The organism is Pseudomonas sp. BS-2016, from assembly GCF_001806145.1.
Classification (GTDB): Bacteria; Pseudomonadota; Gammaproteobacteria; order Pseudomonadales; family Pseudomonadaceae; genus Aquipseudomonas; species Aquipseudomonas lundensis.
In genome coordinates this window covers 57672-288357 of record NZ_MLCT01000037.1, presented here as the reverse complement: position 1 = coordinate 288357, position 230686 = coordinate 57672, and the positions used below count along the sequence as shown (strand labels likewise).

Below are 230686 nucleotides of genomic sequence, written 5' to 3'. Positions count from 1 at the left end.
AGCGCCGCTTGAACAACGCTCATAGTGAGGCGGCGAAGTATCGCCTGATTATTGCCGGGTCGCTAACGCAAACGTCGCGTTATCAGAGGTCTGGCGCGTGACCCGCAGCGTCGCGCGGTCCCCGGTCAAGCACTCGCAGAGCGCCAGTGCCGCACTTTCAGCCACCCCGAAACAGCCGGTGTGGGCGAACGAGACGGGGGACCGGTGACTGAGCCGGGGGGCAAACGCGGCGAGCTGTTGTGCGCTGAAGACGTGCAAAGGCCGTTTCAACTGCTGCGCCAGCTGGATCAGGCCGGGTTCGTTGCGCTTGCCATCAATACTGGCCAAGGCCCGGACCTCGCTGAGCGTGATCCCGGCATGACTCAGAGACGCCTGGATCAGCGTCAACAGTTCTTCAGCGCTGCAACCGCGTCGACAGCCCAGCCCCACCACGAAGGTGGGGGCGGTGGGCGCGGCGGTCATGCAGCGTACTGGCCATCAGCTTTACGTCGGAACAACCACGCGCTGATCACCCCCAGTGCCAGCCAAAACACCACATTGGTCAATTGCGAAGCCACTTTGAATTGGGTTTCGAGGGCTTGCGGGGCCAGGCTTGAGTGAACGACAGGCTGGGGTGCGCCCAGGACATGGGGGATGACCAGAATCACCACCCCGAGCACTTTCAGCGCCCAATGTTTGCCAAACACCACCAAGGCAATGGCCACGGCAGTGGACGCTGCGGTGCTCACCCACCAGACCTGACGTTGCAGCAAATCCGCCGCAGCGGTGCCCGGCAGCTCGGGCGGCAGGCCCAGCGTCGGCGCCAGGCAAAACGTGGCATACCCCGCCAATCCCCAGAGCACACCCTGAGAGGTGCGGGTCGGGCTGCGCAGTGTGTACAGGCCTGCGAGCATCAAGGCAAACCCCACAGCGACCACCAGGTTGCCGCCGGTGGTGGACAACACGCGCTGCCAGCCATCCTCCGGCTCCCAGGCCTCAGCGTCATGGGTATGGGCAGCCATGTGGGTGTCAGTGTGTGTATGCGCGGGCGTCTCGGCGGGCTTTTCGAAGGTTTCAGCTTCGAGAATCAGCGGCGTCACCCACAGGCTTTGCAGCACGGTCAGCAACAGGGCGGCCAGCAAGCCCGTAAAACCGGCAGTTTGAGCAATGCGCTTAATCATGGCCGGGGTCTCAATGGCAGGGGAAGGCTGAACTGTGACGGGTGTCGTGCGCGGCATTGTGTACCGCGTCAATGTGAGAAAAGCCCGCGAAGTAAACCAGAAACGCTCCCAGCACGGCAGCGCCGACAGCCGCAACGATGCGCTGGCTTTGGGTGGACGTGGACGTTGCAGACTGTGTACGGCTGGTGCTGATGGACATGGCGCTTCCCTCGGGTCAGACAGCGGGGGAGAAGCGCAAGAAAACCCCGCGAACGAAGCTCGCAGGGTTCAACAGCGCCCGCCCACCGCGGGTTTGTCATTGGATGTGAACAGGCCGGTCTCCGGGCTCACGAGGGGTTCAAATTATTGAACCGCTGAACATCGCCTTCCCATGCCTGGGCACAGTGGTTGTGATGTTCCGCTCGCTTACCGTTGCGGGGGCAGCACCGGACTGATCAAGGCGATGAGCGCCTGACGCACCGGTTTCCCGTTTCACCCTGTGAAGGGCACCTGATACAAGATGTGTAGGAGAGCATGGCAGCGGGGGAGGCGTCAATTCACGTGTCAGGAAAGTATGCTCTTGACCTTGTCGCGTAACTGATCAATTGAAAAGGGCTTGCCGATAACGAAGGCGTTGTCAGGCTTAGCCAGGCTTTCGGCATACCCGCTGGCAAACAGCACCGGTAACGTGGGCCGCAAGAGCAGTGCCTGCTCAGCCAGTTCACGGCCGTCCATGATCGGGAGACCGACATCGGTCATGAGCAGATCAATGACCAGGTCGGTGTTCTTGATGAACGTCAGTGCTTCTTCGCCGCCATCTGCCTCCAGCACATTGAATTCCAATTCTTCCAGCACATCCACGATCAGCATGCGAACAATGGCATCGTCTTCTACAACGAGGATGGTGGAGGGTGTTGCAGGCATAGTGGGTATCCCGAAAAGTGGTGAGCGCGGTGAAGCCAAAACGTATCGACTTGCCTTATGAGTAAGCCGTATCCCCGGACAAGTTCCCGCTGTTGTACGAAAAATACCTTCGCACAAGGTCTGCAAGGATAGCTGTATGTAGTCTCTGAGTCCGTACTTGAGTACGAATTTGTACTGTTTATCGTAAGAAAATAGATTAATTGCTCGATAATCCGGCAAACTTGCTGTTTTTTAACACTGTTCACGGGCCAGAAAAATGAATGCACCAGCATCGGTTGATGAGCGTAGCTTTCGCAAACTCCTGAGTCGCAACGTCGGTTTGCCCTTGGGTGTGGGCGTGCTCAGCGCCGTTTTGTTTGTGGTGATGATCAGCTATTTGCTGTCGGTCATTCAGTGGCTGCAACACACTGACCGCGTGATCAGTAACGCGAATGAGGCCATCAAGCTCACTGTTGACCTTGAAACCGGGATGCGCGGTTTCTTAATCACCGGCGACGAACATTTTCTCGACCCGTACGAAGTGGCCAAACCACAGATCACTGCGCAACTGCGTGGCCTGGAAGAACTGGTCAGCGACAATCCGCAGCAGGTGGACCGCCTCAAACGTCTACAGGCCTTGCAAAACGACTGGAGCCGGTACGCTCAGGACATGATTGAGCTGCGTCGCAGCAATGGCGATTACCGTGGCGCCGTGCTATCGGGGCGCGGTAAGCGGCTGACCGATCAAGTGCGCAAGGCCTTCGACGAATTCATTGCCATGGAGCAACAGTTGCGTGTTGAGCGTAACGATGACGTGAGCCGCACCACGTTCCTGGTGATCGGCCTTTACCTGCTGTTTGTACTGGGACTCAGCGGTTTTCTGGCCTATGTCGGACGCCGCGATCTGGTCAATCTTTCAAAGAGTTACAGCGACACCCTCGACGCACAGGTTAAAAGTGCGCAACGTCTTGAACAGCAGGCCTGGCTGCGCAACGGTCAGACCGAACTGGCTGAACAGGTGCTGGGGCGTCTGACCCTGAACATGCTGGGCCGCAATATTCTGCAGTTCTGCGCGCAGTACTTGGGTTCGGTGGTCGCGGCCGTTTATGTGCGTGAAGACCACGGTGGCCTCAAGCGGGTGGCCAGTTACGGCTTCTCCCGCGAGCAGGAGCTACAGGACCAACTGATTCACAACGACGAAGGCATTGTCGGGCAGGCGGCGCAGCAAGATACCTTGATTCGCCTGGACAATGTGCCCGCCGGTTACTTCAAGGTCAGTTCAGGGCTGGGCGAAGGCAGCCCGCGCAGCGTGCTGGTCGTGCCCACCAGTGACGACGACCGGGTCAACGGCGTGATCGAACTGGGCTTCTTGCGCCCCTTGACCGAGCGTGACATTGAGTTGTTCGAGTTGATTGCCGACAACATCGGCACCTCGATTGAAGCGGCCCGCTACCGTCAGCGTTTGCAGGAAGTGCTGGCCGAAACCCAGCAGCTCAACGAAGAGTTGCAGGTGCAGCAGGAAGAACTCAAGACCGCCAACGAAGAGCTGGAAGAGCAGTCGCGCATTCTTAAAGAGTCCCAGACCCATCTGGAAACCCAGCAGGCCGAACTCGAACAGACCAACGAGCAGTTGGCCGATCAGGCACTGGCATTGGCCGCCCAGCGCGATGCGATGGATCAGAAAAACACCGAGCTGAATCAGGCTCAAGTGCAGCTGGAGGAGCGCGCTGAAGAGTTGCAGCGTTCCAGCAAATACAAGTCCGAGTTCCTGGCCAACATGTCTCACGAGCTGCGTACGCCGCTGAACAGCTCGTTGATCCTGGCCAAATTGCTGTCGGAAAACCCGCACGAGAACCTGACTGCCGAACAAGTGAAGTTTGCCGAGTCGATCTACTCGGCGGGCAATGACTTGCTCAATCTGATCAACGACATTCTGGACATCTCCAAAGTCGAAGCCGGCAAGCTTGAAGTGCGCCCGGAAAACACCAGCGTTCCGCGCCTGGTGGACGGTCTGCGAAGCATGTTCCAGCCGCTGGCCGGGGAAAAGGCACTGGACTTCCAGGTCGAGCTGCAACCGGGTACGCCGCCGATGATCTTCACGGATCGTCAGCGCCTGGAGCAGATTTTGAAAAACCTGTTATCCAACGCCATCAAGTTCACCGAAAAAGGCCAGGTCAGCCTCACCGTGTCGCGCCAACCGGGCGAGGGCATTGCCTTCACCGTGCGCGATTCGGGAATCGGCATTGCAGCCGAGCAGCAAGAGAGCATCTTCGAGGCGTTCCGTCAGGCTGACGGCACCACCAACCGCCGTTATGGCGGTACAGGTCTGGGGCTGTCGATTTCCCGTGATCTGGCCAACTTGCTGGGTGGTTCGATCAGCGTCACCAGCGAACCGGGTCAGGGCAGTATTTTCACGCTGGTCCTGCCTGAACAGTTCGTCGAACAGGATGAGCCGTACGCCCAGGCCCCAGTGCCGGAGCCGGCCAAAGCCGTGGTCGTTGCCGCGCCGCCCGCCCCGCAACCGGTGATGAATGTGCCAAACGTCGAGATTCCGCGGTTTATGGATGATCGCGAGAAAGCACCGTTTACCTCGCGCTGCATTCTGGTGATTGAGGACGAGCCAAACTTTGCCCGCATCCTCTTCGACCTGGCCCATGAGCTGGGCTATCACTGCCTGGTGGCTCACGGTGCCGATGAAGGCTTCAGCCTGGCGGCCGAGTTCATCCCGGATGCAATCTTGCTGGACATGCGCCTGCCCGACCATTCCGGCCTGACGGTGTTGCAGCGACTCAAGGAGCTGGCGCCGACCCGACACATTCCGGTGCACGTGATTTCTGTTGAAGACCGTGTTGAAGCGGCCATGCACATGGGCGCCGTAGGGTATGCGGTCAAACCCACCACCCGCGAAGAGCTCAAGGACGTGTTCGCACGCCTTGAAGCCAAGCTCACGCAGAAGGTCAAACGCGTATTGCTGGTCGAAGACGATGACCTGCAACGTGACAGCATTGCCCGCCTGATCGGCGACGATGACATCGAAATCACCGCCGTTGGTTACGCGCAGGAAGCCCTGGACCTGCTGCGCACCCACATTTACGACTGCATGGTCATCGACCTTAAACTGCCGGACATGCTGGGCGGCGACTTGCTCAAGCGCATGTCCACCGAAGACATCTGCTCGTTCCCGCCGGTGATTGTGTACACCGGTCGTAACTTGACCCGGGATGAAGAGGCCGAGCTGCGCAAGTACTCGCGTTCGATCATCATCAAAGGCGCCCGCTCCCCGGAACGCCTGCTCGATGAAGTGACTTTATTTCTGCACAAAGTCGAATCCCAGTTGTCCCATGAACGCCAGACCATGCTTAAGACCGCGCGTAGCCGAGACAAAGTGTTCGAAGGGCGCAAAATTTTGCTGGTCGATGACGATGTACGAAACATCTTCGCCCTAACCAGCGCGCTGGAGCATAAGGGCGCCATTGTGGTCATTGGCCGAAATGGCCATGAGGCGATTGAGCGCCTGAACGAAGAGGATGATATCGATCTGGTGCTCATGGACGTGATGATGCCCGAGATGGACGGTTACGAAGCCACTGTTGAAATTCGCAAAAACCCGCGCTGGCGCAAGCTGCCGATCATTGCTGTCACGGCCAAGGCCATGAAAGACGATCAGGAGCGCTGCCTGCAAGCCGGGTCCAATGACTACCTGGCCAAACCGATTGACCTGGATCGCCTGTTTTCGCTGATCCGGGTCTGGTTGCCCAAAATGGAACGTATTTAAGTGCCGCGAAACACCGATATTGAAATACGTCTGCTGATTGAAGCGATCTATCTCAAATACAGCTATGACTTTCGTGATTACTCCGGTGCTTCGGTCAAGCGCCGGGTGCATCACGCCATGCGCCAATTCGACTGCAATACCATCTCGGCGTTGCAGGAGCGGGTGCTGCACGACCCGACCGCGTTCATGCAGTTATTGCAGTACTTGACGATCCCGGTCAGTGAGATGTTTCGCGATCCCGAGCATTTTTTGGCGCTGCGTCAGGAAGTGGTGCCGATCCTCAGAACCTACCCGTCGCTGAAAATCTGGATCGCCGGGTGCAGCACGGGCGAAGAGGTGTACTCCATGGCCATCCTGCTGCGCGAAGAGGGGCTGCTGGACCGCACGATCATTTATGCCACCGACATCAACCCGCGTTCGCTGGAAAAGGCCAAGCAGGGGATCTTCTCCCTCGAAAACATCCGCGGCTACACCCAGAACTACCTGAAGGCCGGCGGCCAGCGCGAGTTCTCGGAGTACTACACAGCGGCCTATGATTACGCGATTTTCGACAAAAGCTTGCGCGAGAACGTGACGTTCGCCGACCACAGCCTGGCGACCGACAGCGTGTTCTCAGAAACGCATTTAATTTCATGCCGTAACGTACTGATTTATTTCAATAAAAGTTTGCAGAATCGGGCGTTCGGATTGTTTCACGACTCCTTGTGCCACCGTGGCTTCTTGATGCTGGGCAGTAAAGAGACGCTGGACTTCTCGGACTACAGCAAGCAATTCACGCCTGTGCTCAAGCAAGAGCGGATTTACCGCAAGCTATGATGAACGAGCCTGAAACGTTCATTGGCCTGCGGCAGGTCGACGCCGTCGTGGTCGGTGCGTCCGCCGGGGGTGTTGAAGCCTTGTTGACGATTTTTGCGGACCTGCGGCAAGGCTTTCGCTTGCCGCTGATTGTGGTGCTGCACCTGCCCGATGAGCGCCGCAGTCAGTTGGCGCAAGTGTTTGCACGGCGTTTGTCGATCAAGGTCAAAGAAGCCGCCGACAAGGACACGATTGAACCGGGAACGCTCTATTTTGCGTCGCCAGGCTATCACCTGTCGGTGGAGCGCGATGGCAGTTTTTCATTGAGTCAGGAGGCGCGCGTGCATTATTCGCGGCCCTCCATTGATTACTTATTTGAGTCCGCGGCAGACACGTACGAAGCGCGTCTGGCTGCGATTTTACTGACTGGCGCCAATCAGGACGGTGCTCAGGGGATTGCCACAGTCAAGCAGTCGGGCGGTGTGACCATCGTTCAAGACCCTGAAGAAGCCTTGGTTTCCACCATGCCGCAAGCGGCACTGGACCGTATGAAACCGGACTACATCCTCCCTTTGCGCGGCATCGGCCGTCTGCTTGTCGAGCTGGAACGAATCGAATGCTAGTAAGTGATATTCAAGCCAAGCTGCTGATCGTCGATGATCTGCCAGAAAACCTGCTGGCACTGGAAGCGTTGATCAAGCGCGAAGACCGCGCCGTCTACAAGGCTTTGTCAGCCGACGAGGCGCTGTCGTTGCTGCTGCAACATGAATTTGCGCTGGCCATTCTGGACGTGCAGATGCCGGGCATGAACGGTTTCGAGCTGGCCGAAATGATGCGCGGCACCGAAAAAACCAAAAATATTCCCATCGTGTTTGTCAGCGCCGCAGGGCGCGAAATGAATTACGCCTTCAAGGGCTACGAAAGCGGCGCGGTGGATTTCCTGCACAAGCCGCTGGATATTCACGCTGTCAAAAGCAAGGTCAACGTGTTCGTTGACCTGTACCGCCAGCGAAAAGCAGTCAAGCAGCAAGTCGAAGCCCTGGAGCAAAGTCGCCGCGAGCAAGAAGTGCTACTTGCGCAGTTGCAGGTCACTCAAGGTGAGCTGGAGCACGCCGTGCGCATGCGCGACGATTTCATGTCCATCGTCTCCCATGAAGTGCGTACGCCGCTCAACGGGCTGATCCTGGAAACCCAGCTGCGCAAAATGCACCTGGCCCGGGACAATGCCGCAGCGTTCACCCTGGACAAAATGAAGGCCATGGTGGAACGCGATGAGCGCCAGATCCAAAGCCTGATTCGCCTGATCGAAGACATGCTCGACGTGTCGCGCATTCGCACCGGCAAACTGTCAATTAGGCCGGGTCAGTTCGATTTGTCGCGTTTGGTAAGCACGCTGGTGGAAACCTTTGCGCCACAGATCAGCGCGGCCCAGTCGAGTGTCAATCTGAGTGCTGACAGTCCGGTCGTCGGGCTGTGGGATGAGTTTCGCATCGAACAGGTGGTGTCGAACCTGCTGACCAATGCGTTGCGCTATGGGGCCAAAAGCCCGATTGATGTTTCAGTGTATGTCGAAGGCGAGAACGCCATCGTGGAAGTCCGCGATCAGGGCATTGGCATCAGCGAAGAAAACCAGCAGCGCATCTTCCAGCAGTTTGAGCGGGTTTCAGCCAAGCATGCCGTGGCCGGACTGGGGCTTGGGTTGTTCATCTCCGAGCAGATTGTGGCGGCCCACGGCGGCAAAATCACCGTACAAAGTGCCCTGGGTGAGGGTGCTGTATTCCGGGTCAGCCTGCCATTGGCGCAAAACGCGTAAATTAGCCGCAACCTATGGCCGACCCCATGGTCGTATTGGCAGCATTTGCAGCAATTAAGGTTTCCCCCATGAGTGAAGATGCACAAGATGTGGTTCTGATTGTCGAAGACGACCCTTCGATCCTGATGGTCTTGTCGGCCTATTTGTCAGGCGAAGGCTATCGCGTGTTGCAGGCCGAAAACGGTGAGCAGGCCTTTGAGATCCTGGCCAGCAAGCCGCATCTGGACTTGATGGTCACGGACTTTCGGCTGCCGGGCGGTATTTCCGGGGTACAGATCGCTGAGCCTGCGGTCAAACTGCGGCCGGACCTGAAAGTGATTTTTATCAGCGGCTACCCGCAGGAAATACGCGAGACGGACAGCCCCATCACGCGCAAGGCGCCGATTTTGGGCAAGCCGTTCGATCTGGATAAGCTCAAAGAAATCATCCAGAACCAACTGGTCTGACATCCGCTTGATAAAGAGGATTCAGGCCAGCAGCATCTCATTCACCTTGGCCGTCAGCAGGTCAAAGGTGAAGGGCTTGGTAATCAACTGCATGCCTTCATCCAGAAAACCGCCACGCGCAGTCGCATGCTGTGCGTATCCGGTGATGAACAGCACCTTGAGGTCCGGGCGCGCCTGACGACTGATCTCGGCCAACTGGCGGCCGTTCATGCCCGGCAGTCCCACATCGCTGATCAATAAATCAATGGTTTGCGCCGACTCGATAATGGGCAGTGCAGCATTCGCATCTTCGGCGCTGAGCACCGTGTAGCCGTGTTCTCGCAGCACTTCGATCACCAGGTTGCGTACCGCGTTGTCATCTTCAACCACCAGCAGCGTTTTTTCGGCGTTGGCGGCCGTTTCTGCCTGTGACAAGCCTTGCGCGCTGAGCTCACCACTGCTGCCGTTACAGCGCGGTAAAAACAATTGCACCGTGGTGCCGCTGCGTTCCTGGCTGATGATGCGCACATGGCCGCGTGACTGTTTGCAGAACCCATAAATCATCGACAACCCGAGGCCTGTGCCCTGACCGATGGGTTTGGTGGTGAAAAACGGGTCGAAGGCGCGTTTAAGCGTGCTTTCTTGCATGCCGCAGCCATTGTCGCTGGCGCTGAGCACGATGTAGTCGCCGGGAGTGAAGTGTCCGTTGGCTTCGCTGAAGGCGGTGTCGACTTGCACGTTGTACGTCTTGACGGTGAGGTGACCGTCTTCGGGCATGGCATCGCGGGCGTTGGACACCAAATGCAGCAACGCGTTTTCCAACTGCTGTGGGTCAACGTCGGCGATCCACAGGTTGTCATCGGCTTCCAGGGTGAGCCGGGTGGCCGGCGCGAGGTTTTGTTCCAACAACGCCCGCTGCGCCAGCAGCCACTCGCTGATCATGGTGGGTTTGGAGTCCAGTGACTGGCGCCGCGAGAACGCCAGCAGTCGATGGGTGAGCCCCGCCGCACGGTTGGCGGAGGTCACGCCCATGTCGATAAGGCGATCCAGATCATCGAGCTTGCCCCGGGCCACCTTGCGCCGCAGCAGCTCCATGCTGCCGATAATCCCGGCCAGCATGTTATTCAAGTCGTGGGCAATGCCGCCGGTGAGTTGTCCGACGGCTTCCATTTTTTGCGCGTGGCGCACGTCGTCGTTATGTTGCAGGGCTTTCTCGACGCGACGATCTACTTCCAAATCAATGGCTTGCAGCGTGTTCTTAATGAAGTTGTCACGTTCGCTGAGGCGGTGGGTGCAATCCCTGGCGGCGTATTGCTGTTTGCGTGTGCGCAACGCGTTTTTTGACAGGCACAGCAACTGCGCATGTGACCAGGGTGAGGCCACGAAAAAAGCGTTGCCCAATTGTTCGCTCAGATGACTCAACTGAAGGTCCGACCAGTGAGGTTCTGCGGTCAGCACGATGACGGCCAGATCCGACCAGTCGGGTTGTTGCAACAACACATCGCTCAGTTGCTCGAAGGCCTCAGACTGTCGCGAGTCGGCTTCGACTATCAGCAAACCGGCACCTTGTTGCAGCGCCGGATGCAGGTGGTCCATGCAGGCCAGCTCAAAACCGTTCACGCCGCCTGAAGCCAATTGGTGCAGATCAACCGACTTTTCTAGCCCGGGGCACGTGAGAATCAGGGCGCGCTCCTCGGTGGGTCCCAATGCAATCACAGAATTTCCCGCCTATTGATACTCGACTCAAAAATTACCCGCGTTTATGCGGCTATATGGTCTTGACCCTGAGCCATCGTGGCGGTTCAACGTTTTGAAATATATATTCAAATGCATCTATTCGAAGGCCCTGGAATCACCCAAAAAAGAGCCTATAGCCCTTGCTGCAGCGCGGGGTCGTCGGGGTTTTGTTGTTCCAGTTGGGCCAGCAACACCTGCACGTTTTGCAATTGCCCCGACTCTTTCCAGTACCGGATTAACAGCACCCGAGCCTTGCGATTGGCGGGTTGGCGCTGCAGCAATTCTTCAAGCTGGCGCTGCGCCGCCTCGAGCTGGTTCAAGTCGTGCAGGGCGATGGCCAGCGTGTAGCGATAGTCGCTGTTGTCAGGTTCCAGCTCGACGGCCTTGGCCAGCCCGAGCAGGGCATATTCGGTTTGCCCGTGATTGTGCAGCCAGATGCCCAATGCATGCTGCAAGTAGGCCGAATCGGGGTGCGCCTCCAACTGCTGCGCCAGTAACTCGCGGGCGCGGTCGCTTTGGCTGCGTTTGTCGAGCAGCTCCACGCGTGCGACTACGGCCTTGAGGTTGTCCGGCTCAAGGTGGGTGACTTTTTCCAGCGCCGCTTGTGCCTCGTCCAACTGACCTTCGTGCAGGTACAAGCGTGCGAGCTGGCCCTGGGCCTGGGCGCTGTCGGGCTGGGTCTTGAGCGCTCGCTCATATTCGTCAATCACGTGCTGCAGCGGGCCGAAGTACAACCCTTGTTCATCGGGTGACAAACCCAGCAAGGCGTTGGCTGCGGCAAACCGCACGCTTTGCTCCGGGTCGTCAAGGATCGGGCCGAGCAGCAACGTGCGTTGCGCCCCCGGCACCAGCCCGACAATGCTCTGGATGGCGGCTTCGCGTACCAGCGCAGACGGGTGATGCAAGTCGGCATCGGCCAGTTTCAGGGCGTGCGGGCTGGGGTAGTTGGGCAGTTCGGCGTGCAGGCTGGCGCGGCGGATGTCGGACAAGTCCGTGCGGGCCAATTGTTGGTACAGCACACGGGCAGCGCCGGGCTGGCCATTGTGTGCTTGCTCGAGGGCCTGAGCGTAACTGTGATTGAGGTTGGTCGGGGGGACGGTGGCCGCAGGGCGCATCCAGAACCACAGGCAGGTGGCAACGACGGCGGACGCCAGGCTGAGCAACAGGTAGCGATGGGGCTTTAGCATGCAAATTCCAGAAGCAGGCGTGCGTAATGAGCGCCAGCTTCGGCCAGTGCGGCGTGCGAGTCAAACCCTTGTCCGGCTGCAAGCGCCAGGCTTGTGAAAATGTACAACAAAGGTCGTAATCCCTTGTGCAGCGGCCTGGCGTGTTTGCGCGCCGATACTGGCAGCATGAATGGCATAAGAACTGGAGATTCGTCTGATGAAAATCGTCATTGCCCCTGACTCGTTCAAAGACAGCCTGAGTGCGGAAAAAGTCGCTGATGCCATTGCGGCCGGTCTGGCCGACGTGTTGCCCCATGCGCAGTTGATTAAATGCCCCATGGCCGATGGAGGCGAAGGCACGGTTGACGCCATCGTGGCGGCCGGTAATGGCCAATTGCGCCGTGAACAGGTGCAAGGGCCGTTAGGTGAGCCGGTTTACGCCAACTGGGGCTGGTTGCCGGAAACCCGCACCGCGATCATCGAAATGGCGGAGGCCAGCGGTTTGCAATTGGTGGCCCTTGAGCAGCGCGATGCGTGTGTCAGCAGCACCTATGGCACCGGTGAGCTGATCAAGGCCGCGCTGGAGGCGGGCGCCCAACGCATCATCCTGGCCATTGGCGGCAGTGCCACCAATGATGCCGGGGCAGGTGCCTTGCAGGCGCTGGGGCTGGGGCTGTTTGATGCGCAGGACCGCGCGCTGCCGCGTGGCGGTCTGGCGCTGGCACAGCTGGCGCGCATTGACCTGCAAGGGCTGGACCCGCGCCTGGTCGATGTGCGCTTTGAAATCGCCGCAGACGTCAACAATCCGCTGTGTGGCGAACAGGGTGCTTCGGCTATTTTCGGTCCGCAAAAAGGTGCCTCACCGGCACAGGTGCGGCAATTGGACCACGCGTTGGGGCATTTTGCCGATCACTGCGCCAAGGTGTTGCCCAAGGACGTGCGTGACGAGCCGGGTTCAGGGGCTGCGGGCGGTCTGGGGTTTGCTGCCAAAGCGTTTTTCGACGCGCAGTTTCGGGCCGGGGTGGACGTGGTGGCCGAGCTGGTCAACCTCAACGAGGCCGTGCAAGGCGCTGCGCTGGTGATCACTGGCGAAGGCCGTTTTGACGCGCAGACCCTGCGCGGTAAAACGCCGTTCGGGGTGGCGCGCATCGCCCGCAGCAATGGCGTACCGGTGGTGGTGTTGGCCGGCACCTTGGGGGAGGGGTATCAAGCGTTGTACGAGCACGGCATCCATGCCGCGTTTGCCGTGGCCAGTGGCCCGATGACGCTGGACTACGCCTGCGCCCATGCGTCGCAGTTACTGACCGATCGGGCGCGGGACATTGCGCGACTGTGGAGCCTGGGTCGCCAATAAGGCGTGGGGTCGAAGCGAGGTTACTGCTTGAAACACAGAATCGTGTAAGCTTCGCGGTTATTTGCATTCGACCTTAGCGAGCCCTATGCCGTCGCTCTTCAAACGCTCTCTGCTGCCCAAGTTGCGCAGCTTTCCGTTGTCCGCCGACGCGTTCAGCATCTTGCCCGGTGCGGCCGATTTTCGGCGTTGCCTGCTGGAGCACATCGCCAATGCCCGCCAGCGCATCACGCTGGTGGCGTTGTACCTGCAACAGGATGAAGCCGGTCAGGAAATCCTCGATGCCCTGCACGCCGCGAAAGCGGCCCGACCTGAGCTTGAAATCGTGGTCATGGTGGATTGGCTGCGTGCCCAGCGCGGACTGATCGGTGCGGGCAAGCAGCCGGGCAATGCCGCCTGGTATCAGGCCCAGACGCAAGCCCATGACACCCACGTGCCGATTTACGGTGTGCCTGTGCAAACCCGCGAGTTGTTCGGCGTGCTGCACCTCAAGGGCTTCATCATTGATGACTGCGTGATCTACAGCGGCGCCAGTCTCAACAATGTGTACCTGCACAAGTTCGACAAGTACCGGTTCGACCGCTACCACGTGCTCAATAACAAGCCGCTGGCCGATTCGATGCAGCACTTCATCGAGCATGACCTGATCCAGACCAAGGCCGTGCACCGTCTGGACCTGCCGACGCTACCGAGCACGCGTAGCCTGAGGTCGGCCATCGGGGATTTACGCAGTCGCCTGAAAAAAGCCAGTTACGACACCCGCCAAGGCACGGTCGGCCACTTTGGTCTGTCGGTCAGCCCATTGTTGGGTGTGGGCAAAAACAACCCGTTGAGCCGGGTTATTTGCGAATTGATCGCCAGCAGCCAGCAGCAACTGACCATCTGCACACCGTATTTCAACTTGCCGCTGCCCGTGACCCGCGAAATCAATCGCGCGCTGGAGCGTGGGGTGCGCATCGACATCGTGGTGGGTGACAAAACGGCCAACGACTTTTACATCCCGCCCAGCGAGCCCTTCAAGGTGATTGCGGCGTTGCCGTACTTGTATGAACTGAGCTTGCGCCGCTTTGCCAAGAGCCACCAGGCGATGATCGACAGTGGCCTGCTGAACCTGCACCTGTGGCGCGATGGCGACAACACCTACCACCTCAAGGGCATGTGGGTGGACGATCGTTACACCTTGCTGACAGGCAACAACTTGAACCCGCGCGCGTTCAGGCTGGACCTTGAAAACGGCTTGTTGATCGATGACCCGCGCCGCGAGTTGCTGGAACCGCGCCGCAAAGAACTGGACGCGATCTTTGCCCACACCACGCGCATTGAGACGTTCAGGCAGCTCGAAACCCTGACCGATTACCCGCCTGCCGTCGCCAAGTTCCTGCGCCGCGTCAGCCGCGTGCGGATCGAGCGCCTGCTGTACCGGATACTCTGACCCTCACCTGCGCACTGCAAGTGCAATTCTTGCAGTGCGCCTATCGGCTTAGAAGTCCACTGTGGCCGAGACTTTCAGCAAGCGTGGCTCGCCCTGGCTCAGGTAACCACCGTTGGCGGAAGCCCAATAACGGGTATTGGCGACATTTTCCAGATTGGCCCGCAGGGTCACGGCACGCTGCTCCACGTCGAAGCTGTAACGGGCGCCAAGGTCAAAGCGGTTCCATGCAGGGATGCTGAGCGTGTTGGCCTCATTGGCGTATTGGCCGCCGGTGCGCAGCATACGGGCATTGAGCGCCACGCCTTGCAAACCCGGCACGTCCCAGTCTGCTCCCAGGTTGTATTGAAACTTCGGCACACCGATGGCCCGGTTGCCATCATTTGCGCCGTTTTTAGTACCTTTGAGCGCCGTGTCCATCAGGGTGGCGCCCGCCAGCAGACGCAAGCCATCTATCGGTTCGCCATAGAGGTTCAGTTCTACGCCACGGTTGCGCTGGGTGCCTTGGCGTACGTAGGTGCCATCGGCGTTGGTGTAGCCATCGGAAGGCTTTTCGATACGGTACACGCCCAGGCTGGCGCCGAAGGTGCCTTTGTCGTATTTGATCCCCGCTTCGACCTGCTTTGAGCGCGCCGGGGCAAAGACTTCCCCGGCGTTTGTCACTGGCATGCCGCCCGCGGAAGCGGGGGCTGTCGGGCCTTGGGCCAAACCTTCGATGCGGTTGGCGTACACGGACACGTTTTCCCAGGGCTTGAGCACAATGCCATATACCGGCGTGGTGATGGATTCGTCGTACGCGGCAGAACGATTGCCCTGATAGTTCCAGCCATCGACTTTGAGCGTCTGCTTGCGCAGGCCATAGGTCAGCAACACACGGTCATCAACAAAGCCCAACGTGTCGGAAATCGCCACGCTGCGGTTAATGGTTTTGCCGACAATCCCCGGATCGTTGATATCGCCACCCACGTACTTGCCTGGCGCGGGCTGGGGTACGTCAACGGTGTCATATAGGTTATTGCTGAACGTGCCGCTCAAGTCATAGGCCGAGCGCTGTTGGGTCCAGATCCCGCTCACCCCCAGATTGACCTGATGACTCACCGGGCCGGTCTGGAACATGCCCCGCAGCCCGGCCATGGCACTGCGGTTGTCCTCGTCGTGGGCCACAAACATGTTCGATGCTGTGGTTGCGCCAGCGCTGTTGAGCAGTGTGGGCGTGGAGTAATTCCCTACTTCGCGGGTGTGCTTGGCGCCAGCGGCGGCATAGGCGGTCCAGTGGTCGGAGAGATCGTACTCGGCGCGGGCCATGCCGAAGGTGTCTTCCAGGTCCGTGGACGTCCATTTCTGGCTGTAGTTGTGATCAGCATCGGGGGCATGGGGGATATCGGTAAGCGCAGACCCTAAATACACGGTGTTGCGATTGCCATTGATGCGTTGCTTCTGATAACCGAAGTCGGTAGACACCCGCAGCCGATCGCCGCGGTAATCCAAGCCAAGGGCAAACAGCTTGGTGCGCTGGTTTTCATTATCGATGGCGGTGTCGCCTTCGCGTTGTGCCAGGTTCATGCGCACCCCGAACTGGTTTTCAGCGCCAAAGCGCTGGCCCAGATCCAGATGCTCGCCGATGCGCCCGTTATTGGATATATCGGTGGTGAAACGGCGTGTCGACGTGTCCTCAGCGCGTTTGGGTTGCAGGTTGATGCCACCGCCAACCCCTGACCCTGTGGGGGTGACGCCATTAATAAACGCGTTCGGCCCTTTAAAAACTTCAACCCGTTCAAGGCTGTCAGAAGAAATCATCTGACGAGGGAGGACGCCGAACAACCCGTTGTAGGAGACATCGTCCGTTGTGAGGGGCAAGCCGCGAATCACAAAAATCTGCGAGGCATTACCGTACCCGAACGACTGACGCACCGAAGCGTCGTTGAGCAGTACATCCCCCAGACTTTCAGCCTGCTGGTCTTCGATCAGCTGTGAGGTGTAACTCGCCATCGTGAACGGCACATCCATGATGTCCTGATTGCCCAAGACACCCAATTCTGCGCCGCGTGCGACCTGGCCGCCGCTGTACACCGCGGGCAGTGCAGTGTGCTGCGGTGCTTCGGCGGACACCGCGGTGGGGTCGAGGGTCAGGGGCGTATTGACAGGCGATTCAGCCAGGGCGGCCGGGGCGCTCATGGCGCCGATCAGGGCAGCAGCGATCGGCGTGAGTCGCAAGGGTGCAAAGGGTGTGCGCAGCATCGGGATTTCCGCATGAAGTGATTAAGATCGATCAGCTTCCCTGCAGATACAAAAGTAAATGATATAGATTCTCGTTGTTGCCATGAAGTTAAATCTACCGTCACGTAGATATTTCATGCATGACAGCTGCCGACGGGATGTCGGCACACGTGAACAGAGAGGGCAGTAAAAGGCTACATCGCGAACCGGGACGTTCGCCAAAGCATCTCAGCAAACGGTTTGGCTCACGCCAGTTCTTGCCATGCTTGTGGCGGGACAAAGCTCTCAAGCTCGTCTTCCACGGACTGAATGATGCGCGCCACTTCGGTGGTGGTCATGACGGTGGCGCACGGGATACCGGCGATGGCGATCACGGTCTCGCCGCTGGCCCGGTCAAACAGCCGGGCAATCATGCTGCGCGGGGCGTCCATGGTGGCTTCGAAGCCCATCGGATGGAAATGCCAGCGCATTAATTGGCAGGCATTGGGAAATGTCACTTTCGTGGTATTGCTCACCGGTTTCATCGAGCGCTTCCTTTTGCTCAGTGGGTGTGCGGTCTCGGGTCGCCCCGGCCGCGTGTATGTGCGAGCGTTTCGTGTTCAAACCTAGCATTGTGCTCCCGACACGATAAGGGTTTTGTGCCCAACGGGCCCATTGATTCGCCGGGCTTTGATGCAAATCATGCACTGAAGCGTTTTAGCGGTGCGGGGTGTACCCGTGCTTGACCATTGAAGCGCGCTCATAATCTCGGCACTCTCTGTTTTATTTCACCGAGCCTTGCCATGTTTGCCCCTGAAGACGGCCCCGAGCAGACCCGCGCCACTGGTGATACGGTCATGCGTTACCACTTGTGCTGGAAACACCGCGATCTTGACGGGGTGATGGCGCTTTACCACCCCGGTGTCGTGTACCACGACTTCTTCCAGAATCGGGTGATGGGTTTTACCCAATTGCGTGACTACGTTCAAGCGTCCATGCCCCGTGCAGCGGATGAGGCCCTGGAGCACAGTGACCGCATTCGCCTGGACGGCAACACGGCATTCATTCAGTACCGCATCACCCTGCGTGGTAGCCACGGGCTGGTGTCATTCAGGGCCAGCGAAGCCATCACGGTGCGTGACGGTCTGATCTGGCACGTCAATGAATACGCATCGCTGGTGCACGAAACCCCTGAAAACCCCGCCGGGCAACCCCCTATACGGCCTGCGGTCAGTCGCCTGGGCCTGTCAGCCCGGCAGCTGAGCTTCATGGCCCGGGACCTGCAAACCTATTTCGAGCGCCAGCAACCTTACCTCGACCCCGCGCTGGACCTGCAACACGTCGCCAACGCCTGTGGCTATACGCGTAACCAGATGTCGTATTTGCTCAATCAAGTGCTGGGACAAAGCTTCTATCGCTACGTGAATCAGGCACGTCTGCGCCATGTATTGGCCGCCATGGACGCCGCCGTGTCGCCTCTTAAAGTGGACGAGGTGGCCTTTGCCGCGGGCTTTAACTCGCTGTCGGCGTTCTACAGCTGTTTTCGTCGGCACACCGGGCAATCACCCAAGGCTTATGCGCGGCACATTTCTTTGCGGGCACGCGCGCAAGACGTACCTTGAGGACAGGCGCTAGGATCGCTCCATTCCTGAAAACAGTGTGGAGACCGCAATGCCAGCCTGGCGCTCAATCAGCTTGTGGATGGACCAACTCGCGGACGACCTCACAGCGCGCCGATCGCTTGAGCACGATCTGGACGTAGACGTGGTGATTGTGGGGGCGGGGTACACCGGGTTATGGACCGCCTATTACCTCAAGCGCCATGCGCCCGAACTGAGCATTGCCATCCTCGAAGCGCAAACGGCGGGTTTTGGCGCATCTGGGCGCAATGGTGGTTGGCTGATGGGCAACTTGCTGGGCGAGGACCGCATGCTCGCCGGTCTGTCGGTGGAGCAAAGGCGTCAGTCCTACCGCTTGCTGCATGGCATTCCCGATGAAGTCAAACAGGTCATTGATCGCGAAGGCATCGACTGCGATTACCGCAAAGGCGGTGCCTTGTTCTGTGCCGCGCGCTACCCCGAGCAGGCCTCCACCCTGCGTCAGTATTTGACGGCACTTCACGCTCAAGGTCTCAACGACGCGGATTACCGCTGGCTAGAGCCTGCTGAACTGGCGCAGCAGCTGCGCATTGCCACGCCGTACGGTGCGATTTTCACCCCGCACGTTGCCACGATTCAGCCCGCCAAACTGGTACGCGGGCTGGCCCGGGCGGTTGAGCGCATGGGCGTGAAGATCTTCGAGCAAAGCCCGGTCACGGCGTGGCAACCCGGCCATGTGCGCACCGCCCATGCACACGTCAGGGCGCGCTGGGTCGTGCCCGCGGTTGAAGGCTATGCCAACACCCTGGCGCCGTTAGGGCGTTATCAATTGCCGGTGCAGAGTCTGATCGTCGCCACGGCGCCGCTGCCTGAAGCCGTGTGGGATGAAATCGGGCTGTCGGCCGGTCAGGCGTTCAGCGAAAACAGCCGCCAGGTGACGTACGGGCAGCGTACCCACGACAACCGCCTGGTGTTTGGCGCGCGTGGCGGCTATCAGTTTGGGGGCCGTTTGCGCCACGACTTCAACCTGACTCCGGCTGAAATCGAGGTGCGCCGCTACCTCTTCACCGAGCTTTTTCCGGCGCTCAAGGCTGTGCACATCAGCCACGTGTGGGGCGGCAATCTGGGCATGGCGCGGCGTTTTCAGCCGCACATGCTCTGTGACCGGCCACACGGTATTGCCTTGTCCGGCGGTTATGGCGGGGAGGGCGTAGGCGCGAGCCATTTGGGCGGGCGCACCCTCGCGGACCTGATCTTGCAGCGCGACACCCTTGAGGTGCAGCAGCCCTGGGTGCTGACCGCCGGTGGTCTCAACGCGCTCAAAGCGTGGGAGCCGGAGCCGTGCCGCTGGTTGGGTTACAACGCCGTTATCCGCAGTTTTGTCTACGAAGACCAGACCCTGGCCAACCCGCATGTCGCCCCTTGGCGGCGGGGGTTCGCCCGTGGCCTGGCCAATGTGATGGAAGGTTTTATGCAGTAACCCCCCCTTTGGCACCCACAAGGAACGCTCCATGAGCATCACTCACTTCAAAAACACCGCCCACGTGGCGCTGCAAACCTCCTCACCCGTGGCGGTGCCCCTCGGCACGCCGGTGGCCGAGACCTCAGTGACCTGTGTCGAGCGCACTGACGGCGTTGAAACCGGGATATGGGCGTGCACGCCGGGCCGCTGGCGGCGGCAGATCGTGGCGCAAGAATTCTGTCATTTCATTGAAGGGCGCTGCACATTTACCCCCGATGACGGGGAAACCCTTCACATAGAAGCGGGCGATGCACTGATGTTGCCGGCCAACAGCACCGGGGTCTGGGACATCCAGCAAACCGTGCGCAAGACCTATGTTTTGATCCTTTGATCACCGAACCCTGCCCATAAAAACAGCGACACACAATACGCAAGGAATCGAATCATGATCCGCATCGCCCTGTTGCCCCTGATGCTGGCTGGCACGTTGTGCCAGGCGGCCGAGACCGTGAAAATTTACAACTGGTCCGACTACATCGCCCCCGACACGCTGAAAAACTTCACGCGTGACACGGGCATTGCGTTCAGCTACGACGTGTACGACAGCAATGAAACGCTGGATGGCAAATTGATGACCGGCCAATCCGGTTATGACGTGGTGTTTCCGTCCAACCATTTCATGGCGCGGCAGATACAGGGCGGGGCGCTGAAAAAACTCGACAAGGACCAATTGCCGAACTGGAAGAACCTCAACCCGGCGTTGCTCAAGGCCTTGCAAGTCAATGACCCCGGCAATGAGCACGGTTTCCCTTATTTATGGGGCAGCACCGGGATTGGCTACAACGTCGCCAAGGTCAAGGCCGTGTTGGGCGAGAACGCGCCTGTGGACTCCTGGGACTTGATTTTCAAGCCCGAAAATATGGAAAAACTCAGCAAGTGCGGGGTGGCGATTCTCGACAATGGCCCTGAAGTCTTGCCAGCCGCGCTCAACTACCTGGGGCTGCCCCACCACAGCAAAAGCCCCGAAGACTATAAAAAGGCCGAAGCCATGCTGATGAAGGTGCGTCCTTATATCAGTTACTTTCACTCCTCGAAGTACACCAGCGATCTGGCTAACGGCAATATTTGCGTCGCAGTCGGGTTTTCCGGGGACATCCTGCAAGCCGAAACCCGTGCCAAAGAAGCCGGGAATGGCATCGATATCGGCTATTCGATCCCTAAAGAAGGCGCCGCCATCTGGTTTGACATGGTGGCCATGCCTGCCAATGCGCCGGATGAAAAAGCCGCCTACCGCTTCATGAATTACCTGCTGCGCGCGGACGTGATGGCAGGGATCAGCAACTACGTGCACTACGCCAACGGCAACGCGCAGGCCGATGCGCTGGTCAACCCCGAAATAAAGGCAGACACCAAGGTCTACCCGACACCGCAAATGCTGCAGACGCTGTTCGCCCTGCAAGCCATGCCGCTCAACATCGACCGTGTGCGCACGCGCCTGTGGACCCGAATCAAGGCCGGGGAATGATCAGCGGCCCTGGTCAAATGCGCTTGGGTTGACCAGATTGGGCGGGCGCTGCCCGTCCAGAGCGGCCAGCAAGTTGTCCACGGCGCAGCGGGCCATGGCTTCACGGGTTTCTATGGTGGCCGAGCCGATATGCGGGGTGGCCACCACGTTGTCCAGCGTCAGTAAGGGCGAGGCCGGGTCCAGCGGTTCGCGTTCAAACACATCCAGCCCCGCGCCGCGAATCTGCCCCTGCTGCAAGGCGTGGATCAGCGCGGCCTCATCGACCACTTTGCCCCGTGAAATGTTGATGAAAATACTGTCGGTACGCATCAATGCGAATTGCTCTGCACCGATCAGGCCTTGGGTTTCGGCGGTCAATGGCAGTGTCAGGCAAATGAAGTCCGCCTCTTGCAGCAACGCCTTGAGGCTGCGGTAGCGGGCGCCAAATCGGGCTTCGACCGCCGGTTTTGGCGAATGACTGTGATAGATCACCGGCATGCCGAAGCCAAAGTGCCCCCGTTGCGCCAACGCCTCGCCAATGCGGCCCATGCCAATGATGCCCAAGGTTTTGCCATGCACATCGGTGCCGAAATGTTCCGGCCCGATGTTTTTTTGCCATTGCCCGTTGCGCACGCGAATCGCCAGCTCCACCACGCGGCGGGCGCTGGCCAATATCAAGGCAAACCCGGTATCGGCCGTGGTTTCGGTCAGCACGTCCGGGGTGTTGGTCAAAAGAATGTGGCGCGCAGTGAGGTAGTCCAGGTCGTAGTTATCGATGCCCACGGACACGCTGGCAATGGCTTCGAGCTTGGGCGCCAGATCCAGCCACTGCGCGTCCAGTTTCAGGCTGGCCCCCAATAAGCCCTGCGCCTGGGGCAACGCCGCACGCAATTGGTCCAGCCCGTGGGCATCCAGCCGCTCGATCAGCGTGACGTCGGCGCGTTCTTGCAAGCGCTGCATCAAGGGCGCGGAGAGTGTTTTGTAAAGCACGACATGTTTTTTCAAGGCAATCACCAACCTTCAATTCAAGAGTGAGCCAGACGCGCCGTGGCGCTGACTGTCGACGCGGCCGGGTCTTTGGACGCGGGTTTGAGCATGACCGTGAGCAATACCGAGATCAGCAACGCACCGCTCATCAACAGGTAGGACGCCCCCGGCGAGCCGGTTTCGCTGTTCAGATAGCCCACCAGATAGGAGCCGGAAAATGACCCAAGCGCGCCCATGCTGTTGATCAACGCCATGGCCCCGCCTGCCACGTTGGATGGCAGGATTTCCGGGATGATCGCGAAGAACGGGCCATACGGTGCGTACATGCAGGCCCCGGCAATCACCAGCAACGTGTAGGACAACCAGAAGTGCTCTGCACCTAATGCGTAGGAACCGTAGAACGCAACCGAGGCAATCAGCAGCGGCGGCCAGACGAAACGCTTACGCTTTTGCAGTTTGTCCGAGCCCCACGACACGCCGAGCATGGCGATGACGGCGGCCAGGTACGGCAGGGCCGACAGCCAGCCGGCCTCGATCATGTCCATGTGCGCGCCTTGTTTGAGAATCGACGGCAGCCACAGGACAAACCCGTAGACGCCGATGCTCCAGCAGAAGAACTGCAAGGCCAGCAGGATGACTTTGGGGGAGCGGAACGCCGCAGCGTAGTTCTTGACCGGGGCCATGCCGACTTGCTCGGCATCAAGCGCGCTTTGCAGGTCCTGTTTTTCCTGGGTGCTGAGCCACGTGGCTTCGGCAGGGCGGTCATCGGCCAGTCGCCACCAGATGAACGCCCAGATCACTGCGGGCAGCCCTTCGACGATGAACATCCAGCGCCAGCTGTAATGCTGCACCAGGTAGCCCGAGACCACGGACATCCAGAGCATGGTCACCGGGTTGCCGAGGATCAGGAAGGTATTGGCCCGCGAGCGTTCGGCGCGGGTGAACCAATGGCACAGGTAGACCAGCATGGCGGGCATGACGGCGGCTTCCACCACGCCGAGCATGAAGCGAATGGCGATCAGGCTGTAGGCGTTGGACACCACACCCGTGAGCGTGGCCAGACCGCCCCAGAGAATCAGGCTGACAAAAATCAACTTTTTGACGCTGTTCTTCTGCGCATAAATGGCCCCCGGCACCTGAAAAAAGAAGTAACCGAGGAAAAACAGCGCCCCCAGCAACGACGACAGGCCGGGGGTGATGTGCAGGTCTTCGGCCATCCCGGAGGCGGCGGCAAAGCCGTAATTGGCCCGGTCCAGATAGGCCAGGCTATAGGTGATGAATACGATCGGCATGATGTACCACCACCGGCGGGCAGCGAGTGTTAGCGATTGCATGGCGTAGCTCCTGAGCTTGTTGTTTTTGTCGCAGCAGGTCACGGGTGCAGCACGTTACGCAGGTAAAGCGGTTGCAGTGAGGTCGCGCCCCTCCAGCTCGGCGCGGGTCGGCAGTCCTTCCATGTCGCCACGGCTTTGCACGGCGCGGCTGCCAATCCAGTTGCCGCGCTGCACTGCCTGTTCGAAGCCAAGGTTTTCCAGCAGGGCACTGATCACGCCCACCGCAAAGCCGTCGCCGGCGCCAACGGTATCGATCACCACCTCCACAGGCACCGCTGGCACGAAGCCCTCGGTGTCGGTGGTGCGGTAATAAGCCCCTTTTGGGCCCAGTTTGATGATGACCGCTTCTGCGCCCTGATCCAGATAGAAGCGGGCAATGTCTGCCGGGTCATCGCGCCCGGTCAGCAAGCGGCCTTCGCTCAGGCCCGGCAATACCCAATCGGCGTGGGCGGCGAGGGCGTTGATGTCGCGGATCATCTGCTGTTCGCTGGCCCACAGAGACGGGCGCAGGTTGGGGTCGAACGACACCGTGCGCCCGGCTGCGCGCATGCCTTGCATGAGCTCGAAAGACAATTCGCGGCAACTGGCCGACAGCGCAGGGGGAATGCCCGTGGCATGCAAGTGGCCAGCGCCGAGCAATTGCGGGGTGATGGCGCTGCGGTTCAAGTGACTGGCCGCCGAACCGCGGCGAAAGTATTCCACTTGCGGGTCACTGCCATCGTCCACCCGGGACTTCAACTGGAAGCCCGTGGGGTGCTGCGGGTCGGTTTCAACGTGCTGGCAATTGATGCCTTCGGCTTGCAACGTGGCGCGCACAAACCGCCCAAGGGAGTCAGCGCCCACACGGCTGAGCCACGCGACATTGAAGCCCAGCCGCGCCAGCCCGATGGCGACGTTACTGTCGGCCCCGGCAATGCGCTTGTGAAAGCGCTCGACCTGCGCCAGATCGCCGGTCTGTTCGGCCACCCACATGGCCATGGTTTCGCCAAACGACAACACATCGACCTTAGACATGGCTCAACTCCCGTTGCGCTGCGCCGAGCGTCGCCAGGGTGTCGACATGTACTTTTGTCAGCCATTGCAGGTCATTGCCTTGCAGGGGGTATTCCACTGCGCGGGTCAGACCGGGCCGCATGTGCGGCAGAAACTGCTCCCACATCTGCAGGTCGGTGGCCGTTGGCGGCGTCGCAATCAATTTGCCATCCGGGCGACGGGCGACACCTTTGCAGTGCAAGTAGGTGACATGACGGCCCAGCAAGCGGGCGGCGGTGCTGGCGGATTGGTCTTGCCACTGCCAGTTGCCGATGTCGAAGGTCATGCTGATGGGGGCTTGCCGTTGATCCACTGCATCGAAGAACCGTTGCAGAGGTTCGATGCGTCCGCCCTGGGAGGTCTGGTCATTTTCCACCAGCAGGTTGACCGGTTGTTGCTTGAGGCAGGCGGCCAGGGTGTGTAAATCGCACTGCTCGGTGTAGTAGCCAAGCGACACCTTGAGCCAGGCCGCACCAAAAGCATGGGCCTTGTGCAGGGTCGCCAGCAGCAGAGGATTGGGCCGTGTTTGTCCCGCTTGCCACAGTTCCAGAGGCGATGAATACACACACTCCAGCCCTTGAGCGGCCACTGCTTCAGCGAAGGACGACGGGTCTTCGTCCGTCAGCAGCTCTTCACGCAGTTCGATGCGCCGGGCACCGGCATTGGCCAGTAATTCAATAAAACTGCCTTGGCCGCGTTGGCGAACCAGATCGGCTCCGTAGCTCGACAAACTGATGGAAACGGGGAATGTAGTCATTGTTATTAATCTCTGAAACCGGTTTCATTTTTATGCGTCAAGGACTGCCAGGCGGGTTGCGTCTTGGCAGCGCTGTCAGGAGTGGGGGCGTTGGGTCGAGCCGCGGACAATCAGTTGCGCAGGAAAATCCAGGGCTTGAGGTGCTGCGGTATCGCCGCGCAAGCGCTTGAGCAGGCATTCGAAGGCGCTGGCGCCGATGGCTTGGGTCGGTTGTGCCAGGGCGGTAATCCCCGAGCCCACCAGCGGGAACCAGTCAAGGTCATCCAGCGCAATCAGGCCGATGTCTTCAAACAGGTGGCGGTTCAGGTCGCGCAGCACCTGAGTGGCGGCCAGCGCGGCCACGCCATTGGCGCAGAACAGCGCCTTGGGGCCGGTGCCGGGGGTGTCCAGAAACTGTTGGATGCGAGACCGCAGTTCAGGGCCGGTTTCAATCACCGTGCCTTGCAGTGAGGGGCAGTCGTTGAGTTGCGCGTTAAAACTGGCGATGCGTTCCAGGCGCGAGCTGGTGCCATCAGCGGGTTCGCTGACCATCAGCAGGTCGCGAAAACCCTGTGCTTGCAGGTGTTGCAGCGCGGTGCGCACCGCCCCGGCGTTATCCAGCCCCACCAGATCCGCATACAACTGCTCAACGTTACGGTCGATCAATACGATGGGCATTTCTTGATGCAGCGCCTGCAGGACATCAGGTTGATGGCCCAGGGTGTTAAGAATCAGCCCTTCGATGTTGTAGGCCCGCAGAGCAGCCAGGTGCTGGCTTTCCTGCTCATCACTGCGGTCGGTGTTGCACACCACCAGGTTGTAGCCGTGCTCCCGGCAGGCGGTTTCGACGCCGTGCATGACGGCGATGGAATAGGGGTTACGAATGTCTGCGACCAACATGCCGATCAGGCGGGTACGCCCGCGCTTCAGACCGCGCGCCATTTGATTGGGGCGGTAGCCCAGCGCCTCGATTGAACGCTCGATGCGTTGCGCGGTGGCTTCGGAGAGCAACGCCCGGTCCTCGCCGATAAAGCGCGAAACACTGGCCTTGGACACCCCGGCGTGCAGGGCAACATCGTGCATGGTGACGCGGGAGCGTTGAGCGGCTGAAAAACTGTTCACGGCCTGAACCTTTTATGGGTTGTTATCGCAGGCGGTCTCGGCACAGGGTCTGAAACCGGTTTCAGGAAAACTCAAATCACCTCTGATCGTCAAGTGCCGTTTGTAGGACAACGCAAGTGCTGGCCCTAAACGCTCAATCGCACCGGGAACGTCGCCATGCTGCGAAACTGAAAATTGTTTAGCCGCCACTGCGGCAAATCACTTTCAATCAACTCGATCTTGGAGAACCGCTCCAGTAAACGGCTCAAGACACACTGCACTTCCATGCGAGCTAGCGCTGTACCGATACAGAAATGCACGCCGCCACCGAATGAAGTGTGCGGATTCTTGGCGCGGCGAATATCGAAGCAGTCCGGATCAGCAAAATACAATGGGTCGCGATTTGCTGCGGCGCGCACCAAATACACCAAATCCCCTTTGCGCAAGGCCTTTGAGTGCAGCGTCATGTTTTCCGTCAGCACTCTGTGCGACACCTGAGAGGGCGACTCGTAGCGCAACATTTCATTGATGGCAGATTTCATCAATGAAGGCTCCGCCCTCAAGGCCTGCATTTGCTGTGGGTGTTTAAGCAGATTGAACAGACCCGTGCCGAGCAAAAATGCAGTGGTGCTGTAGCCCGCGGTAATCACCAGCGTCAGTTGTCCGCAAATTTCTTCATCTTGCATGCCCTGCAAGTCTGCCTCGGCAACCACCCGCGTGATGAGATCGTCCTGTGGGTCTGAGCGCCTGCGGTCGATGGCATCGAGAAAATAACGATTCATTTGTTCGATGCTTTCGATGGAGTCCTCAATGCAGTGACTGTCATCCAGACAGCCGGTCAGAAATATGGCGATATTGTCGCTCCAGTGCTGCAACAGAGGCGCGTCGCTATGGGGCAGGCCATAAAGGGCGGCAAGGACGTGGTTGGGGATCAGTGAAAACAGCTCTTGTACAAGGTCCACCCGCTCACGGCCTGCAAAGGTAGTCAGCAATCGGTCGGTCATCAGCAGGATGAAAGGTTCCAGATCAGCAATGGATTTGGGTGTAAACGCTTTGCTGAGTAGTGCTTTTCGCGGTCGATGTTGTGGGGCATCGCTGGCAAACATCCAAAAGGATGTAAGTCGGATAAAAGGTTCGAGTCGTGGCCACAACGCTTGGGGTACATGGCTTTTAAGCAGTTTTTCGATGCGTACCGAAGAGAATCGTCGGGGGTCATTTTCGGCCGCCTGCACATCGTCATAACGCGTGAGCATCCAGCCGCCGATTGAAGGATTCCAGTGCACTGGATCGCATTCGCGCAGGTAACCGTAGTGGCGATTAGGGTTAGTCAAATTGGCAGGCAATGTGAAATCAGGTGTCACTCGACATTCCATGTCATTTATTCCTGTTGGTTTTTGTGTGTATTGCACTAAATGGGCAGTGACCCAAAGTGCAAGCGTAATGCTGGCCAACAGTCTGGCTGAAAGTTAAAGGGCAGTGCGCCTGAAACTTACACATAAGCGACGTTTTTTATACGTGGCCTGCGGGGTGTTGAGTTGTTCATTGTGTCGTTTATGAAGTTTTGGAGGCGGTGGTGATATGACAAGCGACTTTTGATCGGCAAACGCTTACATGGCGATGGGTTTGCGGCTGGCCAACTCTGTAATACGAGTGAGCAGGCTGGAAGTTTAAACAAAAATGAACTGACCAAACGGTCACACCATGAACCTTAAGCGCTGTATTTGTTTGTAGCGATATTCCTACGGCGAATATAGCCAGCATCCTTAAAACTTTAAGGAGAATGCTTTCAGTAAAAGTTCCAATGTTTACGGCTACTTACGGAAAAGTCGTTTATTGACGTCAAAAAAGTGCTGGACTGAATATTTCGAAGTGTGTCAACTTCGCCCGGCCAATAAACGGCGAGTGATAGGACGATCTCGCCATGGGATCGTCTATATCTGTCAAAAACTTTTCTACTGCTAAACAAGGAACTGTTTACATGTCGAAACTTAAAGAGAAAGCAGCGCTGTCCGTCAACCCGACGTTTGCGGCCAACGGCACCAGTTCTGCCTTCACCCAGGTGGATAACTTCAGTCATTTCTATGACCGCGGTAATCACCTGGTCAATGGCAAGCCATCGTTTACGGTCGATCAGGCCGCTGACCAACTGACCCGCAGTGGCGCCAGTTGGTACGACCTCAATGGCGACGGTGTGATCAATTTGTCCTACACCTTCCTCACGTCTCCACCGCCGGGCTATGCCTCCCGTGGTCTGGGCACTTTCAGCTCGTTCTCCGGGCTGCAAAAGGAACAGGCCAAGCTGTCGCTGGAGTCGTGGGCCGATGTGGCCAAAGTGACCTTCACTGAAGGCCCGGCGGCACGGGGTGACGATGGTCACATGACCTTCGCCAACTTCAGCGCCAGCAACGGCGGGGCTGCGTTTGCCTACCTGCCGAACAGCTCGCGCAAAGGCGAGTCGTGGTACCTGATCAACAAGGACTACGATGTCAACAAAACCCCGGGGGAAGGCAACTACGGTCGTCAGACCCTGACCCACGAGATCGGTCACACCCTGGGCCTGTCACACCCCGGCGACTACAACGCCGGTAATGGCAACCCGAGCTACCGTGATGCCGTGTATGGCGAAGACACCCGTGCTTACAGTGTCATGAGTTACTGGAGCGAGAAGAACACCGGCCAAGTGTTCACCAAGACCGGGGAAGGCGCCTATGCGTCGGCACCACTGCTCGATGACATTGCTGCGGTGCAGAAGCTGTACGGCGCGAACATGGAAACCCGCGCCGGTGACACCGTTTATGGGTTCAACTCCACGGCTGACCGCGACTACTACAGCGCCACTTCGGCCACCGACAAGTTGATTTTTTCGGTGTGGGATGGCGGCGGCAATGACACGCTGGACTTCTCGGGTTTCAGCCAGAACCAGAAAATCAACCTGGCCGCCGGTTCGTTCTCTGACGTGGGCGGGATGACCGGTAACGTGTCGATCGCTCAAGGCGTGACCATCGAAAACGCCATCGGGGGTTCGGGTAACGACCTGTTGCTGGGCAACGCGGCCTCCAACATCCTCAAGGGCGGTGCCGGCAACGACATCCTCTACGGCGGTGGCGGGGCAGACAAGCTGTGGGGCGGGAGCGGTTCGGACACGTTTGTTTACCGTGAAGTGTCTGATTCGACCCCCAAGGCGGCCGATACCCTCATGGATTTCCAGACCGGGCTCGACAAAATCGACCTCACCGGGATTACTCATCTCAGTGGGTTGAATTTCGTCAATGCGTTCACCGGTCAGGCGGGTGATGCGGTCGTCAGCTACAACCAGGCCAGCAATGCTGGCTCGCTGCAAGTGGACTTCAGCGGACACGGCATAGCCGATTTCCTGATCACCACCGTCGGGCAAGTGGCAACTTACGACATCGTCGCGTAAGGCTGTCGGTAAACGGGCAGCGCGCAAGCGCTGCCCTCTGGCACTACGCCGAGGTCTCATGAACACTGCATACCGTTTTATACAAGCAATGGGCTGTGTGGCTGCATTGCTGTTGACTACCACAGAGAGCGCCATGGCCAGTTCGCTGATGTTATTAAGCCCCGCACAAGTGGCGGGCAGTTGGACGTTTTATGTGCAAGGGGCCGAACAGGACGCGTGCACAGTCACGTTGAAAAAAGACCGGACCTTCAGTGCCCAGGTCAGTTGTTTACAGGCGTGGCTGGGCCGAACGCCGACCACGTGGTCGCCCACCCCGGATGGCCTCTTGCTGATTGGAAAAGACGGCTCGCAGTCACTCTTTTTGGAGTTGCGAGAAGCAGGTCGCTATGAAGGCTCAGTGGAGGGTTCTAAAACCCTGGTGATGCAACGTGCACACTTACAAAGTGTGCATTAACGCAAACAAGCCAGCGCCGTTATTCAGGCCGGATCAGTTGTGACCGTAAACGCCGGATCAGGCATGAGGCCACAACGACATTGAACGGCAACAAGGTGGCTGGCAGGCACTCGCCAGTGCCTGTGGACGTGGTTTATTGATCAAGGAAGATTCATGAAGCGGCTGAAAAGCAGTCCCGTCGCGCCCCTCATACAGGTATTGGCCGACTATAAAAAGATTCTCATCAGTGTCGGGTGTTTTACGGCCTTGATTAACATCCTGATGCTCGTGCCTTCTATTTATATGCTTCAGGTGTATGACCGGGTGCTGTCATCACAGAACACCACCACGCTGGCGATGTTGTCCTTGATGGTGGTGGGGTTCTTTATCTTTATTGGCACGCTAGAAACCGTTCGCAGTTTTATCGTGATACGCATCGGCAGCCAGTTGGAGCGCCGTTTCAATCAGCAGGTGTACCGTGCCGCGTTCGAGCGCAACCTGTTCAGCGGCCAGGCCCATGCCGGTCAGGCGCTGGGCGACCTGACCCTGATTCGTCAATTTGTCACCGGCCCGGCGTTATTCGCTTTTTTCGATGCGCCGTGGTTTCCGGTGTACCTGTTTGTGATTTTCATGTTCAACACCTGGCTGGGGGTTTTTGCCACGGCCGGTGCCGCCGTGTTGATCGCACTGGCCTGCGTCAATGAAGTCATGACCCGCAAATCCCTGAGCCAGGCCAGTGTGTTTTCGCAACAATCCAGTCAGTTGGCCACCAGCCATTTGCACAATGCCGAGACCATTCAGGCCATGGGCATGCTGGGCGTGTTACGTAAGCGCTGGTTCAACGTCCATTCACGCTTCCTGACCGAGCAGAACAAGGCCAGCGACACCGGCGCGGTCATTGGCTCGGTGAGTAAAACCCTGCGCCTGTGCCTGCAATCGCTGGTGTTGGGGCTGGGGGCGTTGTTGGTGATTCAGGGCGACATGAGCGCGGGCATGATGATCGCCGGTTCGATTCTCATGGGCCGTGTGCTCAGCCCCATCGACCAGCTGATAGCCGTCTGGAAACAGTGGAGTTCCGCCAAGCTGGCCTACCAGCGGCTGGACAGTCTGTTGCGTGAGCACCCGGCGGTGCAAGAGAACATGGCGTTGCCTGCGCCCAAGGGCCACCTGAGTTTCGAAGACGTCAGTGCGGCGCCTCCGGGCATTCGTCTGCCGACCCTGCATCACGTCAGTTTCAGCCTGGTGGCGGGCGAGGTGTTGGGGGTGCTCGGGGCTTCGGGCTCCGGCAAATCGACTCTGGCCCGGGTACTGGTCGGCGTCTGGCCGACCCTGGCGGGCACGGTGCGTCTGGACGGGGCGGATATCCACCAATGGGACCGCGACCAACTTGGGCCTTATATCGGCTATTTGCCGCAAGACATTGAACTGTTTAGTGGCTCCATCGCCGACAACATCGCGCGGTTCCGCGACGCTGACCCGCAACAGGTGGTGGCGGCGGCCCGGCAGGCCGGGGTCCACGAGATGATCCTGCGCTTGCCAAACGGGTACGACACGCTGCTGGGGGATGATGGCAGCGGTTTGTCCGGCGGCCAGAAACAGCGCGTGGCGCTTGCCCGTGCGCTGTATGGCAGCCCGAGCCTGGTGGTGCTCGATGAGCCCAACTCCAATCTGGATGCCGTGGGCGACGCGGCACTCACCAGCGCCATTGCCCAGCTCAAGGCTCAAGGCTGCACCGTGGTGCTGGTGACGCACCGTTCTGCGTCGTTGGCGCAGGCCGACAAACTGCTGGTGCTCAACGAGGGCCGCACCCAGGTGTTCGGGCCGAGCGCCGAGGTGCTCAAGGCGCTGACCGGCGCCCAGCAACAACAGGCGGCCGCCACTGGCATCCCTCGCACCCATCAGGCACAGACGCGCAGCAGCGGCGCATGAGCAAGGACGCACGCATCATGAACAATCAACAACAGTCGCAAGCCATGGAACGTGGCGCCGGGTTCTACGTGCGCATGGGCTGGATCCTGACCCTGATCGGCGCAGGCAGTTTCTTTGCCTGGGCCAGCCTCGCGCCGCTGGACGAAGGCATTCCGGTGCAGGGCACCGTGGTGGTGTCGGGTAAACGCAAGGCCGTCCAGTCCCTGGGCGCGGGGGTGGTCAGCCAGATTCTGGTGCGCGAGGGCCAGGCGGTGCATCAGGGTGAACCGCTGTTTCGCCTGGACCAAACCCAGGTCCAGGCGGATGTGCAATCGTTACGCGCGCAGTACCGCATGGCGTGGGCCAGCACGGCGCGCTGGCAGAGTGAGCGCGACAACTTGCAGCAGGTGAGTTTCCCGCCCGAATTGAGCAATAACCCCGACCCGCGGCTGGCGCTGGTGCTTGAAGGTCAGCAGCAGCTGTTCAGCAGCCGTCGTGAAGCCTTTGCCCGCGAGCAATCCGCGCTTAAAGCCAGCATCGAAGGCGCGACCCGGCAATTGGCCGGCATGCGCCGCGCGCGGGGAGACCTCACCGCCCAGGCCGATTCCCTGCGTCAGCAGTTGAACAACCTGCGACCGCTGGCGGAAAACGGCTACATCCCGCGCAACCGCCTGATGGAGTACGAGCGCCAGTTGTCCCAAGTGCAGCAGGACGTGGCGCAAAACACCGGGGAAAGCGGGCGTATCGAGCAGGGCATTCTTGAGTCGCGCCTCAAGCTGGCGCAGCACATCGACGAATATCAAAAGGAAGTCCGCACCCAACTGGCTGACGCGCAACTCAAAAGCCTGACCCTTGAGCAACAACTGGCGTCCGCCGGGTTTGACTTGCAGCACAGCGAAATTACCGCGCCTGCAGACGGGATTGCGGTGAATTTGGGGGTACACACCGAAGGCGCAGTGGTCCGCGCCGGTGAAACCCTACTGGAAATCGTGCCTCAAGGGACGCGACTGGAAGTCGAAGGGCGCTTGCCGGTGAACCTGGTGGATCGGGTGGGCAGCGAGTTGCCGGTGGACATTCTGTTCACGGCATTCAATCAGAGCAGTACGCCCCGTGTGTCGGGCGAAGTCAGCCTGGTCTCGGCCGACCAACTGTTGGATGAGAAAACCGGCATGCCGTATTACGTGCTGCGCAGCTCAGTGAGCGACCAGGCGCTCGAAACGCTCAACGGCCTGGTGATCAAACCCGGTATGCCGGCGGAGATGTTCGTGCGCACGGGCGAGCGGTCACTGCTCAATTACCTGTTCAAACCACTGTTGGATCGCGCAGGTTCTGCGTTGACTGAGCGATAGGAAATTGCGACGTATGAAAGCAGCTTCAAGAGTGTGCCTGGGGTGGGCGTTATGGGCGGCAATGACTGCCAGCGCGCAGGCGATGGGACCGTTTCAAGTGTACGAACAGGCGTTGCGCAACGATCCCGAGTTTCTGGGGGCGATTGAAGAGAGAAACGCCGGTCAAGAGAATCGCCTCATCGGCCGGGCGGGTTTGCTGCCCAAGTTGTCTTACAGCTACAACAAGGGGCGTAACCATTCCAAAGCCACTTACCTGAATGACCAGGGCAACCGCCACGAAGACCGCAACTACAACAGTTATGGGTCGACGTTCTTGCTCCAGCAGCCACTGATTGACTACGAGGCGTACGCCAATTACCGCAAGGGCGTGGCGCAAACGTTGTTCGCGAACGAGACATTTCGCAGCAAGAGTCAGGAACTGTTGGTACGCGTCTTGACCCATTACACCCAGGCCTTGTTTGCGCAGGATCAAATCGATAACGCACGGGCGAAGAAAAAAGCCTACGAGCAACAATTCCGACAAAACGAGCACATGTTTCGTCAGGGTGAAGGCACCCGTACCGACATTCTTGAAGCCGAATCGCGCTACGAACTGGCCACCGCCGAAGAAATTCAGGCCCAGGATGAGCAGGACGCAGCCTTGCGCGAGCTGGGCGCCCTGATAGGCCAGCCGACGGTCGATATCGATCAGTTGATCCCCTTGGCGCCTGGCTTCAACCCCTTCGCGCTGGAGCCCGGTAACTTTTCGACATGGCACGAAATCGCGCTGGCCAATAACCCGGTGCTGGCCTCCCAGCGCGAAGCCCTGGACGTGGCGCGCTACGAGGTGGAGCGCAACCGGGCCGGGCATCTGCCCAAACTCAATGCTTACGCCAGCGTGCGCAAGATGGAGTCCGAAAGCGGTAATACCTACAACCAGCGTTATGACACCAACACCATTGGCATTGAAATCAGTCTGCCCCTGTATTCGGGCGGTGGCGTATCGGCGTCCGTGCGCCAAGCCCGCAGCAACCTGTCGCAGGTCGAATACGAACTGGAAGGTAAAACCCGGGAAACCCTGATTGAGTTGCGTCGCCAATTCAACGCGTGTCAGTCGGGGGTCAGCAAACTACGGGCGTATCAGAAAGCCCTGACCTCAGCCGAGGCGCTGGTGGTCTCGACCCGGCAAAGCATTCTGGGCGGAGAGCGGGTCAACCTCGATGCCCTGAACGCTGAGCAGCAGCTCTACAGCACGCGCCGCGATCTGGCGCAGACGCGCTACGACTACTTGTTGGCATGGACCAAATTGCATTTTTACGCAGGCACCCTGCGTGAGCAGGACCTGGCGAAGGTCGATGAGGCCTTTGTGCCGCGCGCTGGGGCGCAGCCGATTCATCCGTGAGGAGGGCAAGACCATGGCAGTGTTTGACTACAAACACGTGGGCAACAGCGCTTCAACAGCACTCGTTCAAGACGCACTGGCCCTCACGTTGTACAGCTATCACAACCTCGATCACGGGTTTGATGCGGGGTATCAGAAGCACGGGATGGGCGTCGGTTTACCGCTGACGCTGGTCACGGCCGTGTTGGGCGGGGTGGACTCGCAAGGCGTGGTGCCGGGCATCCCGTGGAACCCTGACTCGGAAAAACTGGCTCGCGAGGCCGTTGAGAAGGCCGGATGGACGCCCATCAGTGCCGGTCAGTTGGGGTATGCCGGCAAAGTGGATCATCGCGGCACCTTTTATGGCGAGCAAAAAGGCTATGACACGGCACAAGTCGAAATCATGGGCAAATATGCTGCCGATGGGCAGTTGACGTCCATCGGCATCGGGTTTCGCGGCACCAGTGGCCCGCGCGAGTCGTTGATTACCGATGCTCTTGGCGATGTCATCAGCGATCTGCTGGCTGCCTTCGGCCCCGACGATTACGCGCGCCAGTACACCGGCCAGGCGTTTGACGGGTTGCTGGGCAGCGTCGCCACGTTTGCCCGGGCACATGGGCTGAGTGGCAACGATGTACTGGTCACCGGCCATAGCCTTGGCGGACTGGCGGTCAACAGCCTGGCCGACCTGAGCAACGAACGCTGGGCCGGGTTTTATCGCGAGGCGAACTACATTGCCTTCGCCTCGCCCACGCAAAGCGAAACCACGCAAAACGTGCTGAACATCGGGTACGAAAACGACCCGGTGTTCCGGGCACTGGACGGATCGGACTTCACCTTCTCGTCATTGGGCGTACACGACACGCCTTTGCCGTCGGCGACCAACAATATCGTGAGCTTCAACGACCATTACGCGTCCACGGCGTGGAATGTGCTGCCGTTCTCCATCGTCAATGTCTCGACCTGGATCAGCCATCTGCCCAGCGGCTATGGCCACGGCCTGAACCGCCTCCTTGATTCGGCGTTTTATCACCTGACCCATAAAGACGCGACCCTCGTGGTGGCCAATCTGTCCGGCCCGGCGCGGGAAACGACCTGGGTGCAGGACCTCAACCGCCATGCGCAAGCGCACACCGGCAGCACGTTCATCATCGGCAGCGACAGCGATGACTTGATTCAGGGCGGGCGCGGCAATGATTTTCTGGAGGGCCGCGACGGCAACGACACCTTTCGTGACAGTGGCGGCTACAACATCATTCTGGGTGGCCAGGGCGTGAATACGCTGGAGTTGCAACGCGCACTGCACACGGTTGAGGTGGTGAACGACGGGCATGGAACGTTGTACGTGCGCGACACCGACGGCGGTCTCAGCCTGACCCGTGACCTCAGCCAGTTGGTGAGCGATGAAGCCGGGTGGCTGGGCATTCGTCAGCCGGTGACGCACCGGATCGCCGATGATGGGCTGTGGGCGGGCACTCAGCGCAGCGACTATGCCCACTCGGTGAACGGCGGCCTGCAGAGCAGTACGCTCAAGGCCGCAACACAAGGTGACTGGCTGATCGGGCAGGGTGCCGATGACCGGTTGATTGGCACGCTAGGCCAGCATGTGTTTATCGCAGGCGGCGGCGATGATCGGCTGGAGTCAGCGGGCGGCAACAACACGTTTGTGTTTAGCGGCCATTTCGGTCACGACACGCTGCTCGGTTATCAGCCCACCGACACGCTCGTGTTCCTGGGCGTGGAAGGTGGCTACGACGCTGATTACCGGGCCCATGCCCGTGCCGTGGGAGCTGACACGGTGCTCAGTTTTGCGGACAGTTCGGTGACGTTGGTGGGCGTCGGGCTGGCGACGCTGAATGGCGCAGAGATTGTGATTGCGTGAACGCGGGGGAGAGCAGCGGCGCAGGAGAACCCTGCGCCGCTGCAGTGTTTACACCTTGAACTGGCGCAGTAACTGGTTGAGTTGCACGCTTAGTTCTTTGAGGTGCAGGCTGGCCACACTGGATTGCTCGGCCGCCTGAGCGGTGCTTTGCGACAAGCCGGCGGCTTGCGTCACGTTCTGGTTGATGTCTTCTACGACATGCGACTGTTGCAGCGTTGCACTGGCAATCGACGCGTTGAGGCCGTTCAGGTTGGTGAGCGCCTGACCGATACTGCTCAAACTTTGCCCGGCCTGCGTGGCTTGCTCGATCGTCAGCTGGGAAGCACGGCTGCTGCTGGCAATGACGTTGACGGCCGCTTCAGAGTGTTTTTGCAGCCCCTCAATCATGGCCTGGATGTCTGCGGTCGACTTTTGCGTACGTTGGGCCAGCAAACGCACTTCGTCCGCCACCACCGCGAAGCCGCGACCCTGCTCACCCGCGCGCGCCGCTTCAATGGCCGCGTTCAGGGCCAGCAAGTTGGTTTGCTCGGCAATCGAGCGGATCACTTCCAGCACGGTGCTGATGTCTGTGGTTTGCGAGGCCAGCGTGCGAATCACCTCCACCGCCTGACTGATCGTGCCGGACAGGTCGTCTATCTGCTGCAAGCTGCTGTCGATGTTGTGCTGGCCCTGTTGCGCCTGGTCCTGCGCGCCGCGCATTTCGCTGGCCGCGTGTTCGGCGTTTTTGGCCACGTCCTGCACGGCGTAACTGACCTCGTTGATCGCCGTGGCCACTTGATCCATTTGCAGCGCCTGTTGCTGGCAACGCTGCTGGGCCTCGCTGGCATCGTGGCCCATTTGCGTGGACGACTGATCCAGCGCCGTGGCCGTGGACTGCAGATGACCCACCACATTGCGCAATTTGGCAACAAAGCCATTGAAGTGTTGCGCCATTGAGGTCAGTTCATCCTGGCCGTGGGTGTCCAGGCTGCGGGTCAGGTCGCTCTCGCCGCTGGCAATGTTAGCCATGGCCTGCACGGCTTCTTGCAGGGGCCGCACGATGCTGCGGGCTATCAGCGTCACCAGCGCGGCCATGATCAACGCAATGCCCAGCCCGACCCAGCAGGCTCTCCAGACCTGGCCCCAGAACTCGGCCTGCATGTCGTCGATGTACACGCCGGAGCCGATGACCCACCCCCATGGCTCAAATAGTTGCACGTAGGACGTTTTCTGCACCGGGGCGTCAGAGCCCGGTTTCGGCCAGCGGTAATCGACCATGCCCGCGCCCTTGGTTTTGGCCAGCGTCGCCATCTCGTTGAAGAGCGCAAAGCCGTCGGGGTCTTTGATCGCAGAGAGGTCTTTGCCATCGAGCTTGGGGTTGGTGGGGTGCATGACCATGTAGGGGCGCAGGTCATTGATCCAGAAGTAGTCGTCGTGGTCGTAACGTAACTGCCTGACCACAGCCAGCGCCTGCTGTTGCGCGGCTTCACGGCTCAAGGTGCCGGCCGTTTCAAGCCCGTGGTAGTGGTTCAGGATGCCGCTGGCCGTCTGCACCACGTGTTGGGTCTTCTGCACTTTGCCCTGATAGAGGTCTTCATGGATCTGTTTAAGCATCAACAAACCCAACGCCAGCAGCATGGCCATGGCCACGAGTAAAATCAGCCACAAACGACGACTGATAGACAACCTGCGTAAGGTATTCATAGAACGGTCACTCCTTGTTTTTCTTCTTGTCGTCGACACTCATGGGCATCCAAGCATGCTTTGCGGGCGGGGCCCATGCGACTTGCGTCTAATGTCATAGCAGCGAAAAGTGAATGTGTCTGATAGGATCTCGGCCGAAACGGGAAAACCTGTAAGTTTCTTGATTTCTGACACTTTTTTCACATCGCACTGGCGAAAATCCACGCGTGTGACCCACCTGCGGCAGCGGTTGCACACACTCACATTTCAATAATCAGTCCGGCACGATGCGGGGCTTCATGGGGGAACAATGGATCTTTGGACTGCCGCACAGGCGTTGATACTCGGCGTGGTAGAAGGCCTGACGGAATTTTTGCCCATCTCCAGTACAGGCCACCAGATCATCGTCGCAGACTTGCTCAATTTCGGTGGTGAGCGAGCCATGGCGTTCAACATCATCATTCAGCTCGGTGCCATCCTGGCCGTGGTCTGGGAGTTCCGGCGCAAAATTCTGGACGTTGTCACCGGGTTGCCCACACAGCCCAAGGCGCGTCGTTTCACGGTCAACCTGATGATCGCCGTGCTGCCCGCCGTGGTGCTGGGCATTATCTTTGCCGACACCATTCACCACTACCTGTTCAACCCGATCACCGTGGCTGCTGCGTTGGTGATTGGCGGGGTGATCATGCTCTGGGCGGAACGCCGTGAGCACGTGATTCACGCCGAAACCGTCGATGACATGACCTGGAAAGACGCGGTAAAAATCGGTTTTGCACAGTGCCTGGCCATGATCCCCGGCACCTCGCGGTCGGGCTCGACGATTATTGGCGGCTTGCTGTTCGGGTTATCGCGCAAGGCGGCCACTGAGTTCTCATTCTTTCTGGCCATGCCGACCATGGTCGGGGCGGCGGTGTACTCCGGTTACAAATACCGTCACTTGTTTCAGCCTGACGATTTGCCTGTCTTCGCGATTGGCTTTGTGACCTCGTTTGTCTTCGCCATGATTGCAGTGCGTGCGTTGCTCAAGTTCATTTCCAACCACAGTTACGCGGCGTTTGCCTGGTACCGCATCGCGTTCGGGTTGTTGATTCTCGCCACTTGGCAGTTTGGCTGGATTAACTGGACGGCGGCGGCTGCGTGAACAAATCAGTCCGAGAACGTCGCGAATACGTGGGCATGCCTGAGCGTGGCAACGGCCCGATCCGCGGGTTGAAGTTCAAGCTCGTTATTTTTGCAGCGCTGTGCGCGTTGCCCCTGGGCGGCGCGGCGACATTGTTCATCACCGGGGTCAGCCGCGTACCGTTACTGATCTATCTGGTCACCAGCGTGCTGGCATTTGGTCTGTACGGGTATGACAAGCAGCGGGCCAAAACCGGCCAGTGGCGCATCCCGGAGAAGGTCTTGCACGGCGTTGAGCTGTTGGGGGGCTGGCCCGGCGCGTGTGTGGCCCAGCAACTGTTGCGCCACAAGACGCGCAAGGTCTCGTTTCAAATCTGGTTCTGGCTGATTGTGGCCTTGCACCAGGCGATCTGGATCGATGTGCTGTTTTTGAAAATGACCCTGCTGGACTTGTAGCTCTGAGCCAAAGCGCGTCAGAGCAGTAACCCGATCTGACGCTTTTTCGGCAGTTTGGCTACCACCAACTGGTGGGCGCGGCGCAACAAGTCTTTCAGCTCCTCGGCGCCCATGGGGTAGGGCGGCTGCATATTGATCCAGTGCGCCCGTGCCAAATACGGGGAGGGGCGTATACCGGGCCGATCGACATACCCCAGAAACAGCTCTTTCTCCACCTTGAACGACAACCCGTCCTTATTCAGGTTGAACAGCGCAAACATCTTGCTCTGGTCGACGTAGAACACCTGCACGCCTCCCCATTTGATGTCTTCTTTGACACCGGGCAACTGACGGCAAAAATCAGCAATCTCGTCCTTGTTCATCCTGTTGGTGCTCATAGCAGCTTGTCTCCACAGCGTTCGAATGATTCAACCAAATGCTCCATCCAGGCGCGCACCGCGGGCATCACCCCGCGCCGATGCGGGTAAACGGCATGTAGCCAACCCCCCGGCAATGACCAGTTGGGCAGCAACTGTACAAGCTGGCCTGTTTGCAATTCCTGTTCGCAGTACATCATGGGCAGTACGGTAAACCCCAGGCCCGACAGGGTGCAGGCTTTGCGCACGATGAAATCATCGATGCCCAAGCGCGCTTCCAATACCAGGTCACAGGGGCTGCCCAACTCATCAAGCATGCGCAAGTGAACCATGCGGTCGGCTTCAAGCGCGCCCAGCACGGGCACGTGCTTCAAGTCGTCCGGATGTTCGATGGACCATTGGCTGGCAAATGCCGGGCTGGCGACCATGACGGTTTGCGCCTGCCGCAATCGACGGGTAGCCAGCAGCGGGTCTTCGTCCCCCAGCTCACGCACGCGCAGGGCCACGTCGATGCCCTCGGTAATCAGGTCGACGCGGCGGTTGAGCAGCAGCATTTCAAGCTGCACATGAGGATAGGTGCGTAAAAAGGCGCTGATGACGTCAGGCATGAATTCATGGGCCAGCCCCACGGGGCATGACACCCGCAACGGGCCACGCGGCTCGCTGGACATACTGGCCACGGCTTCGTCTGCCATTTCCGCCTCCAGCAGCATCGCCTGACAGTGGCGCAGGTAACGTTCGCCTACGGCCGTCAGCTTGAGTTGGCGGGTGGTGCGTTGTAACAAGCGCGCGCCGAGGCGGTCTTCAAGTTCAGCCACGCGTCTGGACAACCGGGATTTCGGAATACCCAACACGCGTCCAGCGGCGGCAAATCCACCGGCTTCCACCACTTTGGCGAAGTAATACAGATCGTTCAGGTCTTGCATGACGCGCTCACTGTCCTACAGGTGGGACGAACTATCGCATGAGTGGCGACTTATCGTCGATTGCTTTCATGGGTAGCATCCTCCCCACTTGATCGCCGGGCGGCGGTCCTCACCTCTGGAGATCACCATGAACGTTTTGCACATCGATTCGAGCATCCTCGGCGACAACTCGGCATCCCGTCAGTTGAGTCGTGCCGTGGTCAACGCCTGGCAAGCGGCTGATCCTGACCTTAACGTGAGCTATCGCGACCTGGCAGCCGAAGCCATCGACCACTTTTCGGCCGCTACGCTGGTGGCTGCCGGTACCGCCGCTGAACTGCGCGATGCGGCTCAACAACACGAAGCGCAATTGAGCGCCGACACCCTGGCACAGTTCCTGGCCGCCGATGCTGTCGTGATTGGGGCGCCGATGTACAACTTCACCATTGCGACTCAGCTCAAGGCATGGATTGATCGCATCGCTGTTGCCGGTCAGACATTTCGCTACACCGACGCCGGTCCTGAAGGCCTGTGCGGCAATAAAAAAGTAATTGTGGTGTCGACGTCGGGCGGGTTGCACGTCGGTCAGCCGACCGGGCTGGCCCATGAAGACTACTTGAAGGTCATGCTCGGTTTTATGGGCATCACCGATGTGACGTTCGTTCGTGCCCACGGTCTGGCTTATGGCGATGACGTTCGCAGCAAAGCCATGAACGATGCTCATGCGCACATTACTGGAGCGTTGTTCAGCGCAGCGTAAGCTTGCGGCACGGTGTCACCCGCTAAACTCTGTATTCTGGCTGTCAGCAAATGGCCCGGGTACGGAGTTTTTTGCATCTTGAGCCAAAGCCATGGCCTGAACCGTGCATGGCGCCCGTACTCAAGTTCAGGTGTGAAAAATACCGGCTAAACGCCTTCAGCGGTGAGCGATCATGGTGCGTGCGTGTGCGCTTCTCATGCTTTTTTTGGCTTGCAGCCCTTGGGCGGTGCAGGCCGAACCGTCCCTGCACTGGAGTGTCGGCTTTCATCGGCTCACGTTTCTCGATCCCCTCGATGACCGCCCCATGCATGCCATTGCCTTCTATCCATCCATCGGTCAAGAAGGGCGCAGCACGATTGGCGCTTATCAAATGGATGCCACGCAAAACGCCCGCATAGCGATGGGCCGCTATCCGCTGCTGATGCTCTCCCATGGCAACACCGGCACACCGCTGGCCTTGCATGACCTGGCCACCGCGTTGGCGCGCAAAGGGTTTGTCGTGGTTGCGGTGCTGCACCCGGGGGACAACGATAAGGACCACAGCCGGTTGGGCACGCTGAGCAATCTCTATGGCAGGCCGATGCAAATATCGGCTGCCATTGACGCGACGTTACAGGACAGTCGCCTGTCGCCCTACGTCTTGCCCGATGCACTCGGGGTGATTGGCTATTCGGCCGGCGGTGAGACGGCGCTGATCCTGGCCGGTGCGCAGCCTGATCTGGAGCGGCTGAGGCGCTATTGTCAGGAGCGGCCAGGGGATCGTGATGCGTGTACGACCCAGGGTGAATTGATTGCAGACCGGGACGACCTTGCCCCCGTGGCGGATGTTCGCGTTCAGGCGCTGTTATTGCTGGCGCCGCTGAGCCTTATGTTCGGTCGGCAAACCCTTGCCGACGTGCATGTACCTGTCCTGCTTTACAGTGGGGATGGCGATAAGTTGGTGTTTCCGGACAAAAACTCGGATGCGCTGGCTCGCAAACTGCCTACAGCGCCTGAGTTCAAAGTCATACCGGGCGCTGGGCACTTTGTGTTCATGGCGCCCTGCACCGATGAGCAGATGGCGACAATGCCCGGTTTGTGTACCGACGCCGAGGGTGTGGATCGGGAGGACATCCACCGTGATCTTATTGACGAAGCAGGGCGATTCTTCCGTCAGTCATTGATAAACAGTGCTCACAATGGGCTACGTACGGCTGACCACAGATGAGGCGCAGGATCGTCCGCGCACAACATGAAAAACCCGTCACGGGGACGGGTTTTCAAGATGACGCGCTGTAATCAGGGGGTGTGTGAAATCAGAACACCACACCCTGGCTGCGCAGGTAGTCATCGTAGGTGCCGCTGAAATCGATCACGCCACTTGGGCTCAACTCGATAATGCGCGTGGCCAGCGAGGAAACGAACTCGCGGTCATGGCTGACGAACACCAGCGTACCGGGGTAGTTTTCCAGCGCCAGGTTCAAGGCTTCGATGGATTCCATGTCCAAGTGGTTGGTCGGTTCGTCCATCACCAGTACGTTCGGTTTTTGCAGGATCAGCTTGCCGAACAGCATGCGGCCTTGCTCACCACCGGAAATCACTTTGACCGACTTCAGGATTTCATCGTTGGAGAACAGCATGCGGCCCAATGTGCCACGTACCATTTGCTCGCCCTGTGTCCACTGGCCCATCCAGTCGAAGAGGGTCATGTCCTCTTCAAAATCGTGGGCATGGTCCTGGGCGTAGTAACCCAGCTCAGCGGCTTCGGTCCACTTCACAGTGCCCGCATCCGGGGTCAGTTCGTTGACCAGCGTGCGCAGCAAGGTGGTTTTACCGATACCGTTCGGCCCAATGATCGCGACGCGCTCACCGGCTTCAATGGTGAAGCTGAAGTCTTTGAACAGCGTCTTGCCGTCAAAGCCTTTGGCCATGTGCTCAACGATGACCGCCTGGCGGTGCAGCTTTTTGGTCTGCTCGAAGCGGATGAACGGGCTGACGCGGCTCGACGGCTTGACCTCGGCCAGCTGGATCTTGTCGATCTGCTTGGCACGCGACGTCGCTTGCTTGGCTTTGGAGGCGTTGGCCGAGAAGCGGCTCACGAACGATTGCAGTTCGTTGATCTGGGCTTTCTTCTTGGCGTTGTCCGACAGCAGTTGCTCACGGGACTGAGTGGCAACCGTCATGTACTCATCGTAGTTGCCCGGGAACAGGCGCAGCTCGCCGTAGTCCAGGTCGGCCATGTGGGTGCAGACGCTGTTCAGGAAGTGTCTATCGTGGGAAATGATGATCATCAGGCTGTTACGCTGGGTCAGCACGTTTTCCAGCCAGCGGATGGTGTTGATGTCCAGGTGGTTGGTCGGTTCGTCGAGCAACAGCACTTCTGGATCGGAAAACAGTGCCTGAGCCAGCAGAACACGCAGTTTCCAGCCCGGTGACACTTCGCTCATCGGACCGTTGTGCTGTTCAATGCCAATACCCAGGCCCAACAGCAGCTCGCCGGCGCGCGACTCGGCGGTGTAGCCGTCCATCTCGGCAAATTCAGTTTCCAGCTCTGCCACGGCCATGCCGTCTTCTTCGGTCATCTCGGGCAGGGAGTAGATGCGGTCGCGCTCAGCCTTGACCTTCCACAGCTCTTCGTGACCCATGATCACGGTGTCGATCACGGTGAATTCTTCGTACGCGAACTGATCCTGGCGCAACTTGCCCAGGCGCACATTCGGCTCAAGCATCACCTGGCCACCCGACGGCTCAAGATCGCCACCCAGGATTTTCATGAAAGTGGACTTGCCGCAACCATTGGCACCGATCAAACCATAACGGTTGCCTGCGCCGAACTTGACTGAAACGTTCTCGAAAAGCGGCTTGGCGCCGAATTGCATCGTGATGTTAGCTGTAGAAATCAAAAGGTTATCCTGCGGGGGTTACAGAGTTGCGAGGGTGCGCCAGTACCTATTGAGTACCCATTTCCGACATTCCGAGCGTGGACATTTCATTCCAGTCTGAAGCAGAACTGATCCATCTGGCATAGGTGGACAGCAGCATTTGCACGCTATGCCCAAGTTGATTTGCGATGAAAGCAGGATTCATTCCCGTCATCAGGCAAAGGGTCGCGTATGTAAGGCGGCGATTGTACTGGGGTCGGTCACGTAACGATAGGGCGATAAACGCCTGTTTGACGGGCGTGTGCAGCAGACTTCTTCCGTGAACGAACTGATTTTCCTGGCCGGGAGGGGAAATGTATGGGGCGTGAGCCTGCTGCATTTCACGCATGGCGGGGTGTTCAGCGTCAGCTTTTGCTTGGACCAAGGCCTTTATGGCGCGTTGGCTTAGCAGTACCACCCGACGTTTTTTGTTTTTCACGCGCACGCGAATCTGACGATTGGCGCCGATCCGGCATGGCCATCTCATGGCTGTCCGGCCCGTGTTGCGCGCACTCAAGCAGCGTACTCAGCGTTCGACATCGACTCCAGGGTCGGGATTAGCGACGTTTTCAAGCGGCAGGCTAGTGTCATGACCACCAGGCAACCCGATGGGCAGGCACCGAACGGACCTACCGTGCCGGATTGTTCACCGTTGAGCTGCGCGCAAGCTCTACGGCTGCAGTGATAGCCGCTCTGGCTTGAGGGCTATTCTTCCAGCAGGTCGAACCCAATGCCGCGGATGCCTGGGCCAGGATGTCACCCACATCCGCCTTCCTAAGCTCGGCGAGCGATTCGATACCCATCTGTTCAAGCCGAGTAATCACGGTGGGGCCTACGCCTTTGAGGGCGAGCAAAGCGGTTCTTTCTTCCCGTGAAAATGGCATCCATAAAGTCCTTTTTTCGTTGAGTCGGTGGCAGTGTGCCCCACGCTGGACGGTGCCTCAATAGATCGGCGTCATCGTTTTGAGTGTGAGCGGTGAAACGTATTGATGGGACACCCTGGCGGCCGACATCGACCTTGGTACGCGCCGACTCCAGTTCCTGAGGTTTGAATGGCTCCAAGTCGAAGCCCTTGCCGCCAGTGGGGATGTGATGGGCATGGGTCACGCTCGCCCGGACGTTACCAGCACGTAGCACACGATCCTTGTGAGCAAGGTTGATGTCGGAACGCTACTGCGGCAGGATCAAGTTCAGCGATTGGCACTCCTTCCGCGCGGGAGGCATGCTCAGGTTCAGACCATCAAAACAGTTTTGTTCAACAAGGAAGTCAAGCATGGGCGCTAGAGGGTCTGATCGTCAGATCGACAATATTGAGTTCAACGTCAGCGATATTGCACACAGCAAAGCTTTTTATGGCTCTGCGTTTGGCTGGGCCTTCATAGACTATGGTCCCGGCTATACCGAGTTCAGTGATGGCAGGCTTACCGGAGGGTTCACAACCGGGGAGCCCGTGCGTCCGGGTGGCCCGCTAGTCATTCTTTACGCGGATGACCTTGAAGACACCCAGCAGCGAATCAGAGCGGCAGGGGGCACGATAAGCCGGGACGTTTTCGCGTTTCCTGGGGGTAGCAGGTTTCACTTCATTGATTTGGATGGCTATGAGTTAGCTGTCTGGAGTGTGGATGCATAGCGCTTTCGGGATAGATGCCAATGCAGTATCAACGCTGTTTGTTTGCATCCCGAAGGCGTGAAAAATCCCGGCGGGCCGGGCAGTGGAGTCTTGCTTCAGGCAACCCATCGCTGGGCTGACCGTGCGATTTCTTGCCCATGTTCGTGCTCGGCCTTACCCACGTCGCAGGCTGTTTGCAGGTTGAGCTGAGCGCCATGTCAGCAGAAACACCGCCGCGCTCAAGCAAAAAACCTGCGCCTCAGTGAGCGTCCAAAATTCCAACGTTTCAGGGCCGTGTTTGGTCCATATGAAACACACTCGCCATCGCCTCTTGATGCTAATGCTGTGCTGGCCGTGGATAGACCGGATAGGTGCAGGATCAATGCAAAAAACCCGGCGCTGGGCCGGGCTCTCTGCTGTTGCGGGGACGCACCCACTGTTTACGCAGCGGCAAGGCTCTTTTTCATAGAGGCTTTCAATACCAGCATCTGTTCGCCCAGTTCTTCAAGCTTGGCCTTACCGAGCAGTTTTTTGGCCTTGGGGAACATGTCTGTTTCTTCTTCTTCGATGTGATGTTCGAGCAACTCTTTAATCACTTTCACCCGCCCTGCAAATTCGGGTGACGTGGGATCGGTGGCTTTCAGGTCGGGCAGCACCAGCGCGTCCACGGTGCGGTGCTCCTCTTTGGCTTCGTAATACATCTCGGCTTCGTCTTTCCCGCCAGCCGACTTGAACGCGGGATACAGGATTTCTTCTTCAAGTTGAGTGTGGACAGTGATCTCCAGCTCAAGTTTGGTCAGAAGATCCGTGCGTGTTTTCACTGCGCGATCCGTTGATTCACTCAGTTGGTTCAGAATGGCTTTCACTTTCTCATGGTCTGCTTTCAGAAGATCAATGGCGTTCATGGTTAGGCCTCTCTATCACGGGTAGGGTGCGGCTGATCAGTGCCAGCGCTGCTTTTTTTCCTCCATGTAGGTAAGGCATTTGTCGTGCCACTTGTTATTTAAGAAATAGATTCGCCATATCAAGGGGTTACTGATCATCTGCTCCGTACTGTTCATGCAACTTGCACGAGACGTCTTTTCAGATAATGCAGATCGCCAGCCAACACTCAGTGCAGGGTCTTCACCCGCCGGCTTTCGCCAATCCGGATCCTGTCCAGCGCTCGGTTTAATGCGTCCAGTGCATCGAGAAGTGCCTTGGCCTCCGCTTCGCGACCATCCCCCCAAAGGCGTTCCGCCATTTTGTTCAGCGCCTGAATGGATCGCTCAATGTCTGCTGCCGTCACCGTGGCGCTTTGCTCATGTTTCTCACTCATCATCCCTTCCTCTGTCGCACCACTTTGATGACGCTCATGAAGCATCACCGCGCTCTGTCACACACTTCAACACATGGGCTTGTTGATTCCCGCGTCATGATTTACCCGGTCCGCGTTGCTATCTGCTGCGGATGTGGAGCAAAGAACTCCTCAGCCTATAGGAATCACCTTGGGCGCTGTCGTCCTTTTGCGATGCTTGCTCTCTGGCGAACTGACAAAAAATTCACGTCGACAGCACGACTTTATGACACGGCGTGAACTACGATCATGACGAAATGATGGCATTTTGCCTTCAGTTTGATCCAGCCCGTGGGGATCAGGCTGCACCGCTGTGGAGAGATCGAAGCGCAAAGGGGGGTGATTTCACGTTGATGAGGCGGCCGTCTGCCTACGTAAAAGATCACGAGCCGTAATGAAGAGTCTGCGTTTATAAATCCGCCGAGTGGCTTGCAGCTTTTGGTCTCTCGGTCGATAGCTTGGCATGACACCTGCGACGTACCGACCTTTTAGAGTGATAAAAAATGAACGTCAGGACAATGAACCTTGCTCCACGATCTGCCACCTTTTTCTCACTCATTATCCTGGTGGTCTTTGCACTGGGCATGGTCGCTGTCATGCAAATGGGCAAGCTTCGAGACGCGGAGCAGGATGTAGAAACCAATTGGATGGCCAGCATCCGTGAGGTCGGCAAGATGCAGGCAGGCATCCTGCGGCTGCGCCTTGAAAGCATCCGCATCACCGTAACCACCGATGAACAGCAGCGCCAAACCCGCATCGCTTCATTGAGCGGCTACCGCAGTACCCTGCAGAACACCATCAGTCACTACGACGCCTTGGTCACCGGCTCACAAGAGCGTGAACTGTACCAAGCGGTGGCAACGGACATGCAGCAGTATTTCAATCTGCTGGATGAGTTGGAACCGTTGCTCAAACGTGGGGACAACGCGGCGGCCATTACCCTTATCAATTCCCGCATTAGCCCTATGACCAATGGCATGCAGGAAAAAATGGACAAGCTGGCTGCCTTTAATGAAGAGGGTGCAGAGCGTGCAGGCCTGAATGCTGCCTCGATCTACAGCAACGGCATCACCTTGGTGATTGGGTTGCTGGTGGCTACGGTGTTGCTCACCGTCGTACTGGCCACAGTGCTGACCCGCAGTATTACTGCGCCTATCGGGGTTGCCTTGGCCGTAGCCGAGCGCATCGCCGACAGCGACCTCTCGCGGGAGGTTACGATTACTGGTAGCGATGAAGCCAGCCGCCTGCTGGGCGCCTTGGCCAAGATGCAGCATAACCTGCGCGAAACCATCGCCCGTATCGCCGACTCTTCCACCCAGTTGGCCTCGGCCTCAGAAGAGATGACGGCGGTCACCGAAGAGGCCAGCCGCGGGCTGGTGCGCCAGAATGATGAAGTCGACCAGGCGGCCACCGCTGTGACCGAAATGACCGCCGCCGTGGACGAGGTGGCCCGCAATGCCGACGCTGCGGCCCAGTCCTCCCGCGAGACAATGGCCTTCACCCGTTCGGGTATCGAGAATGTGGCACAAACCCTTAAAGCCATTGAAAGTCTGGCCAGCAACGTGGCCAGTACGGGAGAGCAGGTCAAGGCGTTGTCCGGCAGGGCACAGAACATCAGCAAGGTGGTTGAAGTGATTCGCGCGATTGCTGAGCAGACCAACCTGCTGGCGCTGAACGCGGCCATTGAAGCGGCCCGCGCAGGCGAGCAAGGCCGTGGATTTGCGGTGGTGGCCGATGAAGTGCGGGCGCTGGCCCACCGTACGCAGCAGTCGACACAGGAAATCGAACAAATGATCAGCGCGATTCAGGCTGACTCCACCCAAGCGGTGGGGGCGATGAGCGTCAGCGCGCAGATGGCCAGCAGCTCCATCTCCGTGGCACAAGACGCCGACTTGTCGCTCAAGCAAATCGCCGAGGCCATTACCCAGATAAACGAACGCAACCTGTTGATTGCCACCGCTTCGCAAGAACAGGCGCAAGTAGCCCGCGAGGCAGACCAAAACTTGACCAGTATCCGCGAACTGTCCATCCAGAGCTCGGCAGGCGCCAGTCAGACCGCGAGCGCGTGCGGCGAACTGGCCAATCTGGCGATTGAACTGAATCACTTGGTCGCGCGCTTCAAAGTGTGATGGCCCGAGTTAGCGGTAGCGCAGAGCCCTAAAGCGTTGAGCCTGTCACGAATAATCAAATTCAACCGCCCGCTGGCGGTTGAATTTTTTGGCGAGCGTCACGGATGGAATGGAACGAAAACAACAGACTGACCTAGGTCGTTGAAGGCAACGGGACTTGGCACCGCTACAACATCCTTGATCAGACCTACTGCATCCGCCAGGCATGGGGGGGTGGAATGGGTTTTCGAGGATCTGGCCTTTTTCATCAATACAGAGCACCAACGCTCGATCAGGCGGGTTCAGGTATAGGCCTACAATATCGTGAACCTTATCGACAAACAGTGGATCGGTAGAAAGTTTGAAGGTTTTTTCCAAGTGAGGCTTGATCCTAAAAGCGTGCCAAATACGCATCACGCTGGCTGGGGACAACCCTGTTTCCCGGCTCATTCGACGCGTGCTCCAATGGCTGGCGTCTTCGGGTTTGCTTTGCAGCACTTCTTAATATCTTCCTTAAGGCATTCCAAAAAGGGATACCTACTACGACGTGTTTAGATTGACCTGCCTCTCAAGGATTACACCCAACAGCGGCGATTTGTTCATCGGTCATACCTTTAGTAGTGCGCCAAGGTTCTAAAAAAACTCCCGTGGGCTTTTGAAGTATGGAGAAAGGCATTTGATCTGTGCGGCTAAAGACTCACCGTAAGGTTGTTGGTTAAACCTGACGCTGTCGCGATACTGTCTCAACAACTCAATGGCTGCGGATTTATACTCTTGATTGGTAAGGTTCGTAGCGCAGGAACTGGGAGTGACAGCCAGCGACCATCCATTATCTTTAAAGACCCAGCGAACATTGCTGAAGTACTGGGAACAGGTCGCTTGATCCTGCGGATCAAAGGTAAACCTTGCTTCTTTTTGTGGGCCGTCTGGAAGCGTTACTTTAACAATCGGTGTAAATGTATGACCTGCGTTGACCACCCAATTCCACTGATCTGTTTGGGCCGCTGCCAATCCACTATTTTGATTAGGCCCGTCAACATAATAGAAGGCTAAAATCGGTAAATTTTCAGCATCACTCCATGTTCCCAAGAGTACTTCATTATGCCGATTAAAGAAGCCATCTCTGATTAACGACTTTGCCTTCACACTGGCGTAGAAATGACTCGCCGATTGGTAAGTCTGCGCTCCAACCTGCCTAAATCCACACTGCCTAGTCTCATCTTTATTCACATCCCCGAAGTGACTTACCCACTGTTCAGCGGTAGTAATACCAAAAGATTCGCACGACTTTTCTTCTACAGGGGTGTCAACATTATCGCCACACCCTTTATCTGTCCTCATCGCTGTATTGGCATCTAAAGGAAAGGAGCACAGTACCTCCGGCAAGTCTGACATCCCAAATTTTTTATAATCTGTAGGCGCCAAAATAAGCCCTTTTATTCCCCAAGCCAATCCAAATTTAGTATCGCTGCGCAAATAAGAAAAAGGGACTCCCCCCCTTGCCAAAGTGCCAGGACTCGGCTGCCACGGCAAAAACTTACCTGACGTCGATGTCCCTCGGATCATTAGCCCTGAACACAAATAGGCGGGTCTATAAGGTGTGTTGCAGTATTCTACTTGCGAGTCGTAATAGCTCTCAATTTCACGGACGGTGTCTTCCCCAACGCCTGCCTGTGCATTCAAGTTATTAAGAAACAGCAGAGCCCCTGTAAGTAAGTAGCTACGACGGAGAATGTTCACTCGAAATGCCCCCTTCATGTATCATCAGCCGCTTACGGATTACAACCCGCGGCTAATACTTGTGCTTCTGTCAAACCTCGGGCTGAGCGCCACGGTTCCAGATACCACCGAGATTTACCACGGTAATTAGAAGCCAAACAGTTAATTTGCACAGGCAGGGAATCACCCGATGGCAGCGCCTTAAACTGGCTGTCTTGACCGTGCAGGTCCATAAGCTCTTTGCTGGCCGCTTGACTATCAAAGGTGCCTATTGTTCGTCCACACGCGCTAGGGGTGACGACCAATGACCATTTGCCATCTTTTTCTGACCATGTCGAAGTATCAAAGTACTTAGGGCACACGACTTGATCGGCTGGATTGAAGACAAATGCAGCATGATCGTTAATGGTAGGTGGGTAAATTATTTTTATGATGGGTACATAGCTGTGACCGGTCTTGACAACCCAATCCTGTTGGTCATGTTGAGCGAATTTTAGCCCACTTCCAAAGTGCGGATCTTCAACATAAAAAAACGCCATAATTGGCAGTGACGTAGAATCGTCTGGCCACGTAGCAAGACGCAACTCATTCTGAGTTTCAAATGTGTCTTTTTTTAGTTGGGCGGATTCATTCATCAACAATGATCTTGCTCGCACACTGGCATAAAACTGCGCCACGCCATCGGCTCCATTACGAGCACTGACATGCCGAAAACCACACTGTTCTTTGTGATTGGCGCCCACCTGTAGATAATCGGCCACCCACTGTTCAGCGGTATGAACGTTTTTTAGTTCGCAGGCGGTCTCTAGACTGACAGTTTCCGAATGGTCCCCGCACCCAAGATCATTTCTATTGTTGGTCCATGAGTCAATGGGGAAAGAACACAGAACTTGAGGGGTACGCTTCATTCCCGGCTTCAAATAACTATAAGGCTGGAACACAAAACCTTTAATTTTACTCACGCCGGGATCTTTAAACTTTGTATCGGCACGCAAATATTCGAATGAAACACCACCGCTGACTTTAGAGTCCGGGCTTGGATTCCACGTGTAATACTTAGGGTTGGTTGAGGTGCCTCTTATCATTAATCCAGAGCAATAATAAGCTGGCAGCTTTCCACCATCACACGAGTCTACAGTCGCCATATAATAGCGCTTCATCTCAGCAGCAACATCCTCCCCTACACCTGCCACAGCACTAGAACTCAACAAGGCTAACGCTATTATATTTAATGCGCCTATAGACAAATAATGCGCAGTGCGCATGCTCAATTTTTCATCATCAGCGCATGAAATGCCTTTTATGTTTTTTCGCTTCATCGCAAACGCCCCCGCAGACTTATTATTCTCTGGACTACCGTTATAAAGGGCGGCTAATAATTTGTATGCTGTCACAAATAACAGTTGCTTAGATAAATTTGGAATAGCATCAACTTTATTTATTTTGATTAGGCTCTGTACGAAATCAGCCGAAACCATTTTGAATTCCGCAGGCGCCGCCTGGGATTTGGTTGCAGACATCTTCTATGAACCCCGCCGCAGTGGGCGCCCACGAGCAGATGATCGCTTGATGCTCAACGGCGTCCTCTGGGTGCTCTGTTCTGGCGCTGCCTGGCGCGATATGCCTGAGCGCTTTGGCCCATGGTCGACGGTTTATCAGCGCTTCCGTGATTGGCGCAATCGCGGAGCGTTTGACCAGATGCTCTAGCGGCTTCACATCAAACTCAACGAGCAAGGGTTAATTGATCTGGAGACCTGGATGATTGACTCCACCGCAGTACGAGCAACCCGGGCCTCATCTGATGGCTGGCCTGCGCCATGCGATGTTTACGACATTACTTTTCGTACAGAGCCTAATGCGTTCTCAAGTCTGCCCTGCGAGGGCTGCATTCTTGCGCAAGCCATCCAAATAATTTGTCCATTGCTGCGCAGCCTCTCGGCGCTGTGGTAGCAGTTGGGCGCGCGCGTAAACAGCGCCCAGCACGCCCGGCATGCGGTGAAACAACTCCAATACAATCGGATCGACGCCCAAATGCGCGTGGGCGATGGTGCGGTAGGTGTCACGAAAACCGTGCGCATTGATGGGGTATTGCGGCCAGATCCGCTGATAGGCCTTTGCCTGAGACGTGGCGTCAATTGGGTAACCCGGGTAGACCGGGGAGACGAATACCCAGCCATCACCCGCTTCATCCACCACCCTCCGTTCATGTCGTTCGCGCAACAGCGCAAGGGCCTGCTCCGGCAGTGGCGCGATGTGCTTGCTCTTGTCCAGATGGCGGGTCTTCCCGACTATATAACGCCAGTAGGCCCTTTCTGTGAAGCCTGGACATGTAACTCCAGACCGGGTACTTCGCCGTCGTCCTACTTACCAAGTATCGCAATGGGACGCAGAAAGGCATCGCTGAGTTTTCGCCGTAATACAGGCGTAGAGGGGAATATCGTCATCTGCGGGTACTTTTTTTCGAAAAGAAAAATCACCCGGAAATATACCCGCAGCCGCCTCAGAAATGAGTGGAATACGACAGACGATTCTAGACTTAAGATCGAATTAAAATACTGAATTTATTACTGTTATGAATCTCGATGGACGTCAGTCATAAGCTATCAGGATCCCCAAAAAACATCTGGATCCGCGAGCGCAGCCAGCGTTCTCCCGGATCGTTGTCCTGTGCCCCGCGCCAGGCCATATGCAATTCAAAGGTTTGCGTGTCCAGCGGAGGGTCTTCAGCGCGTATGCCGCCAGCGGCTGTGAGCGCTTCTGCGGTGTAGTCGGGCACGGTGGCGATGATATCGGTGCCGGCCAGCAGGGTACTCAGGCCGTTGAACTGTGGAACAGCCAGCACGACGTGGCGTTTGCGGCCAAGTTTTTCCAGCTCGGTATCGATAAAACCACTCAGGTCGCCAGCGAATGACACCAGGGCGTGGGGCCGGGCGCAGAAATCATCCAGTGACAACGAACCCGGCACGGTGTCGGCGCGCAAGAGTTTAGGCTTGCTGCGACGTAACACTTTGCGTTTGGCATTGGCGGGCAGGTCGCTGGTGTAGCTGACGCCGACCGAAATTTCCCCGGACGCCAACAACGGCGGCATCAAGATGTAGTTCACCCGCCGCACCACCAGCACGATGCCAGGCGCTTCGGCGCGCAGGCGTTTGAGCAGCAGGGGGAGGAGGGCAAATTCCACGTCGTCGGACAACCCGATGCGGAACACCGAGGTGCTGGTGGCCGGGTCAAACTCGGATGCGCGGCTGACCGCCGTGGAAATTGAATCCAGCGCCGGGGACAGCAGCGCAAAAATCTCAATGGCCCGCGCCGTAGGTTCCATGCTGCGCCCGGTCCGCACGAACAGCGGATCATCGAACAGGTTGCGCAGGCGCGATAACGCCGCACTGATCGCCGGTTGGCCGAGGAACAATTTCTCTGCGGCACGGGTCACACTGCGTTCATGCATCAAGGTTTCAAAGACGATCAGCAGGTTAAGATCGACGCGACGCAAGTCGTTACGGTTCATCTCGCTGGCTTCACAGGCGGGTCTAGAGGGACTTAGGTGACGGATCTTACGGGCATACAGGCCAAATCGTCACTGCCTAGATTTGCTTTCTGATTGCCTGATCGGATTAACTTTGCGCTTTGAGCAGCTTTTTGACGGCCTCGGTGTCGCAAGAACCGCGGCCGCCGATCAATGTCAGACATGTCGACTATTAATGCTGTCTGTTAGTCTTGCGCACAAAGCCCCGATAAAGTCCTGGGGTATTAGCGATTAATTTGGCGAGGTTTGCGATGTCGCGCACGATCCGTTTTCACAAGTTTGGCTCGGCCGAGGTGCTCAAGTGCGAAGAGCACGAGGTCGCTGCGCCCGCGCCCGGAGAAGTGCAGGTGCGCGTCGAAGCCATTGGTATCAGTTGGTACGACGTGCTCTGGCGGCAAAATCTGGCACCGTCACAGGCTCGTCTGCCCGCCGGTATCGGTCAGGAGATGGCGGGGGTCGTGACCGCAGTGGGTGAGGGCGTGAGTGACTTGAAGCCGGGCGACAAGGTGGCCAGCTTTCCTGCGCACAGTGCCAATGACTACCCGAGCTATGGCGAGCAGGTCCTGATGCCGCGTTCTGCCCTGACCCTCTATCCTCAGGTGCTGAGCCCGGTGGAGGCCAGCGTGCATTACACGCCCTTGTTGATTGCCTATTTCGCCTACGTGGACTTGGCGCGGGTCAAGCCGGGGCAGACCGTGCTGATCACCGACGCCAGCCATTGCGCAGGGCCTTCGTTCGTGCAGATGGGCAAAGCGTTGGGCGCCAAGGTGATCGCGGCCACCAAAGATGCCGCCGAGCGCGATTACTTGTGCGAACTGGGCGCCGACAAAGTGATCGTTACCGAAGAACAGGACTTGCTGATGCAAATCAACAAGATCACGGACGGTCGAGGCGTAGACACTGTGTTCGACGGGTTGGGCGGGCCGCAAATGTCAGTGCTGGGCGATGTGCTTGCCCCGCGCGGCAACCTGGTGCTTTACGGTTTGCAAGGCGGTAATCAAACGCCATTTCCGGCCTGCGCGGCGTTCCAGAAAAACATTCAGTTCTTTGTGCATTGCATCGGTAATTTCACCGGCAAGCCGGAATTGGGTATCGCTCAGGACCAAGAGGCCATGGCCCGTGCGTTGCAAGCCATCAATGAATGGACGGCCGACAGGATCCTGCGCCCGCTGGTGGTCAAAGTGTTTCCTTTCGAGGAGTTTGTGCAAGCGCATCGTTATATGGATGAATGCCCGTGCAGAGGGCGAGTCGCCCTGCAAGTGTGAGTTCGCATCGTGTTAACGGGCTGATGAAAACGTCACCCACCCTGGATGAGGGTGGGTGACGTTTTTGTTTGGGTTAATCATTCAGGTTGAAACTTCTCGGTTTGATGTTTAAAGGCTATTCGATGTGTTTAAAGTGTTCGAGGATTACTTTGTGGTCTTGTTAAACATTAAAGTGTGACCGGTCAGTCTAATTATTTATATGCTCAAATGGCTTTTCATTTGGGTGCGAATACTGATAGCTTACTGATGGCCACTCATATGGAAGTTGGTTGGCATTGGGCGCATCTGGATGAATGCTAGTTGCGTAGTCTAATTCTTACATTTAAGTAATACCTCTCCTTGTTTTTATAGGGCGGGTATGTCTGGCCGCTTTGAGTGTGCCTGCGAATACTAATAAGACGTTGCGGAGGGTTAACCCATGAGTACCTTTCATGAGCAGGCCATGAGCTTTGTATATCAACAAGTTCTGCATCGCCTGACAGGGTTCTTCAGTCGGCATGAGCGCATTGCGTTGCAATTGTTGATACAGCGGTTACTGGTGGCCGCGGGCGGTGTCGAGCGTATCGGTCAGTTCCGGTTGATGGTGGTGCATGAGGGCGGCAAGGAAAGCGCCTATACCCTGGCGTTCTTGCGCGCAGCGCAGTTGAGTATTGCCGCCCGATCACCCGTGACGTTCATGTTGCGTCTGGCCGTGCTGCGCCAGCCGCGGCTTACGGCGTCGGTCATGGCAAGGTTTCATCACCAGTGCAATGAGTTATTCCTGTATGACGACGATCGCGTCGAACTGCTACAGGTCGATGACACGGGCGCACATCCCATCACACGCCATACCCCGTTCAATGAGCTGAGCCCGGTGGCCAGTCGGCAGGATGTCTTGATGTGGGGGCATGTGTCAGAAGGGGACGCAAGGGCGACTTTTTTGTATGGCGACCTGTTGTCACGGGCCGCGCTCTTTCAAACCGCCTACAGGTGGGGGGGCGTGGTCAATGCACTGATTGACAGACGCCCGCCGCCGCATCTGGGCGAATATGCGCATTGGATGATCAAGGTGGCACAGCGCCTGGGGCTCTGTACGGCCAGCCCGCCGGACGATGTACTGACGGCCGCGCTTGATATGTGCCGGCAACTTGATCAGGCATCGCGCTTGATGATGCCCCCGCATTCCATACCCGACCAGCGTCCTGTCAGTGCCGCGCCCCGCGGGGAGTTGGCGGTGATTAACGTGTTTGATTGTCTGTCCTGCGAGATGGAAATCCTCAACTCTGAGGCCCTTCATTTTACCGAAGGCCAATTGAATGCCCCGGGTGTCAATATTGAAGAGCCACAAACGGCAGTGGTGCTGGTTGAAGCCCATATGCAGGGGTTGCGTCACCGTTACACCGAAGCAGGCGATTATTGCAGTGGCGTCAGTTTATATCTGCAAAGTCTGGCCAAGCAAAATGAATGTAACCCTCGATACAAGGGGCAACTTACGGGTGTCATCGCAAGTGCATTTAATACACCCAAGCGAATTCAGAAGTTGCGAATACAGATAACGCAGTATTTGAATGATCTGTATAACTTGAGCGACGAGCATATCCGTTGTTTTATTCAATCGCCTTTTGTCGAACAGGGCGGCCAGTTGGAATCGTTCGTGCAGGGTAACTACCCCGACAAATTGCCGTTGTTAAACGAACTTCATCACGCCTTGCAAGCACAACCTGATGCCTGCGCGCGACACGCAGGCTGGCTTGAAACCATCAGCGGCCTGCCTATGAAATCCCTGCAGGCGCTTTATACCTTGCGCAAGATTGATCTGGCCGAAGGCACGACCCTGATCGACATTCTGGCGTCCCACGATCCCGGTAAGCGACGCGGCTGAACCATTCATCCATTAGCCATTGCCAACCCGCCGGACGACCTGATATCTGTACGCTTATCCAGTATTAAACGTCAGTGGTTTGTTCCGCCTGTGATTTCCAATCCCCTTGAAGACCCGTTGTACTACCTGAAGAACTTCCAGCACGTCCTGCACTGGATCAAATCCCGTTACGACGACCTGCTGAACCTCGAAGAGCAGTGCTTCATTGACACCTTCCTCCAGTTGCCGGGCGCCTCACAGGCGCTGTGGGTGAGGCTGGTCATGCGCAAGGGCACGCATTTTCGCGCCAGCAAGCTCAATTACGCAGAAATCGGGGACATCGCCGGTGCAGCGGCGCCCTTGCTGGAACAGGGGTGGGTGAATGACCAGGCACGGATCAACCTGGCAGACGTGTTCGAGGTGTTGCAAAAGGCAGAGTTGTTGCGCTTTTTCGCGGCGCATATTGCTGATCCCAAAGGCCGAAAGTCCGACTGGGAAGCCCGGTTGAGCCTTGAGCTGACCCATGAGCAACCCTTGGGCAACTGGTGCCCGGGCCTTGAAGACCGGCTGTTGACCCTGACCAACCGGGCCCTGGGTGATCGTCTGCGCCTGATGTTCTTCGGCACCCTCAACCAGAGCTGGTCCGACCTGGTATTGGCTGACTTGGGTCTGTTTACCTATGAGGCCGTGCCATTGAGCCCGGCGTCCCGTGCCCTGCGGTGTCGGGCTGATATTGACGGCTATTTGCACCTGCATGCGTGCCGCGAACAGTTCGAAGCCGCGCAAGACGTCGAACTCGTTTTGCAGCACGTGCTGGACTACACCGCCGATAACCGCTGGCTGGCACGTCGCCGCGCGCGTTTGTTGTTTCAATTGGGGCACTACCACGAGCGTGCCGGCGATCATTTGCGAGCCCTGCACATTTACCCTCATAGCCAGCACCCGCAAGCCCGTGTGCGCACGGTGCGGGTCATGGAGCACCTGCAAGCGTACGAGCAGGCGTATGCGCTGGCACAAACGGCCGAGCAGGCACCGTTGACTGACGCGGAGCTCCAGCAGGTGCAGCGCATGATCCCGCGCCTGCGGCGCAAACTCGGCTTGCCCGCCGAGCCACGCGCCAAACCCCGCGCCCCGCAACGCCTTGACCTGTGCCTGGAGCGCCATGCGCAGCGTTCAGTGGAGTTCAGCGTGGTGGCCCATTTGCACACCGAAGATGCACCGGTGCATTACGTGGAAAACACCCTGATCAACGCATTGTTCGGGTTGTTGTGCTGGCCTGCCATTTTCGCGCCGTTGCCGGGTGCATTTTTTCATCCGTATCAAAGCGGCCCCGCCGATTTGCTGGAGGACGACTTCCACGCGCGTCGGGCCGAGTTGTTCGACGCCTGCTTCGCGCAATTGCACGACGGACGATACCGCCACACCATTCGCGACACGTACACCCGAAAATACGGCCTGCAGTCGCCATTCGTGGCCTGGGGCCACCTGAGTGAACACCTGCTGGAGGAGGCGCTGAACTGCCTGCCGCCCGCGCATTTGCAGCTGTGGTTCAGTCGGCTGTTACTGGACATAAAAGCCAACCGCACCGGCATGCCCGACCTGATCCAGTTTTGGCCCGCGCAAAAAACCTACCGCATGATCGAAGTCAAAGGGCAAGGGGATCGCCTGCAAGACAACCAGCTGCGTTGGCTGGCCTTTTGCGAGCAGCACCAGATGCCGGTCACGGTGTGTTACGTGCAATGGCAGGAATGCACCGCGTGAGTTATCGCATAGCAGTCAGGGCCTTGTGCGAGTTCACGGCCAAAATCGGTGACCTTGACCTGCGCTTCACGCCGTCCCCGAGTGCGCAACAAGGCATGGCCGGGCATCGCACCGTGGCATCCCGCCGCTCTGCCAGCTATCAAGCTGAACTGAGCCTTGAGGGTCATTACCGCACGCTCTGTGTACGGGGCAGGGCCGATGGCTACGACCCGCTGAACAACGTGCTGGAAGAGGTCAAAACCTTTCGCGGGGACTTCGCGGCCCTGCCGGCCAATCATCGTCACCTGCACTGGGCACAGGCCAAGGTGTATGGCTGGTTGTTGTGTCAACAATTGGAGCTGCCCGCGGTCAATCTGGCGCTGGTGTATTTCGACATCGTCAGTGAAAAGGAGACCCGGCTGCAGGAACAATGGAGCGCCGCTGACCTGCAACAGTTTTTCACCCGCCAATGTGAGCAGTTTCTGGCGTGGGCGGAACAGGAGGTGGCGCACCGCGCCCTTCGCGACGAGGCCGCCCGCGGGCTGGCATTTCCCCACCCGGTATTTCGCACCGGGCAACGCCCGCTGGCCGAGGCCGTGTACAAAACCGTCAGCACCGGCCGCTGCCTGATGGCCCAGGCGCCAACAGGGATTGGTAAAACGGTGGGCACGCTGTTCCCGCTGCTCAAGGCCATGCCTGCGCAACAGCTGGACAAACTGCTGTTCCTCACTGCCAAAACCCCTGGCCGACAGTTAGCGCTGGACGCGGCGCAACGGCTGTACCCCGCCGCAGGCCCGACAGCGCTGCGCGTACTTGAGCTGGTGGCACGGGACAAAGCCTGCGAATACCCGCAAAACGCCTGCAATGGCGAGGCCTGCCCATTGGCCAACGGTTTTTATGACCGTTTGCCGGCCGCGCGTCAGGCCGCCGTTGAGCACTCGCTTCTCGATCAGGCCACGTTGCGCGAAGTGGCCCTGGCGCATCAGGTATGCCCGTATTACTTGAGCCAGGAAATGGCCCGCTGGGCCGATTTGGTGATCGCCGATTACAACTATTACTTCGACTTCAGTGCCTTGTTGTATGGCCTGGCACAGGCCAACCAATGGAAAGTCGCCACCCTGATCGACGAAGCCCACAACCTCGTGGAGCGGGCCCGCCAGATGTACAGCGCAAGCCTCGACCAGTACAGCCTGAACGCGGTGCGCCTGAATGCGCCGGCGCCCCTCGACAAGGCGTTCAAGCGCCTCAATCGCGAGTGGAACGCACTGCACAAAGCGCAAATCGGCCCGTATCAGGTTCATCCGCAACTGCCGGGCAAGTGGCTGAACGCGTTGACGGCCTGCATCACCGCGATAGGCGATTACCTCAACGATCACCCGCACGGCATGACCGGCGAGCTGCAGGGTTTTTACTTCGAGGCGCTGCAATTTAACCGGGTGGCGGAGCTGTTCGGCACGCCTTTCATTTTCGATGTCACCCTGCGGGACACCGGCAAGCGCCGCTTGTCACAGCTCACGCTGCGCAATGTGGTGCCCGCGGCTTTTATCGGACCGCGCCTGGCCAGTGCGCACAGTAATGTGCTGTTTTCAGCCACCCTTAACCCCCGCGCGTATTACGCCAATCTGCTCGGGCTAGCGCCAGACACGGTATGGGTCGACGTCGAGTCGCCGTTCAAGGCCGAACAGCTGTCGGTGCGCGTCATGAGCCACATCTCCACCCGCTTCAGCCACCGGGCAACCTCCCTGGCGCCGATTGTCGAGCTGATGGCCGAGCAGTTTGAACAGCGGGCGGGCAACTACCTGGCGTTCTTCAGCAGTTTTGACTACTTGCAGCAAGTGGCCGCGCTGCTGGCTGAACGCTACCCGCACATCCCCCAGTGGCAACAGGCCCGGCGCATGGATGAAACAGCGCGTCAGGGGTTTCTCGACCGTTTCACCCTGACCGGGCAGGGCATCGGTTTTGCGGTGCTGGGCGGCGCATTTGGAGAAGGCATCGACCTGCCTGGCGCACGCCTGATTGGCGCCTTTATCGCCACCTTGGGGCTGAGCCAGTTCAACCCGGTCAATGAACAGATCAAACAGCGCATGGCCGCGTTGTTCGGAGCAGGGTATGACTACACCTATCTGTATCCGGGCTTGCAAAAGGTCGTGCAGGCGGCCGGTCGCGTGATCCGCACCCAAAGCGATCAGGGCACAGTGTTCTTGATTGATGACCGGTTTGCCGAGCCCAACGTGCAACAGCTGTTGCCCGCGTGGTGGGCGTTGCAGTAACGACTCCACTGATCGGAAACAGCCTGAAACATTATTCGCTGCAATATCACAGCGACATCACCGGCTGATAGACTGCGCGCCGCTGAAAATCTGCCAGTCGTCCGAGCAGATTGGCGCCCTTGCCGTTGAGTACTGAACGTGAAACGTGCGTTTTTGCTGTATGTGGTCTGCATGACCCTCGTCCTGGCCGGGTTCGCCTGGATCTTCATCACCCTCTACCGCTAACTCCACGCCTGCGCGTGTATGGCAAACTCCCAGACCTTGGGCGCTTTCGTCGCCCGTTCTTGTCGAGGAGAGTGTCATGAGCATCAAGCGTTTCGGAACAGGCGCCATAGGCGCCGGTGGTCAGCCGTTGCCCTTTGCCCGCGCCGTGGAAGCCGATGGCTGGCTGCACGTTTCGGGGCAGGTGGCCATGGAGCAGGGCGAAATCATTGCTGGCGGCATCGTCGAGCAAACGCATAAAACCATGCAAAACCTGATCGCAATCCTCGAAGAAGCCGGTTACGGCCTCGAAGATGTGGTGCGTGCAGGCGTGTGGCTGGCCGATCCGCGGGACTTCTGGAGTTTCAACAAGGTGTTCGCCAGCTATTTCAAGGCTGAACACGCCCCGGCCCGCGCCTGCGTACAGGCAATGATGATGGTGGACTGCAAGGTCGAAATCGACTGCATTGCCTACAAAGCCAAGGGGTGAGCCATGAGCCGGAGCGAAGTGGAAAAGGGCGCGGCGCGTGTCGCAGACCACCTGCTGTGTGATGTCAGCCTCCCGGCCCTGGTGATTCATCGCCAGGCGCTGGAGCACAACATTCGCTGGATGCAGGCGTTCGTCACGGGCAGCGGCGGCGAGCTGGCCCCCCATGGCAAAACCAGCATGGCCCCGGCCTTGTTTCGTCGGCAAATGGCGCAGGGCGCCTGGGCGATGACCCTGGCCACCGCGGTGCAGACCCGCACGGCGTATGCGGCCGGGGTGCGCCGGGTGTTGATGGCCAACCAGTTGGTGGGTCGCCCGAACATGGCCCTTATCGCTGACCTGTTGGACGACCCCGGTTTTGAATTTCACTGCCTGGTCGATCACCCGGACAACGTTGCCGCCCTCGGCGCGTTCTTCGCTGAACGCGGCCAGCGTTTGAACGTGATGATCGAATATGGCGTCGCAGGCGGGCGATGCGGTTGCCGGACCGAAGCCCAGGTCATGGCCCTGGCCGCTGCCATCCGCGCGCAACCGGCGTTGGCACTGACCGGGATCGAAGGCTACGAAGGGGTGATTCACGGCGCACAGGCCGTCACCGACATCCGCGCCTTTGCCGCCTCCTTGGTGCGCCTGGCGCTCACCTTGCAGCGTGACGGCGCGTTTGCGCGAGACACGCCGATCATCACCGCGTCGGGCTCGGCCTGGTATGACCTGATTGCCGAAGCCTTCGCCGCCGAGGCGGCCAGTGGACGCTTCCTGAGTGTTTTACGCCCCGGCAGTTACGTGGCCCATGATCACGGGATCTACAAAACAGCGCAATGCTGCGTGCTGGATCGGCGCAGCGACTTGCACGAGGGCCTGCGCCCGGCGCTGGAAGTGTGGGCTCAGGTGCAATCGCTGCCCGAACCCGGATTGGCCGTGGTGGCGCTGGGCAAGCGCGATGTGGCGTATGACGCAGGGCTGCCCGTCCCGTTGAAGCGTTACCGCGAAGGGGATGCCGCTGACGTGGGCGATGACGTGAGCGCGTGCACCGTAACGGCGCTGATGGACCAACACGGGTTCATGACGGTCGCTCCCGGCATTGAGCTGCGCGTGGGCGACATCATCAGCTTCGGGACGTCCCACCCGTGCCTGACGTTCGATAAATGGCGTACGGGCTGCCTGGTGGACGAACAGCTCACGGTGGTTGAGCCTTTCGAGATCTTTTTTTAAGCCTTTGGCGGTTGAGGCACGCGGTTGCGCTTAGGTGACCGCGCCCCTCAGTCGCGGAAAAACACCTGCACCAGGTGGTAGCCAAATTTGCTTTTGACCGGGCCATGCACCACGCGCAGCGGTTTTTTGAAGATGATCTGGTCGATCACGCCAACCATTTGCCCCGGCCGCACTTCGCCCAGATCGCCGCCGCGCTTGCCCGAAGGGCAGGTCGAGAACTTCTTGGCCAGCACGTCGAAGGCTTCGCCCTTGGCAATGCGTTGCTTGAGGGACTCGGCTTCTTCTGCGGTTTTCACCAGAATGTGGCGGGCTTGAGCTTTCATGGGGCGTATACCTTGCAGCTGTAGGGCAAATTCGAGGGCGCGGATTATGCCTGAGTTTTCGCCGGGATCATTGCTCGAATCAGGGTCGCCAGCTTATCCACCGAGAACGGCTTGCCGATCATGTCCATGCCTGTGTCCAAAAAGCCCTCGCGCTCGATCGCACTTTCGGCGTAGCCGGTCATGAACAGTACGCTCAGGCCGGGTCGCTGTTGACGGGCGATTTCCGCCAACTGGCGGCCGTTCATGCCGGGCAGCCCCACGTCGGTCACCAGCAAGTCGATGCGCAGCGACGACTCCAGCAATGCCAACGCGGTTTTGGCATCCGGCGCCTGATGGGCGGTGTAGCCCAACTCATCCAGCACATTGAGCACCAGCGTGCGCACGGCCGGGTCATCCTCTACCACCAGCACGCTTTCACCTTCGATGGCGCAGGGCGCATCGGGGCGGGTGACTGGCGGACGGGGTTGCACCTGCAGGTTGTAATGGCGGGGCAAGTACAGGCGCACACACGTGCCGTTGCCGCTTTCACTGGTGATGGTCACGTGCCCGCCCGACTGCTGGGCAAAGCCATAAATCATCGACAGGCCCAGCCCCGTGCCCTGGCCAATGGGCTTGGTGGTGAAAAACGGATCGAACGCTTTGGCCAGCACCTGTGGCGTCATGCCCGAGCCGTTGTCGCTGACTTCGAGCATCACATAGTCCCCGGCCTTGACCGGCTCCAGGGTGCTGATGTCCGTGCCGTCGAGGTAGCTGTTGCGGGTGCGCACGCGCAAGGTGCCGCCTTGGGGCATGGCATCGCGGGCGTTGATAATCAGGTTCAGCAAGGCACTTTCCAGCTGGCCCGCATCGGTGTTGACGGCCCAGATGTTCTCGCCCAGTTGCACATCAAGGGTGATATGGGCGCCTTTGGTGCGCCTGAACAGCTCTTCCAGTGAGGTCACCAGATGATTGGGGTCCAGCGGCTTGCGGTCCAGCGACTGGCGCCGTGAAAACGCCAGCAGCCGGTGGGTGAGGGCTGCCGCCCGCTGTGCCGAGGAAACCGCTGCATCGGTAAAACGGCCGATCTCGGCGCTGCGGCCCGCCGCAATGTAGCGTTTCATCAGGTCAAGGCTGCCGATGATGCCGGTGAGCATGTTGTTGAAGTCATGGGCGATGCCGCCGGTCAATTGACCCACGGCTTCCATCTTCTGAGCATGGCGCAGCGCGTCTTCGGCCCGTTCGCGCTCCTGCATTTCGCGTTGCAGCTGAACGTTGGCTTCAGCCAGCGCCTGCGTGCGTTCAGCCACCCGTTCTTCCAGGGTTTCATTGAGGTGGAGCAGGGCTTGTTCGGTTTTCTTGCGTTCGGTGATGTCCAGCGCTGCGCCCATGAACCGCTGGGCGCGGCCCGAGTCCGCACTGAAGCAACGGCCGCGGGCGAACACCCAGCGGATGGTGCCGTCGGCGTCCAGCAGGCGGTATTCCTCGGCGTACTCGCCATTGCTGGCCACACAGGCTTTGATCGAGCGCGTCAGCAGGCCCCGGTCTTCGGGGTGGACGCCTTGTAAATACGCGGTAATCGGTAATTGCCCCGACAACTGCGGCTCGATGCCATGCATCTGCGCGAATCGGCTGTCGGTCACGAACAGGTCCTGGTCGATGTTCCAGTCCCAGGTGCCCACGCCATTGGTGACGGTCTGCGCCAGTCGCAGACGTTCCTCGGTGTCATGCTGGGCTTGGCGCGTGGCTTTTGAGCGCTGGCGCAGCTTGATGGCCGTGCGACGGCGGCGCGAAGCCTTGACCGCCATCATCAGGACCCCGGCCACCGTGCCGGACTCGTCGCACACCGGGCTGAAGGTCAGGTCGAGCCACATTTCATTGGCGTGCTGGCGATCAGGGATCAAAAAATACTGGTCGACGTGGGTGCGGCTTTCGCCTGCCAGCACGGCGTCAATGATCGGCTGGGTGAACTCCCGGTACTCGGGCCAGCTCTGGTGCACCGGCTGGCCGAAGGCGTTCGGGTGTTTGTCACCGGCCAGCACGGCAAAGCTGTCGTTGTAGATCTGCGTCAACTGCTGGCCCCACAGCAACAGCATGGGCATGGGCGAGTTCATTAACAGCTGCACGCAGGTGCGCAGGCTTTGCGGCCAGTCAGCCACATCACCCAGCGGGTTTCGTTGCCAGTCCAGGCGTTGCGACAGGGGCGCGAGTTGGCTGAGGGAAAATACGGCGCTCATGAAAAATCCTGAGGGTGTCAATCGTGGGTGCGTCTATTTAAGGCCGGATATGGGTGAAACGCTATTAACGACGTGAACAGGGTTAAATTTGGGCAAAAGGCCATCATTTGCGACTAAGGTCGTATGAGGCAGCGGCTTAGCCTTTCGTACAATTGCGCCCCCTTTTGCATTGAGCGCTTTAGCCCCGGTTTTTGACCGAAGGTGCAGGCTCAATGGTTTTCGTCTTGCGAATGATTCGCTGCTGGAGCTTGTACATGGTTGTCCCTTTTTCGTTGTTGCCACCGTGCCGGGTTGCACGCCTGAGCGCGCTGGCCGTGTGCGCCGGTTTTGCCGCACATACCCAGGCCGGCGGTTTTATTGAAGACAGCACCGCCAAGCTCGAAGCCCGAACGGTGTACTTCAATCGCGATTTCCGGGACGGCAGCACTTCCAGCCCGCAAGGCGCCTCCAAGCGCGAAGAAACCGCCCAGGGGTTTATCCTCAACGTGCAATCTGGCTACACCGAAGGCACCGTGGGCTTTGGTCTGGACGCGCTGGGCATGCTGGGCCTGAAACTGGATTCCAGTCCCGCCGACAGCAACAGCGGGCTGTTGCCTTCGACCGGCAGCGACCCGCGTCGTTCCAAGGACCAATACGCGAAAATCGGCGTCACCGCCAAAATGCGTATATCTGACACGGTGCTCAAGTACGGTGCCTTGCTCCCGGACCTGCCGTTGCTCAAGTACAACGACGGCCGTTTGCTGCCGAACATGTTCAACGGCGCGATGCTGGTGTCCAAGGATGTCAACGACCTGACCATCATGGCATCGCGCCTCAATCGCTACACCGCGCGTGATTCCACCGACCCGCAGGATTTGCGCCTCAACTGCAAGAACAAGCGTTATGGCTGCAACATCACGGCCGATCACTTCAACATGTACGGCCTGGACTACAAGGTTAACGAGCGTCTGACCGCGCAGTACCACTACGCCGAACTGCAAGACATCTATCGCCAGCAATTCGTCGGTCTGCTGGCCAACCAGCCGATCGGGCCGGGCGTGCTGTCGGCCGACGTGCGCCTGCTCAAAAGTGACGATGCCGGTTCTGCCAAGGCATCGACCATCGACAACCGCGCACTGGGGGCCATGCTGGGTTACTCGCTGGGCGGGCATAAAGTCAGCGCGGGCTGGCAGCGCATGAACGGCGACACGTCGATGCCGTATCTGGATGGCAGCAACCCGTACCTGGTCAACTACCTGCAAGTCAACGATTTCGCCAACGCTCAGGAACGCTCCTGGCAAATGCGCTACGACTATGACTTCAAGGCCATGGGCTACAACGGCTGGTCGTTCATGACCCGCTACGTGAACGGCGACAACATCAAGGTGGTGGGCCGCGCCGAAGAAGGCAAAGAGTGGGAACGCGACACCGAGGTCAAATACATCGTGCAAAGCGGCACGTTCAAAGACCTGAGCCTGCGCTTTCGCAATGCCACCTACCGCACCAACTACTCCAAATTCGCCCGCGACGTGGACGAAACCCGCCTGATCGTCAGCTACAACCTCAACATCTGGTAACGCACATTCCCCGCGCCTCAGCCCGGTATCGACCGGCTGATTCGCGGTGCGCAGGGCCGCTTGGCGCTCTATAGTCAGCGGCACGACGACTGCGGAGCCTTTTGTGTATGAAAACCCTTCTGCTGATTGGCATGGGCGCTGGCGATCCTGAACACATCACGGTGCAGGCGATCGAAGCGCTCAATCGTGCGTCCGTGTTTTTTGTACTGGATAAAGGCCCCATTACCCAGGATCTGGTCCGGCTTCGGCTGGAAATCTGCCAGCGTTACATCCGTAACCCGGCGTATCGCGTGGTTCAGGTCAACGATCCCAAGCGTGACAGCGCAACCGCGTCTTACACCGCCGGGGTCGAGCACTGGCACGCGCAACGCGCCGAGGTCTACGCACGCTTGATCGACAGCGAACTGGCCGACGGAGCCTGCGGGGCTTTTCTGTTGTGGGGCGAGCCTGGGTTATACGACAGCACGCTGCGTATTCTTGAGCGGGTTCGTGAGCAGGGCAGCAGCGCGTTTGACTATCACGTGATCCCCGGCATCAGCAGTGTGCAAGCCCTCGCGGCCCGGCATCGCATTCCCCTCAACGGCATCGGCCAGCCGATCCGCATCACCACCGGGCGACAACTGTGCGCCGATGACCTGGACAACGTCGTGGTCATGCTCGACGCCCAGTGTGCGTTCGAAGCCTTTGTCGACGAAGACCTCGACATTTACTGGGGCGCTTACCTCGGCACCGCCGATGAAATCCTGATTGCCGGCAAGTTGCGCGACGTGTGCGCACAGATCAAACAGGCCAGGGAGCAGGCCAGGCAGCGCAAAGGGTGGGTGATGGACACTTATGTGTTGCGTCGACGCTCACCATGACCCCAGTACGCAGTCCCTGTACTCGATCCACGGACTACGCCAAATCAAGACATGGACTACTGCTCATAAGGTAACGCGACGTTACTGTTCGCCCGGTTAATCCATCGCGCGAGCAGGTAATGCCATGCCCCGACACTTTTGCGCCTACATTGCCGGCATTGATGGTCTGCGGGCCATTGCGGTGCTGGCCGTCATTGTGTTTCACCTCGGCTACCTGAACGTTCTACCCGGCGGTTTTGTCGGGGTGGACATGTTTTTTGTGATTTCGGGGTATGTCATCAGTCAGTCCCTGAGTGAGCGCTCGTCAGACGGGTTAGGGGCCTGCCTGGCCGATTTTTATCGCCGCCGCTGCGTGCGCATCCTGCCTGCCTTGCTGTGTGTGCTGCTGGTCAGTTTTGTGCTGTCTGCCCTGTTCATGCCGCAATTTTGGCTCAGCGATCACTTCAATCGCACCGGCCTTGCGGCGTTTGTGGGGCTGAGCAATGTCGTGTTGGCGCAGCACACGCAGACCTATTTTTCCCCCGGCAGCGACCTCAACCCGTTTCTTCACACCTGGTCACTGGGGGTCGAAGAACAGTTCTATTTAGTGTTCCCGGGGCTGTTTTGGCTGTGGCTGCGTTATCGCTCACGGGTTTGGCTGGCACGGGCGCTGCTGCCCGGCCTGGCGTCGGCGTCTTTGCTGATTTGCGCGATCCAGTCCACCGCTGCGCCGCTGTCGGCGTTTTACCTGCTGCCCGGGCGCTTTTGGGAGCTGGCAGCCGGGGCCATGCTGTTCCAGGCCATGGGCACCCGGCGCGGCGTCATGACCTCGGGGGCACTGCCGCATGCTGCCTTGATAGCGGGGGCAGTCTTGCTGCTCGGCAGTTTCTGGCTCGCCCGGCCGGGCCCGTTTCCATTCCCGTGGGCACTGGTCACGGTGGCGGGCACGCTCTTGATGCTGGCCGGGATCATCCTGCCCGCACCTGAAACCACCTCGCCGTTGCAGCGTGCGCTGTGCAGTCCCGCGCTGACCTATCTCGGCCGATTGTCTTACTCGCTGTACCTGTGGCATTGGCCGGTCAGGGTGTTTTTTCAATGGACCACAGGCCTGCAACTGCTGTGGGTGCAGTGCCTGTACCCGCTGCTGGTCTTTGCGCTGGCGGCGGCGTCCTATCACTGGATCGAACGGCCGGTGCGCGCCAACCCGTCGGCATGGCTGCGTACGCCGCGGCGCACGGTGGCCCTGAGCGGTGCCGCAGTTGGCCTGTGCGCCCTCATGGCGGTGGCCATCACGCGCACGCCCGAATTTTTCTCCTTGAGCCAGACCCGCGACAGCTACACCTGGCATGCGTACCGCCACTGGCCCAGAGAGCCTGTGCCAAAAATTGAAGACCCACGCCTCGAAAACCGGCAGTTGTTTGTGCTGGGGGATTCGCATGCCGCGGCCTACCGCACCCTGTTCAAGTGGATCTCCTTGCAATTGGGCATTGAGGTCATTGAATACGAGCGGGGCGGCTGCGGGGTGCTGACCCTGATCGCCGGTGACACGGCCCGTTGTGCGCAACGCCGCGAAGCCGACTTCAAGGACATTGCAGCCCGTGCGCGCCCCGGCGACATCGTGTTTCTGCCCTCGCTGCGCATGCCCGAGCTTGATGGCCTCGACTGGGCCCGAGGTGAAGAGGCAGTGGTCAACGAGTTGCTGGCGGGCATCGAGCGCGAGCAACAGGCCGCACAAGCCTCGGCGCTGGCGACCCTGAGCAGGCTGTACGCGCTTGACGTGCAGGTGCTGGTCGAAGCGCCCAAACCGCTGTTCAAGGCCGCGCCGAGTCGCTGTTCCGACTGGTTCAACCAGATGAACCCGGTGTGCGCCCCCGGTCTGACGGTGTTTCGCCATACGTTGCAGCGTTTGCGCGCGCCTCAACTGGCCTTGCTTACGCGCCTGCAACAACAGCACCCCGCGCTGGCGGTGTGGGACCCGTTCCCGGTGCTGTGCCCGACGGACGTGTGCTCGGCCTATGACCGCAACAACGGCAAACCGCTGTTCTTTGATTCCAACCACCTCAGCGGCCACGGCAATCGCGTGCTGGCGCCGTCCTTCAGTGCCGCGCTGCAAGCCTTGTGGGGGATCACGCCGTTAGAGTGAGCGGTTTTTGGCCTCGATCCACTGCGCCATGTATTGCGTACTTTTGTGATGGTGATGGCGCAACATGGCCCCGGTGAAATTCTGGCGACGATGACGCTCAAGGTCGGCACGACAGGCCTCGATACGCTGCACCAGCGCCGGGCCATGAACGCGCTGCTGAAAACGTTCAGCCAGCAATGCCCGGCCATGCGCTTGAGCCTGCTGCCACACGGCCTCGTTGCGGTACAACTCGACGGCCGCGGCGGCAAGTGCGGAGGCCGAGGTGGCAATGGCCCCGGCCCATGGCAAGTCACCGTGCATGCCCTCGGCACCCACCGGTGTGGTGACGTTGGGGGTGCCGCACAGCATAGCGTCAGCGATTTTGCCCTTGATGCCTGCACCAAAGCGCAACGGCGCCAGGCAGACCCGCGCCTGGCGCATCACCGCCAGGGCATCCTCGGCCCAGTTGAGGACATGGAACCCCTGGGCCGGGTTATGCAAGGCGGTGGCCTTGGGCGGGGTATAAGCGCCATAAATGTGTAACTGGGCATCCGGCAGTTGCTGTCGGATCAGCGGCCAGACCGTGTTTTTCATCCACAGCACCGCGTCCCAGTTTGGCGCATGGCGAAAGTTGCCGATGCTCAAGAAGTGCTGGCGCTGCGCGTAGGGCACAAACGTTTCGGGCACGCCATCGACCATCAGCGGGCACAGGTGCAGCAAGGCGTTGGGGACGTGAAACTGCTCCACCAGCAAGTCGATCTCGTAGTCGGAAATCATCAGGTTCAGGTCGCTGCGGTAAATCGCGGCCAGCTCGCGCTGCGCGAGGTCGGTGTCGGCCATGTGCTCGAAGATCGCATGCGGGGCAGGGGCGAACAGCGCGCTGAAATCGTCCGGGTCGGTGTCGTGCTTGAGGCGTGCCTTGAGCTGCTGATGGCGGGTGTCGCGCAGGCTTTGCAGGTCTGAGGTTTCCAGCACTCGCAGGGCCTGGGGGCAATGTTTCTCGACCCGCCAGCCGAATTGTTCCTCCATCATGAAACGGTCAAACAGCACGATGTCCGGTGCCAGTTCCCGGATGAAGGTATCGAAACTGCTGTTGTTCAGCGCGATGCTGACCTCGTCGATCCCCAGCGCCGCCAGATCCGCCTTGTGCTCGCCCACGCCTGCGGGGCTGCTGAACGTGATGTGCCAGCCCTGCTGCAAAAAACTCTCGATGATTTGCATCATGTGCCCACCGGCCGCGGACGAGCGCGGTTCCGGCCACACGTAACCGATGATCAGGACGCGGGTGGGGGCAGTCGACGGCATGGGGCAGATCCTTGAAACACGGAGGCTGAAAAAAGGCGGCAATTAAACCACAACGGGGTTGGGGCTAGTCCGCTTTGACGATGATGGCCGCCGTCACAGGCCGGATTATTCGTCACAGACCGCCCGCGCATTCGCGCAGCGAGAGACTGACGGAGAACCAAAGATGGACCCGACCCGAGTGAAAAGTCCGATAGAGCTTGAGCTGCTGGAACGCGCACGCACCCTGATCCCGGCCCTGCAAAGCCGTTCGGCCCAGGCCGACAAAGACTGCAAACTGCCGGATGCCACAGTGCGCGACTTGCAGGAAGCCGGTTTGCTGCGCGCCTTGCAGCCCAAGGCGTGGGGTGGTCACGAAGTGGACATTCGCACGTTCTTTGAAATCCAGATGATCCTGGCCGAAGGCTGCATGTCCACGGCCTGGGTGTTTGGCGTGATGGGCGTCCACCCGTGGCAACTGGCCCGCTACCCGGAACAGGCCCAGCGCGACGTGTGGGGCGAAGACAGCGCGGCGCTGGTGGCCTCCACCTACATGCCGGTGGCCAAGGTGACGCCGGTCAAAGGTGGGTATCAGGTCAGCGGCCGCTGGGGGTTTTCCAGTGGCAGCCAACACGCGCAGTGGTGTTTCCTCGGCGGCATTGTGCCGCAAGACGAAACCGGCCCCACCGAGCATGGGACCTTTTTGCTTCCGGCCAGCGATTACCGGATTGAACAGAACTGGGACGTGTTGGGCCTGCGCGGCAGCGGCAGTCACGACATTGTGGTCGAAGACGTTTTCGTGCCTGCCCACCGCGTACAGCGCACCAACAACTACAGCGTCGAAGCCACCCCCGGCCGCTTGATCAACACCAACCCGATGTACTCGATCCCGTTCGCCCAGGTGTTTGCCCGGGCGGTCTCGACCTCGGCCATTGGAGCCTTGCAAGGGGCGATCAACGCATTTCGCGACAACGCCGCCGGGCACATCGGCAAGCATGGCGCCAAAACCGCCGAAGACCCGGCCGCGCAAGCCGCCGTGGCAGAAGCGATCATCACCGTGGATGCTCTGAAACTGGTGTTGGCGCGCAACTACGGGCACTTGTTGGCGCTGGCCGAAGCGGGCCAGTACCCGGATGTCGAAACGCGCCTGTTGTACCGCTATCAGTCGTCCCACGTGACCAACGTGTGCGCCGACCGCGCCAGCGACCTGCTGCGGTGCATGGCGGCTTCGGGGCTGTACAGCGGCAACCCGGTGGCGCGGTATTTCCGCGACCTGCATCAAGCGCGTGGGCACATCGCCAACAACGAGGCGGCTTACCGGCGCAGTTACGGGCTGGTGCAGCTGGGCCTGCCCAACGCCGACCCGTTTGTCTAATCGGCTCCCACGCGTTGACCGCACCGCGCCCGTCGCTGCCCGTGAATGCTCACGGCAGTGGCGGGCGTGACGTCAGCATGAATTTCAGACCTCAGCGGATGGCACAACAACAATGACGGCTCAAGTTCAGTCTCAGTCCAGCTATGACGTGATCGTGGTCGGCTCCGGTGCCGGCGCCATGACCTCGGCCCTGTTCGCCGCCGATCAGGGCCTTTCGGTGCTGATTGTCGAAAAAAGTAACCAGTATGGCGGGACGTCGGCCATCTCTGGCGGCGGCATCTGGATCCCCAACAACCATTACTTCAAAGCCAAAGGCGGGCACGACAGCCCCGAGCTGTCGATGCAATACCTCAAGGCGGCGACCGGTGAACACGGCGATGAGGCGCGTCTGCAGGCCTATCTGGACAATGCCGCGCCGATGATCAAAGCACTGACGCACACGAGTCGCGTGCGGTATGCGGTGGCGGAAAAATACCCCGATTATTACCCGCACCTGCCCGGCGCCTTGCCGGGTGGGCGCACGCTGGACCCGGAGCTGTTCGACACCAGCCTGCTGGGTGACGAGCTGGCGAACCTGCGTAAGCCGTCGCCGTCCACCTTGCTGATGGGGCGCATCGCCTGGACCGCACGGGACGCGCACACCGCCATGGCCCGCAGTTTTGGCTGGCAGTGGCTGATTTTCAAATTGATGGCGCGCTACAAACTGGATTTCAAATGGCGCCGTAAAAGCAAATTCGATCGCCGCGCGGCGCTGGGCAGCTCGCTGGTGGCGTCACTGCGCCGCTCGCTGATGGACCGCAACGTGCCGCTGTGGCTGAACACCGATTTTGAAGAGCTGCTGGTCGACGATCAGCGCGTGACCGGAATTAAAGTCCGCAGCGCGGGCAACGTGCTGACGCTCAAGGCGCGGCGCGGGGTGATTTTTGGTTCGGGCGGCTTTGAACAGAATCAGGCCTTGCGCGAGCAGTTCTTGCCGCAACCGACCCGTGCCAGCTGGAGCGCCACGCCACCGGGCAACAACACCGGGGCTGCGTTGCAAGCGGGGCTCAAGGCCGGGGCTGCCACGGCCTTGATGGATTGGGCCTGGTGGGCGCCGACCATTGCCGTGCCCGGCGAAGAAAAACCCCGTGGGGTGTTTGCCGAGCGGGCGTTTCCGGGCGCCATCGTGGTTAATAGCCTCGGCCACCGGTTTGTCAACGAAGCGGCCCCGTACCTTGAATTTGTCGATGCCATGTACAAAGACAACCTCAAAACCGGCGGGCGTTCGGTGCCCGCGTGGGTCATTTTTGACGGGCACTTCCGTTTCCATTACGCGATGGGCCCGTTGATGCCCGCCCAAGTGGCGCCTGACAGCCGCTTGCGCAAAGAGTGGCTCAACACCGTGTACTGGAAAGCCGACAGCCTGGAGGCCTTGGCCGCGCAAATCGGCGTCGATGCCCAGGGCTTGGGCGATACCGTGCAAAAGATCAATCACTACGCCCAGACCGGTGAAGACCTGGACTTCGCCCGGGGTGGCAACGTCTTTGACCGCTATTACGGCGACAGCAACATCACCCCCAACCCGTGCCTGGCCCCGATTCGTAAAGGCCCGTTTTACGCCATGCGCCTGGACGATGAAGGCATCGTCAGCGGCGGGTTGCCCGACCAGTGCCAGCGAACCTGCGCTGGTCTGCATGGAATCGGCCGTCTGAATATTGTCTTTGAGCAGAACCGGGACGCCGTGCAGCGGACCCCGCACTTGGCCAAGGCTGCGTTCCTGATCCCTTTGAGCGGCAATTGTCAGTGCATCGGGGTTGAGTTCAATAATTGAATTAATGGCGGGGCCGTTTTTATCCAGGCGTTCAATACGATTCAGCAAGTAATTCACCACAGATACCGATGTAAGCCCTTGCAGTGTGTATTTGTCATTCAATTGGCTAACACTTGCGTACTCTACACCCTCAAGTAGATGCAGTTGCGCCGGATCAATCGGTTCACTATTGATAGTGTTGGGTGTCGAGGAAGCAGAAGTGGCAAATGCGTAGGGATGACTCAGCACACTTAACGCTAAAACCAGTGAAACTTTCAGAGCGGACAATCCTTGTCCTTTTATTGCTTGCATGTCTGACTCTCTTGCAGGTTGGTTTGTGATGTAACACGACAAGAATAGTCAGGCTTAACGTGGCAGATAGACGTGATTGCTCAGGATGTATGACTCATTGTTGCGCAGTTGACGCTCATGGCCGACGGATGAGGCTCGCCAGTTTTCTACGTCACCAACGGCGGTGATCTCGCGTGATACCGAGCCTTGGCGGCTGTTGGCCACGGGTCAACAGCATTGATCCCGCGCACGAATGTGTACGCGCGGCTTTCTGAGTGGGCCAGAGCGTGCTATTGCTTAGGGGGCATGACAGCTGAGGTGCAGGGTCACGCCGTGACTCTGCGTTCGCCACCGCAACGTTAATGAGGTGCAGATATGCCGGTAAAACATGATTTGGCTTTGGACTTGGGCATCACCAAGCATGAATTGAACAAGTTGAGTGCCGAGGATCCTCACCTTGCAGCGCTGATCCATAAGTACATTGAAGCGGATCAGCACGTGGTTGAAGCCGAAAAAAACGAGGCCATCGGCACTTCCGATGACACGTTAATCCTGCTCAAGGACAAGCGGTTGAAGGTCAAAGATAAAATCGTCATCGAACTGAAGAGGTTGAGCACCGCTCAGCACGCGCAATGAGTGCCCACGGAGCCGATATGTCCAACGCCATCAAAGTGGTTGCCATCCTGTGTGCCAAGCCAGGCAAGGGTGACGCCCTGAAAAAAGCGCTGCTGGCTTGCGTACCGGCGTCACGCAAGGAGCCAGGCTGTCTGTTCTATCACTTGCACGTCGACCGCGCAGATCCGCAACGGTTTGTGTTCATGGAGGGCTGGAAGGATCAGGCAGCAATTGATTTTCACCAAACAACCGATCACTACCAGAAAATGGTCGCTGCTGCGGCCGATTTGGTTGAGCACCGTGAGGTGCTGTATCTGGATGAATTGAGTCAGTGATGCGCTGACGGCGGCCCTGAACAGGCCGCCGTTTTTTTGCTTAAAAACTGGCCGTGTCCAGCTCAAACAACGGTTCGCTGCCCGCGCGAATCGATTGCTCCAGGCTCAGGATGCGTGGCAGCAAGCGGGTGAAGTAAAACCGCGCCGTTGCCAGCTTGGCGGTGTAGAACGGCGGGTCGGCGTCCATGGACGACTGGGCCACGTCCGCCATACGCGCCCACAGCCAGGCATAGGCCACGTAACCGAACAGGTGCAGATACTCCACCGACGCTGCGCCGATTTCATTAGGGTTACTCGCGGCCCGGGTCAACAGCCAATCAGTTACGTCTTCAAGGCGCTGCACGGCGTCGAGCAGTTCGCGGGCATAGGGCTTACCGGGCAGGCTGGCGAATTGCCGAATCTGACGCGTAAACAACCGCAAGGCTGCGCCGCCGTTGGCAACCACTTTGCGCCCGAGCAAGTCCAGCGCCTGAATGCCGTTGGTGCCCTCATATATTTGTGCAATCCGCACGTCGCGCACTAATTGTTCCTGCCCCCATTCACGGATATACCCGTGCCCGCCGAACACTTGCTGCCCGAGTACGCAGCTGTCGAGCCCGGTGTCCGTGAAAAAGGCTTTGGCGACCGGGGTGAGCAACGCCACCAATGCGCTGGCTTGCTCCTGTTCCTGCGGGTCGTCCGAAAACTTCGACAGGTCCAGTTGTTGACCGACATAGCTGGCGAATGCCCGGCCGCCTTCGGTCATGGCTTTCATGCTTAGCAACATGCGGCGCACGTCCGGGTGGACGATGATCGGGTCGGCCACTTTGTCAGGCGCCACTTTGCCCGTGGGGGCGCGACTTTGCAGGCGCTCGCGGGCGTAGGTACGGGCATTCTGATAAGACGTTTCGGCACAGCCGATGCCTTGAATGCCTATCGACAGGCGCTCGTAGTTCATCATGGTGAACATCGCGGCCAGACCTTTGTTGGCTTCCCCGATCAACCAGCCGCAGGCGCCGTCGAAATTCATCACGCAGGTGGCCGAGGCCTTGATGCCCATTTTGTGTTCGATAGAACCGCAGGTCACGGCGTTGGCAGCGCCCAGACTGCCGTCCGCATTGACCCGGCGCTTGGGCACCAGAAACAGCGATATACCCTTGGGCCCCGGCGGTGCATCCGGCAACTTGGCCAGCACCAGATGAATGATGTTCTCGGTCAGGTCCTGCTCGCCGCCGGTGATAAAGATCTTGCTGCCAGTGATGAGGAAGCTGCCATCGGCCTGCGGCTCGGCGCGGGTGCGGATAATGCCCAGGTCGGTACCCGCATGGGCTTCAGTCAGGCACATGGAGCCCGCCCAGCGGCCTTCATACATCGGCGGCAGGTAGGTGCTTTTCAGCGCGTGAGTCGCGTGGGCATCAATCGCCAGGCAGGCGCCGGAGCTGAGCGCCGAATACAGCGCAAAGCTGGAGTTGGCCGCATAGAGCATTTCTTCAAATTGCACGGCGAGCATTTTGGGCATGCCCATGCCGCCGAATTCAGGGTTGCCGGACAATCCCACCCAGCCGCCTTCAATGTACGTGGTGTAGGCCGCCTTGAACCCGCTTGGGGTGGTGACGGTGGTAGCTTGCCATTGAGCGCCTTCTTCGTCGCCGCTGCGGTTGAGCGGCGCAATCAGTTGGCCAGTCACTTTGGCGGCTTCTTCAAGAATGGCGTCAGCGGTGTCGGCATCGACATGGTCGGCCAGCGCGGGCAGGCGCGCCCACAGCGCGGGGGCTTCGAACACTTCGTGCAGTACAAAGCGCATGTCGCGCAGTGGAGCATTGAATTCAGGCATCACAAAACCTCATTGCAGCTCATGGATGGGAAGCGATCTGCGCCGGATTAAAGGGCTTTGGCCATGTCACGCAGCACGTACTTCTGGACTTTCCCCGTGGACGTCTTCGGCAACAGGGTGAAGATGACGGTGCGCGGCACCTTGAACCCCGCCAGATGTTCACGGCAAAAGCCCATGATGTCCGCTTCGCGCACATGGCCATGATCGGCCTTGAGGGTGATAAATGCACACGGGGTTTCGCCCCATTTTTCATCCGGGCGGGCCACGACGGCGGCTTCCATGACACCGGGATGGCGATACAACACGCCTTCGACTTCGATGGTGGAGATGTTTTCACCCCCGGAAATGATGATGTCCTTCAGGCGGTCGCGGATCTCAACATAGCCGTCCGGGTGGCACACCGCCAGGTCGCCGGTATGAAACCAGCCGCCTTCAAAGGCTTCGGCCGTGGCACTGGGGTTTTTCAGGTAGCCCTTCATGACGGTGTTGCCGCGCATGAAGATCTCACCCATGGTTTCGCCATCGCGCGGCGTCGGTTTAAGGGTTTTCGGGTCCGCCACCATCAGCCCCTCAAGGGTCGGGTAGCGCACGCCCTGACGCGATTTGATCTGGGCCCGCTCGGCCAGTGGCTGCTCATCCCAGGTGTCATGCCAGGCGCAGATGGTCACCGGCCCATAGACTTCCGTCAGTCCGTAGACGTGGGTGACTTTGATGCCCATTTCTTCCACGGCGCCAATCACTTTAGCGGGCGGCGCCGCACCGGCCACCAGCGCGTGCACGGGATGATCAATGGCGGCCTTGGCCGATTCCGGCATGTTCACCAGTGCGTTGAGCACGATGGGTGCGCCGCTCAGGTGGGTGACTTGGTGCTCGCGTATCAGGGTGAGGATTTTTTGCGGGTCCACTCGGCGCAGGAACACATGCACGCCCGCCAGTGCCGTAATCACCCACGGGTAACACCAGCCGTTGCAGTGGAACATTGGCAACGTCCACAAGTACACCGGGTGATTGCCCATGGCCCAGATCATCTGGTTGCCCAGCGAGCTCAAATACGCGCCGCGATGGTGATACACCACGCCCTTGGGGTTGCCTGTGGTGCCGGAGGTGTAGTTGAGGGCGATGGCGTCCCACTCGTTATCGGGCCATTGCCAGGCGTAATCCGGATCGCCCTCGGCCAGCAGCGCTTCGTAATCCAGCGCACTGACTGGCTGGCCTTCGCCGTATTCCGGGTCATCTACGTCAATGACCAATGGCGGGTGGTCGAGCATGGCCAGCGCAGCATGCACCACGTCATGGAATTCCCGGTCGGCGATCAGTACCTTGGCTTCGCCATGGGCCAGCATGAAGGCGATGGCCTCCGCGTCGAGGCGGACATTCAGCGCATTGAGCACGGCACCGATCATGGGCACGGCGAAGTGGGCTTCGAGCATCGCGGGAATATTGGGGAGCATCACGGCCACGGTATCGTTCTTGCCGATACCGCGCCCGGCCAAGGCACACGCCAAGCGTCGGCAACGGTTGTACGTTTGTGACCAGGTGCGCCGAATCGAACCGTGGATCACGGCCGGGTAGTGGGGATAGACGCTGGCGGTGCGTTCGATGAAGCCGAGCGGGGAGAGGGCAGTATGATTGACAGCGGCAGGCCCGAGGCCTTGCTCAAAAATCGACATGATGGTCATTCCGGTGGCTGATTGTTAGCTCTATGGCTGCCCGCTCTGCCGGTGGCGAGAAGGTCAGTTGATGTCCGGCACGATTTATAGCCCACTCCGGGTTTGATATGGAAGTAATACCTAAGCAATATAGTAGTTGTTCTATATAGACGTTTTCAGGGAATCCCATGCCAGCGACGCTGATGCACCACGATCCGCACCCTTCTGTGATCCTTGATGCCGAGGGCGCGCCGCTCACGGTTAATCCGGCGTTGGAGGCTGTGCTGGCCGGTGCGCCCCGTGAGCAGGTGCGTGCCTGGCTGCCCGGCAATCTGCCGGAGCTGGTGCGCGCGTGCCTGCAACAACAGCGGGCCATCGAACACGTGGAAGCGCAATACCAGGATCAGGTGTGGCTGTGGACGTTGATTCCGGACGTGGACAGCCAGTGGGTGCTGGCCCGAGGCCGTGAAGCCAGTCAGGAATGGATGGCCGAACGTGAGGCCGCCAAAGCGAGGCGTCTGTACCGGTTGATTACCGAAAACACCACCGACCTGATTTCACGTCATACCCCCGACGGGCGCTTTCTGGATGCCTCGCCAGCTTCGTGGACGCTGTTGGGTTACTGGCCGCAAACCCTGCGCGGGACACGGGCGCAGCGTCTGTTTCATCCTGATGATTGGTCAGAGGTGATTCATCGGGCGCGGGATGCCCTGCACGTTGACGGTTACTACACCATGACTTACCGCATTCGCCATCAGGGCGGGCATTACCTGTGGTTTGAAACCGCGAGCCGGGCCATTCGTGAAACCTATACCGGCGCGGTGGTGGAAGTCGTCAGTGTGTCCCGTGACATTACCGCCAGGGTGCAGGCCGAAGAGAACAAGCGCCGGCTGGCGGAGGTGGTAGAGGCCAACCCGGACCCGGTGCTGTTCATCGACCCGCAGGGCGGGGTGTCCTACCTCAACCCGGCGGCTCGGCGTATTTTGGGGCTGGCGCCTTCGGCCGGGATGCCTGCACTGAGCGCCTTCCTGAGCCGTGAGGACGTGGCGCAACTCGATGCAATCGGTTGGGGCCGCGCTGAGCAGCAGGGTCTGTGGAGCACGGAAACGCGTTTGCTGCCCTTGAATGACCAGCCTTCCGTGCCGGTATCGCTGCTGTTGCTGGCGCACCGTTCAACGGCCGGGGAGCGCTTCTTTTCATTGGTGGCCCGTGACATGCGCGAGCGTGAGTTGCGCGAAGCCCAGCAGCGTCAGCATCAAGACGAGATGGCGCATACGGCACGCTTGGTGACATTGGGCGAGCTGGCGTCCGGGATCGCTCACGAAATCAACCAGCCCTTGGCCGCCGTGGTCAATTACGCGAATGCCAGTCAGCGGTATTTGCACAGCCTGAGCAGCAACCCCCAAGCGGTGGATCGGGTCGCGCAGGGGTTGGAGCGCATCACCCTGCATGCCAACCATGCAGCAGAAGTCATCACGCGGTTGCGCAGCTTTCTGCGCAAAGGGCGCCGCAACGTGCAGGCACTGGACGTCAGTGAGGTGATGCGTCGGGCCGTCAGCCTGTGTGCATGGGAGGCCAATGCCCGGCGCGTGACGATTGAACAAGAGATCCCGGCTCATTTGCCGCGTGTATTCGCCGACCAGGTGCTGTTGGAACAGGTGTTGCTCAACCTGTTGCGTAACGCGATCGAAGCCAATGGCGAAAAGCGCCCGGCTGAGCCGTCGCGTATCCGCTTGCAGGCTCAGGCCCTGGGCAACTCGCGTTTGCAGATCAGCGTGCTTGATGAGGGGCCGGGGGTCAGTCAGGCGCAGTTACATCAACTCTTTACCCCGTTTTACACCAGCAAGGCCGACGGCCTCGGGCTGGGTTTGTCCATGAGTCGCAGCATCATCGAAGGCTTGGGCGGGGAGCTTGAAGCCCACCCGCAACCGCACGGCTTGCTGATGTGTTGCACCTTGCCGTTGATGGGGGCAGCCCATCCACCCGAACAACAACAAGAGAGTGACTGAGTCATGACAACTTCAATGCAGCCCATGGTGTATGTGGTCGATGACGATCAGGGCATGCTCGATTCCACCGTCTGGCTGCTGGAATCGGTCGGCCTGCACGCGCTGCCGTTCACCAGCGGGCACGCGTTTTTGCAGGCCTGCGACCCGCATCTGAACGCATGCGTGTTGCTAGATGTGCGCATGCCGTCCATGGGCGGACTGCATGTGCAACAAGCCCTTCAGGAGCGTGGCATCACGATGCCCGTGATTTTTGTCAGCGGCCATGCTGACGTACCGATTGTGGTGCGGGCCTTCAAGGCGGGCGCCCATGATTTCATCGAGAAACCGTACAACCAGCAGTTGCTGCTCGACAGCGTGCAGCAAGCGTTGAGTGGCCGCGTCCCGCAACAGGTCGCCGGTCAAGCACTGAGCGATGTGAACGCGCGCCTGAACAGCCTGACCCCCAGGGAACGGGATGTGTTGATGCCTTTGGTCAAGGGCTACACGACCCGTGAAATCGCCGAGTTGCTGGCGGTGAGCGTCAAGACCATCGATCTGTATCGGTCACGGGTGATGAAGCGCATGCGGGCTGACCATTTGCCTGACCTGGTGGGCATGGTGATCGCCGCAGGGTTGGTGGACCCGCTTAACCTGCGTTGAGCAGCAGGGCGTTCATGACGGCCATGACCCGCGGGTCGTCGGTATGGGCCACGTTGAAGCGCAGGCAGCGTGCCAGTTGCGGCCCATAGCCGAACAACGTTCCGGGGGCGAGCACCAGGTCTTGCTTGAGCCCGGCCTGAGCCAGCATTTCGGCATCCTGACCGGGCGGCAACGTGGCCCAGATAAACAGCCCGCCCGCATACGGCACGCTTATGCTCATCCCCGCCTGCTGCAACCCTGCCGTCACCCGTGCACCGGCGCTCATTAGCCCTTGCAGCATACGTTTGCGGTGTTTGTGGTAACTGCCATCGGTGAGCATCGAACACAGCGTCTGCTCCAGCATTTCGCAGGTAATGCCGCCGCACATCAACTTCATGTGCGAGAGGTTGGCGGCCATTTGTGGTGAGGTCACCACGAAGCTGACCCGTAAATTGGCACTGAGTATTTTGGAGAAGCCGCCGAGGTACGTCACATGTTCCAGCCCCGCCAATGTCGACAAGCGCGGCGGCGGTTCGGGATGCAGATCGCCATACAGGTCATCTTCGATGATGTGGCAGTTGTAGCGTTTGGTCAGTTCCAGCAGCCCGTGGGCCTGAGCGGGTGTAAACGAATGCCCCGTAGGGTTTTGCAGCACGCTGGTCGTCAGGTAAACGCTGGGGCGTTGCTCTTTTAGCAGTGTCTCCAGCGCCTGCAAGTCCAGCCCTTGGGCGGTGCGCTCCAGCGTTACGACACGCGCCCCGTGCAGCGCCAGGTTAGCGTGGAAGTTGAAATAGCAGGGCGTGTCCAGCAACACCGTGGCCCCCGGCCGCAAGCGCAGGCGTAACACCATGTCCAGCGCCTGTACCGTATTGCTGGTGGTAATGATCTGGTCCAGCGCCACGTCCAGCCCCTGTGCCGCGAGCTTTCGCTGCAAAGCCTGACGCAGCGGCAGGTAACCCGCGGGGTCGCCGTAGCCGGTTAACCGTAGCAGCGGGGAGCGGCTGACCGCGCGCACACTGGCACGCAGCGTGCTGGAGTCGAGCCAGTGTTCGGGCAAGTGCCCGCCGCCAGGTCGCAAAGCCGCGCTGACGCCGATCAGGGACCGCCGCAGCACGCTGGTCAGGTCTTTGGGTAACAGGTCAACCGGCTGGGCAGTCGCAGTGATTGGCGCAGGCGCTACAAAGTACCCGAGGCAGTGACTGGACGTGATGCGAGCTTGGCCGCGCAGGCGATCCAACGCCTCGATCAGGGTGAATTTGCTGACGCCCAACACCTGTGTCATTTCGCGCACCGAGGGTAACTTGCTGCCGGGGCTTAGCAATCCCTCATCGATGGCTTGGGTCAGTGCGTTAACGATTTGCTGCACCTTGGGGGTGCCGGGTTGAAACGCGATAGGGGAAATAGGCATGACCACCTCAAACTTTGCCGGTCATGCTACCAGTAAAGCCCGGTAAAGTTTGACCTGTCTTTACCTGTCCGCAGTGAGGGCGATTGCACACACTGCCTGGCCGCCCGCGCACGTTCGGGCGATGTGATCAGGGGGTAAGACGTTTTATGGCTACTCAGTTGACCTACGCTTCATTCGCTTACTTTTTGCTATTTTGCGCGACCATGACCTTCAGCCCCGGCCCCATGACCCTGTTGTTGATGGGCTTTGGCATGCAGGAGGGGCTCAGGCGCTCGATGCCGGTGCAGTTGGGCGCCAGTGCCGCGTATCTGGTATCGATACTGATTTTTGCTGTGGGCTTTGCAGAACTGGTTAAAGGCAATGTGCTAATCAGTCGCGCGATTCAATACATCGGCGTCGCCTATTTGCTGTATCTAGCCTATCGGCAGTGGACCAGTACCGGCATTTCTTTACAGGACGCTCGTACACCCTTGGCCAGCGGGTTTGCGGACCGTTTCGGCAAGGGCCTGCTGACAGGCTTCTCGAACCCGAAAACCATCGTCATGTTCAGTGCGGTGTTTCCGCAATTTGCGGGGCAGGGGGGCGAGACCCGAATGCTGGACGTGGCCGCCCTCGGGTTAGCCTTTTTGTTGCTGCAGTTTGCCAGCGGGTGCCTGTATTGCTACTTCGGACAGCGCATTCGCCGGGTCCTGCAAAGCCCGGCGCGGCAACGTCTGTTGCAAAGAGCGACCGCCTTTATGTTGCTGGGTGTGGCAGTCCTGTTGGCGCGAGGATTTTAAGCGACGAGACCCGGTGTCAGAAAAACCCTGTCAATGCGGTATATTGCGGGCTTGTTTCAAACCGTATCGAGATTGGTTTTGTCGACTTCCGAACCCGTAACACCGTTGGTTAACGTCAGCCCCCTGAATGATGTTCAAGCGCCCGTGGTGCTCTACCTTGAACGTCTTGCCCCGTCCAGCCGGCAAACCATGCGCTATGTGCTGCAAGATGCGGCGGACCGTTTGGGCGTTGAAGACGTCACCATCGACGAGTTTCCCTGGCACCAATTGCAGCCTGGGCATATCACCGCACTGGTCGCTGCGTTGCGCGCCGATGGCTACGCGCCGAACACCTCTTCGCTGTACGTGAATGCCATCCGTGGGGTGATGAACCAGGCGTGGCAACAGAGCCTGATCACGCAGGATCATCTGCTGAAAATCCGGGCAGTGAAGGCGGGCGGGGGCACACGCCTGAGCAAGGGGCGTAACTTACGCCGCACGTTGATTCGGGAACTGATGGACGTTTGCGCCGCCGATCCGCGACCGCAAGGGTTACGTGACGCAGCGATCATCGCCATTTTGTACGGCTCAGGGATGCGCAAATCGGAGTCCGTGAACCTTGAACTGAGCCAGATCAATGTGGCCGAGCGCAGCTTGCAAGTGATGGGCAAGGGTAACAAGGAGTTGATCAAATTCGCGCCGGCGTGGGCGTTTGAAAAACTCGAAGCATGGTTGGCGTTTCGTCGCGCACACCTGCCGGAAGGTGTGGATGACGACGACTTTTTGTTCAATCGCATTCGCCGGGGCAACCACATCACCCGCGAGCGAATTACCAAGCACGCGATCTACTACATTGCCAAACAGCGCGGTAAGCAAGTAGGGGTCGACATCATGCCCCACGACTTCCGTCGCTCCTTTATTACGCGGGTGATTGAAGAATACGACGTCTCCATTGCCCAAAAGTTGGCGCACCACGCCAACATTGCAACCACGGTCAGTTACGACATGCGTGACGATAACGAGCGCCGCAACGCAACAGACCGATTCATCCTCTGAGCAAGCATCGGGGATGAAATTTAGTGAACCCTCCTGCGCATCAGCCCCCTAAAGCAGGACTACTTGGGAGGTTGAACATGCAAATCGAATACATTTGGGTCGCACTTGCAATCGTTGTCCTGCTGCTGGAGTTGTGGGCCATTAAAAGCGTCCTCAAGAGCGGGGCAAACGTAAACAGCCGCTGCATGTGGGTTGCGGTATTGATCTTCGTGCCACTGCTGGGACTTGTGGCCTGGTTGATTGCCGGGCCCAAGCAATTGACGAGCGACGGCTCAACACGTTCATGAGCGAGGTACATCGGCAGCGTTCTTGCGAAAGGTTGTAGCGACCGTTCGTGAACGAATGCGACATCAGGTTCAGGTCGCAGGTAAGGGCGGTAGCGATCATCTATTAGAGTCTATTAATATAACTAAACTAAACAACCATTTAGTTTAGTTATATCTTTATCGCATAACAAAAGAGTAGGTTGTTCAAAAATATGAGTGTTTCAAGCCTTCAGTGCTGACTCACACTCAAATACAAAGCGCTGTAAGTGCTGCGAAATACACGCTTTGTCTGTGTAGCCGGGGGTATTTACGTTTCAAACCATAGAAAACCGGCATGTCTTCAGCGGCCGGCATCCTCATGGGCACTCATCCATCAGGATCGCGGTCTGCGTATGCGGACAAGGACTCATGGGGCAACGGATCACCGTACAGTGCAGCAATGATTTGATCCAAAACCTCAACCTTGGCGTCAAGCATTCCGCAGACGTGGTAGAGATCAACCAATACACCTAGCAATGTGTCTACATCATGGTGGTTTTGCTGGCTCTCAGGGTCATCGTGGGTGCCGGTATCTGGCTGATAATTTTTGGATATGCCTTCGAATTCGGACGTCTTGGTGCTGCCTGTATTGTTCTTTGACAGTCGTTGCTCAGTCATACGAATGTCCTCCAGCGCTTGCGAATCGACAGGCTCAACCCGTTCATCAACACGGTCAGGCATCGTTGCAATGTCTGATAAGACAATGTTTTTGTGAGTGTCCGCATAGGCCTTAATGATGTTCAAGGTGTCGCCGACGGCCAATCCCATATCTGACTTCAAATCTGCAGGAAGCGGCACAATAAGGTCACCAGAGCCATCGCCAGCGTCTTGGTAGGTCACAGTCCAGCGTTGATTTGCAGTACCAGGTGCAGCGTTCATTCTTTTTATCCCTCGATGCCCAACGACACATCATGCCTGTCTACCTAGTGAAAAGCTGCCTCCACTGACCCTCACTCATCAATACGCAGGTTCGCATAATGTATATTATGTTAAACCAGATGCCATGTTAGAAATGTTCATGAGGCTCATAAGGTACTGATTCGACAAACCCGCTTCTGACGTCCAATCTCTCAACGGGCCATGTCCTTTGTGTTCATGGCGAGTCCTTGAATGAGGTGGCTGCCGATGAAGCTGATTCAGTGCCGTTTCTCTTCAGGTCAGCGTGTGCCGCTGCTCGTGCAAGCTGGTCATGCAGCGCCGTTGCCCATACTCATTCCGTTCATCTACGTCCAACTCAAACTCAGGCACCGCGCTTACAACACAGCTGCGGCGCACCTGCGCGCGATCCAGGCTTTCTACACCTATGCCAAAAGCCGTGACATCAATATTGATGACGCCATTTTGGCCTGCCACTTCGAGTCGATTCTGGCTTTACTCGACGGTTACGCCATCTGGCTCCAAAGCGGCCGTCAAGCCGATAACCTGGTCGCCAGAATCGGCAAAGTTGAAACGGTACCTTTTCTTCAGATCGATCCGCGCACCCGTGACCAGTACCTGCGGCTGTTAAAGCAGTACCTGTCCTGGTGTGTCACCCGATACATCCCGCGTGCTCGTCAAAACTCAACCACCCAGGCTAACATCGAGGTGGTATTTGCAGATGTCGCCGACGTCATTGAACGACGCTTTGAGAGCCATATCATCAATGTTCGTCCCGACCACGCTCGTTACCGCAGCCTGACAGATGCACAACTCCAGATCATTCGCACACTGATTCGCCCGGGCGCTGCGGAGAATCCGTTTCCGGAGCGACTGCAGTTGCGCAATTGGCTAATGATTGAATTACTGCTGGAGACGGGTATCCGTCGCGGAGAGCTTCTGAAGCTCTACACCACGGATATCAATCAGGGATCTCAGCATGCCTATGTCAGTATCAATGATCGCGAACATGATCCCGGCGACCCACGAACTGAAGAGCCAGCGCTGAAAACACACGGACGGACAGTAGGTATTTCCGCGCAGTTGTATGAGGTCTACGAGCGTTATATCCAAGGAGAGCGACGCCCCCTGCGTAACGGCAAACCAATGAAATTGCTGTACCGCTATTTGTTCATCTCTGACCGAGGCCGTCCGCTGTCGATTCGCGCGTTGTCAAACGTCCTTGATCGGCTGTTTCTGACCATTGAACTGGCTCATCCGGGGTTGTTGCCTACACTTTCCGCCCATGACTTTCGCCACACCTTTGCCGACCGGTTTTTGGCTTACCTGGTCGAGAAGCGTGGGTATGACCTCGAGCGGGCCACGGACGAACTCCGGCGAGTCTGCGGTTGGTCTGACACCTCGACGATGCCACGCCGTTATGCAAGTCGTTATCTAGCCGAGTCGGCCAATCTCCACAATGCCCAGCGTGCCTCGGCAGCCTGGAGCAGGCTTGACAGTTAGGAAGGTTCGCCATGACCAAATCAGCCGATCAGGAACACGCTTCACCCTCCTCCTCCTTTTCGGCTTACGTGTTCGAGGGCCCGGCTCAAGTTGCGATTCGAACTCGCACTAATGACCAGCCGAGGTACGTCGATACTCGATTGAGCGTTTGGACGTGGTACGACGGCGGAACGGCTATGAAAATAGATTGGACTGCGCTCCACCTGAATCCTAACCTCATGCAAATCGCCAAAGCGTTCCTAGCCTATGCACTGGAAAAGTATGCACCGGTAACGGCATTCAAAGCATCCGGGGTGTTCCTGCGACTGTCCGAGAGCGTTATTTCAGCCAAGTTTCCTTGGACGCGACAAGAGGTAGTGACGACCATAAGTACTTTGGCGAAATTTCGCGAGAGCACTATTTTTTTTAGAACGTTTTATCGCTGGGCCCTTAACCGAGGAATATTCGGCTTTGATAAGGAAACATATCTAGCACTTAAAGAAATCAAGACGAACCGCCATGATCCGTACAAACGTATATTTCTATCCCAGTCCGGTTTAGCCCTTAATGAAGAGATCCGGCTACTGCAGCGAATTGAGCGTGATATCCATACCAAAGGCTGGAGTGAAGCTCAACTCAACATGATGCTCCACTTGAGTTTCGAATTAGGCCCGCGTTCGATTCAATTCCATTCGCTAGATATTGTGGATTTTGAGTTCATCGAAAGCGCTGATCATGAAAGGTACTACACCCTCTGGCTACCCATGGCCAAAAAGGTCGGTCAACGCAGACCGGAGCGACGGCCCCGCAAAATAACAACACGGCTGGGGGAGAAAATCTTGCAGCATGTCTCGGAAATGCGGCGCCGCTTTGGCGGCGACTGCGAACCATTGTTTGTAAGTCCTAACGGCAGACGCATGTCTGTAACCGAAATCGGTGTGGGCCTCAAACACGAGCTACGTGAAGCCGGGATAGATAAGCCGAACCAGGTAACAATGTTGCTGCGTCATCACCTCGGTCAAGGTTTGGCGGATCAGGGAACTCCGGCAGACATGATTGCTGAACTGCTCGGCCACAACACCACGGTTGCGGCGCGTGCTTATGTCACCGCAACCCCGAACATTGCCCGGATCAAAGAGAAAGCACTCGGAAAGAGCCCTAGCTATCAACGCATCATGCGCAGCTTATTGACCGGGGAAATCGTCCAACGCCATGATACTGTGCCGGAAAGAGCCATCCGAGGTGTGATCGATACGCAGTACATCGGGGATATTGGTGCCTGTGCCCTCCCAGTTCATACCCACTGCCCCTACAATCCCGTCTACGCCTGCTACACCTGCAAGAAATTTCATCCCTTTGCTGACGGCCGCCATGAGCAGGTGAAAGATGCGTTGCAACGGGAAGCGCAACGGTTCATTGACATGGCAGAACAAGCCGGTGACCTCATTCACAACCGGCCCCTCGCCCAACATCAGACAACCATCCTGGCAGTACGCGCTACAATCGAACGCTGCCGGCAGCACACGGAGGGTTCCGCGGATGACGCTGTCTAGGGCAAGGCAGAGCCTCAAAGGCTTCATTAAACAGGAACAAGTGATTTTTCAGTCTTTATCGATTCCAACCCCTTGGGAGTCAACGCTATGGTCGGTCCAGCATTGGTTGCCGCAGCGCTTAAAGCAGCAGACTATAACCTTTGAAACTCACCGACAATCGCTTGAAAAGAATGGCTATTCTGTTCCTCCTAAAGCTGCCCTTCCCTCGGATTTCCAGGATTTTTGCAAGGCATTAATCGTATATCTACAACGCACCCGAAGCCTGAAGTTTTCGATGGTCGCCGCCTACAATATTGCGGTACGCCGACTTTACAATCCGTTGTTTGAACGACGTGTATCCGACCCTACACAGTTGACGCGGGGAGATTTTGACCGTGTCGTAGAATTTCTCAGAGGGAGTGGCTACAAGAACCTTTACGATGCGATATCTCATCTTCAGGTAATTGCGGATACGATCGATAAACTACAATTAACCGACACCGCCATCCACTTTACACATGATGCAAAACCAGAAAAAAGCCGCCACGAGTTCATCTCATTGCACGATCCTGATCGTGCGGTAAAACAGCGTAAATCTGATGAGAGATTACCTTCTCGTGAGGCGATGGAGGCATATGCCATATGTTCGAACAACCCACTCAGTGACGGCGAAGAAATTTTGCTGCGAGTGATCGACTTATTGATAGCGACTGGGCAACGAGGTAACGAAGTATCAGTAATACCTTATGATTGTTGGGTCGAAAGGCCGATCAAAGGGACGACAGGAGAAGTAGTTGTCGATGCCCATGGCAAGCCTCTCGTCGAATGCGGAATTAGGTACTTCGCGGAAAAGCAATTTCAATCCCGTGTTCATTGGCTGGCTGAAAGCGACATTCCTCTAGCCAGGCGCGCAGTAGAGCGATTAAAAACGCTAACCAATGAACAACGAGAAATTGCCGCCTGGCAAGAACTCCACCCAGGACGTATTTGGAGCTACCCCCCTCAGTCAGTGATATCCGATGCAAAGGTCTTGGACTGGCTAGGTTTTAGCGAAGCAAGAAGCGCAAGCAGAAATCTATACCTTTTCCTCACACGCAACGGTGTCCATCCATTTGACGATGAACCGGATGAAAAGCAAGGAAGGTCGTTAAAGCGACGTTACGTCGCCGGGGAGATTGAGCGACTGATCGTCCCGAGGATCCGTGGGCACGCGGCATTGACAGAAAATGTCGGGGGACAAGTTCGTATCGTACTTAGAACCAGCGAAACGCTTGCGATCGCTTTCGACGGCCAATTTCGTTTCGGTGGACGTGAGGCGAATGTGTTTCGTGCGGTCCCGCGTCGGGTCACCCTCGGGGATATCAATCACGCATTAGGTGACGATGAAAAATATACGTCCATTTTTTCGCGTCGTTCATTAACCGAATCCGATGGAACTCCGATTAGGCTAACAAGCCACCAACCTAGACACTGGCGGAACACAATTTACCACTTGACCGGTATGAGCGATGTTCAGCAAGCATTGGCTCTGGGGCGAAAACGCCTCGACCAGAATGTTTATTACCAACACACGAGCATTGAAGAAAACACCGCTGCCCATCATGAGTTTCTGGCGTTCAATAGCTATCACGAGCGCCTCGACTTTCTACATACAGCCATAAGAGATAAGCGCATTCATGGCGCTTTGACCGATAGTTACCATGCTTTGCTATCAGATAAAGGTACAACAACCGCGGAAGCATTCCTCACCGTACACGCTACGGCGCTGCATGTGACCCCTTTCGGAGGTTGTATCCACGATTTCTCCCAGGCACCCTGCCCTAAGCATCTTCAGTGCTGGAATGGCTGCTCGCATCTACATCTGATGGGCACTCCATCGGAGCGGGTCAACCTTGAAGAACAAGCCAAGAATCTGACGAAGGCAATATCCATCATGCGCGACGCAGGGACCGGAGAGGCAGGCAGCGATGTATGGCTAGCAGACCAGGAAGACAAGCTCAACAATTTAAAATCTGTCCTTGCACGCGATACCAGTGGAGGTGTGCAACGCGTGTTTCCAAATGGGCGTCCAATCACGGTTGCGGACTCGGACAAACGACACAGTTCGGTATCAGATGACTAGGGGCAACTATGGCGCGACGACAAACATTGAGGGGCAGCACTCTTGACGAAGCAATAGACTCTCTCCTCGCCCAGATGATTAGCTCAGGAGTGGAGCTCGCTCCCATTTCCCGACCGGAGGTACAGCGCCGACTGGGCCTGACAAGCCGAGCTACGCTAGGAGGTGACCGTGGAGAAAGAATTGAGGCCGCCCGTATTGTTCAAATGAGGGAAAGCGGGAGGGATCCGGATGGTGCCCGCCGGCGCAGAAGTCTCGAAGAGCGTATTGCAAGTCTTCAAGCGGAGAACGCTGCGTTGGCAAGACAGCGAGACAAGCTTTTCGAGGCTCTGTCAGTAATAGCACACAACTGCCTTATGAACGGTTTGGACGTAGAGTCAGTAATGGCACCGTTGAGAAACACCCAATAAATCAGATTAGGTTCTGTACGAAATCCCGAGAAATCCAATTGCCGCCCCTCAAACACTGAGATTTTGTAGAGTCCTCCGCCATCGACGGAAAGGAATTCTGTGATGGCAAAGCGTTACGAACTCTCGGATGAGGCCTGGGGCGTGGTCTCCGACCTCTTCATCGAAACTCATGGCCGAGGGCGGCCGCGCCTGAGCGACCGCCTGATGCTCGATGGTGTGCTCTGGGTGCTTTGCTCGGGTGCTCGTGGCGAGACATGCCGGAGCGCTTCGGCCCATGGTCAACGGTGTATCAACGGTTTCGCGGCTGGCGAAATCAGGGAACGTTCGATCAGATGCTCAAACGCTTACACCTGAGATTGAATGAGCAAGGCTTGATCGATCTGCAAACCTGGATGATCGACTCAACCGCAGTACGCGCAACCCGAGCCTCATCTGGCGCTCGGAAAAAAGGGGGCCTGACGAGCCTGCCGATCACGCTCTAGGCCACAGCCGCGGCGGCCTGACAACCAAAATCCACATGCTTTGCGACGCCAACGGAACACCGTTGCGCTTCCTTCTCTCTGGCGGTCAAGCCAGTGACATCAGCTATGCCCAGCCATTGCTGGACAAGGTCGGCATCCCGTCGAGCCAACGTGGACGCCCGCGAAAACGCTGCAAATGGTTACTTGCTGACAAGGGCTACGACGCCGAGGCACTTCGCCGTTACTGCGACCAATATCGAATGCAGCCCGTCATCCCGCTGCGCTCAATGAAGCGCAAACCCAAACCCGGCTTACCCAGACTGTTTGATAGGCCCAAGTACCGACAACGCAACATCATCGAGCGCATGTTTGGCTGGCTGAAAGAAAACCGCCGCATCGTGACACGCTTCGACAAGCTCGCAAAAAGCTATGCCGCCATGGTCTCGCTGGCTTGTTCCATGCGGTGTTTGCGACATCTCTTTTCGTACAGAGCCTAGTAGTCTTCGTATCGACTACAGATTACGGCATGGTATCCCGCCCACAGTGCTAGACAGGACTGCGTCAGCTCTGACGACTACACATTATGGTACACGTATCCTGACTACTTCGTCCCAGACGCAAAACGTTGACATGTGCGCCTACCGCTCGTAGAGTCTGGCTGGTAGCCCTTGAGGCACTTGAGCTTTATCTCCCCTTGAGGGATCTGCAAAGCCCGGTAACGACCGGGCTTTTGCCTTTCTGCTGTGTTGCACTGAACTCTCGTAAGACGTTCCCTAGTATTCACCCTTTTATCGCTGTTGTGTTTTCAGCCAGACGCGGATTGCTCAGGGCTCTTCGTACTCGGTCTCAGTTTTAGGGCAACGAGGTATCTACAAAACGCAGGGCGATTCAAACTGATCATTCGAACAACCATCCAGACGGTGGCTTGCAACACGGCTAGGTAGGCGGCAACTCAGCTGGCAGATCCCTGGCTCGCTCGCGGTCAGCAACGCTCACTACGCAGCGCTCGATGAACTGGAGCTCTTGGGTGAGCTCAATGGCGCGCTTTTCCAGCGCCTTTAATCCGGCCTGATGTTCTTGCTGCACCTCTTCCGGAGCCCTGGCGAGTCCTACCAATTTCCTGCGGCCCTTCTCGATTTTTTCATTCACCTCTGCAAGGTACCTTTCTCCTGACTCTCTCTTTTTGTCCATGAAGAGCTGGCATTCCAGAAAGCGGATGGCATCGTAGATTTTCAGGACCTCACCACTTGTCTTGGAGTGCACAAAGTTCAGGCTTCCTTCATCAAAGGCGTGGTGCTCCTGGTTTTGGCCACCCCAGTTCACCAAGTCATTCTTGATGAAATTGAAATGCGAAAGGTCGTAGTCAATGAAGGGCTCCACCAGCTTGAAGGTGTGCTCCAGGCTCACCTGCAGGTACATACTCTTCTTTAGCTGCGATTTGTTGAAATTCGCGGTCACCTGAACGCCGTTTTCAATGCAGAACTCTAGCACCATGGACTCGAACCAGATCCGGCAATACAGCAATGCTTGCCGAACGTCGTAGACCGACAACGCCACGTGCACCTTTCTCTGAAAACCGCCTGCATGATCAATGACCACGATGCCTTTGTTCGTATAGCTGAGCACATGGTTTGCATGCTGGTCGGATTGAGGATGGCGATCAGCGATGATGCAGAAGCGCTCCCAGAAGAGGCGATCGTGGGTCGTCACCACCATCTGGATCCGGCGCAGGTAGTCATCATTGAAAAACAAGTCGATGATATTGGATCGGTGATCCGTATCGATCGCGTTGACGACGTCATCAAAAACGATGAGCGGAAAATTGTTTTTCTCAGCCATCGCCAAGAGAATCGACAAGCCCAGCGCCCTCAGATGCCCTTCGCTGAGCACAGCAAACGCATCCAGCAGGGATCCGTCCACGTTGGTGATCTTGATCCGGTAGCTCTCCGTAAGCTTTTCAAAGGCCAGCGTCTCTATCTGCTCATGGTCATCGTCGTGGTTATTGATCGCTCGGTAGTAGTCGGCAGCCTTGGCTTCGATCCCTGTAATGCGCGCCTTTTCAAGCTCCAGCTTGTAGTCCAACAGGTCGCCGTAGAGCGTTCGGTATTCAGCCTCAAGATCCTTGAGCAACTGGTTGAAGTGGCTGTTATCCACCGAGTCATTGAGCAAAGCCGTTCTCTGCCCTATCAGCGCAAGCATCCTATCATTGGCGTCTGTGAACCCGGTTAGCGCTTGGGTTTTGAGGTCAAACTGTCGTTTCAGCGACTCATCGACCTGCTTGAGGTGTTCGATGAGCGCATCCAGACGAGCCGCTTGAACCTCCGCCTGATCAACCTCCCGTTGCTTGCGCTCGCAGGCACGCAGATAGGCCTCGATCTGGACTGTACTGTCAGCGCAGAGCGCGATGAAAGCATTGAGGACAGACCCCGCCACTGTCGAGCGGTCAGTCGCCGTATGGAACTCGATGAGCACCGCTTCCAATGCGTCCATCGCCAGTGGGCAGGGTACATCGGCATAGGCATTGGCCTTCACGGAACTGATCCCGGTCGCGATCCTTGAAGCCCAGAGGACAACTTGAGCATCATTTTTCTGTTTGGATTGCTTCAGAGCCTCCAGAGCCCCGAGCGCCTTGATCTGATCACGAGCCCTTTCAAACGGGTTCACCGTGACTTGGTCAAGGGGCGTCAAACAGGCGGGACAGGTCTTCTCAGACGGCTGTTCGGTGGCTTCCAAAGCCTCCAAGGCTTCAAAAACAGCGCGATAGTTAACGTCACTGGCCCTTTTCAGAAACAGTGTCTCGATCTGCGTTTTGCGGCTGAGCAACCGCTTGGCGATGGCAGACGTACGCGCAACATGCTTGATGGGAATGACCACCGGTGCTTTGGCGGCTCGCAGTCGCTCGGCCCCACGGATGTGCATATCTATCGTCTTGCGCAGCCGCTTTGCCTTTGGACGAATTTCGAAATCCTGATCGGCCCGCAGCCCCAAGAGCTGACAGGTTTGCGAAATCGCAGCGTACAGATCTGCCCTGTGCTTGCTCCGCACCTGGCCAAGCTCTGTTCGAGCGCGTTCAAGGTTCGTCAGGGCCTCGGCCTGGTCGGCACGCATGAATGCCTTGAGCGTAAAACTGTCAGGGCGCACGAATCGGGAAATGACGTCCTGAAGCTCTTCCAGACCGAACAGGGTCGCCAAGACATCACTTTCGCCACTGCCAGTGTCCTTGGAGCCCAGGAGCGAAAACTCCTGAAGGCGATTACGATCAATAAAGCAGCTTGACCAACTGATACTGGGCGCAATTTTGAGCTTATTCGCTCCCAGGAGAGCGAGCTGAGGCTTGGTTTCTCCTCGCGCAATGTACTGCTTGACCTTGGTCTTGCGCCTGGCGGCTTCCTTGATGTCCCCAGTGGTGCAAATTTCGATGGCTTCACAGAGCGATGATTTGCCGCCGCCATTGGGCGCGTAGAAAATGTTTTTCAGCTTACTGAATCGAATGAACGTGCCTTTGTCGTCAGCACCAAACTCGCCAAAGCCCCGGAAATTCCTGACGCGCAGGTAATCCAACGCCCCCAAGCCCGAGGGTGGTATCCGATCCAGTTCAGGCCTTTTATCGAGCACTTTCTTGAAGCGAGCAGCGACACGCTGGTAGTTGCGACCCAGCAATTGATCCGACGCCGTGGTGATGTGTGACTTGATGTGGTCGGAGTAGCGGCCCTTGCTTTGGTTGGCTTGGTACATACACCAAAGAAGCACCAGGTACGCATCAGTACGCCCCTCAAGGTTCTGCCTGGCAAAACTTAAAAGGTACTGACTCATTGCGCCTCCTCCCTGATACGCATCAGCGTAACCGGACTGGCATCAGGAAGCCATTACCGAGCATTGTGAATGGGCCGCAGTTCGGAAAAACTTGGGCAGTCTCGTACAACATGGGGGGATGCACCCAACCTGACTCGCAGCCCCAGTTACAGAGATATTGATCCCATAGTCTGATCCCAAACCCGGTTTGACGCCCGGTATACTCAGGACAAATAGTGCTGCATCAAAACGCCGTTCAAGCCTCCAGCACCCATTTTTGATAATACCGAGGAAGCACCATGCCAGTTGACGGGCCTCTACCTGGGACGGGTGATCAGCACGACATCAATGCCGATGCAACACGTTGCCTGATGGCTCGACATCCCAAGAATTGGCGAGTGCAAAGCCTGGAAGGGACTGACGACTATGGCTATGACTTCCAAGTGCAGACCACGCCGAATCAACAAGCGACGGATATTTTCCGTATCCAGCTTAAGGGCACCCGCTCTCCGAACCTGACGGCGGATGGCGAATACATTTCGGTGTCTCTGAAAGCCACCACTGTCCGCTATTACGCCCGAGCCGTAGAACCGGTACTTCTGGTGATCTGCGACCTATCGATGAACGAAGATCCTGTCGACTGCCCCCTTTACTATGTTTGGCTCAGGGATGAGCTGAATCGCATCTCGGTCGACGATCTGTCCGCTGAACGCAAATCCGTCACCCTTCGTGCGCCCACAAAGAACGTACTAAAAATAGCTACGGATCTCTCGGAGGACATTCGCCACCAGAACGAACTGTCTCGCATGGGGCATATCCTGAGTGAGCGCGCAGAGCAAACACACCCAGGGATGCAAGCAGATGACCGCTTAACCCTGGTTCAGGGCGTGGTAAAAGGCGTGGCTGCACGAGGCTCCGCACTGATGAACGCCTTGGCAGGCCCAACGGAAGACTACTGGGTCAACCCAGCTCGCGGCACGCTTGCCTGGAACTTGACTCAGGCCAAGGCAGATCTACAGGTCACCGCGCTGGATCGAGCGAAGATCCAGCTCGATGAGGCAGAGCCAAAACTCGAAGGGTCGACCACCCTTGAGCGCGCAGAATATTGGCGCCTACGTGGCAAGTGGCAGGTTCAAACGGGAGATAACAAAGCGGCAGTCTCTTCCTACCAGAACGCGTACGAGGTAACGCCGCTCCCCAAGTTCCGAGCAGCCCAGGTGGAAGCGGAGATCCGCATCCGATTCGAGAACGATAGCGACTCACTTGCAGAGCTACATGATTTACTGGAGGGTGAAGATCCAGCCATCATTGCCATTCGCTCCCGGCTGCATGCCGTGCAAGGGCATTACGAGTTGGCCGTTGAGCAGGCGAATTTGCTTGCGGAACCTCAACGGTCTTTCGCCAGAGCGTTTGCACATTGGCTGTCTGAAGAACCGGCAAATGCCCTGACAGACTGCGAGGCGGGCCTTGAAGCCTGTGACGCGTCCGATGACATTCGTGAACTGTTGCTGTTGCTTAGGGCCCGAGCCAAATTTTCCCTCGCAGTGGCCACCGCCACTACGCCGCGACGTGAATCTATCCCACCCGCAGGTCTTCCGGGTGTAGACCTTCAAAAGCTTGAGGAAGCTTGGGTTGCGATTAACGATGCTGTCCTGTCCATAAAGGCATCTGGCTGGGGCTCCAACATAGAGCAGCTCGTCGACATCTGGGGGGCCACAGCGTCGGCCCTTGGCAAGGCAGAGTCGATACTTGCAGACCTGAAGGATGCAGCGCAGAAGCGCCCGGACTTGCCCCATATCCATGAGGTCTTGCGGGGCATTGCGGGTCAATTGGCGGACTTCACCCTCGCATTGTCGGCAAATGATCAGTTGCCCGACTCACCTGACAAGCAGCTCTGGGGCACGCTTCTGCTCTATGAAACCCGTAAATTTCGGGCGTGCTATCAAGGCTTTGGCGCATACGTCGGTGACGTGGATCGCAGCCACCCCCTGTTTGGGTCGGCTGTCACCGCAGCGTCTATTTCGGCGCACAAATCAGTTCAGACCGGCCTCGTGAACCAGTGGATGGGGATGCTCGAAGCAGATCCTGCTCTGGCCCCCGAAGCCGCCCTCGCACAATTTTATCTCCAGTTGGAGATGAGCAGGTTGGCCAAGGATGAGGCGTTGAGGACGCTGCAGGCCAGGTATGAAGAACTGGATCGGCCCGTCAGTATTGCACTCACCCTCATCCACGAGCTTGACCCTACCGACCCGCAGAGCGCGCAGGCGTGTGTTCGACTCTCCGAAAGGATCACTGAGCACTATGTCCTCTCGCCTGCGGTGGCTGTGCGGCTTGGGTTGGCCTTGGTGACCTTGAGAGATTGGCAAGGCATCGTAGAGCTGTGTCAAAGCAATCGAGTCCGCGTTGAGCCTGGTGATCGAATGGGAGCCTTCGAGGCATTGGCACTTGATCACCTGGGCGAAACGGAAAAGGCCCGCGATCGGTTGTTGAAAATTGTAGCCACAGGATCTGACGATCCACTGGCACTGAACACCTATGCGACGATTGCCACGCGTTGCGGCTACGTCGATGACGCCGTGGAGGCAGCGGAAAGAGCGCTCGAAACTGCGAGGTCCAAAGGGGAACAATTGGAGTTCGTTAAGTTACTGTTCTTTCTCATTCAGTTTTCCGACCCAACGAGCGAACGGCTACTGGAGCTGGCCCTGCGAGCTGGCGAACTGGTGGATCAAAGTGTAGAGAGCCAGGAAGGCACCTACTTGATGATGCACCTGAGCGGCACTCTGGATGGACGCAGTGACATCGACCTTGCCAGGGATAGAGAGCAGTTCCGCACACGCGCTGATGCATTCTTCAGGAATTTCCCGAATTCCCGGATGCTCTGGAGAGGCGAAATCCGAGAGGGCGCCTCTGGCACGGAGTTGGTGGAAAGCCTGAAAGCACTGACTGGAATGACGCCCGACAGAGAGGCCTTCCAGAAGCGGCTAGAGCGCTCCCTACAGCAGGGATTGAATACCGTTCCTTTCTCGTGGCGCCCACGACTGGTGCTGTCTTACGTTTGCGATATCGTGCACCTGTGGGAAATTGCCAAGGTGTCCAGCCGGGATGATCGCCAGTATCACTTGGCAATGGTCAACGATACAGGTTGGCAGCCGACCGGTGCCGATGACCTGCGCAAGCGAGTACCTTTGCTGGATTGGACAGCACTGTTAGTCCTTAACGACTTGGGGCTGATCGACGCCGTCATCAATTTCTTCGGTCAAATTGCGGTAGCCAAGGCCACGATGGAGGAGCTTGCCGAGTTCACGAACCCCGTGTTTGGAAGCCCAAAGCGAAGCAAATGCTTGGAGCTACAGAACGCTTTGAAACCCCATCTCGCCTCGATACTTCAGCCCTCCCCTCCAGAGGTGGCAAGCGAGGCATCGCCCGCCAGAGTCATTGGGCGCAGCAACAGTGAAATCGTGGAGATACTTGGCAAAGAGCCGGAACGGTACCGGCTCTATTCTGATGACGAATCGCTGCGGATATTTTGTGCTGCAGGTTCCGAGGTCGACGGTTTCTGCACCCTTGATGTCCTGGCCGCAATGACAGAGGTTGGGCAGCTCTCCCCCATTGAGAAAGCCGGCAAAATTGCGCAGCTGTGCGAATGGAGGGTCAGCGTAATCGTGCAGCTTTCCGAGATTGTGCGGCTGCTTCCCCCGGCTGCCTTTACTGCACGAACCGTACGTCAAGCCGTAGAAATCCTTGACGCAGAACCCAGGTTCATCTCAGTAATCTCGGCGCTCTGGGATTACCGCGCGACCTTTGAGAAAGTGTTGGAGCATGCAGCATCGGTGCTACGTATGCTGGTGGATCAGGCTTTGCTTCCTGAGATTGAGCTAGCAGCGCTGATGCGACACTGGCATGTCAAAGCAGCCATGAAAAGTGATGCCCCTGATCAGGCCCTTGAGACCATTGTCATTTTGATCATCGCCGCCGCACTCAGGGGGCATTTGCCAAAGGCCAGCGCTAAAGGACTCTGGGCGGTTTACAGGCTGTTAGTCGAATCTCATCATGGTGACCAGATGGACGAGCGTCTTGAGAGGGTTGCTATCCGGTTGCTGGGTTCGAAATGTGCTCAGTTGGAATCCGTAGCGGCTAGCGAAGGGTTGCGAATCTATACCGAGCTCAATGAGAGCCTAACGAGGGGCACGATTGACCAGTCCGAGTTCGCCAACGCCTACACCACAGCACGAATAGCGGCGCGAAGACCCAAATTCGGAGGATGAGTGCGGCGCCGCAAGCGCTGGACTGTGCGCGGCTTTGGCGTGGTCGAGTCTGAGGGGCACCATTTCTCTACAAAGACTGGTCCGGAAGCTGCTCTGACGATGTGGGCCTGGGACAAGATCCCAGTAGAGGTTTGCGAACTGCAGCCCTGGAATTGCGTCGCGTCTATTGGAAACCAGTGGCGATTCAAACACCTATACTGATTACAATGAACGGGCCGCGCTCAAGAGAGCCAGTGTGAGTTGCTCGGGTGGCACCTCAGTCCCCATGCCTGCTGAATCAAGCAGAAGCTAGGAGATGCTGAAAGAAATTTGTACCTTCACCACTTGTTTAAAGTCCGTCGCACATTAGGATTGGTTAGAAATATCCAAGGACGGTTGAAATGGCTGGATTTTTCGTAGATCAGGCGGGATCACTCAAGCTTCTTCAGCAAGCTGACGCGCCTAATAGCGGCTTCAGGCCGGGTCAGCTTGGCGCAATGTATGCAACATTGGCCCATTTCTCTGTGCAAGACGACCCCGCTATCATCTGCTTGCCCACTGGCTATGGAAAGACATCATTGATGATGTCGCTACCGCTTCTACTTGGAGCAACCCGGATCCTCGTCGTCGAGCCATCAAGTGCTCTACGCAAACAGGTGCACTCGCATTTTTCCACCCTTTCAACACTCAGGCGCATCGGTGCGCTACCTGAAGACGGGCCGCTACCTTCCGCTCACTTGCATTCGGGGCGGCCGATAACACCCGAGGCTTGGGAACAGTTGCGGGAGTTCGACGTCGTGATCTCAACCCCCGGTAGTTCTTCGCCAATGATTGCCCCGGGCGCTGCGCCCGACCTCTTTGACGTGATAATTTTCGATGAAGCTCACCATGCGCCAGCGGATTCCTGGGCAGCGTATCTGGATCACTACTCGACCGCTCGATTTATATTCTTGACAGCAACACCCTTCAGGCGCGATGACCGCGTTATTCCGGGCAAGCTAGTCTACCGATATCCTGTGATGAGAGCCGTATCTGAAGGGGCGTTCGACCCTATCGTCTTCCGAGAGGCCCCAATAGATAACGAGCTTGATGATGAGCATGTTGATCGGGTGATTGCCCAAACTGCAGTGGCACAGCTCGAAGAAGATATTGCTAACGGTTTTGATCATAGGCTTTTCGTACGCGCCTCGACCATATCTTCCGCGCAAGCGCTCGTCCCGATCTACGAGCAATTGGGCGTTTCCGTCGCCGCCATAAGCAGCCGACTGACCAAACGACAACAGGACTTAATTGAAGCCAAGCTCATTTCTGGTGAATTGAAGGCCATCATCTGCGTAGACATGTTTGGCGAAGGCTATGACTTCCCAAAACTCAAGGTCGCCGCGTTGCACGCACCGCACAAATCACTGGTACCCACAATCCAGTTCATCGGCAGGTTCGCTAGGATCGACAACGCAACGGGACGCCCAACCCTCATTGCACCGGCATTCAGAGTGCGTGAGGCGACCGCGACTCTGCTCAGAGAGGGAGTCGATCTGGCTCAGATGATTGATGATGCCGCGCTTGCTGAGATCCAGGGCGCAGTTGAAGCCCAAGAATTCATCGAAAGCTTGCCGGTGCGTCGGATGACTGAATCTGACTATGAATCCGTGTCTGCGTTGTCCTTCAATTTGTACGCGCACGTTCGAGGGTTTCACTGCAGTCGCAGGCCGGATTTCGACTTGCTGGGAGAAAAGGTCGGTCGAGTGCTTCGGATTGTAAAGCAGTGGGGAACGCCAGATGGCAATCTGTCTCTCGTATTGACAGCAGATGAAGCACCTCCGAACTGGTCGACCTCAAACACGCTCACTGATATTCGGCACGAGGCCTTCTTGCTGACGTATTTTCCTGAATCGAGCTACTGCTTCATCGGCTCAACCCTCAGGACAGAGAAGCTGTACCTGACCATCATGGATATCGTTTGCCGTGCCGGCAGCCGAGGGTTGAGCTATGAAGAAACGAGCCGAGCGAGGGCCGGACTGGAGGGGATGAGGTTTTTTGCTGTTGGCTTGCAGAACACGACCTTCAATTCGCAAGTCGAAACTTATCGAACCCTAACTGGCCCTCAAGCCGAGCGCGCGGTCACTGCCGGTGACAGCCGCGCTTACGCTCAGGGTCACTACTTCGGGAGTGGCATGAACGGCCAGGTGCGTGAAACCATCGGAGCCAGTAGCAGCTCTAGAATCTGGAGCAATCAGCGCCTATCCGTTCCTGACTTCTTTGCCTGGGTGCAGACGCTTCATGGGCGCATCGTAGGAGATGCTGCGTTTAGCCAAACACACCTCGACTTGGTCAGAACCACTACGACTCTTCGGGAGCTACCAGAAGCGGTGATGGCAGCCAACTGGTCGCGGCAAGGTCTCACTCGCAATCCTCGTATTCACTTCAGGACTACGCAGGAACAAGAATTACAAACCTCTAGGCTTGTGGAGTGGGATATCCAGGACTTTGAGTGCGATCCACAAGCCGGGCACTTGGATTTTTCGATCGTTCATGCTGAGGGGCAGATTCGTATGCGCCTGAGTCTTGAGGGTGGCCAACTGATTCGCTGCCTGGAACCAGATGCCACAATGACGATCGAGTCTAGCCAGGATGGCTGGATGCCATTGGCCGATTGGCTTAGTGAGTACCCTCCTATTTTCTATGCAACAGATAAGTCTTCGTTTGAAGGGCTAAACAAAATCGCTGCCCCTCTTCTCAGATCCCTCGCACTTGCTCCAGGTGATGCGGAGTCAATCGATTGGACAGGTTGCGCGATCGAGGTGGAGTTCCTGCCGAACAATCAGGAGCCTCGCACACTGGCGCGACGTGCAGAGCTCAATGGCCAAGCAACTGTGCAGGAGCACTTGGAGCAATACCTTCTGACGCTTCCAGATCTCCGGTGTTTGTATTACGACCATCGCTCAGGCGAGGCCGCCGACTACATCTGCGTTACTGTCAATGCAGCCCATGAAGTGAACGTAACCCTCTATCACTGTAAAGGTGCAGGAGGGCCAGCTAATGGAGGGCGAGTTGGTGATGTGTATGAGGTTGCGGGACAGCTGGTAAAGTCAGCTTACTTCTGCAACGTCGCGACCTTGCTGCATCATATGGAAGATCGCATGCATCGCAGACACACATCTCCTTCGTACTTTGTCAGCGGGGACAGGGATGAAACCTACGAGTTGCTGCGGTCAACACCTGCAACAGCTCTTACCTTCACGGTGGTAGGCGTTCAACCTGGCATTCGGCGCACCATGGTTGATGAGCGCATGAGCGATTTGATGGCGTTCTGCATAGGCTACGCACGTCAGGGCTCGGCAAAAGCTTACTGGCTAGTGAGTGAGTAGCTGCAGCGGGTGCTGGAAGATGCGATTTGTCGAGGTTTCGCACCGCCCGGCTTGAGGGTGAACTTAAATTCTACTTGGCACTACCACAGATCGGCGCCCAGCCATTGCATTGCAATGGCTAGCGGTTACCAAGATGCCTCGAGAATTATCCAAATGCACTCAATGGATCGCTGCCCTCCCAGATTCATCGCTGGTTGCTCGACGCATTTCTTTAGTATTCCAGCACCTGATGTCAATCCGATCGTGAATGGCCCAGCATAGTCGAGCCCATCCACTTGATTACACGCTCAAGCGCGTATGAACTGCGCCAATGAGCGTGCAGTCGAATAAGGCGCTTCACCTGCGCCAAGACCATGCTTCATGGTTCGCGAAGACTGCCCGTCGAATATAGCCACCATCCAATCTCAGTGGTTATAGTCTCAGCCACACTAGGATGGGCAATGAATACATGACCTACGCACTGATAGACAACGCCACCCTCACTGCCGTCCAGCGCGCCACCGGCGCGGTTGCGGTCAAGACCAGCGATACGATCAATGGAGACCTGTGCGCGTTAGAGAATTTCCTGCAAGGCAACCTCTTTTACGACGACCTCCTCTGCATAGACAACTACAAAGCAGATCACAGAGAAAGCCGCAAGCAACAATTCCCCTACCTCAGGTTCTTGTCGCCTACCGAGTTCGGGCTGGACGGGGTTGATACGGTCGCTCAAAAAGAAGCATCGCTGATTCGTCCTGAAATTCGCGGCGGCGAGTTCGTGGATGAGGACTTTAGTGCCCTTTTGGAGCAACTGAAAATGAACATGGTCTGCACCTGGGATCAAGCCTCCAGTGTGTATTACCTAACCATGAGGATGCTGGGCTACCGTGCGTCCGACGACTATGGCAAATACAGTGCCCTAAGCGCAGCAATCTTCGCAGAGTTAAGCGATGCCAGTGAAACGCGCGGACGTTGGTCGAAAGATGTCAAGCTAGTGGGTTCGGATGGCCACGAATTCAGCAAGTCAGAGTTCACTGGAGAGTATCCTGGTGCCTACGGAGGTCCCTCCAAGCAACTCGAGATGTTCGTCGCCTCGCTGAACTGGCTCGCGTACAAATCAATTTATTACACGACTGCAGCCAAACACCTGAAAGCAGACTCATTCATTCATCCCATCAGGCATGCCTATCAAGTGCACTGGATGAAGAAAGCCGGCGCCTTCGGCCATGACTTCACCGCCCGCCTCCTGGCAAACCTCTCGGACAAAACCAGTACGAGCATTTCTGAAATCCAGTCGCACGGAGCAACTCAGACCGTTGCTTTGGACCTGCCCTTGTTTTCGGCATGGCTGACTCAATCCGCCGGAAGCGTTTCCGGTGCGATCGAGGCAGCTCGACAGATCCGCAGCGAAGACCATTTCGTAACGATGCGTGAAACCCTAAAGGCCATTCGAGTTGCCTTCGACGAGCAAGGGCTCGCGAGTGGAAACAAGCGCATCACCAAGCTCATGGATGATGTCGACAAGATTTGCGGCGACCTTAAACGCAGTTACGGTCTCAGGTCTGCCCAAGGTATCCAGGGGAGCTTTCTAATCAAGGCGGCAAGCTCTGTTACTAGTCTATTTGGGGTTTCGTTACCCGACCGGGATTTCGCTCTCTCCACTCCCGAGTTCATGAAGTCAGAATCGACTAAGGCGTTTACAACGGTTGTCAAGGACATCACCAAGGAACTCACTGCCATGGAGCGCTTGGGGGGGGTGCGGGATCTGATGGCCAGGTGCTTCAAGATTGAAGGTGAAGACTTCGGCGGGCCGAAGGTTCAAGAGCCAAAGTTCCGATGGGTGAAGTCTGGGTGGCAGATGCCTATGTGAAGTAGAGTCACCTGCGTATTTTAGGGGCTAATCCGTCATACGAAACGAATAGAATCATCGCGTATAAATACTGGACAATTAAGCAAGGACTGTATGAATTCTTTTGAATTTTTGCTCTTCCGCGGAAAGCATCAGCTGTCTTGGCGTGCCGATGCGGTAGATGATGTGTCAACGTTCGCAATGGACATTTCGCTGTGCTTCGCTCAATCCGTCAACCCTGTTAACAATCAATTAGCGATATCGTGCAGACAGGTATCTTCACCTGCGCTGAGAGAACGGATCAACGTTTTCGTTGAACTTTACAAAAAAATTGATCCCAAAACTTACAAGATAAAAAGCTTTATCAATCGGATCCCTGACGGGGAACATTTCTTCTATTTACCCAACATGAGTAAATTGCCTTCTGAGGCAGAGCTTCTGGCGAACATTGAGCTAATGGCGCTGGATGCAGGTCAAGACCCTGATCAAGCATTAGCCGCCTTCAAGGATAACCTCGGGCCGTTCTTCGATAACTACAAAATTGACGGTCGGATCACTGAAAAGAAAACAGCGATAGGCGAGCCGCTGAAAAAAGATCGCATCTGCCGTTTTTGCCATAATACTCGTCCATCCGCCAAGAATGACTCCCCTGAAAAGTTGGTTACCACATTCAAGCAGGAGGCGCATGCTATCTCTGAGGCCCTAGGTAACAAAACAATCATTCTCAATGAAGAGTGCGACGCATGCAACAAGTTCTTTGCCGAATCCTGCGAGAGGCATATCTACACTTACTTGAGATGCCTCGGAACTTTTTTCAAAGTCAAGAATAAAGACAATACCGTATCATCAATCATAGGCAAGAATTTTAAGTTACTTTATTTGTCTGAGGATAGAAAAAAGAAAGTACTGGAGGCGCAGGTAGGTTCTGAAATGGCACAGCCAGATGAGAACCGCTCAACACTGAAAGATCAGCTCTCATCTGAAGATCTGCAGCAAATCTCCACGCTAGATTTTTGCCTACAGTACACGTTGGAAGACGGCGCGCGCGCGCCAGAGGACAGGCCACCAGAAAGTCTGCCACTCAAGTTCAAAGAACAACTCAGCATGCAGCAAGTGTACAAGGCGCTGGTCAAATTTGCGCTGAGCGTTATGGAAACTGAAAACCTCACAGGATTCGAAAAAACCATCGAGTGGGTCGCTGGGGATCAGACCGTCGCCCGCTTACCAAAAATTGCGATTTTGCGGTCGTACGCCCATTTTACTAAAGGTGCTGAGCTAACCATTTACCGGAGAACCAATAACGGTGGAGGGCTCCCGCTGGCGATAGGCGAGTTCCAGTTCACATTCCAAAAGATGGTTTTCATTATTCCATCTTTCAATGAGGCAGAATCCAGCTTTATTGAAGACGACGAGTACGCCAATTTTTGGGATTTTAGTTTCTTTAAATCAGCACAAGGCTGGTATTTCCAGGACTTTTCGGATGAGCAGGAAAAAGACTTCATCTTCAACATGAGGTTATCTGAACTGCAATCACGCAATACAGGCGATCAGAAGCCGCGTGGTGACTCCTCTCCTGCCGCTTGATACCCGGAGGACGATAGCTGGGTAAGGACGATGGGTGTACTAAGCCCATCGTTCATATCACAGTATATGGTAACCATCCCATTAGTCTTAGGGACTTTACGAAATCCCAAGAAATCCAATCGGCGCCCTTCGAAAATTGAAACTCTGTAGGGTTCCCAGCCATCTACGGAAAGGAATTTTGTGATGGCAAGCCCCCAATGCGACTCCCTGCCCGGTACCGCAGCGTCCTCACCGCTGAGGAGCTGCCAAAGTTCGGATCGACCAGACGAGCGGAAAATCTCGTCCATGAACATAAATCGATGAACAATCGCATTCGTTTTGAGCTATTGAGCCAAGTGCAGTGCGCTGGGGAGCGTCTTATGAACATATGACATCGCCCACTTGTTAAATTGCGTATAGCAATCTGTGGCTCGCTTTACCGTTTCCTGCTGCTGTGCGTGCTTTGCGTGTCATTGTCCTTCTGCGCGGCCTTACACGACTCTGTTTATCCTGCCTGTTCCCTTACTCATTCAACGATCAGTCTTAACCGATCAAACGGTACGGTCTGACCGAGGCCAGCATTTGCCGATGTTAGCTTCGGAACGCCCTGCGGATTCCCTGCATGGCGTTCTGGAATTTATTGATATGTCGCAAATAATTGCTCCTGCGCTAAACAACTCGCCAACTGATTTAGTGCTCTCACTGGCGGCTATTGCAGATTCTTCGATGAGTGGCATGGAGAACTTCAATAAAAAGATGGTCGATGCCCAACTGTTCTCTGTCTTCGACATTGCGCGTGTTTCCAAAAAAGAGTTTTGCAATATTCTGACGGAGTTCACGGCTGAGGAAATGGCTGGAAAAATCTACGATCAAGCGCTGAGCTATGCAGTGCAACTTGAAATTCTCCACCGCCAGCAAAACGATTCGCTGACTGAAGATCAGCGTGTCAAACGCCAAATGTCAGCTCAATCTGCCAAAGGTGCTACTTACTGCTCACTGTTTCCTCAGGAATCGAATCAGGTATGTGCCCCGCAGTCCTTGGCGGCCATGGATTCGCCTGTGGCGTATCTGCGAGCCTTGTACCTGTTTGCCCTGCAATTGGAAAAGACCGGTACGGGAAACCAAACCAAAAAAACACTTTCTACACGCCGTGCCTCTTTAGAGAATCTGAAGATTGATGCGAACGCTGTGTACGCGCAAACCCCGCTGTTGAATATCATCAATGAGTTACTCCATGAGGGCATAACCAAAGCGTTGCGTGACAATAAGGACATATACAGCAATGCCACTGTTGAATACGTGTTAAAAACACATTGTTATCCTTTGCAACTGCCCTTCTATCTTCCTTATGAACAGTGCGTTTCAGCGCTCGGGGCTCACCACTTAAAACTGGGTGAGTTAAATTACAAAATCAGCCTGGCACTGCCGGTTACTCAACAGCCCAGTACCGCCTACGGCAAGGTTCAACAGGAAAGTTATGAAGCGCAACGCTTGCTGGCTCACCTCGGGCCTCATCAACAGGTATTGATAACCGATAATAAAGATCTCGGTGCAACCGCGAAGGAAAAAGATGCGTTCGCAAAAAAAGTCCTTGGGAGCACGTATGAATCTTTAAAGACACCCTCATGGTTTATGGAAAGTACAGATCTTAATGACGAGCACATGCAAGCGCTATTCTCGCTGGGTAAGTACCTTCCAGTTCAATCGACACAGTTACCCGGTAAACAGTCGGATGTTCATGCAGAGCTGAAACTGCCCACGATTAAAAAAGAGGGGAATGTCGCCACTTTGGATTTTGATAAACCTGAGCAACTCGACCTGGCGCAACGCATCATTCGATTGCAGCGCTGGATGAAATGCTCATTCAACGACGTCAAGCATTTTGTCTACAGCGTCAAACAGGCAGACCTGGAAAACGATAAGGTCATGCTCAATGACAATACGCTACGAGCCTTGGGCGTGTACCGCTACCTTGAAAAGCACTACACGCTGTCGATTGAAGAGTTTTCGGCACTCCTGCATCACCTGCCCGTCCATCAATCTGGCACCACGCGTTCGTTGTATGACCGGGTTTATAACCGTAAAGAGGCATTCAACGTTTCATTTAAACTCGATGGCAGCGCTTTCACACCTGACTCGCAAGATGATGCGTCACTGGAAGTGGTCTATCTGATATGTGCAAGCTTGGGTGTCCCTAATACGCGTGATGCTTTCGGGGTCATGGCCGCTCAGCTACACAAATATGGCCCAGAAACAAAAAAGGACGTGGCCACCTTTAGTGCTTTTTATCGGCAAGTTCGGATTGCTCGTCTGTTCAATCTATCGTTGGCAGAAATGTATCAGCTTGCAGAGTTGTTGGGGGGTAAGGATTACAGCAAACAGCTAGTGACCCCTTCTTTAAGAATGAGCGGCAGCAATACACCGCCTGACTTTCTGGATGTGTTGATGCAAATGGAGTGGGCCGTCCAATGGTTTAACAGTGCCGCCATTCGTCTTTCAACCATTCGACGTCAGCTCTTGCTGGATGACATGGATCCGGATGGCGAGTTGCAAGAAAAGTTGAGCACATTTGAAAAGCTGCTTGCTGAGACTGAACGTTATGTCTTGGTCGACGCTGATTTTTCTCAACTGACAACGCAAGGTGCACTTCAGCTGGAACTGTTGAAATTCACCAAAGGTCACGTATTGATTAAAACGATTTTAAAGGTCCATCCGCTACTTCCTGAAACACCTGATTTACCCAAGCTGAACAGCGCGCTCAAGAAGTTGGTCAAGGCCTACATCAGCCCTTCTGCTCTTGAAAAAATTCAAGATGAAACGGTTTCAGAGATGGCGTCGTTACTGGCACCCTATCTGGATACCGCTTATAAACGATTGTTGCCCTGGAAAGCGGCCTTGCTGGACGTATTTCCACAGGGCGGTACGGCTGCAGAACCTGCCTCGGTCCAAGAAAAGAGAATCAAACATATCGTTCACGGCATAACGGTTGCGCTGGGGAATCAAGACAGCAGGCGATTGTTGAAGAATAATATGCTGGCTGTGCCCAATGCAGCTGCATCGTTGAAACTACCCATTAGCCAAGCTGCTCTGCAGACATTTATCAACCATCCGCATTGGCTCGATTCACGCAGCCTGCCTGAAGGCTTTTTAAAGTTGTCGCTGAATACGCTTTACTTAATGACGCAGTTTCAGTTGATGCTGGTCGCCTACCGTGTGAGTGAAGCCAGTCTTTTTAATTACTTGGCGCAGGTCAATCGTGTCGAGTCCCTCAATGATGACCAGATGGCCATGTTGCTAGGCCGGCTACTGGGCTGGGACGCGGGTGAAATAAAGGTGCTGTTGGAAAATGTACCTTTCACGCGCGTCAAGTCGATCGCTCAACTTGACTGGGTTGTACGCTGCCATCAAACATCTCATAAAACAGGCCTTCCGGCATCGCTGATATTGGCGGCAACAAATCTGAATTCTGATATATCGGGACCTCAATGGAAACAGGTCGGTGAGGCGCTGATTGCGGCGTCTGTCTAAATAGTCTCGTTCAACAATATTGAGCACAAGGAATTATCATGTCGTCATTACTCAGTCAGCAAGTGAACGAAACATTCCGCGATGCGCTTCTGGCATTTTATTTGTACACCTTCGATCCTCTTAAAACAGATAAAGCCCCCATCGAGTCGGCCCCCCGCTCCACCCCTGAAGATTTATACAACTATTGGCTGCTGGATGTTCAAGTCAGTCAGGCGGTCATGACCAGTCGCGTTTCAAGTGCGATCAACAGCCTTCAGCAATACATCAATAACATCGCGTTGGGTTTCGAACCGGGGTACGAACAGGTCGGGATGAACGATGCACAGAAGTCCACTTGGGATAACAGCCTTCATTCCTACTCCCTTTGGCACGCGCATCAACAATTGCGTCATTTTCCTGCCAATTACATCAGCCCTCACCTGCGTATTGACAAGACCGACAGCTTTCAACAGTTAGAAAGCGATATTAGCCAAACCAACTTGCAACCCGGCCATATTAATGCCGCGGTCAACCGCTATCTGGGGCGGTTTGAGGAGTTGGCACAGATTCGCACGGTCAATGGTTACGTGGACGGTGACGCCAACAGTATGGCTAAGAGCCGCTATTATCTGGTTGGCAAGTCCAACGGGGAAAATGCTTTTTATTGGCGTTCCTTGGACCTGGCTAAACAGAATGGTGCCGGCTCTACCGGTGCCAACCCATCCGCCATGGACGCCTCAGCGCCCACTGCATGGTCAGATTGGCGAAAGCTCCCCATCCCCGCCTCCTATGACATTCCGGACCAAAGCATTCGTCCGGTGTATTTCAACGATCGCTTGTTCGTGGTCTGGGCGCAATGCAGTCAACCTTTGTCTGCTCTTGATGAGGCTGGCACTCCCGCCGAAGGATTGGATATTTTTAATCCCGAGCATATGCAGCACTTCATCAAACGCTACCCCCGCCTTCGCCTCTATTACTCGTTCTTGAAACTGGATGGCAGCTGGAGTTGCCCGCAGATCTGTATCGATGAGTACGCAACCAGCCGATGGTTGCAGAAGCTCTCGATGCAAGACATAAAATCCACGATTACCACGGTTGCAATGGTGGACCCGCACACCGCTCCGCCCTCCTTGTTTTTTGGCTTGGTCGCCGATACCGAACCTTATGCAGATACCTTTCCATTGGTGAAAGGGAAAAATTTCGATTTCTCTCATGCTGTGCGTCTGGACAGTAAACTCAATGTAACGTTGCTGCTGTCAAAGGATTCATTAAACAGTTTTTTCTCGATTGTTCAGGGCGATGCGCCCACTCAAGCCAGTCGTCACTTGGATATTTTTGCAGGTCATAACCGGTTCAAATTTAATTTTGTGGCACCCAGCATAAATGCCGTTGATGTGGCGATACATAAAAAGGAGATGCCGCATAAGGGCTCTGACAGGTGGGACTATCAAGGCACCCAACGCTATATTCAAGACCCTAAGCCAGGCAGTGCAAAGTTCAATAAAACCACCTCCAGCCTTGAGCTCTCAACACACACTGCACTGAGTTTTCCGTCATTCAAAAGTGTAGAGCTTGTTGTTCAACAGGACGGTTTTTGGTTGTTCATGCGGTTAACGGTTGAATCACCTGAGAATGCCCGCAGTGACAGTATCGTGCTCAAGAGTGACTCCTACTTGAATTTGAAGCACCCCCGTTCGACACGTCTGCTCAAGGATTACACAAGCATTGAACTGACCTGCAATAAAACGAACACAGTGTTCAAGGATTTTTTAACATCCGCCACGGCATCGCAAAACCCAACGAAGCCGGCGCCGTTCCAATATTTTGGACAGCCTCAATATTCGGAAAACTACATCCTCGACGGTGTCATGGTCTCCACTGAGTTGTTTAATTATTTATTTCATACTCAGAACACAACGTATTCGGCCAAACTCAAGGTTGAAGAGTCCAGCCAAGCCGCTGGCCTGCTACCCCAAGAAAATGAACTGCTGCTGGAGCGTATCAAGATCACCCGCTTTCAGCGTATCTACAAACAGGTGGTGATGACCTTGCCACCGCATGATAAAGAAGTAGAGGTTATTTACCCCTCGCATGTTCATATTACCAATACCCACCTGATAGGCGAAAGCCATGTCATGCGGCGAAACCTGGTGGGCGGAAAATTTGAACTGCCCGCAGGCCGAACGTTCATCACATCACTTAATATCACTGCCGAACAACTGCCAGACTACATAAGCCAGAAAAAGAAACTTCCCATTGTGCATGGCGTTCTGATACGAGAACAAAATATAGATGACATGAGGTTCAATATACTCGGGTATGCCCTCAAGGCTTTTGAGATTGTATTGAACGAAAATAACACGGCGGATATAACCAAGGGGCCTTGCATTACGCGCCTCTCTTCAGCACCGAGTGGTACGGCGGAATTCATAGATTTCAGCGACTCATCCATTGCTCAATTAAATGCCTCTCCCGGGGCATTCCGGGCGCCGATACGACTTAATACGACACTCGGGGGCGCACTCACCCAGGTCGCATCCGCCGACATGTCCGCGCTCTTTGCGTTATCTCACACCCACCGTGAGCCGCCACTGACCTCAAGTGCCGGGCTTGCTCCCCTCGACTTTCAGGGGGCGTACGGGAAATACCTGTGGGAGTTGTTTTTGTACATGCCGTGGCTGATTGCCCATCGGTTCAATCTGGAGCAACGCTACGCGGAAGCCGAAACCTGGCTCAAGTACTTGTTCGACCCAGCCCGCAAACACTCACAGGTATCCCCCGATCAACCCTATTGGGGGCTCTCAGCACTGAATTCAGACAGCGCGCATATGGGCTACCTGCACGATAACCCTGATGACCCCAATCAGATTGCACTCAGTGCCCCGGTGCATTTCAAACGTGCACTCTATGCCCTGTATGTCGATATTTTGCTTAATCGAGGGGATGCGGCGTACCGTCAAACCACCTCAGAGAGCCTTAACGAGGCCAAGTTATGGTACGTGCGTGCTCAGTCATTATTGGGCCCTGAGCCTTCTGTTCAGGTCGTTGATCCGTGGGCCTCTACCACGCTTGGCGATCTGACCCGTCATATCGACGACACATTGCGCGCGACTGAACGCAAAATGGAGCGTGCTGAATTTGACAAGCTGTCATCGGCCGATCACTCAAAACTGGCGCGGGCCATCCATCGGGTCAGCGACTCGCAGTTGCTATGTGTCCCCCCAGACAAGGCCATGTTGGCCCGTTGGGAAAAAGTGCAATCACGGTTATTTAATCTGCGAAATGATTTGGACATCACCGGTAAACCCCTGCGTGTCCCGTTATATGCCCCACCCGCCTCCCCTCGCCAATTGCTTAACCTCTATGCCAGCCCACGCATGGCCGGGGACGCTTCCTCGGTGCGTCGTCAACCTGCCCACGTGGGGCACTACCGATTCCAGACGGTTCACGCACTGGCGATGGTGGCGGTCGAAAACGTCGTGCAGTTTGGTAATGCCCTGTTGTCGATCATTGAGCGTCAGGATCAGAGTGAACACCTGCAATTGCAGCAGCAACAGGTGTGGCAACTTGCGGGGTTGTCACTTGAGCAACAAGCCCAGAGCCGGATTATCGATGAGAAAAATCAGGATGCCTTGATGGCAGGTCAGCGTATCGTTGAGGGCCGCATCGCGCACCTGGAGCATTTGATCAAAGAAGGCGTAAACGCCAACGAACAAGAGGCCACCCAGGAGCTTCAACGCAGTACCGCCCTGGATACCGTGGCCTATGGGCTACAAGCGGCGGCTGGACTGGCCATGTTGGTTCCCAATATTTTCGGTACGTCCACCGGCGGCTGGAGACTAGAGGGAGGGTTCTATGCCACCCAGGCGGGCATTCAGCTGCTTGCCAATGAAAAGCGCTCCAATGCCAACCATCTGGACCGCAACGAGGCGTTCAATCGACGCAATCAGGAATGGGAGCATGCACTGGGGCAATCGCGCCTTGAACTGGAGCACGTCAAGAAGCAAGTTCAAGTCTTGCGCGAACAGGCCAACAACACGCGCTTGCAACATCAATCCGCCGAAACCGCGCTTACTCAAGCCAAGTTGATGTTTGATTTGTTGGAGAAGCGCTTCACCACGCCTCAGCTGTACCAATGGCTGAGTACGCAGCTTTCTGCGTTTTATCTGCACGCGTATGACATGGCCCTTTCGCTGTGCCTCGACGCACAGGCCTGTTGGCACTATGAGCGCGCAGCATCCGACCGCACCTTTGTCCACGCCAGCCAGTGGAGCAGTTATCGCCAGGGCCTGACAGCCGGTGAAGGGCTCAAGCTCAGCCTGATGAACATGCAAGTGGCTTACCTGCAACACAATGCGCGGCCCATGGAAATCACCAAAACAGTGTCGCTCAGAAACCTGAAGGCCAAAGACCCGAATGCCACTCGAAACACCTCTTGGGACGACATGAGCGCAACACTCCAGCGCACAGGTTCCGTTGAGTTTGAACTCACCAAGGCGCTGTTTGACGCTGACTACCCGGACCATTATTTGCGCCGCATCAAAAGCATCAGTGTCACCTTGCCAGCGACGCTCGGCCCTTATGAAGACATTCGCGCCACCCTGACGCAAACCAATCACACCATCCATACCGCAGAGAAAGGTGAATTCGACTATTCGAGCCACCGTGTCAACGAACATATCGCGCTCTCAACCGGACTGAATGACAGCGGGTTATTCACGCTTAATTTCGAAGGGGATGATCGCTACTTGCCCTTTGAGTACACGGGTGCAGTGTCTGGCTGGAAGTTGTCATTCCCCAACCCCGCTGCGCAGTCGGCCATGCTGAGCAGCCTGTCTGACATCATTATTCATGTGCGCTATACCGCTAAACAGTTGGGGGGGCATGCAGGATGACGCAGCCCCAACAAAACGCTGCTGATGTCTTTACGCCTTCCATGCCCAAAGGCGGCGGTGCCATCCACAGCATTGGCACCGGATGGGGGGCCATCGGGATGACGGGTGAGGCTTCTTTTAGTATTCCACTGCCGATTTCAACTGGACGCGGTTTCACACCGTCGTTGAGTTTGAACTACAGCAGCACATTGGGTAACGGGCCTTTTGGCATTGGCTGGACCGCTGCCCCCGGCAGTATCCGCCGCGACACCCAAAATGGCGTGCCCCTCTATACCGACGCCGACGGGTTTATCGGCCCGTCAGGGGTGGAGCTGCGGCCCCGGAGAAACGCACAAGGGGTGATCGAGACCACGACCACGGCTCAGTTCAATGAGGTTCAACTCGACGCGACGTACACGGTGACCCGTTACTTTCCGCGCGTTGAGTCATCCTTTGACCGTTATGAGCACTGGGCGTCGAGTCATGATCCGGGTGGGTTCTGGTTGATCCAGGGCGCAGATGGCACCTTGCATGTCTTCGGTAAAACACAGGCGGCACGTTGCACCGACCCTGAGGTTCAACAGCATGTTGCGCAGTGGCTGCTGGAAGAAAGCCTCACCCCGCTGGGCGAACAGATCTATTACCACTACACGCGAGAGCGGGCTGAGCCACCCGTTGCGCCGGCTCGCGACTGCCGTGCGCAACGTTATTTGCAACGCATTTGTTACGGCAATCGCCAGCATCAGCCTCAGTTGGCCTTATGGACAACGACGTCGCCGCCGGTCAAACAATGGCATTTCGAGTTGGTATTCGATTACGGCGAACGCCCTCTCGATTTCAGTCAGGCACCGTCTTATGCGCCCCAACAGGAATGGGACGCGCGGCCCGATCCGTTTTTCACCTATGCCTATGGTTTCGAATGGGGCAGTCAGCGCCTGTGCCAGCAGATCCTGATGTTCCATTACTTCCCTGATGAGGCGGCCTTGGGCCCGGAGCCGGTGGCGGTTCGTCGATTGCTCCTTGAGTATGTAACCACCGAACACCGTGGGCGTTTGCTCAACGCTGTGCACAGTCAGGCGTTCGAGCCGTCAGGCAGCGCCCGTTACTGGCCACCGGTCGAGTTCACGTACAGCGCGTTCACCCTGGGCCCCCAATCGGGGCAGTTCGCGCCTTTTGCCGCGCTGCAAGGCCCCGGCGATGGCAAGGATTATCAGTTGGTGGACCTGTACAGCGACGGCATGCCGGGGGTGTTGTACAGCCAGAATCGCTCATGGCATTACCGTGAGCCTGTCAGAGACCCCGTTAGCCCTCAGCCGAACGCGGTTCAGTACGGGCCCTTACGCACGTTGCCGCAGATGCCGATTGCCACGGACCGCGAGTCATTGCGCCAGACATTGGCAGATCTCAATGGCGACGGTCAGCTGGAATGGATCATCGCCCAGCCCGCCATGAGCGGCTTTTTCACCCTAAACGCACGACGACGCTGGTCCAGCTTCGCCTCATTTGCCGCGCTGCCGGTCGAGTTTTTCCACCCCCAGGGGCAACTGGCCGACTTGATCGGCAATGGCGCTCCCGACCTGGCGTTGATCGGCCCGCGCAGTGTCCGGCTCTACCTGAATCAGGCCGAGGATGGCTTTGAATCGGGGCGGGATGTCGCGCATGTGCCGGATGACGACGCCTTGCCCTCACTGAGCCGTTCCAGCCGTACCGAAGTGGTGGCCTTCAGCGATATGCTGGGCAGTGGTCAGCAGCATCTGATCCGCATTCGCCACAATGAAATCAAATGTTGGCCGAATCTGGGCCATGGACGTTTCGGCAAGGGGTTTGTCTTTGCGACCCTGCCCTTCAGTTATGCCGAGTTCGATGCTGCACGGGTTTTGCTCGCAGACATTGACGGTTCAGGTGCCACCGACCTGGTGTACCTGGAGCCTGCCCATGCGTTGATTTTCATGAACCTGTTCGGTACGGGGCTGGTGGCTACACCTGTTCGATTGCCCTGGCCCCAGAACCTGATGTACGACAACGGCTGCACGGTCAGTGTCGCGGACCTTCAGGGGCTGGGCTGTACCAGCCTGATCGTGTCAATGCCCCATGCGACGCCCCAACATTGGCGTTATGACTTCGTCAGCGCCAAGCCGTATTTGCTCGTTGGCACGGACAACAACATGGGCGCCAGGGGGCTGCTGACATACCGCAGCAGCGCTCAAGAATGGCTGGATGAGAAACAACAGCGTGCTCGTGAGGGCCGGCCTCCCATCTGCGGTGTGCCGATCCCCCTGCACGTTGTGACGGAGCAACAGCACATCGACGCCATCACAGGCAATCGTCTGACCCGCCGCTTTAAATACCGCGAAGGGTTCTATAACGGTAACGAGCGAAAATTTCAGGGGTTCGGGTTATTGCTTGAAACAGATTCGGATATCTCGGGCAGTGACACGGCCACTGCGGCCCACACTCAAGCCGTGCTGCGCAAAACGTGGTTCCACACCGGCAAGGGCACCGACATGGTGCGCCGCGACTACTTCGACCTCGATCCGCTTGCTCAGCCTCTGGGCTATACGCTTGTCAGCCGCCTGCTGCCCGGCCAGACAGATGACACGCTGCTGGTCGCAACCGACATCGCGCCGTTGCTCAAGGACCTCAACCATGCGCTGACGGGCACGCAGGTGCGCCAGGAGGTGTACGCGGCGCGGGATCCGGCGGCCAGCGCGGTGCCTTATTCGGTCAGCCAGCAACGGTATCTGGTGCGCCAGGTAAACGGGCGCGCCTCCATGCTGCCCCTGCCCGTGGAGTCCATCAGTTATCGCTATGAACGCGAACGGGACGACCCGGCCTGCCAACACAGCATCCATTTGCGCTGGGATGCGTATGGCAGCCTGACCCATGGCGTGACGGTCTATTACGCGCGCCGCAAAACCCCGGACGATCCGTCCCCGTTCACCGATCCTTATCAGACTCAGTGGTGGCAAGACACCCACGATGCGTCCCAGCAGTCGTTTTACCTGACGGAGTCACTGGCGCAGTTCATACACCTTGACCAACCCCAACGGTGGCGCCTGCGTGTGCCGTATCGCCAGCGCACCAACGCCCTGGTGTTGGCCAAAGGCAGTGCTGCGAACAGGCTGTCTTCGGAGCGAATCCGTTACGAGACGTTTATCGATCAAGGCAGCGAGGGGCCTTTGAACCCGCAGGCACCACGCACACTGAGCGGTTTGTCGGTGCAGCATTATCACAACGTGCAAACGGCCTTGCCGTACCCCGCGGGCACGGCTGACTTTCTGGCCCTGGTGGATCACGTTGAAACCGCCGAGCTGGACGACGAGGCACTCAAGGCCTATGAGCACCTTCCGACGTTGCCGGGTGCCGGTGCTTTTGATCTGACTCACGCGCTCACCGAGGCGCATTACCATCGCGCCGAACTGTTTTTGCCGGACAACAACAGTGCGGTAACGCTGTGGTCGATCAGGAAAAACTTCACGCTGTATCACCCGGCCCACGGCTTTTACCGTGCCTACGGGGTACGTCCGACCGAGAGTCACGGGGTCACCACACTTGAGCATGATCGGTACGCGTGCCAGATTGTTTCGGTCAAGACGCCCGATGGCTGCCGCACCACAGCCCAGTACGATTACCGACTGCAATTGCCCGTCCTGATTACCGACCCGCAAGGCACTCAACAGCAAGCCCGGTACGATGCCTTCGGGCAGTTGCAGGTCAACAGCTATTTTGGCCGGGAGTTGGGTCAACCCGTGGGGTTTAACCCGTTGTCGGACTACCGCCGACCGGCTGACGACAGCCCGGAGTACGCCATCGGGCATCCTCTACAGGTACTGCAACAGGCCGCCAGCGCCAGCTTCTACACGCCCTTCAGCTGGATGGGGCAGATTGCACAGGCCGCACTTCGCCCTGAGTGGATCACTCAAGGTTACGTGCTGCCCAACGGGTATATTCGCGCCAGCGCACAGGCGGCCACGCTGGACCTTGAAGACCCGCACCAATTGCAATTGAGCCAGTTGATGCAGGCAGCGCACCGTGAGCCTGTACACGCCGTGGTCTTACAAGCCGACCGCTACCCTTCCCCTACCGATGAATACCAACCCCTGATCCGCATCAGCCTGACGTGCAGTGACGGGTTTGGACGCACGTTGCAGAGCAAACAACTGGCCCCAGGCGGGATGGCCTACACGATTGGGAGCGACGGCACGCTGAACCTGGACCCGGACGGCAAGCCGATCAGCCACTACAGCGAAACCCGTTGGCGTGTCAGTAGCCGGGTCGAGTACAACAACCAGGGCCTGGCCATTCGCAACTACCGTCCTTACTTCGCCAATCATCATCATTACATCAATGATGCGTCCCTGCGTTTAAGTGCCTACAGCGATCAGGTGTTCTATGACGCACTGGGGCGACCCACCCACACCCTCAATGCGCGGGGCGACCTGAGCCGCCACACGTACTGCACCTGGTACACCATCAGCGAGGATGAAAACGATACACACGGGCTGGACCACAACTTGCCCGCGGCTTGACCCGAGTTAAGGCACAGCTCGCAGGTGACTGCGAGCTGTGCCTGAGTGACGGGTTGATCAGTGAGGGTCTCGGATACCGGCTACCCGATAACGACGATCGCCCAAGTGCTCAAACATCAGGCGGTATGCCCCGCGGCGGCGGCTGCCCTGGTAGCCATGCACGTCGGCAGACCACAACGCGTCAGCGTGCTGGTGCCAATGCACGGCCCTGAAACGGCCTTGCTGCACATGGCTGATGGTCAAGGCAATGCTGTGCCCTTCAGGCCCCAGCAGGAGTTCTGCGACTGCGCTCTCGTCGATGCTGATGGCCTGAGCGGGCTGGGCCGTTGGCGTGCTGATCACCGCCGGTTGTGGCTGAGGGGCCGATGAAGAGGCTCGGGCTGTGCGTTGTCGCGCCACTGCGCGGGGGGTTACGACTTCATGCGGCGTGGGTTCGGCTGCCGGCCTGGACGTGGTGGCTGCAGGTTGGGCACGGGCGCGAATCAAGACGCTCAGGACGCCTTGTTTCCTTGCCTCGCGCGTGGGGGGTCTGGGATTGTTGGAGAGTTCTCCAATCACGGGGTGCAACTGGGCAGGTCCCGCCAGGCCGTAGATCTCGCCGCTTTTGGTGGTCAGAATCCCCAGCGAAACGCCGACTTCCTCATGGATAGCGGCAAGGTTATCAAAGACAAAGTTGAACATCTTGACGCTTTCTGCGGGGCTCAGCTGTTGTAGCGCTGAAAACTCCAGCACTTTGTCTGTTATCGCTTGCATGAACGCATAGTTGTCTGACTCCGTGGGCGGTAGTGTTGAGCGGCGTTGGGCTTCAAACGCCAGGCCTGTCATCAACGCGGCCCCGACTCCTGCCCCTATGAGCGGCGCTTCCAGCAGCGCGCCCAACGCGGCGCCCAGCAAGGTCGCCACAAAAATCCAGAAGCTGAACGCGACCAGCCGATTGGCCGGGTAGTCGCCCGCTTGCAGCCCGTGCTGATCAACACGGCTCATGGGGTTGTTGCCCACCATGGCATATACGTTCAGGCCATCGATCACCCCGGCCGGGTCAGGGCTGATCCAGCGTTGCATCCAGGGTGCGTAATAGCGCAGGCCGTAATAGTACAAACCCGTGGCATCGCGTTCCTTGCCGCTGTAGCGCACGGTTTTGAAGCTTGCTTGCACCGCACTTTTGGCCGCCCACCAGGCTGTCGCGCCAAAGGGGTAGAACCCTTCCTGACTCAGCAATGCGCCCTGCTCGTCCAGCTCAATGACCCCGCTCTCCAGATGATCTGACAACGTGAACCGGATTTGCGCGTTCTGCACACCATCGGGCAAACCTTGCTCCCAGGTGAGCGTCCTGACATTCATGTGCCCGGCTTGCAGGGTCATCAGCGACACATTCACCCCTGAGGCCTCATTCAGGCGAAGTTCCAGCCCTGGCAGATAGCGCACCTCATAGCGGCGGGTCAGCCCTTTGGTGCGATACGTTCGGCGCTTGAGCACGCGCACACCCTGACCGTCGTAGACGTAAGATTCCCCATCGTCCTCCCCGGCGCCCCGCCTGACATGCGTGACCTTATGCAACTGATTGCGTCCATTCCACGCCATCACTTGCCCGCGCGCCAGCATCCTGAGGTTGCCGCAGGGGTCAAACCCGTCCTCCGGGTTGGGGGGGCCGGACAATTGGCTGCGGTTGCTGGTTTCAGACACCGCCATGCGTTGGGTATAACCTCGCCCGGATGCGGGGACGTGTTGCATCTGCACCAGGTTGGCGCCCGCATCGTATTGATAGTGCCGGGTGTAATTGCGCCAGCGATGGGTATCCGTGCCCATGAGCATGGGCGCAGATAACAGCCGCCCACCACGGTGGCGTGCGTTTTCCCGGCCGGTGGCTTTGATGAGTTGGTACAGGGTGTCGTAGGTATACGTAGTAAAGGCCTCAATGCTTGAATTGTGGCTCCAGGTGGTCGGTTGGGCGCTGTCCAGAATACTCACGACGTTACCCACACGGTCATGGGTATACGCCAAGTCCTGTATCGGGGTCCGATGCGAACCCACACGGTGCGCAGTCAAACGCTGCAAATAGCCATCCGCTTGCGCGTAAGACGCGACCGTCAGTACGCCATTGCCGGAGCGTTCGGAGGTGACTTGCCCCGCCGCGTTGTAGGTGCGTTGATCCATCAAGACCGCGCGTTTACCACTGGCCATCACAACGTCGACCTGCGCCTGTTGGCCGGTGATGCCGTACTGAAAACGCTGGCGGTTGCCCTTGGCGTCGTGCAGCTCGAGCAAATCGCCCACGGCGTTGTAGTGCCATTGCGTGGTGTAAGACTGACTTTCCAGCAGCGCGTCCCGTTGTTCCTGCGCAGACGGCCAATTGAGCGATTCGGGTTGGCGTGCAAAGCGGCGCGCCTGACGCTGCATGGCTCCCGACAGCGCGTAAGCCTCAAACAGCACAGCGCCTGCCGGGTCGTCATGGCGAACCAGACGGCCGCACTGGTTTGTGCTGTTTATCCGGGGTTGGGGCTTGCCATACGTAAAGCGCTCTATACAGCGCGCTTGCGGGTCGTTGCTGAGTTGTTCGTGAATGGCCATCAGCCGGGCGTGGGTGTCGTATTCAAAGCGCTGATGGTTGCCACGGGCATCCCAGGTGGCGAGTGTTTGCAGCCCTGTGCCGCAGAGGGTGACGTGCCACCCGCTGTCGACACTGTCGGTCTTGACGATCTGTCCTGACAAACTGCTGAGGTAGCGCAGATTGGGTTGCGCCTCAGGCGTGATGGCCTCTCGGGCCAGCAAGCGCGGGTCCCATTGCTGGGCCAGAGACCCGCGAGTGTCATAGCGCGATTGATGAATGCGTGACTGTGGGGGCTCGTGCACACTCAGGCGATGATAGTTGACCCTGCGCACGCTCAAGCCCCGGGGGTCAATCGCCGTCAGTGACGGTGTGTAGTGATGCAGTGAAGTCATGGTTACCGACCTGTAAAACGCCATAAAGCCAAGAGCCTATGACTCAGGTCGGGGGTAAAGGTGGTCACATAGTAGTGACGCGGTGCAACAGGCTCGCGCCGTTCAACCGGTTGAGGCGCGCCATAGCGTTGAGATGTGCCTGAAACCGACCCGTGCGGTTTGCAGCAACAACCCCCGCACTTCCGTGAGTGCCGACACCACGCCGCGCGCGACCCCCACCCAGGTGCGGGCGCTGGCACTTTGCGCGGCGGCCGGCGCCCCGGTGATTGCAGCGGCTACTGCTTCAATCCCGACCCCGGCCCAATACGTCCAGGCCTGGTTAAACATGCGGCTCATGCCGCCATGCAGCGTGTCCGTCAAAGGTGGCAGTTGGAGCGTGTGTTGATGCACTTCATGGCGGGCCGTGCGATGACCGCTGCGCAGCACCGTCCCCATGGCGGCATCGTAGGCTTCAATCAGCGGCGTCACGTTGGGCATAAGCGGGCCTGGCACTGACTGGCCATACACCGCATTGGGAATGGTGGCCACACTATAGGCCGCCGAGGCCAGCAATGTTCTGGGCACCCTGGCCATCAGCGGGGTTGCTCCCCAGGAGGCCGTGTCCCCCAGCCCCCGCAGCGCCTGCTGCACGATCTCCCGTGAAAAAGCGCGGATATGCCCGCCCAGGCGTTGACGGGCGACCGGGTCCCACTCCAGTTCCGTATCACCGCCTTCGGCGATGGCGCGCATCATGAACCCCCTGTCGGCGGCTGCGGCAACGGCAAAGCCGATGAGTGGACTCCAACGCATGACCGTGCCCACCAGGCCGCTGCTCATGTGCATCATGGCCAATGCGTCCAGCGCCGCCACCGTATTTCTCAGGGCGTTGTTGAGGGCTGTGGTCGGTTGACGCCCTTCAAAAAGCGCGACGTCCAACCCTGCGCTCAAGGCATTGCTGATGTAGGTCGCCAATGCATCCCGAATCGCCGCCGAGGCCGCCAATTGCAGGCGCGACCTCACTCTGTTGGCCACATGGGTGGTCAAGCCGCGCAACGTCGCGAAGCGGCTTTTGGGCAGGTCAAGGGCTTGGCTTTGCAGCCCCTGGGCATCCAGGCGATTAATCGGGTTGCCCCGCGCCAGCGCATACAGGTTCAAGCCCTCTACGTTGCCGGCCGGGTCGGCACTGAGCCAGCGCATCAGCCAGGGCGCGTAGTAACGGTAACCAAAATAGTAAAGGCCGCTGGCATCGCGCTCCTTGCCCGAAAAACGCAGGGTTTTGTAGTCCGCCTCGATGGCGTTGGAGGTCGCCCACCAAGCCGTCCCGCCGTAGGGGTAATAATGCTCCTGGCTGAGCAAGCGCTCATCCTGATCCAGTTCCAGCGAATGGTTGCTCTGATGGTCCGACAGTGCGTAACGCACTTGCCCGTCCGGTATGCCCGTTGGACGGCCTTGTGCCCATTGCAGGATGCGCACATTGGCAAACGCAGAGTGGATGACCAGCACATTCAGTTGTTCGCCGGTGGCCGTATTGCGGCGGATTTCCAGCCCCGGCAAGTACCGCGCATCACTGAGGTGAGTGCGTGTGTGGGCGCTTGCGCGACGGGCCTTGTACACCCGCTGGCCATCACCGTCGTAGCGGTAGAGTTCTTCATCGCTGGCGGCGTCATCGCGCTCGATGTGCGTGATGCCCTGCAATTGGTCGCGGGCATTCCAGCGCAATGTCTGCCCCGGCCCCAAGGCCCGTTGATTGCCGTTGGGATCAAAACCGCTGACCCGAGCGGGCATCGCGGTCATGTTGGAAGTCGCCGCCCACCCATGATTGCTGGTGCCCGAGAGCGTCAGCTGGCGTGTGTAGCCACTGCCTTGGGTGGGCACATGGCGTAGTTTGATTAGGTTGCCGGACGCGTCGTACTCATAGTGCTGCCGCCAGCCCCGGCAGCGCGGTGCGCCACGGGTTGCGAAATCGACCCTGGGAGGCAAGGCCGCCCCGCCGGCTTGATGGGCGTGTTCACGGCCGGTGGCCTCAATCAGTTGGTTAAGTGTGTCGTAGGCGTAGGTGCTTAAGGCCGCAATGCGTGTGTTGTCCGACCATTGCACCGGTTGCGCGGTGTCCTGCACGCTGAGCACCTGGCCTGTAGGGTCGTAGGCATAGGTCAGGTCTTGCAGGACCGTGCGCGGCTGACGGGTGCGGTGGGTAAAGAGCCGTTGCAAACGCTCGTCGGCCGGGTCGTAGGTCCAGGTGCTGCGCACCCCATTACCGGCCTGTTCAGCCTCGACCTTGCCACCAGCGCTGTAGCGACGTTCTTGCACCAGGATGCGCTGCAGACCGTTGTTGAAGAGGATGGCCAGTGATCCAAGCAGGCCATCGACACCATAACGAGGCTGTTGCTGGTTGCCTGCTGCATCCGTCTGCGCCATCAATTGCCCCAACGGCCCGTATTGCCAGTGGGTGGTGTGGCTGTGCGCCTCGACAGCGACATGGGGCAGCGCTGTGAGCATCGGTGCCTCTGCCAGATCCTGCACAAACCAGCGTGTCTGAACGGTGCTGTTCGCGCACAGGTCGTAGCGCTCGAAGAGCACCGTCCCGGCCGCATCGTCGTGGCGTCGCAAACGTCCGCAGCGGTTGAGCAGGGCCTGATGGCTGTGGGCGCCGGCATAACTGAAGCGCTCCGTACACCGGCGGTCCGGCTCACCCGTCTGCTGTTCGTAGACGGCAGTCAGGCGCAGCAAGGGGTCATATTCATGGGTGTGGCGTGTTTGTGCGGCGTCCCACGTGTCCAGTACCTGATCGGCCGGCCCTCGCCAAGTGATGCAGCGCCCGCTATCGACGTTGTCACTCTGCACCACCCGTCCGCTCAGGGAGTAGCGGGTGCGTTGATTGGGGGCTGTGGCGGGTTCGGTTTTTCGCAATGCGCCCAGGCGCGGGTCCCATTGCTCTCGTAAATGACCGCGGGGGCCGTAGACGTGTCGGGTGATACGCGGCTCGAGGGCTTGTTCGGCGGTGCGCCGATGGTAAGCCACTTCGCGTACCGTCAACCCCCGTGGATCTTGAGCGCCAAGTGTTGGTGTGTGGTGATGCAAGCGTTGAGGCATGGTTCACGTCCTGACTGCACATTGAAAAAGCAGTCTATGAAGCAGGCCTCAACCGCATGCCATAGCCGGGTCTCGCGCGGGGTGCAAAATACGGATTTACAACGTTTTCAGCCAGTTCCTTGGCGTATCAACGACTTCCCCTACCAGCGTGCAGGCAAAGCCATCTATCCCGCGCGTTGGCTGGGCCGCTGTTGCAGCGGCCCGCGTTCGAGAGAAGGATTACTGACTGACAACAGCGCCTTTGAGTGTGCGGATCTGCTCGATCACGGCGTTGGTGCGGTTAACCAGCACGTAATGGCCGCTGAATTGCACCCATTGCGAATCGTCGCTTGGCTGCGGCAAGCCTTTGGCTTTCCAGTTCTTGATGGCGCTTTCTTCACGGGTGTACTGATCCGGTGCTTTGTCGCCGCTGGTGTAGCAGGTGTGGTGATCCATGGACTTGGCCAGTATCGCGTTGTGCTTGCAATCACTGGCGTTGTCGTCTGCGGCCTGCGCTGCATAGGGCATTGCACACAGAACGCCGGCAATGAGTGATGCAGAAATGATGTTTCGCATGATTGACCTCTTTAAGACGCAATGGACCGATTTTAAAGCCTGAGCGCTCGATTGAGCACCCGGGCTGTGTGGATAGACCCTGCGTTCTTCCAAGAGTGCCATTAACGTGCTGCGATTCAGCATTCGCTCACGGCGTGCCGGGCCTGGACCATGCTGTCGAGAAACATCGCCAACCCCACTTCTTCCGCTTTCAGGCCTTTGCGTACTCGGGGTTTGGGCAGCTGGGCCAAGGCGCCGAGCATGAAGCCTTCGAGCACTGCCGGGTGGATGTAGCACTTGCGGCAAACGGCCGGGGTATTGCCCAACTGCTTGGCCACGTTTTTAACCATGTCCACCACGTGGCGTTTGGCGTCTGATTCCGGCTTCCAATGCAACTCACGCAATACCGCCAGTGCTAATGCGCTACCCGCCCAGGTGCGGTAGTCCTTGGCGGTGAAATCTGCGCCCGTAAGGGTTTTGAGGTAGGCATTGACGTCGGACGACGTGATGCTGTGGCGCACGCCGTCTTCATCCAGGTACTGGAACAAATTCTGCCCCGGGATCTCCAGGCAACGTTTGATGATGCGCGCCAGCCGTCGATCCTTGACCGATATTTGATGTTCGACCCCGCTTTTGCCCCGGAACTGAAAGGTGATGGTGGTGCCGCTGACGTCGACATGACGGCTGCGCAGCGTGGTCAGCCCATAGGAGCGGTTGTCCTTGGCGTACTGAGTGTTGCCGACGCGGATCAGGGTGGCATCCAGCAGCGTGATGACCGTGGCCATGACTTTGTCGCGGCTGAAACCCGGTGCTGCGAGGCGGGTTTCTAGCTGTTTGCGCAATTTGGGCAGCGCCAGCCCGAACGCCCGCAGGCGCGAGTATTTACTGGCATCGCGCACTTCGCGCCAGCGTGCGTGATAACGGTATTGCTTGCGGCCCCGCGCATCGCGGCCAGTGGCTTGCAAATGCCCGCGCGGGTCAGCGCAGATCCACACATCCACATACGCCGGCGGCACCGCGAGGGCATTGATGCGCTGGATTTCGTCCTGATCGACGATGCGTTTGCCGTCCGGGGCGAAGTAACGAAACGTGCCGCGCAACCGCTTGCGGGTAATACCCGGTTGCGTGTCATCGACGTAATGCAGGTCAGGGGGCAACACATCGGGTAACGAGGTTTCTGGCATGGCAGCGATCCTGGAGAAATGGGCCGTTATAGCCATTGACCGCAGGCGCTGGCAGACGTGCCGATCGATTGCAGGCGACGCGAGGGTGGTGGAATTAAATAGAGACGTTATAAGATAACTATTCTTGGGCGTGCCCTCTCGCCTGTGTTTGCGATTAACCCTTGTGTGTGACCCTGCCAATGCCCTATTCCTTGACTGCTGCACCGCCGCTTCATCAACGTTTATTGTCCATCGACGCGCTGCGGGGGCTGGTGATTCTGTTCATGTTGCTGGACCACGTGCGGGAAACGTTTTTCCTGCACCGGCAGGTGACAGATCCGATGTCGATTGACAGCACAGAGCCTGCCCTCTTTGTCAGTCGCACCCTCGCCCACCTCTGCGCCCCGGTGTTTGTATTGCTGACCGGGCTGTCCGCGTACCTGTACGGCGAGAAAAATCAGGGCAAGGCCGCTGTGTCGTCGTTCCTGTTCACGCGCGGCCTGTTTCTGGTGGTGCTGGAATTGACGCTGGTCAATCTCGCCTGGACCTTCCAGTTCCCGCCGAGCGTGATTTACCTGCAAGTGATCTGGGCCATTGGCCTGAGCATGCTTGCGCTCGCGGCGCTGGTCTGGCTGCCTCGCGCTGCGCTGTTGATCCTCGGGGCGGCTATTGTGGCCGGGCACAACCTGCTGGACGGCCTTCACTTCGCCCCGGATGCGTTCCTGCACGTGCCGTGGGCGATCCTGCATGATCGCGGCTGGATTGAGTTTTCTGACAGCCTGCGCCTGCGCACCTCGTATCCCGTGTTGCCGTGGATCGGTGTGATTGCGCTGGGTTACGGCATAGGGCCGTGGTTTGGGCGTGGCGTCTCGCCCCGCGTGCGTCAACGAAATTTGTGCTACGCGGGCGTCGGGGCATTGCTGGGGTTTGTGGCCTTGCGCGTGTTCAATGGCTACGGCGAAGCCCCCTGGACACCGCACGAACAGGTGCAGCAGACGCTGATGAGCTTTTTCAATATCACCAAATACCCGCCTTCGTTGTTGTTCCTGATGCTGACGCTGGGGGTCGGACTGTTGCTGTTACTGGCCTTCGAACGTGCGCAACAACGGCGCTGGATCAGCGCGCTGGCAGTATTTGGCGCTGCGCCGATGTTCGTGTATCTGCTGCACCTTTATGTGCTGAAACTGCTGTACCTGATGGGCGTTGCCCTGTTCGGGCTTAACCACGGCGCCTATTTTGGGTTCGATCACATCAGCGCCGTCTGGGTGACCGCTATCGTGCTGGCCGTCGCGCTGTACAGACCCGTGCGCTGGTTTGCCGCGCTCAAAGGCCGTCGCCGGGACATCCGCTGGCTCAAGTATTTCTGAGCCCGCGTTAATGGCCGCGCGCCCCGTTTGATGGCGCGCAGAGTTTGCGCGTGGATACCCCCTTGAACCGTTGATGGATAAATGACATGCGATGGTGTACGAATGAGCGCCGCACTTCACCAGCAGTCCACCCCCTGAGCACACTGCGTAGCTGCTCGGCCTGGCTGATGGCACTGGTCAGCCCGATGGCGGTGGCCGACTCCGCTCAGTCGCAGGCTCATGGATGGATCGAAGACAGTACCTGGAGCGTGCTTAACCGTACGGTCTATGACAGTCGTGAGTATCGGCATGGCGCGCGTAACAGCGGTGCGCGCAATGCCTACAAGCCAAAGAACGAGCGAAACGGGGCTGCCGAGGAATGGGCCTATGGGCTGATGGGCTCGCTGCAATCGGGCTTCACCCCAGGGCTGATCGGTGTCGGTATCGATGCCCATGCTTACCTCGGAGTGAAGCTGGACAGTGGCGGCGGACGTGCAGGTAAAGCCCGCTTACTGGGCCTGGACAATGACGGTTATCCGAAAAACGATTTCAGTCGCGCAGGGGCCGCTTTGAAGCTGCGCCTGTCCAACACGGTGCTGTCATACGGCGAACAGCGGGTCAAAACCCCGGTGTTCAGCTCATCCGACAGTCGCTTGCTGCCGGAAACGGCCACCGGTGCGTTTGTCACCAGCCATGAGTTTGAAGGCCTGCGCATGGTTGGCGGGCACTTCACCGAAAGCACCGACCGCAATGCCAGCAGCCACGATCAGGGCTTCGTGGTCAATTACGCCAACGCGATCAAGGGCACGACCTTCGACCTGGCGGGCGTGGCCTATAGCCCAAGCAAGCAATTGAGCGCCAGCCTGTATACCTCGCGGTATGAGAACACCTGGAACCAGCAGTATCTGGGGGCGATGTTTAGCCAGCCGATCGATGAAACTCGCTCGCTGGCGTTCAACTTCAACCTCTATCGCACCACCGATGAAGGCAAGGCCCTGTCCGGCAGCATCAACAACACCACCTGGAGCGTGTTGTCCACCTACGCGCAGGGGCCACACAGCTTCAGCCTCGGGTATCAAAAGGTGCATGGCGACACGCCGTTTGACTACGTGACACGCGGGGCGATCTTCATCACCAATGCCGTGCAACTGTCAGACTTCAATGCGCCAAACGAACAGTCCTGGCAACTGCGCTATGACCTGGACATGTCGCCCTGGCACTTGCCGGGCCTGATGTTCAGCGCCGCATATGTACGGGGCAGTGACATTGATGGCACCCACGTCGATCCGCGAGGCGGGTATGCCTATCTGGGGTATGGCAAAGGCGGGAAACACTGGGAGCGGGATTTTGAGGCGCGCTATGTGGTGCAGAGCGGCGTCGCCAAAGGCGCAGTGCTGTCACTGCGCCACAACGTACACCGTGGTAATACCGCTCAAGCCGAACTGGATACCGATCAACTGCGCCTGGCGGTCGAATACCCGCTCAGCGGGCGGTTTTAACGCCCTCCAGCGCTGGCTGTCCCCTCAGGCCCTGACCGTACGATAAAACGTCCGGTCAGGGTGTCGTTCAGTGCATGGCGCCATGGTCGTGCATGGCGTCATTGCCGTGCTTGTCCTTGTGGTGCATCGGCATGCCGCTCAAAGACCGGGCTGTGGCCTGCACATCAAGGGTCTCTTTTGTGCCCGTGGCGTCTTCAACCGTCAGGGTGAGTGGCACGGTGTCGCCTTCTTTTATCTGACCGTTCAGGTCAATCAGCATGACGTGATAGCCCTCGGGCTGGAGCGCCACGGTCTTGCCGGCTGGCAAGGCAACGGCTTGTACCGGGGCCATGCTCATCACGTCGTGTTCCATCTTCATCTTGTGGATCTGCACGTTTTTGGCCACCGGCGACGTGACGCTCAGCAGCTTGCTGTCGGTGGTCGAGGTGATGCGCATGAAGGCACCGCTGGAGGGCTGTCCCGGTACGGTGGCGCGAACCCACGCGTCATCCACGGTGGTTTGGGCCGAAACATGCAGGCTCATGCCCAGCAACGACAACATCAGGTATTTGACGGGTTTCATAGTGTGGCTCTCAAAGAGGCGTTAAATCAGCAGACGGACATCACGGTGAGCAAATCTTCGGTGCACTGCTTGGCCGACAACGAAGGTGAAAGCCCCAGGCGCAGCACGCCCCGTGAGTCAAAGACAAAACTGGTGGCGGTGTGCGACAGCGTATACGTGGAGCCGCTCGGGATCTTCTCGTAGAACACCTTGAACTCTTTGGCCGTGGCCGCTGTTTCTTCCAGCGTGCCGGACAACGCCATGAACGTCGGGTCGAAGGCCTTGACGTAGGCATCGAGCATTGCCGGCGTATCGCGCTCGGGGTCCAGGGTGATGAACACCACCTGCAGCCGGTCCCCGTCCGGGCCCATCATCTTCTTGATTTGCGCCGCCCGCGCCAGCGCCGTGGGGCATACCGCCGGGCACTGGGTGAAGCCGAAGAAAATCATCGGCATCATGCCGCGAAAGCTGCCCAGCATGACGTCATTGCCTTGAGCGTCGTGGAGCTTGAACTTACGGCCCAGAATCTCGTTGCTCAAATCTTTACCGTACTTGTACGACAGGCCACTGCCGGGGTCGCATCCGGCAAGCACGCCCAGACTGAGCAAGCCCAGGCCCTGAACGACACGGCGGCGAGTCAGTAAATCATTCATGTGAAGGTTCCTTTGGCGCACGACAGATCACCAATTCAAACCACGAACCGGTGACATTCGGCGTTTTGGCGTTACAACAGAGGATCGTTAACGGTGTGACGCATTTCATGGGGGCAGAATTTACCACTCTCAGCGCGTTGGAGCACGTTACGTTGGTCATTTAAACGGCGGCGACCTGCATCGAGTCGATCTGAAACCCGCCTGCCTCTCTAAGGTGTATGCCAGGCAATCGGCGCAACGTGCAGAAACTGCTTGAGTTCGTCCAGCACCCTTTGCGCGCTGAAATCACTGTTGCCGCCAGGCTTCACTTTTAAGGCCGGCATGATCCACTGCACGCCGTCATAACGCCATTGCGCCGTCCCCTGCTCTTGCGCCTGTAAAGCGTGCTGGAAAATTGCCAGATCACACCTGCCGCGCATTTTGCAACTGACACGTTCAACCCAGCTTTCATACCGCTGACGGATTTCGATGAATGGCCCGTCGATGATCGCCAGCACACCGCACCGGGTACGGTTGTGGAAGGAAATAGCAGACAGGCCGTGATAAGGCGTTTCGCGATCAGCCCTGGATGCCGGACGAGGCGGTAGCGTGAACACGGCCAAATCAATGTCTGGATACTCCTCCAGCACCCCTTGAGGGTCGTTCATTAACGCTTCGGTGCGCTCCAGTAATTGCCACTGCCCTTGATATGCCTGTGCGTAGCGCTCAGTGTTTTCTATGACATCCTTGACCAAGGGCAGTAAGGTGCCAAACGTGCTTAGCAGTTGCCGGCTTTCGTTGACCCCGGCATAGGTATGGGTGCGTTCAGCCAGATGATTAAGGCTAAACGCGACCTGCAGTGCGTGCCGGGATGTCCCGCGTGCGTAATCGCCCAGCCGTGCGACTTCAATCAGCAGCGGCGCGTGTCGCTGAGCATGCTCCGGCGCAAGGAATGCGTAAATGGAGGCCAGACCGTCCAGGTCAAAGTGATCACTGGTCACAATCCTGGCATCTGGAAAGTCTCGGGCCTGCGCCATATAGCGCAAAGCACTTTGCGTCGACAAATTGGCCTTGTACGCCTGCGGCGTGCGGTTAGCGGGCCAGTGCGACAAGGTCAGCAGCGTCTGGGGCGTGTGGGTCGAGTCCAGCGAAATATTGGCAATGTCGTGCGCCATATTCAGCGGTAAATAGGCAAATCGGCTTGCCCCATCGATCCGTATGGCCTGCCCCAGCAGATCGTCAGTGCTGTGAGCCGCAGGCTGCAGATCAGGCAATTTAAGTTTGACCCGGCCATAGTCCACCGGGATTTGAGCGATCTCGCCATGGCCACCGAGGGTGTAGACCAGTCGGCACAGGTTCTCGCGCCGCAGATCATGCCCCTCACCATTGCGGGGCGCACTGGCGGGGCCTGCAATGGCCGTTGCCAAATCAATGAAATGATTTTCGAATAACCCTATGGCCCGCCCGCCCAGCATCCGAATGTCCAGCGCACGGCTTGCAAGCAAGACATCTTCATCCGCCACCACGCCATGAACGGCGTTTGCATCTGCAGGTGTGTTCATCAGGGCTACTCCGGTTTTTCTGCGGTCAGGGGTTCGTCAGCCATCAGGGGGGCGGATGTTCCATTGGGCACCGCCTCGCGGCGCAGGACCTGACGCACGGTGATAAATAGCAAGGCCGACAGCGCAGCAAAGACCCCAAACAACCACGTTGCCGCACTTGAAGCCCCGGCAACTCCACCCGGCGAGGTAAAGCCCGCCAGGTTAGCGATCATCCCCGCCAGCGCCGCACCCACGGCCGTTGCGATTAACTGCACGGTCGTGATGGAAGCGCCGGCAATGTCTTTTTCCGCATCGGGTACGTTGGCAAGAATCCGGGTGAGCAGATGTGGCCAGGCCAGGCCGATGCCGGTGCCCACCAGCACCATGGCCACTGAGACGCCGCCAAGACTCACCAGCGACGCTGAAGTCTGGGGGACAAATAAGCCAGCCAGGCCCAGCCCTGTGACCACCAACAGCGGAGCCACGAGCATGGCGCGATTGGCAGCCTCACGCGACAGTCCGCAGCTGTAAAGCGAACCCAAGGTCCAGCCTGCGGCCATCAATGCGGCCACATACCCGGCCACCAGAGGTGTTTGAAGGTGCAATACCTGCAAGAAATACGGCACAAACACTTCACTGGTCATGCCCATGACCATCAGGCTCATCGACAGGTAAATCGGGAGCAGCAAGCCTCCCGTCCGCACGCTGTTTCGGGGCAACATCCGATGCCTGTCGCTGCCTTCAACCCGCCATACCGCATACAGAAGAAGCATGCCTGCCAACAGGCCCATTGCGTTGAAGAGCGGCGAAGGCTTGATGCTGCCCACCGAGATGGCCAACACCATCCCGGTTAAAAGCACCAGTTGCACCACCGGCACAGGCGCCTTGGCCGTGGGCTCAGTGGTTTTGCGCGGGAGTATCAGGCTGGCCAATAACACAAACGATAGCGTCACCGGGATCAGCACCCAGAAGGCCGCGCGCCAGGCATCGTATTCAGCGAATACCCCGCCAACGGCCGGTCCGATCAAGGTGGCGGCCCCCCACATTCCTGAAATAAGCGCCATTGCCCGAGGCCACAGGGCTTGGTCGAACACCAGGCGGATCATCGAATAAGGCAATGCAAACAATAAGCCTCCGCCCAGCCCTTGTACGGTACGCCCGAGAATCAATGCGCCCATGTCAGGCGCCAGGCTGCACAGGCCGCACCCCAAGGCAAACACCAGCCCCGCGACGGCATACGCCACTCTCGGCCCCAACCCGGTCAGGCAGCGGGCTGACAACACCGAGCCAATGATCGATGCCACCACAAACAACGTGGTATTCCAGGCGTAGTAATCCAGTCCACCGATGTCCTTCACCACAGAGGGCAAAATCGTAGTCACCAGGTAGACGTTAATGGCGTGGAGTGCCACGCCCCCAGCCAACGCCAATGACCTCAATCCGTTCTTGCCCAGTAATAAAGCTGCCCATCCTGTTGCAGTCGTCATTGCCTTGCCCTGAGTGGTGACATGACATCGATCCTATTACAAAAGGAAATACTTTGATAATTATTTTTCCAGGTTATGGGTATGATCCCCTCCTGTCTGGCCACCCCCTTACGAGATGTCTGTTCTGTATGTGCGCAACCCCGACTGATCCTGCCAACACCGCACGCAATAACGGCGCTACGGCTGAGCGGCTCCTGTATTTGCTTAAAACTCACGGCCCCTTAAAAACCGCGGACTTGGGGCCGATGCTGGACATTACCCTTGAAGCCACGCGTCAACAGATCCAGAAACTGGTCGACTCAGGGTTGATAGAAGGTCATGTGATGCCTTCGGCGGGTGCAGGCCGTCCTTCGCGCAAATGGGCGCTCACCGCTACCGCTCAGGCACGGTTTCCCGATACGCACTCGCAATTGACGCTGCAACTGATCGATTCCATCAAGCTGATCTACGGCAGTGAGGGCATCGATAAAATCGTGAGCTCGATCGAGCACGCCAATACCTGCGAGTACGTCAACGCGTGTGCGAAAGTCACCACCCTTGAAGACAAGGTCAAGGTGCTGGTGGGCATTCGCGATGCGGCGGGCTATATGGCCAGCCTGCAAGCCGAGGGGGAAAACTGGTTGCTTATCGAAAGTCACTGCCCCATTTGCGTCGCCGCGCAGGCATGTCAGGGTTTCTGCCGGTCAGAACTGCAGGTGTTTCAAACGGCCTTAGGCGATTCGGCCACTATTGAACGCATTGAGCATTTGATTAGTGGGGATCGCCGTTGTGTGTATCGGGTGAGTCCGCGCAGGCCTCACCCGTAAACCGATCGCTGTTCAGCGCTTATCCGAACCGTCGACTGCTCCCCCGCGCACATCCTCAAAAAACGGCTTGCCTTTGGGCACCCGGTCCGAGGCTTTGGGGATATTCGGGCCTTGGGCATCCTGACGTTCCACGTACCAATAGCAATGCGTGATCGCCCGGGTGATGCCGACGTAGGCCAGCCGTAGTACTTCATCTTTTTGTGCGCTGTCGTAGGGCTCCGGGTCGCCTTCATTGCCCAGGCCAGCCATGCGGTAGACCTGGTTCTTGTAGGGCGATGAGGTCAGGTGCTGACAGTCCCCGAGCAGAAATACAGCGTCTGCCTGTAAGCCTTTGGCACTGTGAAACGTGAGTTGTTTGAGCCGACGCAAGGCAGGTGGCAAGCTAGAATCCACATTAACAACGGCCTGTATTTCTTTTTCAATCAACGCCTTATCGCTACCTTTTCGAAACAGCATTAATACGCGATCACCTGCGTTGTAATGCTCGGTCAGTTTTGCGACCAGCCCGGTATCGTCCCGATCCAGTACCTGGACCGGCACCAGCGGTTTGGGCTCGCCGCAGGCCTTGGCCCGTTTGCCCGGGATGGAGGGCGCGGCACGTACGATGTGTTCCGCTGCGTCAATGACATGCTGCTGGCTGCGGAAATTGTCGCTGAGCATCACCCGCGTGGTGGACGGCGAGACAAATTCTTTGTTGAACGCCATGAAGTATTTGGGTGAACTGCCCCGCCAGCCGTAGATCGATTGCCAGTCATCACCGACACACAGCAAGGAAGAGCGTTGCGCGCCTCTTCCCACGTGCATGGCCGGGCCTCGGCTGCGAATCTCGCGCAGGCTGGCGCGTAACCACGAAACAATCTGGGGCGAGACGTCTTGAAACTCGTCGATCATCAGGTGCGAGAGCGGGCGCAATTGCGCGTCGCTGAGCAGTTTGAAGTTCTGTGCGGTGTGCTCCCCGAACAGGGAAAACATGCGGTTGTAAGTCATGACGGGAGGCGTTTGCGCCAGCAGATGGCTTTCGAGCGCGCGCCAGAACAGGCTCAGTGCCTCGAAGAAGAATCGGTCCGGGTCGTCGCTGGCGAAACGTAGGTCCCCTACCGCAGACCCGACGTCCAGTCCCAGGTTCTCGATAAAGCTGGCCGCGGCCACGAAACAGTCCAGCAGCGGCGCGGAGCTGAGCTCACCCTTGAGTTTGTAATCGAAGCCCGGCCCGGCACTCGCATCACTGGCCAGGGTGGTCAGAACACGCTTGGATTGCTCGTAAGACTCTAGCCATATCAATGGCTTATCACAGAAAGCTCGAAACAGCGTGCGCTTGACCGCCCACTCCGCCCGCACACTTAATTTGGCGTTGGGCCTGCAGATCTGCGGGTTTTCGCGGGGGTCGAAGCCGAGCACCACCCACGCATCCAGTTGTTCAATGTAGCCGTGGCAATGAAAGGTCGAGCCGTTGATGTTCACTGTTTCCCGGCTCGGCTCAATGCCTTGAATCGGCCAGGCACCGGCGGCAAACCACAAGTCTTCGAGGGTGTCGCACAACTCTTCGTCACGCTTGGCTGCCAATTCGGTCACGGCCATGCGTTTTTGCACGTCCGGGTGATCGTGCTCCAGCGCCTTGAGTTGCAAGGCATGCCGGCACAGCACGCCGATCGCCTCGCGAAAACGCGGGGTGTCGCTGTATAGGCGGTGATAACACGCATTCAGTTGCTGGCGTTGCGCATCGTTGATGCGCAAGTCAAACGGGTTGCTGTCAGCGTCATCGTCGCTAGCGCCCCGATGGCTGAGGGTTTCGAAGGCTTGCAGTTGCGCGTAACCCGGCAGGCTGCGCACCATCGGCAAAATCCGCGAGTGGAAGGTGCGCACCACTTCCCGGGCTTCCTTGAGGCTCAGCGTGTGCCCCCATAAAGCGAAGATTTCCTGCAGCTTGGCGATGAAATCCTTCCGCGACTCGCGGGTGAAGGTCACGACCGTCATCGAACTCAACTCAAAACCGAGGTAGTGACTGAGCAGTAAGATCCGTAGCACCAGCGACGTCGACTTGCCCGCGCCAGCGCCCGCCACCACGGAGGTGGACGGCGTGTCGCTGAAGATCATCTTCCACTGTGCCGGGCTGGGCTGTGCCGTTGCCGGCAACAAAGCGGCGACATCCGCCTTGATCTGCTTTTTCAGTTCGGCGGTCAACGGCAGGCGCCAGTCATCGAACAGGTTGTCGTCAATGCCCGGCGCACGCAGCTCCTGTGAGCGGGTGTCATTGATAAACAGCACTTGACGGCCCTCTTCCAGCCCGTCCGCATGCCCCTCGTCATAGCCGTAATCCACCCCCGCGCTGTGCCCGCTGCGAAAACCGTCCGCCTGCCCCTGCAACCAGGACGCAGCGTGTTGTGCGCGCAAGCGACTTAAACCGCTGCCAAACAGACGGGCTGCCAGACGCTTGAGCAAGGGCAGTTGAGTGACCGGGGATAGGGTTTCGGGCAAATCGTTTTTGTGTTGCGGCACGCTGACTCCAGGGTGTGAGGCTGTCCGGGCGGATGGGCTATGGTCGCTCCATTGCGTCGGGAGTTCTAGTTATTGCTTTAACGTCAGAGGTTTAGCAATGGATATAGAACCAGATGGTTAACAACATATCGTCTGAAAGATCGATTTAATCGATCGTTTTTAAGCGTTTTTTAACCTTTTTATAGATGATTGCCACGGGCACACTGGCGCCATTCTCATTCGGGTCACTGTTCATTGCACCCGACTGACCAGAACAGGAGATGCATCATGCTTGAACTCAGACCCTTCAACACCTTGGGCGGCGCCCATCACGGTTGGTTGGATGCCCATCACCACTTTTCGTTCGCCGAGTACTACGACCCGCAGCGCATGGGCTGGGGCAATCTGCGGGTGTGGAATGACGACATCATCGCGCCCGGCACCGGCTTCCCGAAGCACCCCCATCGCGACATGGAAATCATCACTTACGTGCGTGAAGGGGCTATTAGCCACGAAGACAACTTGGGCAATAAAGGCCGTACCGAAGCGGGCGACGTGCAGGTGATGAGTGCTGGCACCGGCATTGCCCACAGCGAATACAACCTGGAATCCACGGCAACGAAGATTTTCCAGATCTGGATTTTGCCAAATCAGGCCGGGGATCCGCCTTCTTGGGGCGCCAAGCCGTTTCCGAAGGGCCAACGCGAAGGCTTTGTGACGCTGGCCAGCGGTAAGGAGGAAGATCACGGCAGTTTGCGCATCCGCGCCGACGCCCGGGTGATGGCGGCCACGCTGAAAACCGGTGAAACCGCCGATTATCGGCTGAGTGAGGGACGCCGCGCTTATCTGGTGCCCGCCAGCGGAGCGATCGAGGTCAACGGGGTGCGCGCCAACGCGCGGGATGGCGTGGCGATTGTCGATGAACAGGTGCTGCGGGTAACGGCGCTGCAAGACAGCGAAATCGTGCTGGTAGAGGTCGCCTGAAGGCCGTCAGCAAAAGGCCGGATTTACGTGAGTAAATTCGGCCTTTTGGTCTGCGCGGTGCATCACGACAAGGGGTTGTCGATCTGGATATACAGCGAGAATGCCCCCAGTACCATCCAGAAAATGGCAAACAACCACGGGGAACGCACTGAAAACATCAGCGATTTTTTGTACCCCTTGTGGGTGGACTCCATCTCGCAGAACAACGGCGACTCGTCGTACGCCATGCCCATTTGAGGTTCGCTGCTCAGCAACTCACTTTGCTTGAAGTGCCAGTGGTCAATGATGTCGTACGCCGCACGAATGCCTGGCCAGGCATTCAATGAAATCATCAGCCCCAGCACGGCCAGCATCGGCGGCACGGTCAGGGTGAAAAACTTGCCCCACTCCGGGTTCAGATTGGCCATGCACGAGGCGAAGGCAATCACCAAAAACGACTGGGCCGCCAGGTAGGCGTCAGTGCGGTGGGACAGAATGCTGGTCTCGTACTGAATTTCGCGCCGGTAGAAGTCCAGGCGGTCCTTGGGTGATCCGAACATTTTTGCATCATGTTCGGAATGCACCTGTTCAGGGCTTTCGGGGGTAATGATCTGGGTCATCCAAAGGCTCACAGTGTGACTCGATGAAGCTTGGATGCCCCCGTTCGCGACAAAGTTCAGCGCGTTGCAAGACGTTCGGCGGTGGCCCTGCGACGTTGGATCAAATAACCAAGTACAGCCACGGGTGCCGAAGCCAGCATGACATCCACCGTGATCTCCAGCGGATGCGAGATATAAGCCGACACCACCAGGCTACCGAGAAAGCACAGGCCCAACTGCAGCGTGTTTTGCAAGGCAGCGGCTTTGCCGGAATTCTCTGAAAACGGCAGCAGCGCGTGGGCGACCACGATCGGATAACTCGCGCCGTTCACCAGTGCCATCAGGCAAAACGGAATCAGCAACGTGGTCAGCGTCGGCTCGGTTTGTGTCGCCACTGCATACAGACCCACCATGCTGATGCAGTACGCCAGCAGCAACCAGGGCAGTAATGTGTGACCTTTGATGTGCTGCAACGCACTGCGACAGCTGTAACCTCCGATCAAAAACGCCAGCGTCGGAAAGGCGTAGCTCAAGCCGATGTCATTCGGGCTGTACCCCATGTCGCCCAATATGAAGGGCGAGGCCGTCAGCCAGGCAAAGAAACTCGCCGAGCACGCGGCAAAGATCATGACGTTGCCACTGAACGTCGCCGAACGCAGCAGTTGCCAATAACTCACGCGTGCCACGTGCTCTTGAATGCGCGGCCGGGCTTTTTCTTTAAGCAACAGCGTGGGCAGCAACAGCAACACGGCAATCCCAAACAGCACCGTGAAGATGGCTTGCCACCCCAGGTGATTGAGCACCACCGCGCCCAGCAACGGCGCTAAGGCGGGGGACAGGCCCATCAACGGCATGATGCCGGCGAATACGCGATTGGCTTTGTCTGCCGGGTAACGGTCGATCACCAGGGCTTGCCAGGTCACGGCCGCGGCGCAAATGCCGATGGCTTGAATGAAGCGCAGGCTTAATAGCCACAGTGCGCTGTCGACCCACAGCATGCCCAGGCACCCCAGGGCAAACATCGACAGCCCGGCCAGCAGCACCGGCTTTCGGCCCAGGCGGTCCGACAAAGGCCCCCACAGCAATTGACCCACCGCAAAACCGGCGAGAAAGATACTCAAGCTGGCGCCCACAGCGCCTGCCGACAACTGTAAGTCTGTGCGCAAGGTGCCGAATGCCGGCAGGTACATGTCCATGGCCAGATAACCCAGCATGCTGAGCCCGGCCAGATACAGCGTGAATCCAAACGAGTTTTTCATGTGCACCTAAATCTTCCCATCAAACAATTTGTTGACTGGCGCGCATTATCCGGCTGAGCATTGGCTTGTGAAGCGATAATATTTTCTGTGTGACATCAATTATTTTGAAGGCAGCATTGTGTGGTCTGAATACTCTCTGGATGTCATTGATGCCGTGGCCCGCCATGGCAGCTTCAGCGGCGCGGCTCAAGAACTGCATCGCGTACCTTCGGCCGTGAGCTATACCGTGCGCCAACTGGAAATGTGGCTGGCCGTGCCGTTATTCGTGCGTCGCCATCGCGATGTGGAGCTGACTGCCGCCGGGCAGCTGTTTGTCAAAGAGGCCCGCGATGTGATGAAAAAAATGCTCGGCACCCGGCGTCTGTGCCAGCAGGTGGCCAATGGTTGGAGCGGCCAGTTGCGGGTGGCGGTGGACTGCATCACCAAACAGCCGCGTTGCCAGCAAATGGTCATTGACTTTTACCGGCACTTTCCCGACGTCGAATTGATCGTCCACTACGAGGTGTACAACGGTGTGTGGGACGCACTGGTGGACGGCCGTACCGACATGGTCATCGGTGCCACGCGCGCCATACCGGTGGCGGGCAGTTTTGCGTTCCGGGACATGGGGTTTCTGCACTGGCTATGCGTGGCAAGCCCGGATCACCCGCTGACGGCGTTCGAAGGGTTACTCAGTGATGAGCAGCTACGGCCATATCCGTCCCTGTGCATGGACGATACCTCGCGCAGCTTGCCGAAACGGGACACTTGGACGCTCGACAACCAGCGGCGAATGATGGTGCCCGACTGGTCATCGGCCCTGGCCTGCTTGAGTGAGGGCCTGTGTGTCGGCATGGTGCCCGCCCATCTGGCGCGCCCGCTCATCGAGCAAGGCCGGCTGGTGGCCTTGCACTTGCAACGGCCCTTCCCGGCCAGCCCGTCCTGTATTGCCTGGGTCCAGAACAATCACTCGCCCGCCATGAGCTGGCTACTGGAGTATCTGGGGGATACAGACACGCTGAGTCAGGAATGGCTCAATGACCCGGATGAACAGGATCACTGATCGAACAGAATCGGGTACAGCGACACCACCAGTAAAAGCGCCATTGTCACGTTAAACACCAGCAACCACTTTGGTTGAGTCAATACGTTGCGTAATGCGCTGCCACAACCGGCCCAGAGGCAGACGCTCGGCAAGTTGATGAGCGCGAACACCAGCGCAATCACGCACACATTGGTGAGGTAGCCCTGAGACGGGGTGTACGTGGTGATTGCGCCTACGGCCATCACCCAGGCTTTGGGGTTGACCCACTGAAAGGCGGCAGCTCCCCAAAAGCCTAATGGCTGACGGTGATCGTTGTCTGCGGTGGACAATGGCCCCGACGTGGCGACTTTCCAGGCCAAGTACAGCAAGTAGGCAGCGCCGAGGTAACGCAAGACCGTGTAGGCCATGGGCACCGCCTTGAAGACGCCCCCCAGCCCGAGCCCCACGGCCAGAACCAAAACCATGAAACCGGCACTGATCCCCAGTGCATGGGGAATGGTGCGGCGAAAGCCGAAGTTGACCCCTGAGGCCAACAGCATGGTGTTATTGGGGCCGGGGGTGATGGACGACACAAAAGCAAACAACATGAAAGCAGAGATCAATTCGGGGGAAAGCGGCATAACGACATCCGGCTGGCAAGGGTTGATGATCTACACCCTAACGGATTGCCTGCTGCGCCTTGCGCTACAGCTGAGCTGTATTTCAACCGAACACTTTGCGGGCCTTTACTGTTTTGAATACATGCATTTCACATGGCATTCACATTCAGGGGGCTAGATTGAACTCACTCCTTTAGTGAATCCCTCTTGGCCCGCTTCCCCCAGCGGGCCTTTTTTTGTCGCGGATTTAATCCTCCAGGGCTTTGACCGGTTTTGCAGGTTTTGCGGGCTTGCCGGATTTGTTCGGGGTGCCCGGTGTGCCTGCTGGCTCGGGCTGAGCTTGCGCTTGTAGGGTCTGTTCAGCAGGCGGCAAGGCATCGACCGTTTTGAACAGCGTGTCGAGGTCCGCTTCCCCCTCTGACTTGTATTTGATCTCGCCGTCCTTCCCGATCAGAAACACCTTGGCTTGATCAATGATCATGCCCGGTTTGAGCCCCCGGATCAGCGACATGGTGGACTGCGGCTCAAGGTCTTTGCCGTCACGCTGACCGGTGATGCCGACAATGGTGTAGAGCACCATGTTGCGTTCATCGAAGGCCTTTTTTTTAGCCGGGTCTTCAAGGGATTTTTTCAGGGTGAATAAGGTGGGGTCACGCTCTGTGCGCGCCACAATTACCAGTGGCCTTGCCTTTGCGCGCTCCTGATCAAGGGGGTTGGGAACTTCAACGGCGTGTGCTATTCCCGTGACCAGCACACTGGCGAGGATCATTGAGCGTATCAACATGCGGACCTCCTTTCTTGTCATCGGACCGGCGCGCAACCCTCGCCAACACGACATGAAACCTGCCCTTCGACCTGCTGAACAAGAGTCTAGGTCAAGGGGGGCGTCACGCAACCGGGTAGCCGGACTTTGCCTTTCAGGATTATTTTTTGCAACCGCGTACCCGCCATGGGCGCTGCACACTGTGCATCGCATTTGACTAAGCAGTTTTGCGCTTTGCTCTGAAATGACGGATCAACCCCACGGCCACCACCAAGGCGACCACGCCCAGCGCAATCGGCAGACGATAAGGTTTCAAATCACCCAGTACTCGTTGCAGGAACTCCCCTGCCCAATACCCTGCGCTGGCAAACAGCGTGGCCCACACCACCGCGCCCACCAGGTTGATGCACGCAAACTTGAGGGGGGACACCTTGCTCGCGCCGATCACCATGGGGCCTACCAGGCGCATGCCGTACAGAAAGCGCACCGAAAAAATCGATACCGTGGGATGGTGTTGAATCAACGACGTGACCTTGTCGATGGCCGCCTGTTGTTTATGCAAGCGCGGCAGCAGGCGCTCGCCAAAGTAGCGACCCGCCCAGAACAACAGCTGATCACCCAACATCCCCGCCAGACTGGCGTAGCCGATGACGGGCAGCAGCTTCAGGACATGCTGATGGGCCGCCATGCCGCCCAAAATCAGGATGGTCTCGCCTTCGAGCAGGCAGCCGATAAAGATGGCCCAGTAACCGTAGGTGGCCAGCAGGTAGTTAACGTCGACGTGTTCAAACATGCGCGCTCATGTGCTCCGTTTAAGGCCGGGTACTTCAGGGTCAGTGCCGGTGCCTGTGATGAATGTCCGGGAAGTGAGGATGACTGTGGCGTACAGGCAAATGGACATGTGCATGGGTATGGGGTTCCAGAGCCGGGTCATCGGCGTCATGAACGTGTTGGTGGTGCTCATCATGGCGATGGCGATGAGTGTGCTCCAGACGCGCATGCTGGTGGTCATGTGCATGCACCTCAGTCAAGTGCAGCCATACACCCAGGCCCATGAACGCCGCCGCGAGCCAAAACAGCCACGAGACCGATTCACCCAGTATCACGATTGAAATCACAGCCCCCAAAAACGGCGCGGTCGAAAAAAACGCCCCTGTTCGCGCCGCCCCCAGCCCGCGCAAGGCCAACACGAATAACACCAGGCTCACGCCATAACCCAAAAAGCCAATCAATAATGTCGGGGACAGCACCTCCACCGAGGGCCATCGGGCGCCCAGTGATGTGGCCAGTACGCAATTCACCAGCCCGGCAACCCCACCTTTTGCCCCGGCAATGTAGAGCGCATCAGACGCCGACACTTTGCGCGTAAGGTTGTTGTCCACCGCCCAGCACAAACAGGCAAACGCCACTGCCAGCGGGCCCAGCCACGAGCCCATGCCACTGGCCCCCTGCCCTGACGGCAAGGACAACACCACGCCCCCCGCAATAATGGCCAGCATTCCCGCCACGATACGGCGATCGGCGTTCTCCCTGAACACCACCCATGCCAGCAGTGCGGTCAGTACGGGCTCCAGATTCAGCATGAGCGATGCCGTGGCGCCTGAGGTCAGCGTCAGCCCGTACATAAGCGCCACAGGGCCTAATACGCCACCGAAGGCAATCGCTCCCGCCAGCCATGGCCATTCACCTGCATTCAGGCCTGAAGCCTTCCACCCGCGATCCCGCAGGCAGCGCACACACAGCAAACCCGCCCCGCTGCCCAAATACAACAAGCCTGCCAGCAGCACGGGCGACATGTCGGCCCCCAGCAACTTGGCCAGCGGCGTGCTGGCGCCGAACAAGGCTGCCGCCGAGAGCGCATAGAGCACACTTGAATTCATTTCACCCACTTCTGTCTCAGACCTACAGACACCCTAGCCTAGCCCTCCCAAAAAACTTACGCATTAACCTGAAACTTTCATGCATCGATCAGGATAATCCCCTTCGAACAAACTCCCCGAAACCCTAGGCACCTGATTTTTCGAAGGTTTTGTTGAGTCTGAGGATAAAAAATGTGCACTCTCCAACTTGCTTCATCCCGTAAGCCTCTATATATTCATCCACCTGTCACGCAGGCCTGGGTACTTCGATTCAGCAAGACCCGCCGGTTTGACGCGCTACACCGCGCTACCGCCCGAATGGCGAAATTGGTAGACGCATGGGACTTAAAATCCCCCGTTCGAAAGGACGTGCCGGTTCGATTCCGGCTTCGGGCACCAAACAAATCAGGGGCTTGCATGAGATTCTTCATGCAGGCCCTTTGTTTTTGCTCCGCAATTCTGAAAGCTGTTCCGCAATTCCCCGTTTAGCCCCTCTCCTGGCGTTCTGCCAAAGCACGAAAATTCAAGACATCCCAGCCACAGCCAAACCTCTAGCACCCCATGCCCGAAGGCACATGGCAACTCCTTTAAACATTGCTGCTTTCTCTGGCGCTCGCTGCAATCGAATAGCCATAGATGCCCATAGTGTTGTTGGCGCGGCCCGTGATCTGGATCAGGCCACGGCCGCGAAACTTGGGCCGTCGCCCGGGTAGGTGTTGCCGAGCTCAGCGCGGCCTTCCTAACGAGCTGCGCTTTAGTCGGCCCCCAAATCTCTTTCACGTATTTGAGCTGGCCGGACTCATGACCGATCTGTGCGATAAACGCCGCAACGCGCTTGGCGCCGACGATCTGATAGCGGTTCATGGCGGTGTTCAGTACAGGTGCAAGAACGCCGGCAACGTGGCCGGCGTTCGGGAGGATCTGCAGCAGTTGCTGCGTGGTGATGGGCATTCTCAATCTCCAGATATGAAAAAACCCGCACAGGGCGGGTTCTCTTTAGGTGAAGCCTTTATCACAACGTGTCAACGCCGTTGATTTTCTTAAGGTGCACCGGGTGAAGCGGGAAATACTGGCTCGATCTCATCAGCCATTGCTGACCCACTTGTAAAGGCGTTTAACGACTGACGCATAATCCCAAGCCAACGCCGCGCCCACGATCGCACCCACCAGACCAAGCTTGAAAGCTGTCTGCTGCCACTGATCGGAGCCATCGAAAATCAAATGCGCAAGCCAATAAAAACCAATGTCGTAATAGGTTTTATAGGTAATCAGGAAGGCGACTAGGCAAAGGGCCGAAGACAAACAAAAAATGACGAATCCAAGTCGTTTCATCGGACTTTCAAATTTTTTCACTTTCATGCTCGCCACATCCATACCTAAAAGTCGGGCATTCAACCAATCACAGCTCGTAAAAAGCAAGCAGTTCTGCACTAGACGTCTTTCCTTGAGCTTTCCCGCGAGCACAAAACACACAAAATACTCCCCCCCCCCCCGCATGATAAGGGCCTTCTCAGATATGTTGGTTATCAGCCTGGCCGTGCAGGTCTTTTATCTGAATCGGGAAAGCCTTCCGCGCCCTGTTTCCAGGCCCGTACCTGAATGCGGTAGTCACGCCATTCCGGTTCAGGAGTACCGCTGAACCGGACACCGTTTTGATGGGGGATTGCGTGATCTATCAAGCGTTGAGGATGTTGGTTTTTTTGGGGGGTGAACAACGAGACATCCACACCAGCAACACCATCATGGCCGCCGGGCAAAACGTGACGGCCAATAGCCCGATATGCAAGTCAGAGTACGCAGCAATAATCCCGACGATCCACGGCACCAGGCTGCACCCGGCATTGCCGGAAGCGGTCAGTACAGAAAACATCGTAGCCCCGCCTTGTGGGTAAGCCTCTGACGTGATGGCGAGCATTGTCGGCCACAGGCAACTTCCCGAGAATCCTGCAGCAATGGCAGCGGCCAAAGCGAGGGCCGGACTGGACGAAAAGCTGATCACGAAGAACAGCACCACGGTGACGGCACAGCACCCCAACATCAGTGAAATGGCCGGTACGCGCTCTTGCAACAATGCGGCGCCTATGCGACCCAGCGCCATGCCGACAGAAAAAGCGGCGAGCGTATAACCGCCCACTTCTTTTGAGTACCCCAAACTTTGTTCGGCAAAAGCCGGCAGCCATTGGGACAACCCCACTTCTGTGGCCCCTCCAAGAAAAATCGCAAGCAGGCACGCGATGAAATAAGGCTGTTTGATCAGCGTGGGCATCGACTCACGTTGGCCGCCTTCTTTAATCAAAGGGGGTAAGGTTAAGCCCAAGAACAAGAGCAGTGTGGCCAGGGGAGCAACCATCAGAATCAGCGCAACCGTTCGCCACGAAATGTCCCATTGCAGCGCAACGCTGGCAATCAGCACGGCCGCTACAGCCCCAATACAGAAATACGCGTGCAGCCAGTTCATCGCCGCGCTGCGCCGTTCGGGTTGCAACGCGGCGACGATGGGGCTGAGTATCATGTCCAGCATCCCGGCACCAAACCCCATGACGGCAACGGCACACAACAGCAACGTATAGGACGGAGCCATCGCCACCCACCCTAGCCCCACCAAGGTGGTGCCCAGGGCAAACCTGATGATCAGCGCAATACGTACTCTGTCCGCCAACGGCCCCGTGATCAGGATGGCAACGATGAAACTGAGAAACATCACCGCCGGGATGCGCCCAAGCTGCTCGGTTGTCAGCCCGGACGCGGCTCCGAACGTATGACTGAACGTAGTCAGGAAGACCGGTAAGAAGTTGAGCGCCATCGCCAAACACATCATGGCGGCATAACACGCATACAGCGCGCGACGCTCAGGTCTGCATAAAGACATCATGAAGAAAGTAACTCTAGAGTTTAAAAACGTGAGGAGCCGTGCGCGTTCCAACAGCACTCCGACCACTCGATCTGAGAGAAATGTGCAGCAAACGATGAGTCCCCCGGGCTGCTGGCAAAAAAGCCGAATTGAACACTCTCCTGCGCATGGAACAGGTGAAACATACGCATCATCATGAAGTCGACACCGTCGACTGAATTTTCGAGAAGAAAGTCACTGCCACGTCGGCTTAAACGATAGTGCATGGTTTGCGTCACACGATCAAAGTTGGCCATGGACCAATCCGAGAAGCCGTTATTCGTCACCACAGAGAACAGCTGCTGGTAGCCATTACTCTGGTACTCAATGCCACTTTTCATCCAGTTGTTTTCGTCCTGATAGATAAACAGGCCGCACTGATCAAAGTAGGTTGTCGAGGTAAAGGCCACCTTGGCTTTTAACGTCCAGAACGGCTCATCACTGGCCAGTACAATGCCGGGTGCATTGTTGTATTCCAAACCGTAATACGTACCCCGCCAAAAATCGGTGTCCGGTGAGGTGTGAATGACTATTTCACTGTCGGAAAGTGAAAATTGAGCCGGTTTGTTTATCCATTTCAATGCTGAAATATCAAAATGCTTCATTAATTATTGCCCACACATCCATTGTTTAATTTGATCATGGTGTTCAACACGAATGTCTGCCGCGCTTAGGTTTTGCTGCCCTGAGTTAGGATTCTGATAACCCACACACCGCATTGCCGCTGCCTTGGCAGCGGTCACACCGTGATGCGAGTCTTCAATCACCAGGCATTGCTCAGGCGCTATGCCAAGCCGCTTTGCGGCCAGCAGGAATATGTCGGGATCAGGTTTGCTGTGCGTGACATCATCGCCACACACCACCGTCTTGAAGAACGTGAGCAATTGCGTTTTACGCAAAATAATGTCAACCAGTTCTCGGGGTGAAGAAGACGCCACAGCGCACGGTATGCCGGCATTGTTTAACAGGGTTAGAAGTGCTGACACCCCCGGCATAGCCAACAACGGTTCCTTGGCCAGACGGCTCAACAATTGCGCATGATGTTGAGCCATCAACACCTCAAGGGATTCTGTCAGTGCGTAATCCTGCTTGATGACACTCCACATATAACGTTGCGTGGTACCGACAAACTTTGACAGTTCGGTTGGGTCCAGCGTAACGCCATAACGCGCATAAGAGCGCTGCTCCTGTTCCATGTACAACGGCTCACTGTCGATCAGTACCCCGTCCATATCAAAAATAACGGCTTGAACGTTCCGCATCAGTGCGCACTGCACAGTTCATTTTCGCGCTTGAAGTGGAGGAAGTTATAGTGCGTACGCGCTTCAAATGCGTGAAGTTTGAACGCGTTGGTCATGTCAATATCTTGATAGCCCTCGCCGTCAGTGAGGGTGGTTGTCTCTGAACCACCAATAATGATCGGCAGTTGCATAAGCATGATTTCATCGACCAAATCTAGATTGAACACTTGCCAATTCAGATGGCCGCCGCCTTCAACCATGATGTGTTTGATGCCTCGCGCTTCCAACAGAGGGAAGAGCTGTTTGAAATCAACGCGGTCAACACCGGAAAATATGACTTCTTTCCCTTGCGCGCGGATCTGATCAACCATCGCGTGATCACGCGCCTGTTCAATCGTCACAATAATCGTGTGTTCAGGAGAGCTTAAGACTTTAGACGATAAGGAGAAGTCCAGTGAGGCGGTTGGAATGATTCGGATGGGATGACGACCACTCCCAAAGCGGTTATTTAACTGAGGGTCATCCGTCACAATGGTGTTGCGCCCCACCATGATGGCATCCACCTCGCCTCGAAACTTATGAATGAAGCGCATGTCTTCATCGTCGAAGTGCTTAAACAAGGGTTTGCTTGATGCTTGACTGCCGAGTGTGAGTTTTCCATCAATTGAAACTTGGCTAAATACAGTAACTTTCATCATAAGTCCTTTAAGTGAATGACGGCTGAGTATTACAAGTAGTCTGGATTCGGGGTGAATACGCATTTCACCATGGGTGCAGAAGGGTCATTTAACAGCGCGTCAAACGCTATTGAATACGCCTCCAGTGAATAGCGATGGGTGACCAGCTTCCCCAGCTCTGGAAGTTTATGAGCTAACCGAATCGCTCGGGGAAAATGCTGGTTGTATTCGCCAGCAGCAATAACGCTGATGGCATTCACAAGAAAGTGCTTAACCGGCAGCGAGAATTGATAATTACCGTTAAACCCAAACAACAGGATTCTGCCTGCCCGGCGGACAACCTGAGCGGCTGCGTCAAGCTGATTGCCGACCGTGTCTATCACGGCATCAAATTTTTCGTGCTCTGGTCTATTTAATTCAAGGGATTGAGGGTGAATGACCGTTAGTCCCAATGCGCTGCCAAACGCGACACGGAAAGTGTTCAGGTCTGTCGCAACTGTCTCAACCCCCATGGCACGAAGCAGCAACTGCGCCACTAGGCTCATAGGGCCAGAACCCAGTAATAAAACGCGCTCCCCCGGCTTGATCGCGGCCTGATCAATGTTGTTCAAAATACAGGCGACCGGTTCAATCAATACACCTGTCTCCCACGTCATGTCGTCGGGCAGGCAATGGACAAACCGTTCGCGGGTGATAAAGCGATTGGCAAACGTACCGTGCTTATTCACCCCGGCAATATCGAGCCCCTGCTGAGCGCCACCGGTGCACAAATGGGTTTGAGCGCTGATACAAGGGGAGCAACTGCCGCAATATTCATTGGGATCTATCACTACGCGCATGCCTGGACGCAGTGTTTTAACACCCTCACCTACCCTGACAATGATTCCGACCGCTTCATGACCGCGAACACTACCTGTTTGCCCTTCTTCTCTGCCTGCTAAAACGGCCAGATCAGTTCCGCAAATACCGGACATGACGATGTCGATTTCAACACCATCGGCGGGTAAGGTATGCGTCAACGAATATTCAATCAGCCCTATTGTGTTCGCGCCCACCAAACTCAGTGCTTTCATAAATCATTAAAACCTTACGGCATTGCCAGTGAAATACGCAGTCAGTCACGACGTGCGCGAGTTATTCATAGTGAATTCGAGTGATGCCGGTGCAACCCAAAGCGGCGACAGTGTGCAGTCGAGGGATATAAAATTTCATTCGCCCAAGATTTACGGGGTAATTCAAAATAGTGCTGTATGTTTCAAGTTGCTGTCAGATTAGTGGCTATTGTGGATTGATCCCGACTATTTCAATGTCAGGTGAACAATACCTGCGCACGTTAGATCGAATGAACGCACTCAAATAGTTACAGTTTCCGTACTCACACCCTTGTTATTTGAACTGTATTGAGTCTTGGACTTTTATTGGCGGTTTCAAGAAAGAGTGCCAGGGCGACGTCTTCTTCTCATAAGTCTTTGCGTCAAACACGTCGGTTGGGGCGCGCGAATTTCGATAAAACTCGCAGAGTCGGGCATGGCTCTGCCGTTCCCTGGCTCAAGAAGGTGCTGACAGGGGTGTTCGGTTGCAATGCTCCGCTAACCCCAGCCATGACAGAAAATTTAATTGATAGCCCCCTAACAAAAAGCGCAGGCTAGAGGGCTTGGCTCGGGTTTATATCATTCCGGATGATAATGACCTTCGCTGGGTTCGATTCGTGCGCCAGCACATGCGCCAGCATTATCCGCCCCATCTCAACAGATTGGCGGACTCCCCCTCATGGAACGGTCACTTAAACATTTGCGCTTCCCACTGGCCGCTTTGGCCATCGTGGTGATGAGTGCATGCGGCAAAACCCCTCAAGCGACTGCCCCCGCGCCCGCTGCGAAAGTCAGTGTGGCCAAGGTGCTTGAGCAACCCGTTAATGAATGGGACGAGTTCACCGGTCGTCTTGAGGCGCCGGAAACGGTCGAGATTCGCCCTCGCGTGTCGGGTCAGATCGATCAGGTCGCTTTCACCGAGGGTGCGTTGGTGAAGAAAGGCGACGTTCTCTTCCAGATCGACCCGCGTCCGTTTCAGGCACATGTTCGCCGCCTCGAAGCCCAGCTCCAACAAGCCCGCGCCAACGCCACCCGCAGCGAAAATGAAGCCCAGCGCGGCGAACGCCTGCGCCAAAGCAATGCCATTTCGGCAGAGCTGGCAGATTCGCGCAGCACCGCGTCACAGCAAGCGCGCGCCGCCGTCGCGGCTGTGCAGGCCGAGCTGGACCTGGCCAAGCTGAACCTGAGCTTTACCCGCGTCACCTCCCCGATAAGCGGGCGTGTGAGCCGCGCGCAAATCACGGCGGGCAATATCGTGACAGCGGATGTCACGCCGCTGACCAGCGTGGTTTCTACCGACAAGGTGTACGCCTACTTTGATGCCGATGAGCGCGTATTCCTCAAGTACACACAACTGGCCCGCGAAGGCCAGCGCGGCCAGACCACGCCGGTGTACCTGGGCCTGTCCAATGAAGACGGCAACCCGCACTTGGGCCACATGAACTTTGTCGACAACCAGGTCAACCCCAAAACCGGCACCATCCGTGGCCGCGCGGTGTTCGACAATGCCGACGGCAGCTTCACGCCGGGGCTGTATGCGCGCCTGAAGCTGGTGGGCAGCGGTACCTACTCCGCCGTGCTGATCAACGACGAAGCGGTCGGCACTGACCTGGGCAAGAAGTTCGTGCTGGTCGTGGATGGCGACAACAAGTCGATCTACCGCGCTGTGGAGCTGGGCCCGAAAATCGAAGGGTTGCGCATCGTGCGTAACGGCCTGCACAAGGACGACACCATCGTCGTCAAAGGGTTGCAGCGGGTGCGTCCCGGCTCGCCGGTCACCCCTGAAATGATCCCGATGGCCACCGAACAAACCCTCGCCGCACTGGCACTTCAACGACAAGCCCTGGAAGCCAGCAACCTGCCCCCAGTCAAGCCCGCCAACGGCGCGCCAAAGCTGGCCGGTGTCGCGACTCCTCGTGGTTAAGGGACGATAACTCCGATGAATTTTTCCCAGTTTTTCATTCAGCGGCCGATTTTCGCCGCTGTGCTTTCCCTGCTGATCCTGATTGCGGGCGGCATTTCGCTGTTCCAGTTGCCGATCAGTGAATACCCCGAAGTCGTGCCGCCTACGGTTGTCGTGCACGCCAACTTCCCGGGTGCCAACCCGAAAGTGATCGGTGAAACCGTGGCTGCGCCGCTGGAACAGGCCATCACCGGCGTGGAAAACATGTTGTACATGTCTTCCCAGTCCACGGCCGACGGCAAAATCACGCTGACCATTACCTTCGCGCTGGGCACTGACCTGGACAACGCGCAGGTGCAGGTGCAAAACCGTGTGACCCGCACCCAGCCCAAGTTGCCCGAAGAAGTCACGCGCATTGGTATTACTGTCGACAAGGCCTCGCCTGACTTGACGATGGTGGTGCATTTGACCTCGCCGGATCAGCGCTACGACATGCTGTACCTGTCCAACTACGCCATCCTTAACATCAAGGACGAACTGGCGCGCCTCAATGGTATTGGCGACGTGCAAATGTTCGGCATGGGCGATTACTCGCTGCGTGTCTGGCTGGACCCGAACAAAACCGCGTCACGCAACCTGACCGCGACCGATGTGGTCACCGCCATTCGCGAACAGAACCGTCAGGTCGCGGCCGGTGCCCTGGGCGCGCCCCCTGCCCCGAATGCCACCAGCTTTCAGTTGTCGGTCAACACCCAGGGACGGCTGGTCACTGAAGAAGAATTCCAGAACATCATCATTCGCTCCGGTGACGATGGTCAGATCACTCGCCTCAAAGACATCGCCCGGGTGGAGCTGGGCTCCAGTCAATATGCCTTGCGTTCGTTGCTCAACAACCAGCCCGCAGTGGCGCTGCCGATCTTCCAGCGGCCGGGCTCCAACGCCATTGATATTTCGAACGACGTCCGGGCGAAGATGGCCGAGCTCAAGCAGAGCTTCCCCGAAGGCATGGACTTCGACATCGTCTACGACCCGACCATCTTTGTTCGCGGCTCCATCGAGGCCGTGGTTCACACCCTGTTCGAAGCCCTGATCCTCGTGGTGCTGGTGGTCATTCTGTTCCTGCAGACCTGGCGCGCCTCGATCATCCCGCTGGTGGCCGTGCCTGTTTCGTTGATCGGCACCTTTGCCGTGATGCACCTGTTCGGCTTCTCGCTCAACGCGTTGTCTCTGTTCGGGTTGGTGTTGGCCATCGGTATCGTGGTCGACGACGCGATCGTGGTAGTGGAAAACGTCGAACGTAACATCGAGCTGGGGCTTAATCCGGTCGACGCCACCAAGCGTGCGATGCGCGAAGTGACCGGCCCGATCATCGCCACGGCGTTGGTGCTGTGCGCCGTGTTTGTGCCCGCCGCCTTTATTTCTGGCCTGACCGGCCAGTTCTATAAACAATTCGCGCTGACCATCGCCATCTCCACGGTGATCTCGGCATTCAACTCGCTGACCCTGTCTCCGGCGCTGGCCGCGGTGCTCCTCAAAGGCCATCATGCGCCGAAAGACCGTTTTACCCGCCTGCTCGATCGCCTGTTCGGCGGCTGGCTGTTTGGTCCATTCAACCGCTTCTTCGTCAAGGCCAGTCATGGTTATGTCGGGGCGGTACGCCGGATCATCCGTGGCAGCGGTATCGCGATGTTGCTGTATGCAGGCTTGATGGTGCTGACGTGGGTCGGTTTTGCTCACACGCCGACCGGTTTCGTTCCCCCGCAAGACAAACAGTACCTGGTGGCTTTTGCGCAACTGCCGGATGCCGCAAGCCTGGATCGCACGGAAGCGGTGATCAAGCGCATGTCCGAAATCGCCCTCAAGCAACCCGGCGTGGCGAACTCCGTGGCATTCCCGGGCCTGTCGATCAACGGCTTCACCAACAGCCCCAACAGCGGCATCGTGTTCACCCCGCTCAAGCCCTTTGATGAGCGCAAGGACCCGAGCCAGTCGGCAGCGGCGATTGCCGCAGCCTTGAATGCGCAATTCGCTGACATTCAGGATGCCTACATCGCAATCTTCCCGCCGCCGCCAGTACAAGGGCTGGGCACCATTGGCGGTTTCCGCCTGCAAGTCGAAGACCGCGGCAACCTGGGCTATGACGAGCTGTACAAAGAAGTGCAGAACATCATCACCAAGAGCCAGAACGTGCCTGAGCTGGCGGGTTTGTTCACCAGTTATCAAGTGAACGTGCCGCAAGTGGACGCCGCCATCGACCGCGAAAAAGCCAAGACTCACGGTGTGGCCATCAGTGACATCTTCGACACGCTACAGATCTATCTGGGTTCGCTGTATGCCAACGACTTCAACCGCTTTGGCCGTACTTATCAAGTCAACGTGCAGGCTGAGCAGCAGTTCCGCCTGGCACCTGAGCAGATCGGTCAGTTGAAAGTGCGTAATAACAAGGGCGACATGATCCCGCTGGCGACCTTTATCAAGGTCAGCGACACCGCCGGTCCCGACCGTGTCATGCACTACAACGGTTTTGTCACCGCCGAGATCAACGGCGCAGCAGCACCGGGCTACAGCTCGGGTCAGGCTGAAGCCGCGATTGAAAAATTGCTCAAGGAAGAACTGCCTAATGGCATGACCTACGAGTGGACCGAGCTGACTTATCAGCAAATTCTGTCAGGCAATACTGCGTTGTTTGTATTCCCGCTCTGCGTACTGCTGGCGTTTTTGGTACTCGCCGCGCAGTACGAAAGCTGGAGCCTGCCGCTGGCGGTGATCCTGATCGTGCCCATGACCCTGCTGTCGGCGATTACCGGGGTGATTATGTCCGGCGGTGACAACAACATCTTTACCCAGATCGGCTTGATCGTACTGGTCGGACTGGCGTGCAAAAACGCGATTCTGATTGTCGAGTTCGCCAAGGACAAACAGGAAGAAGGCCTCGACCCGCTGGCGGCGGTACTGGAAGCCTGCCGCCTGCGTCTGCGGCCGATTCTGATGACCTCGTTCGCGTTCATCATGGGCGTGGTGCCCTTGGTGCTGTCGAGCGGCGCGGGTGCGGAAATGCGCCATGCCATGGGCGTCGCGGTGTTCTCCGGGATGCTGGGCGTGACCTTCTTCGGCTTGCTCCTGACCCCGGTGTTCTACGTGTTGATCCGCCGCTACGTGGAGCGCAGTCAAGCGCGCAAAGCCGCCCGGCACATGAAGCTGGAGTCCCAACAATGAGCCGTAACCTATTTCTTCCGAGCCTGTTGGTGCTGGCGTTAAGCGCGTGCGCCGTGGGCCCGGACTATCACACGCCCAAGACCGAGCCTGCGCAGATCAGCGCCGAGTACCTCAAGGGCTTCGACCGTGCGCATTTTGAAGGGATCTGGTGGCAACAGTTCGACGACCCGACCCTCAACCAGTTGGTGACGCAGTCGCTGGCAGGCAACCGCGAGCTGCGGGTGGCGTTTGCCCGTCTGCGGGCTGCACGGGCCATCCGCGATGACGTCAGCAATGACGCGATGCCGACCATTACCAGCCGCGCCAGCAGCGATCTGGGCAAGGGGCAGATTCCGGGGCAGACCGATGAACGCGTCAACAGCGAGCGCTACGACCTAGGGCTGGACATGGCGTGGGAACTCGACCTGTTTGGCCGTATCCAGCGTCAACTGGAAGCCAGCGACGCAGACGAACAAGTCGCCGCTGCGGATTTGTATCAGTTGCAAGTGACCCTGATCGCAGAGCTGGTGGACGCCTATGGTGAGCTGCGCGGTTCGCAACTGCGTGAGCGCATTGCCCTGGACAACCTGAAAAACCAGCAGGAATCCAAAACCATCACTGAAAGCCTGCGTGATGCGGGGGTGGGCGATCAACTGGACGTGATGCGCGCTGACGCACGTCTGGCCGCCGTTGAAGCCAGCGTGCCGCAGTTGCAGGCGCAACAAGTGCGTGAACGCAATCGGATTGCCACCTTGCTGGGCGAACGCCCGGAGCAGATGAGCGTGGATTTAAGCCCGGCCAAACTGCCGGCCATTGCCAAGGCCCTGAACATCGGCAACCCCGGCGATTTGTTGCAGCGTCGGCCGGACATCCTCAGTGCGGAACGCAAGCTGGCAGCGGCGACGGCGCGCATTGGCGTGGCCAAGGCCGACCTGTTCCCACGGGTCAGTCTCAGCGGCTTCCTGGGGTTTACCGCGGGCCGTGGTTCGCAGATCGGCTCAGCGGCCGCCAATGCCTGGGCACTGGGCCCGAGCATCACCTGGCCAGCCTTTGATTTGGGCAGTGTGCGCGCCCGTTTGCGTGGCGCGGATGCTCAAGCCGAGGGCGCACTGGCCAGCTACGAGCAACAGGTGTTGTTGGCACTGGAAGAATCGCAAAACGCGTTCAGTGATTACGGCAAGCGTCAGCAACGGTTGGTGTCGCTGATTCGTCAGAGCGAGTCAAGCCGCACCGCTGCCGACCTGGCGGCGATCCGTTACCGCGAAGGCACGGTGGACTTTCTGGTGTTGCTCGATGCCCAACGCGAACGACTGGCGGCTGAAGACAGCCAGGCGCAAGCCGAAGTCGAGTTGTACCGCGGCGTGGTGGCGATCTACAAAGCGCTGGGCGGTGGCTGGCAAGCTGAAACGGTGGCCAGCGCGCACTGATGTTGACCTGATTTAACGGCTCCTTTGGTTGGTCGCATCCAACCGTTTAGCCCCGCGTTCATTCGGTCGCGGGGCTTTTTTTTGGCGTGCGTTTCAGGCCACTGGCCGTGCCTGCACGCCGGGCGTGTGGGGCAACAGTTGCACCCCGAGGTACAACGCCAGCATGCCGTTCAGGCTCAGGGGGTCCACCCCGCTCAGCTCGGCAATCCGTTCCATCCGGTAGCGCAAGCTGTTGCGGTGGATGCCCAGCGCATCGGCGCACGCCTGGCTCTGACCGTCATGCTCACACCAACTGCGCAGGGTCGCGATCAATTGCCCGTTGCTGTCCTTGGCCACCACCTTGTGCAGCGGATTGAGCAGCTCTTCCAGTGCATCGTCATTGCGATGTCGCCACAGCATCACTGGCAACCGGTAGCGGTCAAGACTCAGTAGACGGGTGTCGGGCAACACATCACGGCCATAGGCCAATAAATCCCCCACGCGGCGATAACACCGGCGCAGCCCTTTGAGCGCATCCGCTTGCCCGCCGGCGGCGATGCGTAACACATTCCAGCCGTGGCCATCGAGTCGCTCCAGCAGACGCAGGTCGTCCAGCGTGGTGGTGGCCGGACGGCACCACAGCAGCGAGGCGTCGGCCGGGCACACACACCAACTGTCCGGGTAGCGCGATTGCAGCCATACGCTCAGGGCCTCGGCACTCTGGCCCTTGCCCAGTTCAAACAAATAAGGAATGCGCGACAGCTGCGGCTTGAGCCCCAGTTGCTGAGCCTCGTCGATCAGGCGCGGTGAGTCGCCGCTTTCACTCAACAACAGCGCCACCAGGTCGTCGCAGCGTTGACGCCGCCATTGCTGTTCGGCCTGCTGATGGCGTTGGCCTACCAGCATTTCGGCCGTCATGCGCACCAGTTCGGCGTAGGTGCGCAACTGCTCGGGTTCCCCGGTAAGCCCCAGCACCCCGATCAGGCGCTGATCGAGCAACAGGGGCAGATTGATGCCCGGCTGCACGCCTTTCAGGCATTTGGCGGTTTGCGCATCGATTTCCACCACCCGTCCGTTGGCCAGCACCAGTTGCGCGCCCTCATGGCGGGTGTTGATACGCTCGGGTTCGCCGCTGCCAAGGATCAGCCCCTGGCTGTCCATCACGTTAACGTTGTACGGCAAAATGGCCATCGCGCGATCCACGATGTCCTGCGCCAAATCATGATCCAGTTCGAACATAGGGTGACAATCCTTGGAAACATTTGTTCGTGCGCACAGCCCCAGCGAGAAAACGCTGTGCGGCAGCACAAAGACAGCAACGTTTGGGTGACCGAGACTCACGCAGCGACCAACGTTAACCTCGGATCGCGAAAAAACATAATAAAGAGAGACAAGAGATGTCACAGAGCGCCCCCGCTTCGCTGACCGGCGATGACGATAAAAACGCCATCTACAAACGCATCACCCTGCGTTTGATCCCCTTCATTTTTATCTGCTATCTGTTCAATTACCTCGACCGGGTAAACGTTGGCTTCGCCAAATTACAAATGCTCGACGCGCTGAAGTTCAGCGAAACTGTGTACGGCCTGGGTGCCGGGATTTTCTTCATTGGTTACGTGTTGTGTGGCGTACCCAGCAATCTGGCATTGACCCGGTTCGGCCCGCGGCGCTGGATCGCGGTGATGATGATGACTTGGGGCATCTTGTCGACCTGGCTGATGTTTGTCACCACACCGACCCAGTTCTATACCCTGCGCCTGTTCACCGGTGCCGCCGAAGCCGGGTTCTTCCCCGGCGTTGTGTTGTACCTCTCGCAATGGTTCCCGACGTTCCGTCGTGGCCGGATCATGGCGCTGTTCATGTCTGCCATTCCGGTTTCCGGCTTGATCGGCGGGCCATTCTCGGGCTGGATCCTCAGCCACTTTGCTGCGGGTCAGGGCGGGCTGGCCGGTTGGCAGTGGATGTTCCTGTTGCAAGGTATCCCCACTGTCGTGTTGGGTGGGCTGGCGATCTTCCTGCTCAGCGACAGTTTTGCCAATGCCAAGTGGCTCACGCCTCACGAGCGCGCCGTGCTCGACGCTGACCACCAGCTGGACGCCGCCAACAAGCCGTCCACGGCCTCAGACTCGCTGCTGGCGGTATTCAAGAATCCGGCGATCTGGGCCTTTGGCCTGATCTACTTCTGCATCCAGAGTGGCGTGTATGCGATCAACTTCTGGCTGCCGTCGATCATCAAAAACCTGGGCTTCAGCGACACGCTAGTGATTGGCTGGCTGAGTGCGATTCCTTACTTGCTGGCCGCCGTGTTCATGTTGCTGGTGGGCCGTTCGGCCGACTTGCGCAAAGAACGGCGCTGGCATTTAGTGGTGCCCATGCTGATGGGCGCACTGGGGTTGTTGATTGCAGTCAACTTCGCCACTCAACCGGCCATTGCCATCTTGGGGCTGACCATCGCCACCATGGGTGCCCTCACCGGCCTGCCGATGTTTTGGCCTGTGCCCACTGCCATGCTCAGTGCAGGCGCGGCTGCTGGCGGCCTGGCCTTGATCAACTCCATGGGGCAAATGGCGGGGTTCTTGAGCCCGTATCTGGTGGGTTTTGTCAAAGACGCCACGGGCTCGACCGACGCTGCGCTGTACCTGTTGGCGGCGGTGATTGTCGGGGGCAGTGTGCTGGCGTTGCGCATGACCCGCGGCATGCGTCACGCCTGACGCCATCGATTTTGCTGCGCAGGGGGCGTTTTGCTGCCCCCTGCGCAGGCTATAGGCTCAGCAAGATTTGCCCTACAGCCCTTGGAGCCTCAAGCTACGCGCTTCTAATAATCAAAATGCGCGTTTCAACGAGGCTGTTGTGTCTAAAGGTATTGTTTTATCGGTTCTGGCATCGAGCCTGTTCGGTGTCATGTATTACTACACATCCCTGCTCTACCCATTGAGCGGCGCCGAAATCTTCGGCTGGCGGATGCTCCTGACCTTGCCCTGCATGACCCTGTTCATGTGCTTTTCGGGGGATTGGCGGCTGGTGCCGACGATCGTCACCCGCCTGCGGCAACACCCCCGGCTGTGGATTGCACTGTTGGCCTCCAGTGCGCTGGTGGGCCTGCAACTGTGGCTGTTTTTGTGGGCGCCCCTCAACGGGCACAGCCTGGACGTGTCTCTGGGGTACTTTTTGCTGCCGCTGACCATGATCCTCACCGGCCGTGTGGTGTACGGAGAACACCTTTCTCATCTGCAAAAAATTGCCGCCGCGCTCGCGACGTTCGGGGTCGCCAACGAGGTGTACCGGGTGGGCGGGTTTTCCTGGACCACCCTGGTGGTTGCCATCGGCTACCCGTTGTATTTCGTACTGCGCAAGCGGATCGGCACCGACAACCTGGGCGGCCTGTGGATGGACATGCTGTTGTTGATGCCAGCGGCGTTTTTATTCGTGCAAACAGGCGAGCACGGCTTCGATGTGGCCAGCCAGCGCGAGGCCCTGTACACGCTGATCCCGCTACTGGGTTTGATCAGTGCCCTGGCCTTGATCAGCTACATCATGGCCAGCCGGATGCTGGCCTTCAGCCTGTTCGGCCTGCTTAGCTACGTTGAGCCGGTGTTGTTGGTGTGCGTGGCGTTGCTGCTGGGCGAGAGCATCAGCGCCGGGCAATGGCTGACTTATTTGCCGATCTGGCTGGCCGTGATGGTGCTGGTTTTTGAAGGGTTCAAGCATATGGTGCGTCAGCGTAAATCCGTATGAGGCGCAGCTCATGAGCTGGATTGTCAGCTCATGACAGCTTTCAGGCCCCATCGGAGGGTCACCAGCGCCTACCGTTAATCTTTTTTATCGACAACACGAACGCGTGTTTTAAACGGGTTTGGCCCAGTATTTGCTTGCTTGTTACACGAATCAACCAGTTGGCTAACTTTTCTAGCCAACTTATTGGTTTAAAAGGCATTTGCCACGGGTGTTCCACGGCCTCAAGCTACGTACCCACTCATACGAGTAACGCAGTAGATTCATCGAGGTTGTTGTGTCCAAAGGTATTGTTTTATCGATTCTGGCTTCATGTTTGTTTGGCGTTCTGTACTACTTCACATCCCTTCTGCGACCGCTGGACGGTCAAGAAATCTTCGGCTGGCGGATCCTGATTTCGCTGCCCTTCATGACCCTGTTTATTTGCCTGAGCGGCGACTGGAAATGGGTCCCGCTCATCTTTGAGCGTTTGCGCGCCCGACCCGCTTTGATTCCCTGCGTTGCGCTCACCAGTTTTCTGGTGGGGGTCCAGCTCTGGATGTTCATGTGGGGGCCGTTGAATGGCCATGGGCTGGATGTATCGCTGGGGTACTTCTTGTTGCCGCTGACCATGATCCTGACAGGGCGCATCGTCTACGGTGAACACCTCTCCCACCTCCAAAAAATCGCCACCGGACTGGCAGTGCTGGGGGTGGCTAATGAGCTGTACCGCACCGGCGGGTTCTCCTGGACCACGCTGGTAGTGGCCATCGGCTACCCGATGTACTTCGTACTGCGTAAGAAAATTGGCATCGATAACTTGGGCGGCTTATGGCTGGACATGCTGTTGATAGTGCCCGTGGCGCTGTGGTTTGTGCTGGCCGGCGAGCATGTCGATCTGGACGCACAACGGCCAGCGCTCTACGCGCTTGTGCCGTTGATGGGCATCATCAGTGCAGCGGCGGGCTTCGCTTATATATTGGCCAGCCGGTTGCTGCCCTTCAGCCTGTTCGGGTTGCTCAGCTATGTCGAGCCGGTGTTGCTGGTGGCTGTCGCCCTGCTGCTCGGTGACAGCCTTGAGGCGGGTCAATGGCTGACTTACGGCCCGATCTGGCTGGCGGTCGCAGTGCTGGTGCTTGAGGGTGTCAAGCACGTGAGCCGACAACGACGCTTGATCTGACTTACACCGGCAACCACAGCCGAAAACGCGCACCGCCCAAGGGGGACGCTTCGCTGCTCAGTGTTCCGCCTTGGGCTTCAAGGGCACGCCGACTGATCGCCAGCCCCAGACCGAAGCCTCCTGTGGCGCGGTCACGGCTGCGGTCCAGTCGATAAAACGGCTCAAACACGCGCTCGCGGTCCGCTTCAGGAATGCCGATGCCATCATCGTCCACCCACAATTCACAGCCTTGCGCAGTGACATTCACCCCCACCTGAATGCGCCGGTCACAGTAGCGCATGGCGTTGCGTAGCAAGTTCTGCAACGCGCGTGCGGTCAGCCGCGGGTCCAGCGCAAAGCGCTCCTGCGAGCCGTGCAGCAGCACGTCCAGTACGATGTCGGGGGTTTCCAGTGCTTCGTCGAAGCTGCCGAGAATGCTGTCCACAAACTCATCGAGCGACACCTCGACGCGTTCCGGCACCAGCGCCGGGTTTTGCAGGCGGCTGAACGACAGCAGCTCCAGCACCAGTTCATCCAGCTCGCGAATATGCCCGACCAACAGCTGCAAGCGCTCGCGGCTGGCGGGCGGCAGATCGTCGCACAACACCAGCGCCAGACCGAAATCCAGCCGCGTCAAGGGTGTGCGCAGTTCGTGGGACACCGCGTTGAGCAGGTCGCGTTGCTGGTTGAGCAGGCTTTCGATGTCCTGGGCCATGGTGTCAAACGCGCTGGCCAGCCCGTGAATGTTTGACCGGGGGGAGATCTGGGTGCGCTCGCTCAATTGCCCCTGACCAATCAGGGCCGCCGTGCGTTTGAGGCGTTCCAGGTCGCGCCAGTGAGGACGCAGCCACAGCAGCAAACAGCCGAGCAACGCCGCGCCGATCAGCACGTTGATGCTCCAATACAACACGTTCATGTCGAAGGGATCGGGAGGCATCACCAATTCAATCGCCTGCTGCCGGCCCAGAGGCGACACCACCCGCGTACGCCAGCCCCATTCGCCAATGCGCAACACGCCCTGCCCTTGCTGCAATTGGCGCTGTTCATCGGCATCGAAGGCGGGGTCATTGACCGACAACAGATTGACCCGCAGTGGCGCGAACTGGCTGTCCAGCTCTTTGGCCAGCGCGGGCCATTGTTCGGCGGGTAATTGATGAAATTGTTTGACCAGCAGGGTTTGCATACCGCGCGACATGTCGACGTTGTAATTCATGAACCGATCATGAAACAGCGTGACGATCAACTCGGGCACCAGGTAAATGGCAGCGCCGAACGTGACCATGGTGACCAGATACAGCCTGAGCAGGACCTTGAACATGGTTTCAACATTCCCACTCGGAACGGCTGAACAGGTAGCCCTTGCCCCACACGGTTTTGATCTTGCGCGCTTCCCCCGCGCAGTCGTCGAATTTGCGCCGCAACTTGGAAATGGCCACGTCCACCGAGCGGTCGGTGCCATTGAACTCGATGCCGCGCAAACGCTGGAGGATCTGGTCGCGGCTGAGCACTTCTCCGGCATGCCGGGCCAGTACCACCAACAGGTTGTATTCACCGCTGGACAGCTCAATGTCTTGCTCGCGCCAAGTGACGCTGCGTTCTGACAGGTCAATGCACAAGTTGCCAATGACGATCCGGTCATTGGCCACGTGCGGCTCGATCAGGCTGCTGCGCCGCAGTAACGTGCGCACGCGAGCCAGTAATACCCGCGGCTCGCAAGGTTTTGTCACATAATCGTCGGCGCCCATCTCTAGCCCCAGCACCTGATCATGACTATCGTCGCGGGCCGTCAACATCAGGATCGGCAGGCTGGCCGAATCAGCGCGCAACAAGCGGCAGACTTGCAGGCCATCAAGGCCTGGCAACATCAGGTCAAGAATCACCAGGTCGGGGGGATTGCATTTGGCTCGATCACGCACCAGGTCGCCACGGGCAATCACGCTGACCTCGTAGCCATTGCGTTCCAGGTAACTGGCAATCAGCTCCGAGAGCGCGGCGTCGTCTTCGACCAGCAAAATAGTGGGCATAATAAATGCTTACAACTCGGGGAAAGCCAAAGGATATACAACCTCACACGGATAGGAGCATAACCTTCACACTTTTTCACACACCTCCTACACAGCTTCACAACGCCTCTTGCGTGCTGCACTTAGCATGCGCAAGCACTTACAGAACTATCCTGCATTTATAAGAAGGCACGCTCATTGAAAAAGCTCTTTGCCCCGCTATGCCTTTCAGCGCTGGCACTGGCCCTCGCGGGGTGTGGCAAGACCCCCGACGCTGAAGAGAAAACGCCCCTGGTCAAGGTGCGAACCGAAGTCATCGCCACCGCCCCGCTGTCCATCAATAACGAATTGAGCGGACGCATCGTGGCCCCGCGCGTGGCCGAGGTGCGCGCCCGGGTGGCCGGCGTTGTTCTCAAGCGTGTGTATGAAGAAGGCAGCGAGGTCAAACAGGGCGATGTCTTGTTCCTGATTGACCCCGCGCCTTTCAAAGCCGATCTGGACAGCGCACTGGCCGCCCTGCGCAAATCCGAAGCGCTGGCCTTGCAAGCCAGGCTGCAAAGTGAGCGATACGCCGCGCTGATCGACAGCAACGCCATCAGCGCTCAGGAATACGACAACGCCCGCGCGCAGGCGCAGCAGGCGCAAGCCGATGTCGCGGCCAATAAGGCAGCGGTGCAGCGTGCCCGCTTGAACCTGGGCTATGCGACCGTGACCGCGCCGATTTCCGGCCGCATCGGCCGCGCACTGGTCACGGAAGGGGCGTTGGTCGGTCAGGGTGAAGTCACGCCTTTGGCCCGCATTCAGCAACTCAACCCGGTGCACGTTGACCTGACCCAATCCACCCGTGACCTGGACAACCTGCGTGCGTCTTTCCGCGCTGGCGAATTGCAGCAGGTCGGCAGCAATCAGGCCCGCGCAACCCTGATCCGCGATAACGGCAGCCTGTACCCGTTGCCGGGCAAATTGCTGTTCACCGACGTCAATGTAGATCCCAGCACGGGGCAGGTGATTTTGCGCAGCGAGTTTCCGAACCCGGATAACGACCTGTTGCCCGGCAGCTTTGTGCGCGTGCGCCTGGAGCAGGCCTTTAACCAACAAGGCATCAGCGTGCCGCAGCGCGCCATCTTGCGTGACAGCGCCGGAGTGGCGCAGGTGCTGCTGGTGGAAGCGGACAATCGCATCAAGCAACAACCCGTGCAGTTGGGTAACGCACAGAACGATCGCTGGATCGTCAACGGTGGCCTGAAAGCCGGCGACCGCATTGTCATCGAAGGCCTGCAACATGCCCGAGCGGGTGAACAGGTGCAAATCGATGACCCCGCACTTCCCCTCGTACAGTCCACGGATCGGTGAGCATGCCGCAGTTCTTTATCGATCGGCCCATTTTTGCGTGGGTCGTCGCGTTGTTCATTCTGCTGGCGGGGGCGTTGGCCATCCCGCAATTGCCTGTCGCGAAATACCCCAACGTTGCACCGCCCAAGGTTGAGGTCTATGCGGTGTACCCCGGCGCGTCTGCCCAGACGCTGGACGAAAGCGTGGTCAGCCTGATTGAGCAAGAGCTCAACGGCACGGATGGCCTGATGTATTTCGAATCCCAGAGCAGCCTAGGCAGTGCCTCCATCACCGCCACGTTCAAGCCTGGCATTGACCCGGAGATGGCGCAGGTCGACGTGCAAAACCGCCTTAAGGCCGTTGAGTCCCGTTTGCCTCAAGCGGTGATGCAGCAAGGGCTACAGGTCGAGAAAGTGTCGTCCGGCTTTTTGATGCTAGTGACGCTCACGGCCCATAACAGCCCGCTGGACGAGGTCGCGCTCAGTGATTACCTCGCCCGCAACGTGATGAACGAAATCAAGCGGATCGAAGGCGTGGGCAAGGCCCAGCTCTATGGCGCCGAACGGGCCATGCGCATCTGGATCGATCCGCAGAAGCTGATCGGCTTTCACCTGACCCCGGCAGACGTCAATCAAGCGATTGCCAATCAGAACGCACAGGTCTCGGCGGGCAGCATCGGTGATTTGCCGGGCCGCCCGACTCAGGAGATCACTGCCACAGTGCTGGTCAAAGGCCAACTCTCGACCCCTGAAGAGTTTGGCGACATCGTGCTGCGGGCTAACCCGGACGGGTCTACCGTGCGTGTGCGCGACGTGGCGCGGGTTGAAATCGGCAGTCAGGAATACCAGTACGGCACTCGCCTCAATGGCAAGACCGCCACCGCCTTCAGCGTGCAACTGGCGCCCGAAGCCAACGCCCTGAGCACTGCCACCCTGATTCGCGCCAAGATGGACGAATTGAGTCGCTACTTCCCGGCAGGCGTTGAATACACCATCCCGTACGACACGTCGCCCTTCGTCAAAGTCTCGATTACCAAGGTGATGTACACCCTGGTCGAGGCGATGGTGCTGGTGTTTGCCGTGATGTTTCTGTTTTTGCAGAACATCCGATACACGCTGATCCCGACACTGGTGGTGCCGGTCGCCCTGATGGGCACGTTTGCCGCCATGCTGGTGCTCGGTTTCTCGATCAACGTGCTGACGATGTTCGGCATGGTGCTGGCCATCGGGATTCTGGTGGACGACGCCATTGTGGTGGTGGAAAACGTCGAGCGGATCATGGTGACCGAGGGGCTGTCCCCGCGCGAAGCCACACGCAAGGCCATGACCCAGATCAGCGGTGCAATCATCGGTATCACCCTGGTGTTGGTGGCGGTGTTTATCCCGATGGCGTTCATGCCGGGCTCTGTGGGGGTGATTTACCAGCAGTTCTCGCTGTCGATGGCCACCTCGATCCTGTTCTCGGCGTTCCTGGCGCTGTCGCTGACCCCAGCGTTGTGCGCAACCCTGCTCAAACCCATCGCCAAGGGCGAGCACCATGCCAAGGGCGGCTTCTTTGGCTGGTTCAACGCGCGTTTTGAGCGGATGTCCCAAGGTTATGAGCACTGGGTGGTGCACGTGATCAAGCGCAGCGGGCGCTACCTGCTGGTGTACGGCGCCCTGCTGGTGATCCTGGTGGTGTGCTTTACGCGTCTGCCCTCTTCATTTTTGCCGGTCGAGGATCAGGGCTACACCATCACCGACATCCAGTTGCCGCCGGGTGCCAGCCAGGTGCGCACGATCAAGGTGGCCGAACAAATCGAGGCGCATAACGCCCGTGAACCAGGCGTGGGCAACACCACGATGATTCTGGGCTTCAGCTTCTCCGGTAACGGCCAGAACGCCGCACTGGCATTCACGACCATGAAAGATTGGTCCGAGCGCGGCGCCAAAGATTCGGCATCAGCAATCGCGGACCGTGCCAATGCCGCGTTCAGCGACCTCAAGGATGCCGTGGCATTTGCCATCCTGCCGCCGCCCGTCAGCGGGCTGGGCACCTCGAGCGGTTTTGAGTTCCGTCTGCAAGACCGTGGTGGCGTCGGATACGACGTGCTTATGCAAGCGCGCACTGAACTGCTGGCCTTGGCCGAGAAAAGCCCTGTGCTGACCAATGTGCGTGAAAGCGCGCTGGCCGAGAGCCCCCAGGTGCAATTGGAGGTGGACCGCAAGCGCGCCAATGCATTGGGCATTTCCTTTGCCGATATCGGGAACGTGTTGTCCACGGCAGTGGGCTCGGCTTACGTCAATGACTTCCCGAATCAGGGGCGCATGCAGCGTGTGGTGGTGCAGGCCGAGGGCGATCAGCGCAGTCAGGTTGAAGACCTGCTCAAGATCAATGTGCGTAACAACCTCGACAAGATGGTGCCGTTGTCGGCCTTTGTCCAAGCCCGCTGGATTCAGGGTGCCTCGCAGTTGACGCGCTACAACGGTTATCCGGCCATCAGCATTTCCGGCGAAGCGGCCCCTGGCCACAGCACCGGCGAAGCGATGATCGAGATCCAGCGCCTGGTCGCACAGCTGCCTGCTGGCATGGGCATGGAATGGACCGGGCTGTCGCTGGAAGAAAAAATCTCCGGCGCACAGGCGCCGATCCTGCTGGGGCTGTCCTTGTTGGTGGTGTTCTTGTGTCTGGCAGCCCTGTATGAAAGCTGGTCGATTCCCACGGCGGTCCTGCTGGTTGTGCCTCTGGGCGTATTGGGCGCGGTGCTGGCAGTGACGTTGCGGGGGATGCCCAATGACGTGTTCTTCAAGGTGGGGTTGATCACGATCATTGGCCTGTCAGCCAAGAACGCGATCCTGATCATCGAGTTCGCCAAGACCTTGTATGACGAAGGCCATGATTTGGTGGATGCAACCGTACAGGCGGCGCGCTTGCGTCTGCGCCCGATTGTGATGACCTCGCTGGCCTTCATTCTCGGCGTCGTACCGCTGGCCATCGCCACCGGTGCGAGCTCCGCCAGTCAACAGGCCATTGGTACGGGCGTCATTGGCGGCATGATCGTGGCCACGCTGGCGGTGGTTTTCGTGCCGGTCTTCTTTGTGGTGGTCATGAAACGGGTGAGAAGAACACCGCGAGCCGATTAAGCGTCGACGGCGCGTGCTAAGGTTCAGCAATACCTCGTTACAGGGATTGTTTATGCCGCACCTTGCACGCACTCACCCTCGCCTGACCGCTGCCACTGTTCTGGGGGTGGCGGTCGGGATTTTCGCCCCCGCCGCGACCCTGACCACACAATTTTTACTGGGCTGGAATGCCGGTGTCTGGCTGTACCTGGCGTTGACGCTGTGGCTGGTCATTCGCGCTAAAGCCTGCGATGTCAAACGTACGGCAGAGGTCGAAGACGAAAATGCCAGCATGGTGCTGTTCACGGTCTGTGTGGCGGCATTGGCCAGCCTGGCGGCGATCACCCTTGAGCTTTCCGGCAACAGCAAACTCAGCAACGCCGATCAGGCCATGCACTACGCGTTTACCGGCATGACCATCGTCGGGTCGTGGTTGATGATCGGGGTTATTTTCAGCCTGCACTACGCCCGGCTGTTCTATAACCACGAAGGGCCGGAGCCTGCCTTGCGCTTTCCTGAGGGGGAGCTGGACCCCGATTACTGGGACTTTCTCTACTTCTCGTTCACGCTGAGCGTGGCGGTACAAACCGCCGACGTAGCGATTGCCACGCGCGAGATGCGTAAAGCCGTGCTGGGGCATTCGCTGCTGGGGTTTTTGTTCAATACCGCTGTGCTGGGGTTCTCGATCAACATCGCTGCCGGATTGTTTTAGCCTCAAAAAAAACGCCCGGCCGAATGATCGGGCGGGCGTTTTTTTAGGTGTCAGGATCAGTCTGCGGTCAAAACACCGCGACGCACCTGATCACGTTCGATGGATTCGAACAGGGCTTTGAAGTTGCCTTCGCCAAAACCGTCGTCGCCTTTACGCTGGATGAACTCGAAGAACACCGGGCCCATCAGGGTTTCGGAGAAGATTTGCAGCAGCAAGCGCTTGTCGCCCTTGTCGGACGAGCCGTCGAGCAAGATCCCGCGAGATTGCAGGGCCTCTACCGACTCGCCATGGTTGGGCAAGCGGCCTTCAAGCATTTCGTAGTAGGTGTCTGGTGGCGCGGTCATGAAACGCATGCCGATTTTCTTCAGTGCGTCCCAGGTCTTGACCAGGTCATCACTGAGGAATGCCACGTGCTGGATGCCTTCGCCGTTGAACTGCATCAGGAACTCTTCGATCTGCCCTGCGCCCTTGGACGACTCTTCGTTCAACGGGATGCGGATCATGCCGTCCGGGGCGGTCATGGCCTTGGAAGTCAGGCCGGTGTACTCACCCTTGATGTCGAAGTAACGAATCTCACGGAAGTTGAACAGTTTTTCGTAGAAGTTGGCCCAGTACGCCATGCGGCCGCGGTACACGTTGTGGGTCAGGTGATCGATGATTTTCAGGCCCGCCCCCACTGGATGACGGTCCACGCCTTCAATGAACACGAAGTCGATGTCATAGATCGAACTGCCTTCGCCATAGCGGTCGATCAGGTACAGCGGCGCACCCCCGATGCCCTTGATCGCAGGCAGGTTCAGCTCCATTGGGCCGGTCGGGATTTCAATCGGTTGTGCGCCCAGCTCGAGGGCACGGGCATACGCCTGCTGCGCATTGCGCACGCGAAAGGCCATGCCGCACACGGACGGGCCGTGTTCGGCAGCAAAATAGGAGGCTACGCTGTGAGGCTCATTATTGAGGATCAGGTTGATGTCGCCCTGACGGTACAGATGTACAGCTTTGGAGCGATGGGTAGCGACTTTGGTGAAACCCATGATTTCAAAAATGGGTTCGAGGGTATTCGGCACAGGGGATGCGAACTCGATGAATTCAAAGCCCATCAGACCCATTGGGTTTTCGTATAGATCAGCCATTTTGGCGCCTCATCTTGGTCATTTTTAGAATTAACGTAGGGTTATTTGCTAAGAATGCAGAGGCTGTCAGGCGGCGCACAGGAGATGCCACGTACACTGCGCGCAAGGAAATCACCGTGAATCAGTTGGAACCCGAATATCTTCATGTCGACCCATCTCGTGCGGGCGGGGCTTCTGCTTGCAGAAGTCATTATTCTTGTATGCGTAAGCGGATTCTACATGGCGTAATCAGGTTTGTCCCCGCCACGCGTGAATTTGTGGCGTACCAATGCTAGCCTTTTCCTATTACGGCCTACCCTCTTTCTATTTATAGCCCTTTGTCTGTGCAGGAACCTGAATGCCTTTGACGCTGAAGTTGACCCGCAGATGGACAGAGCGTTACGCGTTGGTTGTGCTCAGTGGTTTACTGCCCGTGGTGCTGGGCTTGTTCATCATCGCCTGGCAGGCTGACCGCTCACTCAAGCTGGTGGCTAAACAGACCGTGACCGAAGCGGTCAGGCAATTCGACCAGATGCTCGATAACGCGGCACTGGCCACCGACGTGGTGTTGCCCTTATCCGGCCAGGAATGCACCCAGGTCGAACTGGCCCTGCGCGATCAAGTCACTCGTCGTCCCTTTGTGCGCTCAGTCAATCTGGTGTGGGACAACCAGCTGTATTGCTCTTCCTTGTTTGGCAATTTCAAAGAAACCGTCAACCCGGAAAATTACGTGGCAGGCCGATTGTGGTTGATGTCGGGCAACCCGGTCACCCCGAATGAACCGCTGTTGATCTTGCGCAAACAGAAAGACCATCAAGGCGTACTGGTCAGCCTGTATGGTTTTCACCTGGTCAATGTGCTGGGGCTGATCAATCATAAAACCCTGTTATTGCTGCAAGTGGGCGACGCCTGGATAGATCGCTATGGGGTCGCTCGCACAACGCCTGTGCCTGACTATCCGGTGGCGCAGGTCAGCTTGCCCTCTGCGCAATACCCTTACCGCGTCGTGGCCGGTTTCAGCGAAGGCGAGGTGTGGCGTTTTGCGTTTATGGAATACCCCGGATTGATCGCCTTAATGATCTTTTTGGGCGTGGTCTCGGCGGGCACCGTTCGCTGGTTGCAAAAGCGCGCGTCGTCTCCCAGCCATGAACTTCAGCGTGGGCTGGAGGCCGGAGAATTCATTCCTTTCTTTCAGCCCATCGTGCGGGCTGATGACCGACAGTGGGCGGGCGCGGAAGTATTGATGCGCTGGCAACACCCACGAGAAGGTTTGGTGCGCCCTGATTTGTTTATACCGTTTGCCGAACACTCCGGGCTTATCGTGCCCATGACGCGATCTTTGATGCAGCAAACAGCAAAGTTACTGGCGCCACAGGCCAACAGCATGGAGCCGGGGTTTCATATCGGGTTCAATATCACGGCGCGTCACTGCCAGGATCTGGAACTGGTTGAAGATTGCAGGACGTTCCTTAAAGCGTTTGCGCCAGGGCATATCAAACTGGTACTGGAGTTAACGGAGCGCGAATTAATCGTGCCCAGCGAATTGACGCACCGCTTATTCGCCCAACTTCATGAATTAGGGGTGATGATTGCCATTGATGATTTTGGTACCGGACATTCCAGTCTGGGCTACCTGCACGAATTCAATGTCGATTACCTGAAGATAGATCAAAGTTTCGTCGCCATGATTGGTGCCGATGCGCTGTCCATTCATATTCTCGACGCCATTATTGAGCTCAGCGCAAAACTGGGCCTGGGCGTTGTCGCTGAAGGGATTGAAACCGAAGAACAAAGCCAGTATCTGGCGGCCCGGGGCGTGGCGTTTTTACAGGGTTATCTGTTTGCGCGCCCGTTACCGGCGGACCAGTTCATCGTGTCTTTGCGCGAGCGACCGGCCCGAAAAACTTAGAGGGGCGATCGTTTATCAGCCTTAATTGAACCCTTCGTACTAACTGCGTGTGGTGTGTGGCAGTTTGCAGATTAACAACTACAATTTTTTTGACCGAATCCAGGTCGTCCGAATAGTTGTGTTACTGGGCAGTCATTGTCAAAGAACGGATGAAATACTGCCCTGTCTACCTTATGTTGCCCATCTTTCTTTCTACACATCGGTTAGGTACATACCGAACCCACGATCGGAGTAATGACTTTGAGCAGACTTGCCGAGTTTCGCGCCGCTGAAAAGGCGCTGCAAGAACAAATGGCGCAGTTGGAGGCCTTGAAAAATGATGCCGGTTTAAAAAAGGAGATTGAATTCGAGCAAAAACTTCAAGGATTGATGAAGTCCTACAATAAGAATTTGCGCGACATCATTGCGATTCTTGATCCTCACCCGGTGACATCAAAGGTTTCGACGGCCCCTAAACAGCGCAAAGCCCGTGTCGTAAAGGTCTACCACAACCCGCATACCGGTGAACTGATTGAAACCAAAGGCGGTAACCACCGCGGGCTCAAAGCCTGGAAAGAACAGTACGGCGCATCAACGGTAGAAAGCTGGGTGAGAACCTGACCCTTCATCCAAAAGCCCTGTTCGTCAGGGCTTTTTTTGGCGATTCATTCAGCGTCTGCCTCTACACAGCGTATTCGCCCGAGGGCCGATCGTGCGCAGACCGTTCAGCCGGCAGACCGGTCCGATAGTCGCAGGCGCATCAATATTCACAATTTTTTCACACCGCAGGTTTCAGGATGAAGGCTGCTAAAGGACTAGCGCCCCATGCCCGCTTCGGCGGGCTTCTTTTTGCCTCGAATTTATCGAGTGCGCGCTGTCAATCATCACGGCTATCTGCCCCCCGGCCCTGAATCCGGTTTGGCGCATGGCGTCACATTCCGTATCATTCCCCTCATCACGCTCACCGTAGCGACCAATCATCCAAGCATCACCTTCGGAGGGTTCATGAGCCTGCAAGAACTGAACAACATTCCCGGCGTTACGGCTACGCCAGACAGCGCTACCCAAAATTTCGTGTTCAACCACACCATGTTGCGCGTCAAAGACATCGAGAAATCCCTGGATTTTTACACCCGCGTTCTGGGTTTCTCCTTGGTGGAAAAACGTGATTTCCCTGAAGCAGCGTTCAGCCTGTACTTCCTGGCGCTGGTCGACAAAGCACAGATCCCGGCCGATGATGCTGCGCGTACGGTGTGGATGAAGTCGATCCCCGGCATTCTGGAGCTGACCCACAACCACGGTTCGGAAACAGACGACGGCGTTGTGTACCACAACGGCAATACCGACCCGCGCGGGTTTGGTCACATCTGCGTTTCAGTGCCGGACATCGTTGCCGCCTGCGAGCGTTTCGAGACACTGAATGTCGATTTCCAGAAGCGTTTGAGCGACGGCCGCATGAAGTCCCTGGCCTTCATCAAAGACCCTGATGGCTACTGGGTCGAGATCATTCAGCCCACACCGCTGTAACAAGCAACGCAAAAAAAACCCATGATCGCTCATGGGTTTTTTTCTGTCCGGCCCTTAATCAGGGGCAGACGTGCGGATCAAATGATCGAAGGCACTCAGCGACGCCTTGGCGCCCTCTCCTACCGCGATCACGATCTGCTTGTACGGCACGGTGGTCACGTCACCGGCTGCAAAAATACCTGGTATTGACGTCTCGCCGCGAGCATCCACCACGATTTCGCCCCGCGGTGTCAATTCGACAGTGCCTTTGAGCCAATCCGTGTTGGGCAGCAAACCAATCTGTACAAAAATGCCTTCGAGCTCGACGTTGTGGATCTCGCCGGATTGACGATCTTTGTAACGCAGGCCATTCACTTTCTGCCCGTCGCCGGTCACTTCTGTGGTTTGCGCGTTAGTTATCACTGTGACGTTCGGCAAGCTGTTGAGCTTGCGTTGCAAGACGGCATCAGCACGCAGCTTGGTGTCGAACTCAAGCAACGTGACGTGGGCAACGATACCGGCCAGGTCGATGGCGGCTTCAACCCCTGAGTTACCGCCACCAATGACGGCCACGCGCTTGCCCTTGAACAGCGGCCCGTCGCAGTGCGGGCAGTAGGCGACGCCACGGCTGCGGTATTCCTGCTCGCCGGGCACGTTCATTTCACGCCAGCGCGCACCGGTCGCCAGAATCAGTGTCTTGGCCTTCAAAGACGCCCCGCTGGCGAATTTCACTTCGTGCAGCTGGCCAGCTTTGCCGGGAATCAATTGATCGGCGCGTTGCAGGTTCATGATGTCCACGTCGTATTGCTTGACGTGCTCTTCAAGCGCCGAGGCCAGTTTCGGCCCTTCGGTTTCCTGCACCGAGATAAAGTTTTCGATGGCCATGGTGTCGAGCACCTGCCCGCCGAAACGCTCTGCTGCCACGCCGGTACGAATGCCTTTACGGGCGGCATAAATGGCCGCTGCCGCGCCAGCCGGGCCGCCACCGATCACCAGCACATCAAAGGCGTCTTTGGCGCTGATTTTCTCGGCCTGACGTTCAATGGCGCCGGTGTCCAGCTTGCCGAGAATCTCTTCCAGGCCCATGCGGCCCTGACCAAAGTTGACACCGTTCAGGTAGACGCTGGGTACCGCCATGACCTGACGATCATTGACCTCCTCCTGAAACAGCGCGCCGTCAATCGCCACGTGGCGAATATTAGGGTTGAGCACGGCCATCAGGTTCAGCGCCTGGACCACGTCCGGGCAGTTCTGGCAGGACAGCGAGAAGTACGTCTCGAAGTTGAACTCACCTTTCAATGAACGGATTTGCTCGATCACTTCGGGACTGGCTTTCGATGGGTGGCCGCCTACTTGCAGCAATGCCAGCACCAGCGATGTAAATTCGTGGCCCATGGGGATGCCTGCAAAACGCAGGCTGATATCACCGCCCGGGCGATTCAACGAGAACGATGGCTTGCGCGCATCGGTGCCGTTGTCCAGCAAGGTGATCTGGCTGGAAAGGCTGGCGATTTCTTTCAACAAGTCATGCATTTCACGGGATTTCGCACCGTCGTCGAGGGAAGCAACGATCTCGATCGGCTGGGTGACCCGCTCCAGGTATGACTTCAACTGAGCTTTTAAATTGGCGTCCAACATACGGGCGATCTCCTTAACGGTTTAAGACTGTGTAAAAAAAACGCCCGAGCGAATCTCGCCCGGGCGTTTTGAGGGCGATGCTGCTGACAACTCAGGTGCGGATCACCGCCCTTGGCTGGCTCACAGGCTTAGATCTTGCCGACCAGGTCGAGCGATGGTGCGAGGGTGGACTCACCTTCTTTCCATTTGGCCGGGCACACTTCACCCGGGTGGGCAGCCACGTACTGAGCCGCTTTGATTTTGCGCAGCAGTTCGGAAGCATCACGGCCAACGCCGCCGTCGTTCAGTTCAACGATCTTGATCTGACCTTCAGGGTTGATCACGAACGTGCCGCGATCCGCCAGGCCTGCTTCTTCGATCAGTACGTCGAAGTTGCGAGAGATGGTCAGCGTCGGGTCGCCGATCATGGTGTACTGGATTTTGCCAATGGCTGGCGAGGTGTTGTGCCATGCCGCGTGAGCGAAATGGGTGTCAGTAGACACGCTGTAAATTTCCACGCCGAGTTTCTTGAACTCTTCGTAGTTGTCAGCCAGGTCTTCCAGCTCGGTTGGGCAAACGAAGGTGAAGTCAGCCGGGTAGAAGAACACAACGGACCATTTGCCTTTCAGGTCGGCGTCCGACACTTCTACGAAGCTGCCGTTTTTGTAAGCGGTGGCTTTGAACGGTTTTACTTGGCTATTGATGATAGGCATCGTTGACTCTCCGTCAGGGTTGAAAAGTTGATGGGGTGAATCCTAACAACACATTTTGTATCTGGCTCATTGGGAAAGCTGATGCTGGTGATTGGTTTTGGCTATCAGGTTGCTCTATTAATAGAAGAAACCCGAATACCACTCTCTGCCAGCCCGCTCACCCGCATCTTGATCCCGATCAAGGCCCGATACGTTTTTCTGCCGCAATGCTCATCCCGGTAAACGGGGTCGCTTCAACATAGCGCATCGCAGACTTGACGTCCTTCCAGCCGACGTAATTCATCAGGGACTTAAGGTCCCAGCCATTGTGATGCGCCCAGGTTGCAAAACCGCGACGCAATGAATGGCTGGTGTACTGCTCGGCGGGAATCCCCGCGCGCTCAAAGGCTTGACGTAACAAGGGAATCACACTGTTGGCGTGCAAGCCCGCTTCGCCCAGATTGCCCCAGCGATCAATTCCCCTGAAGACCGGGCCGCGCACCAACGCCGACGCGTTGAGCCACTCGATATAGGCCCGCACCGGGCACAGTCGCAGCAATGCCGGGGTCTGGAAGGTTTTGCCCAGGTTGTCTCGGTCTCCTTTACTGCGCGGCAGATACAGGGTGATCCCCGAACCCGCTACCGCTTGCACGTGCTCAACTTGTAAGCGGCACAGCTCGTCACTGCGAAAGCCCCGCCAAAACCCCAGCAGTATCAGCGCAGTGTCGCGACGCGCCCGCAGCCAGCCGGGCTGGTCAGCATTGGCCTGTGCGGTTTGCGCTTCGCTTTCGAGCCAATCCATCACTGTCTCCAGGTGCTGCAATTGCAGGGGTTCTGCCTGTTTTTCCTGCGCCGGGTGTAGTGCGCGTATGCCTTTGAAGACTTTACGCACCACCGGCGCTTTGGTCGGGTCGGCAAAGCCCTGGCTGTTGTGCCACTGAGCGATGGCCGACAGGCGTAATTTCAAGGTGTTGATCGAGTGCTGGCCGGCATGCGCGACCAAGTAGCGCGCCACGCTGTCGCTGGTGGCGGGCAGGAAACCGCCCCAGGTCACTTCGAAGTGTTCGATGGCGGCGCGGTAACTGCGTCGCGTGTTGTCGCGGGTGGCCGCGTTCAGATAGCGATCCAGATCGCTCATGGGGGGTATCTCTCGCGTTGGCGTACTGGAAACAGGCCCAAACATCACAAAACGGCCTCTAGCACGGGATAATACCAGTATATCCCGCCTGATAAATCATAAAATATGACAGAAAAATAGAACTGATATAGTATGTAATTACATGATACATACCACAGTACATAATCGTAGGAGAGACCCATGGCTCGCGGCGGCGTAAACAAAGCGGTGGTGCAAATTGCACGCGCGGCAATTCTGGCCCGTGGTGAACACCCGAGCATTGATGCCGTACGAATCGAGATGGGTAATACCGGCTCCAAAACCACCATTCACCGGTATTTGAAGGAGCTGGATGACAGCGATAGCCGTCGTGGCGTATCCCATGAAGCGCTGGGGGATGAGCTGGCAGAACTGGTCACCCGCCTCGCCCATCGGCTGCAAGAGCAAGCACAAAAACCGATTGATCGCGCCCAGGCGCAGTACGAACAGCTGAAAACACAGCTGCAGGCCCAATTGTCTGAAGCGCAGCAGACGCTGTCCGGGCTACAGCAGGAGCTGGAGATTCAGACGACGGCCTTGCATCAGGAAAGCGCCAACCTGGAGTCCACGCGCTCCATGCTGCAGACCGAACAGACGCGCAATGCGGCCCTCAATCAAGCGTGCAGCGATTTTGAATTGCGCCTCAAAGACCGTGATGAGCAGATCCGTTCACTGGAAGAAAAACACCTCCATGCGCGCGATGCACTTGAGCATTACCGCAGCGCTACCAAAGAGCAGCGCGAGCAAGACCAGCGACGCCATGAAGGCCAGTTGCAACAGGTGCAAATGGAACTGCGTCAGGCACAGCAAAGTGCCCTTGTACGACAGGATGAAATCACACAATTGCACCGCGATAACGAACGCGTGCTCAGTGAGAACCGTGCACTGGCCAAGGAAATCCATCAGGTCAACGAACAGCAGAAAAAGCTGGGACAACACAACCAGCAATTGAGTCATCAGGTGAGCCAGCTGGAGGGCGAGCGCACCCTGCTTCAAGAGCGGCTGCGTGTGGCGACCCATGAAGGCGAAGCGCTCAAAAAAGCCCAGGCCGACACTCAACACGCCGTGACAGCATTGACGATGCGCGCCATGAAAGCAGAAGCGGCACTGGAGACGCTCAAGGCACTCAAAGACGCCGAAACGCCTGTGACACCAGCCCCGACCGACGAGTAAGCACCCGGCGAAGCCCTGCCGAAGACGCTCAGCGCTCCTTTAATGAGGGCTGAGCGGATAGAGGCCGGTTATTCCGGTGTTGCCGGTACAGAATTCCCGGGGCCGGCAGGGGCGGTCGTTGGCACGGCAACCTTCCAGGTCGACGTCACCCTTCCCGGCTCCCCCCAGGCCGCACTGCCCTCCAGCACTTGCAGCGCACCCGCACGCGCCACCTGACTGATGTATTCGCTGGGCTTCAGGGCATTGGCACGCAATTTCATGTGTAAGGCATTTTTTCGAGGGTGCTGCAGCTGATCCGCCCGGGGCGTGATCCTCTCCATCAACCTGCCTTCATGCTCTGACCCACTCGGCGTGTACTTGATCAGCGCACCATCGTGCGCTGAAAAATAGTGCGTTTGCGCACACTGACGTTCCTCAATGGCGGCGCACCGCTCATGAGGTTCGAGCATGTTGTGATATAACTGCTCTTCTTCGGCAGAAGGCTATAACTGTGACGGCTGCCCCCGATGAATGTGGTACACCGCAACCACATGGTACCCGGCGGGCATGGATGCACTGGCCCCTCATGCCTGATCTGCTGATGAACATGCCGCGCGGCATCATCGGCACTCAGAAAGTCCGGGCTTAGATCCGGGTAGACAGCATTGGCCTGTAGCCAATTGGCGCCGCACTCGATTGGGTAAGGGTTTCATGGGGGTTATCCGTCAGTGATTGAGTTATGCCTCAGTTGCTGGCGGATCGTTCATGAGTGCATGCACACAGCGGTGGTTGATATGTACGGCGCGCGGGATGCGCATCGTGTTGAGTGACTGCGGCGAGCATGGCGCGACGCCCGCAGCAGTCTCTCCACTCATTCGATTAGCGCTTGGTGGGCGTGCGCATGGTGACAAACTCTTCGGCCGCCGTGGGATGGACGCCAATGGTTTCGTCAAAGTGCTGTTTGGTTGCGCCAGCCTTCATGGCAATGGCCAAGCCCTGCACAATTTCCCCCGCTTCGGGACCGACCATATGGCAACCCAGCACTTTGTCCGTTTCGGCATCAACCACCAGCTTCATGAACGTGCGTTCCTGACAATCGGTCATCGTCAGTTTCATCGGGCGGAAACTGCTTTCGAAGATCTGCACCTGATGCCCATCCTCGAGGGCTTGCTCCTCACTCAAACCGACGGTTCCGATAGCGGGCTGGCTGAATACGGCCGTCGGGATCATGTTGTAATCCACCGGGCGGTATTGCTCAGGCTTGAACAAACGGCGCGCCACGGCCATGCCTTCTGCGAGTGCAACAGGCGTCAATTGCACACGGCCAATGACGTCGCCAATGGCCAGAATCGAAGGTTCATCGGTCTGGTACAGGTCATTGACGTTAATGAAGCCGCGCTTGTCGAGTTTGACGCCCGTGGTTTCCAGACCAAGGTTGTCAAGCATCGGCCGGCGCCCCGTCGCATAGAACACGCAATCGGCTTCAAGCACACGACCGTCTTTTAGCGTGGCTTTCAGGCTGCCATCGGGCTGCTTGTCGATTCGCGCGATATCGGCGTTGAACTGCACGTCCATGCCGCGCTTGAGGAGCTCTTCGTGCAAATGTTTGCGCACGGAGCCGTCAAAACCGCGCAGGAACATCTCGCCGCGATACAGCAGAGACGTCTCGGCGCCCAACCCTTGGAAAATCCCCGCAAACTCGACGGCAATGTAGCCTCCGCCCACAACCAGCACGCGCTTTGGCAGCGCCTTGAGAAAGAACGCTTCGTTCGAACTGATGGCGTGTTCATGCCCCGGGATCTCGGGGATCTGCGGCCAACCACCGGTGGCGATGAGGATGTGTTTAGCCGTGTGCCGCTGACCATTGACCAGCACCTCGTTCGGCCCGGTCAAGGTGGCGTGGCCCTCCAGCAACGTAACACCACTGTTAACCAGCAAGTTGCGGTAGATACCATTGAGACGATTGATTTCACGGTCTTTGTTGGCAATCAGCGTGGACCAGTCGAAGCTGGAAGCACCCAGTGTCCAGCCAAAGCCTGACGCCTGCTCGAACTCTTCGGCAAAGTGGGCGCCGTAGACCAGCAGCTTTTTAGGCACACACCCCACATTGACGCACGTGCCGCCCAAATAGCGGCTTTCCGCCACGGCCACCTTGGCACCAAACCCGGCTGCAAAACGGGCAGCGCGTACACCGCCGGACCCGGCCCCAATCACAAACAAATCAAATTCGTAGGACATCACTATCTCCTGAGCAGTCCATCAGCATAATCCCTGCGGCGCGATTGACCAGCGCCGAGGATGACTGAAATCGGAAAACGAGAAAGCCACCCGTAGGTGGCTTTCCCTTGAAGCAGTCAGCACGCTCGTGTTTCTTAGTAAGCCTTGCCGGTTTTGTAGAAGTTTTCGAAGCAGAAATTGGTGGCTTCAATGTAGCCTTCCGCACCGCCGCAATCGAAACGCTTGCCTTTGAATTTGTACGCAATCACGCAGCCGTTTTGCGCCTGCTTCATCAGCGCATCGGTAATCTGGATTTCGCCACCTTTGCCTGGCTCGGTTTGCTTGATCAGATCAAAGATGTCCGGGGTGAGGATGTAACGACCGATAATCGCCAGGTTCGAAGGTGCATCTTCGGGCGCTGGTTTCTCAACCATGTTGCGCACGCGGTACAGGTCATCACCAATCAGGTCACCGGCGATGACGCCGTACTTGTTGGTTTCCTGCGGGTCAACTTCCTGGATGGCAATGATGGTGCAGCGGTACTGGTTGTACAGCTTGACCATCTGGGTCAACACGCCGTCGCCTTCCAGGTTCACGCACAGGTCGTCCGCCAGGACCACGGCAAAGGGTTCGTCGCCGATCAGTGGACGGCCGGTCAGGATAGCGTGACCCAGCCCTTTCATTTCGGTCTGACGGGTGTAAGAGAACGAGCATTCGCTCAGCAGGCGACGAATGCCGACCAGGTATTTCTCTTTATCGGTGCCCTTGATCTGGTTTTCCAGCTCATAGCTGATGTCGAAATGGTCTTCAAGGGCACGCTTGCCACGACCTGTGACGATGGAGATTTCGTTCAGGCCTGCGTCGAGTGCTTCTTCAACGCCGTACTGGATCAGTGGCTTGTTCACCACCGGCAGCATTTCTTTAGGCATGGCTTTGGTCGCTGGCAAAAAGCGAGTGCCGTAGCCGGCTGCTGGGAACAAGCATTTCTTGATCATATGAGTCCTTAAAAGGGCTGTGCGTACGGATTTGGCGCAGTCTAATCAGGCGGCAGCAAGCTTACAATGCCCCCGATAGCATACTGATACCAACATAGAGAAAATATGTGCCACTTAGTTCCTTTTTAACTTTTTTTTCATGTGCGGATGCCTTTCATGGAACCTCTGAAACCGCACCAGGGTCTCTTTGTGGCGAGTGGCACTTACGCATCCTTGACAGCGCAAATGCCCGGAATGGCGGTAACATGGCCCTCTTTTCCAGTCAGTGAGTTCAGCGTGTCATGTCGGATGTAAAAAAAGTTAACGGGTATCTGATCAAACAACTCCAGACCGATGCCTGGTGGGTTCTGGATAGCACCGATGAGCCGATTGCAGGCCCTTTTGGAAGTGAGGCCGCTGCGACTGAAGTGGCCAACGTGCTCCAGGATCAGCCATCGGCACCCGTGCGCAAGCGCAAGAACAATTCCTGATCCTCTCCTTCGCGATAATTGGCACTCAATGAAAAAGATCCTGATATGTGTACTGCTGTCCCTTGGAGGCTGCGCCACGGCGTCCAACACCTATTTGCCCGACGGACAACAGGGGCTGAGCATCGACTGCTCGGGCGAGGCCATGTCCTGGGGCAAATGCTATGAAAAGGCAGACGCCTCTTGCGCGGGCACCGGCTACACCATTGTCGGCACCGATGGCTCCTCAGCCGTGAAGGAAAGTGAAAAAACCATGGGTGTTGATGTAGGAAATTTCACTAGCCGTACCATCGTGGTGATGTGCAAATAGCACACTGCTCACAGGTGGACTTCGACGAATTTGATACCCAGGGAACGCAAGGTTTCTACCAGCGCATCCAGACGCTCAAAGGATTCAACTTCGTCGTTGTCATCCACTAAAAAGAAGCTGCGCCCTGCACTCTTCTTGAAAAATACAATCCACTCCTCGGTCGCTGCCGGGTTAGGGATGGCATGGGTGGCGGTAATGCTGCCGTCGGCATGACGCTGCTGCACGAGCGCTCGTTTCATCGCGTTCTCCTGAAAAACTGCCGTGGCTGTACACGCCTTTAACGGCAGCGAGGTTCAAGGCGCGAAGTTTACTGGATCCCCTGCCCGATCAAAATGCCATTAATGGTTTGCCCGTACGCATTGACCCCGTCATTGGCGTGAAATTTCACGCGGGTTTTCTCAATCGAACCCTCCACCAGACGTGGGTCTTGTGGTCGCTCGTGCGTATTGATGAACGCCGCCACATCCCATGCTTGCTCGTCGCTCAAGCTGCCGGGTTTACCCAGCGGCATATTGTGTTTGATGAACGACGCCGCTGTGTTGATGCGGTGCATGCCTGCCCCCCAGTTGTAGGAGTCTTTACCCCACAAAGGTGGCATCACGTAATCGGTCCCGACTTTCTGACCTTGCCCCTGATTGCCATGGCATAACGCACACTGCGCCTCATACACAGCCGCTCCGCGCTCAAGATCGTAGCCACCTGCGGGCTGCGGCACTTGCGGATAGCCGCGCCCTGGCAACTCGACCCCAACCGGCGCGGTTGTCGACAACCAATAGGCATACACCGACAGCGCGGTGATTTCTCGACTGTCGGCGGCCGGTGGCGTGCCGCCATTCATGCTGAACTGAAAACAGCCCTGCAGGCGTTCGGCAAAGGTATTGACCTTGTCATTCTTCTGGCGATAGGCGGGATACATCGTGTAGGCGCCCCACAGGGGAGCGGAGTTGGCCAGCCTGCCCTGATCCAGGTGGCAATTGGTGCAATTGAGGCCATTGCCGACAAACTGTGGCGCTTGACGTTTGGTGTCCACAAACAGTGCGTACCCGTCCATCACCATCTTTCCATAGGCATTGTCGGGAAGTTCGCTTTGCTGCGGAGGACGAAAATAGGCTTTCGCGTGCTGAGCCGCAGGCGGGATTTTCAGTTGCGACTGATCTTCCATGGCAATGGGGGCTGCACGCACCATCGGTGCAACCAGCACACAAAGCGCATAACCGGTTAACAGACGTGTCATTGCGCAGCCTCCTGAGGCGCCACAGTGGCGAAATATTCGGCGACCGCCGTCACTTCTTCTTCCGTCATGGCCTTGGCGATGTGCCCCATGAGGTCACTCGGGTCATTGCGGCGCAGGCCCGAACGCCATGCATTTAGCTGCCCGGCAAGGTATAGGGCGGGTTGATTGGCCAGTGGCGGAAACGCGCTGCCCACCCCTGCGCCGCCAGGGCCATGGCAGCTCACACACTCAGGAATGTTGCGCTCCCAGGCGCCGCGCAGGGCCAGCGTCTGCCCCACACCTTTGGCCGCGTGGCTGCGATTGATGGACGGGGCGGGTGGCGCAGGCATCGCGGCCAAAGCTGTGGTCACTGACGTGATCTCGTCCGGCGTCAAGGCGCTGGCCAAGGGCTGCATGACCGGACTCACCCGCTTGCCCTCTTTGAAGTCGCTGAGTTGTTTGCTCAGGTACTGGGCCGAAAGCCCGGCCAGTCGTGGGAAACCTGCCGGGGCTACGCCCAGGCCATCCCTGCCATGGCACGCCATGCAGGCTGTGGCGCCGGGCTGACTGCCACCTTGCAGGAAGACATTGCGAGGTTCCCCGGCCTGAACGCTGCTCATGGCAAGCAGCACCAAACCACTGGCCAGTGTTCGCTTAAGAGGCATCGTGGGCCGCTCCATTTTTGTTATATGCATAGGCGAAAAACCTATAAGCACAAAAATAGTAAGCTAATGGCCATTTGCCTGCAACGCGTAGTCCTCACTGAAAAGCGCCTGTAAGAAAAAAACCTGACTGCTGCAAGAAGCAACTGTCAGGTTTTTTGTGTAGGCCGCAGGAAGAACGAACGGTCGGTTATTGTCCGGAAATGCAGTGCGTCGCTGCCGCGCGAATGTCTCCTGGACGAATCGGCACGTTAGACATGCTTTCGTACACCTTGATGCTGCTACCCGCCGAACGCTCTTCGATGTCAATCACCGCCGTGGGCCCCGAGGTCAGCTTTTGCGGAACGATTACCCGCAAACCATCCTTGTGCGGCTCAATTTGCGGGGCTTTGCGTGTGCGTGATAACTGTTGCACCAGGCACTGAGCGTAAGCCTCCGGCTTCTTGCCAGAAATCACACTCATCGTCGGCAATGTCTGCTCAATGTCCGTGACCGATGCACAGCCTCCCAAAGCCAGCATTGCCACCAATACGCCCCACTTCATACAAATCCTCCGTTAAAGATCCTACGACCATCGATCTTTAAAATTTCTCCCTGCGGGCAGGGAATTAATACTCAAAAAGTAGCAATTTAAATTTGCCAAGCGTCAGATTCGTCTGCGCGGCAGCATAATAAGCTGGTTTAGCCTCCAACTTGGACTAAAGCACATGCTATCGTCCTGTTTTTTTAGCAAAAGCGCCCTTCGGAGCCCCCATGAAATTCATTCACCAGCGTGAGCACCTCAATGAAGATGACATCGTCGTCATCGAGTGCTCCCATCCCTGCAACATTCGCCTGATGAGCGATGCGCACTTTCGCAGCTTCAAAAATGGTGGCCGACACTCGTACCACGGCGGGGCATTCGACAAATTTCCGGCCAGAATCACCGCACCAAGCACCGGCTTCTGGAACATCACCATCGATACGGTCAGCAGCCGGGCCATCAGCGTGACGCGCAAGCCGACCTTGAAGCATTCGATCAAGATCGTTCGCCGCTCCAGCTCCAAGCTCCGTTAAACCTGACACCGTCTCTTAGCGACAGGAATTCCCGTGCCAACCACTAAATACGTCATCAAGTACAAACTCGACGGCGAGCGCCGTTTTGAATTCGCACAGCTCACGTCCGGGTCAGAGGAAGAAGCCCGCGCAGCGCTTGAAAAAATTCACGGCAAAGAACAAACCATAACCGAAATCAAAGTGAGCAAGGCGCTCTGATCCGCCATGTCTCTGGACCTGTTCGACCAAGACGACCTGCAACAGCCCACCCGCATTGAGCAATTCAGTACGCAGGCGTTTGTCTTGCGCGGATTTGCCCTGCCCTGGGTCGAGGCGTTGTTGACAGCGCTTGAGCGCGTGTTGCATGAATCGCCGTTTCGTCATATGCAAACCCCCGGCGGTTTCACCATGTCAGCGCGCTTGAGCAGTTGCGGCGCGCTGGGATGGACCTCCAGTGCTCAAGGCTACCGTTACAGCCCCGTCGACCCATTAAGCGGCATGCCTTGGCCAGCGATTCCCCAAGCGTTGCTTGACCTCGCACACTCCGCTGCGGCGACAGCAGACTTCGAGCATTTTGTGCCTGATGCCTGCCTGATCAATGCGTATGCGCCTGGCGCCAAGATGTCACTGCATCAGGACAAAAACGAACGCGCCTACACCGCGCCGATTGTGTCGATCTCCCTCGGCTTGCCGGCTATGTTCCAGTTTGGCGGGTTTGAACGCAGCGACCCTGTGCAACGCCTGTCGCTGTTTCATGGTGATGTCGTGGTCTGGGGCGGCGTCGATCGGTTGCGTTACCACGGCATTTTGCCCATCAAACCCGGAACCCATTCATTGCTGGGCGAACAGCGCATCAATATCACCCTGCGCAAAGCAGGCTGAAACGGTCCCTGCGGGGAGCCATGATGGCCATTTGAAAATAAAGCGCTATAAACTTTTTGTTATAGCGATTATCTTCACGTTGCCCGACCCTCCTCGACAGGTTCGGATCACCCTCGCCAATAAATGGAGTTTCCCGATGACTGCGCATGCAGTGCGTTTTGCCCCTTTGGCAATCGTTGCCTTTCTGGGAGGCGGCCTGACGATGGGCGTGCAGGCTGACGAAGTTCAAGTCGCCGTTGCCGCCAACTTCACCGCCCCTATTCAGGCCATTGCCAAAGATTTTGAAAAAGACACGGGCCATACAGTGGTCGCAGCCTACGGGGCGACAGGCCAGTTCTATACCCAAATCAAAAATGGCGCGCCGTTTGAAGTGTTTCTGGCGGCCGACGACACGACACCCGAGAAGCTCGAAACAGAAGGTGACATCGTGCCGGGCTCGCGGTTTACCTATGCCGTTGGCACGCTGGCGCTGTGGTCAGCCGACAAAGCGTTCATTGACGGCACCGACAAGGCTTTGCTTGCCAACCAGTACCGGCATCTGGCCATCGCCAACCCCAAGGCTGCACCCTACGGGCTGGCCGCTACGCAAGTGCTGGCCGGGCTGGGCCTGACGGACAAGGTCAAAGACAAAATTGTCGAAGGGCAGAACATCACCCAGGCCTACCAATTCGTTTCGACGGGCAATGCCGAGCTGGGTTTTGTTGCGCTGTCGCAAATCTACAAAGACGGCAGTGTCACCAGCGGTTCAGCCTGGATCGTGCCGGACGCGATGCATGATCCCATCAAACAAGATGCCGTGATCCTTAAAACCGGTGAACACAATCGCGCTGCACACGCCTTGGTCGACTACCTGAAAGGTCCCAAAGCCGCGGCCATCATCAAATCCTATGGCTACCAACGCTAAATGCCGCTTTCGAGTGCCGATTTCGCCGCCATTTGGCTGACCCTGAAACTGGCGTCACTGACCACCGCCATTTTGTTGGTGGTGGGGACTCCAATCGCCCTGTGGCTGGCGCATACACCGTCGAAGTGGCGTGGCCCCGTGGGCGCAGTGGTGGCTTTGCCACTGGTATTGCCGCCCACGGTGATCGGTTTTTACTTGCTACTGGCCATGGGGCCCCATGGTTTTTTGGGGCAGTTCACCCAGTCCCTGGGGCTTGGCACCTTGACCTTCAGCTTTACCGGTCTGGTGATCGGCTCCGTGATCTACTCCATGCCCTTTGTTGTGCAGCCTTTGCAGAATGCCTTCACTGCGATCGGGAAACGACCGCTTGAGGTGGCTGCCACACTGCGCGCCAACCCCCTGGACACCTTTTTCTGCGTGATGCTGCCGCTGGCCCGGCCGGGGTTTGTGACCGCGGCGATCCTCGGGTTTGCCCACACAGTAGGCGAGTTTGGCGTGGTGCTGATGATCGGTGGCAACATCCCCGAAAAAACCCGGGTGGTGTCTGTGCAAATCTACGATCACGTCGAAGCGTTGGAGTATGCCCAAGCGCATTGGCTGGCCGGGGCCATGTTGGTGTTTTCCTTCCTCGTGCTGCTGGCGTTGTACTCCAGTCGCAGAAGCCCCACCCAATGGAGTTGAACATGCGCGTGCAGCTTAAAGTGCGACTCAAGCTGAGTTACAGCGACTTCTCCCTGGACATTGACCTGCAACTGCCGGGGCAAGGCGTCACAGCGCTGTTTGGTCACTCGGGCTCGGGTAAAACCACCTGCTTGCGCTGTATCGCGGGCCTTGAGCGCGCTCACGAGGCGTATGTCGAGGTCAACGGCCAAGTCTGGCAGGACAGCGTGCGCAAGGTGTTTGTGCCGGTCCATCAGCGTTCGCTGGGCTATATCTTCCAAGAGGCCAGCCTGTTCCCTCACCTTTCGGTGCGCGCCAACCTTGAGTTCGGGTTGCGGCGCATTCCGCGCAGCGAGCGGCGTGTGGAGTTGGTACAGGCCACGCACCTGCTGGGCATCAGCCACCTGCTAGAACGCATGCCCGCTCATTTGTCGGGGGGCGAACGTCAGCGCGTGGGGATTGCGCGTGCCTTGCTCACCAGCCCCAAACTCTTGTTGATGGATGAACCGCTGGCCGCGCTGGACAGCCAGCGCAAGCGCGAAATCCTGCCCTACCTCGAGCGCCTGCATGCGCAGCTGAACATTCCGGTGCTGTATGTCAGCCACTCACAAGAGGAAGTCGCCCGGCTGGCTGATCATCTCGTGTTGCTCAATGAGGGCAAGGTACTGGCCAGCGGATCGATTGCCGACACACTGGCAAGGCTCGATCTGCCGCTGGCTCAAGGGGATGACGCGGGGGTGCTGATTGAGGGGGTCGTCACGCATTACGATGCGCAGTACCAATTGCTGACCCTGCAACTGCCGGGCAGCAACCAGAGTCTGAAGGTCGCTCATGGGCCTCTGGCAGTTGGGCAGTCACTGCGAATCAAGGTGCAGGCCCGTGATATCAGCCTGAACCGTGATCCGGGCGCACAAAGCAGCATTCTTAACTGCTTGCAGGCCACGGTCGTCAGTGAAATGCCGGCTGATAACCAGGCGCATATGCTCATACGCCTGGATGCGGGAGGGACCGCACTGCTGGCACGGATCACGCGGTACTCGCGAGATCAACTACAACTCGTGCCAGGCCACGTCATCTGGGCGCAAATCAAGTCCGTCGCGGTTCTGGTCTGACGTCCTTACAAGGCTTCCCGGCGCCGCGCGATCAAGAAACGCCCCGTGGCAATGCCGATCCCGAGTAAACACCCGAAAATCAGTCCAAGGCCGACAATCAGCGATTTTTTAGGCTTGATCGGGCTGATCGGCGTCTGCGCCTTGCGGTCAATACTGACGATTCCCAGCTTGCTCATGTCGGTATTCAAATTGCCCAGACGCACGACTTCAGCCCGCAGCGGTTCAATGTTTTTCAGGAACAAATCTTCATTCGAACGCTTGCCGAGTTGCTCGACCTGACGGTTGACTTCCAGTAACTGCAACTTTTTGCCAATGGTTGAGATGCGCTTGTCGGTGAAGTCGTCCGAGGTGCGTTTGAGCAAGGCGGCACGCTCGGCTTCAAGGGCCTGCGTCCCCATGAAATACAGCGGAATACTTTGCGAGGTGATTTCAGTACGCATCACTTGCGACGACCCCTTGGCCGCATCAGACATGGCCGAGGGCGTGGTGGGACGGGTAATGCCCAAGGAGCGCGCAATAGAGATCGCCTCCGAGAGCTGAGCGATCCGCGATTCGCGTTCAGTCTTGAGTTGCAGGCGCAAGGCCTGAAGTTCGTCTTTGAGTTTTGCCCGCTCAAGCGTATCGGATTCGACCAGTGTCGCAATCTTGCCTTCTTTGTCCGACTTGTAACCGGAACGCGCGGCATCAATCTTTTCTTCCAGCTCTCTGAGTCGGTTATTAATGATGACTTTGAGATCAGCGCCAATTTGGGCGCGCTGATTATTGATCGCGTAGTCAACAAAACCGTTGAGAATTTTTACCCCATCAACATCCTCTGGATAGGTCATCTCCAGTTTGAGGAAAGGACTGAGGGAATCCTGCTTTTTTGGATCCGGTTGTATGAGGTTAATGGCATCGCGGTTAAAGATTTCAAAACTCTGTTCCAGCGACACGCCTTTTTTTTGCAATGGCTTGAACAGGTCCTGATTCGATTGAAAAAATGTGAAGCGTGTTTCGTAGGAATCCAGCGCAGCGCCTACCTTGAGCAAGGCCTCGGTCGGGGGCAACTTGTAGACCTCCGAGCGGTTCAGGGCATCCAGTTCATTGATCGCCGCCGGCCTGAGCACCGTGCTGGCCTGGTACACCCGCGGGGCAAGCATGGCATAGGTCAAGGCCATGGCACCCACCGCCAGCGTGGTGCCTGCAATCAGTTTCTTTTGCTGCCAGAGCGATTGAATCAGGGCAAACAAATCGATTTCGTCAGTCGAAGTTTCTGCTAGCGGATGCTGAATAGTTTTCAAAAAAATGCACCTTGTGAGTAGAACTTCTTGGCAAGTTCACCGCTTGACTGTTTAAGCACCTATTGGCTAGGTCTTTCTTAGGCTATGTCTGACAGACCATCTTAGAAAAAGATCCCTGCATTTAGAATCAAGCACATACCGCGACAAAAGCAAGTGATGCCATAGTGATATCTCGCCTTTTTCTTACAAGCAAAGATCAGTTCTCATTCAGAAAGAAGATTTATTACCTGAAACACGGAAACTTCCTACGACAGCCTTTTGATCAACGGTAAAAGACGCGCCTTCTGGCTTATATAAACAATGGATCCAAAACGCTGTCTGTTTGGATCAATCCTTTAGTCACTGACTCGCCTGAATATCCAGGCCCCTATCAGGCAGCGGCAGGTGCGGAGCGTCAGTAAAAACGCCCGGTGATGTCAAAGCGGCATATTTTCCCCGCCTGTGTAATCATCTGCGCCACAAAAAAACACGCTGACGTGTGGGGTAATCATCAGGATGGACATTTTTCAGGCGATGCGTGTTTTCGTGCGGGTGGTCGAAACCGGCAGCTTCACGGCTGCCGCTCAGGCATTGGGCTACTCCACCGCGCAGACCTCTCGCCTGCTGTCTGAACTTGAAGCCTCACTGCAAGCCCGACTGCTGCAACGCAGTACGCGCCGTCTGGCGCTGACTGAAGTCGGCTCCCGCTACCTGGAACGGTGCCGCCTGATTTTGAGCGAAGTTGAAGACGCCAATGCTGAAGCCGGAGGCGCGCATTTAACGCCCCGTGGTCATTTGCGTGTGCAATCAACCACCGGCATAGGCATTCAATTGTTGGCTCCGCTGGTGGCGCGCTATGCGCAGCTGTACCCGCAGGTCAATGTGGATTTAACCCTTTCGCAACGTCAGCCCGACTTGCTCGAAGAAGGGCATGACGTGGTCATCACCCTGTCTTCACACCTGCCGGATTCCGAGCTGGTGGGTCAGGCCCTGGGCACCATCTCCAGCGTGATCAGCGCTGCGCCCTCCTACCTCGCTCAATACGGCATTCCGCAAAAACCGGACGACCTTGCTGAGCACCGTTGCCTGCACTTGGTCGATCCGATGTTTACCGATAGCTGGGTATTTCGCGACGAACAGGGCGAGCAGTCGGTGCGGCCCGGCGAGGTGTTTCAGGTGAATGTCGCAGAAGCCATGGCCCAGGCGGCTGAAGCGGGGCTCGGCGTCTGCCTGTTGCCCGATTACGTCGCCGTGGACTCCTACAAACGCAAAGGCCTGGTGCGTCTGTTGCCGCATTACCGGCTGCACGAGAAAAGCATCTACGCGCTTTACCCTTCTCGCCGTTTTCTGGATGCCAAAGTCAAAACCTGGGTCGAATTTCTCAAGCAGGAAATCCCCGGCATGCTGCAAGCACACCAGGCCACGGTGAATGACCCGGCGAATTGGGCTTAAGCGTCCACGGCACGCTGTAACTGATCACGCAATGCCAGCGCTGTACGGTCAAACGCCAACGGTGTCACCGATATACCGCCTTGGGTGACCACTTGAGTCTCGGTGTCAGCCGCTTCAGCTTGGGCATGCCGCGTGATGTTGAGCCAATAGTAAGTGGCCTCACGAAAATCCGTGCGCTCGTGGACGGCGATGCCTTCCATCCGCCCTGCCCCCTGCCGGGTGATGCACACCGGGCCCGCCTCATCTGCCGGGACATCCGGGAAGTTGATGTTCAAGCACGCGGACTGTTCCCAGCCTTTGCCCAGCAACTGACGTATGACAGCGGGCGCCAGGGTGCGGGCAGTGTCCCAGCGCACGCCATCGCGACGGGTGAAATACTGGCTCAAGGCAATGGAGGGCACGCCCATCAGCAGGCCGGTCATGGCCGCACCCACCGTGCCGGAATAGAGCGTTTCAACCCCCAGGTTGGCGCCTTTGTTGATACCTGAAAGCAAGAGCTGTGGCGCAGTCGCCATCAACTGGCGCAAAGCCACAGCGACACAATCTGCGGGTGTGCCGGAGACCGAAAACCGTCGCTCCCCGCGTGGCGTGATCCGCAATGGATGGTGAATGCTGATGGCTGTCGATATACCGCTCTGGTCGTGATCGGGGGCGACCACCCAGACCTCGTCAGCCAATTGATGGGCCACGGCTTCCAGTGCCGCAAGGCCGGGAGCGTCAATCCCGTCGTCGTTGGTGATCAGGATGCGTTGCAAGCGTACACACGGCATCAATGCCTCCAGTGTCATCGGTTAACCGGGGAACAAAAATGGGTTCAACCCGCTGCGGGCAAACCCTTGCTCTTCAATTTTGGCATCGAGCATCAGTGAGGCCAGGTCGTCAGCGAAGGTTTCGAGGGTAGAGTCCCGGTCCAGATACAGCACCTTGAGGTAGCTGTGACAGTCCAGGCAGCTTTCAGCCTTGATGCTGGCTTCTTTACTGTCCAGCGACCAATAGTCGAGCTGGCCGGTCTGTTCGCAATTGCTGCACTTAGCCCTGACCATGTGCCAGCGGCTTTCGCACAATCGGCAATGCAAATACCGCAACCCATTGTGCGCGCCGCCTAACACCACGCTGGTCGAGGGCTCGCTGTTACAGACCGGGCAAAACTGACGATGTTCACCATAGTCAGCATGGCCGCTGGCGGGCAATTGCGCGGCCAGTTGCGTCCAATACAAGGACAGTGCCGCCCAGATAAACAGGGCCCGGCCACTGCCAACTTCGCTGTGATGGCCACTTAGCAGTGCGCTGGCCTGTCGTTCCAGTTGCTCGGCCGAGGTATCGCGTAAGCCCTCAACCACCTCTTGCACGGCATCAGTGGCCTGGGGCAACTGATCGAGCAATGCCCGCAATGCCTGTTGCCAGTAGTGGTCGCGCGGCAGGCTGACGTAATCCAGCGGTGCCAACAGTTGCCCCATGCGCGCCGTGGCTGCCTCGACCAGCGACGCGGGCAACGGGTGCTGTTCTAACACCTGTTGCTGAGCCTGAACCAGGCGCGCCACAAATGTCAGGTAATCGGCCATTGGATGGTCAATGGCCAGCGCCTGCAAACGCGCGGCGCGTCGCTGATAGTGCTGTTTGAGCGTGGGCAGCAACAAGGGCGTAATCCGGCCGATGCCACCGGTGGGGGTTTCTATCGGCGTCAGCTTGATGCTGCTCATGGGTGGTCCTTCTTGGAATCAATCTGTTTAAACCAGCGGTCGTGGTGGGTTTTAGCCCACTTGCGCGAGACGTAACCGGTGACCATGCCGCCAATCGAGCCTTTGACCCAGAACCCCATGTAGGCGTGGCCAATAATCAGCAGAATCAGGCAAATGCCGGTCAACGAATGCAGGAGCGCCCCGACGCGGATCACCGGAATCGGGAAGAACGGCGCAAAGTAAGGACGCCAGATCAACACGCCGCTGATCAGCAGCAGCGTGATCAGGCTCATGATTCCCCAGAACAACAGCTTTTGCCCCGCGTTGTATTTGCCCACCTGCAACGACTTGATATGGCGTCCCTTGAGCACATCCTTGACGTTGGCGAACCACAGGCGGTCTTGCGGTTCTGGCAGGTTGTACTTCACAAGTCGTACGAACAGGAACATGAGCGCCAAAAACACCACCACCCCCAGGAACGGGTGCAGGATGCGCGCCAGTTGCGGGGTGCCCAACACATGACTCAGCCAGCTCATCGACGGGAAAAACCACGACAACCCCGACAGCGCCACCAGCATGAAACAAATGACCATTAGCCAATGGCACAGGCGCTCGGCAAACGGGGTACGCAGGATCATGTTTTTCGGGTTCATGGGTGCTTCTCCTGTTCCGTGGACGCGGGCGCTTTTTTGTCAGCGTCCAGCTCGTCGTCCGACTCATCGGTGGTCAACGGTCCTACGCCAACGTAGTGGAACAGCGTGCCCGCCAGGGTGGCAAAAAACGCCACGGCGGCGACAGGTTTGAGCCAGCCTTTCCAGCCTTCGACCACATTGCTGATCCGTGGATCGGCCGGCAGGTTGTGGTACAGCTGCGGCTTGTCGGCATGTTGCAAGACGTACATCACGTGGGTGCCGCCCACGCCTTGCGGGTCATAGACCCCAGCATGCGCGAAGCCGCGGGTGTTGAGTTCGGCCACCCGTTCATTGCCCAGGTGTTTCATGTCGGCTTTGCTGCCGAAGTTGATGGCCCCGGTCGGGCACGTCTTAACGCAGGCTGGCTCCTGCCCAACGCTCACGCGGTCAATGCACAACGTGCACTTGTAGGCCTTGTTGTCTTTCTTGCTGATGCGCGGCACATCGAACGGGCAGCCTGCGATGCAATAGCCACAACCGATGCAGTGATCGGAGCGAAAATCGACGATGCCGTTGGCGTATTGCACGATCGCCCCCGGCGCAGGACACGCCTTGAGGCAGCCGGGGTCCGCACAGTGCATGCAGCCGTCCTTGCGGATCAGCCATTCGAGTTTGCCGCTTTCGTCTTCCACTTCGTCGAAACGCATGAGGGTCCAGGTTTCGGCCGACAAGTCCGCCGGGTTGTCATAAACCCCCACGTTATGGCCCACCTCGTCGCGCAGGTCGTTCCACTCACCGCACGCCACCTGGCAGGCCTTGCAGCCGATGCAGATGGTGACGTCGATCAGCTTGGCCACTTGCACTTCACTGTCACGCACCTGCGGGGGTGGCGTCAGGCTGTTGGTGGCAGAGCGCTTGATAATGTCTTGGGATTGCATGGACATGAGCTTTCTCCCTTACGCCTTTTCCACGTTGACAAGGAAAGCCTTGTACTCAGGCGTCTGCGCATTCGCATCGCCCACGGCCGGGGTCAGGGTGTTGGCCAGGTAGCCCTTGCGGGTCTCCCCTTCGTACCCCCAATGGCACGGGATGCCGATGGTGTCGACCTCCTGCCCGCCCACCTGCAGGGTGCGGATACGTTTGGTCACCACGGCTTTGGCTTTGATGTAGCCGCGCTTGGTGCTGACCTTGACCCAGTCACCCTGGACAATGCCTTTTTTCTTCGCCAGGTTTTCACCGATCTCGATGAACTGTTCCGGCTGCAACACGGCGTTGATACGCGAGTGCTTGGTCCAGTGGCGGAACAGTTCTGTGATCGAGTACGTGGTGGCAACGTAAGGGAATTGCTCGGCCGTCCCCAGTCGTGTCTGGTCGTAAGGAAAAATACGGACGGTGGGGTTGTACACCGTGCTCGGGTGCAACGGGTTGCGTCCGGTCGGGGATTCTGTCGGCTCGTAATGTTCCGGGAATGGCCCGTCTACCAGTGTGTCAATAGCGTACAAACGGCCTACCCCCTCGGGCAGCATGATGAAGGGGCTGGCCTTGCTGCTGGGTGGCAAAGTGGCCGGGAAGTCCGGGACATCGATGCCGGTCCAGCGCTGGCCGTTCCATTCGATGATTTTGCGCTCAGGGTCCCAGGCCTTGCCTTGCGGATCGGCCGACGCGCGGTTGTACAGAATGCGGCGGTTTTGTGGCCACGCCCAGGCCCAGCCCAGCGTGCTGCCCAGGCCAGAGGGGTCGGCGTTGTCGCGGCGTGCCATCTGGTTGCCTTGCGGGGTCCAGGACCCGGCAAAAATCCAGTTGAAACTGGCGGTGGTGCCGTCGTCGCGCAATTGCGAGAAGTCGCTGAGCAATTCCCCTTTGCGCACGGTGACATTGCCTTGCGCGTCTTTGAGATCTTCCAGCGCAAAACCGTTGGCCTCTTGCGCCACTTCTTCGGGCGTAGGGTCCAGCGGGTCACGGTAATTCCATGCCATGTTCAACAGCGGCGCAGGGTTGGCGCCGCCTTCCTGCTCATACATCTGACGCAGCTTGACGAACAGATGCCCCAGAATCTTGCCGTCATGCCACGCTTCATTGGGCGGTGCCGCGCCTGCCCAGTGCCATTGCAGCCATCGGCCCGAGTTGACGATGGAGCCGTTTTCTTCCGCAAAACAGGAGGACGGCAAGCGGAAGACTTCGGTCTGGATGCTGGCGGTGTCGACGTCGTTCTCGTCGCCGTAGTTCTTCCAGAAACTGGACGTTTCAGTGACCAGCGGGTCAATGATCACCAAGTATTTGAGTCTGGACAGCGCAGCGCTGGCCTTGTTTTTGTCCGGGAAGGCCGCGATCGGGTTAAAGCCTTGGGCGATGTACCCGTTGACCTGTCCGTCGTACATCATCTCCAGATAGCGCAATACGTCGTAACTTTTGTCCCACTTGGGCAGCCAGTCAAACCCCCAGTCGTTGGCCGCCGTGGCGTTATCGCCCCAGAAGGTTTTCATCATGCTGGTGAAAAACTTGGGCGTGTTCTGGTAGTAGTTGACCTGCTCGGGCAACAGGGCTTTGGGCGTGGTTTGCTTGAGGTAGGTGGCCAGATCGGTTTGCTGGTCACTGGGCAGGTTCATGTAGCCCGGCAACCGCAATGACAGCAGGCCGATGTCGGTGTAGCCCTGAATGTTGGAGTGGCCGCGCAAGGCGTTGACCCCGCCGCCCGCCATGCCGATGTTACCGAGCAGCAATTGGATCATCCCGGCGCCGCGAATCATCTGCACGCCACTGGAGTGGTGAGTCCAGCCCAACGCATAGAGGAAGGTGGTGGTGCGGTTCGGGACACTGGTTTCACCGATGATGCGGCAAATTTCCAGAAAGTCTTCTTTAGGGGTGCCGCAAATATCGGTTACGACCTCTGGCGTGTAACGGCTGACGTGCGCTTTAAGCAGATTCCACACACAACGCGGGTGGCTGTACGTTTCGTCACGGCGAGCGAAGCCGTTTTCATCGACTTCATACATCCATTGGCTACGGTCGTATTGCTTTTTGGCCGGATCAAAACCGCTGAACAGACCTTCCTCGAAGGTGTAACTGTCCCGCACGATCAGGGGCGCGTTGGTGTAGGCCCGCACGTACTCGTGGTGGATTCGGTCATGGGTGATCAGATAGTTGATCATGCCCATCAGGAAGGCAATGTCAGACCCGGCGCGGATCGGTGAATAGAGGTCAGCCACCGCAGCGCTGCGGTTAAAGCGCGGATCGACCACGATGACTTTGGCGCCATTACGGATCTTGGCTTCGACCACCCACTTGAACCCCACCGGGTGCGCTTCGGCGGGGTTGCCGCCCATGATCAGCACCACGTTGGCGTTTTTGATATCGACCCAGTTGTTGGTCATCGCGCCACGGCCCAACGTCGGCGCCAGGGCCGATACAGTCGGTGCGTGACACAGCCGCGCCTGGCAATCGATACCGAGCATGCCCAGCGCACGGGTGAAACGCTGATCGAGAAACCCGGTTTCATTACTGGCCGCCGACGAGCACAACATGCCTGTGGTCAACCAGCGGTTAACCGTCACACCGTCAGCGTTCTTTTCAATGAAGTTGGCGTCCCGGTCGTCTTTCATCAACCGGGTGATGCGGGTAATAGCGTCGTCCCAACTGATGCGCTGCCACTCGTTGGAGCCGGGGGCGCGATATTCCGGGTATTTAAGCCGCTGTTCGCTGTAGATGAAGTCAATCAGGCCTGCGCCTTTGGGGCACAGCGAGCCACGGCTGACCGGGTGATCCGGGTCGCCTTCAATATGGAAAATACGTGCTTTGGCGTTCTTGGCACCGTCGCCCAGGCTGTACATCAAAATCCCGCAACCCACCGAGCAATAGGTGCAGTTGTTACGGGTTTCTTTGGCGCGTAGCAGTTTGTATTGGCGGGAGGGATCTGCTTGAGCAAGTCCGGGGGAAAACCCGAGTGATGCAACGGTGGCCGTGGCTACACCGGCCGTACAAAGTTTGACGAACTGTCTTCTGCCGACGTCCATAAATCTCCTCAACATCCGTGCGCTATGCCGGATACAGAGTCGTTCCCGCCTCACGGTGACAGGATACGCTCAGGCTTTTTTATCTAATGACCATAGCCAACTTCCGCTCGCACGCGAGGAAAAATCAACCCTAAGGAATATGACAAAAAGCGCCGCAGCGTTATTGATGGACGTCAAGAAAGGTGTAAATGGCGGCAAACTGCGCGGGTGCGCGGTTCGCCGCTGGCGATTTAAATGCCTTGCAGGGCAAGGTCCATCGCAAAGTAAGTGAGGATCATGTCGGCGCCGGCACGCTTGATCGAACCCAGGCTTTCACGCACCACGCGGGCTTCATCGATGGCTCCCGCCTGGGCGCCGAACTTGATCATCGCGTACTCGCCGCTGACCTGATACGCCGCCAGTGGCAAACGCGAGGCTTCACGGATGTCGCGAATGATGTCCAGGTACGCCCCGGCCGGTTTGACCATCAACACGTCAGCGCCCTCCTGCTCGTCCAGCAAGGACTCGCGAATCGCCTCACGGCGGTTCATCGGGTTCATCTGGTATGACTTGCGGTCGCCCTTCAACGCGCTGCCGCCGGCTTCGCGGAACGGGCCGTACAGGGCCGAGGCGAACTTGGTGGAATACGCCATGATCGAGGTGTCCAGAAAACCGGCGCCGTCCAGCGCACTGCGGATCGCTTGCACCTGGCCATCCATCGCGGCCGAAGGCGAGATGAAGTCAGCGCCCGCCGCCGCGGCGGCCACGGCTTGCTTGCCGAGATTGATCAGGGTGGCGTCGTTGTCCACGCCATGGTCGTGCATCACACCGCAATGGCCATGGGAGGTGTATTCGCAAAAGCAGGTGTCGCTCATGACCACCATGTCCGGTGCTGCGTCTTTGCTGATGCGCACCATGCGCGACACCAGCCCGTCTTCACGCATGGCATCGCTGCCGGTGGCGTCCAGATGGTGTGAAACGCCAAACAGCATCACCGACTTGATACCGGCCCGCGCGTACCGCTCGATCTCGCCCGCCAGTTTCGACTCAGGGATGCGCATGACGCCCGGCATGCTGGTGATCGGCACAAAGTCGTCGATCTCTTCTTCGACGAAAATCGGCAACACCAGGTCATTAAGGCTGAATTCGGTTTCCTGGAACATGTCGCGAAGGGTTTGGGAGCGCCGCAAACGACGCGGGCGAACAGCGGGGAACTGGTTAGGCATCATGGTTCCTGAGGGGCAGGTTCATAAGACAGGCGAGCCTTGGCCAAGGCTCAATGGCGCAACAAATACAGGATTGACCTTTGAATTGCAAAACATCCGGCCCGCCTGCGCGCCATTGCCGCGCCCCGCCGATCAAGACGACGGGTTGAACATTTCGTTAAAAGGCGTAATATCGCCGCCCATGATTCTCGAACAGCTCAAAGCGCTGGGCAATGACACTCGCATGCAAATGATGGAGTGGCTCAAAGACCCACTGACCCATTTTCCGCCACAGGATCACGGCGATCCTGCGATCGGTGTGTGCGTGACGCACTTGCAGCACAAGGCAGGGCTTTCACCTTCTACCGCCTCGGCGCATCTGGCCATCTTGCAGCGTGCCGGCTTTGTGTTGACCACGCGCATCGGCAAGTGGACCTATTACCGGCGCAACGAGCAGGCGATTGATGACTTTGCGGCTAGGCTGAAAATCGAGTTGTAATTTTTACCTATACATTTCGTCGTTTTGCGTAATGTAAAAATATGAGGACTGTCCATGAGCACTAAAACCATTTTCGTCCAACCCGGTGGTGGCTACGACAACGTGGTGGTCGGCAGCAGCGAAGTGCGCGCGCCCGCAGGCGGCGAAATCACTGTGCGCCTGCATGCCAACTCCCTGAACTACCACGATTTCGCCGTCGTCAGCGGCATGTGGGGGCCGACTGAACAGCGTATTCCGATGGCCGATGGCGCCGGTGAAGTGATCGCGGTTGGCCCGGACGTGACCGAGTTTAAGGTCGGCGATTCGGTGGTCAGCACCTTCTTCCCCGAGTGGATTGATGGCACGCCGCAGGTGGAAGGGTTTGTCACCGTGCCGGGGGATGGCATTGACGGCTACGCCCGTGAGCAAGTGACAGCCAAAGCCACCGCGTTCACGCTGGCACCGACCGGTTATAGCCACGCTGAAGCCTCGACCCTGACCACCGCGGGCCTCACGGCCTGGCGCGCGCTGATGGCCGACGATTCGCTCAAGCCTGGCGATACTGTGCTGGTACAGGGCACGGGCGGGGTTTCAATCTTTGCCTTGCAATTCGCGAAAATGGCCGGTGCCACGGTGATTGCCACCTCCTCCAGCGACGAGAAGCTGGAGCGCCTCAAAGCGCTGGGCGCCGACCACGTCATCAACTACCGCAAAGACACCCGTTGGGGTGAGACAGCCCGGGCACTGACCGGTGGCCGTGGCGTCGATCACATCATTGAAGTGGGCGGCCCCGCGACCCTCGAACAGTCGATGATTGCCGTGCGCGTTGCAGGTCACATCTCGATCATTGGTATTTTGAGCGGTGTCAGCGGCGCCATGGACTTCGTGCCTGCGCTGGTCAAACAAGTGCGCCTGCAAGGCGTGCTGGTCGGTAGCCGCAGCCAGCAGCAAGACATGATCCGCGCCATCAATGCCAACGGCATGCGCCCGGTCATTGACCGTCACTTTCCACTGACCGATATCGTCGAAGCCTTTAAATACCAGGAAACCAACCAACATTTCGGCAAAATCTGCCTGGACATCTAAGCGCGACACCGCCGCAAGGCGCATTGACCTTGCGCCTGCGGCCTCACAAGGGTCTGTTCCCGTTTCATCGCTTGCAATGAAACGGGAACAGACCCTAGATTCAGGCTTTTATCTTAAGGAGCGAAGCCCGATGAGCCTTGAATCCGTCCGTGCATTCTTCAGCACCAACGCCCCCGACCTGCACATCATCGAATTGGCCACCAGCACGGCGACGGTCGCATTGGCCGCCGAAGCCCACGGGGTCGAGCCCGGTCAGATCGCCAAGACCCTGGCCTTTCGCGTCGGTGAGCGCAATGTGCTGTTGGTCGCCCGGGGTGACGCGCGGATCGATAACAAAAAAATCAAAGAGGCCCTGGGCAGCAAAGCCAAAATGCTGGATGCCGAAACCGTGGTGGCACTCACCAGTCATCCCGTCGGTGGTGTGTGCCCTTTTGGGCTGGCGACAGCGCTGCCTGTGTACTGCGACATTTCCCTGAAAAGCTACACCGAAGTCATGCCCGCCGCCGGGGCCACGCACACGGCCGTGAAGATATGTCCCAGCCGGCTCGCGGCGCTGGTTAATGCGCAGTGGGTCGACGTGTGCCAGCCCCTACCCGCCGCCTAAAAATAGAGCGAAGGCTCTATCTCGGGCCTTTCATCGATTTTAATTGTCCGACAATATAGAAATTACAGTTGAGATCGATTATCATCCGCCGCTCGCGCAGCACCCTCCACCGCCATTCAACGACCAATAAAACGTAGCAGGGTGCTGTTTTAAGGGAATAACCTGAGGCGCTCATGCACCGCTTTACTTTCAGCAAATCATTGATTTGCGCAACATTGGGGATGGTCAGCCTGCCGTCGTTCGCGGCATTGCAACCCGAGTCAGACGCTGCGCTGGCCGGTGAAACACAACGAACGTGCCATTTCAACAGAGACACCAGCAGCGACTGCAGCACCACCTACCGCTACACGATCCTGACCAACAATGGGCGAGAGATGCTGTCGCGCATTGATTTCAGCTTCCCTGAAACGGACCGGCTGGAGATTATCGACGCCCACTCAGTCCAGCCCGGTGGCCAACCGCAGCCACTGGCCGAATCGCAAATCGACACGCGCATGGCTCCCAACCCGGATCAGGGCTTTTTGCGGGCCAAACAAACCTCCATTGCGTTTCCCAACCTGCGCGTCGGTACGACCATCACCTATACCGTGCGCGAACACACCACGGCCAAACCGTTGATGGAGCACTTCCATTACGCGTTGACCTTCGGCCCGAGCCCGGTTCGCACCGATGTGTTCAAAGGCACGTTCACCGCCGAGCAGCCCATTGTCTGGCGCAGCGAGCTGATGGAGGACTTCACCTTCACCCCGTCGGCCGATCACAAAACCCTGGTGGTCGAGCAAAAGAAACCGCGCTTTGTGAACTACATCAACGAAGCCAACAATGGTTACATCCGCCAGGTGCCGCGGCTTGAAATCGGCAGCTCCAGCCAGTTACAGGATCACTTCGGCCCGCTCGCCAAGCGCTACAACGACATCCTTGCTGCGCGCCTGCCTGACGGCGCCGCAAAAGCCGTCGCAGGGCTCAAGGGGTTGCCGCCTGAACAGCAAGTCTCGGGCTTGATGCGCTATATCCATGATCAATACCGCTACATGGGCGACTGGCGCGCCACCGACCGAGGGTATGTGCCCTTCAGCCTGAGTGAGATCGAAGCGCGCGGGTACGGCGACTGCAAGGATTTGTCGGTGCTGCTGACGGCCCTGTTGAAAGCCAGCGGCATCCACGCGCAGACCACCTGGGTCAGCCGGGGTACGAACCCGCTGGGCCTGTTGCTGCCCGGCACCAGCTCGGCCAACCACGCCATCGTGCGTGCCGAGGTCAATGGCCACGTCTGGTGGCTGGACCCGACCAATCCGGTGTTCATGCCGGGGCGCAGCATGCCGGACATCCAGGACCGCTGGGCGCTGGTCATCGATGAACAGGGCACGGTGCGTCAGGAACACATCCCCGAAGCCCCCGCCACGGTGAGCATGGACGTCAAGAAGTTTGAACACTTCAATCGCGAAGGCCAGGCGCGCACCACGGCGCAGGTGCAGATGGGGCAAATGATGCTGATGCAACTGAGCTATGCCGACACCGATTCCGGGGTCTCGGCCACAGACTTGAACCTGTGTAACAACTTTGGCAAAGAGATCAGCGACTGCAACATCACCCGTGAAAAAACCGGTTTCGTGGTCCCGGAGCGTTACACGGTTCACGCCAGCCTGACCAACCTGCGCCCGTTGGAGAATCTGGGCGGGCAACTCATGTATAAACCCGCCTTCATGAGCGAGCGCTGGGACAGCCTGATGAACTATCGGCGCACCGGGCAATTGGCGGATTTGTACCTGGGCGATCCGGAAAAGATGACTTACGACATCACCCTCTCGGGCGCCAAGGTGGCCAAGGTCATCGCCACCTGCACGGTCAACTCGCCCTGGTTCGACCTGGAACTGAGCAGCCAGCGCAATAAAGGTGAGTACCGCTACCTGTATTCAGTGACGCAAAAACACAGTTGGCTGAGCCATGACGCGATCATGAGCGCGCCCTTCGAGGCGATGCTGCAACAAGCACGAGCGTGCAACGAACAGATGCAACAAGGGGTGCAACTCGACACCCAGGGCTGAGCCCCGCCCCTTACGCAAAAGCCTGGTCCCCGCAAAGGGATCAGGCTTTTTTTTGCAGTGGGGTCAGGCGATAGCGGCATCGACCAGCACTTGAGCTTCTTCAACCAGTCGGCTGAGATGCGCGTCGCTGATAAAGCTTTCAGCGTAAATCTTGTAGATGTCTTCAGTGCCCGAAGGACGCGCCGCGAACCAGCCGTTTTCGGTCATGACCTTCAAGCCACCTATGGCCTGCTGATTGCCGGGGGCATGGCTGAGGATTTGGGTAATGGCTTCCCCGGCCAAGGTCGTCGACTTGACCTGTTCCGGGGACAACTTGCCCAACAGCGCCTTTTGCGCGGGCGTCGCCTTGGCGTCTACGCGGGTTGAGAACGGCTGGCCCAGATCGTCGGTCATCTGCTGGTACAACTGCGACGGATCACGCCCCGTGCGTGCCGTCATTTCTGCAGCCAGCAAAGACGGAATCAAGCCGTCCTTGTCGGTCGACCAGACGCTGCCATCGCGCCGCAAGAACGATGCCCCGGCACTTTCTTCGCCACCAAAGCCGAGCGAGCCTTCAAACAGCCCATCGGCAAACCACTTGAAGCCCACGGGGACTTCGTACAGACGACGCCCAAGGCGCGCGGCCACCCGATCAATCAAGCCACTGCTGACTACGGTTTTGCCCACGGCCGCATCGGCGCGCCATTGCGGGCGATTGCGGAACAGGTAGTCGATGGACACGGCAAGGTAATTGTTCGGCGCCAACAGCCCACCCGACGGGGTCACGATGCCATGGCGGTCATGATCCGGGTCGCAGGCAAAGGCCACATCAAAGCGTTCTTTCAGGCCGATCAGGCCTTGCATGGCATAGCTGGAGGACGGGTCCATGCGGATTCGCCCGTCCCAGTCGACGCACATAAATCGGAACGTCGGGTCGACGGCGGTGTTCACGACCTCCAGGTTCAAGCCGTAATGCTCGCCGATTGCTGACCAGTAGCGCACGCCTGCGCCGCCCAGCGGGTCAACCCCCAGGCGCAGGTTGGCGTGGCGCAGGGTATCCATATCGATGACGTTTTTCAGGTCAGCCACATAGGTATTCACGTAATCGTGACGGTGCGTGGTACTGGCTTTGAGCGCTTGCTCATAGCTGATCCGTTTGACCCCCGACAAGCGGGCAGCCAGCAATTCATTGGCTTTAGCTTCGATCCACTTAGTGACGTCAGTGTCCGCCGGGCCACCGTTGGGCGGGTTGTATTTGAAGCCGCCACTTTCAGGCGGGTTATGCGAAGGCGTAATCACCACGCCATCCGCCAGACCAGACGTCCGCCCGCGGTTATAGCAAAGGATGGCGTGGGAAATGGCGGGGGTCGGGGTGTATTCGTCAGCGGCGGCAATCATGGTCTCGACACCATTGGCGGCAAAAACCTCCAGCGCGCTCGCCCCGGCCGGGGTCGACAGCGCGTGGGTGTCGATGCCGACGAACAGCGGGCCATTGATACCCTTCGCTTGACGGTACAGGCAAATGGCCTGGCTGATGGCCAAGACATGCCACTCATTGAAACTCAACTCAAACGAGCTGCCGCGATGACCGGACGTTCCGAACGCCACGCGCTGGGTCGCAATGCTGGCATCGGGCTGACCGGTGTAATAAGCGGTCACCAGTCGCGCAATATCGACCAGCAAGTGGGCTGGAGCCGGTTTGCCCGCAAGAGGACTGAGTGTCATGAAAACCTCGGGAAATAAATGATTCGGAGGAAAAAACGCAGTTTACTGGCACTTCGACACTGGCGAGAAGCGATCTATCCCGTGTCTGGGCAATTGCCTGCGTTTTTGATGATCGCAGGCCCGATGACGGCACGTGACGATGACCCGGTTTGCAACAAAACCGCGCTCATGGCAAAACTATGGCACTTTCCGGTGTTTTCGTGATCCAACCGGACGCTTTCTTTCTGCACTGAATTTAAGGACACATCATGAAACCACTGGTCATCAGCGCGGCACTGTTGTTTTCGTTGAGTACGCTGAGCGGCGTTGCCAACGCCGCCAAACTGGAAGACGTGGCGCCCTACCCTAAAGCCGATAAGGGCTTTAGCCGACAAGTCATTCATTTGCCGACGCAGAAAAATGAAGACGATTACAAAGTCCAGATCATTGCCGGCAAGACCCTGCAAGTGGACTGCAACAAGCAACGCCTGGGCGGCAAGCTGGAAGAGAAGACGCTCAAAGGCTGGGGCTACCCTATGTATCGCCTGAACAAGGTCAGCGGCCCGGCGACAACGCTGATGGCCTGCCCTGAAGGCAAAACCCACGCTGAATTCGTGCCGGTCGTGGGGGATGGTTTCATGCTGCGTTACAACAGCAAGTTACCGATCGTGCTGTACGTGCCCAAGGACATTGAAGTGCGCTATCGCATCTGGTCGGCCTCCAAGCAAATCAAGCAGGCCGTTGCCGAGTAACGGCTTATGGGGCGCCACGGCCATACGGAGTGGCGCCCGCAGCTGTATTCACGCTACTGCAGACCCACGCGATAAAGCGCACCGTCTTTTTCATCGGTCAGCACATACAGATAACCGTCCGGACCTTGCCGGACGTCGCGAATCCGCGAGTTCAATTCGCCCAGCAGGCGCTCTTGATGCACGACTTTGTCCCCCTCCAGTTGCAGGCGGATCAGGTTGCGGTCAGCCAATGCGCCAATGAACACATTGTGCTGCCAGGGCTTGAAACGCGCGGCGTCATAAAATGCCATGCCACTGATGCCGGGTGACTTTTCCCAGACATGAATCGGGCCTTTCATGCCTTCGACCGCTGAACCCTGGGCTTCCTGAATAGGTGTGGAGGAGTAATCCATGCCATGGGTTGCGATGGGCCAGCCATAGTTGCTGCCGCGTTCGATCAGGTTGATTTCATCCCCGCCTTTTGGCCCATGCTCATGGGCCCACAAAGCCCCGGTCCAGGGGTTGAGAGCTGCCCCCTGCGGGTTGCGATGGCCGTAGGACCAGATCTCGGGGCGCACCTTGGCTTGACCGACAAAGGGATTGTCATCCGGCACGCGCCGGTCAGGGAAAATCCGCACGACTTTGCCTTGAAGTTTGTCGAGATCCTGTGCGGTCGGGCGTTGGTTGTTTTCACCCAGCGCAATAAACAAATATCCGTCACGGTCAAACACCAGGCGTGAGCCGAAGTGGTTGCCGGTAGAGAGCTTGGGCGCCTGCGTAAAAATGACTTCAAAATTGCTCAACTTGGTGAGGTCGTCTGACAGCCGCCCACGCCCTACAACGGTGCCGGCCTTGCCCTCTTCTTCGCCACCTTCGGCGTAGGACAAATACACCAGCCGATCGCTAGCGAAGTTGGGCGATAGCACGACGTCCAACAACCCGCCCTGGCCCTTGGCCCAGACCTGCGGCACGCCACCGAGGGGGGCCGAAAGTTTGCCGTCGGGGCTGACAACCCGCAGATTGCCCGGCCGCTCGGTCACCAGAATGCCTTGCCTTTGCGGCAAAAAAGCCAGTGCCCAAGGGTGGTTGAGGCCACCGATGACCGTATCCACTGTCAGTGCGCCCTGTTCAGACGAAAAGTTCTGCGCATGGACCGTGAGTGTTGCCGTGCACAATGACGTGGCGCACAGCGTTACCAGCAGGGTTTTCTTCAGCATCTGCCAATCCTTGTGTGATTAACGCGTGTTTTGCCGTTGCAGTGACGGCGCCGTGGGCTTGAGTGTCGCGGGCGGTGTTGTGGGGCGCGGATAACCGTTGCGGATCTGGCCATTTTCGAGGCTTGGCACAGGGGGCGTTGGCAAGGTAGTGGCTCCGCGCACGGGTGGAGCGCTGGAGGTGCTGCCCTGGCGGCTATTGGGGTTGATACGCCGCAAGGTGTTGTCAGGGGGCGCCGGAGTGGTCTGGACCGTGTTCTGCGCCAATACCGGGGCGCGATTGCCAGATTCTGCCTGTGCGGTGACGCCACAGCTGGTCAACAACAGCAAAAGACCGTAGACGAGGGGTTTCATGAGGCGCTCCTTTAGCCGTGAACCGATGACACTTGGATCATCCCCGAGCAAGAGGGTTCGTTTTAAACGCTTTAGCGCAGCCCGCTAGCCCCGTCAATCTGGCCTGCTATCGCTGATGGTTGAGCAGGTTGATCGAGCCTGCCAGTAAACAGCGCAAACATGAGCACCACAAGCTGTCACTTTTGACAGCTTATCCGGGGCATTCAATGGGTTTATAACCCCATTAAGTTCGACCATCCGCAGAGATGGTGCGTTTCGATGGAACCTTGAATCGCTTCAGGATGGTGCCCATGACCCGCAGCCTAAAATGCCAGCTTTTCACCCTCTCGCTGCTCAGCCTTGCTGTGCATGACGCCCATGCCGCCTGCACGTTCAGCCCCACGGCCGGTGACGACAGCTTCGTCTGTGACAGTGGCACGGCGCCTTCGCTGATCGATTTGTCGGGTAACAACGCGCTGGTACTGCCCGTCAACAGCACGGGCAGCATCAATGGCCCGGTGACCTTCGGGGCGGGGGCTGACAGCATCACGGTGCATGGCGGGCTGATCACCGGCGTCGTCAATCAAGGCGATGGCATTGATGACTTTGTGATGAGCGGCGGGCAGATCCAGTCGCTTGCCCAGGGCGACGGCCGGGATACCTTCCTGATGACCGGCGGCACCATCGTGGGGGCGTTTGAAGATGGGGATGTGGCCAACATGACCGGCGGCAGTATCGGCCGGGTCGACATGAAGCTCGACAACAACATTTTCGACATGTCTGGCGGTCAAATCATCGGCAATCTGGTCACCGGGTTTGGCCGGGATTCGATCATCCTGTCGGGGGGCAGCATCGGGGGCAATATCAGCGTCAGCGGTGGCGACGATGACGTCACCGTGACGGGCGGCACAGTCGGCGGGGAAATTCGCCTGAGTTTCGGCAATGACCGCTTCGTCTGGCGTGACGCAGGCCTGATCAAGGGCGCCGTCTTGATGGGCGAGGATAACGACACGGCGTTACTGGCCAACCTCAGCGAAACGCTCCTGTCTTCCACCCCCGCCCTTGATGGCGGGCTCGGCACCGACAGCCTGAGTATCGAGAACAGCGCCCCTGAGACCGGCGCCCGTTATATCAACTGGGAAACCATCAACCTCACCCGAGATTCGCGCCTGACACTCAACGACACCCTGACGCTGGGCGACAGCACAAGTGGCACGGGCGTGTTCAACCTTGATGCCTCCAGCCGGGTCGAGTCCAGCCAGGGCGTGATAAAAGCGTTTGCCAGCGGGCAAAACGTCACGGTGAACAACGCCGGACTGATTGACCTGACAACCAATGGCACATCGACATCGGACCGTTTGACGATTGTAGGCAACTACACCGGCAACGGCGCGCGACTCAATCTGCACAGCGTGTTGGCTGGCGACAACGCCGCCTCGGACGCACTGGTCGTCTCCTCAGGCACCCTTAGCGGCACCACGTCGATCAACGTGACCAATGTGGGCGGTACGGGCGCGTTGACGGCAGCCAATGGCATTCAGGTTGTAGAAGCTAATCAAGGCGCTGTGAGCAGTGCGGGGGCGTTCACCCTGGGTCAACCCCTGTCGGCAGGCGCCTATCAGTACTACCTGTTCAAGGGTGGGGTTACGGCGGGCAGTGAAAACAGCTGGTTCTTGCGTTCTTCAGTGGTCACTCCACCTGCTGTGGCCGCCGTGCCGGAGCAACCGGTGCCTGGACAACCGACCCCACAACCCCCTTTACCGCCTGTGGCGCCGACACCGGCGGCAGGCACACCGCCGCTGCCGGTGGCGGCGCCGGGTGAAAGCATTGTGCTGTACCGCCAGGAGGTGCCGCTGTATGCCGTGGTGCCACCTGCCGCAGCGCTTCTGGCACAGACCACCTTGGGAACGTTTCATGAGCGTCAGGGCAATCAGCATCTGCTGACAGAAAAAGACGCGGTGCCCGCAGGCTGGGTCCGTGCCTTCGGCAATGCGGTGCGCCAGAGCTGGTCGGGCACGGTTGCACCGAGTTTCGATGGCTCGATCAACGGCTATCAAGTCGGTCACGACCTGTATGGGCATGAGCAGGCCAACGGTTATCGGCAACGCGTCGGGGTGTTCGTCAGCCACGCGCGCCTGGACGGTGACGTGCGCGGCTTCAATCTGGGGTTCAAGGACAACAAGGCCGGTGATATTCGGCTCGATGGCGACAGCCTGGGGGCTTACTGGACCTTGATCAGCCCGCAATCGGCCTACCTTGACGTTGTGGCTATGGGCACCCGGTTTGATGGACGCAGCCGTTCAGAACGCGGGGCCAGGCTGGATCTTGACGGGCATGGTGTCAGCCTGTCCGTTGAAGCGGGCTACCCGCTTGCCTTGTCAGACCGCTGGCAAATCGAGCCGCAAGCGCAACTCATTGGCCAGCGGGTGTCGATGGACAGCGCCAATGATGGCATTTCGCGAGTGGGTTTCGACAGCCAGGACTACCTGAAAGGTCGTGTGGGTGCACGCCTGACTGGCGCTTATGAAGTCGCCAACATCCCGGTTGAGCCTTATCTGCGCAGTAACCTGTGGCACAGCTTCGGCGGCCGTGACGCCACCCTTTATGACGGCCAGCCCGTAACCCGCACGGACCACACCGCCAGCACCGTGGACATCGGCGCGGGCATTGTCGCCCGCCTTCACCCTGCGGTCAGTGTCTATGCGAGTACGGATTACAGCAGCAACATTGACAGCCGTAACCAGGAAGGACTCAGCGGCACCCTGGGTCTACGGGTGAGTTGGTGAGTCAACGTGGCGGTAATCTTCGGGCCCGATCTCGATGACCGTGGACTGCTTGGCTTCATCCAGCAACGCCTGACGGCAGACTTGGTAGCAGTCCTCGATGTGATCGTTGCCGACCATTTTCATGACGCCAAAGCTGATGGTGGCCGCCACGGCTTGCCCGACCAGCGGAATGAAACGGGTGATGGACTTGGTGGCCACTTTAACGCCCATCTTGCGCAGCAATGACATGACCAGCGTGCGGCTGACAAACTTGCCGATGATCTCGCTGCCGATGCCAGACGCTGCCACCACGATCAGGCGTTTGGAGCGTGTGTCCAGTTGTTCGATCTGCTGCGGGGTGAGACCGAACTTACTGTTGATGGCAGGTAGCATCTCCACCAGCAAGGCCACATCGGTGCCGATGTCGAGTCCGGGGATCGGTACGGCCGCCGCACCCGCAGAGACCGCTGACCGTTTGGTCACCATGGATTTGCACTCGTCTCGAATGCGATCAAGCTCGGCCAATGACCTGATTAACATAAGATTCCCCTGACAAATAAAGACACAACGCGGGCAGTCTACTACGGCCTGAAGCGCTGAAGCGCGGCTGCAAGGATGTAGAACGTACGCAGACAGAGAAATTCAAAGAAGATTTAGTGCGAGGGAGAGCTTGCACGTGGACATGGGATCAGGGAAGGCCTGTACTCGCAGCAAGTACAGGCCAGAGGGTCAGACGTCTTTTTTAACTTTCGCCCATTCTTCCTTCAGTTTTTGCACGAAGCTGGCCTTTTTATCCTTCTCGCAGGCGGTGACGATCAGCGGTGTAATTTTCTCGACACCTGCGACGTCCAGTACAGCATCTTCAACTTTGCCCGACTTGTTGACCGCTTCGCCCAACCCTACGGCTGTAGGTCGGAAGCTATCATCCACGGCCAGGAAACTTTCACACGTCCACTGAGATACTGGTTGCTTGGTATCCGCAGCCTGCGCGAGCGTGGAAAGTGCAACCAGACTTGCTGTACCCAGAATCAGAAGGTGCTTTTTCATATGAATATTTCCCTATTATCAAAAATGGCAATGACGTGAGTTCCGCCGCAAGGAACATAGTTGCGGTTGGCGAACCTGTCAAAAAAGCCAAGGCATGATGAATAAAAAATAACATTAGAAAGAAAAATATAATTCATTGAAATTAATGACTTGTGAATTCAAAATCCACAGCTTTCGTCAGGTACCCATCCCCGGGACACTTGTTTTTTATATGCGCGCACAACGGCGGGTGTGAGCCTGCTTTATACACACTCACACCCTTGTCGCCTGCAAATCAACCGTACGGCTCTATAACGGTTGCTGATGTTTAAAAGATCTTTTATTGCGAAAGAATCACTTTCATGGCTTTTTCCTTGGCGGCGTTGCCGAACACTTCATAGGCCTGAAGAATGTCGTTAAGTGCAAAACGGTGCGTAATCAACTTCCCCGCGTCTACTTTTCCCGATTGCACGGTCTTCATTAGCATCGGCGTGGTGTTGGTATTAACCAGCCCCGTTGAAATATTGATGTTCTGAATCCACAACTTCTCAAGGTGCAACTCGACACTCTTGCCATGCACACCGACGTTGGCAATATTGCCGCCCGGTGCGATCACTGACTGGCATGTGTCGAACGAGGCCGGGATGCCCACCGCCTCAATGGCGACATCCACCCCCACCCCGCCGGTCAATTCAAAAATCCGCTCAACGGCATTTTCGGTCTTGATGTCGATAACATGCGTCGCCCCGAACCGCTTGGCCACTTCCAGGCGGTTGCTGTCGCCGTCGACCATAATCAGTTGCCCTGGGGAGTAGAACTGAGCCGTCAATAACGCAGCCATGCCCACTGGGCCCGCCCCGACAATCACCACGCTGTCGCCTGGTTTGACCTTGCCAGCGAGCACGCCGATTTCAAAGCCGGTCGGCAGGATGTCACTCAACATCACCAGCGCTTGTTCATCGGCGCCCGCAGGTACCGGATACAGGCTGTTATCGGCATGGGGGATTCGCACGTATTCCGCCTGCGTGCCGTCGATCAGGTGCCCGAGGATCCAGCCACCGTCCGCGCAGTGGGAATACATCTGGCGCCGGCAGTTGGGGCAACTGCCGCAGGACGTCACACAGGAAATCAACACATGATCGCCGGGTTTAAAATTACGGATCGCCGGGCCAACGGCTTCCACCACCCCGACCCCTTCATGCCCGAGCACGCGACCGGGCGTGACGGCCGGCACGTCGCCTTTGAGGATGTGCAGGTCGGTGCCGCAAATGGTGGTGTGCAGGATTCGCACGATGGCGTCGGTGGGTTTATCGATGACGGGCTTGGGGATGTCGGCCCATGCTTTTTCGCCGGGCCCTTGGTAGGTGAGCGCTTTCATGGTGGCTTTCCTTTATCCGGATTGAAATCTGCCGGGCCGGTCATGGCTGACACCCTGACCGGCCACTCACATGTCATGCGGACCAGTAAAGCAGTGTTTGGCGTAAATGCCCTTGCCACAGGTCAAATAACCGCGTGGCGAGCCCAGGATCAGGGTTTGGCCGAAACCGAGAAGTCTGTTTCGCCCTTGGCATCGGCGCGCAGGTCGACGGTGAAGGCCTTGGAGACGCCGCAACCGGTCACGTTCCAGATTTCATTGGCGCGCTCCACTGCCCCGGAGGGCAGCTGACTGATTCCGGCAATCGACGTACTCACGGAATCAATGCGGCGGCATTGGGTCATCGCGGCGAACAACATCTCGACGTTTTTCATCACGTCCTGTCGCAGCAGCGGATCGGTGACCGATTGCCCGGCAAATTGAGGGTGATGGGCGCAGCCGGTTAAGGCGGCCGCCACTACAGCACAGCTAAAAAGGGCGATGCGATGTTTGACCTGCATATTCACTCCTTGAAACGGCCCGGGGCCTTATCTCTGGTCATCATTGGACAGGGTTAACTGAGTGGCCTGTATACATCCCTGGATAAAAAACAGCCACCCCTCGGTTTTTAGCGCATCGGCTTCGCACGCAAAGCCATCGCATTTTCTCAACGCGGGCGGTAATTTGTGAGCTGTGTCAGGACAACGTAGGACAGGGTGAAAAAATGGATGAGAATGCGTCCCCGCAGGCGTATGAAACCAAGCGGCTCGAACGGGTCGCTGAATTCTGTCCCCCTGACCAGGAGGGCGATGAAGCGTTCGAAAAAATAGTCGCCATGACGGCCGCGTATTTCGACGCGCCCATCGCCTTAATCTCAATTGTCGAAGCGCAACGGCAATGGTTCCGAGCACAGGTCGGGCTCGACACCCGTGAAACCTCGCGCGACCTGTCGTTCTGCGCCCACACGCTGACAGAGAATGGCCTGTTCGAAGTACTCGACGCCGCTCAGGATCCGCGCTTCAAAGACAGCGAGCTTGTGTGTGGCAGCCCTTACATCCGTTATTACGCCAGTGCGCCATTAAGAACCGCTGACGGGTTCAACCTGGGCAGCCTTTGCATTATTGATACCCGCCCCCGCCCCCCCATGAGCGCGCGTGACGGTGCGATGCTGGTGAATTTTGCTGAACTCGCCATGATGCGCATTTCGGGCGTTCGCTCACGCAACTTCGTGGACCAACCCACAGGGCTCTTCAACAGGCTGCGTTTTGAAGAAGACATTCGAATCACCCTGCTCAATGGCAAAAAGAGCCTGGTTTACTGCGTCGATGTCATTGCGCCTCAAGCCCTGAATGATGTGGTCAAAGCGCTGGGTTGTAGCTTTGCCCAAGACCTGATTCTCGCCATCAAGGCCCGGCTGCAGACCCTGATTCCCAGCGGCCGCTTGCTGTACAAAGTCAGTCCGACGCGATTCGGTTTTATCCTTGACGAACACGATGCGATTGACAGCGTGTGTCAAAAAATAATCGACGACTTCAAAACCCCTGTGGAATGCCAGCACATCCCCATCCCGATGCAAATCGGCGTGGGCGTACTGCCCGTGCTAGAGGCTTCGCAGAAAGATCAGGACTGGCTGCGCCTGGTGGTCAGTGCCGCTGACGCTGCCCGGGACCAGAATGTGGGCTGGGCCTGCTATGAGCCTCAACTCGACGCAGCCCAACAGCGGGCCTTCATGCTCCTGAGCGCGCTCCATGACGCCCTCACCCGCGGGCATCAACTGAGCCTGGTGTATCAACCGAAAGTCAAACTGCCGGAATTGACCTGTGAAAGCGTGGAAGCACTGATTCGCTGGAATCACCCGACCCTGGGCGTCATCAGCCCTGCCGAGTTCATTCCTCTGGCCGAAAAAACCGCACTGATGCAATCCATAACGTTTTGGGTTCTGGACGCCCTGGTCGAACAGGCCCGGGCATGGACTGCGCAAGGCGTTTGCCTGCGCATTGCCATGAACGTGACGGTCAACGACTTACAGGATTCGCGGTTTGTCGACGCGATTGAGGCCCACATCCAGGCCCGGCGCCTTGATCCTCAAATGCTCGAACTGGAGCTGACTGAAAGCATCTTGATGTCCAAGCCGGTGTCTGTCCTGCACGAGCTGGAACGCGCCCGGCGTTTAGGCCTGCACATCGCCATTGATGACTTTGGGACGGGCTACAGTAATTGGGCTTATCTGCGAAAACTGCCCGCCCAGACCGTCAAACTGGATCAATCGCTGGTGCGCACCCTGGAAACCAGCGCGCAAGACCGACGGCTGGTGAAAACCCTGATCGAGTTAGCCAAAGGTTTGAACTATCACGTGGTCGCTGAAGGGGTGGAGAACAACGAAATCCTGCGTTTGATCACCGAATGGGGCTGTTCGCAGGCGCAGGGTTTTCTGATTACCCGGCCGCTGGAGGACAAAGCGCTGACAACGTGGTTAGCGGACGGCGGGTTCAAGGGATAAACCTGCCGTGCTGGATGAATGAGTGATTGCCTATGGTCCGCTCAGGCCCCTCTCCTTTCGCGAGAGGGGTATCAGGGCTTAATACCGCGCATCCGCCGGCTTGCCACCGTTAGGCCAATCCTTGACCTTGTCCGGAAAATCCGGCCGCGGCTGGTGCGAGAAGTACTCAGCCACATCCACCGCATCTTGATCCGACAACCCGCCTTGCCCCAACGGGAAGCGTTCATGGAACCCGATCGGCATGTTGCGTTTGACGAACGCCGCAGCGGTGTACGTGCGCGCCATGCCTGCGCCGATGTTGAACGATTCTTCGCCCCACAACGGCGGGAAGATGAAGTGCCCGTCAGCGTGTTTCAAACCTTGCCCCTGATCGCCGTGGCACACCGCGCATTGCTGGGCGTAGACCGCCTGGCCGTTGGCGGAATCAGGCTTGATGGCCGGATCCACCTTGCCCACCCCTCGCCCTGCCACTTTATCGCCGGGCACCGTGTTCATTTTCATCCAGTCAAAGTACGCCACCATCGCCTGCATGTCGGGCGATGCCACGAGCAGCGGCTTGCCGTCCATGGAGCGACGGAAACAGCCATTGATGCGGTCTTCGAGGGTGATCTGTTTCCCCGCCCGGGGCGCATAACTGGGGAAGAACGCTGAGACGCCAATAAACGGTGAGCCGTCTGCCACTGTGCCCGCGTTCAAATGGCAGCTGGTGCAGTTCAGCGCATTGCCCACGTTGTCCGGCAGCAAGGCTTTGGTTTGCAGGTGCAGGCGCATGCCGCGCACCACCTGATCGGCATTCGAGGCCGTCAGCAGATTGGCCAGACGCGGCGTGACGAAGGCCGAGGAGTCCGTGGTGTCAGGGTTCAGCTGCTTGCGCAGGCTGGCCACTTGCGCCGGATTGATCGGCGGTGCGTCGTTGCCCCAACTGCTGCGAACAAAACTCAAGATCTCAGCGATTTCATCATCGGCCAGCCGGGCAAAACCGGGCATGGTCCAGACCCTTGGATGCGTTGCGGTCTCTGCGGTTTGCCAGCCGGTCAGGGTGATGTGCAACAAGGAGGTCGGGTTGGCGGCGGTGATGCCGGGGTTGCCGTTGAGGGGCGGGAACATGCCTGTGACCCCACCGCCGTCCGGGCGATGGCAGTCCGCGCAAAACTGCGTGTAACCGAGACCGCCACGGGTGGTAAATAGCGTATCGGGTGCTTTGGCGGGCTCGATGGCCACTGCCGGCATGGGCAGGTCATCCTTGCCGGCGGGCAACGACTTGAGGTAACTGGCGATCGCTGTCAGGTCCGCATCGGTGAAATGCTGGGTGCTGTGGTGGATCACGTCGGCCATGTTGCCCGACACCGTGGCAAAACGGTTTTGCCCGGTCTTGAGCAGTTGAACGGTGTCTTCCACGGTCCACAGATTACGCAAGCTCAAGGCTCGCCACGCTTCAACCGTCTCTCCCGCCAGGTAATGCTTGCCACTGCTGCCCGCATCGCTGAGGGCTTTTTCCTGAAAGGCCAGCCCACGCGGCGTGTGACACGATCCGCAATGCCCCAACCCTTGCACCAGGTAGGCACCGCGATTGAGCACCTCACTTCTGGACGGGTCAGGCGTGAAGGGTTGGTTGTCGACGAACATCCAGTTCCACAGCTTCAGGCCCCAGCGCTGGTTGAACGGGAAGCTCATTTCAGCCTCCAGATTCACCTGCTTGACCGGTGCCACGCCCTGCATCAGGTACGCGTACAACGCGCGCATGTCGTCATCAGTCATCTTGGCGTAAGACGGGTACGGCATGGCCGGGTAGAGATTCTCGCCTGCCGGGGTCACGCCTTCACGCATCACTTTGTCGAACTGTTCAAAGCTGTACTGACCGATTCCGGTCTCGGGGTCCGGCGTGATGTTGCTGGAATAGATCGTGCCCATGGGCGTGTTTAATTCCAGCCCGCCAGCCATGACGGCCCCGCCCTTGGCGGTGTGGCAGGCAATACAGTCACCGAGCTGCGCCACGTACAGGCCGCGCTGCACCACATCGGCGTCGGGTTGCTGACCAGGATCAGTTGCCGGTTCCGGCTCGCTGGCCCAGGTGTGACAGGCGTAAAGAAACGTCAGGCCGACAGTGGCCAGACGCGCAAACTTGAAAATCATGGCGATATTCCTTTAAGGCACCGGCCTGGGGTGGTCCCCTCGGCGCGGGCCGTGCTCGTTTTTTGTTATGAACTCCTCACACTGATCTTGTAACCGCTTTTGCCCCTGGCGCCCTTGACCCGGATCATGCAGGCGCCCTGGCATGAGCATTGCTTCGTTGCTGGTCACTGCGCCCTGCTTGCAGCGTCATCCGGCCCCCCCGACCCAGGCCAATGCGCTGCCAGGCGCGCGTTAACCCCGACGCTAGACGCGTCCTGGATCGTGAAGAGGAAACGCCAGATGGCAAGGTCTGCAGCAGCTCCGGCGGTCAGTCATGCGCCCATCAAAACCGTGGGTTTACTGGTGATACCAAACTTCACCACCATTGGTTTTGCGTCCACGATCGAAACCCTGCGCATGGCCAACATGGCCGCGCGCCGGGAGATGTTTCGAACCCTCATCATTGGTCCCAGTCTGGAGCCGGTGACCGCCAGCAATGGCATGCGCATTCTGCCGGACTGCGCCATGCAAGACGCCCCTAAGCTGGACATCCTGCTGGTGGTGGGCGCCAACCCGATCGTCTCGCACCTCAGCAGCCGCCCACTGCTCAACTGGCTGCGCAAACTGGCGCATGAGCGGGTGGCGTTGGGCGGCATTTGCACGGGCAGTTACTGGCTGGCCCGCGCGGGGTTGCTCAAGGGGTATCGCTGCACCATTCATTGGGAAGACATTGAAACCCTCAAGGACCACTTCCCGGGGATCATCATCTCCCATCAATTGTTCGAACTGGATCGCGACCGCTACACCTGCTCGGGGGGTGTCGCGTCGATGGACATGACCCTGCAATTGATCGCCCGCGAACCCGGCGGCCGAGAGATTGCCGCCCACGCCGCAGAGTTGCTGCTGTGTGATCGGGCCCGCAGTGCCCAGGAGCAACAGCGTGTGCCGTTGCGCCAGAAGCTGGGGACCTCGCAACCCAAGCTCAGTCAGGTGGTGGCGATCATGGAAGCCAATCTGGAAGAACCGGTGAGCCTGGAAGAACTGGCGCGGTTCAACGACGTGTCGGTACGCCAGCTGGAACGCCTGTTTCACAAGCATTTGCAACGCACACCCAGCCAGTACTACCTGGAGTTGCGCCTGGCACGGGCGCGCGGCCTGTTGTTGCGTAGCGAATCGCCAGTGCGCGACATCGCCCTGGCCTGCGGTTTTGTGTCGGCTGCGCACTTCTCCAAGTGCTACAGCCGGCTGTTTGGCGTGTCACCGATGGGTGATCGCAAGCACATAGCCTTGCATTGAGGGTCACACCACCCCGAGCGCGCGCACGCGCTCGGGGTGTTCAGTCTTGCAGGGTTTTATGGGCGGTTTCGCGGCTGGCCAGCATCGCCACTAACGCGACGGCAGCCGCCGCCAGCAGATACCAGGCCGGGGCCATTTTGTTGCCCGTCATGTGAATCAGCCAGGTCGCAATGAACGGGGCCGTGCCGCCAAACAGCGCATTGGCAATGTTGAAGCTGAAGGCAAAGCCGCTGAAGCGCACGCGGGTGGGGAAAATTTCCGCCAAAAAGCATGGCAAGGTGCCGTCGTTCATGGCGAGGATGGCGCCAAAGGCTATCTGGATCATCAGAATCACGACCAGAGAGCGGTTGCCCAACAGACCGAAGAGCGGCAACGTCAGCCCCAGGAACAACACGGACGCCAAAAGCAGCATGGTCTTGCGACCGTAACGGTCCGACAGTTTGCCCATCAGGAAGATCAGCCCGATGTAGGTCGCCAGTGACACCGTGGAGGCGATAAACGAATCACCCTCGCTCATACCCATTTCCGTGGACAGGTATGTCGGCATGTAACTGAGCAGCAAGTAGAACGCCACGGCATTGAGGCAGGTTGCACCAATACCGATCAGCACGCTGCGCCGGTGCACCGTCAGCAACTCGCGAATCGGCGCTGGCGTGGCGCATTCTTTGGCTTCCAGACGCTGTTCCATGTCCAGAAACTTGGGTGAATCCTGCAAACTCATGCGGATATAGCGCCCCACCAGCCCAAACGGCGCGGCCAGCAAAAACGGCAAGCGCCAGCCCCATTCGTGCAGGGTCTCGACCGTCATCCATGCATGCAACGCCGCCACGAACACAGCCCCGAACAGCAACCCGGCGGCCGTGCTGGCAGGCACGAGACTGGTGTAGAAACCCCGCTTACCTTCAGGGGCATACTCCGCCAGAAACGCCGATGCCCCCGCGTATTCACCCGACGCCGAAAATCCCTGCACCAGGCGGATTAACAACAGCAGCGCCGGAGCCCACACGCCAATCTGGTCATAACCGGGCAGGATGCCAATGCAAAACGTGGACACGGTCATGATCAAAATCGACCAGGACAACGCACTGCGGCGCCCGTATTTATCGCCAAAATGCCCCCAGACCAGCCCGCCAACCGGTCGTACGACAAACGACAGCGCAAACACCGCGAACGTGGCCAACAGGCCGGTTGCGGCTTCGGTTTGAGGGAAGAACGTCAGGGCGATGATGGTGGCCAGATAACCGTAGGCCGCGTAGTCGAACCACTCAACAAAATTGCCCATGAAACTGGCCGTGGCGGCACGGCGCAGGGCTTTACGCTCGCTGCTCAGTTCGAGCTGCTGTTGGGCCGTGAGCGGCACGGCAAGACTTGCGCTCGGGATACTCATCGAGCACCTCCAGTGAGTGAGGTGCGTGGGTCAAAGGCTTGGCGAAACATCGGGACACAGGACATGACAACTACCCTCATTCTGGTTGTTCTTGGCAGGGGTAATGGGTCAAAACGCACTGCGCGTCTGGGCGCGCATGTGCAGGTGCAACATCACGGCCTGGCGCCGCTGCCAAAGCCTCATGGCAGCGGCGCCAGGGGTTTAACGCTGGATAATGTTGTGCTGCGGGCCGTACGGGAAGTGCGTAATGTTCTCGGCGCCCTCCTCGGTGACAATCAGGATGTCGTGCTCACGATACCCTCCGGCGCCCGGCCGGCCTTGCGGGATCATGATCATCGGCTCGATGGACACCACCATCCCCGGCTCCAGTACGGTGTCGATATCCTCTCGCAGTTCCAGCCCGGCCTCGCGCCCGTAGTAGTGGCTCAAGGTGCCGAACGAGTGGCCATAGCCAAACGTGCGGTATTGAAGCAAATCGTGTTCCAGAAAAATCGCGTTGAGCTGCTGCGCGATGTCGCAGCAACGCATGCCCGGCTTGATCAGTTTGAGGCCGGCCTCGTGAACCTTGACGTTGACCTCCCAGAAACGCAGGTGCTCGTCGGAGCAATGGTCCAGAAACAGCGTGCGCTCCAGCGCCGTGTAATACCCGGCAATCATCGGAAAGCAATTGAGGCTCAGGATGTCGCCCTTATTGACCTTGCGGGCAGTCACCGGGTTGTGTGCGCCGTCGGTGTTGAGGCCGGACTGGAACCAGGTCCAGGTGTCCATCAACTCAGCGTCCGGGAACGTGCGGGCGATTTCGCGCACCATGGCCTGGGTCGCGTGCAACGCCACTTCGTACTCCGGCACCTGATCGCGAAGCGCTTCGACCACCGCGGCGCCACCGATGTCGGCAATGCGTGCGCCCTGACGGATGATCGCGTGTTCTTCGGCCGACTTGATCATGCGCATCTGCATGCAGGGCGCGGCAATGTCCACCCATTCGGCGTCCGGGTAGCGGCTCGCCAGCTTGTCGCGACTAAGCAGATTGAGGTGATCGAACTCGATGCCGACGCGCCCCGCCCGAGGCAGCGCCTGCTGGATCGCGACGAAGAAATTGTCGCGCTGCCAATCGGTGTACACGATGTTTTCGGTGCCCACGGTACGCCGCCATGGCTGGCCACCGTCAATGTTGGCGCTGATGGTCACCACCTTGTCCTGGGTCACCACCAGCCCATAATGACGGCCGAAGGCGCAATACAGAAAGTCGCTGTAGTAATTGATGTTGTGGTACGAGGTAAACACCGCCGCGTCGATGCCGTGGCGGGCCATGTAGGCCCGCAGCTTGGCCTGACGGTTCGCATACTCCTGAGCAGAGAAAGTCGGTGTGACTTTTTCGCCGTTCTTGATCTGAAGGGTCTTGGGCATGTGCATGGCATTTACCTGTGTCTGCGTCGATGATCAGAAGCCGCCAGCGGGCGGGTCGTTGAGGATCATTCGAACAGAAGCCGCCGCGTTGTTTTTGCGCGAATCCGACCTGTACTTGGCCAGATCCGCTGTAACGCGGTGCCGTGTCGCAGACGCTTGAACCAGATAGCAATTGCACAGCATCCCCGTTGGTGGGATAGTCGCGAATGTTAAACGTTCTCAATCAGTGCCTTATGCGAACCTCCCCTCACCTGTTGCTTGTCGAAGACGATTTCCGCTTACGCCACGACCTTGAACGGCACTTGGTGCAACGAGGATTTACCGTCACCACCTGTGTCGATGGCACCCAAGGGCTTGAGGCCCTGTGCGCTCAATCATTTGATCTGGTGCTGCTGGACATCTTGTTGCCCGGCATGGATGGCCTGAGCCTGCTCGAAGCCCTGCGCCTGCAACAAACGGTGCCGGTGATGCTGATGTCGGCGCTGGGCAACGAGCAAGACCGCATCAGCGGGTTTACCCGGGGGGCCGATGATTACCTGCCCAAACCTTTCAGCCTGGCGGAGCTCGATGCACGCACCGACGCGCTGCTGCGGCGCATGTCCATGCTCACGCAAGCGCCCGTGCCGACTCGCCACAGTGCCCTGAGCTACGATGACGCCGCACAAGATGTACTGCACGACGGTCTCCGGGCCGGGCTCACGGGGTCGGAGTTCCGCCTGCTGGTGACCTTGCGCGAACAGGCCGGGCAGGCTTTGAGCAAAGCCTTTTTGTACCAGCACGTATTGCACCGCATCTACACGCGACTGGATCGCGGTCTGGATGTGCATGTGTGCAACCTGCGGCGCAAACTGGCGGCCATTGGCGTGCACCATGTGCAGATACAATCGGTGCGCAGTCAGGGCTACATTCTGGTCGAGTCGGACCCCGCCTGATGCGTCGTCACCCGCTGCTGTGGAAGTTGGCGCTGTTACAAGTCAGCTTTTGCCTGTTGTTGACCTGGTTTATCTGGATCTGGGGTCTGTCGGCCGAACGCAGCACGTATTTCCTGTCGCCCCAAGAGCGCGCGTATTTGCAGGCATATGCCCGGCAGGCGCAGGACACTTGGCGCGAGCACGGCAGCGAGGGACTCGAACGCTTCACCGAACGCTTGTCCGCCCGTGAACAGACGTGGGTCGCGGTGCTCGGTCCGCAGCTCGAAAGTCTCAGCCGCACGCCCATCACGCCCGCGCATTACCAGCAACTGACGTTCATGCGCAAACTCGACTGGCCCATGAGTCGACGCCTGATGGACGAGTTGCCTTACGTGAGCATCCCGTTCCCGGACCATCCGGAACAGGGGCAACTGGTGCTTCAACTGCCCGAGCGTCTGCTGCCCAACGGCTTGACCGCCTGGACCCACGTCTTCAGCCACGGCGTCATGCCGACCCTGCTCGCGGCCCTGCTTGGCCTGGTGCTGTATCGACATTTAGTGGTGCCACTCAATCGACTGCGTGATCGCGCCGACGCATTGCGCGCCGACGACCTGGACAGCGAAGCGCCGCTGCCCCTGATCCACCGCCGCGACGAACTGGGCGAATTGGCGCACGCCTTTGAACACATGGCCAGCCGCTTGCGCAACAGCCTCAACCAGCAACGCTTGTTGCTGCGCACCCTGTCGCACGAACTGCGTACCCCGCTGGCACGCTTGCGTATCGCCCATGACAGCCAACTGCCGCCCCTGCAATTGCGCCAACGGCTGGACCGCGAAATCGATGACATGCAGCGGTTGCTCGAAGACACCCTCAACCTCGCCTGGCTCGACACCGAACGCCCGCAGCTCGCCCGAGAACCCGTGTTGGTGCTGTCGGTGTGGGAAGCCCTGCGCGAAGACGCCTGTTTTGAAAGCCAGTGGCCCGCTGAACGCCTGCCCTGCCTGCTGGGCACTGACTGTTGCGTCAACGTTAACCTCGACAGCTTGGCCCAAGCGCTGGAAAACCTGCTGCGCAACGCCATTCGCTATTCACCGTTGCAAGGCACGGTGACGCTGAGCGGCTGGCGTGAAGGCGATGCGTGGCATTTGTGCCTGAAAGACGAAGGCCCCGGCGTGGCCCCTGAAGACCTTGACACCCTGTTTGTACCCTATCAGCGCCTGCCCGACTGCATAGGCGAAGGGTTCGGGCTGGGGCTGGCCATTGCCCAGCGGGCCATCGAACTGCAACAAGGCCGGTTGTGGGCCACCAATGGCCATCCCGGTTTGTGCATGCACCTGTTGCTGCCGGCTGCGCTGAATGAGTGAACCGTTGCCAGAGTGGACTCATCAGTCAAATGCCTCGGACATCGGATGGTACGCAGGGTGCAAGAGCAGCAGCCAGGGCCCATGGCGCGCAAGTGTTTAGAAAGTTAATGCGCTTTACTCTCAATTAGCAGTCATTATCATTCGTAATCTTCTTGTATCAGGCTGTCTCGGAGATCGCTGATGTCGTTACGTGTGTTGCGCCCTATCGCCCCTTTTGTGTTGTCCGGTTGCTGGTTGTTGAGCGCCGCGGTGCAGGCTGCCAATGAGGATGAAGTCACCTCCGCGCCCGCGCTTGAGCTGGGCAATACCCATGTGGTGGCCACCGCGCAGGAAGAAACCCGGCAGGCCCCCGGCGTGTCAGTGATCACGGCTGAAGACATCAAGAAGCGACCCCCGGCCAACGACCTGTCGCAGATCATCCGCACGATGCCCGGCGTCAACCTCACGGGGAATTCAACCAGCGGCCAGCGCGGCAATAACCGGCAGATCGACATTCGCGGCATGGGCCCGGAGAACACGCTGATTCTGGTGGACGGCAAGCCAGTCAACAGCCGCAATTCCGTTCGCTATGGCTGGCGTGGTGAGCGGGACAGCCGTGGCGATACCAACTGGGTGCCTGCCGATCAAGTGGAACGCATCGAGGTGTTGCGCGGCCCGGCGGCGGCCCGGTATGGCAACGGCGCTGCCGGTGGCGTGGTGAATATCATCACCAAACAGGCCGGGGCCCAAACCCATGGTGATGTGACGGTGTACAGCAGCTTCCCCCAACACAAGGATGAAGGCGCTACAAAGCGCATGAACTTCGGCCTCAATGGCCCGCTGACCGAGAACCTCAGTTACCGCGTGTACGGCAACATCGCCAAGACCGATCCGGATGACTGGGACATCAACGCCGGCCACGAATCCGTGCGTACTGGCAATCAGGTCGGCACGTTGCCCGCAGGCCGCGAAGGCGTACGCAACAAAGACGTCAACGGTCTGTTGAGTTGGCGCATGACCCCCGAGCAGACCCTCGATGTCGAAGCGGGCTTCAGCCGCCAGGGCAACCTCTACACCGGCGATACGCAGAACACCAACAGCAACGCCACGGTGAAGAAGATGCTCGGTCATGAGACCAATCGCACCTACCGCGAAACCTATGCCCTGACCCATCGCGGCGAGTGGGATTTTGGCAGCAGCATGGCGTTCATCCAGTACGAAAAAACCCGAAACTCGCGCCTCAATGAAGGGCTGGCCGGGGGGACTGAAGGGATTTTCAGCGACACCCATTTCTACACCGCGGTGCTGCGTGATCTGACGGCTCACGCCGAGGTCAACCTGCCGTTGCAGGCCGGGCTCGACCAGACCCTGACCCTGGGCACCGAGTGGACCGAACAAAAGCTCGATGACCCGAGTGCCACGACTCAAACCACCAGTGAAGGCGGTTCGGTGGGCGGCCTGAGCAGTAGTAACCGCAGTACCGCGTCGTCGGCGCGTATTTTCTCGCTGTTTGCCGAAGACAATATCGAGCTGTTCCCCGGCACCATGCTCACCCCTGGGCTGCGGCTGGATCACCATAACGTCGTGGGGGACAACTGGAGCCCGTCGCTGAACCTGTCCCACGCACTGACCGACACCCTGACGCTCAAGGCCGGTATCGCCCGCGCGTACAAAGCACCGAACCTGTACCAGCTCAACCCCGATTACTTGCTGTACAGCCGTGGCCAGGGTTGCTACGGCCAAAGCACCAGTTGCTACCTGCAGGGCAACGCCGACCTCAAGGCCGAAACCAGCGTCAACAAGGAACTGGGCATCGAGTACACCGACAACGGCGTGGTCGCGGGGCTGACCTATTTTCGCAATGACTACAAAAACAAGATCGAGTCAGGCCTGAGCCCGATTGGCCAGGCCACAGGCGGCAGCGGTTCGTACGCCAATGCCGCCATCTACCAGTGGGAAAACGTGCCCAAGGCACTGGTCGAAGGCCTCGAAGGCACGCTGACATTGCCGCTGGCTGAACAACTGACGTGGACCAATAACTTCACCTACATGCTGCAATCGAAGAACAAACAGACCGGTGATTACCTGTCCGTCACGCCCCGCTACACCTTGAATTCGATGCTGGACTGGCAAACCACTGAGGACCTGTCGCTGCAACTGAGCGTGGCCTGGTACGGCAAACAAACGCCGAAAAAATATGATTATCACGGCGACCGCGTCACCGGCACCGCCAACAACCAGCTCTCGCCCTACGCCATCGCCGGTTTAAGTGGCACCTACGCGATTACCCGCAACCTGAGTGTGACCGCGGGCGTGGAGAACCTGTTTGACAAGCGCCTGTACCGCGAAGGCAACGCCCAGGGCGTCAACAACATCGAAGGCGCAGGCGCAGCCACCTACAACGAGCCGGGGCGCACGCTCTACACCAGCCTGACCGCTTCGTTCTGACCCTGACGAGACAGCCCGATGAAACACCTCACACGCCCTCTGGTGCTGCTGCTTGCCCTCGTCTTGCCGGGGTACGCGGCGCACGCACGGCCAGCGCCTGACCAGCCCATGGACACCCGACTGCTGCAACGTACGGACCTGGCATATCGCTTCAGTCGCTTGCTGATCGACTCGGCGGACGGTCAGCGGCATTACCAGTTGTGGATCGGTCGCCCTGTGACACCGGCGCCCAAGGGCGGTTTCCCGGTGCTGTGGATGCTCGACGGTAACGCTGCGGTCGGTGCGCTGGATGCCGAACTGCTGAGCCAATTGGCCCACGGCAAGGCGCCACTGCTGGTGGCCGTGGGTTACGACACGCCGTTGCGCATCGAGCGCACCGCCCGTACCTATGACTACACACCGCCGCGCCCAGGGCTCACAGACCAGACCGACCCGCTGACCGGACAGCCCAGTGGCGGTGCCGACGTGTTCCTTGACCTGTTGCGTGATCGTCTACTGCCTGCGGTGGCTGCCAAGGCACCGATCAACCGTGAACAACAAGCCTTGTGGGGCCACTCCTACGGCGGCTTGCTGGTGTTGCACGCCCTGCGCACCCGCCCTGGCGAGTTTGCTGACTATGCGGCGGCCAGCCCTTCACTCTGGTGGGGGGACGGCATCGTGGCCAAACAGCTGAACGACTTGAAAACCCGCAAAGCGGACCCTAAAACCCGGTTGCTGTTGATGCGCGGCACGGATGAACCCGGCAATCCGCGAGGGCCGGTCGTTGGCCCGCCGGCCCGGCTGATGCAGCAGTTGACCACGGATATGCAGGGCGTTGCAGGGCTGAGTGTGGACTATCACCCGTTCACCGGCATGAGCCACGGCCAGACCCTGCCAGCCTCGCTGCGCTATGTGATGCACCGGTTGTATATCGAGTAATCGCTGGCGACCTGACCGGGATCACAGGTTGTTTTCGCGATTCCCGATAAACTCCGGCCCCCCTGAAACCCCAAGGAGGGCCGGTCTTCAGTCTCACCCACAACGGATTGATGAATGGAGTAAACCCGTGAAGAACTGGCACTGCCTCGTCGGTATCTTGCTGATTACAACACTGACACTGCTGCTGGAAATCCCCGCCGACACTTGGCTCACTTCCGCCACCCTGAGCTTGATTCTCGGGACCACGGCGCTGGCCTACATGGCCGTTTCCTGCCTGTTGGCCAGCCGCTGGCGAGTCGTTGAACACCTGTTCGGCGGCCTCGACCGCGTCTATGACACCCACAAATGGCTGGGGATCTGGGCGCTGGTGTTCGCCTCCTACCACTTGGTGTTCAAGGCCAACCTCGATGTGTGGAACAGCGTGCCCATCATGGAGTTGTCCAAATACTGGACACGCATGGTGCGCCAGTTGAGCTATGTGGCACTGGGCATGATTGTGCTGCTCGCCCTGAACCGCAACATCCCCTACAGCGTTTGGCGCTGGTGGCACAAGTTGTCCGGCCCGCTGTTTCTGATTGTCATCCTGCACTGGCTGAGCTTCAAATCCCCCATCACCCTGTTCAGCCCGGCAGGCATCTGGCTCAGCGTACTCTGCGCCCTTGGCGTAGTGGCGGCGCTCTACAAACTACTGCTCTACCCCTTTGTCGCCCGTGCCGGTGAATACCGGGTAATCGAGGTGAGCAGCGAGAAAGCGGCGTTGCACCTGACCTTCGCTCCGATAGGCAAAGGCTTTGACTTCAAGGCCGGTCAGTTTGCGTTTTTGTCCTTCAAGGAAAAGGGCTTGCGTGAGCCCCACCCGTTCACCATTGCCTGTGCCCACCGCGAAAACGGACAGCTTGAATTTGTGATCCGGGCCTTGGGGGACTACACCAAAACACTGCGTGAGCGCGTCAAGGTCGGCATGGTGGCCGACATCTACGCGCCCTACGGCCACTTCAAACGCCCGAGCGGCGCGGCAAAAGAGATCTGGATTGGTGCTGGGGTCGGCATTTCGCCTTTTATCGCCTGGCTGCAAGACCCCTTGGGCGAGCGGTTCGACAAAGCGACCCTGATCTACTGCTTCAACCCCGCCCGTGCCTTCCCGCCGGCCGAACAATTGCAGGGCGTGGCCGAACAACGGGGGGTGCAGTTCATGGCCAATAGCGGCGGGACTGCGCAATTGGCAGATCACTTGCGTCAGCTGTTGACCCACACCGCACCTGAGTCTGTGCACATCAGCTTCTGCGGACCTAAGGGGCTGCTGCAACGGGTGCGTGAACTGATGCGCGAACACGGTGTGCCTGCGCAGAACCTGCACGTGGAACTGTTCGAGTTTCGCTGAGTGTGGCGAGACCGGGGGCGCTGCGCAGGCAGCGCCTTTTTTGTAGGCACCGCGTGGCGATTGATGCTAAAAAGCCGCCCTCCGCTATCCCGTGCATAGCGTCCAGAGCCACGCTCACGTGTTTGAAATCACCAGTTACATCGGGCTGTTCCTCGCCGCATTGGGCGCGGCATCGTTATTGCCCCTGCAATCTGAAGCGGTGCTGGTGGGGATGCTGCTGTCTGCCCCGTACAGTGTGACGTTGCTGTTGCTCGTGGCCACCGCTGACAATGTCTTGGGCTCGGTCTTGAATTGGCTGTTGGGGCGCTCGGTCGAGCGCTTTCGTGACAAACGCTGGTTTCCTGTGAGCGCGGCCAAACTGGAGCGAGCGCAGCGGTTTTACTTGCGTTATGGGCACTGGTCGCTGCTGTTGAGCTGGGTGCCGGTCATTGGCGACCCCTTGACGCTGATCGCCGGGGTGATGCGCGAACCGCTGTGGCGCTTTGTGCTGATTGTGACGCTGGCCAAAGGAGCGCGCTATGCACTGTTAACCGCCCTCACGCTGGGGTGGATCAACGCTTGACGTGAGGCGAACGCAAGGTAATCAGCGTGATTTCTGCCGGGCGTCCCAGGCGAATCGGGAAGCCGTTCCACAACCCGGTGCCATTACTGACATAAAGCTGCATGCCCTCTACGTCATAAAGCCCCGAGACAAACCCCTGATTGGCCCATTGCGCCAGCAGGTGCGGTCCCCAGATTTGACCACCATGGGTGTGACCCGACAGTTGCAGGTCAACGCCCTGCCGGGCGTTGGCCACGGCACCAATCGGGCGATGGCTCAGCAGTATCACCGGCGCCTGCTCGGGAGCATCGCGCAACGCCCCTGCCACGTCGGGCAACGGCAGGCGCAGCGGTGAAGCCGCCTTGTCGGTGATACCGGCAAGCACCAGTTGGCGACCGTTATGGCTCACCAGCACGTGACGGTTGAGCAACATCTGCACCCCCAACTGCTCGAACACCGGCAACCAGTGCACATAGTCGACGTAATACTCGTGGTTGCCCGGGATGGCGAACACCCCATAGCGGGCACGCAACTGTTGCAGTGGTTTCACATCATCG

Annotated in this window: 177 protein-coding genes, 1 tRNA gene, 8 pseudogenes and 1 riboswitch (1 of these 187 running past the window's edge); of the genes and pseudogenes, 96 read left to right on the top strand and 90 right to left on the bottom strand. The window is 58.0% G+C overall.

All coding sequences use genetic code 11. From position 1 onward, the window contains the following. Positions 1–48 precede the first annotated feature (48 nt). The 4 genes from BKD70_RS21060 to BKD70_RS21045 all read right to left on the bottom strand — a co-directional run bounded on the left by BKD70_RS21060 (position 49) and on the right by BKD70_RS21045 (position 2063). Complete coding sequence (locus BKD70_RS21060) at positions 49–462, bottom strand: cobalamin biosynthesis protein (protein WP_047274446.1); 414 nt, start codon at positions 460–462, stop codon at positions 49–51. Then, entirely contained in the window at positions 459–1160 is a 702-nt protein-coding gene (locus BKD70_RS21055) for a CbtA family protein (protein ID WP_047274448.1), read from the bottom strand. The genes BKD70_RS21060 and BKD70_RS21055 overlap by 4 nt, the downstream gene beginning before the upstream one ends. 10 nt (positions 1161–1170) lie before the next feature. After that, a complete protein-coding gene (locus BKD70_RS21050; protein ID WP_047274450.1) occupies positions 1171–1359 on the bottom strand; it encodes a CbtB-domain containing protein in 189 nt (62 codons plus the stop codon). 94 nt (positions 1360–1453) lie between these two features. Next, positions 1454–1668: riboswitch (cobalamin riboswitch) on the bottom strand. 35 nt (positions 1669–1703) lie between these two features. After that, a complete protein-coding gene (locus BKD70_RS21045; protein WP_047274452.1) occupies positions 1704–2063 on the bottom strand; it encodes a response regulator in 360 nt (119 codons plus the stop codon). Between the two features lie 256 nt (positions 2064–2319). Between BKD70_RS21045 and BKD70_RS21040 the strand changes: the two genes are divergently transcribed. From BKD70_RS21040 to BKD70_RS21020, 5 genes are all read left to right on the top strand, one after another. Further along, complete coding sequence (locus tag BKD70_RS21040) at positions 2320–5817, top strand: response regulator (protein WP_047274454.1); 3498 nt, start codon at positions 2320–2322, stop codon at positions 5815–5817. Beyond that, positions 5818–6633 (top strand): protein-glutamate O-methyltransferase CheR, encoded by an 816-nt coding sequence (locus BKD70_RS21035; RefSeq protein ID WP_047274456.1) that lies wholly within the window; start codon positions 5818–5820, stop codon positions 6631–6633. Further along, positions 6633–7235 (top strand): chemotaxis protein CheB, encoded by a 603-nt coding sequence (locus BKD70_RS21030; protein ID WP_047274457.1) that lies wholly within the window; start codon positions 6633–6635, stop codon positions 7233–7235. Before BKD70_RS21035 ends, BKD70_RS21030 begins: the two co-directional genes overlap by 1 nt. Then, a complete protein-coding gene (locus BKD70_RS21025; RefSeq protein ID WP_047274459.1) occupies positions 7229–8425 on the top strand; it encodes a hybrid sensor histidine kinase/response regulator in 1197 nt (398 codons plus the stop codon). The genes BKD70_RS21030 and BKD70_RS21025 overlap by 7 nt, the downstream gene beginning before the upstream one ends. Before the next feature lie 68 nt (positions 8426–8493). Continuing rightward, positions 8494–8871 (top strand): response regulator, encoded by a 378-nt coding sequence (locus tag BKD70_RS21020; RefSeq protein ID WP_047274461.1) that lies wholly within the window; start codon positions 8494–8496, stop codon positions 8869–8871. Between the two features lie 21 nt (positions 8872–8892). On the opposite strand, the gene BKD70_RS21015 is transcribed toward BKD70_RS21020, so the two are convergent. Continuing rightward, positions 8893–10566 carry a response regulator gene (locus BKD70_RS21015; protein ID WP_047274463.1) on the bottom strand — a complete coding sequence of 558 codons (1674 nt, stop codon included), beginning with the start codon at positions 10564–10566 and terminating at the stop codon, positions 8893–8895. 152 nt (positions 10567–10718) lie between these two features. Further along, positions 10719–11774 (bottom strand): tetratricopeptide repeat protein, encoded by a 1056-nt coding sequence (locus BKD70_RS21010; RefSeq protein WP_047274465.1) that lies wholly within the window; start codon positions 11772–11774, stop codon positions 10719–10721. 196 nt (positions 11775–11970) lie between these two features. On the opposite strand from BKD70_RS21010, the gene BKD70_RS21000 reads away from it, so the two are divergent. Both BKD70_RS21000 and pssA read left to right on the top strand, forming a co-directional pair. Then, positions 11971–13107, top strand: coding sequence for a glycerate kinase (locus BKD70_RS21000; protein ID WP_047274470.1), 1137 nt, complete (start codon positions 11971–11973; stop codon positions 13105–13107). Positions 13108–13192: 85 nt separating this feature from the next. Then, the gene (pssA, locus tag BKD70_RS20995) at positions 13193–14536 is read left to right on the top strand and encodes a CDP-diacylglycerol--serine O-phosphatidyltransferase (RefSeq protein ID WP_047274472.1); all 1344 of its coding nucleotides are present in this window, start codon (positions 13193–13195) and stop codon (positions 14534–14536) included. 48 nt (positions 14537–14584) lie between these two features. On the opposite strand, the gene BKD70_RS20990 is transcribed toward pssA, so the two are convergent. Both BKD70_RS20990 and BKD70_RS20985 read right to left on the bottom strand, forming a co-directional pair. Further along, the gene (locus tag BKD70_RS20990; protein ID WP_371914015.1) at positions 14585–16768 is read right to left on the bottom strand and encodes a TonB-dependent receptor; all 2184 of its coding nucleotides are present in this window, start codon (positions 16766–16768) and stop codon (positions 14585–14587) included. Between the two features lie 227 nt (positions 16769–16995). Then, entirely contained in the window at positions 16996–17274 is a 279-nt protein-coding gene (locus BKD70_RS20985) for a DUF1652 domain-containing protein (RefSeq protein ID WP_047274476.1), read from the bottom strand. A 258-nt stretch (positions 17275–17532) separates the two neighbouring features. Here BKD70_RS20985 and BKD70_RS20980 point away from each other — a divergent pair, with 258 nt between their 5' ends. From BKD70_RS20980 to BKD70_RS20965, 4 genes are read left to right on the top strand one after another with little or no spacing between them, the layout of a single operon-like run. Further along, positions 17533–18351, top strand: coding sequence for an AraC family transcriptional regulator (locus BKD70_RS20980; RefSeq protein WP_047274478.1), 819 nt, complete (start codon positions 17533–17535; stop codon positions 18349–18351). Positions 18352–18400: 49 nt separating this feature from the next. Continuing rightward, positions 18401–19807, top strand: coding sequence for an FAD-binding oxidoreductase (locus tag BKD70_RS20975; protein ID WP_047274480.1), 1407 nt, complete (start codon positions 18401–18403; stop codon positions 19805–19807). A gap of 31 nt (positions 19808–19838) precedes the next feature. Beyond that, positions 19839–20180: a cupin domain-containing protein gene (locus BKD70_RS20970; protein ID WP_047274482.1), complete on the top strand. Its 342-nt coding sequence runs from the start codon at positions 19839–19841 to the stop codon at positions 20178–20180. 54 nt (positions 20181–20234) lie between these two features. Further along, entirely contained in the window at positions 20235–21314 is a 1080-nt protein-coding gene (locus tag BKD70_RS20965; RefSeq protein ID WP_047274485.1) for a polyamine ABC transporter substrate-binding protein, read from the top strand. Here BKD70_RS20965 and BKD70_RS20960 read toward each other — a convergent pair whose 3' ends face one another. The 6 genes from BKD70_RS20960 to BKD70_RS20935 form a co-directional block, all read right to left on the bottom strand. Beyond that, positions 21315–22298, bottom strand: a complete 984-nt coding sequence (locus BKD70_RS20960) for an NAD(P)-dependent oxidoreductase (protein ID WP_047274531.1) — start codon at positions 22296–22298, stop codon at positions 21315–21317. It lies immediately after the preceding gene. Positions 22299–22318: 20 nt separating this feature from the next. Further along, positions 22319–23614, bottom strand: coding sequence for an MFS transporter (locus tag BKD70_RS20955; RefSeq protein ID WP_047274487.1), 1296 nt, complete (start codon positions 23612–23614; stop codon positions 22319–22321). 54 nt (positions 23615–23668) lie between these two features. After that, positions 23669–24628, bottom strand: a complete 960-nt coding sequence (locus BKD70_RS20950) for a sugar kinase (protein ID WP_047274489.1) — start codon at positions 24626–24628, stop codon at positions 23669–23671. Beyond that, on the bottom strand, positions 24621–25403 hold the full coding sequence (locus BKD70_RS20945; RefSeq protein WP_047274490.1) for a sugar phosphate isomerase/epimerase: 783 nt from the start codon (positions 25401–25403) through the stop codon (positions 24621–24623). The genes BKD70_RS20950 and BKD70_RS20945 overlap by 8 nt, the downstream gene beginning before the upstream one ends. 75 nt (positions 25404–25478) lie before the next feature. Next, the gene (locus BKD70_RS20940; RefSeq protein ID WP_047274492.1) at positions 25479–26504 is read right to left on the bottom strand and encodes a LacI family DNA-binding transcriptional regulator; all 1026 of its coding nucleotides are present in this window, start codon (positions 26502–26504) and stop codon (positions 25479–25481) included. 125 nt (positions 26505–26629) lie between these two features. Then, positions 26630–27844, bottom strand: coding sequence for a cytochrome P450 (locus BKD70_RS20935; protein ID WP_157774117.1), 1215 nt, complete (start codon positions 27842–27844; stop codon positions 26630–26632). A gap of 617 nt (positions 27845–28461) precedes the next feature. Here BKD70_RS20935 and BKD70_RS20930 point away from each other — a divergent pair. From BKD70_RS20930 to BKD70_RS20905, 6 genes are all read left to right on the top strand, one after another. Next, positions 28462–29904 (top strand): serralysin family metalloprotease, encoded by a 1443-nt coding sequence (locus BKD70_RS20930; RefSeq protein WP_047274497.1) that lies wholly within the window; start codon positions 28462–28464, stop codon positions 29902–29904. 58 nt (positions 29905–29962) lie between these two features. Further along, positions 29963–30358 (top strand): AprI/Inh family metalloprotease inhibitor, encoded by a 396-nt coding sequence (locus BKD70_RS20925; RefSeq protein ID WP_047274499.1) that lies wholly within the window; start codon positions 29963–29965, stop codon positions 30356–30358. A gap of 153 nt (positions 30359–30511) precedes the next feature. Then, on the top strand, positions 30512–32266 hold the full coding sequence (locus BKD70_RS20920; protein ID WP_047274503.1) for a type I secretion system permease/ATPase: 1755 nt from the start codon (positions 30512–30514) through the stop codon (positions 32264–32266). Beyond that, positions 32263–33594 carry an HlyD family type I secretion periplasmic adaptor subunit gene (locus tag BKD70_RS20915; protein WP_047274505.1) on the top strand — a complete coding sequence of 444 codons (1332 nt, stop codon included), beginning with the start codon at positions 32263–32265 and terminating at the stop codon, positions 33592–33594. The genes BKD70_RS20920 and BKD70_RS20915 overlap by 4 nt, the downstream gene beginning before the upstream one ends. A gap of 61 nt (positions 33595–33655) precedes the next feature. Then, entirely contained in the window at positions 33656–34975 is a 1320-nt protein-coding gene (locus BKD70_RS20910; protein WP_230683806.1) for a TolC family outer membrane protein, read from the top strand. 13 nt (positions 34976–34988) lie between these two features. Next, entirely contained in the window at positions 34989–36836 is a 1848-nt protein-coding gene (locus BKD70_RS20905; protein ID WP_047274508.1) for a polyurethanase, read from the top strand. 48 nt (positions 36837–36884) lie between these two features. Here BKD70_RS20905 and BKD70_RS20900 read toward each other — a convergent pair whose 3' ends face one another. Continuing rightward, the gene (locus BKD70_RS20900) at positions 36885–38519 is read right to left on the bottom strand and encodes a methyl-accepting chemotaxis protein (protein WP_047274510.1); all 1635 of its coding nucleotides are present in this window, start codon (positions 38517–38519) and stop codon (positions 36885–36887) included. Between the two features lie 289 nt (positions 38520–38808). On the opposite strand from BKD70_RS20900, the gene BKD70_RS20895 reads away from it, so the two are divergent. Together BKD70_RS20895 and BKD70_RS20890 are read left to right on the top strand one after the other, a co-directional pair. Next, positions 38809–39639 carry an undecaprenyl-diphosphate phosphatase gene (locus tag BKD70_RS20895; RefSeq protein ID WP_047274513.1) on the top strand — a complete coding sequence of 277 codons (831 nt, stop codon included), beginning with the start codon at positions 38809–38811 and terminating at the stop codon, positions 39637–39639. Between the two features lie 35 nt (positions 39640–39674). After that, the gene (locus tag BKD70_RS20890) at positions 39675–40073 is read left to right on the top strand and encodes a DUF1294 domain-containing protein (protein ID WP_047274534.1); all 399 of its coding nucleotides are present in this window, start codon (positions 39675–39677) and stop codon (positions 40071–40073) included. A gap of 17 nt (positions 40074–40090) precedes the next feature. Here BKD70_RS20890 and BKD70_RS20885 read toward each other — a convergent pair whose 3' ends face one another. Both BKD70_RS20885 and BKD70_RS20880 read right to left on the bottom strand, forming a co-directional pair. Next, a complete protein-coding gene (locus BKD70_RS20885; RefSeq protein WP_047274536.1) occupies positions 40091–40435 on the bottom strand; it encodes an MmcQ/YjbR family DNA-binding protein in 345 nt (114 codons plus the stop codon). An 11-nt stretch (positions 40436–40446) separates the two neighbouring features. Beyond that, complete coding sequence (locus BKD70_RS20880) at positions 40447–41355, bottom strand: LysR substrate-binding domain-containing protein (RefSeq protein ID WP_047274514.1); 909 nt, start codon at positions 41353–41355, stop codon at positions 40447–40449. A gap of 127 nt (positions 41356–41482) precedes the next feature. Here BKD70_RS20880 and BKD70_RS20875 point away from each other — a divergent pair, with 127 nt between their 5' ends. Both BKD70_RS20875 and BKD70_RS20870 read left to right on the top strand, forming a co-directional pair. Beyond that, positions 41483–42094, top strand: coding sequence for an FMN-dependent NADH-azoreductase (locus BKD70_RS20875; RefSeq protein WP_047274516.1), 612 nt, complete (start codon positions 41483–41485; stop codon positions 42092–42094). A 172-nt stretch (positions 42095–42266) separates the two neighbouring features. Continuing rightward, positions 42267–43301, top strand: coding sequence for a dienelactone hydrolase (locus tag BKD70_RS20870; protein WP_047274518.1), 1035 nt, complete (start codon positions 42267–42269; stop codon positions 43299–43301). An 88-nt stretch (positions 43302–43389) separates the two neighbouring features. On the opposite strand, the gene BKD70_RS20865 is transcribed toward BKD70_RS20870, so the two are convergent. The 3 genes from BKD70_RS20865 to BKD70_RS25470 form a co-directional block, all read right to left on the bottom strand. Continuing rightward, positions 43390–44976 (bottom strand): ABC-F family ATPase, encoded by a 1587-nt coding sequence (locus BKD70_RS20865; protein ID WP_080960212.1) that lies wholly within the window; start codon positions 44974–44976, stop codon positions 43390–43392. A gap of 46 nt (positions 44977–45022) precedes the next feature. Then, complete coding sequence (locus tag BKD70_RS20860) at positions 45023–45481, bottom strand: hypothetical protein (protein WP_052892160.1); 459 nt, start codon at positions 45479–45481, stop codon at positions 45023–45025. Between the two features lie 142 nt (positions 45482–45623). Continuing rightward, the gene (locus BKD70_RS25470) at positions 45624–45878 is read right to left on the bottom strand and encodes a Pathogenicity locus (protein ID WP_047274522.1); all 255 of its coding nucleotides are present in this window, start codon (positions 45876–45878) and stop codon (positions 45624–45626) included. Positions 45879–46267: 389 nt separating this feature from the next. On the opposite strand from BKD70_RS25470, the gene BKD70_RS20850 reads away from it, so the two are divergent. Next, a complete protein-coding gene (locus BKD70_RS20850) occupies positions 46268–46624 on the top strand; it encodes a VOC family protein (protein WP_047274524.1) in 357 nt (118 codons plus the stop codon). A 419-nt stretch (positions 46625–47043) separates the two neighbouring features. Here BKD70_RS20850 and BKD70_RS20845 read toward each other — a convergent pair whose 3' ends face one another. Together BKD70_RS20845 and BKD70_RS20840 are read right to left on the bottom strand one after the other, a co-directional pair. Then, a complete protein-coding gene (locus BKD70_RS20845) occupies positions 47044–47508 on the bottom strand; it encodes a hemerythrin domain-containing protein (RefSeq protein WP_047274526.1) in 465 nt (154 codons plus the stop codon). 206 nt (positions 47509–47714) lie between these two features. Next, positions 47715–47921, bottom strand: coding sequence for a hypothetical protein (locus BKD70_RS20840; protein ID WP_047274528.1), 207 nt, complete (start codon positions 47919–47921; stop codon positions 47715–47717). 521 nt (positions 47922–48442) lie between these two features. Between BKD70_RS20840 and BKD70_RS25765 the strand changes: the two are divergent. Then, positions 48443–49213 (top strand): annotated as a pseudogene (locus tag BKD70_RS25765) (MCP four helix bundle domain-containing protein); the annotation flags it as partial. Beyond that, a complete protein-coding gene (locus BKD70_RS25760) occupies positions 49205–50068 on the top strand; it encodes a methyl-accepting chemotaxis protein (RefSeq protein WP_371914014.1) in 864 nt (287 codons plus the stop codon). The pseudogene BKD70_RS25765 and the gene BKD70_RS25760, both read left to right, overlap by 9 nt. Positions 50069–50299: 231 nt before the next feature. On the opposite strand, the pseudogene BKD70_RS24485 reads toward BKD70_RS25760, so the two are convergent. From BKD70_RS24485 to BKD70_RS24480, 3 genes and pseudogenes are all read right to left on the bottom strand, one after another. Continuing rightward, positions 50300–50533 (bottom strand): annotated as a pseudogene (locus tag BKD70_RS24485) (IS630 family transposase); the annotation flags it as partial. Positions 50534–50680: 147 nt separating this feature from the next. Next, positions 50681–51787 (bottom strand): hypothetical protein, encoded by a 1107-nt coding sequence (locus BKD70_RS24870; protein WP_139047505.1) that lies wholly within the window; start codon positions 51785–51787, stop codon positions 50681–50683. A gap of 32 nt (positions 51788–51819) precedes the next feature. Beyond that, positions 51820–53286, bottom strand: a complete 1467-nt coding sequence (locus BKD70_RS24480) for a DUF2599 domain-containing protein (RefSeq protein ID WP_080960331.1) — start codon at positions 53284–53286, stop codon at positions 51820–51822. Here BKD70_RS24480 and BKD70_RS24475 point away from each other — a divergent pair. Next, positions 53246–53566: pseudogene (locus tag BKD70_RS24475) on the top strand (transposase); the annotation flags it as partial. The gene BKD70_RS24480 and the pseudogene BKD70_RS24475 overlap by 41 nt on opposite strands. A 63-nt stretch (positions 53567–53629) precedes the next feature. Here BKD70_RS24475 and BKD70_RS20825 read toward each other — a convergent pair. After that, positions 53630–54073: pseudogene (locus tag BKD70_RS20825) on the bottom strand (integrase); the annotation flags it as partial. A 286-nt stretch (positions 54074–54359) separates the two neighbouring features. Further along, entirely contained in the window at positions 54360–55274 is a 915-nt protein-coding gene (locus BKD70_RS20820) for a LysR family transcriptional regulator (protein WP_047274619.1), read from the bottom strand. Positions 55275–55543: 269 nt separating this feature from the next. Between BKD70_RS20820 and BKD70_RS20815 the strand changes: the two genes are divergently transcribed. The 6 genes from BKD70_RS20815 to BKD70_RS20790 all read left to right on the top strand — a co-directional run bounded on the left by BKD70_RS20815 (position 55544) and on the right by BKD70_RS20790 (position 64307). Further along, entirely contained in the window at positions 55544–56557 is a 1014-nt protein-coding gene (locus BKD70_RS20815; protein ID WP_047274618.1) for a zinc-dependent alcohol dehydrogenase family protein, read from the top strand. Positions 56558–56975: 418 nt separating this feature from the next. Further along, complete coding sequence (locus tag BKD70_RS20810; RefSeq protein WP_047274617.1) at positions 56976–58418, top strand: hypothetical protein; 1443 nt, start codon at positions 56976–56978, stop codon at positions 58416–58418. 90 nt (positions 58419–58508) lie between these two features. Continuing rightward, positions 58509–60158, top strand: coding sequence for a VRR-NUC domain-containing protein (locus BKD70_RS20805; protein ID WP_047274616.1), 1650 nt, complete (start codon positions 58509–58511; stop codon positions 60156–60158). Continuing rightward, positions 60155–62407, top strand: coding sequence for an ATP-dependent DNA helicase (locus BKD70_RS20800; protein ID WP_047274615.1), 2253 nt, complete (start codon positions 60155–60157; stop codon positions 62405–62407). Before BKD70_RS20805 ends, BKD70_RS20800 begins: the two co-directional genes overlap by 4 nt. A 301-nt stretch (positions 62408–62708) precedes the next feature. Next, positions 62709–63098 (top strand): RidA family protein, encoded by a 390-nt coding sequence (locus BKD70_RS20795; RefSeq protein ID WP_047274614.1) that lies wholly within the window; start codon positions 62709–62711, stop codon positions 63096–63098. A 3-nt stretch (positions 63099–63101) separates the two neighbouring features. Continuing rightward, positions 63102–64307, top strand: a complete 1206-nt coding sequence (locus BKD70_RS20790) for an amino acid deaminase (protein ID WP_047274613.1) — start codon at positions 63102–63104, stop codon at positions 64305–64307. Between the two features lie 47 nt (positions 64308–64354). On the opposite strand, the gene BKD70_RS20785 is transcribed toward BKD70_RS20790, so the two are convergent. Then, positions 64355–64630, bottom strand: coding sequence for a peptidylprolyl isomerase (locus BKD70_RS20785; RefSeq protein WP_047274612.1), 276 nt, complete (start codon positions 64628–64630; stop codon positions 64355–64357). A gap of 44 nt (positions 64631–64674) precedes the next feature. Beyond that, positions 64675–66843, bottom strand: a complete 2169-nt coding sequence (locus tag BKD70_RS20780) for a PAS domain-containing hybrid sensor histidine kinase/response regulator (protein WP_047274611.1) — start codon at positions 66841–66843, stop codon at positions 64675–64677. Positions 66844–67097: 254 nt separating this feature from the next. On the opposite strand from BKD70_RS20780, the gene BKD70_RS20775 reads away from it, so the two are divergent. The 3 genes from BKD70_RS20775 to BKD70_RS20765 all read left to right on the top strand — a co-directional run bounded on the left by BKD70_RS20775 (position 67098) and on the right by BKD70_RS20765 (position 71381). Further along, complete coding sequence (locus BKD70_RS20775; protein WP_047274610.1) at positions 67098–68399, top strand: OprD family porin; 1302 nt, start codon at positions 67098–67100, stop codon at positions 68397–68399. Between the two features lie 107 nt (positions 68400–68506). After that, the gene (gene cobF, locus BKD70_RS20770; RefSeq protein ID WP_047274609.1) at positions 68507–69259 is read left to right on the top strand and encodes a precorrin-6A synthase (deacetylating); all 753 of its coding nucleotides are present in this window, start codon (positions 68507–68509) and stop codon (positions 69257–69259) included. Between the two features lie 124 nt (positions 69260–69383). Then, the gene (locus tag BKD70_RS20765) at positions 69384–71381 is read left to right on the top strand and encodes an acyltransferase family protein (RefSeq protein WP_047274608.1); all 1998 of its coding nucleotides are present in this window, start codon (positions 69384–69386) and stop codon (positions 71379–71381) included. Here the strand turns inward: BKD70_RS20765 and BKD70_RS20760 are convergent. Further along, on the bottom strand, positions 71373–72665 hold the full coding sequence (locus BKD70_RS20760; protein WP_047274607.1) for a glycosyltransferase: 1293 nt from the start codon (positions 72663–72665) through the stop codon (positions 71373–71375). The two genes, BKD70_RS20765 and BKD70_RS20760, sit on opposite strands and share 9 nt — an antisense overlap. A gap of 163 nt (positions 72666–72828) precedes the next feature. On the opposite strand from BKD70_RS20760, the gene BKD70_RS20755 reads away from it, so the two are divergent. Further along, entirely contained in the window at positions 72829–74016 is a 1188-nt protein-coding gene (locus BKD70_RS20755; protein WP_047274606.1) for an acyl-CoA dehydrogenase family protein, read from the top strand. 112 nt (positions 74017–74128) lie between these two features. Next, positions 74129–75655, top strand: a pseudogene (locus BKD70_RS20750) (FAD-binding protein); the annotation flags it as partial. 27 nt (positions 75656–75682) lie between these two features. Here the strand turns inward: BKD70_RS20750 and BKD70_RS24865 are convergent. Continuing rightward, positions 75683–76117, bottom strand: a pseudogene (locus tag BKD70_RS24865) (amidase family protein); the annotation flags it as partial. 354 nt (positions 76118–76471) lie between these two features. Between BKD70_RS24865 and BKD70_RS20745 the strand changes: the two are divergent. Both BKD70_RS20745 and BKD70_RS20740 read left to right on the top strand, forming a co-directional pair. Further along, a complete protein-coding gene (locus tag BKD70_RS20745) occupies positions 76472–76732 on the top strand; it encodes a hypothetical protein (RefSeq protein ID WP_047274605.1) in 261 nt (86 codons plus the stop codon). Positions 76733–76749: 17 nt separating this feature from the next. After that, positions 76750–77046: a putative quinol monooxygenase gene (locus tag BKD70_RS20740; protein WP_047274604.1), complete on the top strand. Its 297-nt coding sequence runs from the start codon at positions 76750–76752 to the stop codon at positions 77044–77046. Positions 77047–77086: 40 nt separating this feature from the next. Here BKD70_RS20740 and BKD70_RS20735 read toward each other — a convergent pair whose 3' ends face one another. Next, the gene (locus tag BKD70_RS20735) at positions 77087–78859 is read right to left on the bottom strand and encodes an acyl-CoA dehydrogenase C-terminal domain-containing protein (protein WP_047274603.1); all 1773 of its coding nucleotides are present in this window, start codon (positions 78857–78859) and stop codon (positions 77087–77089) included. A gap of 47 nt (positions 78860–78906) precedes the next feature. Beyond that, the gene (locus BKD70_RS20730) at positions 78907–80529 is read right to left on the bottom strand and encodes an acyl-CoA synthetase (protein ID WP_047274639.1); all 1623 of its coding nucleotides are present in this window, start codon (positions 80527–80529) and stop codon (positions 78907–78909) included. Positions 80530–80696: 167 nt separating this feature from the next. Between BKD70_RS20730 and BKD70_RS20725 the strand changes: the two genes are divergently transcribed. After that, positions 80697–82517 (top strand): PAS domain S-box protein, encoded by a 1821-nt coding sequence (locus BKD70_RS20725; RefSeq protein ID WP_047274602.1) that lies wholly within the window; start codon positions 80697–80699, stop codon positions 82515–82517. Positions 82518–82520: 3 nt separating this feature from the next. After that, positions 82521–83156 (top strand): response regulator transcription factor, encoded by a 636-nt coding sequence (locus tag BKD70_RS20720; RefSeq protein ID WP_047274601.1) that lies wholly within the window; start codon positions 82521–82523, stop codon positions 83154–83156. Here BKD70_RS20720 and BKD70_RS20715 read toward each other — a convergent pair. Continuing rightward, positions 83143–84543 carry a PLP-dependent aminotransferase family protein gene (locus BKD70_RS20715; protein WP_047274600.1) on the bottom strand — a complete coding sequence of 467 codons (1401 nt, stop codon included), beginning with the start codon at positions 84541–84543 and terminating at the stop codon, positions 83143–83145. The two genes, BKD70_RS20720 and BKD70_RS20715, sit on opposite strands and share 14 nt — an antisense overlap. Before the next feature lie 146 nt (positions 84544–84689). On the opposite strand from BKD70_RS20715, the gene BKD70_RS20710 reads away from it, so the two are divergent. The 3 genes from BKD70_RS20710 (at position 84690) to BKD70_RS20700 (ending at position 86644) form a co-directional block, all read left to right on the top strand. Next, positions 84690–85322: a LysE family translocator gene (locus BKD70_RS20710; RefSeq protein WP_047274599.1), complete on the top strand. Its 633-nt coding sequence runs from the start codon at positions 84690–84692 to the stop codon at positions 85320–85322. A 189-nt stretch (positions 85323–85511) separates the two neighbouring features. Beyond that, positions 85512–86357, top strand: coding sequence for a tyrosine recombinase XerC (gene xerC, locus BKD70_RS20705; protein WP_047300107.1), 846 nt, complete (start codon positions 85512–85514; stop codon positions 86355–86357). 77 nt (positions 86358–86434) lie between these two features. Then, a complete protein-coding gene (locus BKD70_RS20700) occupies positions 86435–86644 on the top strand; it encodes a PLDc N-terminal domain-containing protein (protein ID WP_047274598.1) in 210 nt (69 codons plus the stop codon). A gap of 345 nt (positions 86645–86989) precedes the next feature. Here the strand turns inward: BKD70_RS20700 and BKD70_RS25115 are convergent, their stop codons facing one another. Next, a complete protein-coding gene (locus BKD70_RS25115) occupies positions 86990–87541 on the bottom strand; it encodes a hypothetical protein (RefSeq protein ID WP_047274597.1) in 552 nt (183 codons plus the stop codon). 246 nt (positions 87542–87787) lie between these two features. Between BKD70_RS25115 and BKD70_RS20690 the strand changes: the two genes are divergently transcribed. The 4 genes and pseudogenes from BKD70_RS20690 (at position 87788) to BKD70_RS24470 (ending at position 94039) form a co-directional block, all read left to right on the top strand. Next, on the top strand, positions 87788–89041 hold the full coding sequence (locus tag BKD70_RS20690) for a site-specific integrase (protein ID WP_047274596.1): 1254 nt from the start codon (positions 87788–87790) through the stop codon (positions 89039–89041). A gap of 11 nt (positions 89042–89052) precedes the next feature. Next, complete coding sequence (locus tag BKD70_RS20685) at positions 89053–90573, top strand: tyrosine-type recombinase/integrase (protein WP_047274595.1); 1521 nt, start codon at positions 89053–89055, stop codon at positions 90571–90573. Then, the gene (locus BKD70_RS20680; RefSeq protein ID WP_047274594.1) at positions 90560–92674 is read left to right on the top strand and encodes a hypothetical protein; all 2115 of its coding nucleotides are present in this window, start codon (positions 90560–90562) and stop codon (positions 92672–92674) included. The genes BKD70_RS20685 and BKD70_RS20680 overlap by 14 nt, the downstream gene beginning before the upstream one ends. Positions 92675–93183: 509 nt before the next feature. Then, positions 93184–94039 (top strand): annotated as a pseudogene (locus tag BKD70_RS24470) (IS5 family transposase). 439 nt (positions 94040–94478) lie between these two features. Here BKD70_RS24470 and BKD70_RS20660 read toward each other — a convergent pair. After that, positions 94479–97355 (bottom strand): AAA family ATPase, encoded by a 2877-nt coding sequence (locus BKD70_RS20660; RefSeq protein ID WP_047274591.1) that lies wholly within the window; start codon positions 97353–97355, stop codon positions 94479–94481. Positions 97356–97705: 350 nt separating this feature from the next. Here BKD70_RS20660 and BKD70_RS20655 point away from each other — a divergent pair, with 350 nt between their 5' ends. The 7 genes from BKD70_RS20655 to BKD70_RS20625 all read left to right on the top strand — a co-directional run bounded on the left by BKD70_RS20655 (position 97706) and on the right by BKD70_RS20625 (position 121247). After that, entirely contained in the window at positions 97706–101599 is a 3894-nt protein-coding gene (locus BKD70_RS20655; protein ID WP_240478014.1) for a DUF4365 domain-containing protein, read from the top strand. A gap of 380 nt (positions 101600–101979) precedes the next feature. Then, positions 101980–104946, top strand: a complete 2967-nt coding sequence (locus BKD70_RS20650) for a DEAD/DEAH box helicase (protein ID WP_047274589.1) — start codon at positions 101980–101982, stop codon at positions 104944–104946. Positions 104947–105394: 448 nt separating this feature from the next. After that, the gene (locus BKD70_RS20645) at positions 105395–106795 is read left to right on the top strand and encodes a hypothetical protein (RefSeq protein WP_047274588.1); all 1401 of its coding nucleotides are present in this window, start codon (positions 105395–105397) and stop codon (positions 106793–106795) included. Between the two features lie 93 nt (positions 106796–106888). Beyond that, complete coding sequence (locus BKD70_RS20640) at positions 106889–108358, top strand: hypothetical protein (RefSeq protein WP_047274587.1); 1470 nt, start codon at positions 106889–106891, stop codon at positions 108356–108358. A 567-nt stretch (positions 108359–108925) separates the two neighbouring features. Then, on the top strand, positions 108926–111865 hold the full coding sequence (locus BKD70_RS20635; RefSeq protein WP_080960329.1) for a Tc toxin subunit A: 2940 nt from the start codon (positions 108926–108928) through the stop codon (positions 111863–111865). A gap of 38 nt (positions 111866–111903) precedes the next feature. After that, positions 111904–116739, top strand: coding sequence for a neuraminidase-like domain-containing protein (locus BKD70_RS20630; RefSeq protein WP_047274585.1), 4836 nt, complete (start codon positions 111904–111906; stop codon positions 116737–116739). Further along, positions 116736–121247 (top strand): SpvB/TcaC N-terminal domain-containing protein, encoded by a 4512-nt coding sequence (locus BKD70_RS20625; protein WP_047274584.1) that lies wholly within the window; start codon positions 116736–116738, stop codon positions 121245–121247. The genes BKD70_RS20630 and BKD70_RS20625 overlap by 4 nt, the downstream gene beginning before the upstream one ends. A gap of 57 nt (positions 121248–121304) precedes the next feature. Here BKD70_RS20625 and BKD70_RS20620 read toward each other — a convergent pair whose 3' ends face one another. The 4 genes from BKD70_RS20620 to BKD70_RS20605 all read right to left on the bottom strand — a co-directional run bounded on the left by BKD70_RS20620 (position 121305) and on the right by BKD70_RS20605 (position 128977). Continuing rightward, positions 121305–124187, bottom strand: coding sequence for an RHS repeat-associated core domain-containing protein (locus BKD70_RS20620; protein ID WP_047274583.1), 2883 nt, complete (start codon positions 124185–124187; stop codon positions 121305–121307). 102 nt (positions 124188–124289) lie between these two features. Continuing rightward, on the bottom strand, positions 124290–127259 hold the full coding sequence (locus BKD70_RS20615) for an RHS repeat-associated core domain-containing protein (RefSeq protein WP_047274582.1): 2970 nt from the start codon (positions 127257–127259) through the stop codon (positions 124290–124292). Between the two features lie 219 nt (positions 127260–127478). Further along, positions 127479–127814 carry an RcnB family protein gene (locus BKD70_RS20610; protein ID WP_047274581.1) on the bottom strand — a complete coding sequence of 112 codons (336 nt, stop codon included), beginning with the start codon at positions 127812–127814 and terminating at the stop codon, positions 127479–127481. Positions 127815–127930: 116 nt separating this feature from the next. Continuing rightward, entirely contained in the window at positions 127931–128977 is a 1047-nt protein-coding gene (locus tag BKD70_RS20605; protein ID WP_047274580.1) for a DNA topoisomerase IB, read from the bottom strand. A gap of 179 nt (positions 128978–129156) precedes the next feature. Here BKD70_RS20605 and BKD70_RS20600 point away from each other — a divergent pair, with 179 nt between their 5' ends. Both BKD70_RS20600 and BKD70_RS20595 read left to right on the top strand, forming a co-directional pair. Further along, the gene (locus BKD70_RS20600) at positions 129157–130323 is read left to right on the top strand and encodes a DUF1624 domain-containing protein (RefSeq protein WP_047274579.1); all 1167 of its coding nucleotides are present in this window, start codon (positions 129157–129159) and stop codon (positions 130321–130323) included. Positions 130324–130490: 167 nt separating this feature from the next. After that, positions 130491–131801 (top strand): OprD family porin, encoded by a 1311-nt coding sequence (locus tag BKD70_RS20595; protein WP_047274578.1) that lies wholly within the window; start codon positions 130491–130493, stop codon positions 131799–131801. 67 nt (positions 131802–131868) lie between these two features. On the opposite strand, the gene BKD70_RS20590 is transcribed toward BKD70_RS20595, so the two are convergent. The 4 genes from BKD70_RS20590 to BKD70_RS20575 form a co-directional block, all read right to left on the bottom strand. Further along, positions 131869–132363 carry a copper chaperone PCu(A)C gene (locus tag BKD70_RS20590; protein WP_047274577.1) on the bottom strand — a complete coding sequence of 165 codons (495 nt, stop codon included), beginning with the start codon at positions 132361–132363 and terminating at the stop codon, positions 131869–131871. A gap of 26 nt (positions 132364–132389) precedes the next feature. Beyond that, positions 132390–132995: an SCO family protein gene (locus tag BKD70_RS20585; RefSeq protein WP_047274576.1), complete on the bottom strand. Its 606-nt coding sequence runs from the start codon at positions 132993–132995 to the stop codon at positions 132390–132392. A 209-nt stretch (positions 132996–133204) separates the two neighbouring features. Next, positions 133205–134536: a DUF6687 family protein gene (locus BKD70_RS20580; protein WP_080960326.1), complete on the bottom strand. Its 1332-nt coding sequence runs from the start codon at positions 134534–134536 to the stop codon at positions 133205–133207. Positions 134537–134541: 5 nt separating this feature from the next. Then, positions 134542–136002, bottom strand: a complete 1461-nt coding sequence (locus BKD70_RS20575; RefSeq protein ID WP_047274575.1) for an MFS transporter — start codon at positions 136000–136002, stop codon at positions 134542–134544. A gap of 245 nt (positions 136003–136247) precedes the next feature. Between BKD70_RS20575 and BKD70_RS20570 the strand changes: the two genes are divergently transcribed. Then, positions 136248–136808, top strand: a complete 561-nt coding sequence (locus BKD70_RS20570) for a metalloregulator ArsR/SmtB family transcription factor (RefSeq protein WP_306452797.1) — start codon at positions 136248–136250, stop codon at positions 136806–136808. A gap of 12 nt (positions 136809–136820) precedes the next feature. On the opposite strand, the gene BKD70_RS20565 is transcribed toward BKD70_RS20570, so the two are convergent. Next, the gene (locus BKD70_RS20565; protein ID WP_047274573.1) at positions 136821–139304 is read right to left on the bottom strand and encodes a UvrD-helicase domain-containing protein; all 2484 of its coding nucleotides are present in this window, start codon (positions 139302–139304) and stop codon (positions 136821–136823) included. Positions 139305–139571: 267 nt separating this feature from the next. Between BKD70_RS20565 and BKD70_RS20560 the strand changes: the two genes are divergently transcribed. Further along, positions 139572–140267, top strand: coding sequence for a pirin family protein (locus BKD70_RS20560; RefSeq protein ID WP_047274572.1), 696 nt, complete (start codon positions 139572–139574; stop codon positions 140265–140267). Between the two features lie 62 nt (positions 140268–140329). On the opposite strand, the gene BKD70_RS20555 is transcribed toward BKD70_RS20560, so the two are convergent. Further along, positions 140330–140866 (bottom strand): hypothetical protein, encoded by a 537-nt coding sequence (locus tag BKD70_RS20555; RefSeq protein ID WP_047274571.1) that lies wholly within the window; start codon positions 140864–140866, stop codon positions 140330–140332. 56 nt (positions 140867–140922) lie between these two features. Beyond that, on the bottom strand, positions 140923–142104 hold the full coding sequence (gene punC / locus BKD70_RS20550; protein ID WP_047274570.1) for a purine nucleoside transporter PunC: 1182 nt from the start codon (positions 142102–142104) through the stop codon (positions 140923–140925). Between the two features lie 118 nt (positions 142105–142222). On the opposite strand from punC, the gene punR reads away from it, so the two are divergent. Beyond that, positions 142223–143146, top strand: coding sequence for a DNA-binding transcriptional activator PunR (gene punR, locus BKD70_RS20545; protein ID WP_047274569.1), 924 nt, complete (start codon positions 142223–142225; stop codon positions 143144–143146). Here the strand turns inward: punR and BKD70_RS20540 are convergent. The 4 genes from BKD70_RS20540 to BKD70_RS20525 all read right to left on the bottom strand — a co-directional run bounded on the left by BKD70_RS20540 (position 143140) and on the right by BKD70_RS20525 (position 146370). Further along, positions 143140–143748 carry a LysE family translocator gene (locus BKD70_RS20540; RefSeq protein WP_047274568.1) on the bottom strand — a complete coding sequence of 203 codons (609 nt, stop codon included), beginning with the start codon at positions 143746–143748 and terminating at the stop codon, positions 143140–143142. The genes punR and BKD70_RS20540 overlap by 7 nt on opposite strands. A gap of 226 nt (positions 143749–143974) precedes the next feature. Beyond that, positions 143975–144511: a DUF4174 domain-containing protein gene (locus BKD70_RS20535; RefSeq protein WP_047274567.1), complete on the bottom strand. Its 537-nt coding sequence runs from the start codon at positions 144509–144511 to the stop codon at positions 143975–143977. A gap of 196 nt (positions 144512–144707) precedes the next feature. Next, on the bottom strand, positions 144708–145283 hold the full coding sequence (locus BKD70_RS20530) for a DedA family protein (RefSeq protein WP_047274566.1): 576 nt from the start codon (positions 145281–145283) through the stop codon (positions 144708–144710). 40 nt (positions 145284–145323) lie between these two features. Then, positions 145324–146370 carry a DMT family transporter gene (locus BKD70_RS20525; protein WP_047274564.1) on the bottom strand — a complete coding sequence of 349 codons (1047 nt, stop codon included), beginning with the start codon at positions 146368–146370 and terminating at the stop codon, positions 145324–145326. A 291-nt stretch (positions 146371–146661) separates the two neighbouring features. Here BKD70_RS20525 and BKD70_RS20520 point away from each other — a divergent pair. Further along, positions 146662–146748, top strand: a tRNA-Leu gene (locus tag BKD70_RS20520). Between the two features lie 251 nt (positions 146749–146999). On the opposite strand, the pseudogene BKD70_RS20515 reads toward BKD70_RS20520, so the two are convergent. The 7 genes and pseudogenes from BKD70_RS20515 to BKD70_RS20485 all read right to left on the bottom strand — a co-directional run. Further along, a pseudogene (locus BKD70_RS20515) lies at positions 147000–147300 on the bottom strand (glycoside hydrolase family 19 protein); the annotation flags it as partial. A gap of 132 nt (positions 147301–147432) precedes the next feature. Further along, positions 147433–147708 carry a hypothetical protein gene (locus tag BKD70_RS20510; protein ID WP_047280633.1) on the bottom strand — a complete coding sequence of 92 codons (276 nt, stop codon included), beginning with the start codon at positions 147706–147708 and terminating at the stop codon, positions 147433–147435. Positions 147709–148024: 316 nt separating this feature from the next. Then, positions 148025–149278, bottom strand: coding sequence for a sugar MFS transporter (locus BKD70_RS20505; RefSeq protein ID WP_240478017.1), 1254 nt, complete (start codon positions 149276–149278; stop codon positions 148025–148027). Then, entirely contained in the window at positions 149242–149844 is a 603-nt protein-coding gene (locus tag BKD70_RS20500) for a DUF1349 domain-containing protein (RefSeq protein WP_047274646.1), read from the bottom strand. Before BKD70_RS20500 ends, BKD70_RS20505 begins: the two co-directional genes overlap by 37 nt. A 3-nt stretch (positions 149845–149847) precedes the next feature. Beyond that, positions 149848–150501 (bottom strand): HAD family phosphatase, encoded by a 654-nt coding sequence (locus BKD70_RS20495; protein WP_047274647.1) that lies wholly within the window; start codon positions 150499–150501, stop codon positions 149848–149850. Next, positions 150501–151175 carry a dihydrofolate reductase family protein gene (locus BKD70_RS20490; RefSeq protein ID WP_047274648.1) on the bottom strand — a complete coding sequence of 225 codons (675 nt, stop codon included), beginning with the start codon at positions 151173–151175 and terminating at the stop codon, positions 150501–150503. The genes BKD70_RS20495 and BKD70_RS20490 overlap by 1 nt, the downstream gene beginning before the upstream one ends. A gap of 32 nt (positions 151176–151207) precedes the next feature. After that, on the bottom strand, positions 151208–152230 hold the full coding sequence (locus BKD70_RS20485) for a zinc-binding dehydrogenase (protein WP_052892162.1): 1023 nt from the start codon (positions 152228–152230) through the stop codon (positions 151208–151210). 697 nt (positions 152231–152927) lie between these two features. Here BKD70_RS20485 and mexE point away from each other — a divergent pair. From mexE to BKD70_RS20470, 3 genes are read left to right on the top strand one after another with little or no spacing between them, the layout of a single operon-like run. Then, entirely contained in the window at positions 152928–154172 is a 1245-nt protein-coding gene (mexE, locus tag BKD70_RS20480) for a multidrug efflux RND transporter periplasmic adaptor subunit MexE (protein WP_047274649.1), read from the top strand. A 15-nt stretch (positions 154173–154187) separates the two neighbouring features. After that, complete coding sequence (locus BKD70_RS20475) at positions 154188–157367, top strand: efflux RND transporter permease subunit (protein WP_047274650.1); 3180 nt, start codon at positions 154188–154190, stop codon at positions 157365–157367. Further along, a complete protein-coding gene (locus BKD70_RS20470) occupies positions 157364–158773 on the top strand; it encodes an efflux transporter outer membrane subunit (protein WP_047274651.1) in 1410 nt (469 codons plus the stop codon). Before BKD70_RS20475 ends, BKD70_RS20470 begins: the two co-directional genes overlap by 4 nt. A gap of 93 nt (positions 158774–158866) precedes the next feature. Here the strand turns inward: BKD70_RS20470 and BKD70_RS20465 are convergent, their stop codons facing one another. Beyond that, positions 158867–159991 (bottom strand): sugar diacid recognition domain-containing protein, encoded by a 1125-nt coding sequence (locus BKD70_RS20465; RefSeq protein ID WP_047274652.1) that lies wholly within the window; start codon positions 159989–159991, stop codon positions 158867–158869. Positions 159992–160149: 158 nt separating this feature from the next. Between BKD70_RS20465 and BKD70_RS20460 the strand changes: the two genes are divergently transcribed. From BKD70_RS20460 to rarD (BKD70_RS20450), 3 genes are all read left to right on the top strand, one after another. Next, a complete protein-coding gene (locus tag BKD70_RS20460; protein ID WP_047274653.1) occupies positions 160150–161463 on the top strand; it encodes an MFS transporter in 1314 nt (437 codons plus the stop codon). A gap of 139 nt (positions 161464–161602) precedes the next feature. Continuing rightward, complete coding sequence (gene rarD, locus BKD70_RS20455; RefSeq protein ID WP_047274654.1) at positions 161603–162487, top strand: EamA family transporter RarD; 885 nt, start codon at positions 161603–161605, stop codon at positions 162485–162487. A 274-nt stretch (positions 162488–162761) separates the two neighbouring features. Then, the gene (gene rarD, locus BKD70_RS20450) at positions 162762–163643 is read left to right on the top strand and encodes an EamA family transporter RarD (RefSeq protein ID WP_047274655.1); all 882 of its coding nucleotides are present in this window, start codon (positions 162762–162764) and stop codon (positions 163641–163643) included. Between the two features lies 1 nt (position 163644). Here rarD (BKD70_RS20450) and BKD70_RS20445 read toward each other — a convergent pair whose 3' ends face one another. Together BKD70_RS20445 and BKD70_RS20440 are read right to left on the bottom strand one after the other, a co-directional pair. Then, a complete protein-coding gene (locus BKD70_RS20445; RefSeq protein WP_047274656.1) occupies positions 163645–164940 on the bottom strand; it encodes an ATP-binding protein in 1296 nt (431 codons plus the stop codon). Between the two features lie 4 nt (positions 164941–164944). Beyond that, on the bottom strand, positions 164945–165646 hold the full coding sequence (locus tag BKD70_RS20440; RefSeq protein ID WP_047274657.1) for a response regulator transcription factor: 702 nt from the start codon (positions 165644–165646) through the stop codon (positions 164945–164947). 177 nt (positions 165647–165823) lie between these two features. On the opposite strand from BKD70_RS20440, the gene BKD70_RS20435 reads away from it, so the two are divergent. The 3 genes from BKD70_RS20435 to BKD70_RS20425 are packed head-to-tail and all read left to right on the top strand — an operon-like array spanning position 165824 to position 170770. Next, complete coding sequence (locus tag BKD70_RS20435; RefSeq protein WP_047274658.1) at positions 165824–166978, top strand: efflux RND transporter periplasmic adaptor subunit; 1155 nt, start codon at positions 165824–165826, stop codon at positions 166976–166978. Positions 166979–166980: 2 nt separating this feature from the next. Further along, complete coding sequence (locus BKD70_RS20430; RefSeq protein WP_047274659.1) at positions 166981–170079, top strand: efflux RND transporter permease subunit; 3099 nt, start codon at positions 166981–166983, stop codon at positions 170077–170079. A 52-nt stretch (positions 170080–170131) separates the two neighbouring features. After that, positions 170132–170770: a DUF1345 domain-containing protein gene (locus tag BKD70_RS20425; protein WP_047274660.1), complete on the top strand. Its 639-nt coding sequence runs from the start codon at positions 170132–170134 to the stop codon at positions 170768–170770. A 56-nt stretch (positions 170771–170826) separates the two neighbouring features. Here the strand turns inward: BKD70_RS20425 and hppD are convergent, their stop codons facing one another. After that, positions 170827–171903, bottom strand: a complete 1077-nt coding sequence (hppD, locus tag BKD70_RS20420; RefSeq protein WP_047274661.1) for a 4-hydroxyphenylpyruvate dioxygenase — start codon at positions 171901–171903, stop codon at positions 170827–170829. Between the two features lie 337 nt (positions 171904–172240). Between hppD and BKD70_RS20415 the strand changes: the two genes are divergently transcribed. The 3 genes from BKD70_RS20415 (at position 172241) to gloA (ending at position 175297) form a co-directional block, all read left to right on the top strand. Next, positions 172241–173791 (top strand): EAL domain-containing protein, encoded by a 1551-nt coding sequence (locus BKD70_RS20415; protein ID WP_047274662.1) that lies wholly within the window; start codon positions 172241–172243, stop codon positions 173789–173791. Between the two features lie 240 nt (positions 173792–174031). Further along, positions 174032–174391 carry a histone-like nucleoid-structuring protein, MvaT/MvaU family gene (locus tag BKD70_RS20410; protein WP_047274751.1) on the top strand — a complete coding sequence of 120 codons (360 nt, stop codon included), beginning with the start codon at positions 174032–174034 and terminating at the stop codon, positions 174389–174391. Between the two features lie 384 nt (positions 174392–174775). Next, on the top strand, positions 174776–175297 hold the full coding sequence (gene gloA / locus BKD70_RS20405) for a lactoylglutathione lyase (RefSeq protein WP_047274752.1): 522 nt from the start codon (positions 174776–174778) through the stop codon (positions 175295–175297). Positions 175298–175351: 54 nt separating this feature from the next. Here gloA and ahpF read toward each other — a convergent pair whose 3' ends face one another. From ahpF to BKD70_RS20390, 3 genes are all read right to left on the bottom strand, one after another. Beyond that, a complete protein-coding gene (gene ahpF / locus BKD70_RS20400; protein WP_047274663.1) occupies positions 175352–176914 on the bottom strand; it encodes an alkyl hydroperoxide reductase subunit F in 1563 nt (520 codons plus the stop codon). 128 nt (positions 176915–177042) lie between these two features. Then, positions 177043–177606, bottom strand: a complete 564-nt coding sequence (gene ahpC / locus BKD70_RS20395; protein WP_016780891.1) for an alkyl hydroperoxide reductase subunit C — start codon at positions 177604–177606, stop codon at positions 177043–177045. A 178-nt stretch (positions 177607–177784) separates the two neighbouring features. Continuing rightward, positions 177785–178723, bottom strand: coding sequence for a site-specific integrase (locus BKD70_RS20390; protein ID WP_047274664.1), 939 nt, complete (start codon positions 178721–178723; stop codon positions 177785–177787). Between the two features lie 180 nt (positions 178724–178903). Between BKD70_RS20390 and BKD70_RS20385 the strand changes: the two genes are divergently transcribed. Further along, positions 178904–179914: a DNA-binding protein gene (locus tag BKD70_RS20385; RefSeq protein WP_047274665.1), complete on the top strand. Its 1011-nt coding sequence runs from the start codon at positions 178904–178906 to the stop codon at positions 179912–179914. Positions 179915–179982: 68 nt separating this feature from the next. On the opposite strand, the gene BKD70_RS24855 is transcribed toward BKD70_RS20385, so the two are convergent. The 3 genes from BKD70_RS24855 to galU all read right to left on the bottom strand — a co-directional run bounded on the left by BKD70_RS24855 (position 179983) and on the right by galU (position 183105). Continuing rightward, positions 179983–180174: a hypothetical protein gene (locus tag BKD70_RS24855; protein ID WP_139047507.1), complete on the bottom strand. Its 192-nt coding sequence runs from the start codon at positions 180172–180174 to the stop codon at positions 179983–179985. Positions 180175–180772: 598 nt separating this feature from the next. Beyond that, on the bottom strand, positions 180773–182131 hold the full coding sequence (gene gorA / locus BKD70_RS20375; protein WP_047274667.1) for a glutathione-disulfide reductase: 1359 nt from the start codon (positions 182129–182131) through the stop codon (positions 180773–180775). Positions 182132–182265: 134 nt separating this feature from the next. Further along, positions 182266–183105 carry a UTP--glucose-1-phosphate uridylyltransferase GalU gene (gene galU / locus BKD70_RS20370; RefSeq protein WP_047274668.1) on the bottom strand — a complete coding sequence of 280 codons (840 nt, stop codon included), beginning with the start codon at positions 183103–183105 and terminating at the stop codon, positions 182266–182268. A 281-nt stretch (positions 183106–183386) separates the two neighbouring features. On the opposite strand from galU, the gene BKD70_RS20365 reads away from it, so the two are divergent. Next, positions 183387–183575: a hypothetical protein gene (locus BKD70_RS20365; protein ID WP_047274669.1), complete on the top strand. Its 189-nt coding sequence runs from the start codon at positions 183387–183389 to the stop codon at positions 183573–183575. A gap of 28 nt (positions 183576–183603) precedes the next feature. Continuing rightward, positions 183604–183882: a hypothetical protein gene (locus tag BKD70_RS20360; RefSeq protein ID WP_047274670.1), complete on the top strand. Its 279-nt coding sequence runs from the start codon at positions 183604–183606 to the stop codon at positions 183880–183882. 8 nt (positions 183883–183890) lie between these two features. On the opposite strand, the gene BKD70_RS20355 is transcribed toward BKD70_RS20360, so the two are convergent. From BKD70_RS20355 to BKD70_RS20340, 4 genes are all read right to left on the bottom strand, one after another. Further along, entirely contained in the window at positions 183891–184121 is a 231-nt protein-coding gene (locus BKD70_RS20355; RefSeq protein WP_047274671.1) for a hypothetical protein, read from the bottom strand. A 68-nt stretch (positions 184122–184189) separates the two neighbouring features. After that, a complete protein-coding gene (locus BKD70_RS20350; protein WP_047274672.1) occupies positions 184190–185116 on the bottom strand; it encodes a c-type cytochrome in 927 nt (308 codons plus the stop codon). Continuing rightward, entirely contained in the window at positions 185113–185760 is a 648-nt protein-coding gene (locus tag BKD70_RS20345; RefSeq protein WP_047274673.1) for a c-type cytochrome, read from the bottom strand. The genes BKD70_RS20350 and BKD70_RS20345 overlap by 4 nt, the downstream gene beginning before the upstream one ends. 187 nt (positions 185761–185947) lie before the next feature. Next, the gene (locus BKD70_RS20340) at positions 185948–186301 is read right to left on the bottom strand and encodes a hypothetical protein (protein WP_047274674.1); all 354 of its coding nucleotides are present in this window, start codon (positions 186299–186301) and stop codon (positions 185948–185950) included. Positions 186302–186510: 209 nt separating this feature from the next. Between BKD70_RS20340 and BKD70_RS20335 the strand changes: the two genes are divergently transcribed. The 6 genes from BKD70_RS20335 (at position 186511) to modC (ending at position 190350) form a co-directional block, all read left to right on the top strand. Beyond that, entirely contained in the window at positions 186511–186813 is a 303-nt protein-coding gene (locus BKD70_RS20335; protein ID WP_047274675.1) for a DUF1883 domain-containing protein, read from the top strand. Between the two features lie 33 nt (positions 186814–186846). Continuing rightward, positions 186847–187011, top strand: coding sequence for a hypothetical protein (locus BKD70_RS25110; RefSeq protein WP_099421411.1), 165 nt, complete (start codon positions 186847–186849; stop codon positions 187009–187011). 6 nt (positions 187012–187017) lie between these two features. Beyond that, on the top strand, positions 187018–187674 hold the full coding sequence (gene alkB / locus BKD70_RS20330) for a DNA oxidative demethylase AlkB (RefSeq protein ID WP_047274676.1): 657 nt from the start codon (positions 187018–187020) through the stop codon (positions 187672–187674). 136 nt (positions 187675–187810) lie between these two features. Next, positions 187811–188578 carry a molybdate ABC transporter substrate-binding protein gene (gene modA, locus BKD70_RS20325; protein ID WP_047274677.1) on the top strand — a complete coding sequence of 256 codons (768 nt, stop codon included), beginning with the start codon at positions 187811–187813 and terminating at the stop codon, positions 188576–188578. Further along, positions 188579–189259 (top strand): molybdate ABC transporter permease subunit, encoded by a 681-nt coding sequence (gene modB, locus BKD70_RS20320; RefSeq protein ID WP_047274678.1) that lies wholly within the window; start codon positions 188579–188581, stop codon positions 189257–189259. It begins immediately after the preceding gene. A 2-nt stretch (positions 189260–189261) separates the two neighbouring features. Further along, positions 189262–190350 (top strand): molybdenum ABC transporter ATP-binding protein, encoded by a 1089-nt coding sequence (modC, locus tag BKD70_RS20315; RefSeq protein ID WP_047274679.1) that lies wholly within the window; start codon positions 189262–189264, stop codon positions 190348–190350. A gap of 5 nt (positions 190351–190355) precedes the next feature. Here modC and BKD70_RS20310 read toward each other — a convergent pair whose 3' ends face one another. Further along, positions 190356–191630, bottom strand: coding sequence for a Wzz/FepE/Etk N-terminal domain-containing protein (locus BKD70_RS20310; protein ID WP_047274680.1), 1275 nt, complete (start codon positions 191628–191630; stop codon positions 190356–190358). Positions 191631–192125: 495 nt separating this feature from the next. Between BKD70_RS20310 and BKD70_RS20305 the strand changes: the two genes are divergently transcribed. Next, positions 192126–193061 (top strand): LysR family transcriptional regulator, encoded by a 936-nt coding sequence (locus BKD70_RS20305; protein WP_047274681.1) that lies wholly within the window; start codon positions 192126–192128, stop codon positions 193059–193061. Here BKD70_RS20305 and surE read toward each other — a convergent pair. The 6 genes from surE to hemB form a co-directional block, all read right to left on the bottom strand. Then, a complete protein-coding gene (surE, locus tag BKD70_RS20300) occupies positions 193058–193831 on the bottom strand; it encodes a 5'/3'-nucleotidase SurE (protein ID WP_047274682.1) in 774 nt (257 codons plus the stop codon). The genes BKD70_RS20305 and surE overlap by 4 nt on opposite strands. Before the next feature lie 21 nt (positions 193832–193852). Continuing rightward, the gene (gene fdhE / locus BKD70_RS20295; RefSeq protein WP_047274683.1) at positions 193853–194761 is read right to left on the bottom strand and encodes a formate dehydrogenase accessory protein FdhE; all 909 of its coding nucleotides are present in this window, start codon (positions 194759–194761) and stop codon (positions 193853–193855) included. Then, positions 194758–195393, bottom strand: coding sequence for a formate dehydrogenase subunit gamma (locus BKD70_RS20290; RefSeq protein WP_047274684.1), 636 nt, complete (start codon positions 195391–195393; stop codon positions 194758–194760). The genes fdhE and BKD70_RS20290 overlap by 4 nt, the downstream gene beginning before the upstream one ends. Beyond that, a complete protein-coding gene (fdxH, locus tag BKD70_RS20285) occupies positions 195390–196310 on the bottom strand; it encodes a formate dehydrogenase subunit beta (protein WP_275941152.1) in 921 nt (306 codons plus the stop codon). The genes BKD70_RS20290 and fdxH overlap by 4 nt, the downstream gene beginning before the upstream one ends. A gap of 18 nt (positions 196311–196328) precedes the next feature. Continuing rightward, complete coding sequence (fdnG, locus tag BKD70_RS20280) at positions 196329–199382, bottom strand: formate dehydrogenase-N subunit alpha (protein ID WP_080960324.1); 3054 nt, start codon at positions 199380–199382, stop codon at positions 196329–196331. 230 nt (positions 199383–199612) lie between these two features. After that, entirely contained in the window at positions 199613–200587 is a 975-nt protein-coding gene (hemB, locus tag BKD70_RS20275) for a porphobilinogen synthase (RefSeq protein ID WP_047274686.1), read from the bottom strand. Positions 200588–200768: 181 nt separating this feature from the next. On the opposite strand from hemB, the gene BKD70_RS20270 reads away from it, so the two are divergent. The 4 genes from BKD70_RS20270 (at position 200769) to BKD70_RS20255 (ending at position 204779) form a co-directional block, all read left to right on the top strand. Next, on the top strand, positions 200769–201065 hold the full coding sequence (locus BKD70_RS20270; protein WP_047274754.1) for a helix-turn-helix transcriptional regulator: 297 nt from the start codon (positions 200769–200771) through the stop codon (positions 201063–201065). 54 nt (positions 201066–201119) lie between these two features. Beyond that, positions 201120–202130 carry an NAD(P)-dependent alcohol dehydrogenase gene (locus tag BKD70_RS20265; RefSeq protein ID WP_047274687.1) on the top strand — a complete coding sequence of 337 codons (1011 nt, stop codon included), beginning with the start codon at positions 201120–201122 and terminating at the stop codon, positions 202128–202130. 130 nt (positions 202131–202260) lie between these two features. Continuing rightward, the gene (locus BKD70_RS20260; RefSeq protein ID WP_047274688.1) at positions 202261–202734 is read left to right on the top strand and encodes a YbaK/EbsC family protein; all 474 of its coding nucleotides are present in this window, start codon (positions 202261–202263) and stop codon (positions 202732–202734) included. A 173-nt stretch (positions 202735–202907) separates the two neighbouring features. Beyond that, a complete protein-coding gene (locus tag BKD70_RS20255; RefSeq protein ID WP_047274689.1) occupies positions 202908–204779 on the top strand; it encodes a DUF3857 domain-containing transglutaminase family protein in 1872 nt (623 codons plus the stop codon). Between the two features lie 63 nt (positions 204780–204842). On the opposite strand, the gene pgm is transcribed toward BKD70_RS20255, so the two are convergent. After that, the gene (gene pgm / locus BKD70_RS20250; RefSeq protein WP_047274690.1) at positions 204843–206483 is read right to left on the bottom strand and encodes a phosphoglucomutase (alpha-D-glucose-1,6-bisphosphate-dependent); all 1641 of its coding nucleotides are present in this window, start codon (positions 206481–206483) and stop codon (positions 204843–204845) included. Between the two features lie 248 nt (positions 206484–206731). Here pgm and eco point away from each other — a divergent pair, with 248 nt between their 5' ends. Then, the gene (gene eco, locus BKD70_RS20245) at positions 206732–207214 is read left to right on the top strand and encodes a serine protease inhibitor ecotin (protein ID WP_047274691.1); all 483 of its coding nucleotides are present in this window, start codon (positions 206732–206734) and stop codon (positions 207212–207214) included. Between the two features lie 53 nt (positions 207215–207267). On the opposite strand, the gene BKD70_RS20240 is transcribed toward eco, so the two are convergent. Together BKD70_RS20240 and BKD70_RS20235 are read right to left on the bottom strand one after the other, a co-directional pair. Continuing rightward, positions 207268–208410 (bottom strand): PQQ-dependent sugar dehydrogenase, encoded by a 1143-nt coding sequence (locus BKD70_RS20240; protein WP_047274692.1) that lies wholly within the window; start codon positions 208408–208410, stop codon positions 207268–207270. A gap of 18 nt (positions 208411–208428) precedes the next feature. After that, positions 208429–208761 (bottom strand): hypothetical protein, encoded by a 333-nt coding sequence (locus BKD70_RS20235; protein WP_052892163.1) that lies wholly within the window; start codon positions 208759–208761, stop codon positions 208429–208431. Between the two features lie 290 nt (positions 208762–209051). Between BKD70_RS20235 and BKD70_RS20230 the strand changes: the two genes are divergently transcribed. After that, the gene (locus BKD70_RS20230; RefSeq protein ID WP_047274693.1) at positions 209052–211526 is read left to right on the top strand and encodes an autotransporter outer membrane beta-barrel domain-containing protein; all 2475 of its coding nucleotides are present in this window, start codon (positions 209052–209054) and stop codon (positions 211524–211526) included. Here BKD70_RS20230 and BKD70_RS20225 read toward each other — a convergent pair. From BKD70_RS20225 to BKD70_RS20210, 4 genes are all read right to left on the bottom strand, one after another. Beyond that, the gene (locus BKD70_RS20225; RefSeq protein WP_047274694.1) at positions 211509–212045 is read right to left on the bottom strand and encodes a hypothetical protein; all 537 of its coding nucleotides are present in this window, start codon (positions 212043–212045) and stop codon (positions 211509–211511) included. The two genes, BKD70_RS20230 and BKD70_RS20225, sit on opposite strands and share 18 nt — an antisense overlap. 189 nt (positions 212046–212234) lie before the next feature. Beyond that, positions 212235–212552 carry an acid-activated periplasmic chaperone HdeA gene (gene hdeA, locus BKD70_RS20220; protein WP_047274695.1) on the bottom strand — a complete coding sequence of 106 codons (318 nt, stop codon included), beginning with the start codon at positions 212550–212552 and terminating at the stop codon, positions 212235–212237. A 319-nt stretch (positions 212553–212871) separates the two neighbouring features. Continuing rightward, a complete protein-coding gene (locus BKD70_RS20215) occupies positions 212872–213909 on the bottom strand; it encodes a zinc-dependent alcohol dehydrogenase family protein (RefSeq protein WP_047274696.1) in 1038 nt (345 codons plus the stop codon). Between the two features lie 149 nt (positions 213910–214058). Beyond that, on the bottom strand, positions 214059–214406 hold the full coding sequence (locus BKD70_RS20210) for a hypothetical protein (RefSeq protein WP_047274697.1): 348 nt from the start codon (positions 214404–214406) through the stop codon (positions 214059–214061). A gap of 203 nt (positions 214407–214609) precedes the next feature. On the opposite strand from BKD70_RS20210, the gene BKD70_RS20205 reads away from it, so the two are divergent. Then, positions 214610–216385: a sensor domain-containing phosphodiesterase gene (locus BKD70_RS20205; protein WP_047274698.1), complete on the top strand. Its 1776-nt coding sequence runs from the start codon at positions 214610–214612 to the stop codon at positions 216383–216385. Between the two features lie 78 nt (positions 216386–216463). Here BKD70_RS20205 and BKD70_RS20200 read toward each other — a convergent pair whose 3' ends face one another. After that, on the bottom strand, positions 216464–218518 hold the full coding sequence (locus BKD70_RS20200; protein ID WP_047274699.1) for a c-type cytochrome: 2055 nt from the start codon (positions 218516–218518) through the stop codon (positions 216464–216466). 279 nt (positions 218519–218797) lie between these two features. Here BKD70_RS20200 and BKD70_RS20195 point away from each other — a divergent pair, with 279 nt between their 5' ends. Then, positions 218798–219793: a GlxA family transcriptional regulator gene (locus BKD70_RS20195; protein ID WP_047274700.1), complete on the top strand. Its 996-nt coding sequence runs from the start codon at positions 218798–218800 to the stop codon at positions 219791–219793. 40 nt (positions 219794–219833) lie between these two features. Here the strand turns inward: BKD70_RS20195 and BKD70_RS20190 are convergent, their stop codons facing one another. Together BKD70_RS20190 and BKD70_RS20185 are read right to left on the bottom strand one after the other, a co-directional pair. Continuing rightward, positions 219834–221180 carry an MFS transporter gene (locus BKD70_RS20190; protein WP_047274701.1) on the bottom strand — a complete coding sequence of 449 codons (1347 nt, stop codon included), beginning with the start codon at positions 221178–221180 and terminating at the stop codon, positions 219834–219836. 201 nt (positions 221181–221381) lie between these two features. Further along, on the bottom strand, positions 221382–222593 hold the full coding sequence (locus tag BKD70_RS20185) for a M24 family metallopeptidase (protein WP_047274702.1): 1212 nt from the start codon (positions 222591–222593) through the stop codon (positions 221382–221384). A 227-nt stretch (positions 222594–222820) separates the two neighbouring features. Here BKD70_RS20185 and BKD70_RS20180 point away from each other — a divergent pair, with 227 nt between their 5' ends. The 6 genes from BKD70_RS20180 to BKD70_RS20155 all read left to right on the top strand — a co-directional run bounded on the left by BKD70_RS20180 (position 222821) and on the right by BKD70_RS20155 (position 230150). Beyond that, positions 222821–223519, top strand: a complete 699-nt coding sequence (locus BKD70_RS20180) for a response regulator transcription factor (protein WP_047274703.1) — start codon at positions 222821–222823, stop codon at positions 223517–223519. Then, complete coding sequence (locus BKD70_RS20175) at positions 223519–224862, top strand: sensor histidine kinase (RefSeq protein WP_047274704.1); 1344 nt, start codon at positions 223519–223521, stop codon at positions 224860–224862. The genes BKD70_RS20180 and BKD70_RS20175 overlap by 1 nt, the downstream gene beginning before the upstream one ends. Before the next feature lie 180 nt (positions 224863–225042). Further along, positions 225043–227289, top strand: a complete 2247-nt coding sequence (locus BKD70_RS20170; protein WP_047274705.1) for a TonB-dependent siderophore receptor — start codon at positions 225043–225045, stop codon at positions 227287–227289. An 18-nt stretch (positions 227290–227307) separates the two neighbouring features. Next, positions 227308–228207 carry an alpha/beta hydrolase gene (locus tag BKD70_RS20165; protein ID WP_047274706.1) on the top strand — a complete coding sequence of 300 codons (900 nt, stop codon included), beginning with the start codon at positions 227308–227310 and terminating at the stop codon, positions 228205–228207. Between the two features lie 127 nt (positions 228208–228334). Continuing rightward, the gene (locus BKD70_RS20160) at positions 228335–229588 is read left to right on the top strand and encodes a ferric reductase-like transmembrane domain-containing protein (protein WP_047274707.1); all 1254 of its coding nucleotides are present in this window, start codon (positions 228335–228337) and stop codon (positions 229586–229588) included. Between the two features lie 118 nt (positions 229589–229706). Beyond that, positions 229707–230150 (top strand): YqaA family protein, encoded by a 444-nt coding sequence (locus BKD70_RS20155; RefSeq protein WP_047274708.1) that lies wholly within the window; start codon positions 229707–229709, stop codon positions 230148–230150. Here BKD70_RS20155 and BKD70_RS20150 read toward each other — a convergent pair. Continuing rightward, positions 230140–230686, bottom strand: partial view of a metallophosphoesterase gene (locus BKD70_RS20150; protein WP_047274709.1) — the 3' end only. 590 nt of this gene lie beyond the right edge of the window; the window shows 547 of its 1137 coding nt (coding positions 591–1137); its start codon lies beyond the right edge, outside the window; its stop codon occupies positions 230140–230142. The two genes, BKD70_RS20155 and BKD70_RS20150, sit on opposite strands and share 11 nt — an antisense overlap.

Bases quoted from the DNA above. Each gene is read 5' to 3' on its own strand.
- BKD70_RS20440 (WP_047274657.1), bottom strand. From the start codon at position 165,646: ATGCCCACTATTTTGCTGGTCGAAGACGACGCCGCGCTCTCGGAGCTG.
- BKD70_RS20820 (WP_047274619.1), bottom strand. From the start codon at position 55,274: ATGAACCGTAACGACTTGCGTCGCGTCGATCTTAACCTGCTGATCGTC.
- BKD70_RS20950 (WP_047274489.1), bottom strand. From the start codon at position 24,628: ATGTCTAAGGTCGATGTGTTGTCGTTTGGCGAAACCATGGCCATGTGG.
- BKD70_RS20425 (WP_047274660.1), top strand. From the start codon at position 170,132: ATGCCGCACCTTGCACGCACTCACCCTCGCCTGACCGCTGCCACTGTT.
- BKD70_RS20355 (WP_047274671.1), bottom strand. From the start codon at position 184,121: ATGAAACGAGCGCTCGTGCAGCAGCGTCATGCCGACGGCAGCATTACC.
- BKD70_RS20700 (WP_047274598.1), top strand. From the start codon at position 86,435: ATGCAAATCGAATACATTTGGGTCGCACTTGCAATCGTTGTCCTGCTG.
- BKD70_RS20225 (WP_047274694.1), bottom strand. From the start codon at position 212,045: ATGTTAATCAGGTCATTGGCCGAGCTTGATCGCATTCGAGACGAGTGC.
- BKD70_RS20715 (WP_047274600.1), bottom strand. From the start codon at position 84,543: ATGCCTATTTCCCCTATCGCGTTTCAACCCGGCACCCCCAAGGTGCAG.
- BKD70_RS20485 (WP_052892162.1), bottom strand. From the start codon at position 152,230: ATGAAAGCACTGAGTTTGGTGGGCGCGAACACAATAGGGCTGATTGAA.
- BKD70_RS20415 (WP_047274662.1), top strand. From the start codon at position 172,241: ATGCCTTTGACGCTGAAGTTGACCCGCAGATGGACAGAGCGTTACGCG.
- BKD70_RS20900 (WP_047274510.1), bottom strand. From the start codon at position 38,519: ATGAATACCTTACGCAGGTTGTCTATCAGTCGTCGTTTGTGGCTGATT.
- BKD70_RS20575 (WP_047274575.1), bottom strand. From the start codon at position 136,002: ATGACGACTGCAACAGGATGGGCAGCTTTATTACTGGGCAAGAACGGA.
- BKD70_RS20200 (WP_047274699.1), bottom strand. From the start codon at position 218,518: ATGATTTTCAAGTTTGCGCGTCTGGCCACTGTCGGCCTGACGTTTCTT.
- BKD70_RS20660 (WP_047274591.1), bottom strand. From the start codon at position 97,355: ATGAGTCAGTACCTTTTAAGTTTTGCCAGGCAGAACCTTGAGGGGCGT.
- BKD70_RS20235 (WP_052892163.1), bottom strand. From the start codon at position 208,761: ATGAAACCCCTCGTCTACGGTCTTTTGCTGTTGTTGACCAGCTGTGGC.
- surE (WP_047274682.1), bottom strand. From the start codon at position 193,831: ATGCCGTGTGTACGCTTGCAACGCATCCTGATCACCAACGACGACGGG.
- BKD70_RS20785 (WP_047274612.1), bottom strand. From the start codon at position 64,630: ATGAAAGCTCAAGCCCGCCACATTCTGGTGAAAACCGCAGAAGAAGCC.
- BKD70_RS20240 (WP_047274692.1), bottom strand. From the start codon at position 208,410: ATGCTGAAGAAAACCCTGCTGGTAACGCTGTGCGCCACGTCATTGTGC.
- BKD70_RS20910 (WP_230683806.1), top strand. From the start codon at position 33,656: ATGACTGCCAGCGCGCAGGCGATGGGACCGTTTCAAGTGTACGAACAG.
- BKD70_RS21020 (WP_047274461.1), top strand. From the start codon at position 8,494: ATGAGTGAAGATGCACAAGATGTGGTTCTGATTGTCGAAGACGACCCT.
- BKD70_RS20510 (WP_047280633.1), bottom strand. From the start codon at position 147,708: ATGAAAGTGAAAAAATTTGAAAGTCCGATGAAACGACTTGGATTCGTC.
- BKD70_RS20605 (WP_047274580.1), bottom strand. From the start codon at position 128,977: ATGCCAGAAACCTCGTTACCCGATGTGTTGCCCCCTGACCTGCATTAC.
- BKD70_RS20555 (WP_047274571.1), bottom strand. From the start codon at position 140,866: ATGACCCAGATCATTACCCCCGAAAGCCCTGAACAGGTGCATTCCGAA.
- BKD70_RS25470 (WP_047274522.1), bottom strand. From the start codon at position 45,878: ATGCCATTTTCACGGGAAGAAAGAACCGCTTTGCTCGCCCTCAAAGGC.
- BKD70_RS20975 (WP_047274480.1), top strand. From the start codon at position 18,401: ATGCCAGCCTGGCGCTCAATCAGCTTGTGGATGGACCAACTCGCGGAC.
- BKD70_RS20190 (WP_047274701.1), bottom strand. From the start codon at position 221,180: ATGAGTATCCCGAGCGCAAGTCTTGCCGTGCCGCTCACGGCCCAACAG.
- BKD70_RS20755 (WP_047274606.1), top strand. From the start codon at position 72,829: ATGGACCCGACCCGAGTGAAAAGTCCGATAGAGCTTGAGCTGCTGGAA.
- BKD70_RS20595 (WP_047274578.1), top strand. From the start codon at position 130,491: ATGGCACTGGTCAGCCCGATGGCGGTGGCCGACTCCGCTCAGTCGCAG.
- BKD70_RS20780 (WP_047274611.1), bottom strand. From the start codon at position 66,843: ATGAGCGCCGTATTTTCCCTCAGCCAACTCGCGCCCCTGTCGCAACGC.
- BKD70_RS20845 (WP_047274526.1), bottom strand. From the start codon at position 47,508: ATGAACGCCATTGATCTTCTGAAAGCAGACCATGAGAAAGTGAAAGCC.
- ahpF (WP_047274663.1), bottom strand. From the start codon at position 176,914: ATGTTGGACGCCAATTTAAAAGCTCAGTTGAAGTCATACCTGGAGCGG.
- BKD70_RS20215 (WP_047274696.1), bottom strand. From the start codon at position 213,909: ATGAAAGCGCTCACCTACCAAGGGCCCGGCGAAAAAGCATGGGCCGAC.
- BKD70_RS20580 (WP_080960326.1), bottom strand. From the start codon at position 134,536: ATGAACACACCTGCAGATGCAAACGCCGTTCATGGCGTGGTGGCGGAT.
- BKD70_RS20445 (WP_047274656.1), bottom strand. From the start codon at position 164,940: ATGTTCAAGGTCCTGCTCAGGCTGTATCTGGTCACCATGGTCACGTTC.
- gorA (WP_047274667.1), bottom strand. From the start codon at position 182,131: ATGTCCTACGAATTTGATTTGTTTGTGATTGGGGCCGGGTCCGGCGGT.
- BKD70_RS20615 (WP_047274582.1), bottom strand. From the start codon at position 127,259: ATGCCTCAACGCTTGCATCACCACACACCAACACTTGGCGCTCAAGAT.
- BKD70_RS20590 (WP_047274577.1), bottom strand. From the start codon at position 132,363: ATGAAACCCGTCAAATACCTGATGTTGTCGTTGCTGGGCATGAGCCTG.
- BKD70_RS20740 (WP_047274604.1), top strand. From the start codon at position 76,750: ATGTCCAACGCCATCAAAGTGGTTGCCATCCTGTGTGCCAAGCCAGGC.
- fdxH (WP_275941152.1), bottom strand. From the start codon at position 196,310: ATGCAATCCCAAGACATTATCAAGCGCTCTGCCACCAACAGCCTGACG.
- BKD70_RS20655 (WP_240478014.1), top strand. From the start codon at position 97,706: ATGGCTCGACATCCCAAGAATTGGCGAGTGCAAAGCCTGGAAGGGACT.
- BKD70_RS20430 (WP_047274659.1), top strand. From the start codon at position 166,981: ATGCCGCAGTTCTTTATCGATCGGCCCATTTTTGCGTGGGTCGTCGCG.
- BKD70_RS21025 (WP_047274459.1), top strand. From the start codon at position 7,229: ATGCTAGTAAGTGATATTCAAGCCAAGCTGCTGATCGTCGATGATCTG.
- cobF (WP_047274609.1), top strand. From the start codon at position 68,507: ATGAAAACCCTTCTGCTGATTGGCATGGGCGCTGGCGATCCTGAACAC.
- BKD70_RS20690 (WP_047274596.1), top strand. From the start codon at position 87,788: ATGAAGCTGATTCAGTGCCGTTTCTCTTCAGGTCAGCGTGTGCCGCTG.
- BKD70_RS20625 (WP_047274584.1), top strand. From the start codon at position 116,736: ATGACGCAGCCCCAACAAAACGCTGCTGATGTCTTTACGCCTTCCATG.
- BKD70_RS20390 (WP_047274664.1), bottom strand. From the start codon at position 178,723: ATGAGCGATCTGGATCGCTATCTGAACGCGGCCACCCGCGACAACACG.
- BKD70_RS20335 (WP_047274675.1), top strand. From the start codon at position 186,511: ATGAAATTCATTCACCAGCGTGAGCACCTCAATGAAGATGACATCGTC.
- gloA (WP_047274752.1), top strand. From the start codon at position 174,776: ATGAGCCTGCAAGAACTGAACAACATTCCCGGCGTTACGGCTACGCCA.
- BKD70_RS20790 (WP_047274613.1), top strand. From the start codon at position 63,102: ATGAGCCGGAGCGAAGTGGAAAAGGGCGCGGCGCGTGTCGCAGACCAC.
- BKD70_RS20970 (WP_047274482.1), top strand. From the start codon at position 19,839: ATGAGCATCACTCACTTCAAAAACACCGCCCACGTGGCGCTGCAAACC.
- hdeA (WP_047274695.1), bottom strand. From the start codon at position 212,552: ATGAAAAAGCACCTTCTGATTCTGGGTACAGCAAGTCTGGTTGCACTT.
- fdhE (WP_047274683.1), bottom strand. From the start codon at position 194,761: ATGAGCAGCATCAAGCTGACGCCGATAGAAACCCCCACCGGTGGCATC.
- BKD70_RS25760 (WP_371914014.1), top strand. From the start codon at position 49,205: ATGCAGCATAACCTGCGCGAAACCATCGCCCGTATCGCCGACTCTTCC.
- BKD70_RS20500 (WP_047274646.1), bottom strand. From the start codon at position 149,844: ATGAAGCATTTTGATATTTCAGCATTGAAATGGATAAACAAACCGGCT.
- xerC (WP_047300107.1), top strand. From the start codon at position 85,512: ATGCGCTATGTGCTGCAAGATGCGGCGGACCGTTTGGGCGTTGAAGAC.
- BKD70_RS20305 (WP_047274681.1), top strand. From the start codon at position 192,126: ATGGACATTTTTCAGGCGATGCGTGTTTTCGTGCGGGTGGTCGAAACC.
- BKD70_RS20495 (WP_047274647.1), bottom strand. From the start codon at position 150,501: ATGCGGAACGTTCAAGCCGTTATTTTTGATATGGACGGGGTACTGATC.
- BKD70_RS20710 (WP_047274599.1), top strand. From the start codon at position 84,690: ATGGCTACTCAGTTGACCTACGCTTCATTCGCTTACTTTTTGCTATTT.
- BKD70_RS20490 (WP_047274648.1), bottom strand. From the start codon at position 151,175: ATGAAAGTTACTGTATTTAGCCAAGTTTCAATTGATGGAAAACTCACA.
- BKD70_RS20345 (WP_047274673.1), bottom strand. From the start codon at position 185,760: ATGCCTCTTAAGCGAACACTGGCCAGTGGTTTGGTGCTGCTTGCCATG.
- BKD70_RS20570 (WP_306452797.1), top strand. From the start codon at position 136,248: ATGCTGGACATTACCCTTGAAGCCACGCGTCAACAGATCCAGAAACTG.
- BKD70_RS24480 (WP_080960331.1), bottom strand. From the start codon at position 53,286: ATGTCTGCAACCAAATCCCAGGCGGCGCCTGCGGAATTCAAAATGGTT.
- BKD70_RS20270 (WP_047274754.1), top strand. From the start codon at position 200,769: ATGATTCTCGAACAGCTCAAAGCGCTGGGCAATGACACTCGCATGCAA.
- BKD70_RS20635 (WP_080960329.1), top strand. From the start codon at position 108,926: ATGTTAGCTTCGGAACGCCCTGCGGATTCCCTGCATGGCGTTCTGGAA.
- BKD70_RS20610 (WP_047274581.1), bottom strand. From the start codon at position 127,814: ATGCGAAACATCATTTCTGCATCACTCATTGCCGGCGTTCTGTGTGCA.
- BKD70_RS20895 (WP_047274513.1), top strand. From the start codon at position 38,809: ATGGATCTTTGGACTGCCGCACAGGCGTTGATACTCGGCGTGGTAGAA.
- BKD70_RS20365 (WP_047274669.1), top strand. From the start codon at position 183,387: ATGTCGGATGTAAAAAAAGTTAACGGGTATCTGATCAAACAACTCCAG.
- BKD70_RS20840 (WP_047274528.1), bottom strand. From the start codon at position 47,921: ATGAGTGAGAAACATGAGCAAAGCGCCACGGTGACGGCAGCAGACATT.
- BKD70_RS20540 (WP_047274568.1), bottom strand. From the start codon at position 143,748: ATGCCGCTTTCCCCCGAATTGATCTCTGCTTTCATGTTGTTTGCTTTT.
- BKD70_RS20170 (WP_047274705.1), top strand. From the start codon at position 225,043: ATGTCGTTACGTGTGTTGCGCCCTATCGCCCCTTTTGTGTTGTCCGGT.
- modA (WP_047274677.1), top strand. From the start codon at position 187,811: ATGACTGCGCATGCAGTGCGTTTTGCCCCTTTGGCAATCGTTGCCTTT.
- BKD70_RS20385 (WP_047274665.1), top strand. From the start codon at position 178,904: ATGGCTCGCGGCGGCGTAAACAAAGCGGTGGTGCAAATTGCACGCGCG.
- BKD70_RS20180 (WP_047274703.1), top strand. From the start codon at position 222,821: ATGCGAACCTCCCCTCACCTGTTGCTTGTCGAAGACGATTTCCGCTTA.
- BKD70_RS21050 (WP_047274450.1), bottom strand. From the start codon at position 1,359: ATGTCCATCAGCACCAGCCGTACACAGTCTGCAACGTCCACGTCCACC.
- BKD70_RS20880 (WP_047274514.1), bottom strand. From the start codon at position 41,355: ATGCAAGACCTGAACGATCTGTATTACTTCGCCAAAGTGGTGGAAGCC.
- hemB (WP_047274686.1), bottom strand. From the start codon at position 200,587: ATGCCTAACCAGTTCCCCGCTGTTCGCCCGCGTCGTTTGCGGCGCTCC.
- BKD70_RS20530 (WP_047274566.1), bottom strand. From the start codon at position 145,283: ATGTTTGAACACGTCGACGTTAACTACCTGCTGGCCACCTACGGTTAC.
- BKD70_RS20585 (WP_047274576.1), bottom strand. From the start codon at position 132,995: ATGAATGATTTACTGACTCGCCGCCGTGTCGTTCAGGGCCTGGGCTTG.
- BKD70_RS20255 (WP_047274689.1), top strand. From the start codon at position 202,908: ATGCACCGCTTTACTTTCAGCAAATCATTGATTTGCGCAACATTGGGG.
- hppD (WP_047274661.1), bottom strand. From the start codon at position 171,903: ATGGCTGATCTATACGAAAACCCAATGGGTCTGATGGGCTTTGAATTC.
- ahpC (WP_016780891.1), bottom strand. From the start codon at position 177,606: ATGCCTATCATCAATAGCCAAGTAAAACCGTTCAAAGCCACCGCTTAC.
- BKD70_RS20745 (WP_047274605.1), top strand. From the start codon at position 76,472: ATGCCGGTAAAACATGATTTGGCTTTGGACTTGGGCATCACCAAGCAT.
- BKD70_RS20760 (WP_047274607.1), bottom strand. From the start codon at position 72,665: ATGCCGTCGACTGCCCCCACCCGCGTCCTGATCATCGGTTACGTGTGG.
- BKD70_RS20720 (WP_047274601.1), top strand. From the start codon at position 82,521: ATGACAACTTCAATGCAGCCCATGGTGTATGTGGTCGATGACGATCAG.
- BKD70_RS20985 (WP_047274476.1), bottom strand. From the start codon at position 17,274: ATGAAACCGGTGAGCAATACCACGAAAGTGACATTTCCCAATGCCTGC.
- BKD70_RS20980 (WP_047274478.1), top strand. From the start codon at position 17,533: ATGTTTGCCCCTGAAGACGGCCCCGAGCAGACCCGCGCCACTGGTGAT.
- eco (WP_047274691.1), top strand. From the start codon at position 206,732: ATGAAACCACTGGTCATCAGCGCGGCACTGTTGTTTTCGTTGAGTACG.
- BKD70_RS20860 (WP_052892160.1), bottom strand. From the start codon at position 45,481: ATGAGATGGCCATGCCGGATCGGCGCCAATCGTCAGATTCGCGTGCGC.
- BKD70_RS20725 (WP_047274602.1), top strand. From the start codon at position 80,697: ATGCCAGCGACGCTGATGCACCACGATCCGCACCCTTCTGTGATCCTT.
- BKD70_RS20185 (WP_047274702.1), bottom strand. From the start codon at position 222,593: ATGCACATGCCCAAGACCCTTCAGATCAAGAACGGCGAAAAAGTCACA.
- BKD70_RS21060 (WP_047274446.1), bottom strand. From the start codon at position 462: ATGACCGCCGCGCCCACCGCCCCCACCTTCGTGGTGGGGCTGGGCTGT.
- BKD70_RS21000 (WP_047274470.1), top strand. From the start codon at position 11,971: ATGAAAATCGTCATTGCCCCTGACTCGTTCAAAGACAGCCTGAGTGCG.
- BKD70_RS21010 (WP_047274465.1), bottom strand. From the start codon at position 11,774: ATGCTAAAGCCCCATCGCTACCTGTTGCTCAGCCTGGCGTCCGCCGTC.
- BKD70_RS20650 (WP_047274589.1), top strand. From the start codon at position 101,980: ATGGCTGGATTTTTCGTAGATCAGGCGGGATCACTCAAGCTTCTTCAG.
- BKD70_RS20560 (WP_047274572.1), top strand. From the start codon at position 139,572: ATGCTTGAACTCAGACCCTTCAACACCTTGGGCGGCGCCCATCACGGT.
- BKD70_RS20165 (WP_047274706.1), top strand. From the start codon at position 227,308: ATGAAACACCTCACACGCCCTCTGGTGCTGCTGCTTGCCCTCGTCTTG.
- BKD70_RS20920 (WP_047274503.1), top strand. From the start codon at position 30,512: ATGAAGCGGCTGAAAAGCAGTCCCGTCGCGCCCCTCATACAGGTATTG.
- BKD70_RS20965 (WP_047274485.1), top strand. From the start codon at position 20,235: ATGATCCGCATCGCCCTGTTGCCCCTGATGCTGGCTGGCACGTTGTGC.
- BKD70_RS20945 (WP_047274490.1), bottom strand. From the start codon at position 25,403: ATGACTACATTCCCCGTTTCCATCAGTTTGTCGAGCTACGGAGCCGAT.
- alkB (WP_047274676.1), top strand. From the start codon at position 187,018: ATGTCTCTGGACCTGTTCGACCAAGACGACCTGCAACAGCCCACCCGC.
- punC (WP_047274570.1), bottom strand. From the start codon at position 142,104: ATGAAAAACTCGTTTGGATTCACGCTGTATCTGGCCGGGCTCAGCATG.
- BKD70_RS20470 (WP_047274651.1), top strand. From the start codon at position 157,364: ATGAGCCGTAACCTATTTCTTCCGAGCCTGTTGGTGCTGGCGTTAAGC.
- BKD70_RS20630 (WP_047274585.1), top strand. From the start codon at position 111,904: ATGTCGTCATTACTCAGTCAGCAAGTGAACGAAACATTCCGCGATGCG.
- BKD70_RS20290 (WP_047274684.1), bottom strand. From the start codon at position 195,393: ATGAACCCGAAAAACATGATCCTGCGTACCCCGTTTGCCGAGCGCCTG.
- modC (WP_047274679.1), top strand. From the start codon at position 189,262: ATGCGCGTGCAGCTTAAAGTGCGACTCAAGCTGAGTTACAGCGACTTC.
- BKD70_RS20525 (WP_047274564.1), bottom strand. From the start codon at position 146,370: ATGAATTCAAGTGTGCTCTATGCGCTCTCGGCGGCAGCCTTGTTCGGC.
- galU (WP_047274668.1), bottom strand. From the start codon at position 183,105: ATGATCAAGAAATGCTTGTTCCCAGCAGCCGGCTACGGCACTCGCTTT.
- BKD70_RS20815 (WP_047274618.1), top strand. From the start codon at position 55,544: ATGTCGCGCACGATCCGTTTTCACAAGTTTGGCTCGGCCGAGGTGCTC.
- BKD70_RS24855 (WP_139047507.1), bottom strand. From the start codon at position 180,174: ATGAAATTGCGTGCCAATGCCCTGAAGCCCAGCGAATACATCAGTCAG.
- BKD70_RS20905 (WP_047274508.1), top strand. From the start codon at position 34,989: ATGGCAGTGTTTGACTACAAACACGTGGGCAACAGCGCTTCAACAGCA.
- BKD70_RS20955 (WP_047274487.1), bottom strand. From the start codon at position 23,614: ATGCAATCGCTAACACTCGCTGCCCGCCGGTGGTGGTACATCATGCCG.
- BKD70_RS20205 (WP_047274698.1), top strand. From the start codon at position 214,610: ATGGATGAGAATGCGTCCCCGCAGGCGTATGAAACCAAGCGGCTCGAA.
- BKD70_RS21045 (WP_047274452.1), bottom strand. From the start codon at position 2,063: ATGCCTGCAACACCCTCCACCATCCTCGTTGTAGAAGACGATGCCATT.
- BKD70_RS20890 (WP_047274534.1), top strand. From the start codon at position 39,675: ATGCCTGAGCGTGGCAACGGCCCGATCCGCGGGTTGAAGTTCAAGCTC.
- pssA (WP_047274472.1), top strand. From the start codon at position 13,193: ATGCCGTCGCTCTTCAAACGCTCTCTGCTGCCCAAGTTGCGCAGCTTT.
- BKD70_RS20620 (WP_047274583.1), bottom strand. From the start codon at position 124,187: ATGACTTCACTGCATCACTACACACCGTCACTGACGGCGATTGACCCC.
- BKD70_RS20680 (WP_047274594.1), top strand. From the start codon at position 90,560: ATGACGCTGTCTAGGGCAAGGCAGAGCCTCAAAGGCTTCATTAAACAG.
- BKD70_RS20640 (WP_047274587.1), top strand. From the start codon at position 106,889: ATGAATTCTTTTGAATTTTTGCTCTTCCGCGGAAAGCATCAGCTGTCT.
- BKD70_RS20930 (WP_047274497.1), top strand. From the start codon at position 28,462: ATGTCGAAACTTAAAGAGAAAGCAGCGCTGTCCGTCAACCCGACGTTT.
- BKD70_RS20810 (WP_047274617.1), top strand. From the start codon at position 56,976: ATGAGTACCTTTCATGAGCAGGCCATGAGCTTTGTATATCAACAAGTT.
- BKD70_RS20645 (WP_047274588.1), top strand. From the start codon at position 105,395: ATGACCTACGCACTGATAGACAACGCCACCCTCACTGCCGTCCAGCGC.
- BKD70_RS20460 (WP_047274653.1), top strand. From the start codon at position 160,150: ATGTCACAGAGCGCCCCCGCTTCGCTGACCGGCGATGACGATAAAAAC.
- fdnG (WP_080960324.1), bottom strand. From the start codon at position 199,382: ATGGACGTCGGCAGAAGACAGTTCGTCAAACTTTGTACGGCCGGTGTA.
- BKD70_RS21030 (WP_047274457.1), top strand. From the start codon at position 6,633: ATGAACGAGCCTGAAACGTTCATTGGCCTGCGGCAGGTCGACGCCGTC.
- BKD70_RS20730 (WP_047274639.1), bottom strand. From the start codon at position 80,529: ATGTCGATTTTTGAGCAAGGCCTCGGGCCTGCCGCTGTCAATCATACT.
- BKD70_RS20195 (WP_047274700.1), top strand. From the start codon at position 218,798: ATGGCAAGGTCTGCAGCAGCTCCGGCGGTCAGTCATGCGCCCATCAAA.
- BKD70_RS20795 (WP_047274614.1), top strand. From the start codon at position 62,709: ATGAGCATCAAGCGTTTCGGAACAGGCGCCATAGGCGCCGGTGGTCAG.
- BKD70_RS20915 (WP_047274505.1), top strand. From the start codon at position 32,263: ATGAGCAAGGACGCACGCATCATGAACAATCAACAACAGTCGCAAGCC.
- BKD70_RS20475 (WP_047274650.1), top strand. From the start codon at position 154,188: ATGAATTTTTCCCAGTTTTTCATTCAGCGGCCGATTTTCGCCGCTGTG.
- mexE (WP_047274649.1), top strand. From the start codon at position 152,928: ATGGAACGGTCACTTAAACATTTGCGCTTCCCACTGGCCGCTTTGGCC.
- BKD70_RS20210 (WP_047274697.1), bottom strand. From the start codon at position 214,406: ATGCAGGTCAAACATCGCATCGCCCTTTTTAGCTGTGCTGTAGTGGCG.
- BKD70_RS20265 (WP_047274687.1), top strand. From the start codon at position 201,120: ATGAGCACTAAAACCATTTTCGTCCAACCCGGTGGTGGCTACGACAAC.
- BKD70_RS20850 (WP_047274524.1), top strand. From the start codon at position 46,268: ATGGGCGCTAGAGGGTCTGATCGTCAGATCGACAATATTGAGTTCAAC.
- BKD70_RS20775 (WP_047274610.1), top strand. From the start codon at position 67,098: ATGGTTGTCCCTTTTTCGTTGTTGCCACCGTGCCGGGTTGCACGCCTG.
- pgm (WP_047274690.1), bottom strand. From the start codon at position 206,483: ATGACACTCAGTCCTCTTGCGGGCAAACCGGCTCCAGCCCACTTGCTG.
- BKD70_RS21040 (WP_047274454.1), top strand. From the start codon at position 2,320: ATGAATGCACCAGCATCGGTTGATGAGCGTAGCTTTCGCAAACTCCTG.
- BKD70_RS20175 (WP_047274704.1), top strand. From the start codon at position 223,519: ATGCGTCGTCACCCGCTGCTGTGGAAGTTGGCGCTGTTACAAGTCAGC.
- BKD70_RS21055 (WP_047274448.1), bottom strand. From the start codon at position 1,160: ATGATTAAGCGCATTGCTCAAACTGCCGGTTTTACGGGCTTGCTGGCC.
- BKD70_RS20685 (WP_047274595.1), top strand. From the start codon at position 89,053: ATGACCAAATCAGCCGATCAGGAACACGCTTCACCCTCCTCCTCCTTT.
- BKD70_RS20600 (WP_047274579.1), top strand. From the start codon at position 129,157: ATGCCCTATTCCTTGACTGCTGCACCGCCGCTTCATCAACGTTTATTG.
- BKD70_RS20465 (WP_047274652.1), bottom strand. From the start codon at position 159,991: ATGTTCGAACTGGATCATGATTTGGCGCAGGACATCGTGGATCGCGCG.
- modB (WP_047274678.1), top strand. From the start codon at position 188,579: ATGCCGCTTTCGAGTGCCGATTTCGCCGCCATTTGGCTGACCCTGAAA.
- BKD70_RS20340 (WP_047274674.1), bottom strand. From the start codon at position 186,301: ATGAAGTGGGGCGTATTGGTGGCAATGCTGGCTTTGGGAGGCTGTGCA.
- BKD70_RS20535 (WP_047274567.1), bottom strand. From the start codon at position 144,511: ATGTTGATACGCTCAATGATCCTCGCCAGTGTGCTGGTCACGGGAATA.
- BKD70_RS20925 (WP_047274499.1), top strand. From the start codon at position 29,963: ATGAACACTGCATACCGTTTTATACAAGCAATGGGCTGTGTGGCTGCA.
- BKD70_RS20735 (WP_047274603.1), bottom strand. From the start codon at position 78,859: ATGCCTGAATTCAATGCTCCACTGCGCGACATGCGCTTTGTACTGCAC.
- BKD70_RS20870 (WP_047274518.1), top strand. From the start codon at position 42,267: ATGGTGCGTGCGTGTGCGCTTCTCATGCTTTTTTTGGCTTGCAGCCCT.
- BKD70_RS20885 (WP_047274536.1), bottom strand. From the start codon at position 40,435: ATGAACAAGGACGAGATTGCTGATTTTTGCCGTCAGTTGCCCGGTGTC.
- BKD70_RS20360 (WP_047274670.1), top strand. From the start codon at position 183,604: ATGAAAAAGATCCTGATATGTGTACTGCTGTCCCTTGGAGGCTGCGCC.
- BKD70_RS20230 (WP_047274693.1), top strand. From the start codon at position 209,052: ATGACCCGCAGCCTAAAATGCCAGCTTTTCACCCTCTCGCTGCTCAGC.
- BKD70_RS20875 (WP_047274516.1), top strand. From the start codon at position 41,483: ATGAACGTTTTGCACATCGATTCGAGCATCCTCGGCGACAACTCGGCA.
- BKD70_RS20765 (WP_047274608.1), top strand. From the start codon at position 69,384: ATGCCCCGACACTTTTGCGCCTACATTGCCGGCATTGATGGTCTGCGG.
- BKD70_RS20350 (WP_047274672.1), bottom strand. From the start codon at position 185,116: ATGACACGTCTGTTAACCGGTTATGCGCTTTGTGTGCTGGTTGCACCG.
- BKD70_RS20260 (WP_047274688.1), top strand. From the start codon at position 202,261: ATGAGCCTTGAATCCGTCCGTGCATTCTTCAGCACCAACGCCCCCGAC.
- BKD70_RS25115 (WP_047274597.1), bottom strand. From the start codon at position 87,541: ATGAACGCTGCACCTGGTACTGCAAATCAACGCTGGACTGTGACCTAC.